The sequence below is a fragment of the Elusimicrobiota bacterium genome, assembly GCA_016218575.1.
In the GTDB taxonomy this organism is placed as follows: Bacteria; Elusimicrobiota; Elusimicrobia; order UBA1565; family UBA9628; genus JACRDN01.
The window spans coordinates 1-225140 of the sequence record JACRDN010000017.1 but is presented as its reverse complement, the minus strand read 5'-3'; the positions used below and the strand labels follow the sequence as shown (position 1 = coordinate 225140).

At 62.9% G+C, this 225140-nt stretch carries 209 protein-coding genes, 3 tRNA genes and 2 pseudogenes (1 of these 214 running past the window's edge); 88 read left to right on the top strand and 126 right to left on the bottom strand.

Annotated elements, in window-relative coordinates; translation table 11 throughout:
* Together HY921_07615 and HY921_07610 are read left to right on the top strand one after the other, a co-directional pair.
* Positions 1 to 130: the final stretch of an isochorismatase family protein gene (locus HY921_07615; GenBank protein ID MBI5630734.1), read on the top strand. The gene continues 1499 nt to the left of window position 1, outside the view; the window shows 130 of its 1629 coding nt (coding positions 1500–1629); its start codon lies off the left edge, out of view; the stop codon is at positions 128 to 130.
* The gene (locus tag HY921_07610; protein ID MBI5630733.1) at positions 102 to 1502 is read left to right on the top strand and encodes a tyrosine phenol-lyase; all 1401 of its coding nucleotides are present in this window, start codon (positions 102 to 104) and stop codon (positions 1500 to 1502) included. The genes HY921_07615 and HY921_07610 overlap by 29 nt, the downstream gene beginning before the upstream one ends.
* On the opposite strand, the gene HY921_07605 is transcribed toward HY921_07610, so the two are convergent.
* Genes HY921_07605 through HY921_07570 form a run of 8 tightly spaced genes read right to left on the bottom strand, consistent with a single transcriptional unit; the run spans position 1477 to position 9807 of the window.
* A complete protein-coding gene (locus HY921_07605; GenBank protein ID MBI5630732.1) occupies positions 1477 to 1911 on the bottom strand; it encodes a nitrous oxide reductase accessory protein NosL in 435 nt (144 codons plus the stop codon). The genes HY921_07610 and HY921_07605 overlap by 26 nt on opposite strands.
* Before the next feature lies 1 nt (position 1912).
* Positions 1913 to 2755, bottom strand: coding sequence for an ABC transporter permease subunit (locus HY921_07600; GenBank protein ID MBI5630731.1), 843 nt, complete (start codon positions 2753 to 2755; stop codon positions 1913 to 1915).
* Positions 2752 to 4800 carry a nitrous oxide reductase family maturation protein NosD gene (gene nosD, locus HY921_07595; protein MBI5630730.1) on the bottom strand — a complete coding sequence of 683 codons (2049 nt, stop codon included), beginning with the start codon at positions 4798 to 4800 and terminating at the stop codon, positions 2752 to 2754. The genes HY921_07600 and nosD overlap by 4 nt, the downstream gene beginning before the upstream one ends.
* Positions 4782 to 5369 carry a cytochrome C gene (locus tag HY921_07590; GenBank protein MBI5630729.1) on the bottom strand — a complete coding sequence of 196 codons (588 nt, stop codon included), beginning with the start codon at positions 5367 to 5369 and terminating at the stop codon, positions 4782 to 4784. Before HY921_07590 ends, nosD begins: the two co-directional genes overlap by 19 nt.
* Entirely contained in the window at positions 5366 to 7360 is a 1995-nt protein-coding gene (gene nosZ / locus HY921_07585) for a Sec-dependent nitrous-oxide reductase (protein ID MBI5630728.1), read from the bottom strand. Before nosZ ends, HY921_07590 begins: the two co-directional genes overlap by 4 nt.
* Before the next feature lie 9 nt (positions 7361 to 7369).
* Complete coding sequence (locus tag HY921_07580; GenBank protein MBI5630727.1) at positions 7370 to 7954, bottom strand: hypothetical protein; 585 nt, start codon at positions 7952 to 7954, stop codon at positions 7370 to 7372.
* A gap of 22 nt (positions 7955 to 7976) precedes the next feature.
* The gene (locus HY921_07575) at positions 7977 to 8453 is read right to left on the bottom strand and encodes an Rrf2 family transcriptional regulator (protein ID MBI5630726.1); all 477 of its coding nucleotides are present in this window, start codon (positions 8451 to 8453) and stop codon (positions 7977 to 7979) included.
* A 19-nt stretch (positions 8454 to 8472) separates the two neighbouring features.
* Complete coding sequence (locus HY921_07570; GenBank protein MBI5630725.1) at positions 8473 to 9807, bottom strand: hypothetical protein; 1335 nt, start codon at positions 9805 to 9807, stop codon at positions 8473 to 8475.
* Between the two features lie 83 nt (positions 9808 to 9890).
* Between HY921_07570 and HY921_07565 the strand changes: the two genes are divergently transcribed.
* Both HY921_07565 and HY921_07560 read left to right on the top strand, forming a co-directional pair.
* The gene (locus HY921_07565) at positions 9891 to 10406 is read left to right on the top strand and encodes a CbiX/SirB N-terminal domain-containing protein (protein MBI5630724.1); all 516 of its coding nucleotides are present in this window, start codon (positions 9891 to 9893) and stop codon (positions 10404 to 10406) included.
* A gap of 29 nt (positions 10407 to 10435) precedes the next feature.
* A pseudogene (locus HY921_07560) lies at positions 10436 to 11428 on the top strand (COX15/CtaA family protein).
* On the opposite strand, the gene hemG reads toward HY921_07560, so the two are convergent.
* The 23 genes from hemG to HY921_07445 all read right to left on the bottom strand — a co-directional run bounded on the left by hemG (position 11408) and on the right by HY921_07445 (position 29769).
* Positions 11408 to 12781 carry a protoporphyrinogen oxidase gene (gene hemG, locus HY921_07555; GenBank protein ID MBI5630723.1) on the bottom strand — a complete coding sequence of 458 codons (1374 nt, stop codon included), beginning with the start codon at positions 12779 to 12781 and terminating at the stop codon, positions 11408 to 11410. The pseudogene HY921_07560 and the gene hemG sit on opposite strands and share 21 nt — an antisense overlap.
* A complete protein-coding gene (gene ccsA / locus HY921_07550; GenBank protein ID MBI5630722.1) occupies positions 12781 to 14580 on the bottom strand; it encodes a cytochrome c biogenesis protein CcsA in 1800 nt (599 codons plus the stop codon). Before ccsA ends, hemG begins: the two co-directional genes overlap by 1 nt.
* Positions 14577 to 15524, bottom strand: coding sequence for a cytochrome c biogenesis protein ResB (locus HY921_07545; GenBank protein ID MBI5630721.1), 948 nt, complete (start codon positions 15522 to 15524; stop codon positions 14577 to 14579). The genes ccsA and HY921_07545 overlap by 4 nt, the downstream gene beginning before the upstream one ends.
* A gap of 55 nt (positions 15525 to 15579) precedes the next feature.
* A complete protein-coding gene (locus HY921_07540; GenBank protein MBI5630720.1) occupies positions 15580 to 16116 on the bottom strand; it encodes a hypothetical protein in 537 nt (178 codons plus the stop codon).
* A gap of 42 nt (positions 16117 to 16158) precedes the next feature.
* Entirely contained in the window at positions 16159 to 17115 is a 957-nt protein-coding gene (locus HY921_07535) for a c-type cytochrome (GenBank protein MBI5630719.1), read from the bottom strand.
* Positions 17112 to 17807, bottom strand: coding sequence for a cytochrome b N-terminal domain-containing protein (locus HY921_07530; protein MBI5630718.1), 696 nt, complete (start codon positions 17805 to 17807; stop codon positions 17112 to 17114). Before HY921_07530 ends, HY921_07535 begins: the two co-directional genes overlap by 4 nt.
* Complete coding sequence (locus HY921_07525; protein ID MBI5630717.1) at positions 17807 to 18328, bottom strand: Rieske (2Fe-2S) protein; 522 nt, start codon at positions 18326 to 18328, stop codon at positions 17807 to 17809. The genes HY921_07530 and HY921_07525 overlap by 1 nt, the downstream gene beginning before the upstream one ends.
* A gap of 4 nt (positions 18329 to 18332) precedes the next feature.
* Positions 18333 to 18656 (bottom strand): cytochrome c, encoded by a 324-nt coding sequence (locus HY921_07520; GenBank protein ID MBI5630716.1) that lies wholly within the window; start codon positions 18654 to 18656, stop codon positions 18333 to 18335.
* A gap of 9 nt (positions 18657 to 18665) precedes the next feature.
* A complete protein-coding gene (locus tag HY921_07515; protein MBI5630715.1) occupies positions 18666 to 18836 on the bottom strand; it encodes a hypothetical protein in 171 nt (56 codons plus the stop codon).
* 12 nt (positions 18837 to 18848) lie between these two features.
* Positions 18849 to 21266, bottom strand: a complete 2418-nt coding sequence (locus HY921_07510; protein MBI5630714.1) for an MtrB/PioB family outer membrane beta-barrel protein — start codon at positions 21264 to 21266, stop codon at positions 18849 to 18851.
* Positions 21267 to 21277: 11 nt separating this feature from the next.
* Positions 21278 to 22249, bottom strand: coding sequence for a DmsE family decaheme c-type cytochrome (locus HY921_07505; GenBank protein MBI5630713.1), 972 nt, complete (start codon positions 22247 to 22249; stop codon positions 21278 to 21280).
* Positions 22230 to 23051, bottom strand: a complete 822-nt coding sequence (locus HY921_07500) for a Crp/Fnr family transcriptional regulator (GenBank protein MBI5630712.1) — start codon at positions 23049 to 23051, stop codon at positions 22230 to 22232. Before HY921_07500 ends, HY921_07505 begins: the two co-directional genes overlap by 20 nt.
* Positions 23048 to 23554, bottom strand: a complete 507-nt coding sequence (locus HY921_07495; GenBank protein MBI5630711.1) for a hypothetical protein — start codon at positions 23552 to 23554, stop codon at positions 23048 to 23050. The genes HY921_07500 and HY921_07495 overlap by 4 nt, the downstream gene beginning before the upstream one ends.
* On the bottom strand, positions 23551 to 24600 hold the full coding sequence (hemA, locus tag HY921_07490) for a glutamyl-tRNA reductase (protein ID MBI5630710.1): 1050 nt from the start codon (positions 24598 to 24600) through the stop codon (positions 23551 to 23553). Before hemA ends, HY921_07495 begins: the two co-directional genes overlap by 4 nt.
* Positions 24601 to 24861: 261 nt before the next feature.
* Positions 24862 to 25230, bottom strand: coding sequence for a DUF190 domain-containing protein (locus HY921_07485; protein MBI5630709.1), 369 nt, complete (start codon positions 25228 to 25230; stop codon positions 24862 to 24864).
* Between the two features lie 24 nt (positions 25231 to 25254).
* Positions 25255 to 25629, bottom strand: a complete 375-nt coding sequence (gene crcB, locus HY921_07480) for a fluoride efflux transporter CrcB (GenBank protein ID MBI5630708.1) — start codon at positions 25627 to 25629, stop codon at positions 25255 to 25257.
* Between the two features lie 162 nt (positions 25630 to 25791).
* A complete protein-coding gene (locus tag HY921_07475) occupies positions 25792 to 26196 on the bottom strand; it encodes an OsmC family protein (GenBank protein ID MBI5630707.1) in 405 nt (134 codons plus the stop codon).
* A gap of 54 nt (positions 26197 to 26250) precedes the next feature.
* Positions 26251 to 26709 (bottom strand): hemerythrin domain-containing protein, encoded by a 459-nt coding sequence (locus tag HY921_07470; GenBank protein MBI5630706.1) that lies wholly within the window; start codon positions 26707 to 26709, stop codon positions 26251 to 26253.
* 23 nt (positions 26710 to 26732) lie between these two features.
* A complete protein-coding gene (locus HY921_07465) occupies positions 26733 to 26921 on the bottom strand; it encodes a hypothetical protein (protein ID MBI5630705.1) in 189 nt (62 codons plus the stop codon).
* Positions 26918 to 27781, bottom strand: a complete 864-nt coding sequence (locus HY921_07460; GenBank protein MBI5630704.1) for a pyruvate synthase subunit beta — start codon at positions 27779 to 27781, stop codon at positions 26918 to 26920. Before HY921_07460 ends, HY921_07465 begins: the two co-directional genes overlap by 4 nt.
* Complete coding sequence (gene porA, locus HY921_07455) at positions 27778 to 28932, bottom strand: pyruvate ferredoxin oxidoreductase (GenBank protein MBI5630703.1); 1155 nt, start codon at positions 28930 to 28932, stop codon at positions 27778 to 27780. The genes HY921_07460 and porA overlap by 4 nt, the downstream gene beginning before the upstream one ends.
* Positions 28929 to 29210: a 4Fe-4S binding protein gene (locus HY921_07450; GenBank protein ID MBI5630702.1), complete on the bottom strand. Its 282-nt coding sequence runs from the start codon at positions 29208 to 29210 to the stop codon at positions 28929 to 28931. Before HY921_07450 ends, porA begins: the two co-directional genes overlap by 4 nt.
* Positions 29197 to 29769 carry a 2-oxoacid:acceptor oxidoreductase family protein gene (locus HY921_07445; protein MBI5630701.1) on the bottom strand — a complete coding sequence of 191 codons (573 nt, stop codon included), beginning with the start codon at positions 29767 to 29769 and terminating at the stop codon, positions 29197 to 29199. Before HY921_07445 ends, HY921_07450 begins: the two co-directional genes overlap by 14 nt.
* Before the next feature lie 92 nt (positions 29770 to 29861).
* Between HY921_07445 and HY921_07440 the strand changes: the two genes are divergently transcribed.
* Positions 29862 to 30197, top strand: coding sequence for a winged helix-turn-helix transcriptional regulator (locus HY921_07440; protein MBI5630700.1), 336 nt, complete (start codon positions 29862 to 29864; stop codon positions 30195 to 30197).
* Between the two features lie 21 nt (positions 30198 to 30218).
* On the opposite strand, the gene HY921_07435 is transcribed toward HY921_07440, so the two are convergent.
* The 8 genes from HY921_07435 to HY921_07400 are packed head-to-tail and all read right to left on the bottom strand — an operon-like array spanning position 30219 to position 40113.
* On the bottom strand, positions 30219 to 31001 hold the full coding sequence (locus HY921_07435) for a 4Fe-4S dicluster domain-containing protein (protein MBI5630699.1): 783 nt from the start codon (positions 30999 to 31001) through the stop codon (positions 30219 to 30221).
* A gap of 5 nt (positions 31002 to 31006) precedes the next feature.
* Positions 31007 to 32482 carry an NADH-quinone oxidoreductase subunit C gene (locus HY921_07430; GenBank protein MBI5630698.1) on the bottom strand — a complete coding sequence of 492 codons (1476 nt, stop codon included), beginning with the start codon at positions 32480 to 32482 and terminating at the stop codon, positions 31007 to 31009.
* Entirely contained in the window at positions 32479 to 33927 is a 1449-nt protein-coding gene (locus HY921_07425) for a hydrogenase (GenBank protein ID MBI5630697.1), read from the bottom strand. Before HY921_07425 ends, HY921_07430 begins: the two co-directional genes overlap by 4 nt.
* 57 nt (positions 33928 to 33984) lie before the next feature.
* The gene (locus HY921_07420; GenBank protein MBI5630696.1) at positions 33985 to 34629 is read right to left on the bottom strand and encodes a hydrogenase; all 645 of its coding nucleotides are present in this window, start codon (positions 34627 to 34629) and stop codon (positions 33985 to 33987) included.
* Between the two features lie 4 nt (positions 34630 to 34633).
* A complete protein-coding gene (locus HY921_07415) occupies positions 34634 to 35533 on the bottom strand; it encodes an NADH-quinone oxidoreductase subunit H (GenBank protein ID MBI5630695.1) in 900 nt (299 codons plus the stop codon).
* Positions 35521 to 37497: a hypothetical protein gene (locus tag HY921_07410; GenBank protein ID MBI5630694.1), complete on the bottom strand. Its 1977-nt coding sequence runs from the start codon at positions 37495 to 37497 to the stop codon at positions 35521 to 35523. Before HY921_07410 ends, HY921_07415 begins: the two co-directional genes overlap by 13 nt.
* Positions 37494 to 38144 (bottom strand): PTS sugar transporter subunit IIA, encoded by a 651-nt coding sequence (locus tag HY921_07405; GenBank protein MBI5630693.1) that lies wholly within the window; start codon positions 38142 to 38144, stop codon positions 37494 to 37496. Before HY921_07405 ends, HY921_07410 begins: the two co-directional genes overlap by 4 nt.
* Positions 38145 to 38157: 13 nt before the next feature.
* Entirely contained in the window at positions 38158 to 40113 is a 1956-nt protein-coding gene (locus tag HY921_07400; protein ID MBI5630692.1) for a hypothetical protein, read from the bottom strand.
* Between the two features lie 69 nt (positions 40114 to 40182).
* On the opposite strand from HY921_07400, the gene HY921_07395 reads away from it, so the two are divergent.
* Positions 40183 to 41139, top strand: coding sequence for an rRNA methyltransferase (locus HY921_07395; GenBank protein ID MBI5630691.1), 957 nt, complete (start codon positions 40183 to 40185; stop codon positions 41137 to 41139).
* 61 nt (positions 41140 to 41200) lie between these two features.
* Here HY921_07395 and HY921_07390 read toward each other — a convergent pair whose 3' ends face one another.
* Both HY921_07390 and ssb read right to left on the bottom strand, forming a co-directional pair.
* A complete protein-coding gene (locus HY921_07390) occupies positions 41201 to 41401 on the bottom strand; it encodes a hypothetical protein (GenBank protein ID MBI5630690.1) in 201 nt (66 codons plus the stop codon).
* Between the two features lie 14 nt (positions 41402 to 41415).
* A complete protein-coding gene (gene ssb / locus HY921_07385) occupies positions 41416 to 41862 on the bottom strand; it encodes a single-stranded DNA-binding protein (protein MBI5630689.1) in 447 nt (148 codons plus the stop codon).
* 170 nt (positions 41863 to 42032) lie between these two features.
* Between ssb and HY921_07380 the strand changes: the two genes are divergently transcribed.
* From HY921_07380 to HY921_07340, 9 genes are all read left to right on the top strand, one after another.
* Positions 42033 to 42491, top strand: a complete 459-nt coding sequence (locus tag HY921_07380; protein ID MBI5630688.1) for an Rrf2 family transcriptional regulator — start codon at positions 42033 to 42035, stop codon at positions 42489 to 42491.
* An 11-nt stretch (positions 42492 to 42502) separates the two neighbouring features.
* Positions 42503 to 43132: a heme-copper oxidase subunit III gene (locus tag HY921_07375; protein MBI5630687.1), complete on the top strand. Its 630-nt coding sequence runs from the start codon at positions 42503 to 42505 to the stop codon at positions 43130 to 43132.
* 13 nt (positions 43133 to 43145) lie between these two features.
* Positions 43146 to 43445, top strand: coding sequence for a cytochrome C oxidase subunit IV family protein (locus tag HY921_07370; protein MBI5630686.1), 300 nt, complete (start codon positions 43146 to 43148; stop codon positions 43443 to 43445).
* Positions 43446 to 43450: 5 nt separating this feature from the next.
* A complete protein-coding gene (locus HY921_07365) occupies positions 43451 to 44032 on the top strand; it encodes an SCO family protein (GenBank protein MBI5630685.1) in 582 nt (193 codons plus the stop codon).
* Positions 44029 to 44739, top strand: a complete 711-nt coding sequence (locus HY921_07360) for a cytochrome c oxidase subunit II (protein MBI5630684.1) — start codon at positions 44029 to 44031, stop codon at positions 44737 to 44739. The genes HY921_07365 and HY921_07360 overlap by 4 nt, the downstream gene beginning before the upstream one ends.
* 11 nt (positions 44740 to 44750) lie before the next feature.
* Complete coding sequence (locus HY921_07355; GenBank protein ID MBI5630683.1) at positions 44751 to 46511, top strand: cbb3-type cytochrome c oxidase subunit I; 1761 nt, start codon at positions 44751 to 44753, stop codon at positions 46509 to 46511.
* Between the two features lie 61 nt (positions 46512 to 46572).
* The gene (cyoE, locus tag HY921_07350; GenBank protein MBI5630682.1) at positions 46573 to 47418 is read left to right on the top strand and encodes a protoheme IX farnesyltransferase; all 846 of its coding nucleotides are present in this window, start codon (positions 46573 to 46575) and stop codon (positions 47416 to 47418) included.
* A gap of 51 nt (positions 47419 to 47469) precedes the next feature.
* Positions 47470 to 48045: an FAD synthetase family protein gene (locus tag HY921_07345; protein MBI5630681.1), complete on the top strand. Its 576-nt coding sequence runs from the start codon at positions 47470 to 47472 to the stop codon at positions 48043 to 48045.
* Between the two features lie 18 nt (positions 48046 to 48063).
* A complete protein-coding gene (locus HY921_07340; protein ID MBI5630680.1) occupies positions 48064 to 49098 on the top strand; it encodes a hypothetical protein in 1035 nt (344 codons plus the stop codon).
* 392 nt (positions 49099 to 49490) lie between these two features.
* Here HY921_07340 and HY921_07335 read toward each other — a convergent pair whose 3' ends face one another.
* Both HY921_07335 and HY921_07330 read right to left on the bottom strand, forming a co-directional pair.
* Complete coding sequence (locus HY921_07335) at positions 49491 to 50174, bottom strand: DUF3047 domain-containing protein (GenBank protein MBI5630679.1); 684 nt, start codon at positions 50172 to 50174, stop codon at positions 49491 to 49493.
* Positions 50146 to 50529 (bottom strand): aldo/keto reductase, encoded by a 384-nt coding sequence (locus HY921_07330; GenBank protein ID MBI5630678.1) that lies wholly within the window; start codon positions 50527 to 50529, stop codon positions 50146 to 50148. Before HY921_07330 ends, HY921_07335 begins: the two co-directional genes overlap by 29 nt.
* A 117-nt stretch (positions 50530 to 50646) precedes the next feature.
* Between HY921_07330 and HY921_07325 the strand changes: the two genes are divergently transcribed.
* Positions 50647 to 51588: an alpha/beta hydrolase gene (locus HY921_07325; GenBank protein ID MBI5630677.1), complete on the top strand. Its 942-nt coding sequence runs from the start codon at positions 50647 to 50649 to the stop codon at positions 51586 to 51588.
* Between the two features lie 117 nt (positions 51589 to 51705).
* On the opposite strand, the gene HY921_07320 is transcribed toward HY921_07325, so the two are convergent.
* From HY921_07320 to HY921_07275, 10 genes are all read right to left on the bottom strand, one after another.
* Entirely contained in the window at positions 51706 to 52938 is a 1233-nt protein-coding gene (locus HY921_07320; GenBank protein ID MBI5630676.1) for an anion transporter, read from the bottom strand.
* A gap of 59 nt (positions 52939 to 52997) precedes the next feature.
* On the bottom strand, positions 52998 to 53414 hold the full coding sequence (locus HY921_07315; GenBank protein ID MBI5630675.1) for a DUF4143 domain-containing protein: 417 nt from the start codon (positions 53412 to 53414) through the stop codon (positions 52998 to 53000).
* Positions 53415 to 53679: 265 nt separating this feature from the next.
* Positions 53680 to 55452: an arsenical pump-driving ATPase gene (gene arsA / locus HY921_07310; GenBank protein ID MBI5630674.1), complete on the bottom strand. Its 1773-nt coding sequence runs from the start codon at positions 55450 to 55452 to the stop codon at positions 53680 to 53682.
* Positions 55452 to 55844 carry an arsenite efflux transporter metallochaperone ArsD gene (gene arsD / locus HY921_07305; protein ID MBI5630673.1) on the bottom strand — a complete coding sequence of 131 codons (393 nt, stop codon included), beginning with the start codon at positions 55842 to 55844 and terminating at the stop codon, positions 55452 to 55454. Before arsD ends, arsA begins: the two co-directional genes overlap by 1 nt.
* A gap of 22 nt (positions 55845 to 55866) precedes the next feature.
* Positions 55867 to 56313, bottom strand: coding sequence for an arsenate reductase ArsC (locus tag HY921_07300; GenBank protein MBI5630672.1), 447 nt, complete (start codon positions 56311 to 56313; stop codon positions 55867 to 55869).
* A 48-nt stretch (positions 56314 to 56361) separates the two neighbouring features.
* A complete protein-coding gene (locus HY921_07295) occupies positions 56362 to 56706 on the bottom strand; it encodes a metalloregulator ArsR/SmtB family transcription factor (protein MBI5630671.1) in 345 nt (114 codons plus the stop codon).
* 319 nt (positions 56707 to 57025) lie between these two features.
* A complete protein-coding gene (locus HY921_07290; protein MBI5630670.1) occupies positions 57026 to 58051 on the bottom strand; it encodes a hypothetical protein in 1026 nt (341 codons plus the stop codon).
* Positions 58052 to 58148: 97 nt separating this feature from the next.
* A tRNA-Gln gene (locus HY921_07285) sits at positions 58149 to 58219 on the bottom strand.
* Positions 58220 to 58221: 2 nt separating this feature from the next.
* Positions 58222 to 58656 (bottom strand): DUF2752 domain-containing protein, encoded by a 435-nt coding sequence (locus tag HY921_07280; GenBank protein MBI5630669.1) that lies wholly within the window; start codon positions 58654 to 58656, stop codon positions 58222 to 58224.
* Positions 58631 to 59011, bottom strand: coding sequence for a DUF4234 domain-containing protein (locus tag HY921_07275; GenBank protein ID MBI5630668.1), 381 nt, complete (start codon positions 59009 to 59011; stop codon positions 58631 to 58633). Before HY921_07275 ends, HY921_07280 begins: the two co-directional genes overlap by 26 nt.
* A gap of 110 nt (positions 59012 to 59121) precedes the next feature.
* Here HY921_07275 and HY921_07270 point away from each other — a divergent pair, with 110 nt between their 5' ends.
* From HY921_07270 to HY921_07220, 11 genes are all read left to right on the top strand, one after another.
* On the top strand, positions 59122 to 59499 hold the full coding sequence (locus HY921_07270; protein MBI5630667.1) for a hypothetical protein: 378 nt from the start codon (positions 59122 to 59124) through the stop codon (positions 59497 to 59499).
* 95 nt (positions 59500 to 59594) lie between these two features.
* On the top strand, positions 59595 to 60755 hold the full coding sequence (locus tag HY921_07265) for a GuaB3 family IMP dehydrogenase-related protein (protein ID MBI5630666.1): 1161 nt from the start codon (positions 59595 to 59597) through the stop codon (positions 60753 to 60755).
* A complete protein-coding gene (gene guaA / locus HY921_07260; protein ID MBI5630665.1) occupies positions 60752 to 62296 on the top strand; it encodes a glutamine-hydrolyzing GMP synthase in 1545 nt (514 codons plus the stop codon). Before HY921_07265 ends, guaA begins: the two co-directional genes overlap by 4 nt.
* Before the next feature lie 20 nt (positions 62297 to 62316).
* On the top strand, positions 62317 to 63210 hold the full coding sequence (locus HY921_07255; GenBank protein MBI5630664.1) for a phosphoribosylaminoimidazolesuccinocarboxamide synthase: 894 nt from the start codon (positions 62317 to 62319) through the stop codon (positions 63208 to 63210).
* Positions 63207 to 63704 carry a phosphoribosylformylglycinamidine synthase subunit PurS gene (locus HY921_07250; GenBank protein MBI5630663.1) on the top strand — a complete coding sequence of 166 codons (498 nt, stop codon included), beginning with the start codon at positions 63207 to 63209 and terminating at the stop codon, positions 63702 to 63704. Before HY921_07255 ends, HY921_07250 begins: the two co-directional genes overlap by 4 nt.
* Positions 63704 to 66148, top strand: coding sequence for a phosphoribosylformylglycinamidine synthase subunit PurL (purL, locus tag HY921_07245; protein ID MBI5630662.1), 2445 nt, complete (start codon positions 63704 to 63706; stop codon positions 66146 to 66148). The genes HY921_07250 and purL overlap by 1 nt, the downstream gene beginning before the upstream one ends.
* 2 nt (positions 66149 to 66150) lie before the next feature.
* Positions 66151 to 66924 carry a phosphoribosylformylglycinamidine synthase I gene (gene purQ, locus HY921_07240; protein ID MBI5630661.1) on the top strand — a complete coding sequence of 258 codons (774 nt, stop codon included), beginning with the start codon at positions 66151 to 66153 and terminating at the stop codon, positions 66922 to 66924.
* A gap of 97 nt (positions 66925 to 67021) precedes the next feature.
* Positions 67022 to 68434: an amidophosphoribosyltransferase gene (locus tag HY921_07235; GenBank protein MBI5630660.1), complete on the top strand. Its 1413-nt coding sequence runs from the start codon at positions 67022 to 67024 to the stop codon at positions 68432 to 68434.
* The gene (gene purD, locus HY921_07230; GenBank protein MBI5630659.1) at positions 68431 to 69699 is read left to right on the top strand and encodes a phosphoribosylamine--glycine ligase; all 1269 of its coding nucleotides are present in this window, start codon (positions 68431 to 68433) and stop codon (positions 69697 to 69699) included. Before HY921_07235 ends, purD begins: the two co-directional genes overlap by 4 nt.
* Before the next feature lie 2 nt (positions 69700 to 69701).
* The gene (purE, locus tag HY921_07225) at positions 69702 to 70196 is read left to right on the top strand and encodes a 5-(carboxyamino)imidazole ribonucleotide mutase (GenBank protein MBI5630658.1); all 495 of its coding nucleotides are present in this window, start codon (positions 69702 to 69704) and stop codon (positions 70194 to 70196) included.
* Positions 70193 to 71320 (top strand): 5-(carboxyamino)imidazole ribonucleotide synthase, encoded by a 1128-nt coding sequence (locus tag HY921_07220; GenBank protein ID MBI5630657.1) that lies wholly within the window; start codon positions 70193 to 70195, stop codon positions 71318 to 71320. Before purE ends, HY921_07220 begins: the two co-directional genes overlap by 4 nt.
* On the opposite strand, the gene HY921_07215 is transcribed toward HY921_07220, so the two are convergent.
* The 6 genes from HY921_07215 to HY921_07190 all read right to left on the bottom strand — a co-directional run bounded on the left by HY921_07215 (position 71317) and on the right by HY921_07190 (position 78318).
* Positions 71317 to 71931, bottom strand: coding sequence for a tetratricopeptide repeat protein (locus HY921_07215; GenBank protein ID MBI5630656.1), 615 nt, complete (start codon positions 71929 to 71931; stop codon positions 71317 to 71319). The genes HY921_07220 and HY921_07215 overlap by 4 nt on opposite strands.
* A gap of 65 nt (positions 71932 to 71996) precedes the next feature.
* Complete coding sequence (locus HY921_07210; protein ID MBI5630655.1) at positions 71997 to 73481, bottom strand: tetratricopeptide repeat protein; 1485 nt, start codon at positions 73479 to 73481, stop codon at positions 71997 to 71999.
* Positions 73481 to 75628 carry an urea transporter gene (locus tag HY921_07205; protein ID MBI5630654.1) on the bottom strand — a complete coding sequence of 716 codons (2148 nt, stop codon included), beginning with the start codon at positions 75626 to 75628 and terminating at the stop codon, positions 73481 to 73483. The genes HY921_07210 and HY921_07205 overlap by 1 nt, the downstream gene beginning before the upstream one ends.
* Positions 75610 to 77028, bottom strand: a complete 1419-nt coding sequence (locus HY921_07200) for a diaminopimelate decarboxylase (GenBank protein ID MBI5630653.1) — start codon at positions 77026 to 77028, stop codon at positions 75610 to 75612. The genes HY921_07205 and HY921_07200 overlap by 19 nt, the downstream gene beginning before the upstream one ends.
* Positions 77009 to 78082: an ATP-grasp domain-containing protein gene (locus HY921_07195; GenBank protein MBI5630652.1), complete on the bottom strand. Its 1074-nt coding sequence runs from the start codon at positions 78080 to 78082 to the stop codon at positions 77009 to 77011. The genes HY921_07200 and HY921_07195 overlap by 20 nt, the downstream gene beginning before the upstream one ends.
* On the bottom strand, positions 78079 to 78318 hold the full coding sequence (locus HY921_07190; GenBank protein ID MBI5630651.1) for a PqqD family protein: 240 nt from the start codon (positions 78316 to 78318) through the stop codon (positions 78079 to 78081). The genes HY921_07195 and HY921_07190 overlap by 4 nt, the downstream gene beginning before the upstream one ends.
* 162 nt (positions 78319 to 78480) lie before the next feature.
* Here HY921_07190 and HY921_07185 point away from each other — a divergent pair, with 162 nt between their 5' ends.
* From HY921_07185 to HY921_07170, 4 genes are read left to right on the top strand one after another with little or no spacing between them, the layout of a single operon-like run.
* The gene (locus HY921_07185; GenBank protein MBI5630650.1) at positions 78481 to 79233 is read left to right on the top strand and encodes a hypothetical protein; all 753 of its coding nucleotides are present in this window, start codon (positions 78481 to 78483) and stop codon (positions 79231 to 79233) included.
* Between the two features lie 47 nt (positions 79234 to 79280).
* Entirely contained in the window at positions 79281 to 80420 is a 1140-nt protein-coding gene (locus HY921_07180) for a hypothetical protein (protein ID MBI5630649.1), read from the top strand.
* Positions 80421 to 80450: 30 nt separating this feature from the next.
* On the top strand, positions 80451 to 81062 hold the full coding sequence (locus HY921_07175) for a hypothetical protein (GenBank protein MBI5630648.1): 612 nt from the start codon (positions 80451 to 80453) through the stop codon (positions 81060 to 81062).
* A complete protein-coding gene (locus HY921_07170; GenBank protein MBI5630647.1) occupies positions 81059 to 81649 on the top strand; it encodes a tyrosine-protein phosphatase in 591 nt (196 codons plus the stop codon). Before HY921_07175 ends, HY921_07170 begins: the two co-directional genes overlap by 4 nt.
* On the opposite strand, the gene HY921_07165 is transcribed toward HY921_07170, so the two are convergent.
* From HY921_07165 to HY921_07155, 3 genes are all read right to left on the bottom strand, one after another.
* Positions 81646 to 82020 (bottom strand): rhodanese-like domain-containing protein, encoded by a 375-nt coding sequence (locus tag HY921_07165; protein MBI5630646.1) that lies wholly within the window; start codon positions 82018 to 82020, stop codon positions 81646 to 81648. The two genes, HY921_07170 and HY921_07165, sit on opposite strands and share 4 nt — an antisense overlap.
* A gap of 368 nt (positions 82021 to 82388) precedes the next feature.
* Positions 82389 to 83318 carry a hypothetical protein gene (locus tag HY921_07160; protein ID MBI5630645.1) on the bottom strand — a complete coding sequence of 310 codons (930 nt, stop codon included), beginning with the start codon at positions 83316 to 83318 and terminating at the stop codon, positions 82389 to 82391.
* A 72-nt stretch (positions 83319 to 83390) separates the two neighbouring features.
* Complete coding sequence (locus HY921_07155; protein MBI5630644.1) at positions 83391 to 84494, bottom strand: trypsin-like peptidase domain-containing protein; 1104 nt, start codon at positions 84492 to 84494, stop codon at positions 83391 to 83393.
* Between the two features lie 188 nt (positions 84495 to 84682).
* Here HY921_07155 and HY921_07150 point away from each other — a divergent pair, with 188 nt between their 5' ends.
* The 11 genes from HY921_07150 to carB are packed head-to-tail and all read left to right on the top strand — an operon-like array spanning position 84683 to position 97136.
* Positions 84683 to 85615, top strand: coding sequence for an aspartate carbamoyltransferase catalytic subunit (locus HY921_07150; protein ID MBI5630643.1), 933 nt, complete (start codon positions 84683 to 84685; stop codon positions 85613 to 85615).
* Positions 85608 to 86912 (top strand): dihydroorotase, encoded by a 1305-nt coding sequence (locus tag HY921_07145; protein MBI5630642.1) that lies wholly within the window; start codon positions 85608 to 85610, stop codon positions 86910 to 86912. Before HY921_07150 ends, HY921_07145 begins: the two co-directional genes overlap by 8 nt.
* Positions 86902 to 87915, top strand: coding sequence for a quinone-dependent dihydroorotate dehydrogenase (locus tag HY921_07140; GenBank protein MBI5630641.1), 1014 nt, complete (start codon positions 86902 to 86904; stop codon positions 87913 to 87915). Before HY921_07145 ends, HY921_07140 begins: the two co-directional genes overlap by 11 nt.
* The gene (gene pyrF, locus HY921_07135) at positions 87912 to 88601 is read left to right on the top strand and encodes an orotidine-5'-phosphate decarboxylase (protein ID MBI5630640.1); all 690 of its coding nucleotides are present in this window, start codon (positions 87912 to 87914) and stop codon (positions 88599 to 88601) included. Before HY921_07140 ends, pyrF begins: the two co-directional genes overlap by 4 nt.
* Positions 88602 to 88626: 25 nt before the next feature.
* Positions 88627 to 89595, top strand: coding sequence for a phosphoribosylformylglycinamidine cyclo-ligase (locus tag HY921_07130; GenBank protein ID MBI5630639.1), 969 nt, complete (start codon positions 88627 to 88629; stop codon positions 89593 to 89595).
* Positions 89592 to 91781, top strand: coding sequence for a bifunctional phosphoribosylaminoimidazolecarboxamide formyltransferase/IMP cyclohydrolase (purH, locus tag HY921_07125; protein MBI5630638.1), 2190 nt, complete (start codon positions 89592 to 89594; stop codon positions 91779 to 91781). The genes HY921_07130 and purH overlap by 4 nt, the downstream gene beginning before the upstream one ends.
* A 1-nt stretch (position 91782) precedes the next feature.
* Positions 91783 to 92340: a GNAT family N-acetyltransferase gene (locus HY921_07120; protein ID MBI5630637.1), complete on the top strand. Its 558-nt coding sequence runs from the start codon at positions 91783 to 91785 to the stop codon at positions 92338 to 92340.
* Positions 92341 to 92382: 42 nt separating this feature from the next.
* Positions 92383 to 92544: a hypothetical protein gene (locus HY921_07115; protein MBI5630636.1), complete on the top strand. Its 162-nt coding sequence runs from the start codon at positions 92383 to 92385 to the stop codon at positions 92542 to 92544.
* Positions 92541 to 92795, top strand: a complete 255-nt coding sequence (locus HY921_07110; GenBank protein MBI5630635.1) for a hypothetical protein — start codon at positions 92541 to 92543, stop codon at positions 92793 to 92795. Before HY921_07115 ends, HY921_07110 begins: the two co-directional genes overlap by 4 nt.
* Positions 92792 to 93916 carry a glutamine-hydrolyzing carbamoyl-phosphate synthase small subunit gene (gene carA, locus HY921_07105; GenBank protein ID MBI5630634.1) on the top strand — a complete coding sequence of 375 codons (1125 nt, stop codon included), beginning with the start codon at positions 92792 to 92794 and terminating at the stop codon, positions 93914 to 93916. Before HY921_07110 ends, carA begins: the two co-directional genes overlap by 4 nt.
* Entirely contained in the window at positions 93909 to 97136 is a 3228-nt protein-coding gene (gene carB / locus HY921_07100; protein ID MBI5630633.1) for a carbamoyl-phosphate synthase large subunit, read from the top strand. Before carA ends, carB begins: the two co-directional genes overlap by 8 nt.
* A gap of 934 nt (positions 97137 to 98070) precedes the next feature.
* Here carB and HY921_07095 read toward each other — a convergent pair.
* The gene (locus tag HY921_07095; GenBank protein ID MBI5630632.1) at positions 98071 to 99054 is read right to left on the bottom strand and encodes a trypsin-like peptidase domain-containing protein; all 984 of its coding nucleotides are present in this window, start codon (positions 99052 to 99054) and stop codon (positions 98071 to 98073) included.
* Between the two features lie 189 nt (positions 99055 to 99243).
* Between HY921_07095 and HY921_07090 the strand changes: the two genes are divergently transcribed.
* From HY921_07090 to HY921_07075, 4 genes are all read left to right on the top strand, one after another.
* A complete protein-coding gene (locus tag HY921_07090; GenBank protein MBI5630631.1) occupies positions 99244 to 100785 on the top strand; it encodes an amino acid permease in 1542 nt (513 codons plus the stop codon).
* A 3-nt stretch (positions 100786 to 100788) separates the two neighbouring features.
* A complete protein-coding gene (locus tag HY921_07085; GenBank protein MBI5630630.1) occupies positions 100789 to 102339 on the top strand; it encodes a sodium/solute symporter in 1551 nt (516 codons plus the stop codon).
* Positions 102340 to 102429: 90 nt separating this feature from the next.
* Positions 102430 to 103476, top strand: a complete 1047-nt coding sequence (locus HY921_07080; protein ID MBI5630629.1) for a hypothetical protein — start codon at positions 102430 to 102432, stop codon at positions 103474 to 103476.
* On the top strand, positions 103473 to 104324 hold the full coding sequence (locus HY921_07075) for a hypothetical protein (protein MBI5630628.1): 852 nt from the start codon (positions 103473 to 103475) through the stop codon (positions 104322 to 104324). The genes HY921_07080 and HY921_07075 overlap by 4 nt, the downstream gene beginning before the upstream one ends.
* Here HY921_07075 and HY921_07070 read toward each other — a convergent pair.
* The 7 genes from HY921_07070 to HY921_07040 all read right to left on the bottom strand — a co-directional run bounded on the left by HY921_07070 (position 104307) and on the right by HY921_07040 (position 111664).
* A complete protein-coding gene (locus HY921_07070; protein MBI5630627.1) occupies positions 104307 to 106268 on the bottom strand; it encodes a tetratricopeptide repeat protein in 1962 nt (653 codons plus the stop codon). The two genes, HY921_07075 and HY921_07070, sit on opposite strands and share 18 nt — an antisense overlap.
* A complete protein-coding gene (locus HY921_07065) occupies positions 106268 to 107125 on the bottom strand; it encodes a metal ABC transporter permease (GenBank protein MBI5630626.1) in 858 nt (285 codons plus the stop codon). Before HY921_07065 ends, HY921_07070 begins: the two co-directional genes overlap by 1 nt.
* The gene (locus tag HY921_07060; protein ID MBI5630625.1) at positions 107122 to 107826 is read right to left on the bottom strand and encodes an ATP-binding cassette domain-containing protein; all 705 of its coding nucleotides are present in this window, start codon (positions 107824 to 107826) and stop codon (positions 107122 to 107124) included. The genes HY921_07065 and HY921_07060 overlap by 4 nt, the downstream gene beginning before the upstream one ends.
* Positions 107823 to 108752, bottom strand: a complete 930-nt coding sequence (locus HY921_07055) for a zinc ABC transporter substrate-binding protein (protein MBI5630624.1) — start codon at positions 108750 to 108752, stop codon at positions 107823 to 107825. The genes HY921_07060 and HY921_07055 overlap by 4 nt, the downstream gene beginning before the upstream one ends.
* 8 nt (positions 108753 to 108760) lie before the next feature.
* Complete coding sequence (locus HY921_07050; GenBank protein MBI5630623.1) at positions 108761 to 109951, bottom strand: hypothetical protein; 1191 nt, start codon at positions 109949 to 109951, stop codon at positions 108761 to 108763.
* 63 nt (positions 109952 to 110014) lie between these two features.
* Positions 110015 to 110275 (bottom strand): hypothetical protein, encoded by a 261-nt coding sequence (locus HY921_07045; protein ID MBI5630622.1) that lies wholly within the window; start codon positions 110273 to 110275, stop codon positions 110015 to 110017.
* 84 nt (positions 110276 to 110359) lie between these two features.
* Complete coding sequence (locus HY921_07040; GenBank protein ID MBI5630621.1) at positions 110360 to 111664, bottom strand: hypothetical protein; 1305 nt, start codon at positions 111662 to 111664, stop codon at positions 110360 to 110362.
* A gap of 100 nt (positions 111665 to 111764) precedes the next feature.
* Between HY921_07040 and HY921_07035 the strand changes: the two genes are divergently transcribed.
* Complete coding sequence (locus HY921_07035; GenBank protein MBI5630620.1) at positions 111765 to 112451, top strand: iron-containing redox enzyme family protein; 687 nt, start codon at positions 111765 to 111767, stop codon at positions 112449 to 112451.
* Here the strand turns inward: HY921_07035 and HY921_07030 are convergent.
* The 4 genes from HY921_07030 to HY921_07015 form a co-directional block, all read right to left on the bottom strand.
* Positions 112442 to 112702, bottom strand: coding sequence for a type II toxin-antitoxin system RelE/ParE family toxin (locus HY921_07030; protein MBI5630619.1), 261 nt, complete (start codon positions 112700 to 112702; stop codon positions 112442 to 112444). The genes HY921_07035 and HY921_07030 overlap by 10 nt on opposite strands.
* Complete coding sequence (locus tag HY921_07025; GenBank protein ID MBI5630618.1) at positions 112695 to 112967, bottom strand: type II toxin-antitoxin system Phd/YefM family antitoxin; 273 nt, start codon at positions 112965 to 112967, stop codon at positions 112695 to 112697. Before HY921_07025 ends, HY921_07030 begins: the two co-directional genes overlap by 8 nt.
* Positions 112968 to 113144: 177 nt before the next feature.
* Positions 113145 to 113504 (bottom strand): hypothetical protein, encoded by a 360-nt coding sequence (locus HY921_07020; protein MBI5630617.1) that lies wholly within the window; start codon positions 113502 to 113504, stop codon positions 113145 to 113147.
* Positions 113504 to 115375, bottom strand: a complete 1872-nt coding sequence (locus HY921_07015; GenBank protein MBI5630616.1) for a RecQ family ATP-dependent DNA helicase — start codon at positions 115373 to 115375, stop codon at positions 113504 to 113506. Before HY921_07015 ends, HY921_07020 begins: the two co-directional genes overlap by 1 nt.
* A gap of 57 nt (positions 115376 to 115432) precedes the next feature.
* On the opposite strand from HY921_07015, the gene HY921_07010 reads away from it, so the two are divergent.
* From HY921_07010 to HY921_07000, 3 genes are all read left to right on the top strand, one after another.
* Positions 115433 to 115519: transfer RNA gene (locus tag HY921_07010), tRNA-Ser, on the top strand.
* 59 nt (positions 115520 to 115578) lie between these two features.
* The gene (locus HY921_07005) at positions 115579 to 116010 is read left to right on the top strand and encodes an SEC-C domain-containing protein (GenBank protein ID MBI5630615.1); all 432 of its coding nucleotides are present in this window, start codon (positions 115579 to 115581) and stop codon (positions 116008 to 116010) included.
* A gap of 239 nt (positions 116011 to 116249) precedes the next feature.
* On the top strand, positions 116250 to 116837 hold the full coding sequence (locus HY921_07000) for an MBL fold metallo-hydrolase (protein MBI5630614.1): 588 nt from the start codon (positions 116250 to 116252) through the stop codon (positions 116835 to 116837).
* Between the two features lie 313 nt (positions 116838 to 117150).
* On the opposite strand, the gene HY921_06995 is transcribed toward HY921_07000, so the two are convergent.
* The 4 genes from HY921_06995 to HY921_06980 form a co-directional block, all read right to left on the bottom strand.
* Positions 117151 to 117621: a hypothetical protein gene (locus tag HY921_06995; protein ID MBI5630613.1), complete on the bottom strand. Its 471-nt coding sequence runs from the start codon at positions 117619 to 117621 to the stop codon at positions 117151 to 117153.
* A gap of 171 nt (positions 117622 to 117792) precedes the next feature.
* Positions 117793 to 118377 (bottom strand): hypothetical protein, encoded by a 585-nt coding sequence (locus HY921_06990; protein MBI5630612.1) that lies wholly within the window; start codon positions 118375 to 118377, stop codon positions 117793 to 117795.
* 15 nt (positions 118378 to 118392) lie between these two features.
* A complete protein-coding gene (locus HY921_06985) occupies positions 118393 to 118857 on the bottom strand; it encodes a hypothetical protein (GenBank protein ID MBI5630611.1) in 465 nt (154 codons plus the stop codon).
* Positions 118858 to 118866: 9 nt separating this feature from the next.
* Positions 118867 to 119361 carry a hypothetical protein gene (locus HY921_06980; GenBank protein MBI5630610.1) on the bottom strand — a complete coding sequence of 165 codons (495 nt, stop codon included), beginning with the start codon at positions 119359 to 119361 and terminating at the stop codon, positions 118867 to 118869.
* Positions 119362 to 119510: 149 nt separating this feature from the next.
* Between HY921_06980 and HY921_06975 the strand changes: the two genes are divergently transcribed.
* Genes HY921_06975 through HY921_06960 form a run of 4 tightly spaced genes read left to right on the top strand, consistent with a single transcriptional unit; the run spans position 119511 to position 121625 of the window.
* A complete protein-coding gene (locus HY921_06975; protein ID MBI5630609.1) occupies positions 119511 to 120056 on the top strand; it encodes a sigma-70 family RNA polymerase sigma factor in 546 nt (181 codons plus the stop codon).
* Complete coding sequence (locus HY921_06970) at positions 120053 to 120463, top strand: hypothetical protein (protein MBI5630608.1); 411 nt, start codon at positions 120053 to 120055, stop codon at positions 120461 to 120463. The genes HY921_06975 and HY921_06970 overlap by 4 nt, the downstream gene beginning before the upstream one ends.
* The gene (locus tag HY921_06965; protein ID MBI5630607.1) at positions 120460 to 120843 is read left to right on the top strand and encodes a DUF3106 domain-containing protein; all 384 of its coding nucleotides are present in this window, start codon (positions 120460 to 120462) and stop codon (positions 120841 to 120843) included. Before HY921_06970 ends, HY921_06965 begins: the two co-directional genes overlap by 4 nt.
* Positions 120844 to 120857: 14 nt before the next feature.
* On the top strand, positions 120858 to 121625 hold the full coding sequence (locus HY921_06960; protein MBI5630606.1) for a hypothetical protein: 768 nt from the start codon (positions 120858 to 120860) through the stop codon (positions 121623 to 121625).
* Here HY921_06960 and HY921_06955 read toward each other — a convergent pair.
* From HY921_06955 to HY921_06915, 9 genes are all read right to left on the bottom strand, one after another.
* Positions 121589 to 121990 (bottom strand): metallopeptidase family protein, encoded by a 402-nt coding sequence (locus tag HY921_06955; GenBank protein MBI5630605.1) that lies wholly within the window; start codon positions 121988 to 121990, stop codon positions 121589 to 121591. The genes HY921_06960 and HY921_06955 overlap by 37 nt on opposite strands.
* A gap of 23 nt (positions 121991 to 122013) precedes the next feature.
* Positions 122014 to 122087, bottom strand: a tRNA-Gly gene (locus HY921_06950).
* A 104-nt stretch (positions 122088 to 122191) separates the two neighbouring features.
* Positions 122192 to 123367, bottom strand: a complete 1176-nt coding sequence (locus HY921_06945; GenBank protein ID MBI5630604.1) for a GAF domain-containing protein — start codon at positions 123365 to 123367, stop codon at positions 122192 to 122194.
* Positions 123345 to 124643: a (Fe-S)-binding protein gene (locus HY921_06940; GenBank protein ID MBI5630603.1), complete on the bottom strand. Its 1299-nt coding sequence runs from the start codon at positions 124641 to 124643 to the stop codon at positions 123345 to 123347. The genes HY921_06945 and HY921_06940 overlap by 23 nt, the downstream gene beginning before the upstream one ends.
* A 17-nt stretch (positions 124644 to 124660) precedes the next feature.
* Positions 124661 to 126643, bottom strand: a complete 1983-nt coding sequence (locus HY921_06935; protein ID MBI5630602.1) for a response regulator — start codon at positions 126641 to 126643, stop codon at positions 124661 to 124663.
* Positions 126644 to 126704: 61 nt separating this feature from the next.
* Positions 126705 to 128711 (bottom strand): FAD-binding protein, encoded by a 2007-nt coding sequence (locus HY921_06930; GenBank protein MBI5630601.1) that lies wholly within the window; start codon positions 128709 to 128711, stop codon positions 126705 to 126707.
* 2 nt (positions 128712 to 128713) lie between these two features.
* The gene (locus HY921_06925; protein ID MBI5630600.1) at positions 128714 to 130663 is read right to left on the bottom strand and encodes a response regulator; all 1950 of its coding nucleotides are present in this window, start codon (positions 130661 to 130663) and stop codon (positions 128714 to 128716) included.
* A gap of 6 nt (positions 130664 to 130669) precedes the next feature.
* A complete protein-coding gene (locus tag HY921_06920) occupies positions 130670 to 132055 on the bottom strand; it encodes a tryptophanase (GenBank protein MBI5630599.1) in 1386 nt (461 codons plus the stop codon).
* Between the two features lie 5 nt (positions 132056 to 132060).
* Positions 132061 to 132396: a DUF971 domain-containing protein gene (locus HY921_06915; protein MBI5630598.1), complete on the bottom strand. Its 336-nt coding sequence runs from the start codon at positions 132394 to 132396 to the stop codon at positions 132061 to 132063.
* A 72-nt stretch (positions 132397 to 132468) separates the two neighbouring features.
* Between HY921_06915 and HY921_06910 the strand changes: the two genes are divergently transcribed.
* The 13 genes from HY921_06910 (at position 132469) to HY921_06850 (ending at position 148583) form a co-directional block, all read left to right on the top strand.
* Entirely contained in the window at positions 132469 to 133326 is an 858-nt protein-coding gene (locus HY921_06910; GenBank protein MBI5630597.1) for a peptidyl-prolyl cis-trans isomerase, read from the top strand.
* A gap of 88 nt (positions 133327 to 133414) precedes the next feature.
* Positions 133415 to 136390, top strand: a complete 2976-nt coding sequence (locus tag HY921_06905; GenBank protein MBI5630596.1) for a hypothetical protein — start codon at positions 133415 to 133417, stop codon at positions 136388 to 136390.
* Positions 136391 to 136394: 4 nt separating this feature from the next.
* Positions 136395 to 138179 (top strand): DUF885 domain-containing protein, encoded by a 1785-nt coding sequence (locus HY921_06900; GenBank protein MBI5630595.1) that lies wholly within the window; start codon positions 136395 to 136397, stop codon positions 138177 to 138179.
* Complete coding sequence (locus HY921_06895) at positions 138176 to 139054, top strand: DMT family transporter (protein MBI5630594.1); 879 nt, start codon at positions 138176 to 138178, stop codon at positions 139052 to 139054. The genes HY921_06900 and HY921_06895 overlap by 4 nt, the downstream gene beginning before the upstream one ends.
* A gap of 7 nt (positions 139055 to 139061) precedes the next feature.
* Positions 139062 to 139349 carry a (2Fe-2S) ferredoxin domain-containing protein gene (locus HY921_06890; protein ID MBI5630593.1) on the top strand — a complete coding sequence of 96 codons (288 nt, stop codon included), beginning with the start codon at positions 139062 to 139064 and terminating at the stop codon, positions 139347 to 139349.
* A gap of 38 nt (positions 139350 to 139387) precedes the next feature.
* Positions 139388 to 139774: a response regulator gene (locus HY921_06885; GenBank protein MBI5630592.1), complete on the top strand. Its 387-nt coding sequence runs from the start codon at positions 139388 to 139390 to the stop codon at positions 139772 to 139774.
* The gene (locus HY921_06880) at positions 139771 to 140139 is read left to right on the top strand and encodes a response regulator (GenBank protein ID MBI5630591.1); all 369 of its coding nucleotides are present in this window, start codon (positions 139771 to 139773) and stop codon (positions 140137 to 140139) included. Before HY921_06885 ends, HY921_06880 begins: the two co-directional genes overlap by 4 nt.
* Entirely contained in the window at positions 140139 to 140891 is a 753-nt protein-coding gene (locus HY921_06875) for a HEAT repeat domain-containing protein (protein MBI5630590.1), read from the top strand. The genes HY921_06880 and HY921_06875 overlap by 1 nt, the downstream gene beginning before the upstream one ends.
* Complete coding sequence (locus HY921_06870; protein MBI5630589.1) at positions 140891 to 142333, top strand: glycosyltransferase family 2 protein; 1443 nt, start codon at positions 140891 to 140893, stop codon at positions 142331 to 142333. The genes HY921_06875 and HY921_06870 overlap by 1 nt, the downstream gene beginning before the upstream one ends.
* A gap of 28 nt (positions 142334 to 142361) precedes the next feature.
* A complete protein-coding gene (locus HY921_06865) occupies positions 142362 to 144203 on the top strand; it encodes a hypothetical protein (protein MBI5630588.1) in 1842 nt (613 codons plus the stop codon).
* Between the two features lie 96 nt (positions 144204 to 144299).
* Positions 144300 to 145166, top strand: a complete 867-nt coding sequence (locus tag HY921_06860; GenBank protein MBI5630587.1) for a hypothetical protein — start codon at positions 144300 to 144302, stop codon at positions 145164 to 145166.
* Between the two features lie 50 nt (positions 145167 to 145216).
* On the top strand, positions 145217 to 146008 hold the full coding sequence (locus tag HY921_06855; protein ID MBI5630586.1) for a hypothetical protein: 792 nt from the start codon (positions 145217 to 145219) through the stop codon (positions 146006 to 146008).
* Between the two features lie 52 nt (positions 146009 to 146060).
* Positions 146061 to 148583 (top strand): hypothetical protein, encoded by a 2523-nt coding sequence (locus tag HY921_06850; protein MBI5630585.1) that lies wholly within the window; start codon positions 146061 to 146063, stop codon positions 148581 to 148583.
* Here the strand turns inward: HY921_06850 and HY921_06845 are convergent.
* Complete coding sequence (locus tag HY921_06845; protein MBI5630584.1) at positions 148580 to 151744, bottom strand: AAA family ATPase; 3165 nt, start codon at positions 151742 to 151744, stop codon at positions 148580 to 148582. The genes HY921_06850 and HY921_06845 overlap by 4 nt on opposite strands.
* Positions 151745 to 151951: 207 nt before the next feature.
* Here HY921_06845 and HY921_06840 point away from each other — a divergent pair, with 207 nt between their 5' ends.
* A complete protein-coding gene (locus HY921_06840; GenBank protein ID MBI5630583.1) occupies positions 151952 to 152656 on the top strand; it encodes a glycosyltransferase family 2 protein in 705 nt (234 codons plus the stop codon).
* Here the strand turns inward: HY921_06840 and HY921_06835 are convergent.
* Entirely contained in the window at positions 152602 to 152919 is a 318-nt protein-coding gene (locus HY921_06835; GenBank protein MBI5630582.1) for a hypothetical protein, read from the bottom strand. The genes HY921_06840 and HY921_06835 overlap by 55 nt on opposite strands.
* A 280-nt stretch (positions 152920 to 153199) precedes the next feature.
* On the opposite strand from HY921_06835, the gene HY921_06830 reads away from it, so the two are divergent.
* Positions 153200 to 155071, top strand: coding sequence for a hypothetical protein (locus tag HY921_06830; GenBank protein MBI5630581.1), 1872 nt, complete (start codon positions 153200 to 153202; stop codon positions 155069 to 155071).
* A 121-nt stretch (positions 155072 to 155192) separates the two neighbouring features.
* Positions 155193 to 157289, top strand: a complete 2097-nt coding sequence (locus tag HY921_06825; GenBank protein MBI5630580.1) for a hypothetical protein — start codon at positions 155193 to 155195, stop codon at positions 157287 to 157289.
* On the opposite strand, the gene HY921_06820 is transcribed toward HY921_06825, so the two are convergent.
* Genes HY921_06820 through HY921_06800 form a run of 5 tightly spaced genes read right to left on the bottom strand, consistent with a single transcriptional unit; the run spans position 157273 to position 162046 of the window.
* The gene (locus HY921_06820; GenBank protein ID MBI5630579.1) at positions 157273 to 158700 is read right to left on the bottom strand and encodes a hypothetical protein; all 1428 of its coding nucleotides are present in this window, start codon (positions 158698 to 158700) and stop codon (positions 157273 to 157275) included. The genes HY921_06825 and HY921_06820 overlap by 17 nt on opposite strands.
* A complete protein-coding gene (locus tag HY921_06815) occupies positions 158697 to 159425 on the bottom strand; it encodes an outer membrane lipoprotein-sorting protein (protein MBI5630578.1) in 729 nt (242 codons plus the stop codon). The genes HY921_06820 and HY921_06815 overlap by 4 nt, the downstream gene beginning before the upstream one ends.
* On the bottom strand, positions 159418 to 160641 hold the full coding sequence (locus tag HY921_06810) for an ABC transporter permease (protein MBI5630577.1): 1224 nt from the start codon (positions 160639 to 160641) through the stop codon (positions 159418 to 159420). The genes HY921_06815 and HY921_06810 overlap by 8 nt, the downstream gene beginning before the upstream one ends.
* Complete coding sequence (locus HY921_06805) at positions 160635 to 161300, bottom strand: ABC transporter ATP-binding protein (protein MBI5630576.1); 666 nt, start codon at positions 161298 to 161300, stop codon at positions 160635 to 160637. The genes HY921_06810 and HY921_06805 overlap by 7 nt, the downstream gene beginning before the upstream one ends.
* Positions 161300 to 162046 carry a hypothetical protein gene (locus HY921_06800; protein MBI5630575.1) on the bottom strand — a complete coding sequence of 249 codons (747 nt, stop codon included), beginning with the start codon at positions 162044 to 162046 and terminating at the stop codon, positions 161300 to 161302. The genes HY921_06805 and HY921_06800 overlap by 1 nt, the downstream gene beginning before the upstream one ends.
* 219 nt (positions 162047 to 162265) lie before the next feature.
* Between HY921_06800 and HY921_06795 the strand changes: the two genes are divergently transcribed.
* From HY921_06795 to HY921_06785, 3 genes are read left to right on the top strand one after another with little or no spacing between them, the layout of a single operon-like run.
* Positions 162266 to 163102: an SDR family NAD(P)-dependent oxidoreductase gene (locus HY921_06795; GenBank protein MBI5630574.1), complete on the top strand. Its 837-nt coding sequence runs from the start codon at positions 162266 to 162268 to the stop codon at positions 163100 to 163102.
* Positions 163099 to 164304, top strand: a complete 1206-nt coding sequence (locus HY921_06790) for a hypothetical protein (protein ID MBI5630573.1) — start codon at positions 163099 to 163101, stop codon at positions 164302 to 164304. Before HY921_06795 ends, HY921_06790 begins: the two co-directional genes overlap by 4 nt.
* Positions 164305 to 164324: 20 nt before the next feature.
* Positions 164325 to 165125: a hypothetical protein gene (locus tag HY921_06785; protein ID MBI5630572.1), complete on the top strand. Its 801-nt coding sequence runs from the start codon at positions 164325 to 164327 to the stop codon at positions 165123 to 165125.
* Here the strand turns inward: HY921_06785 and HY921_06780 are convergent.
* Entirely contained in the window at positions 165106 to 168360 is a 3255-nt protein-coding gene (locus HY921_06780; GenBank protein MBI5630571.1) for a UvrD-helicase domain-containing protein, read from the bottom strand. The two genes, HY921_06785 and HY921_06780, sit on opposite strands and share 20 nt — an antisense overlap.
* Positions 168357 to 171410: a PD-(D/E)XK nuclease family protein gene (locus HY921_06775; GenBank protein MBI5630570.1), complete on the bottom strand. Its 3054-nt coding sequence runs from the start codon at positions 171408 to 171410 to the stop codon at positions 168357 to 168359. Before HY921_06775 ends, HY921_06780 begins: the two co-directional genes overlap by 4 nt.
* A gap of 41 nt (positions 171411 to 171451) precedes the next feature.
* On the opposite strand from HY921_06775, the gene hisS reads away from it, so the two are divergent.
* Positions 171452 to 172756: a histidine--tRNA ligase gene (hisS, locus tag HY921_06770; protein ID MBI5630569.1), complete on the top strand. Its 1305-nt coding sequence runs from the start codon at positions 171452 to 171454 to the stop codon at positions 172754 to 172756.
* Here the strand turns inward: hisS and HY921_06765 are convergent.
* Positions 172728 to 173900 carry an XdhC family protein gene (locus HY921_06765; GenBank protein ID MBI5630568.1) on the bottom strand — a complete coding sequence of 391 codons (1173 nt, stop codon included), beginning with the start codon at positions 173898 to 173900 and terminating at the stop codon, positions 172728 to 172730. The genes hisS and HY921_06765 overlap by 29 nt on opposite strands.
* A 91-nt stretch (positions 173901 to 173991) precedes the next feature.
* Here HY921_06765 and HY921_06760 point away from each other — a divergent pair, with 91 nt between their 5' ends.
* Positions 173992 to 174846, top strand: coding sequence for a hypothetical protein (locus tag HY921_06760; GenBank protein MBI5630567.1), 855 nt, complete (start codon positions 173992 to 173994; stop codon positions 174844 to 174846).
* A 77-nt stretch (positions 174847 to 174923) separates the two neighbouring features.
* Positions 174924 to 176045 (top strand): dipeptide epimerase, encoded by a 1122-nt coding sequence (locus HY921_06755; GenBank protein ID MBI5630566.1) that lies wholly within the window; start codon positions 174924 to 174926, stop codon positions 176043 to 176045.
* A gap of 82 nt (positions 176046 to 176127) precedes the next feature.
* Here the strand turns inward: HY921_06755 and HY921_06750 are convergent, their stop codons facing one another.
* From HY921_06750 to HY921_06735, 4 genes are all read right to left on the bottom strand, one after another.
* Positions 176128 to 177330 carry an SUMF1/EgtB/PvdO family nonheme iron enzyme gene (locus HY921_06750; protein ID MBI5630565.1) on the bottom strand — a complete coding sequence of 401 codons (1203 nt, stop codon included), beginning with the start codon at positions 177328 to 177330 and terminating at the stop codon, positions 176128 to 176130.
* Positions 177327 to 177671 carry a diversity-generating retroelement protein Avd gene (gene avd / locus HY921_06745; protein ID MBI5630564.1) on the bottom strand — a complete coding sequence of 115 codons (345 nt, stop codon included), beginning with the start codon at positions 177669 to 177671 and terminating at the stop codon, positions 177327 to 177329. The genes HY921_06750 and avd overlap by 4 nt, the downstream gene beginning before the upstream one ends.
* Positions 177553 to 178188 carry an HRDC domain-containing protein gene (locus HY921_06740; protein MBI5630563.1) on the bottom strand — a complete coding sequence of 212 codons (636 nt, stop codon included), beginning with the start codon at positions 178186 to 178188 and terminating at the stop codon, positions 177553 to 177555. The genes avd and HY921_06740 overlap by 119 nt, the downstream gene beginning before the upstream one ends.
* A 133-nt stretch (positions 178189 to 178321) precedes the next feature.
* A complete protein-coding gene (locus HY921_06735; GenBank protein ID MBI5630562.1) occupies positions 178322 to 180394 on the bottom strand; it encodes an SUMF1/EgtB/PvdO family nonheme iron enzyme in 2073 nt (690 codons plus the stop codon).
* A gap of 130 nt (positions 180395 to 180524) precedes the next feature.
* On the opposite strand from HY921_06735, the gene HY921_06730 reads away from it, so the two are divergent.
* The 5 genes from HY921_06730 (at position 180525) to mutM (ending at position 184115) form a co-directional block, all read left to right on the top strand.
* Positions 180525 to 181133: a TetR family transcriptional regulator C-terminal domain-containing protein gene (locus HY921_06730; GenBank protein ID MBI5630561.1), complete on the top strand. Its 609-nt coding sequence runs from the start codon at positions 180525 to 180527 to the stop codon at positions 181131 to 181133.
* A 90-nt stretch (positions 181134 to 181223) separates the two neighbouring features.
* Positions 181224 to 181739, top strand: coding sequence for a TlpA family protein disulfide reductase (locus HY921_06725; protein ID MBI5630560.1), 516 nt, complete (start codon positions 181224 to 181226; stop codon positions 181737 to 181739).
* Between the two features lie 22 nt (positions 181740 to 181761).
* The gene (locus tag HY921_06720; GenBank protein MBI5630559.1) at positions 181762 to 182535 is read left to right on the top strand and encodes a thioredoxin domain-containing protein; all 774 of its coding nucleotides are present in this window, start codon (positions 181762 to 181764) and stop codon (positions 182533 to 182535) included.
* Between the two features lie 53 nt (positions 182536 to 182588).
* Complete coding sequence (locus tag HY921_06715; protein ID MBI5630558.1) at positions 182589 to 183332, top strand: hypothetical protein; 744 nt, start codon at positions 182589 to 182591, stop codon at positions 183330 to 183332.
* 3 nt (positions 183333 to 183335) lie between these two features.
* On the top strand, positions 183336 to 184115 hold the full coding sequence (gene mutM, locus HY921_06710; protein ID MBI5630557.1) for a bifunctional DNA-formamidopyrimidine glycosylase/DNA-(apurinic or apyrimidinic site) lyase: 780 nt from the start codon (positions 183336 to 183338) through the stop codon (positions 184113 to 184115).
* Here mutM and HY921_06705 read toward each other — a convergent pair.
* Entirely contained in the window at positions 184091 to 185863 is a 1773-nt protein-coding gene (locus HY921_06705; protein ID MBI5630556.1) for a M14 family metallopeptidase, read from the bottom strand. The two genes, mutM and HY921_06705, sit on opposite strands and share 25 nt — an antisense overlap.
* Positions 185845 to 186417, bottom strand: a complete 573-nt coding sequence (locus tag HY921_06700) for a GNAT family N-acetyltransferase (protein MBI5630555.1) — start codon at positions 186415 to 186417, stop codon at positions 185845 to 185847. Before HY921_06700 ends, HY921_06705 begins: the two co-directional genes overlap by 19 nt.
* 6 nt (positions 186418 to 186423) lie before the next feature.
* Between HY921_06700 and HY921_06695 the strand changes: the two genes are divergently transcribed.
* A complete protein-coding gene (locus tag HY921_06695; GenBank protein MBI5630554.1) occupies positions 186424 to 187620 on the top strand; it encodes an AraC family transcriptional regulator in 1197 nt (398 codons plus the stop codon).
* A 152-nt stretch (positions 187621 to 187772) separates the two neighbouring features.
* Here the strand turns inward: HY921_06695 and HY921_06690 are convergent, their stop codons facing one another.
* The 9 genes from HY921_06690 to HY921_06650 all read right to left on the bottom strand — a co-directional run bounded on the left by HY921_06690 (position 187773) and on the right by HY921_06650 (position 198460).
* Complete coding sequence (locus HY921_06690) at positions 187773 to 189272, bottom strand: FMN-binding glutamate synthase family protein (GenBank protein MBI5630553.1); 1500 nt, start codon at positions 189270 to 189272, stop codon at positions 187773 to 187775.
* 324 nt (positions 189273 to 189596) lie between these two features.
* Complete coding sequence (locus HY921_06685; protein ID MBI5630552.1) at positions 189597 to 190082, bottom strand: redoxin domain-containing protein; 486 nt, start codon at positions 190080 to 190082, stop codon at positions 189597 to 189599.
* Between the two features lie 15 nt (positions 190083 to 190097).
* Positions 190098 to 191180 carry an Mrp/NBP35 family ATP-binding protein gene (locus HY921_06680; protein ID MBI5630551.1) on the bottom strand — a complete coding sequence of 361 codons (1083 nt, stop codon included), beginning with the start codon at positions 191178 to 191180 and terminating at the stop codon, positions 190098 to 190100.
* Complete coding sequence (locus tag HY921_06675) at positions 191180 to 193366, bottom strand: glutamine synthetase III (GenBank protein ID MBI5630550.1); 2187 nt, start codon at positions 193364 to 193366, stop codon at positions 191180 to 191182. The genes HY921_06680 and HY921_06675 overlap by 1 nt, the downstream gene beginning before the upstream one ends.
* A gap of 374 nt (positions 193367 to 193740) precedes the next feature.
* Positions 193741 to 194172: a response regulator gene (locus HY921_06670; GenBank protein ID MBI5630549.1), complete on the bottom strand. Its 432-nt coding sequence runs from the start codon at positions 194170 to 194172 to the stop codon at positions 193741 to 193743.
* The gene (locus HY921_06665; protein ID MBI5630548.1) at positions 194165 to 195658 is read right to left on the bottom strand and encodes a HAMP domain-containing protein; all 1494 of its coding nucleotides are present in this window, start codon (positions 195656 to 195658) and stop codon (positions 194165 to 194167) included. Before HY921_06665 ends, HY921_06670 begins: the two co-directional genes overlap by 8 nt.
* Complete coding sequence (locus HY921_06660) at positions 195655 to 196530, bottom strand: hypothetical protein (protein MBI5630547.1); 876 nt, start codon at positions 196528 to 196530, stop codon at positions 195655 to 195657. Before HY921_06660 ends, HY921_06665 begins: the two co-directional genes overlap by 4 nt.
* Positions 196530 to 198170 (bottom strand): TonB-dependent receptor, encoded by a 1641-nt coding sequence (locus HY921_06655; GenBank protein MBI5630546.1) that lies wholly within the window; start codon positions 198168 to 198170, stop codon positions 196530 to 196532. Before HY921_06655 ends, HY921_06660 begins: the two co-directional genes overlap by 1 nt.
* Positions 198167 to 198460 (bottom strand): TonB-dependent receptor plug domain-containing protein, encoded by a 294-nt coding sequence (locus tag HY921_06650; protein MBI5630545.1) that lies wholly within the window; start codon positions 198458 to 198460, stop codon positions 198167 to 198169. Before HY921_06650 ends, HY921_06655 begins: the two co-directional genes overlap by 4 nt.
* Before the next feature lie 113 nt (positions 198461 to 198573).
* On the opposite strand from HY921_06650, the gene HY921_06645 reads away from it, so the two are divergent.
* Both HY921_06645 and HY921_06640 read left to right on the top strand, forming a co-directional pair.
* A complete protein-coding gene (locus tag HY921_06645; protein MBI5630544.1) occupies positions 198574 to 198900 on the top strand; it encodes an iron-sulfur cluster assembly accessory protein in 327 nt (108 codons plus the stop codon).
* Positions 198900 to 199223, top strand: coding sequence for an iron-sulfur cluster assembly accessory protein (locus HY921_06640; GenBank protein MBI5630543.1), 324 nt, complete (start codon positions 198900 to 198902; stop codon positions 199221 to 199223). The genes HY921_06645 and HY921_06640 overlap by 1 nt, the downstream gene beginning before the upstream one ends.
* 9 nt (positions 199224 to 199232) lie before the next feature.
* Here the strand turns inward: HY921_06640 and HY921_06635 are convergent, their stop codons facing one another.
* Positions 199233 to 206558, bottom strand: a complete 7326-nt coding sequence (locus tag HY921_06635; protein MBI5630542.1) for an AAA family ATPase — start codon at positions 206556 to 206558, stop codon at positions 199233 to 199235.
* A 163-nt stretch (positions 206559 to 206721) separates the two neighbouring features.
* On the opposite strand from HY921_06635, the gene HY921_06630 reads away from it, so the two are divergent.
* Complete coding sequence (locus HY921_06630; GenBank protein ID MBI5630541.1) at positions 206722 to 208695, top strand: hypothetical protein; 1974 nt, start codon at positions 206722 to 206724, stop codon at positions 208693 to 208695.
* 47 nt (positions 208696 to 208742) lie between these two features.
* Here the strand turns inward: HY921_06630 and HY921_06625 are convergent, their stop codons facing one another.
* The 4 genes from HY921_06625 to HY921_06610 are packed head-to-tail and all read right to left on the bottom strand — an operon-like array spanning position 208743 to position 210833.
* On the bottom strand, positions 208743 to 209276 hold the full coding sequence (locus tag HY921_06625; GenBank protein ID MBI5630540.1) for a GNAT family N-acetyltransferase: 534 nt from the start codon (positions 209274 to 209276) through the stop codon (positions 208743 to 208745).
* A complete protein-coding gene (locus HY921_06620) occupies positions 209273 to 209692 on the bottom strand; it encodes a DUF420 domain-containing protein (protein MBI5630539.1) in 420 nt (139 codons plus the stop codon). Before HY921_06620 ends, HY921_06625 begins: the two co-directional genes overlap by 4 nt.
* Complete coding sequence (locus HY921_06615) at positions 209689 to 210096, bottom strand: hypothetical protein (GenBank protein ID MBI5630538.1); 408 nt, start codon at positions 210094 to 210096, stop codon at positions 209689 to 209691. Before HY921_06615 ends, HY921_06620 begins: the two co-directional genes overlap by 4 nt.
* A complete protein-coding gene (locus HY921_06610) occupies positions 210093 to 210833 on the bottom strand; it encodes a chlorite dismutase family protein (GenBank protein ID MBI5630537.1) in 741 nt (246 codons plus the stop codon). The genes HY921_06615 and HY921_06610 overlap by 4 nt, the downstream gene beginning before the upstream one ends.
* A 40-nt stretch (positions 210834 to 210873) precedes the next feature.
* Here HY921_06610 and HY921_06605 point away from each other — a divergent pair, with 40 nt between their 5' ends.
* On the top strand, positions 210874 to 212205 hold the full coding sequence (locus HY921_06605; protein MBI5630536.1) for an excinuclease ABC subunit UvrC: 1332 nt from the start codon (positions 210874 to 210876) through the stop codon (positions 212203 to 212205).
* A 200-nt stretch (positions 212206 to 212405) separates the two neighbouring features.
* On the opposite strand, the gene HY921_06600 is transcribed toward HY921_06605, so the two are convergent.
* From HY921_06600 to HY921_06580, 5 genes are all read right to left on the bottom strand, one after another.
* Positions 212406 to 213656: a type II secretion system F family protein gene (locus tag HY921_06600; GenBank protein ID MBI5630535.1), complete on the bottom strand. Its 1251-nt coding sequence runs from the start codon at positions 213654 to 213656 to the stop codon at positions 212406 to 212408.
* A 6-nt stretch (positions 213657 to 213662) separates the two neighbouring features.
* Positions 213663 to 214742: a type IV pilus twitching motility protein PilT gene (locus tag HY921_06595; protein MBI5630534.1), complete on the bottom strand. Its 1080-nt coding sequence runs from the start codon at positions 214740 to 214742 to the stop codon at positions 213663 to 213665.
* 41 nt (positions 214743 to 214783) lie between these two features.
* Positions 214784 to 216523, bottom strand: a complete 1740-nt coding sequence (tadA, locus tag HY921_06590; GenBank protein MBI5630533.1) for a Flp pilus assembly complex ATPase component TadA — start codon at positions 216521 to 216523, stop codon at positions 214784 to 214786.
* Between the two features lie 334 nt (positions 216524 to 216857).
* Positions 216858 to 217166, bottom strand: a complete 309-nt coding sequence (locus HY921_06585) for a hypothetical protein (protein MBI5630532.1) — start codon at positions 217164 to 217166, stop codon at positions 216858 to 216860.
* Positions 217159 to 217473: a type II toxin-antitoxin system RelE/ParE family toxin gene (locus HY921_06580; GenBank protein ID MBI5630531.1), complete on the bottom strand. Its 315-nt coding sequence runs from the start codon at positions 217471 to 217473 to the stop codon at positions 217159 to 217161. Before HY921_06580 ends, HY921_06585 begins: the two co-directional genes overlap by 8 nt.
* Positions 217474 to 217800: 327 nt before the next feature.
* Here HY921_06580 and HY921_06575 point away from each other — a divergent pair, with 327 nt between their 5' ends.
* Both HY921_06575 and HY921_06570 read left to right on the top strand, forming a co-directional pair.
* Positions 217801 to 218844: an alpha/beta hydrolase gene (locus tag HY921_06575; protein MBI5630530.1), complete on the top strand. Its 1044-nt coding sequence runs from the start codon at positions 217801 to 217803 to the stop codon at positions 218842 to 218844.
* Positions 218845 to 219013: 169 nt separating this feature from the next.
* Complete coding sequence (locus HY921_06570; protein MBI5630529.1) at positions 219014 to 219622, top strand: hypothetical protein; 609 nt, start codon at positions 219014 to 219016, stop codon at positions 219620 to 219622.
* On the opposite strand, the gene HY921_06565 is transcribed toward HY921_06570, so the two are convergent.
* From HY921_06565 to recN, 4 genes and pseudogenes are all read right to left on the bottom strand, one after another.
* Positions 219619 to 221376, bottom strand: a complete 1758-nt coding sequence (locus HY921_06565; protein ID MBI5630528.1) for a hypothetical protein — start codon at positions 221374 to 221376, stop codon at positions 219619 to 219621. The two genes, HY921_06570 and HY921_06565, sit on opposite strands and share 4 nt — an antisense overlap.
* Positions 221377 to 221423: 47 nt before the next feature.
* Positions 221424 to 221870 carry a TraR/DksA family transcriptional regulator gene (locus HY921_06560; protein ID MBI5630527.1) on the bottom strand — a complete coding sequence of 149 codons (447 nt, stop codon included), beginning with the start codon at positions 221868 to 221870 and terminating at the stop codon, positions 221424 to 221426.
* Complete coding sequence (locus HY921_06555) at positions 221867 to 223327, bottom strand: glutamate--tRNA ligase (GenBank protein ID MBI5630526.1); 1461 nt, start codon at positions 223325 to 223327, stop codon at positions 221867 to 221869. Before HY921_06555 ends, HY921_06560 begins: the two co-directional genes overlap by 4 nt.
* A pseudogene (recN, locus tag HY921_06550) lies at positions 223324 to 225000 on the bottom strand (DNA repair protein RecN). Before recN ends, HY921_06555 begins: the two are co-directional and overlap by 4 nt.
* Positions 225001 to 225140: the final 140 nt, after the last annotated feature.

Genomic DNA, 225140 nt, shown 5'->3' with positions numbered 1-225140 from the left:
GCGCGCCGAGGAGCTGCACCTGGCGGCGCTGAAAAATCTCGCCCACGGCTTCTCGACCGTGCTCAGCGCCGCGCAGATCACGGCGGCGATCAGGAGCGACCATGAACGAAATACTGCCGGAACCGTATAAAGCCAAGGTCATCGAGGCGGTGAGCCTCATCCCGCGCCCCGCCCGGGAGAGGGCCATCCGCCAGGCCGGCTACAACACCTTCCTCCTGCGCAGCCAGGACGTCTACATAGACCTCTTGACGGACTCGGGCACCAACGCCATGAGCGACGCGCAGTGGGCCTGGATGATGGCCGCCGACGAGGCCTACGCCGGAAGCCGCAGCTATTATCGCCTCGAGAAGGCCGTGCGGGAGGTCTACGGCTACAAGCACATGGTGCCGACCCACCAGGGGAGGGGTGCCGAGCATATCCTGAGCCGCCTCCTCATCAAGCCCGGCCAATGCGTCCCCGGCAACATGTACTTCACGACGACCCGACTGCACCAGGAGCTGGCCGGCGGCGCCTTCGTGGACGTCATCGTGGGCCAGGCCTACGACCCGGAAAGCGAGCATCCGTTCAAGGGCAACGTGGATCTGGACAAGCTCGAGACCCTGGCGAGAAAGGTCGGAGCCGGCAAGATCGCCTACGTCACGGTCGGGACCCCGGTCAATATGGCCGGAGGCCAGCCCGTCTCCATGGAAAATCTCCGGCTCGTCTCGGCCTTCTGCCGAACCAAGGGCATCCGTCTGGTCCTCGACGCCAGCCGAGCCGTGGAGAACGCCTATTTCATCCAGCGCCGCGAGCCCGGCTACGAGTCAACGCCGGTCAAGGAAATCCTCCTCAAGATGTGCGCGCTGTCGGATGCCTGCACCATGAGCGCCAAGAAGGACGCTTACGCCAACATCGGCGGGTTCCTGGCGATGAACGACGAGAGCCTGCACGAGGAGGCCAAGAATCTCTGCGTAGTCTACGAGGGGCTTCACACCTACGGAGGACTGGCGGGAAGGGACCTGGAGGCCGTGGCCCAGGGCGTCAGGGAGTCGGTTGAAAGAGACGAATGGATCGCCCATCGGGTGAGCCAGGTGGATTACCTTTGGCATTGCCTCAAGGACATGGGCATTCCACTGATCCATCCCGCGGGCGGGCACGCGGTGTTCATCGACGCGCGGAAATTCCTTCCCCACCTGCCTCAGGAGGAATACCCGGCCCAAGCCCTAGCGGCCGCGATCTACGCCGAATGCGGCGTGCGTTCCATGGAACGAGGCATGGTCTCGGCCGGGAGGGACCCTAGGACCGGCAAGGAACGGCGGCCAGAGCTCGAGCTGGTGCGCCTGACCCTTCCGCGGCGGGTCTACACCCAAAGCCACCTCGATTACGTCGCCCGCGGCATTCAATCGGCCTTTCAGGCAAGGCAGGGCATCCCCGGGCTAAAAATGACGCACGAGCCCAAATACCTGAGGTTCTTCCAGGCCCGGTTCGATCCGGTTACTACTGCCGCCGCCGCGAGGCCTTGAACCCCGCCAGGAAGCGCTCGGCCGCGGCCCGGTCGGAGAAGGCCGCGTAGCCAGAGCCCATGGGCGTAGGGTAGTCCTCCACCCGGATCACGACCGCCCCGCGGGCCGCGATCCAGCGCCCGGACTCCGCGTCGTGGAAGAAGGCGGCGGCCTTGATCTCAGGGCGCTTCTCGGCCTCGGCCAGGAACTCGCCCAGGTCGTCGTATATCACCGAGCGCCCGGACGAGTCCACGTAGCCCGCCGCGAAGCGCTCCTCGCTCACGATCATGCCGCAGCGCGCGCAGGCGTCGGCCCCCAAACGCAGACGGGGAACATCCCCCGGCTTCTGCTTGGAGCAGCCGGCCAGCAACAACGCGGCACCGAGAGCCGCGGATAAGAGGCCAAAACCTCTCTCGGTTTGCGTATTCATGTTAATCCCTTAAAGCCCCTTCCAGGGGTCTGCGGCAGAAAATCGCGCGGGCGGCCCAGAGCCCGGCCGCAAGCCAGGCTCCCAAACCCGCGAACGCCAGGGGGCGCAGCCAAGAGCCCAGCGCGTCCTGCGCGCAATGCCCGGCCGGGCCCAGGACGTCAAGGCCCGCGGCGGCCGAGTCCACCGCGAGCAATCGAAACAGGCTCATGGGATTGAGCCAGGCCGAGGCGAGGAGAGCGCCCGGGGGAAGGCGGACGGCCAAGCTCGTGCCCAAAAGACCCAAGTCCCCCCCCAGGACCAAGGCCAGCCACGCCAAGAGCGCGCAGCCGGCCGCCGCCGCCGTGCGCGCGCAGGCCGCGGAAACGGCCAGGCCCATGGCCAAAGACACCGCCGCCAAAAGGAGAGTGGCCGCAAAGCACGAGGCGTAGGCCCCGGCATGGGCCAGGCCTCCGGAGAGGGCGAGGACGGCTCCCAGGGCCGAGAAGGCCATGGCCAAGGCGGCCCACAAGGCCCAGGCCCCGCCGATGAACTTGGCCCAGAACACCTCCTCCGGGCGCACCGGCAGGGCGAGGAGAAACTCGAGGGTGCGCCGCTCCCGCTCTCCCGAGAGGGACAAGGCCCCGGCCAAAAGCCCCATGAGCGGCACGATGAGAAGGATGAGATTGATGAGGGCCGCGGTGGTCCGCCCGAAGCCCGCCGCGCCTCCGAAAGCCGAGCCCCAGGCGCCAGCGGCCATGAGTGCTACCCCCAGCCCCAGGAAGGCGGCGACAAAGCCCGCCAGCCACCGGCTGCGCGTGGCCTGCGCGAACTCCTTGCCCACCAACGCCTCGGTCGCAGGGCTCATACCGCCGCCTCGGCCCCGAACTCCGAGGCCGACATCAGGAAGTCTTCCCGGCCCAGGGCCCTGGGGGCCGACCCCTCCTCCAGACAAAGAACGCGGTCGGCCAAGGCCTTGACCTCCGAGAGACGGTGCGTGGTCATGATAATCGAGCGGCCCTTGAGGCCGCGCAAAATGCCGAGGAGATCCCCGCGGCTGGCCGCGTCCAAGTTAGAACAAGGCTCATCAAGAACGAGAAGCGGAGGATTGGCCAAGAGGGCCATGGCCAGGGCCAGCTTCTGCTTCATGCCCCCGGAGAGGTCGCAGACTCTCTTGCCGCCCTCTCCTCGCAGTCCGCAAGCCTCCAGGCTCGGCTCGATCCGCGCAGGCTCGAGCTGGCGCAGCCGCGCCACGAAGGCCATGGCCTGGCCCACCGTCCAGTCGTAGCCGGCGAACTCCTGAGCGACATAGCCCAGATCGGCGCGGGCCAGGTGCCCCTCCGACCGGGCGTCCCTGCCGAAAATCCGTATCTCGCCCTTGTAATCATGGAGCCCGAGAAGGCATTTGATCAAGGTGCTCTTGCCGGTCCCGTTGGCTCCCCACAACACCACCGTCTCTCCGGGAGAGAGGCTCAAGTCCACCCCTTTAAGGACGTCCCGCTTCCCGAAAGATTTGGACAGCCCCTTGATCTCGACAGGAACGCCTCTAGGAGAGCTCTTGCCCCGAGTTTTAGAACGAGTCCGCAGGAGCGCCGGCAACCCCAAGAGAAGCCCCGAGAGCGAGGCCAGCCCCAAGGGCAGGCCCCATGCGGCCTCGATCGGATCGGAGGCGCGGCGCAAATCCATGGGCGGGCGCAAAAGCGGGCTCTCGTCCACCAGAACGGCCTTGGGCCGGAAGACGGGAAAGGCGCGGCTGGCGGCGTCCACCGCCTGGGCGGCCGGCGTGAACAAGAAGAAACGGGCCAGGGGCCGGCGGTCCGTCAGGCTCTGCCAGGCGCTCTCGGCGCGGTAGGCCAGGCGCCCCACCTCGGAGCCGGAAAGCCCGTAGCCGGCGTAATCGCTCCAGTAATTGCCGCGGCCGCCGCGCCGCCACTCGTTGCCCGCGATCTGGCCGCCGCCGCGTTTTGAGACCTGCTGGATATTGTCGTCGAAGGCGTTGTCGTAGAAGAGGTTGCCGCTGATGCCGGGAAGCATGGAAATGCCGATGTCGTTGCGCGACAAGAGGTTGCGGCTAAAGACGTTGCCCCGCTCGGCCACCGTCGGAGAACCGTCGATGTAGATGCCCTGGCGGTTTCCGGCGAAGTCGTTTTCCTCGACGGAAACCCAGTCGCTTTCCTTGAGCCCCAGGCCCGCTCCGCTCGGGCCGCGGTGGCGCTCGAAGCGGTTGCCGCGGATGGCGACGCGCTGGGAATACATGAGGTAGAGGCCCACGGAATTTCCGGTGAAGCGGTTGCCGGCAACGCTGGCGCCGTTGGTGTACATGAAATGCAGGCCGTAGCGCCCCCCCGTTATGACGTTGCCCTCGACCCGCGACCCGGTCGAGAACCACAGCACGAAATCGCGCCCGCCTTCCAGAATATTCCCCCTGGCGATCACCCGGTCGCTGTTCCAGCTGCGGATGAGGTCCCCCCGGCGTCCGATGTCGAGGCTTTTGCCTCGGAGGCGGTTGCCCTCGATGAGAGCCCCGGGAGCGTGGACCAGAAACACCCCAAAGAGCACATCCTCGAGCACGCAACCGCGGATCGCGGCCGAGGCCGCCTCGACTCGGACCCCGGCGTCCTCGGTCAGCAGGCTCTCCCCGGAGCCCTCGATGCGCAAGCCATCGATAGAGACCCCCGGCGCCGTGATCGTGACGACCGTTCCCCGTCCGCCGCCTAAAACCGCGGCCCTGCCCCCGCCGCGCAAAGTGAGAGGCTTGCCGATCGCGACCGGCCCACGGTGGACTCCGGGAGCCAGCTCCACCACCGAGCCCGGCTCGGCCTGGTCTATGAGGTCTTGGAGCTCGGAGCCCCAAGCGGGCCCGGAGAGGGCTCCCGCCAGAGCCAGAAGCCGGGCTAATCGCGCGACAGCCAAGAGGCCTCCAAGACCAGGACCACGGCAGCCGCGGCCAGATAGAAGCCGACCAGGGGCTGCAGCTCGCTTCTAAACTGCGCCACCTGGCCCGCCCCGAGGAAGGGAATCGTGAAGGGCTTGAGTTTGAGGGGCGCGGTGGGATCGAGGTGCGAGCAGGCCCAGCGCATCCACCAAGCCATGTCCGCCACGAAAGCGACGGGGAACGCCGCGGCCGAGGCGCAGGCAAGCCTCCTCCAACCCTTGCCTCCCCAAGAAAACGCTAGCCCGCACAAGAGCGCCAAGGCGAGCACCGCGGGGATAGCTGCGGCCCTCTCGACCGCGGCCAGGTCCCCCAGCTTTCTCATGCCGATGTAATGGTTGAGCTCGTCTATCTCAGCCACGTCTCCGGTGAGCTTGTGCAGGTGCATCCGGGCGGTGAGGCCCCCGCGGTACTGCGGCGCGTAGAGCCGGGCCTGCCAATAGGGCAGGAAGAGGGAAGCAAAGAGGAGAGACGCCGCGGCCCAGCCCAGCGCCGCCGAGAGGCGGCGCTGGGAATTTGGAAGGCTCTGGACCGCGTTTAGATTCGTCATTTCTTGACCGTGAGATACCCCATCATCTCCATGTGCAGCGCCGAGCAGAACTCGCTGCAGTAGAACGGGAACACCCCAGCCCGGTCAGCCGTGAAGTTCACGTCCACCGTGGCGCCGGGATCCATGGAGAGGTTGATGTTGTGAGCCGACAGGGCGAAGCCATGGGTGGCGTCCTCGGCCCTCTCGACGTTGGTGACGTGCAGGTGGACGCGGTCGCCCTGACGCAGGTCCACGCGGTCCGGGATGAAGCGGCTGCGTATGGCCGTCATGAAGACATGGACGTCCTTGCCGCTCCTGACCACGCGCTCCTTGCCCGGCTCGGTACGGGTGGGGCTCACCTTGCGCGTCAGCGCGCTGTAGCCCACCTCCGGATAGACCTTCCAGGGCTTGAAGAGCTTGGCCGGGGCCATCACCGCGTAGTGGGGCTCTCCCACCACCGGGGTGTCGCTCAAGAGCTTCATCTGCGGTCCGCTGATGTCGATGAGCTGGAGGTTCTGGGGGTGCAGGGGCCCGACCGGCAGGGCCCGATCCAAGGACCACTTGTTGAGGCTCACCAGGTATCTGCCGAAGGGCTTGACCGTGTCTCCGCCCGCGACCACGAGGTGGCCGGTATTGTAATGGACCGGTAGGGACTGGACCATGGACCACGGCTTTTCCCCTCCCGCCGGCTTGTCGAGCGACCATTTGTTGATCGCAGAGTCGAGGAACATCGAAGTGTAGGCGTAGCCCTTGTCGTCGTACTCCGTGTGGAGCGGCCCCAGGCCCACCTCGACCTGGGTCTCGACCACGTCCTTGAAGGGAAGGACGGGAATGCCGTAGGGGTCCTTGGCCTCGAATTTCCCGGCCGCGATCGCCTTCATGATCTTATCGAAGCTGAATACCGTGACGTGGGGGTCGAGCTTTCCGCTCACGACGATGAAGCGCCCGTCCGGGGTCACGTCAGAGCCGTGGGGGCTCTTGGGCTCGGCGGCCTGGAACAATATCTTCTTGGCCACGGCTTCCTCGATCGGGACCACCTTCATGCCCGCGATCATCTTGTATTTGAGCTCGCCCTTGGCCAAAAGCTCCTCGGCGCGCTTCCAGTGCAGGATATGCAGGTAGTCCATCTCCCGCTGGGAGGCGGCCACCTCCATGGGAGGCTTGCCCTTCAAGGCATCGGGGGTGGCCAGCTCTGAGTTGTAGGTGTTGATGAACACCCAGCCGTGGCTCGCCCTCTTGCCCATGCCGCCCAGGTCCTGGTAATAAGGAGGCAGCTCTATGGTGAAGCTCTTGGCCTGCTCCAGCCGCCCCTCGGCCCGGTTGAAGGGCCAGAAGGTCACCAGGCCCCGGTAGTCCTCCTTGTAGCGCTCCAGGGGCGCGTACTGGGTGAAGGGAAGGGGCGTGCCGAATTGCGCCCCCTCGACGTAATACTCCGTGTTCTCGGTCAGCTTGGCGCCGCAGTGGTTGGTCGCGGTGAGCGGGTTCTTGACGATTTGCTTGACCCGGAAGTCGCGCAGGTCCACCACTCCGATGCGGCCGTTGGCCTTGTCGTTGGCGAAGAGGAATTGCCCGTCATAGGAGCCGTCGGTCAGGCTCAGGGCCGGGTGATGGACATCTCCCCAAGTCTGCACCATGCCCGCGGCCTTGCCTTGGCCGAAGAGCCGGCGGCTTTCGTCGTCGCCGACCCCGTAGCCCTGCCAGGAGTCAGGCGAGAAGACGGGGATGTTTTTGATGAGGCGCATGGAAGGCACTCCCAGGACCTCCACGTTGCCGGCCTGCCCGCCAGAGGCGAAGAGCAGGAATTCGTCGTAGGACCCCGGCGGGACGTAGGTCTTGAGCGCGGCCTCGACGTCGTCCGGGGAGAGCTCCCGCGTCTTGATGATGCCCTCCAGGGCCGGCCCCATCCCTCCGCCCAATTGCGCGAGGAGATTCTTTCCCCCGAGCTCTCCCGCCGCCAAAGCGGCGGCTACGGCGGCCAGGGCCAGGCCCGCGGTTTTTAATATCTTGTTCATTGGATTCTCCTATTTCTCCACGTACAGCTTGTCGTAGACGTCCTTGTGCTTCTTCTTGAAGTCGTCGAGGAGCCCCGACCGCATCTTGCGGAAGGCCTTGCCGTTCTCCCCCATCTTGCGGAACTTGGAGTCATACACGAGGAAGTCGTAGATACGTTTGGCGCTGCCGTCCTTGGCGCTCACCGGGCAGCCTGGCTTGGCCATCATGCGCTTAATGTAGCGCGACCATAGCTTTTCCTCGACCTTCACGAGCTTCTCGTCCTTGAACAGCTCGGGATCCTCCTTCTTGGCCTTGCGCTCCTCCTCCTCCGTAAGCTCCAGGAATTGCGCGTTGATGGGCCGGGCCGGGGTGTGGCAAGCGGCGCATTTGAAGACCATGTCCCGGTAGCCCTGGCGCTGCTCCTTGGGATAGGAGGACACGTCTATCTCGGCCGGTCCGAAGTCGTTGGGATACAGGCTCGAATCCTTGGTGGCCGAGGTCGGGGCTTGCCCGGTCTGGGCCAAGCCCAGCCCCACCGCCGCAGCCAGGCCCAAAACCGCCAGTCCCGCCGCTTTAGCGCTTTTTATGGCTCCGTCATATACGCGAATGCTCATGCTCTCCTCCGTTTACCGCCACTTACCGCCACCCGCCGCTCTTGGCCAAATCCGAGAGCGTCAGGCTGCTGAATGCGTCCAGCACCAACTGATCCGCCTTGATGATGACGTTGTGAATCAGGCAGAAGCCGTCCTCGCCGCACAGCCGGTTGCCGAGCAGGCAATGCCTGCCTCCCGGCACCACGTCCTGCACGGCTCGCAATATTTCCGTCAGAAAAATCTCGCGGGCGGGGCGTGCCAATGCATAGCCCCCCCCCGGCCCTCTCTGCGATAGCAGCAGCCGGTGTCGGGCCAGCCTCTGGAATATCTTGGCCAAGGCATTTCCGGGAAGGCCGGCCCTGCCGGCGGCCTCCCGGACCAGTTGGTAGCGGCTGGGGCCGCGACCCAAAGCCACGGCCCGCATCCCCAGGAGAGCCTGGCGAGAGGCCGGGCTCAGGAACAAGAACCGCAATTCCACGGCATTTTTTCCGGAATTGGCCTTAAACATATATTTAACCATGTAGCAACAAAATAGCCACTCAGCGCGCCAAAGGGCAAGCCCCGCCCTCCCGCAAGCTCCTCAAATGAGGGACGAGATAAGAGAAGATCTTGACGAGCCAGGCCAGATAGGCCGTGGCGCAGCCCAAAAGAAGCCCCCCGCACGAGCGCAGCAGCCAGGCGCTGTCGCGCAAGAACCCGACAGTCCCGACCGCGACCGCGGCCGCGAGGAGAATGGCCTGGAGCCAGGCCGCCTTGGGGCAGCCCAGCTCATCCCAGGCCGGGAGGCTCTCCTGGGGGATCTTCCCGGACAATATGAGCCAAACGAGGAAAGGGAGGATCTTGTGAAGCTGAGCCAGGATATGGGGCGTGATCCAGCCCACCGCCGCGGCGAACACGTAGGCGGCCCTTCCGGTCTCCGGGAAAAGATACCCGAACGAGAGAGACAGGCCGAGCCCAGCCCAGAGCCCGCCCCCCGCCAGGGCCACGTAAGTAAGAACGGCAGAGGGGCTCACTGGAGGCTGGGGGCCGCGCAAGGCCTGCCAGGCGTACAGCGCATATGCGGCGCAAAGCAGAACCGCCCACAACGGCTGCCAAGAGAGGCGGCCCAAGACGCCGTCCGCGGCCAGGCCCAGGAGACCGAGGTTGATCAAAACGAGCATCACCCGGCTTGGCCAGATCGAGTGGGAGCGGTATGCGGCGACGGCCGGAACCAGCCGGTACGAGGCCCCGGCGATGGACAAAGACACCCAGCCCACCAAGGCCAGGTGGACATGGGCCACGAGGGCTCCGTCGGGGTTGGGAAGGAGAACGCCGCGCTGCTTGTCATAAGCCAAGGCCAACCCCGCCCCCGCCAGCAGACCCAGGTAGGCTAAAGCGTTGGCGAAGTGCCAAAAGGTCACGTCGCGGCGGGTGGCGCGCGCCATGGTCCGGCCGAGGACGATGAGGTAAAGCAGTATCCCCGCCGCGGCCGCCGCAGCACCCAGCCAATACCGGTCCGAACCCGCCCAGAGAAGCCCCGTAAAGGCGCATGCTCCCCCGCCCAGAAGAACCCAGGCCGCCGTAGCCAAGCCCGGGCGGTAAAGCGCGGTTCCACCGTGGGAGGAGGCCATCTGGAGCAAGGACCCCAGCAAAATCATCGCGATCCAGCCCAAGGTCAAGGCGTGGACCAAGCCCAGGACCCAGCGGGCGTCGAAGTCGAGCCCGACCATTCTCGGAGCCCCGAGGAAAAAGCCCGCCGAGAAGACCCAGAAGGCCGCGGCCGCGAAGGCGAAGTGCCCCAGGACCAGCCAGCGCGGCGGGCCCGGAGGCCGCGCCTCGGCGCGAGCGCTCGGGGCGGCGCGCAGCTTCTGGGCGGCGTCGTCGATGGGATGCATGGACTACTGTCCAACCGCAACGCTACTGCCAAAACGCGGAGAAAAATCCCTCAAGAGCGGACGATTTCCTATAATGACTCGTAATGAGCAGCCCTCAGGCAGTCATCTTGGTCGGCCACGGCGGGATCCCGGCGGATTTTCCCCCCGAGCTCGTGAGCGAGCTCAAACGCGAGGAAGCCAGATCCAAGGCCGCGCCCTCCGCGAGATTCCGGGAGCTCGACGCCCGGATCCGCTCTTGGCCGCGCACGCCCGAGAACGATCCCTACAAAGCGGGCCTCGAGGCCGTCTTGGAGCGCCTCGCAGCCGAGCTTCCCGGCTGGCGCCTGTGGGCGGCCTACAACGAGTTCTGCCGGCCCAGCCTCGCGGAGGCCTTCGCCCAGGCCCTGTCGGAAGGCATTGCGGAAATCACCGTCATCTCGACCATGTACACCCGCGGCGGCTCCCACAGCGAGCATGAGATCCCCGCGATTTTGAGGAGGCTTAAAAGTCTGCACCCTCGGGCGAGAATCCGCTACGCCTGGCCCTTCGACCTCGGGGCCGTGGCGCGCATGCTGGGCGGCGAGGTGCGCCGCGCCCAATCCGAAATCCAGCCGCTTTAAGGCCGCATCGTTGCGTCTATAACAGGGCCATGAACAAGAAAATAGCCGCCTGGCTTCTGGCCTGCTGCGCCTTGGTCTTCGCCATCCTCGTCCAAGGAGGTGTCACGCGCCTCACCCACTCGGGGCTGTCCATCGTGGAGTGGAAACCGGTCATGGGCGCGTTGCCCCCGTTGAACTCCGCCCAATGGGAGGATGCGTTTACCTCCTATAAAAAAACGCCGGAGTATCTGGAGGTTAACGCTGGAATGGACTTGAAGTCCTTCAAGTCCATTTTCTGGATGGAGTACGCCCACCGCCTCCTGGCGCGCCTGGCCGGTCTGGTTTTCGCCCTACCCTTGATCTATCTCCTGATCCGGCGGCGGCTCACGCCAGGCCTGGCGGCGAGGCTCGCCGCCTTGGCGCTTCTTTGGGCCGCCCAGGGAGCGCTCGGCTGGTTCATGGTCAAAAGCGGGCTCGCGGCCGAGCCGCGGGTGAGCCAATACCGCCTCACGGCCCATCTCTTGACCGCGTGCCTGCTCTACTCAGCCATGCTTTGGACGGCCCTGGATCTTCTTTTTCCGCGCGAAAATATAATCCCCCGGAAGACCAGGTTTGCCGGAGCCGCCATCACGCTGATGGTCCTCTTCACCATCGCGTCGGGCGGGCTGGTGGCGGGACTCAAGGCCGGGTTCGTCTTCAACACCTTTCCGCGCATGGCCGGCTATTGGATTCCCCCAGCCATGAACTCTCTGGAGCCGTTCGTCCTTAACCTCTTCGAGAACGTGGTGACCGTCCAATTCGACCACCGCCTCCTGGCAGGCCTGACCGGGGCGACGCTTACGGCCTTCTGCCTCCGAGGCTTGGCCGTAGGCCGCTCGAGGCGGGCTCGGCTCGGCTTGCTGTGCCTTCTGGGGGCGACGGCCCTGCAGTTGGGGCTCGGCGCGGCGACCCTTATCCTCAAGGTGCCGACGGCCCTGGGCGCAGCACACCAGGCGGGAGCCCTGATCCTCCTAACAGCGGCCCTATTCGTCCAGCACGAGCTCGGCGGCGGCGTAGGCGCTGGCGATGCAGTCGGGGATGCCGATCCCGCGATAGGAGGCCCCGGCCAGCGCCAGGCCGGGATGGCGCTCCAAATGCCCGGCGATCCGCTTTAAGCGCTCCTCGTGCCCCACGGTGTACTGCGGATTGCCCCGCGTCCAGCGGTAGACGCGGGTTAAAATCGGCTCGGTTCCGAGTCCCAGGATTCTCCCCAGGTCTTGCCGAACTTTGATCGCGAGCTCCTCGTCCGAGCCCCTCAGCGGCCCCTCCCGCCCGGCTCCGCCCAAAAAACACCGGATGAGGGTCGTCCCCGCCGGAGCCCGGCCCGGGAATTTAGCTGACGAGAACGTGGCTGCGGCCACGGCTTGAGCTTCCCCCCGGGCCACCACGAAGCCGAAACCGCTGGGAATGTCCAGGGATTGGGCTTCGTAAGCCAAGGTCACGGTCGCGGTGGAGGCGAAGGGTATCTCCTCCAAAACCTCGGCCAAGCCAGGATCAAAGCCCCTGACGAGCTTGGCCGTCTGCCATGATGCCGTCGTGGCGATGACCGCGTCGGCGTCGAGGAAACCGCCGCCAGAAAGCCCCAGGCGGTAGCGCCCCCCCCGCGGCTCGATGCGGACGACCCCGGAGCCGAGCCGAACCGACCCGGGCTTGAGGCGCCGGGCCAGGGCCTCGGTAAGCTCGGAAAGGCCTCCGGCCAAGGTCGTGAACATCGTGAGCCCCGAGGGCGCCGGGGCGGCCGGCGCGCGCCGCCGCAGGCCCCGGATCACGCTCCGGTATTGCTTCTCCAGCGCCGCGAACTGCGGAAACGAGCTCTTGAGGCTCAGTTCCTCGACGTCGGCCGCGTAGATGCCGGCCATGACCGGCTCGACGATGACGCGCAGGGCCTCCCCGCCGAAGCGCCGGCGCGCGAACGCCCCCAACGAGACGTCCCCCTCGGGTCCGCGCGGCAGCAGAAAATCGAGGCCCACGCGCAGCTTGCCGCCCCAGGTCAGAAGGTCCGAGCCAAGGAAGGGCAGTATCCGGGAGGGCGCCATAAGCATCAGGCCCTCCGGCAGGGGGCGGAGCTTTCCCCGGACATAGACGTAGACCGTGCTCTGGTCTCGGCTCGAGGGCAGAAGCCGGCGCTCCAAACCGAGCTCGCGGACGAGCTCCAAGGCCTGGGGCTTGGCCGTGATGAAGGAGTCAGGGCCCGCCTCGATCGCGAGACCCTCGGCCTTCTCGGTAAGAATCTTGCCGCCCAGGCGGCCGCCGGCCTCGAGCAAGACGACCTCGAGGGCGCGGGAGCGCTCTTGGAGGCGGTACGCCGCCGAAAGCCCGGCGATCCCGCCCCCGACCACCGCCGCGACCCGTGACATCAGGCGGCCCGGCGCCAGGCCAGAGCCATGACTCCCAACTCGAGGCCCGCGAATCCCGCCAGCCAAAACACCGCCGACTCCATGAACCCGTAGGAGTGCAGTCCCACCCCGAGCATGTTGACGCCGAACCAGGAAAGGCTCGTGACAACACCCCCGAACACGGCCATGACGCTGACACCCGTGCGGCGGATATAGCCCCCCCAGCGGGCGTGGAGCAGGATGGCGCTCCAAAGAACGATCAAGAGGGCCCCGTTCTCCTTGGGGTCCCAACCCCAGAAGCGGCCCCAGGACTGGTCGGCCCAGATGCCCCCGAGCACGGTGCCCAGGAAGCTGAAGAAGAGTCCCGCGCAAACCGTACCGTAAACCATGGACGCCAGCTGAGCCTGGGCCTCGTCCTCGGAGCCCTTTCTCATCCAGCGCCGGAAGAGGAAAACGTGGGCCAAGGCAGAGGCCAAAAACATCGCGCTGTAGCCGATCGTGATGGTCACCACGTGGGTGGCGAGCCAGAAGTTTGAGTCGAGCACGGCGCGCATCATCTCGATGGTGTCTCCTTGGCCGGCCAGGTGGTGGGCTATGATCAAGGTCGAGAATCCCATGGCCGAGGCCACGAGCGCGCCAAGGCCGTTGCGGTACATCCTCTCGAGACAGAGCCCCATGGCCGCGGCTCCCCAACCCACGAACACGGCGGAGGAATAGAGATTGGTCACCGGAGGCCGTCCCTGCAAAAGGATCCGGAACGCCAGCCCCGCCGAATGCACGGCGAAGGCCAGCCACAGGAGGTCCTCCGACGTTAGGCGCAGGGCCTCCGGGCGAAAAATGAAGGAAGCCAAAACCAGGAGAAACACGGCCAAATACAGGATCATCCCCCGGTAGAAAGGCTCCGCGCGGTTAAACCAAGCCTCGTAGCGGGCCGCGCGGGACTCCCGGTAATGCTCGGCCTCCAGCCAAGCGCGGTAGCGGCCCAAGACCCGGTTGAAGGCGGCAGCGTCGCCGGCGCGGTAAGCTTCAAGCATGACGGCATAAGCGTCGGCTCCCGGATGGGGTGCGTCCCCGGTGAGCTCCCGAATAAACGCGCTTCCGGAATCGCTCCAGTCGGGAGAGCCCGCGGAGGGGGGCAGAGGCCGGAACGCCCCGGCCTGCGTCAAGCGGCGACAGCGCTCGAAGAATTCCCCGAGCCCGGCCAGATCCGAGCGCTTGAAGGCCTTGCCGCGCATATGGGCGCCGATGGCCGCGGCCGCGGCTGGGGCCGCCAGACGGTAGCGGGCTATCTCGGCCGGCCAATCTCCCGCGTCCTCGGGACGCAAAGTGTTCTTGAGGCTTTGGTAAAGCTTGAGCCTTTCAGACAAATTCATCACCGCCGCCTGGAACCGGCTTCGGCCGGAAGCCGGGCGGCTCTCGGCTCTCTCGGCCTGGGCCGAGATCTCGCCAAAAGACCCCTCGAGAGCTATGAAGGAATGGTAGCGCGGCCCGCCCTGGGGCTTGCCCATAAGCCCCAAGAGCTCCGGGTCATCCACCCGGAATATCTTCTGCGCGTCGGCCGACTCCGGCCTCGCCGCCGCTTCCAGGAGCCATCGCGTGGCGCTCGCGCGCTGCCCATCGAGGGAGAGGGTCTGGCCGCCCTTGATCATGAGGAGGCTGGAGCGGGCCACGGTGTCGAGGGGCTTGACCCTTCCGGCATGAAGGACGGGGAGCTCCGCGAAACGTTTGAGGTCGAAGCCTCCGGGACCGCCGGGGCCGGCTGGCCACAGGGCCGCGGCTCCCAAGCCCAGGGGCAGGACCCGCCGCCAAATCCGTCTCATAGAATCCGCCTCAGGAAGTGAAGCAAGAGCCCGGCGCAGACCAGGACGCAGGAGACGTAAGGCAGCGAGCGCCCGGGATTGGAGACCACCTGGAGAATCGAGGTCGAGTCGTCCAGGTAGCTGGCTTGATAGAAGGAACGCCCGCCCCGGCGCAGGGGATTATTCATGGAAATGACGGCGTTCCGGCTTTCCCGGGCACCGGGATCCTCGAGCCTGACCAAGCTCGAGAAGCCCTTGGGAATGTCGGTGCCGGGATAAACCTCATGCACGAATTTCTCCAAGGTCATGGTGAAAGGCAGGTAGACCCGCCGCGGCCTCAGGGACAGAGTGAACTGCCGTCCTTGCGCCGAGAAAACCTCCGTCTGGGAGTGGTGTGCGTCGAGCCGCCAGGAACCGATGGGCTTGCCTTGGTCCAAAAGCTCTACCTCGGCCGAGACCTCATCGAGTTCACCCTCCGCGGCGCCGGGAGAGCGGCGCCTCTCGATTTTTTTGATCGCCGCCTGGAAAGGCAGGCGGGCGTCGCTGACCAGGCTCCCCGCGCGCAGCAGACCCTCGCCAATGGCGTACACCCTGTCGCGGCCTTTCTCCGTGACGTCGGTCAAGGCCAGCTCGACCTCGCGCGGACTTTGGCTGTAACTCTGCGGCCGGCCCCGGACCAAGGTCATTTGCGATTCTTCCTGGAAAGCCCCGGAGACGAATTCCCCCAAGAACAAGAAGACCAGGCCCGAATGCACGAGCCAAAGCCCGCCCTTGCGCCAGGAAAGCTCGAGGCGCTGGAACTGAGCCGCGAGAAGATTGGCCAGGAGCAACAAGCCCGCCGTGGCTCCTCCCGGAGCCACGGGAACGCCCCTCCAATAAATAAACCAGCTGCGGATATACCTTTCCACGGCCGGGTGGACTCCCATACTGGCCTGCGCCAAGGTGCAGGCCGTCACCAGGCCCATGAGAATGGCCAGGCAGGCGATGGCGAGCTGGAGGGAGGCCAGCCCCTGGAACGCCTTACGCGCCGCCAAGGCGAAGGCTCCCCAGAAAGGCCTCGAAGGCGGGCAGGGCCGCGGCCACGGAGGCCTCGGGCCCCGACAACTTGAAGAACCAGGAGCGACCGCCGGCGTACAGGCGGGCCGCGGCCAGCCGCCCCTGGGTGGGACTCGAAATCTCGGCGATGAGGACCTCTCCCGCCGGGCAGGAAAAGCGCCGGGAGCTTTTGGGAAGCTCTTCGGCGCTTAAGGGGGCCAAGCCCATCTGGCCGCGCCAGCGATTGACGTTGGCGAGCTCCCCCCCGGCCTCCCCGGATAGAACCACGATCGAGAGTTCCGCCTCACCCGCGGGGTGGGGAATGGAAAAACTCGCCAGGCGCAGCCCCAAGGACGGCTTCTGCTTCCAGCCCTCCGGCACTTTCCAGCTCGGCGCGGGCTCGGAGGGATCGGGAAGGGCGGCCTCCCCCGCCTCCTTGGGAGCGTCGTACACCGCTATCTGGTCTTTCCCCGAGCACGCGAGGCCGGCTAAGATGATCAGGATCAGGATAAGGCGTTCCATGCTTTCCTATTTATGTTGCAACGATTCAGCCAGGCTTGGGCCTTAGCGCAGGCTGGAAAGATAACGCGCCAAATCGTCGATCTGGACGTCGGTCATCTGACCTTTGAAGCCAGGCATCGCGGACTGGGGGTTGACTTGGCCGGGATCAACGATGTATCTCTTGATGTAAGCCTTGTCCCGCGCGGACCCGATGAAGGATAGGTCCGGAGCCGCCTCGCCGCCGTTCTTGCCGATCTTGTGGCAGGCCGCGCAATTCTCGGCGAAGAGCTTGGGCGCCTCCGCGGTGAAGGGGGCCCCGGCCCCCAGGGATTTGACGTAGGCCGTGAGCTCATCGATCTCCTCGTCAAGCAGGTTGAGTTTCGGCATCACCGAGCCCGGAGACACGGAGCGGGGGGCGCGGAAATGCTTTTTAAGCCAATCCTCGGGATGATCGGACCCCGCCGCATCCAAGGCCGGCCCGACGTCGCCTCCCTTGCCGGATATCTGGTGGCAATAAGCGCAGTTGAGGCTCTGGTACAGGCGCTGGCCGCGGGAGGCCAGAGGATCGCTTTCCACGATGGGGTTGAGCATAGGGCTCGTGTAGCCCGCGTAGGTGAGCAAGGCCACGCCGCCAAGGCCCCCCAGGCCCAAGGCGGTCCAGAAAGGCCGGCGCAGGGGATGGCGCTCTGGGCCCCGATCCAGGAAGGGCAGGAGGAGAAGGAGCCCCACGCCTAGTCCCGGCAGCACCACCGCGGCCACCGGCTCTAGTCTGCCCGGGAAAGCCTTCAAGGCCTGGAAGAGGAAGAGAAAATACCACTCCGGCCTGGGATTGTAAGTGGCGTCCGTGGGATTGGCCAAATCCTCGAGAACCGCCCCGTGCTTTATGGCCAGATACGACAGGGCGCAGAGGATGGCAAAGGAAACGACCGCGTCCTTGAACACCGCGTGCGGGAAGAAGGACTTGCCGTTTTCCTTGGCGAGCTTGTAGCGCCGCTTGTACTCCTCGTGCCACTCGCTCATGGCCGCCCCCCGTCATCCTTCCGGCTGGGCGGCTCCGAGATGCCGTGCCAGACCACCAAAAACAGGTGAACCGCGATGAGGCCCAGGGCCAAGGCCGGCAGCACCAGGACGTGCAGGGCGTAGAAGCGGGTCATGGTCGCGGCCCCCATTTCGCTGCCGCCCTTGAGGATCTTCGCGACATAAGGCCCCAGGACCGGGGTCTGCCCGGCGATATTGGTCCCCACCGCCGTGGCCCAATAGGCCTTCTGGTCCCAGGGCAGGAGGTAGCCCGTAAAGCCAAGGCCGATGACGATGAGCAGAAGAGCGACCCCGACCATCCAGGTGCCCTCGCGCGGGTATTTGTAGGCCCCCATGAAATAGACTCTCAGCAAATGAAGGACGACGAGGACGACCATGAAGCTTGCCCCCCAGTGATGCAGTCCCCGGATGAAGCTCCCCAAGAGCACCCGCTCGCTGATGAATTTCACTGAGTCATAGGCGTGATCCGGCGAGGGAACGTAGTTCATGGCCAGAAGCGCCCCCGTCAACGCCTGGACCGAGAAGACGAACATGGAGGCGCTTCCCAGCGTGTAAAGCCAAGCCGCGATCCCCGAGGCCTCGGGGATCTTGCGCGCAAACAACGCCTCCCAGACTTGGTCCAAGCCCGTCCGTTCGGCCACCCATCGCGCGACCCGGCAAAACGCTTGGTTCATCAAGCCCCCTTCTGCGGCTGCGGCTGGATCAAGAGCCTGCCTCCGGCGATTTTAACGGAATAGCGGTCCAAGGGCCGCGGCGGCGGGCCGGAAACCACGGCCCCCTCTCCGGAAAAGACCGCGTCGTGGCAGGGGCAAAGGAACTGCCCCCTGGCCTGGTCCCAGCGGTAGGGGCACCCGAGGTGAGTGCAGCGAGGGTCGAAGGCTGTGAACTCCTTGCCGTCCGCGGTCGCGATCCAGGCGGAGGAGCGCTTCTCATTGACCACCCAGGCGTCCCGGCGGCGCTCCACGTAGTCCACCTTGACCGGAGTCCCAGGCTTGATATCCGAGGCGGGGCCAAGGTCAATCCAGTTCTCCTCGTCCTTGCCGAAAGCGGGGGAAATGAAGTACGTAAGGCCGCTCGCGCTCAAGACCGCCCCGATCGCGGCCGCCAGGCCCGTCGCGGCCAGGGCCAGGAAGCCCTGCCGGGTCATCTTGGGTCCGCCGTCCCGCCCCGCGCAGGGACACCCCTCATTTTCCATAAGCCTACTGCGCCTTGGGAGCAGGGACGGGAGACAAGGAGCGCACATAAGAAGCGAGCGCGCCTATCTCCGCGTCCTTGAGTTTGCCCTTGAAGGCCGGCATTTTATTCTTGCCCTCGGCGATCGCCTTGGAGAGATCCGTCTCCGATTTTCCCGCGGCGGACGCGACCAGGTCCAGCTTGAACATCTTACTCCCCTTGGCGTCCTTGCCGTGGCAGCCGGCGCACTTGGCGGCGTAGAGCTTGACCGCGTCCGGGCCCTTGGCCGCGGGGGCCGGGTCCGCCGCGTACGCGCCCGATATCAAAGCCATGAAGAGGATGCTTTTCATTGTTGCCTCCTAATTATCCGTTGACTTGCGCCCCAACCGCGCGAAGCGCGGGCACGACTGACGCCCGACCAGCGCCGACAAGACTCCCTTGCGGGTGACGCGGCACCAGTAGCCGACGCTCCCGTAGCTTCCGGCCCGCAGTGCGCACCACGAGCAGTCGAGGCAGCTCGGAAACATCATGCCGGGCTTCTCCTAAAACTTCCATGCCAAGTAGGCGCCCAAGGCATGCGCCGTGTAGTTGAACTGGGTGGCGCCGGCCCAGACATAGCGGGTGCTGTTCTCCGGCGTGGAACCCGCAAGATAGGCCCCGGTGTTTGCGAAGTCGTTGAGCATGTAGTTCTCGAAGAGGTAATTCATCCCCACGCGCATATCCTTAAGAATCTGGTAGGAAGCTCTCAAACGCGCCTCATGCAGGCGGCTGACCACGGCCGGCCAGGCCTTGGCGACCCCGTTAAGAAGCTTGGCCCCGTTGCCGTATCCCGCTCCCACGACCATATCGGCGTTGGGATTGGTATTGTCGAACTCCATCTGGCTGTAGGAGAACGAGTAGCCGACCCCGCAATCCCATTTCTCGGCGGGTTTCAAGGCGAGCTCCAGCCCCACGGTGTCCACCGTCTCGGCGATCTCCGTGTTCCAGTAATTGAAGGGGTTGAAGTTGTCTCCCTGGAAAGCGTCATCCAAGGCGCTGGCCGCGACGTTGAAGGCGTCGTCCTTGGCCGCGTTCTGCATGCGGCTGTTGCGCAGCTCCCGACTGTAGTCCAAGGACACGGTCATCCTCTCCGAGGGCTCGTAGCTGGCGTCGAGGCTGGCTATGATGGACCGCTGATTCTTTAGGCCGAAGCGGTCTCCGGCTCCGAGGTCGTCGTTCTGGAATTGGCCGTCCAAGCCGAAAGAGAACGTGTCGCTGGGGGTTACGGCCACCCCGAGGTTGGCTTTCTGGCGCTTGCGATCGGCCCAATTGTAGTTGCTCAGGCCCACGGCCTCCGGGTTCACGGGCGTATTGCCAGTCGTGTAGCCCGTCACCGTGCGCCGAGAGAGGCGGTACCCGGCATGCCAGCGCGACGAGTTGCCCGCATGATAGGCCAGGCCCGCTCCGGCGCCCAACTCATCTGTGCTGTCAAGGCGCATGCCCCGGTAATCCCATCGGTCCCAAAAGGTCTCGGCACTGACCGACAGGGGCTGGGTAACCTCGTAGTCCGCGCCGAGCTCGCTACTGTGACGGGTATAGGAGCCCACGTCGTTGTAGACGGGCTGGTTCTTGTCGTTTCTCACTGTTCTCCAATAGGACTCGCCGAAAGCCGCGTAACCAGGGAAAAGCACCTGATCCGAGCGATTGGCATAATCGTAGTAATGATACCTAATGGAAGTGCCAAGGCGCTCGCTGGGTTTGCTCGTGAGCGCCAAGCTCCCAGTGAGGGTGCGCACGTCCCCGTTGAAACGGGAAGCCGGCAGAATGGAGGGATCGGTAATATTGGCCGGCGCGCCTCCCACCCCGGCCATGGCCGAGTTGAGCGTGTACGGCAGCAAGCTCGTATTTTGGGTGGTCAGCCCCAAACCCGCGCTCGCGCTTAAGCGGCTCTTCATGGGAAGCTCCAACGAACCGGAGGCCGCCACTTCATGGGATTGGCTCGATGGGGCCAGGGACATCTGCCCTCTCGTAAAGCGCCCGCGGTTGTAGGCGTTGTTGTTGGCCACGTCCGCGTTGTTGGTCGCGGTAGCGTCGGTGTTCCGGAAGGGATTGGCCCATATTAAGGAGGCCGTGTTGTCCTCGAATTTTGTGAAGGTGTACTCGAGGTCCGCGGACCAGGCCTTCTTGTAGACCCCGGCCCCGGCGTTTATGGCCGTGGTTTGATAGCTGATGGGATCGGCCAGCTCCATGCCCGAGACGAAGAACTGGTCCTCGGTGTGCGCCAGCCCCGCCGCGCCCTGGGCGTAGCGCTCGTAGGTGCCCGCGCCGATCTGGCGCAGGCCCCGGCGCCTCTCGTCGGTGACCTTGACCCAGGCCTTGCCGTCCCGCGAAGGCTTGAATTCCAGGCCCAATGTTCCCTTTTCGCGGTCCAGCCTAAAAGAGGTCGGATCCGTGGCCGAGAGAACGCTGCGAATGATTGCCTGCTGCTGGATATCCTCTCCCGTCGTATCCGTGGTCGGCACCCCGCCGCGCTCGGCCCGAGTTTGCTCCGAGGCCTGGGCCCCTGCTTGGATTTGATTCGCGATTGGGAGATTGCCAGTTCCAGCCCCGCTCAAGATGAAGGTGCCTTGGCTAAAATTATGGAGGGTTCTGTCGAAGGAAGCCTCCGCCTTGAAGCCTCCGTAGCTGCCGACCTCGATCCGGTAATTCTCGTCGGCCCGAGTGGCGTTGCGGGCCTTGAAGTCGAGGAAGAAGGGGCTATCTGCCGCCTCGGCCTTGAGCCGCAAGTCGTTGACGAGAAAGCCGTCGCGCATGTCTCGGTACTCCTGGAACTTCTCCTTGGAGCCCAGCACGCTGACCCTGCGCCCGCCCAGGTCCAACCCGGCCGCCGTCTTGCCGCCCGCGAAGTCAATCATCCCGGCCTGCGCGCCGGGAACGAGCACCGCGAGAAGTCCCGCTTGGACGGCTTTTCTGATTCTCATAGGTTCTCCTTTTACCTTTGCAGAACGGCGCCCGAAGGGTGGTTGGATCCGTGGACCATGGAATGGCAGTTCAAGCAGGAGCGGCCCACGGCATAGACAGAGTTTCCGGCCAAGGTTCCCGACTGGTGGCGGCCCTGCATGTGGCATTGCTGGCAAAGCCGGGGCACCTTCGTGACCAAGAGCTTGTTATTGGAAGAGCCGTGGGGAGTGTGGCAGATGAGGCAGTCCTCCTTGACCGGTCCGTGTTCCCAGAGCATGGGCGCCTTTTTCTCGGCGTGGCACTCGAAGCACTTGTCGTTGACCGACTTGCCGGCGATGAGCTTCTCGCTCTGGGAGCCGTGGGGATTGTGGCACGAGGAGCAGGCCATCTTGCCCTGGCCGTCCGGCATCGAGGAGTCCCTTAGAGGGTGCTTGGAACGCTTGTGCAGGGCCGCGTTTACGTCGCGGTGGCAGGAAGCGCAAGTCTCCAACTCCGTCTCCTTCTTTAGGAGCCTGTCGTGCGAGCCGTGCATCTTGTGACAGCTCAGGCAGTCCGAGCCCTTGCGGTCATGGGCGCTGTTGGACCAAAACAGCCTTTGCTTATCGCCCGCATGGCAGGAAAGACAGGCGGCAGAGGCCTTGGCGCCCGCCGCCTTGGCCGGGTTGAAAATAGCGGCGACGTCCCCGGCCGCGTGGGCCCCGCCGGGACCATGGCAGGTCTCGCAGGATTTCTCGAATTCAATGCCCTTGGCCTTGGGCCAGGCCTTGGCATGAATGTTCTCCTTGAAATTCTCGCGGTCGGCGTGGCAGGACAGGCAGGTCGCCGCGCCGACGAATGCCGGCGCCGAGACTTTCTCTGTCTCGGCGGGCGCCGCGGCAGGGGCCGGGCTCGCCGTTTCCGGCTGCTGGGCCCACGCGACGATGGCCCAAGCCGATCCTATGACCGCCAGGAACGTCAACCGGCGAAGGTTGTGCAAGAGACGTCTAGCGGGGTGGATGGTCATCTGATTCTCCTTTTAGCTTCTCGTTCATTTTGGCAATCACGGAGAAAAGCCGCGATGACGTCCGGCAGCCTGGAATTTGATTTAAGTCATCCAGCCTTGGGGTAAGCCTGGCGGCCGCCCTCAGGCGGGCCTCGTCAAGAACCCGCACGCGCCGCCCTTGAAGGGAGATCATCCTCTTGCGCGCCAGCTCCGCCAAGGTCCTGCTCACGACCTCCGGGGAGGTTCCCAGGAGCTCGGCCAGCTCCTGCCGGGACTCGGTCAGCATGAAAGTCGCCAGGGAGTCGCCCTGGGCTTGCGCTTGCAGGGCCAAGGCCTTGGCCAGCCTTTCGCGCACGGTCGAACCGGAGAGGTTGCTCACGAAGTCCTCGGACTCCCCCAAGCGGCCGGCCAAAGTCCGGGCGATAAACCGCGCCAGATCCGGATAGGCCTGCCAAAGCTGGGTGAAGCGCCCGGAGTCTATGAAGCACGCGTGGGACTCCTCCATGACCTCCGCCGTCGCGGCGTAAGGCTGCCCGCAGACCAAGGCGCGCTCTCCGGCTAGGCCCGGCCCGCGTATGATGCGTATGATCTGCGAATGCCCGGCCTTGTCCGTGCGCACGAGCTTGACGCGGCCCGAGCAGATGAAGAAAAGCGCCAGGGGATTGTTGTCCTGGTAAAAGAGGATGTTGCCGCGGACATAGCGGTTGGACCGCCAGTTCGAGGCAATCCTCCCCGCGACCGGGCCGGGCAGGCCCTGGCCTTCGAGCCAGCCCCGCAGCTTGCAGAGCGGGGCCGAGCCGCACTGCCCATTGGGCTTCTTCATTGTTCCCGCGGCGTCACCGACGCCGGATCGAAATAGGGCCGAGCCTTTTTCAGGTTGGATTCCTCCTCAGCCTTGCGCCGGGCGGCGAGGACCTCCTCAAATAGCTTCTTGAGGAAGGCCGATCTCTCCTCGAACTCGGCCCGCCTTCCGATCTTGCGGACGCGGGAATCGTACGAAAGGAAATCAACGATGGCCTTGGTATCCTCCCGCGCGAAAGGCTTGCCCGCGCCGCTGGATCTGGCATGCATGCGCTCGACGTAGCGGTTCCAGTCCCGCCGATACTTTATCGGCGAGTTGATGGGCCGGGCCAAGGTGTGGCACTGGGAGCAGGTCTTGGAGAAGACCGCGTAATTGGCTCTCTGGGCCTCGGGATAGGAGGACACGTCCACTTGACCCGGCCCGAGGTCGTAGTAATACTTGGCCTTAAGCTGCTCGGGGGAGAACGCGGCCTCCGCCAGGACCGCGACGGCCAGAACGACAAACCCGGCTCGAATTGGATTCATGACACCACCTCTTCGCGGGCGCGCAGGGCCCGCGCCTTGGCAAACTGCTCCAGGCATTTGGCCGCCGCGCCCTCGACGATGACTTGAGCCTGTTTGGCGCTGTCCTCCTTTCGCTCCATGCTTTTTGCGACCACCCCCCTCAAGTCGTCCAGATCGTATAGGTAGACGCCTGAAAGCCTAGCACATTCGGGATTTACGTTGCGGGGCAAGCCTAGATCGATGAGGAAAAGAGGCTTCTTGCGCCGGGCCAGCTTAAGCTTGAGCCACGAAGGCTCCACGAAAGGGCTGGGGCAGGAGGTCGAGAACACCGCGACATCGGCCTCGGCCAGCATCTCGAGCCCCGCCTCGAAGGCGACAGCGCGGCCCGAGAAGCGCAGGGCCAGCTCCTCGGCCTTGCCCAGCGTCCGGTTGGCGACCGCGATCCGGCTGAAATTCTTGGCGGCCAGATGCCGAATCGCCGCCTCGGCGGCTTCTCCAGCCCCGAACACCACCGCCTGTCCGCTCCGCTCCGGGCCGAAAATCCTTCCCGCCAGGAGGGCCACGGCCCCTCCTATGGACCGGATTCCATTCTGGATCGCGGTCCGGGTCCGAACCTCCTTGCCGGCGGCGATCGCGCTCTGGAAAATGCGGTTGATCTCGGGCCCGGTCCGGCCGGTCGAGGCCGCCTCATGGTAGGCCTTCTTGACTTGCGCCAGGATCTCGCTCTCCCCCAGGATCCAGGACTCAAGCCCCGCCGCGACGCGGAATAAATGAAGCAGGGCCTCCTCTCCGGCGCGCTTGGAAATGAAGGGGTCCGCCTCCCGCCCGCCTCTTTGCTCAAACCAGGCTGAAACCATGTCCGGGGCCGCGGGATTGCCGGAGCAGGCGTAGAGCTCGAAGCGGCTGCAGGTGGACAAGACCACCATCTGCGCCAGCTCCGCCTCGGCGCGCAGGCGCGCGAGGGATTGCTGAAGGGACTGCGCGCAAGCCAGACGCTCGCGGCAGCCGACGGGGGCGCTGAGGTGGTTTAGACCTGTCTCGAAGAACGTCTCGCCTGGGCTTGGCACGCCCCATTGTCTTGCAACGTAACGACCACGCTATCAGCCCACGAGGCGCACCCGGCCAGCTATCTTCTCTCCGGGACGATAGCCGGGTTTGCGGTCGGAGATCAGCAGCTCCAGACGGGCCGCGATATTCCCCATGGGGAGGGAAGGTTACCCTTGGGGGCGGTTCCTCTCAAGGAGCCGAAGTTATCCACAGAAACTTCCCGCGAAGTTTTGGTGGACAACTGCTCGACGGCGTTAGGGCTTGCGACATAAGGCCCCTATTTACTCCGCCGGAGATTTCTTCGTGCGGCCCTTGGAGCCGTCGGCCCGGTACAGACAGACGTGGACCTTCTCGACCGTGACCAGCCCTTCCGAGATCATCTCGTCGAGCTTGGGCAGGAGCTTCTTGATGCGCTCCTCCGCGTCCACGATTTCGATGACGATCGGCAAATCGTAGGAAAGCTCGAGAAGCTTCGCCGTATGCAGGTGCGCCTTGCAGCCGAAGCCCTGGAAGCCTTTTATCACGGTGGCGCCCGCCATCCCCAGCCGGCGGGCCTCGTTGACGATCGCCTCGTACAGGGGAGCATGGTTCCACTTGTCCTGCTCCCCGATGAACACACGCAGCAGCTTCTGCTCACCTTCTAGTTTCATGGTCCCTCCTAAGGGCTGCGAGCCCTAAACTACGCCTCCCAGCCAAGAGCCGAGCCGGAAGAAAACAAACCCCAGGACGCCGCTTCCGGCGTAGTTGGCGAAGGCGCGCAACAACTGACCGTCGTTGACGAGATACGCGGTTTCGAAAATCAAAGTGGAGAATGTCGTGTACGCTCCGCAGAATCCCGTCATGAAAAACAGGCGGCCGGCCGGCCCCGACAATCCCTTGGCGCCGGCCCAGCTGTCGAACAGACCGATCGCGAAACAGCCGCTGATATTCACCGCGAGAGTGCCGTAAGGAAACGACGCGCCGGCGTGCGAATGAACGGCGGTCGCCAAAAGATACCGCGCGATCCCCCCCATCAGGCTGCCCGCGCCGAGACATATCGCCTTATCCATGCTTACCTCAAAAAAAAGACCCCTACCGTTTCGGTAGGAGTCATCAGCCCGTTTCCGGGCGGTTGTGGGGCGAACTCCATCGCCCTGGCAGCGGGGGCCAGGCCGCCGTCCTCCGCTGCTCCAAAAAATGATTATACTGTTTTAAAAGGGCTGGGTGCTATGTCAAGCCGGAGGGCGCCGGTTGGCCCGAGTCTGGAAGATGGGGGGCTCGAGGATGTGCTTCTTCACCGTGCAAAGATTGACGGCGTTGACGATGCCCTCTCGATATTTTTCCGGGAATCCCGGCGGGAGGAGGATCTCGAGGGAAACCTTGCAGACCCTGTGCCCCGCCTCATCCCAGTCCGCGGTCTCCACCAGCTCCAGCCCTTCCGTGGCGATGCCCCGCTTCTGGCAGAAGCCCAAGGCGAAAATCCCCGCGCAGGTCCCGATGGAGGCCAGGAATAGGTCAAACGGCCCGGGCGCGCTCGCGTCCCCGCCCGCCTCCCGGGGCTGATCCGTGGATACCGTAAAGCCCCTCACCTCGGCGGACACCCGCCTGTTTCCGGGAAACTTGATCTTGATTTCCATATGGCGGCCCTCCGCGATTGCCTCACGCAACGAAAAAGCCTCTCGGCCGAGGGATTAAGCCGTCCCGCTCCGGACCTGCTGGAGCACGATCCGCCGTTCCTCCATGGACAGCAGATTGTCGCAAGCGGGATAGAGGAATTGCTCCTCTTTGAAGTTGTGGTCGCGCAAGACTCTCTCCATCGCTTCCACGAATTGCCGAGCGCGCTTTGCGTCGCATGCGTTTAGGGCCGCGAGGGCTCCCGTCTTGCCCTCCCGGATCAGCTCATGCTCCATGCTCATGACCCGAATGGGGCCCATCGCCAAATCCGGAGCGTTCCTGGCCACAGCCGGGAAAAGAATGCTCTCCTCCCAGCGGATATGGCGCTCGAGCCGCGCGTCGAACTCCGCGAATTTGGCTGCGGCCTCCCGGCCGGAGTCGAAGGCGACATCCGCCAAAAGCGCGTCTATCTCCCTATGATCCCGTTCAAAAAACTCCGAGACTCGGTCCTGGGGCTCGTCTTGCTGTTTTTCCATCTATCCTCCTAGAAGAAACCGGCCTACGGCCCCCAATGCCCGCCGAGCGGGGGCCGCTTGAAATTGGCGCAGGCAGGGCGGGAGGTGACGTTGGCCGGAAGGGCGCGCTTGCGGCGGTGCGTGCAGACGTTGCGCGTCCTGCCCAGGCTATCGGCCTCCAGCTCGCAATAGCGGCACTCGACGCACCGCCTCGTCTTGGCTTTATTTTTCATTTCCCCACTCCATCCCAAAGCGCGTCCACGCCCCGCTGCATCCGTTGCTCCATCTCCGGCGTCAAACCCTTGAAGCGGCCTTGGGCGCGCAGGTAGTCTCCCACCGGCTTGCGCCTGGGCACCGGAACGTTGACGCGGGCAACACCGTTCTCCACCTCGTAGAGCCGAAACAACCCTGTTTGAACCGCCAATCGCGACAAACGCACGCTGTCTTTCGGGTCGCTCTTCCATCCCGGAGGGCAAGGGGACAGCACGCGGATGAAGCGGAAGCCCTTGACGGCCCGCGCCTTGGCGAACTTGCGCGTCATATCCTCGGCATAGGCCGGCGTGGCCGTGGCGAAATAGGGGATGTGGTGGGCCAAGACGATCGCGTCCAAGTCCTTCTTGGGGCGGGGGCTGCCGCGGGCGCCGGGCGTCGACATCGTCCACGAGCCCTCGGGGGTGCCCCCGCTGCGCTGGACCCCCGTGTTCATGTAGGCCTCGTTGTCGTAGCAGACGTAAAGGAAGTTCTCGTCGCGCTCTGCCGCCCCGGAAAGGGCCTGCAGGCCGATGTCGAAGGTGCCGCCATCGCCGGCCCAGGCCACGACCATAGTCTCGCGGTCGCCGCGGGCGACAAGCCCGGCCTTGACCCCGGTGGCCGCGGCCGCGGCCGCGGCGAAGGGGCTGTGCAGGACGGGCAGGTCTATGGAGCTTTTAGGCGCCGGACCGGCCAAGATCGTCCAACAGCAGGCCGGAATCACGAAAACGGTCTTCTCTCCCAGGCCCTTGAGCGCGTAGCGCATGGCCAGCGTCGCGCCGCAGCCCTGGCAGGCGAGATGCCCGGAGCGCATCAGCTCCTGGGGCGGGATCGAGGTCTTCATCTGGAGTCCTCCGCCCAGGTTTCGGCCTCTGACGCGCTCAGAGGGGCATCGTGCGCGCGCCGCCAAACTTCCTGCAGGAGTTCCACGGTGATGTCGCCCCCGCCCAACCCCGCCACGGTGCCGCGCACGCAAATGCCCGAGGCCGGGCGGAGCGCGGCCTTGATTTCCTGCGCGAAAATCCCCCCCGCTCCCGGCGAGTAATTGCGGTCCACCACGGCCAAGCGCAGGCCCGGGCGGACAAAGGCGCGCAAGGCCTTGGCGGGAAAGGGCCTAAATGACCGCAGGCGCAGGTTGCCGGCCGCAAGCCCCCGCTCGCGCAATGCGTTCACCGCGGCCACGGCGGTCGAGCCCACCGCGCCGGAGGTCACGAGAACGGTCTCGGCGTCCTCGCACCGATAGGTCTCGAGCTGGCCGTAGCTGCGGCCGAAGGCGCGGCCGAATTCCTGGCCGACCTCCTCGATGACGTCCTCGGCCTCGGCCATGTCCGCGGCCATTCTCCGGCGCAGGCGCAGGTACTCCCTTGGCCCCACGAGAGCCCCGAAGGTCCTGGGCCGCTTCGGGTCGAGAGAGAACTCGGGGTTAAACGGGGGCAGGAAGGCGTCGACGTCCTCCTGGCTCGGAACGTCCACCGGCTCGTAGCTGTGCGAGAGGGTGAAGCCGTCGAGCACCACCATCGCCGGAAGCATCACCCGCTCGGCGATCTTGAAGGACATCAGCACGGTGTCGAGGATCTCCTGGTTGTTCGAGCAGTAAAACTGCATCCAGCCCGTGTCTCGCTGGGATAAGGAATCGGTTTGGTCCGTCCAAAGGTTCCAAGGCGCGGCCAGGGCCCGATTCACGTCGATCATGACCGCGGGAAGGCGCGCCCCCGCCACCCAGTGCAAAAGCTCGTGCATGTACGCCAGGCCTTGGGAGGAGGTCGCGGTGAAGGTCCGCGCTCCGGCCGTGGCCGCTCCCAGGATGGCCGCCATGACCGAGTGCTCGGACTCGGCGGCGATGAACTGGCCGGCAAACTCGCCAGAGGCCTTCATCTCCGCCAGAAGCTCGAAGGCCTGGGTCTGCGGCGTTATCGGGTAGCCCGCGGCAACCTGCACGCGCGCCAGCTTGGCCGCCACGGCCGCCGCGTGGTTGCCCATCAGGACTTTCTTCATGGCGTCGCCTCGGCCAGGAACTCGACGCAGCCGGCTGGGCACTCCTCGACGCATATCCCGCAGCCTTTGCAGTAGTCCATGCCGATAATGGGGACCTTGTCCGTCAGCCGGACGCAGGCTTCTGGGCAATACTTCCAGCAGATTTGGCAGCCAGTGCAGGACTCGGCATGGATGACCGGGCGCATGGTGCGCCAGTTGCCGGTATGGTTGTCGGCCATCGACCCGTCCGAGATGATGACGCGCGGAAACGACTTGGGATCGCCTTCAAGAAAAGGCATGCCGCGCCCCCAGGACGAAATCGTAGGCGCGCCGCGCCGCCTCGGCGTTCTCCTCCGCCTTGGCCGGCACCGCCTCGCGCACGCAGAAGAGCAGAGGCTCGAGCGCGCAAAGCTTTAAAACCGCGGCCGCGGCGCCGCACATGGCCGTGTTGACGACGGGGTTGGCGGCCGAGCCCAGCTTGAGCTCCCGCGCGATGCGCAGGGCCGGCACCCCCACCCAGCACAGCCCAGGCGCGCGCGCGGCCAGGAGCGGCAGGGACGCGCTCTCGGCGTTGGTGAGCACCAAGCCGCCGGGCTTGAGTCCCTTGAGGATGTCCGAGGCGTACAAGGTCGGGTCGAGCACGACCAAGGCATCCGGCTCGTAGATGCGGGTGCGCACGAGGATGGGCTTATCGCTCAGGCGGGCGTAGGCGGCGACGGGAGCCCCGCGGCGCTCCACCCCGAACTCGGGAATGGCCAGGCACTGCTTCTCCCCTTGGCGCAAGACCGCCTCGGCCAGGATCTTGGCTGCCAGCACCGTTCCTTGGCCGCCGCGGCCATGGAAGCGAATCTCAAACATGCTTATTTCTCGCGCAACGAAGCGGCCAGAGAGGCGCGTTGACTCAAGAACTGTTTTATGCTATCTTGAAAATATAATCAAGTAGAGATACTGTGCCGAACAATGAAGAGCTGGTCTTCAGGATCAAGGCGGACTTCCTCAAGTCCCTGGCCCACCCCGTTCGTCTCGAGGTCATCGAATACTTGAAGAACAAGGAATCCTCCGTGGGCGAGATGGTGAGGGAGCTGGGGGTGGAGCAGTCGGGTCTCTCCAAGCACCTGGCCATCCTGCGGCAAGCCGGAATCCTCTCTTCGCGCCAGGAAAAAGTGACGGTCTACTACTTTGTCCGCGATCGCGAAATATTCAGCGTCCTGAGGCCGATCGCGGAAATTCTACGCAAGAAGCTCGCGGAGAGCAACGAGGTGCTGGCGCATCTGGCCAGAGTCTGAGCAAGCATCTCCCAGCATCCTTCACAGCCGCCCCAGCAGCCTAAGAAGCCCGTCCAGGATGGTCACCGGATGCGGCGGACAGCCCGGGATGAAGAGATCCACCGGCACCACCGCGGCCGCCCCTCCGAGATGGTCCTCTGAACCGACGAAAGGCCCGCCGCTGATGCCGCAGGCGCCGACGGCGATCACCAGGCGCGGAGGCGGAACTGCCTCGTAGGCGATGCGCAGGGCCTGGCTCATGTTGCGGGTCACCGGTCCGGTGATGACGAGGCCGTCGGCGTGGCGGGGCGAGGCCACGAACTGTATACCGAAGCGCCCGAGATCGAAGACGACGTTGCCGAGCGCGGCCAGCTCCGCCTCGCAGGCGCTGCAGCCGCCGGCGCTGACCTGCCGAAGCTTCAGCGAACGCCCGAAGAGCCGCCGCATCTCCGCCCCCAAAGAATCGGCCAGCTTCGCCTCGTCACCGGTCACGAGCAAGTCCTCCCGGCGGCTGGCCGCCAGGCGATGGTCCTTGGTGAAAGCGACGGCCCCCTCCGGGCAGGCCGCGGTGCACTCGGCGCAGAAAAGGCAGCGGCCCAGATCAAGGGCGAGGAAATCCCTCTGGCCGCCCTCCTTGGCGTCGGCTTGGCGCGTCTCAAGCGCCGACGTAGGGCAGGCGTCTATGCAGGCCGCGCAACCCGCGGCGCAGAGCTCCCGGCGGATCAGCGGCCTTCCCCGGAAGCGCTCCGGAAGGCCGGGGTCCCCGTCCGGGAAATCCGACGTCCGATAGCCTTGCTTAAGACGGTTCTTGAGGATATCGATCATGGGTTCTACAAGTCGTGCCCCGCGTAGGAGAGATTGAAGCTCTTGTTGCAGAGAGGAAAATCGGAGATTTCCCCCCCGCGCAAGGCCATCGCCAACCCCATCCAATTATGGAAGGATGGATCGACGACCTTGTACCACTCGAATCGGCCGTCTCCCCGGGTCTTGGCCACGTGGCAGACCTCGCCGCGCCAGCCTTCGACCAGGGAAACCGACACCCGCCCGCCCGCCAAGGCCCCGCACGGACTTACAGCGCCTCCCTCCGGAAGATGCTGCAAGAGCGAGCCCAGAAACTCAAGGGATCTCTGCGCCTCCAGGAAACGCACCATCGCTCGGGCAAAGACGTCGCCAGAGTCGAGCTTGATGACCGGGATGTGCCTGAAGCGAAAAAACCCGAAAGGGTGGTCCTGCCGCGCGTCGCGATCCACTCCGGCCGCGCGGGCGCAGACGCCGACGAGCCCCAGATCCTCGCAAACCTTCCTGGACACCGTTCCCGTGTCCTCGAGGCGGGAAATGACGGAGGGCTCGCCGAAGAACATGTCCGCGACCTCTTTGACCTGCGCCACGGAGCGCCTCACCGTCTCGAGCATCTTGACCCGCATGCCGTCCGGGATGTCGAAAATCGCGCCGCCCGGCTTGAGCATGCCTTTCCCGTAGCGATTTCCGCACACCAGCAGCAGCATGTTCAGGAACTCGCCGCGCATGCGGCCGAAATAGGCCGTGGCCGGCAGGTAGCCGATGTCGTTGCTGATCGCGCCGAGATCCCCGATGTGGTTGGAAAGCCGCTCTGTCTCCAAGGCGACGGCCCGCAGCGCCTCGGCCCGCAGGCTCACCGACGTCCCGGCAAGCGCCTCGCAAAGCATGCAATGCGCCCAGGCGTGGGCCACGGCCGTGTCGCCGCAGATGGACTCGGCGACCGAAAGCGAACGGCGGTCCGGCCCCTCGCCCAGCAGGCGCTCCGCTCCGCGGTGCTGATAGCCAAGCTGTATCTCAAGATGGTGCACCGTTTCTCCGTGGCACTGGAACCGGAAATGCCCCGGCTCGATGATACCGGCGTGGATCGGGCCCACGGCCACCTCGTGCACCTCGTCCCCCTGTTCCTGGAAGAACGGGACCTTGTCCGGCAAGGCGCGGCGCACGGGCTTAAGCCAGGGATGGCCCTCCGGAACCACGCCGGAATTTTCGTGGATCTCCCGCTCGAAAAGATGCGCCTGGGGCAGGTCGGGCGTCAGGGAGGGGTAGCTCGCCGCCGGCTCAGACGCCGCGAGATACAATTTGCCGCCGAGGTCGTCGGCCAGCGCCGCGAACAGGCCGGCGGGCGCGCGCCCGCCATTGGCCTGGCAAAATAGCGCGCAGAGGCGGTGCTTGGCCGCGGCCATCTTGAGGATGCCGGACCGGAAATCCTCGATGGGCACGACCGGAACCTTCGAGACGGCGACCGACTCGCCGTTCCTGATCGACGCGAAGCGAGATGTCGGGCTCATGGCTGGCTCCCGTTGAGAAGCCGCGCGGCGTCGCCGAGGACCGAGGTGAGCCAGCCCGGCAGCCACAGGCCGAGAAAGACGACGCCAGCCATGAAGGCCATGGGGGCCGCCACCAACAGCGGGGAATCGCCCCGCGCGGCCTGCTTGGACTCCTTGTCCGGCGGCACGCCGTAGACGACCGAAAGGACGGTCGTGGCCATGCCGATGAAGATGACGGCGAGCAAAGCGACAAAGCCGATGGCCACGCCGAGACGGCCGCCGTTGACGGCCGCGCGCAATATGGAAAACTCGCTGACAAACGGGGCGAAGGGCGGGGATCCCGTGATCGCCACGAAGCCCAGAAGGAATAGCGTCGCGGAGATCGGCGCGCGGCGCAGCGCGCCGCGCGCGTGATCCATGGTCTTTCCGCCGAAGGCGCGGTGGATGTTGCCGGCAGCGAGGAACAGGACGCCCTTGGTGAGGCCATTGTTGATGAGGTGGAGGAGCGCCGCCGAGCTCCCCGCCGGGCCCAGACCCACGCCGAGGGCCAGTATGCCCATGTGCTCCACGCTGGAGTAAGCCAGCATCCTCTTAAAATCGCGCTGGCCTATGATGAACGCGGCCGCCGTCGCGATGGAGAGCAGGCCCATCAAAACGAGCAGATCTCGCGCGAAATCGGCCAGCCCGGCCGCGGCGCAGACCTGGAACGCCCTCAGTATCCCGAGAAACGCCGTGCTGGTGACGACCCCCGCCAGTATAACGCCCGCCACGCCCGGCGCCTCGCCATAGGTATCCGGCTTCCAAGAATGAAGAGGTGCCAGGCCCATTTTCGTTCCGTAGCCCACCAACAGGAAAATAAACGCCCCCTTAAGCCACGGCACCGACAGCGTCCCGGCCCTGGAGAGCAACGTGTCGATGACGAGCGGGTCGCCGGGCCCCTGGTAAGGCAGGGCCGAGAGAGCGAGGAAGAAGGTCCCGAGGAGGGCCAGTCCGATGCCGAGCGAGCCCATCATGAGGTACTTCCAGGTCGCCTCCAGGGATCGCTCGTTGTGGTTGAAATGAACCAGCGGTGCTGCGGCCAGCGTCGCCGCTTCCATCCCCACCCAGAGGAGTCCCATGTGGCGGCTCACGCACACCAGCGTTACGGCGGCCAGGATGAAGGAGAGGCACGCCGTGAAGAGGCGGTTATGCCTGTCCTTGCGCAGGCGCAAATACTCCAGGCAGTAAATCGAGCAGATGACGAACAGCGCGCTCGACAGGCTCAGGACCACCAAGTCGAGCTGGTCGATGTAGAACCAGCCGGAGGCGGCGGCCGGCGGAAGGCTCTTCCAGCAGGCGGAGACGGCCGCGGCGTGGACGGTAAAGCCGAAGGGAAGAATCCACGGCCGGCGCTCATCGCTGCTAATGGCAAGCGCCGCCAGACCGATGAGGACGGGTATGCCTACAAGGAGTAAGTAAATCGGCATCTAGGCCTCGACCCTCCGGGCTCGGCACAGATGCGGCAATGGAATTGACTGCAGCATCTAGTCGCTCAGCCTCGTCAGTTTCTCGGTGCTTATGGAATCGAAGGCCCTCGCGATGTGGTTGATGACGATTCCCATGACGAACACGGCGACGAAGACATCGAGCAGGACTCCCATCTCGATGAGCCAGGGAATCTCGTAGGAGATCGCCAGGCCGAAAAGATAGATGCCGTTCTCAAAGACGAGGTAGCCGATGACCTGGGTCACCGCCTTGATCCGGCTGATCATCATCAACATTCCCATCATGACGGTGGAGAGCGAAACGGGGATCAGAAGGCTCGTCCGAAGGCCGGGCGGCACGGGAAGGCGCTCGGCGAGAACGAAGGACACGCCGATGAGGGCCGCTCCGAGCAGCAGCGACGGGGTGTACCCCACCATCGGCCCTACCTCGCGCCGGATCTTGACCTCGCGGATCGCGTACATCAAGATGCGCGGAATCACCATGCCTTTCAGGATGAACATTCCAGAGGCAAGCAGGAGGGCCCGGGGATGGAACCCTCCCGCGTGGATGGTCAAGGGCAAGAGCCCCAGGCACATCCCTTGCAGCGCCACGATCTTGATGCAGCCCGTCAGAGAGGAGGAGCCCAGCAGGTACAGACTCAGGAAGACGATGAAGGCAAGGATGAGTTGGGAGAGCTGTTCCATGCCGCTATCTCAAGGTCAAGATGAGCCCGAACGCCGCGGCGCAGATCGCGGCCACCAACAGCTGAGGCACCCTGACCAGCCGCAGCCGCGCCATGCTCGATTCCACCAAGCCTATCGCCGCCGCCGCGGCGGCCAGACCGATCAGGAGCGAGCCCGCAGCGCCCAACAGCGGGATCTCCGGCAGGATCAGGCGCACGAGCAGGCTCGTCATCAGCACGAGCTTAAGCCCCGCGCCATGAAGGATGAAGGCCAAATCCGGCCCGCCGTGATCCAAGACCATGACCTCGTGGATCATCGTCAACTCGAGGTGCGTGTTCGGATCGTCGATGGGAATTCTGGAGTTCTCCGCCAGCAGCACCACGAATAGGCTGCCGAGGGCCAGGAGAGTGCTCGCCGCGGCGCTGGGGCCGCCGTGGGGCGCGAACATGCGAGCCAGGGAGAGCTCTCCGGCGCGGTACGCGAGGCTGGCGAAGGCCAGGATCAGCGCCGGCTCGGCGAGGCTGGCGAAGGCCACTTCGCGGCTTGCGCCCATGCCCTCGAAGCTCGATCCGGTGTCCAGGGCCGCAGCCACCGTGACGAAACGGCCCAGCGCGAACAGATAGGCGAAGAGGATCGCGTCGCCATTGAAGGAGACCAGCGGGGCGCCGGCCAGCGGAACCAAACAAGCCGCCGCGATGGCGGCGGAGAGCGAAACGACGGGGCCAAGGCGGAACACCCAGGTCGTCGTTTCGCTATAAACCGCCCCCTTGCCCAGGAGCTTGATCGTGTCATGGAGCGGCTGCAAGACCGGCGGACCCTTGCGCCCCGCGACCGCGGCTTTCGTCTTGTTGATGATCCCGAGCATGACTGGCGGCACCAGCAGCACGATCGTGAGATAAGACGCGACGAGCTTTAGAGTTTCCATAAGAGAATGACTACGAGAAAGGCCGAGACATACAAGAGATAGAGCTGCAATCGCCCATGCTGAAGCCGCCTCGGCACCGACAGCCAGTCCACCAATCGCGCCGCCAAAACCGGCAGCCAGCGCTCGAGCGCCGGGTCAGGCGTGCTGCTTTCGAAGGCAACCTTGGCCGGCCAGTACCCGAGGGGCGGATGGACCTCCTCGCGCGTGCCCAGGAGCCCGGCCAAGACCCTCGCCAGAGGCGCGGGATAGGACGAACCCGTATATTGCATGCGCGGCGTCGGGGCGGTGAAGCCGCAGCCCCACGTCGGCCCGCAAGCGACCCGGCGTCGGGCCAAAAGCGAGCGCCGCAACAGCCAGAACAGCGCGCTGAGCGCGCACACGCCCGCGCCCATCAGCCCGACCACCCCGAGCAGGCGCGACCACTGGTCCAGGCCCGCGCAGAGCAGCGCTGGCTCGATCCGACCGACCTCTCCGGCCGCCGCAAACGCGACTCCCAGCGCCGGGCCCGGAAATACGCCGATCCCGACGCAAAGCGCCGCCAAGAACGCCATGGGGCCCAGCATGATCCAGGCGGGTTCGCGGGCGCGGCGAGCCTCCTCGGAGCGGGGCTGGCCCAGGCAGGTCAAGCCGTAGCCCTTGGTAAACGCCACGACGGCGAAGGCCCCGACCGCCGCGAGGGCGGCCGCGGCCAGGGATGTCCAGAGCATGCCGTGCCCGGCATCGGGTCTTAACAGCCAGCTGTAGATCAACCACTCCCCGATGAACCCGTTGAGCGGCGGCAGGCCGCAGATGGCAGCGGCTCCGATCGCCGTCAGGACGCAGGTCCAGGGCATCCGCTTTTGAAGACCTCCGTAAGCCTCGATGTCCCTAGTGCCCACCGCCTGGTAGATAGCGCCCGCCGAGAGGAATAAAAGCGACTTGAACAGCCCGTGGTTGAGCGTGTGGAGGATGGCTCCCGAAAAGCCGAGCAAGGCGAGCGCCGGGCTGCCGACGGCCAAGCCGTAGCAGCCTAGGCCCCCTCCCGCCAGGATGATCCCGATGTTCTCGATGCTGCTGTAGGCCAGGAGGCGCTTGAGGTCGCGTTGCGCCATCGCGAACATGATGCCGAACACCGCCGTAATCAATCCGAGCGCTACGAGCGCGAGCGCAGCGGCCTTCGAAACGGGCCCCAGGATCATGAGAAGGCGCAAGAGGCCGTAGATGCCCATCTCGATCATGACGCCCGACATGGCGGCGGAGGCGTGGCTCGGGGCGGCGGGATGGGCTTCCTGAAGCCAGACATGCAGCGGCATGAAGCCCGCCTTCATGCCAAAGCCGATCAGGGCGAGCAGGAAAACCGCCGCCCGCTCCGCGGCGGGCAGCGCCGGAGCGGTGGCGAAGGCGGCGAACTCGAGCGAGCCGGCGTTGCGTCCCAGGAGCGCGAACAAGCCCAGCAGGCAAAGCGAGCCCACGTGCGCGCACAGGAGATACAGCAACCCGGCCTTGCGGACCTCCGGTCTGCCGTGTTCGCAGGAAACCAGGCCGAAGGCCGAGAGAGCCATCGTCTCCCAGGCGACCATGAACAAGAGGGCGTTGCGGGCGCCGACCAAAAGCGCCATAGCGGCCACCAGGACGAGAAAGAAAAAGCGGGCGGGCACCGCCGGGACGTGCCCGCGCGAGGCCGCGATGTAGCCCTCGCCGTAGATTCCGGCGCAGCAGCCTACGATCAGCACGAGCAAAAGAAAGCAGGCGGAGAGGGAATCGACGCCGAGGTGGAACACCGCTCCCGGAATAGGCCAAGCCCAGGCCAGCTCCGGCACCTTGCGCCCATGGAGCACCGTCCAGGCAAGCGATCCGCCGAAGGCCCCCCCCGCCCCCAAGCCCGCGATGACGATGGCTCGCGCCCAAGCACCGGAGCGGGAAAACAAGCCGGAAAGGACCGCCGCGAGGCTCACGGAGAGCACGGCGGCCAAAAGGAAAGTCATGGCATCCGCCTCGCGCAGGCAAGAAGCTCCGTCTCGGGAGCGGGCTTGTCGAGCAGGCGCCTAAATTCGGCGTCATGCAGGGCGGAGGCGACCTTGGCGAGGATGGCGAGATGAGCGCGAACGGTGGGGCTCACCAGAGTCCAGACGACCCGAACCGGGGCGGCGCCCTGCGATTCGAACGACACCGGCTTCTTTAGAAAACAAAGAGACAGGGCGGGCCGGTCCACGCGGAAGACGAGGGGACTGCGCGCATGCGGGATGGCGATGCCATCGATGATCGTCGCTCCCTTGGCCTCCCGGTCCCAAAGCGCCTGCGCCGCCAGGGCCTTGTCGCCGACACTCGCCAGAGGCAGACGCTCCGCCACCGCCGCGATCACGGCCTTCTTGTCGTCGCCTGGAACGTCGTAGTGGATGTTTCCCTCCAGCAACGAAGCGAGTTGGCAGGGGGCGTCCGCGGATTCGGACAAGCGGTAAAGCGCCGCCGCCGGGATCTTGCGATGATTCGCCCACTCCAGCAGGTCAACGCGGTTGAACCGGTAGTGGCCGTTGATCATGAAGGCCGGCAGGCATTCCTCGTTGATCCATCTTGAAAGCGTGGACTCGGAGACGTTGAGCATCTTGGCGGCGTCGCGCAGGCTTATGTCCATGGGTTTATCTTCGCTAAAGCTTCCATGCCAGCAGCGCCAGCAGAAACAGCGCCACGGCCAGCATGTAATATTGCAGGCGGCTGCGCTGACGACGCTTGGCCCATGCGAGCGCGCTCACCGCGGCGGAGCCCAGAGGCGTCAAGAGCCCGTCCAGAATCCGATCCTCCGTGTGCGTCGAAAACCCGGCTCGCTCGGGCCAGTAGCCCGCCGGGGCTTGGTGGCGCGCGTGGGCGCCGAGCACGCGCGCGAAGGCGCTTGTGAGCGGCTGGGCGAAAGAGGAGGCCGTGTACTGCATGCGCGGCGCGGGTGCTGTGAAGCCGCAGCCCCACGTCGTCCCCGAAGTCACCCGGTCTCCGAGGAGCAGAAGCCGCCAGAGCGCCAGGACGGCGCCGAGGGCGATGACGCCCGCGCCGACGAGGCCGATCAGCCGGACGTTTTCGGCAAAGCCGCTCAACGCGAGGCGGGCCGATTCCAAGGAGACGCCGCAGACCACGGCGGACGCCCTTGCGGCCAGCCGGAGAGCGGGAGCCGGATAAAGGCCGATGAAGACGCAGAGCGCGGCAAGCGCCGCCATGGGAAGGATCATCGCCGGGGCGGCCTCTTTCGCCGCTCGCGCGGCATCGGTCCTGGGCGCTCCCAAACACAGGGTCCCATACGCTTTCGTAAAGCACGCCAGCGCCAAGCCGCCGATGAGGGCCAGCCCCCCGATAGAGGCGGCGGCAAGCCCCGCCCCGCCGATGTTCAGGGCCGAGGCCGCCGCCATGTAAACGAGCCACTCGCTGATGAAACCGTTGAGGGGCGGTATGCCTGAGATCGCCGCCGCCGCGACCAAGGACAGTGTCGAGGTCCATGGCATCGCCTTAAGCAGCCCGCCTCCGGCCTCGATGTTCCGCGTGCCCAGAGCTTGATAGAAGGCCCCGCTGCCGAGAAAGAGCAGGGATTTAAAGAGAGCGTGATTAAGCGTGTGAAGGATCGCGCCCGTAAATCCCAGGAGCGCGAGCCCCGGCCGCTGGCGCGAAAGACCCAGGCAGCCCAAGCCGAGCCCCAGAGAGATGATGCCGATGTTCTCGACGCTGTGATAGGCCAAGAGGCGCTTCAAATCGTGCTGCGCGAGGGCGAAAAGAACGCCGCCGACGCCGGACGCCACTCCGGCCAGGATCAAGGCGACCGCCCAAAAGTCCGGCACGGAGCGCAGCATCCAGATCAGCCGGAGGAAACCGTAAATCCCGACCTTGATGACCACTCCCGACATGACGGCCGACACATGGCTGGGCGCGGCAGGGTGGGCCTCCTGCAGCCAGACATGAAAAGGAGCAATGCCCGCCTTCACGCCGAATCCGATAAAGGCGAGCGACAGCAGCAGTCCGGACTGCCTCGCGCTAGGGGGCATGGCGCCTCGGATCGCGTCAAAATCCAAAGTCCCGGCGGCATGCCCCAGCACCGAGAAAAGAATGAACAGGGCCAAGGTCGCGGTGTGGGTGCAGACGAAATAGAGGAAACCCGCGCGACGCACCTCGGCATGCTCGTCTTCGATGACGATGAGAAAGAAGCTGGCCAAGGCCATCACTTCCCAGGCGAACAGGAAAAGAACGGCATTTTTCGCGCAGACGACCGCGGCCAGGGCCGCGGTCAGCAAAAGGAACAAAGGCCTAGCCGACCTGCTTGAAGACAGGGTCTGCGAACGGCGAATATAAGCCTCGCCGTAGATTCCCGATAGCAGGCAGACGATGAGCACGGCAAGAAGGAAAAAGGAGGACAGCCCATCGAGGCAAAAAACCAGGCGCGCCGAGGGCAGGGACCACGGGACGGAGGTTTCAGGCGAGGCGCTTGCCATGACGGCCGCCAAGCCGGCCAGACAGCCGGTGACCAAGGCGGCCAGGTATGCCGCGGACGCAATCCCTGGTCGCCGCCATGCCAAAGCGCTGATCAGGGCGCCGACAAGGAGAAGCGAGAGGGAGACGTTCAACATTCGATTGATGGTACCATTTCTAAAAAAATGGAATCAATAGTTATAGGAGAATATGCTCATATATATGGAATGATGCTGCACATCTGCCAGGCCGGATATGAGACCTTCGCGGCCAAAGAACTCGGCACCAAGCCGCAGCGGAGCGGGCCTGGCTGGGTCGCGGGGCCTGAGGCGGCTGGAGAACAATGCTTCACCCACCTCTGCCTGCGCGAGCCTGCCGCGGCAGGCGGCGCCTCGCTGAACGCCCTGGCCGGAGGCATTGCCGACTTTTTCCTCGCTTCCGTGCGCCGGGAACGTTTCGAGACCCCCTGGCCCTTCGTCGCGGAGTCCGCCGGCTTGCCGGGGCTTGGGCGCCGGACAAAGGGAGTGGCCGAGGAGGCTCTGGCAAGGATCAGGGCGCGCATGTCACGAGTGGCCAAGCTCGCGGTCCCGGGGCGCCCTCGCATCGGCCCAGCGAGGGGCCTCTTCATCTATCTGACAGCATTCGACGCGGCCTTTATCGCGCGCGAGGCAGTCTGCGGCGGCCAGCGGCGCATGGCCGACGACCCCCGCGCGCCCTCGCGCTCATACCTAAAGATCGAGGAAGCCTACGGCTTGCTCGCCCAAGAGCCCGCTCCCGGAGAGACCGTGGTGGACCTCGGCGCGGCCCCCGGCGGCTGGAGTTACAGCGCCGCCAAGCGCGGCGCGCGGGTCTGCGCGGTGGACAACGGCCCGCTCAAGGGCGGGGCGCTGCACCCGGAAATCCGCCATCTCGAGTCCGACGCTTTCTCTTTCGAACCGGAGTGCTCTGTCGACTGGCTTTTCTGCGACATGGTCGAGGACCCCGATCGCGTCCTGGGTCTGGTGGGGCGCTGGCTCAAGCACCGCTGGTGCCGCCGGCTGGTGGTCAACCTTAAGTTCGGGCGGCTCGATCCATTGACCCTGGCGCGGCGCTGCGGCGAAGTCCGCGCGCGCTGCAGACTCTCCCGGCTGCGGCATCTCTACCATGATCGCGAGGAGCTTACTTTGGCCGCGGAAGCCGCATGAATGTCTTGAATCAGCCTTTCGCCGAGCCCGCCGTCCCCCTCCCATCCAAAAATAAAAGGCTTCATGGAGCCAGCCACAGACGGCGGCGGGCGGCCGGAGCAAGCATGAACAAGTGCCGATGCCTCTCGAGCAGGCGCAGCGGGAACAGGTTGCCGAACGCGACCGCCCCGTCGCGCTCCATCCCGGAGCGGGCCTTGCGCGATATCCTCGAGGACAAGCTCTTCGCGTCTCTTTTCGAGAATTCTATCGTTGAGATGGCCACGCGGGTGGAATGGATTAGAAAGGAACCTCTTCAATGCCCCCGTCGCCGGAGTCCGGACCCTTCGCCAGAGCCTCCTGCGAAGACGGCGCGCCGCGGCCTCCGCTGTCCTCGCGTCTCTCCAAGAACTGCATGTCATCGACGACAATCCGCATCTTCGACTGCTTCTTTCCGTCTTCCTTGCCCGTCCACTCCTCGAGCACCAGATGCCCCTCTATATAGACTTGCTGGCCCTTGCGAAGATGCTGTTGCGCGAGGTCGGCCAACTTGCGCCCCGATTCGCGGTTAAAGGCCTTCAGGTCCACCCAGACGGGAACATCCTCCCATTGGCCGGTCTCCGGGCTCTTCCTCCGATTGTTGACGGCAAAGCCGATATTGGCGACCTTACCGCCGTTGGCAAACGACTTCACCTCTGGATCGCGGGTAAGACGCCCGATCAGCATGACCTTGTTCAAGTTCGCCACGATAGCACCTCCGATTTCTTGCCTGAATTCGACATCGATTCTACCAATATAAGACGCTGATAATGCCACCGCTCCCAGGAAGGTCCGCGGCTCGCCGGGTAAGGCGCCCTGCTGGCGGAATCGTTGCGACAAAGTCAGTGGCGGACTTAAAGGACCGCCAATATCCACTAATGGCAAGATGCCTTAATTTAACGCGAACGGGCGAGTACGCCATAGCCGCCTTGGCCCGGCTGGCCCTGTCATTGAACGCCTCGGATTCGGCGCCTACATCGGTGCGAACCTTGGCGCAGGAACAGGAAATCCCGAAGAGCTTTCTCTCCAAGATCCTGGCGCAGTGCGTCAAAGCCGGCATCGCTCGATCCAAGAAGGGACCCGACGGAGGAGTCGTCTTGGCTCGACCTCCCGAAGAAATATCCCTCTTAGCCATTATCGAGGCCTGCGAGGGAAGTTACTGGAGGGAGCTTTGCGTTTTTTATCCGGCGCGCCGCTGCGACGGGCCCCGTTGCGAGGTTTATTGCCCGCTACGGGAGAAAGAAGAAAGGGTGCGCAACGAGCTGGGGCAAACGACGTTGGCCGACATGGCTAAAGCCTTGCAAAAACACCCTTATCCCAATATGGAACACATCTAGGGAGGAATTCCATGGAGATCGCGGCCGCCACTGAAGAGTCATCATGGAGCGAGGCAGATGCCGGCAGGCTGGGGCTTTGGCTTTTTATTCTTTCGGAGATCATGCTGTTTGGAGCATTCTTCGCTTCCTACGTCAGCACGCGGCTGGGCAACGCCGACTGCGCGCTGGGTGTGAGCGCTTGGCCCGAGGCCGGACACCTGCCGGGGTTGACGCTGGCCGCGCTCAACACCGTTCTCCTCCTGACAAGTTCTTACACCATGGTGCGGGCCATCTTGGGCGCGCAGCGCGGCAACCGCGCGCGATTCCGCGCCAATCTCATAGCGACGATCCTGCTCGGCGCCGGCTTTCTTGCGGTCAAAGCTTGCGAATACTCCCTCAAGATATCTCATGGGTACTACCCTGGTTCCGAACTCGCCAAGGCCAACCCCGGGCTTTCGATATTCCTTTCCTATTACTATCTCATGACGAGCCTGCACGCCCTGCACGTCGTGGTCGGTCTGGTCTGGAACTCCGTTGTGCTCTCGGTGCCAGATAACGCCCCCGCCGAAGTTCTGGCGCGCAAGGCCGAATACGCGGGAATCTACTGGCATTTTGTCGATGTCGTCTGGGTTTTTCTTTTTCCGCTGTTCTACCTGATATAAGAGGGAACATTTCATGAACCAGCCTATCAACGAAACGGAGTCGGAAGACGGCATCAGCCTCGCCGTATATGTCGCTCTCCTCGCCCTGACGGCCGCCACGCTCGCGGCCGGCATGCTGGGGCGCAACGGCCGATTGATGGCCATCTCCATCGCCGTCATCATCGCCTCTCTCAAGGCGAGCCTGATTGGTTTCTACTACATGGGACTCCGCCGCGAACGGGCTCTGACTTGGGTCATTCTGGGCGCGGGAGTGCTCGCGGTGATGATCCTGCTGGTTGGGATATTCCCAGACCTGACCTTCCGGAGGCTCTGAGCGCTTTGAAAAAAATATTGCCTCTAGCGGCATTGATGCTGGCGGCGGCCTGCGGCAGGGGCCTTCGCCTGCCGGAGGTCTTGGCCGTCCTGCCCGATTTTACGATGACGGCGGTCGGCCCCAGGACTGAAACGCCGTTTAGCCGCGCCGACATGCTCGGTAGCGTGTGGGTCGTGGATTTCATCTTCACCCGCTGCGGCGGCCCCTGCCCGCTGCTCTCCCAGCGCATGGCGGAGCTTTCAAGGAAACTTCCGCCCCAGGTGCGCCTCTTAACCATCACCGTGGATCCTGAAGGCGATACGCCTTCGCGTCTGCGCCAGTACGCTGCGGCCTTCGGCGCGAGAACTCCCCGCTGGCTGTTTCTGCGCGGCACGACTACGGAGACTTACCGCCTTCTCTTCGCGGGCTTTCGTCAACACATGTCGGTCGATCCCCAAGCCCCTCCGGAGAATCGCGTCACGCACAGCACTCGTTTCGTGCTCGTTGACCGCAAAGGGGCCATTCGCGGCTTTTACGACGGCTTGAGCGCTTTAGACAACGCCGCCTTGGCGCGCGACGCTCTGCGGCTCCTGGAGGCAGGTGCATGAAAAGAAAATCAGCCGTCCCAGTCATTGCCGCAACCGGAGCCCTCATCTCATGGGGGCTCTACGCCTTGTTCACTCGATTTCCCATGATGCCCGAGGCAGCCTCGGCGCAGGCGGCCTATGTGGATTCGATATGGAACGGGCTTTTGATCGTCGAAGGCGCGATCTACGCTCTCATCGTCGCCTTCATCCTTTACTGTCTATGGGCCTTTCGCGCGAACCGGCGCGAGGAGCAGGGAGCGCGGTTTGAGAGCAGCCGCGGGCATTTGGTCGAAGCCGCCTGGATTCTCGTCAGCGTCGCCCTGACCTTGGGTCTGGCAGCTTTGGGCGCAAAAGAGTTGCGCGCGCTCATCGGCAATCCAGAAGCAGACATCGACATAGAGGTCCGCGCCGAAAGGTTCAGCTGGGAGTTTTATTACCCTCAGTACAAAACCTACGGCTCTGCGCTCGTCATGGAGCGCGGCAAGCGGCACCGAATCATCCTCACCTCCAAGGACGTCGTGCACTCCTTCTGGGTGCCGGAATTCCGCGTCAAACAGGACGCAGTGCCCGGCAAGGTCATCCCCCTCATCCTCACTCCGACGAAAATCGGCCAATACACTCTTTTGTGCAACCAGCTCTGCGGGATCGACCACACCGACATGATCTCGATCGTACAGGTTGTCGACCATGAAGGCTTCGAGAAAAGTCTGGAAGGCGATTCTTTCTAGGGAGAAAAACCATGAATCCGATCATCAACTTTCTTGCGGCCCTGCTCGCCGGAGCCGCCGTCTGCGGCCTGGGAGGATGGCTGCTTTCCGGCACGCTTGGAAACCAGGGCGCGATCGTGCTGGGCTATCTGGCGGGACTTCCGACTTTTCTCGGCCTGGTCGGCGGCGGAACGGCCCTGCGCTCATGGGCGGCGGGGGCCGAGCCCCCCCAGCGCCACGGCGCGCTGCGCTACCTGACTTTCGACACGGACCACAAAGCCGTGGGCGTCCAATACACGGCCGCAGCGCTCGTCGTCTTCCTCTTCTCGGGTGTCATGGCTTTGCTGATGCGCGCGGAACTGACCCGCAGCGGCCTGCAGTTCATGAGCAACGAGCGCTACACGACCATCATGACCCTTCACGGCATCGGTATGGTCGTGGTGGCTTTGATCGCGACAGCGGGCGGCATCGGCAATTTCGTCGTGCCGCTGCAGCTGGGCGCGCCAGACATGGCTTTCCCGCGCATGAACGCTCTCAGCTTTTGGCTTTTACCGCCGGCGGTAGCACTCTTGCTGGCAACCCCGTTCTTCGGTGGCCTGGATTTCGGCTGGGCGGCCTATGCCCCGCTGTCAACCATGGGATCAACCATCGGCAAGCAGCTCTTCCTGCTCGCATTCATAACCGTGGGCTTTTCCTCCATTTTCAGCGGCGTGAACTTCGTGGCCACCGTGGTCGCCTTGCGCGCCAGGGGCCTGGTCTGGTCGCGCGTGCCCATCTTCTCATGGGCCATTCTCTCCACCGCCATCATCCAACTCCTAGGCACATCGGTGGTCGCCGCTTCCCTCATAATGGTGACCTTCGACCGGGTCCTGCACACGACCTTCTTTAACCCGAGCCTGGGGGGAACAGCACTCCTCTATCAGCATCTATTCTGGTTCTATTCGCACCCCGCCGTTTACATCATGATCCTGCCGGCCTTCGGCGCGATCTTGGAGATCCTGCCGGTATTCTGCCGCAAGCCGCTCTTCGCCTATCGACTGGTCGTTGCGGCGTTACTGGCCATCGTGGCCTTGAGCTTCGTCGTTTGGGCTCACCACATGTTCACCTCCGGCATGTGGGCGCTCCTGAAGCTGCCTTTCATGATCAACACGGAATTGATCTCCATCCCGACGGGCGTGGTGTTCCTCGCTGCTCTGGGGACGCTGTGGCGCGCCAAGATACGTTTCGACGCGCCCATGCTGTGGGCGCTGGCCATGATTTTAAACTTCCTGATCGGAGGCCTCACCGGCATTCCGCTCGCCGACGCGCCGACCGACTTCCATCTGCACGACACCTGGTTCGTGGTCGCGCACTTCCACTTCACGATCATGGGAGGAGCGGTGTTCGGGTTCTTCGCGGCTTTTACATACTGGTACCCAAAAATGACCGGCCGCAAACTAAACGAGACCCTGGCCAAGCTCCAGGCTGGTCTCATGTTCGTGGGCTTCAACGCCACTTTCATCCCGATGTTCTGGCTGGGGACCTTGGGCATGCGCCGCCGGGTCTCGGACTTTCCAGAGTGGATGAACTCCGTTCAGGCTTTCGTCAGCGCGGCGGCGCTCTTGATCGCGGCCTCGGCGATTATCTTCCTCTATAACCTCATTCGCTCGCTTAGGGATGGCGAAGCGGCTGGGGACAATCCATGGGAGGCCAAGACCCTCGAATGGCGAACATCCTCTCCGCCACCTCATGGCAACTTCCAGGCGGTACCCGTGTCAAATGAGGCCCCCTATGATTTCGGCGTCCCCGCCTGAAACCAGCGCGGGCCAAGCCGGGCATGATCGGCATATCCGCGCTTCACCTGATGGAGACCCAATGAATAATTATTTGGCGCTGACAAAGCCGCGAATCACGGGCCTGGTCGTCGTCACCACCCTGGTGGGATTCCTGCTCGCCTCGGAAAGGCCCGTGGACTGGTCGCGCCTTTTGTGGACGTCCCTCGGTGTCGCCTTGGCCTCGGCCGCCACGGGATGCCTTAATCAGGTGATGGAGATCAAAGAGGACTCCCTGATGCGGCGGACCCGGGGAAGGCCCCTGCCTCAAGGCAACGTGGAGTCCGGGCCGGCCAGCGCCTTTGGGTTGGTTTGCGCCACTCTGGGCGGCCTGGTCCTAATATGGCGGGTGAACGGTATCTCCTGCCTTTTGACCGCTTTTACCTTGCTGAGCTATCTCCTGATTTACACGCCGCTCAAACGCAAGACCTCCCTGGCCACATGGATAGGCGCGGTCCCCGGCGCGATACCCCCTCTGATCGGCTGGGCAGCTGCGCGAGGGACACTGGGCCCGACGGCCTGGGTGCTCTATGCCATCCAGTTTTTGTGGCAGATTCCCCACTTCCTGGCTCTGTCCTGGATATACAAGGAGGACTACGCGCGGGCCGGATTTCGCGTGCCGAGCCTAGCCGATTCGAGCGGTTTCTCCATAGCCTGGCAGATGGGCGCGACTTCCTCCGTCCTGGTCCTTATAAGCCTCCTCCCTTATGCCCTCGGCCTTGTCGGGGCGGGTTATCTCGCGGGGGCCTTGGCCCTGGGGGCTATCTCCATGGCGGTGGGACTTAGGCCTTTGTGGGGTATTTCCGAAAAAAGCGCCAGGCAAGTATTCCTCGCGTCCCTGGTCTATCTGCCGTCCATCTATTCCCTGCTCTTGGCAGCCGCGAAATAGCCACGATGAGCGCTGCCCCAATGACGACGCGCGCCGGAGAGTGAAAGCATTATGAAAATATTCCGAAACGCCTTTGAAGCGGGGCAATGGGCTCCGCGGTCCGTCGCCGCTATCGGCAAATTCGATGGAATACATCTCGGCCACCAAGAAGTCATCCGTCGGGCCCTTGCGAAGGCCGCAGCTCTAAAAACGCGCTGCCTGGTGGTAACCTTTGATCCTGCTCCCGAGCAATTCCTCCGGCTGTATTCTTACAAACCCATCTTATCGCCCGCCCGAAGAATAGCCATCCTCAGGAAAATGGGCGTGGACGCCATGGTGCTTTTGCCGTTCACCAACGAACTCGCCTGCCTCTCTCCAGAGTCCTTCACCAACATGGTCCTGGTCACGCAACTAAAAGTCAGCGACGTTTACGTTGGGGAGGATTTCTGTTTCGGCAGGAATCGCGCCGGCGACGTGGAGACGCTGGAGGAGCTTGCCCCGAAGATGGGGTTCAAGGTGCATCCAGTGTCTTTGATCCGCGTCGACGGAGAGAAGATTAGCGCTTCAAGGATCCGCCGACTCATCGAAGAAGGGCGCGAAAGGCAAGCGGAAAAACTCCTGGGGCGAAAGCTCGAGGAGCATGCATAATCGCCGGCAGGAGGAAACATGTTCGACCCGTCAAAGCTTACTGTCGCGCCGTCGCCGCCCAGCACGAAGCAGCCGAACGTATTCCCCCTCGATTGGCCGGAGGGCGACCATATCACCCACGAGTTATTCAAGCTCTCCAAACGCGAAGCGTGGGATCCGGCGAACCTGCCCTGGCACAATTTAAAAGAAGCCTCTATCTCGGCCGAGGAGCGCCTAGGCATCGGATACTGGTTCTCGATCCTGGGCATTTTCGACGCGGCCGCGCCCCCAGTCTTTGCTCACGCATTGATCGAAATGTACAAGCATCATGAGGAACACGGCATGCGTCAATGCTTCTCAAGCATCCTGCGCGATGAACTTAACCACGAGGAGGTGTGTCACCTCGCCACCCAGGGCGCCCTTCCCGGCGCGCCAGCCGGCCCCCTCCAGTGGACGCCCAAGACCCCCCTCGAGAAGGCCGCGTACTCCAACATCCAGTGGGGCTACTACAACGGAGGACGCTACTGGGATGGCTATGTCGAGGCGCACAAAAAGTATCCGCTCCAGGTCCTGTTTACATCGTTTCTAATGGGCGAGGTTGCGGCCACGACTTTGTTCTTCGAGATGTCGAAAGAGGCCAAGCTCCCGGTTTTTCAACAGCTCTTCAGGAGCGTCTCGAAGGATGAAGCGCGCCACGCGCGCATGGCTTTGCACCTATGCCGGCGCACCTTCCCAACCATGCCGCCTGAGCACAAGGCCTTCGTCACGCGCCAACTGCGCGCGGGCTTCATCTTCCTGTCCATGATCCTGTTCAAGCCATTCCCCGGAAAGTTCTGGGACCTGCCCGCGGGCTTCCTGGACAACCACCGCATCCTGCAGGACGCCGCAGCATCCGGAGGTCTCGGCATCATATCCGAAAATGCTCGCGAGCAGGCCTGGCGCCGCGCCATGCTGAAGGTCAAGGCGACAATCGAGAAGTTCGGCATCCAGTTTCCCGCCATGCCCGAGGTCGGCTTGAGCGGCGACGAAGTGCCGGAAGGAAGCCTCGAAGAGGGTCTAATTCCGGTTTTCTAAGAGCCTCTATCAAACCGCCGAACTTGGGTTAAAGTTCTTCAGGCACTAAGGCCCTGTCAAGTAATAATATGATCAATTTGGCCAAGCGATTTTGGAGCGAGACAAGGAGCAAGGAGCGAGCATACCCACAGCGGTATGTGAGCGACGAGCGACGCGGTCGCAGCCCAAAAGCGCTTGGCCCCTTCGGGGAGGCCCGAGCTTGGCCGATTTCTTCGTTGCTCCTTGGTCACATAGCTACTGCTATGCTCCCTCGTCGCGCCTCGAACTCGTCTCAAGCTCGGGCCTCCAAATTGATCATATTATTACTTGACAGGGCCTAACGGCGCCAACTCAGCCACCGCGCAAGCGCGGATTTGACGAACGGCGTCAGGCGCGTCATGGCCAGCGGTTCTTCACGGCGATGGCCTCAACTCGACATCGGCGTACCAGGCTTCTGCCCGCGAGCTCGTACTATCTGTGTCTGTCATGATCGCGATGCCGGCCAGAGGAGGCGGGTCTTCTTTAAAAAACCTGCGGTAATCTTCCAAGATGTTGCGCTCCTCGGCGTTCCATTTCCCGGCTTCTCCGTCGCCGGAACGGACGGCGATCATCATCACCCGGTTCGTGTAGGCGTTCGGCGTTGATTCCCCTTTGGGAAGCCGGTTGGCCCAGATATAGTTGATCCCCGCATGCGGCGGGTATTCGCCGTAGAGCGCTTTGGCCAGCCCATACTTGATCCTCGTGCCCGCGCCAACCTTCGAGGGGTCGTAGCGGAAGGTGACGTAGATCCGCGCGGCATAGTCGTCGCCCGATCCTCTTTGCTCATCTCCTTTTGGGATCGAATGGGAGACGCGCCAGCGCCAGCGAAGGATCGGGAGCTCAACCGCGTCCTGATCCAGCCGATACATGAGGCCGGATGCCGCCGCGGAACTAAGCGCATGGATCGCATGCTCCTTGGGCGACCATTCGTAACGCGTGTGGCTCTTGATCCTCTTGAAGGTCAACGGCTCCCAGCCTTCGGGAAGGCTTCCCGGCCCCATGACAGGAGCCGACGGCAGGAGAGCAAGGCTAGAAACCAGCGCCCCAAGTAGTTTCATTTTCAGGTTCCATCCCGACGACACGTATTAAGGGCTCGCAATGAAACCGTCGGCCCATTCCAGGAGCCGCGCGCCGCAGCCGTCCCGGCGCAGTAAGGATGGGGAAGTTCTTGGAAGCCAGCCACGCCTTCTCCCGCTTGCCCTGTAGAGCTTCTCCGATTAACTCTTCGGATCGTCCGCGCCCATACAGTTCCGCCGTGTCGATCAGATTGATGCCCAGCTCGAGAGCTCTTTCAATGATACGAACGGCCTCGTCGTGATTCGATTCGCGCCAGCCCCACTCCTTCGCGCCGAACTGCCAAGCCCCCAGCCCGATGACGGAGACCTGGTCCTGGCCAACCTGGATATACCTCATGCCGATCCCATTATCGCAAAGAAAAAGCCCTCCTTTTGGGAGGGCCGGTGTTCGCTGGGAGTCAAAGTCGGACGGGCCAGCCGGTTTCATGCTCTCCGGAAATGGTCTAATCGGATCATGGTGGCAATTCTGCTTGCGTTCGGAGTTTGCGTCAGCGCGCAGGCGACGATATGGCAGCCGCCAGGGGTAGCACAGCTGTCAATCTGGCCGGGGGCCGCGCCAGATGCGGCGCCTATCACTGAGCCGGAGTCATTTTCGAAGGCGGACAACTTGGTCGCGGGTAAGCCATGGTGGTGGGTCACCAACGTCTCAACGCCCACGATAACGGTGTTCCCGGCGAAAGGCAAGAATACGGGCGCCGCTGTAATCGTATTTCCCGGTGGCGGCTTCATGGGATTGGCGATAGACCTTGAAGGCACCGAGGTCTGCGACTGGCTGACGTCCAAGGGTATCTCGTGCGTGCTGCTGAAGTATCGCGTGCCGCGCTCGGAAGACTACTACGATATGGATCTGCATCGCCACGTGGAACCGAAAGTCCTCGCTGCGTTTCAGGACGCCCAGAGGACGATCAGCCTCGTGCGCTCCCGTGCCGCGCAATGGAGCATCGATCCGAACAGGATCGGCGTGTTGGGCTTCTCAGCGGGCGGATACCTGGCCGCAAAAACAAGCACAGAGTTCAAGCGGCGCGGCTACCAGCCCGTCGATGCCGCCGACCAGGCGAGCTGCCGCCCAGACTTCTCCGTGCCCATCTATCCCGGGCACCTATGGAAGCCACGCGGCAAATCGCCCGAATTCAGGCTGAACTCCAGGATCCATATCACGCCTCAGGTCCCGCCCACGTTCCTCCTGATGGCGGAGGATGATCACGTAGACTATGTCGAGCAAGCTCTCATTTACTATGGGGCGCTCAAGAAGGCCAAGGTTCCCATCGAAATGCACTTGTACGCGACCGGCGGACACGCTTTCGGCCTGCGGCGAACCGAGCATCCGATCACCCGGTGGCCTGAACTCGTCGAAACCTGGCTCCGGACGATCGGAATGATCTCGGACAAAGAATAGCGCCCGCCTTTGGGCGGACGCTCAAACCTGGCTGCCCGAGTCATGCGATAGAAAGAACCTTCACGACGCGCTTTGCGCTCCAAGTATACGGAGGCGATCGATCCGTGCGCCCATCTGCTAATGGAAGATTGCGGCGAGATAGATCGTCCCGATAATGATCAAGAGGATCGTCATAGGCGCCCCGGCCCGGAAGTATTCCCAGAAGCCGACCCGCGCCGAGCCCTTGGCCGACTCGAAGACGATGAGATTGGCGACCGAGCCGATGATCGTGAGGTTCCCGGCGATCGTAGAAGACATCGCCAGCGCTAGCCAGAGAGCCGGATGTTCGCCAATGCGAGGCAGGAGGTTGCTGAAGAAGATGACGCAGGGCACGTTGCTGACGAGGTTCGAGACAGCTGCGCTGGCGGCGGAGACCGCGCCAATGCGCGCCGCCAGGGACGCCGAGACGACTGGGTGGGTCAAGTCGAACAGTACCTCTATGACTCCCGCCTGCCGCAGGCCCCCCATGACGACGAAGAGGCCCGAGAACATCAGGAGGAGCTCCCAGTTCACGTATCGAAAGGCGTCGCGCGGCTGCGTGGCCCCGGCCAGGATCAACAGAGCCGCCACCGAGATCGCGGCCAGAGGCGGAGAAACATCCATAGCGAAGAGGATCAGCATCAATCCAACTCCGGCAAGGCAGACGTAGAGAAGCCGGACGCGGACATGCGGGGGATGGGGCTCATGAAGGTTTAGGCCGCGCCCGGGCGCGAATTCCTCCGGGTAGAGCCGGCAGAGCACGAAGTAGTTCAGGATGAGTCCGAGGGCCGCTATGGGCGCTAAGACAAGGATGAATTGCGAGAAGGGGATCGCGGCATGGATCGCCACGATCATGTTCTGCGGGTTACCCATAGGCGTCATGACCGAACCGATGTTTGAGGAGATGGCCAGCGCTACGAGGTACGGGTTAGGGTTGAGACGGGCCCGTAAGACCAAGCGCATCAGCACGGGTGTGAGCATGATGCATATGGTATCGTTCATGAAGAGAGCTGACAGAACCCCCGAGGAGAATACCACCAGCCCTAGAAATTCCCGGGTCGTTCTGGCGCGCTTTAGCAGGAGGATTTCAACCTCCGCGAAGAAACCCGTGATCTCGAGATAGCCGACCACGATCATCATTCCCAGCAGGAAGACAATCGTGTTAAGGTCGACGAGGCGGTAGGCCTGATCGAGGCGCAGCACGCCCAAAGCCACCATGGCCACCGCTCCAAGGAGCGCGGCGGCGGAGCGGCTGATGTGGAGCCCCGGGATGTTCTGCTCGAACGAGAGCAGAACATAGGTCCCCAGAAATATCGTCACTGCGGCGAACATGACGGGGAAATCATACAAAAGCGAGGCCCCCTGCCGGAAAAGCGGAGGGCCGCGCTCCTTCAAAATTCCGCCCGGGCCCTCTGGCGAGCAGAACTTTTTTTATCAGGTTCGCCCTGCCGCCGGCCCTCCGCGAACCAGACCATGGGATCGGCGCGGAGAAAGTCATCCATGGCGATGCCGTTGGGACCGACCAGCACCGCCTTGGAGGCGCCGCACTTGCGGGCCAGCCTATCCAAATTCTCGCCTCCGCTCTTCCTATCGGAAATGGAAACCTCGAACGCGATCACCCTGGATCCCTTCTTGGCTATGAAGTCCAACTCGAGATCTCGATCCCTCCAATAAAAGACTTCAAGGCCGGCACGGAGCAGCTGCGCGCCCACGGCGTTCTCGGCCCAGCGCCCGTAACTCTCGGGCTCCGAGTGAACCTCGGACGGAGTCTTGTCCTGAAGCGCAGCAACCAGGGCCGGAGCCAGCAGATTAGTAGGTTATCCTACTAATCTGTATTTCGCCGCGTGGAGGTGGGTGCCAAGACAAAAGGCCCTCCTTTCGGAGAACCCGGTTCTGTCTGTCGCTCAGAAACTGGGAATGTGGCTGGGCCGGATTGGACGAACTTCGCAACTGGCTCCGGGACGCCCTCGAAGTTCAACGCGGGATTGTGGAGCTAAAAGCAATGGAATCTTTTACGACTGCTGCCGCACCTCCGGCCAGCCCCAAAACGGCGAGTTTCTAGCGAGGGACGAACTACCCCGGATAGACGAGATTGAGGCGGTTGGCCCCCGCGTCTTGCGCCAGCCACGGCACGACGGCGACTCGGGAGGAAAACCTGCAAGCCTCATCGATATAACGTCCCTCGTTGGCCTTTCTCGTTACGAGCACTGGATCACGAGTCTCGACTGGGGTCAAGCTTTGGTTGATCACCCAGGCATAAGGCGCGATGCCCGCCCGCTTGAGATCCTTCTGAAGAGCGGCAGCTTCGTGCACCGGCGTCGCCGCGGGAAGCGTGACAAGCAACATGTGAGTAAACCACGGATCGCGCAGCCGCGGCAGAAGCCGGCGCACGGCCTCGGGAATATCTCCCATGGAGCGGGAAACCTCCCGGTGATAAGCCTCGGCGGCATCGAGCAGAAGCAAAGTGTGGCCGGTCGGCGCGGTATCTATCACCACAAAGCCGTCCTGCCCTTCGTGGACCGCCCGCGCGAACGCCTGGAAGACGGCTATCTCTGCGGTGCAAGGAGAGCGCAGTTCCTCTTCCAGGAGGGCGCGCCCCTTCTTATCGAGCCCGCGTCCGGAGCTTTCTAAAACCTCCCTCGTATACGCGCGGGTCTCCGCTTCGGGATCGATGCAGCTGACCTTAAGGCCCCGCACCGTCTCGCCATGAAGCACCGTTTCCACATGCGCCGCGGGGTCGGTAGTTGTAAGTCGGACTGGACGGCCCCTTTTAGCCAAGTCCAATGCAATAGAGACGGCGACGCTGGTCTTACCGACGCCCCCCTTGCCCATGGTCATGATGACACCGCGGCCTAGGCCTTCGAGAGCCGAGACCAAATCGGGGAACGTCCATGTCCGCCTGCGGGACAAGGAGCTTTTCACGAGAACGGCAGGCGCTTGCAGCCGCGCCGCATCAAGCAGCAACATCCCGCGCAGAGATTCCACCCCAACGAGCGCGAACGAAAGCAGAGGCAGGTCCATCCTAGGCAAAAGGGACAACGGTTTTGGGATATGTCCCAGAGCCTCGCGCCCACGCTCCTGAAGCGCGCGGCCTATCGGGTCGGCGGAGTCCGCTGCCTTGAAGACCCCATTGATGACAAGCTTCAGATGTTTGACCGAAAGCGAAGCCAACTCCCCGCGCGCGCGCTCCGCCTCCTCAAGGGAGGTCCGTTCCGGCCACGAGACCAGAACGACGGTAGTCCTGGCCGAGTCCGCCAGCGCTTGACGCGCCGCCGCGTAGAGGGCTTGCTGCGTCTTCAAGCCGGATAGAGGCCCGAGACAAGAAGTACCTCCCGCATTGGATTCGATGAACCCGCTCCATGCCGCTGGCAACTCGAGCAGTCTCAACGTGTGCCCGGTCGGCGCCGTGTCGAAGAGAACATGATCAAATTCCTTGGTCTCGGCAGGATCCCCCAGCAGTTTCGAGAATTCGTCGAAGGATGCGATCTCGGTGGTGCAGGCCCCCGATAACTGCTCCTCGATGCTGGCCACGGCCGCCTTGGGCAGCACTTTCCTATACGGCCCCACCACCCGTTCACGGTATCCGCGCGCAGCGCGCTCAGGGTCGATGTTCAAGGCTGATAAACGCGGAACTCCTTTGATCGCTTTCGGATGAGAAGAGAGAGCGGTGCCCAGGACCTCGTCCAGGTTCGAGGCTGGGTCCGTGCTGACGAGCAACACCCGTTTGCCTCTGTCGGCCAAGGCAACGGCGACGGCGCAGGAAAGGGAGGTCTTGCCGACTCCTCCCTTGCCGGTGAAGAACATGTGCCTCGTGGCCCTCTTAAGGAAGACCGCTGAGGATTCCATCAGCAGCAACCTTTGACAACTCGTCCTTTAGGGGTCTTCTTCGGGGAGCAGCACGACGCTGCGGACACCATAGGCTTCGAACCCGCCAGAGTGACTCCCGCCCACGCGGCCAGTTGGCTGCGCGAAGGGTATTTCTTCTTGCTGACGATATTCCCGTCGGCCACGATGATCGGGAGGCTCTTCGGCCCTTCTTTCTTGAGAACGACGCTCACCAAGGCGTTTGCCGCAAACGCCTTCGGCTCCTGGGAGAGATTGTACCGAGTGACGCGGACCCTCCGGCCGGAGAGCCAGTCAAGATCGGCGCTGAATCGCGAGAGCAGCGGATCGACACTCGGACCGCAGACGCCGCTCGAGCAGCACATCGCCGGATCAAAGACTTCAATTTTCTTCATAAGATCCCCTTAGAAATATTTCCTACCGCTTCGCCTGAGAGAGACTGGCCTTTACGAACCCCTCGATCTTCGTCTTAATTTGGTCGCGGACGATACGGGTCTTGGCGAGACGCTCCTCGTGCGACCCCTGAAAGCTCGACGGGTCTTCGAAGCTCCAATGCATTCGTTCTCGGACGAGTCCCGGGAAGATGGGGCAGGCCTCGGCTTTAGATTCATCGCAAACCGTAACGACATATTGGTACATACGCCCCTGCTTGAAGAGGTCGAAGACGCTCTTGGTCTTGGCCTGGGAGATATCGATCCCAATCTCCTTCAAGGACTCGACCACGATGGGATTGAGTTCCCCGGGCTCGAAGCCCGCGCTCTCGGCCTCAAAATGCTCCCCGCCCAAACGCCTAAGAAGTGCCTCGGCGATTTGGCTGCGGCCCGAGTTGTGGATGCACACGAAGAGAACTTTCTGTTTGTTCAAATACCCTCCCTTTATATTCGCATACGCAGATATATCACGCTAAAAAAATCACCGGCAGGCCGTCCTTTTGACCGAGGTAAGCTTCGAGGCGTCCCATCGCAGAATCGGGGCCTCATCCAAACATGCATCCAGGCAACCAATCAGCCTCTTCTGAAACGAATTCTTCGAATGCGCAAGCGAATAATGCCGCCACGGCCCTTGCTTGCGGTCGCTCACCAGCCCCGCGCGTTTCAGGTAAGAGAGATGGCGCGAGATCTTAGGCTGTGGCGCTTCGAGCACGGCCATGATATCGCAAACGCAGAGTTCTCCCTTTAAGAGCAGATGAAGGATGCGCAAGCGCGTCTCATCCGCAAAGGCCTTGAACATCCGGTCGATGGAGCGGTTCTCTGACATATTCGCCTAAGCAGATATTATCATATCTACCCCGAGTTCGATGTCCTAGTCGGGGTGGTCCCATTTTCGAGACTCTTGTCGCAGAGAAATCGAACTCCTCGGCTATCCGATTGCCTCAACATCTACATACAGAAAGCCCCCCGCCTTTTGAGGCGAGAGGCTTCTTGCTGAAATTGGCTGCCCGAGTCATCCGATAGAAAGAACCTTTTTGGCCCCGTTCGAACTAATTACCTATGATCCAAAGAAGCGGGCGGTCTCGCCGGGTGACGGAGCCCGCAACGCTTGCCGGGCAAGACGAACGCCGTTAGCAGCGTTGCATCTACTGCCGCGGCAGGAGAGCGACGCTCTCTTGCAGCGATGACAGAAAAGCCTCGTCAATCGGCTTGGAGGCTTCGAGGTAGTCTTCGATCATGGGCTGCAAGGTCTTGGCTACTGCGCAGGTGCGATGGTCATAGCTGCAATCCGTTTGCCGGTCCTTGTCCCTTCCGCCAACCTTGCGCTCGGCCCAAATGCCCGCGTTGATGGCCAGGGCCTCGTTGAACGGGCGGTCGTCGCCCGGCTGATTCCCCATGATCTCGCCGATCCGGCGCGCAAGCGCCGCCGCCTTGCGGTCGTAAAACTTGTGGCACATCTCGTGAAAGATCACGCCGTACGAACTTGCCACCTGCTCGTTGGTCAAAGTACGCTCATCGATCGGTATTTCCAGCGGGAATAAGTCGCCGAACAAGGGCTGCGCTCCGCCATGGCCCCCTGGCACGGGGATCAAAACGATCAGGAGCCTCGCGTCATTCGAGGCCCCATAGAACGCAGCGGCATGCGCTTGCAGCGAGGCGAAATCCGTTTGGCGCGAGAGCTTCGCGAGCTTGGCCTGGAATCGCCCGATTCGCTCCACGGACGGTCTCCAGACCAGATCATCGTAGACCGGCTCGAAGCGCGTGAAAACGTCCTGCAGGATTTCGCCGTCGCGCGCGTTGGGCAAATGCCCGGGCAGCTCCCGAAGGAAGCCCGCCAGATCCTTTGCTTGAGCCGCAATGATCGTCAATTCCTGCCGCATAGGGGGACTATCGCAGATCCCGCGATAACGGCGGAATTGGCCGCGAAGTTCCTCGGTGTTGAAGTGGCTGCGGTCGAAGAGTTCGCCGAGGTCGCTGTGATTGCCTTTCTCGCGATTCGTAAGCGCGCACATGAAGTTCCATAAGCCAACGCTTTTGCTGATTCGCAGCACGGCGGGGGGCGCTTGATGATGGGATGGTGCGAACGGCACATCGACGACCCCGCCGGCTGGCGCCGAAGCCGCGGTGGTCGTGATGCTCAGAAAAATGACGGCCAGTAGCTTTTGGAACAAGGTTGCCGGGACGCTGCTGTGGTGCGACTCGACTGCGAGTATAACAAAACGAAAAGCCCTCCCGAAGGAAGGCCCTCGTTCCGCCCACGTCCAAATTCTGCGGGACTAGGATTCGAACCTAGAAAAGCAGATTCAGAGTCTGCCGTGATACCGTTTCACCATCCCGCAATTCAAACATATTTTAACAAATTGCGGAGGTAAACGGCCAGAAGCAGGGCGAGGAAGGACCACTGCAGGGCGGGGCGGCCGGCCGGGGGAAAATTATTGGAGAAGGGCTTGCCGCGCGCGAGGTTGCGCGCACCGCGCCAGAGCCACCAGGTCCAGAGGCCGAGGACGGGCAGGCCGAGGGGATGGTAATAATAGGAAAAAGCCCAGTCTCCTGCGAAGGCGGAGAGGATGGCATGGCCCATGCCGCAGCCGGGGCAGGGCAGGCCGGTCCAGAGCTTGAACAGGCAAAAAGGGAGCCGCGCCTCCGCCGCGACGGGAGAAAGAGTCCCGCTTTTAATGACCCCGGCTGCGGCTGCAAGCAGAAGCCACGCCCCTATGGCCAAACCGTCGAAGAGGGTAAAAAGCCGGGCCTTACTCGCAGAGCTTGTTGAGCTCATGTTGGTACACAGCGTCGGTCAAGACGGTAAGGCCGAAGCATGAGAGAACCAGCCCGATCAGGGCCAAATTGTCGCCCACGGGACGGCCGTTGTCCTTGAGATAGCAGTTAAGATCCACGCCCATGCGGTATTCGTAATAGATGTGATAGAGCCCGCAGGTGACTATGGATAGAAGCAGCCAATTGAGGAATTTATATTCCTCCCGGCCGAGGAGGAGGTTCATGGCCTGGAACTGCCGGTAATTCCAATAGATATTGTAAAGCCCGCAAGTGAGAACCGAGAACAGTATCCCGGCGGCGGGATGGAGGTAGAATTCGCGCGGCAGGGGCTTTGGCGATAGAGGAATATTTTCCATAGGGCGTTTTTATAGCATAAAAAGCCCGGGGCTTGCTTTCGACGGGAATGCAACAATTATTTAACAAATCGGCAAACTCGGGGTAACAGGCTCCTGCTACCCTCGCTCCTATGATCCCGCCGAGGGCCGCCGCGAAAGCCCTGCTCCTAATGCTCTCGATCGTCGCGATTCCAGCGGGCCGGGCCGTGGCCCAAGGCCTTAATTTCAGCATCCTATACCGGGCCCTGCGCCCGATCTCCCAGGAGTTCGTTCCGCACGCATCAGCCTTGGCCGATTGCGCGAGCGGGCCGTACGGGCTCGAGCTCTGCCTGCCGACCTCCTCGGACATCCGCTGGCCCTCGGCCTTGGGAGTCCTCCTGTCCGCCGAGCGCGGCCAGGAAAAGGCTCCCCTCACGCGCTTCGCGCACCTGGCCGGCATGTTCATGGGCCGGGTGGACGCGGCGCAATGGGGAGGACTGCGCATCAACATCAAACTCACCCTGAAGTAGCCCGCGGGGCCCCCGAAAGCCCGGTTTGCTCCTACCCCTGAATATTTGGTAAAATAAGTATCTACCAAACATTTCCGTCGAGGAGGAGGGAGCGAATGGCGTTCTTCATTGGCCGAGATCGGGAAGCCCGCAGAGCGTATGGATTCGACGAGATAGCTTTGGTTCCTGGGGAGATCACCGTCAATCCAGATGAAGTGGACACCAGCCTTGCGATCGGCCAGATCAAGCTCGGCATCCCCTTCCTGGCCTCGGCCATGGACGGCGTCGTGGACGTTGCTTTCGCCGTGGCCATGGGAAAGATGGGCGGCCTGGGCGTGCTTAATCTCGACGGGATCAACACCCGATACGAGAAGCCCCGAGAAATCGTGGCCCAGATCGCGGGAGCGGGGCCCGAGGAAGCCACCAAGCTCGTCCAGGAATTGTACCGCAAGCCGGTCAAGGAGGAGCTGATCGCCGAGCGCGTCAAGGAGATCAAGGCGGCCAAGGTCCCCTGCGCGGTCTCGACCATCCCCCAAAACGCCGAGAAATACGGAGCCGTGGCTCAGGAAGCGGGCTGCGATATCTTCGTCGTGCAGTCCACTGTCACCACGGTGCGCCACAAGGCCACCCGCTACAAGCCCTTCGACATCGCCAAGTTCTGCAAGCACATGAATATCCCGGTCCTGGCCGGCAACTGCGTAACCTACGCGGTGGCCGTCGAGCTCATGGAAACCGGCATTTCCGGCCTCTTGGTCGGGGTGGGGCCGGGAGCTGCCTGCACCACCCGGGGCGTGCTGGGCCTGGGGGTTCCCCAGGTGACGGGAACCGTGGACTGCGCCGCGGCGCGGGATTTTCATTACAAGAGAAGCGGCCGCTACGTCCCCATCATCGCCGACGGTGGCATGTCCACCGGCGGGGACATCTGCAAGGCCGTGGCCTGCGGCGCCGACGGCGTCATGGTGGGCTCGGCCTTCGCCCGCACCAAGGAGGCGCCGGGGAGGGGCTATCATTGGGGCATGGCCACCCCGCACCAGAATTTACCGCGCGGCACCCGCATCCATGTCGGCATCACCGGATCCTTGGAGGAGATTCTCTACGGCCCATCGCGCACGGATGACGGCACCCAGAATTTGGTGGGCGCCTTGCGCACCTGCATGGGCTCCGTTGGCGCCTCCACGGTCCGCGAGATGCAGACAGCGGAGATCATTATCGCCCCCTCCATCCAAACGGAAGGCAAGCTTTTCCAGAAGGCCCAACGCATCGGCATGGGGAAATAGTGGTCGCTCAAAGCCAAATACTGATACTTGACTTCGGCTCCCAGTACACGCAACTCATCGCCCGCAGGCTCCGCGAGCTTGAAATTTACGCGGAGATACTCCCCTACTCGGCCTCAATCGAGGAGATCCGGTCGCGCAACCCGCGAGGATTAATTTTCTCGGGCGGCCCGGATTCCGTGCACCGGCGGGGCTCGCCGCGGCCCAACCCTCAAGTTTTCGAGCTGGGAATCCCGATCCTCGGCATTTGCTACGGGATGCAGCTCCTGGTGGCTCTGCACGGCGGGAAGGTCTCCCCGGCCCGACAGCGCGAGTACGGCCGCGCCATGATCGAAGTTTTGGAGAGCGACCTCCTCTTCGAGGGCCTGCCCTCGGGCCTCGAGGTCTGGATGAGCCATGGCGACGGGGCAGAGCGGCTGGACAACGGCTTCAAGGTCCTGGCCCGCACCCCCACGGCCCCCTACGCGGCCATCGCCGACGCGGGCCGCCGTTGGTACGGGGTGCAGTTCCACCCCGAGGTGGCCCACACCCCCGAGGGCGCGCGCATCCTCGAGAATTACGCCCGACGCATCTGCCGGCACGAGGAGCGTTGGACCATGTCCTCGCTTTTGGAGCGCCAGGTCGCGGCCGTCCGGGAGCAGGTGGGAGATTCGCAAGTCATCTGCGCCCTTTCCGGAGGTGTCGACAGCGCTGTCGCGGCAGCGCTCATCCACCGCGCCGTCGGCGCCAGGCTGCGCTGCATCTTCGTGGACACCGGGCTTTTGCGCGAGGGCGACCGCGAGCGAGTGGAGAAGGTCCTCGGCCGCTCCTTAGGCCTCAGCATCAAGGTGGTGGACGCATCGAAACTTTTCCTCAGGCGGTTGAAGAACGTGGCCGCCCCCGAGCGCAAGAGAAAAATCATCGGCAAGACCTTCATCGAGGTCTTCGAGGGCGAGGCCAAGAAAATCAAGGGCGCGCGATTCCTCGCCCAAGGCACCCTTTATCCCGACGTGATCGAGTCGGTCTCCGTGCACGGCCCCTCGGCCGTGATCAAGAGCCACCACAACGTGGGCGGGCTTCCCAAGAGAATGAGGCTGGCCTTGGTTGAGCCTCTGCGCTTCCTCTTCAAGGACGAGGCGCGTCGGCTCGGCCGCGAGCTCGGACTCTCCGAGGAGCTCCTGATGGCGCATCCCTTCCCGGGCCCGGGCCTCGCCATCCGCATCCTGGGGGCCGTCACCCCGGAGCTCCTGAGCATCCTGCGCCGGGCCGACGCCATTTTCCGGGAGGAACTCTCCGCCTCGGGCTGGTACGGCAAGGTCTGGCAGGCCTTCGCGGTGATCCTCCCCATCAAGTCCGTGGGCGTCATGGGCGACGAGCGAACCTACGAGAACACCGTGGTCCTGCGCTCCGTGGACAGCCGAGACGGCATGACCGCGGACTGGTCGAGGCTCCCCCAGGATTTCCTCCAAAAAGTCTCCAGCCGCATCGTCTCGGAAGTCAAAGGGGTCAACCGCGTGGCCTACGACATCAGCTCCAAGCCCCCGGCCACCATCGAATGGGAGTAAAAATGACGCTCAAGGGAAAAATGGAAGGCATCCTCGTCCGCTCCGAAATCCCGGGGCTGCCCCTGGTGCGCCGCGGCAAGGTCCGCGACGTCTATGCGCTGGGAGAGGACAGGCTCCTCATCGTGGCCACGGACCGGCTCTCGGCTTTCGACCACGTTCTTCCCACCCCGATCCCCGAAAAAGGCCGCATACTCACGCAAGTCTCGGCTTTCTGGTTCAAGAAAACGAAAAGCCTCGCGCCCAATCATTTCCTGAGCGCGGATTTGAAGGAAATCCAAGGAGAACTACCATCGGGGATCACGCTCTCCCCTGCCCTGTACGAGGGCAAAGTCACTTTGGCCAAGCGCGCAGAGCGCATTGACGCCGAGTGCGTGGTGCGGGGCTATTTGGCGGGATCGGGATTCAAGGAATACAAAAAGACCGGAATGGTCTGCGGGCACAAGCTCCCTATCGGCCTCTCCGAGGCCTCTCAGCTTCCCCAGCCCATCTTCACCCCGGCGACCAAGGCCGATGAAGGGCACGATGAAAACATCAGCCGGGAAGAGCTCTCCCGCATGGTGGGCCAGGAGACCGCGAAGGAACTGGAAACACTCTCCCTCAACATATACGACTACGCGGCCGCGCTCTTAAAGGAGCGCGGCCTCATACTGGCCGACACCAAATTCGAGTTCGGGCGCTCGGAGGGGCGGCTCATCGTCATAGACGAGATGCTGACCCCGGACTCCTCGAGGATTTGGCCGGCCGCGAGCTACAAGCCGGGCTCGTCTCCCGCGAGCTTCGACAAGCAGCACGTGCGCGACCATTTGGAAAAGATCGGCTGGGACAAGACCCCCCCGATCCCGAGCCTCCCCTCCGAGATCGTCGAGGGCACGGCCGGCCGCTACCGCGAATTCTTGAGGATACTGCAGTCATGAGCGCCAAAGCCCCTCAGTCTCACGTCTACCTGGCCGAGGTCCGGCTGAAATCCGACTACTCGGATTCGGAGGGCCAGGCAGCGCTCTCCCTTTTGCACAGCCTGGGCGTCAACACCGCGCACGAGGTGAGGACGAGCCAGATATACAAGATCAAGGGGCCCTTCAGCCTTTCCCATATCCAGCAGGCGGCCCGCGAGCTCCTGGCCGACAGCGTGACCCAGGAGTTCCGCATGCTCGCCCCCTCGGCCCCCGGCTCCAATGGGGCCAGCCTCTGGCGAGTCGAGGTCTGGCTCAAGGACTCCGTGACCGATCCCGTGGGCGAGACCGTGCGCCAGACCTTGGCAGAGATGGGACTGGCCGAGCCGGAGTCCGTGCGCGTGGGGACAGCCTACTACATCACCGGTAAATGCGGACGCCACCAGCTCGAGAAGGCCGTCCCCCGGTGCCTGGCCAACCCGGTCGTCCATCGTTTTTCCGTATCGGAGGCGGCGTAATGGAAACCACCTTGAGCCCGCAAAGCCCGGCGCCGGCCGCGGAAAATCTCATGAACAAGTTCACGACCCTCTCCCAAAAGGAACTCTTCGCCCTGAACGCCCAGCGCCTATGGTCCTTCAGCGAGGCCGAGCTTGCCGCCATCCAAGGCCATTTCAAGTCCCTGCGGCGCGAGCCGACTGTGGCCGAGATAGAAACCCTCGCCCAGACCTGGTCCGAGCACTGCAAGCACAAAACCTTCCGGGGCCCCATCCGCTATGTCGAGGGGAAAAAGACCCGGCTCATCAAGAGCCTTTTCGACGAGACCATCGCCAAGGCCACCAAGGAGCTGGCCAAATCCTGGTGCCTATCCGTTTTCTCGGACAACGCCGGGGTGGTGAGCTTCGCGGGCAAGCAATGGGCCCTGGCCTTCAAGGTCGAAACCCACAACCACCCCTGCGCCATCGAGCCCTACGGCGGAGCCCAGACCGGGGTGGGGGGCGTGATCCGCGACATTTTGGGCGTGGGCCTCGGGGCCAAGCCGGTCTTGAACACCGACGTTTTCTGCTTCGCCCCGCCCGACCACGAGGGGCCGCTTCCCGAGACGACTCTCCACCCCAAGAGGACCTTGCGCAGCGTGGTGGCCGGGGTGCGAGACTACGGCAACCGCATGGGCATCCCCACGGCCGCGGGCGCGATTTGCTTCGACAAGGACTACCGCTTGAACCCCTTGGTTTTCGTGGGCACGGTGGGGATTCTCCCTGCCTGGGCCGTCAAAAAGGAGATCAAGCCCGGTGACGTCATCGTGGCCGCAGGCGGCCGCACCGGCCGGGACGGGCTTCACGGCGCCACCTTCTCCTCGGCCAGCCTCAACGAGGAGTCCCCAGTGTCGGCCGTGCAGATAGGCCACGCCATCAACGAGAAGAAGCTGTTGGACGCCCTGCTTAGCGCCCGCGACCAAAGGCTCTACCGCGCGGTCACCGACTGCGGTGCCGGAGGGTTCTCCTCGGCCGTGGGCGAGATGGCCCAGCTTTGCGGCGGCGCCAAGGTGCGCCTAGAGAATGCCAGGCTCAAGGCCGCGGATCTCGAGCCCTGGGAGATATGGGTCTCGGAATCCCAGGAACGGATGGTTTTCGCGGTTCCCCCCAAGAATTTGAAGGCCTTTGAGGAGGCCTTCGCGGCCGAAGGCTGCGAAACATCCGTGTTGGGAGAGTTCGCCAAGACCGGGAAGCTCCTCGTCTCCCACCAGGGCCGGACGGTCGTGGACATGGACCTCAAGTTCCTGCACAAGGGAGTGCCCCTTCCGGAGAGGGCCGCGGTCTGGGACCCGCCCAAGCCCGCGGCCATGGCCAGAATCACCACGGCCCAGAAAAAGCCGGCCGAGATATTGAAGAAGGCTCTCGCCCACTGGAACGTCTGCAGCCGCGAGTGGGTGATCCGCCAATACGACCACGAGGTCCAGGGTGGCACCGTGATCAAGCCCCTCCAAGGCCAGGGCCATGACGGCCCGGGAGACGCCTGCGTCATCTGGCCCCAGGCCGCCACGGGAGACGTCGAGAATTTTTCGGGTTTCGCCGTAAGCCACGGCCTCAACCCGGCCTACGGAAAGCTCGACCCCCACGCCATGGCATTGGCCTGCGCCGACGAAGCCTTGAGAAACCTTCTTTGCGCCGGGGCCGACATCTCGCGCGCGGCCTTCCTCGACAATTTCTGCTGGGGCAACCCCGAGAACCCCCAGCTCCTGGGGGGGCTGGTGCGCGCGGCCTTGGGCTGCTACGATGCGGCCAAGGGCTTCGGGGTTCCTTTCATCTCCGGGAAAGACAGCTTCTACAACCAGTCCAGGGACGTCAACGGCAAGGATCTCGCCATTCCGGGGACATTGCTGATCTCGGCCGTGGCCCCGGTGACGGACGTGCGCAAGGCCCTCACCATGGACATCAAGGGGCCGGGAAACGCCCTGTACCTGGTGGGGAGCACCTCCGAGGAGCTCGGGGGCTCTCTTTACAACGAGATCTGCGGCTCCCTCGGGGGCGCGGTGCCGGAGGTCGAACTCGGCGCGGCCCGGGACGGCTTCAAGGCGGTGCAGGCCGCCATCGAGAAGGGCCTGGTGCTTTCCGCCCATGATCTCTCCGAAGGGGGCCTGGCCGTGGCCGCCGCGGAGATGTGCTTCTCGGGCGAGTTCGGGGCCTGCCTCGACCTCGACCAGATCCCGCGCTCTAGCCCCATCTACTCCAACGAGGTCCTGCTTTTCTCGGAAAGCCCAAGCCGCATCCTGCTCGAGGTTCCCCCGGAGAAAGAGGCGGCTCTGACCAAACTCCTCAAGGCAACCCCGGCCGAGCGCGTGGGCGAGACCATCGCCAACCCGATCCTCAAGATCGTGGGCCTGGACGGGCAAGTGATCCTGGAGGAACCCCTGCGCATGCTCAAGGCCACCTGGCAGAGCCCGCTCACCGAGGCGGTGAAATAGCCATGAAATCCCCCAAGGTCCTGATCCTGAGAGCCGCCGGCACCAACTGCGATCTGGAGACGGCCAATGCCTTCAAGTCCGTGGGAGGAAACCCGGAGCGGATCCACATAGACCAGTTGAAGAAAGGCCGAGTCAAGCTCATGGACTACGCGATCCTGGTCATTCCCGGAGGTTTTTCCCACGGCGACGACGTGGGCGCGGGCAAGATTTTCGCCAACCAGGTCCGGCTCTACCTCAAGGACTTGAGGCAGTTCGTGCGCCTGGGCCGGCCCGTCATTGGAATCTGCAACGGCTTCCAGGTCCTGGTCAAGGCCGGGATCCTCCCCTCCTCCAACACCTGCGACCAGACGGTGGGGTTCACGGCCAACGATTCGGGAAGGTTCGAGGCGCGCTGGGTGCACCTGCGCATCAACACGCAGAGCTCCTGCCTCTTCTTCAAGGGCCTGCCCGAGATGATCGAGCTCCCCGTGGCCCACGGCGAGGGAAAGCTGGTCTTGAAATCCCCCCGACAGCTCGAGGACTTGAAGAAAAATAAGTCCATCGCCCTCCAGTACGTGAGCGACGACGGCAAGCTTGCGGGATATCCCGCCAACCCCAACGGCTCCATCTTCAACATCGCGGGCCTGACCAACCCCGAGGGCAACTGCCTCGGCCTCATGCCCCACCCGGAGCGCTACACCTTGGTGCACCATCACCCCAATTGGACGCGCCAGACCTTCCGCAAGGCCAGCATCGGCCTCGAAATGTTCAAAAACGCGGTAGAATATGTTAAATAGGTGCCAGTCATTTACATTCTTAACTTACTTAACTTCCTCGACCTATAAGTTAAGTAAGTTAAGAATGTAAATGACTGGCACCTATTTACGCTAACTTATGTGCGGAATATTCGCGGTTTCGGATCATCCTGAGGCGGCGAAGCTCTCCTACTACGGGCTCTTCGCCCTGCAGCACCGGGGCCAGGAGTCGGCGGGGATAGTCACATCCCACAAGGGAGAGCTGCAGGCCCAGATCGGGATGGGGCTGGTCTCCGAGGTTTTCTCCAACCGCCCCGCCGCGGACTTGCCCGGGCGCATGGCCATCGGGCACGTGCGCTACTCCACGACCGGGGCCTCGCACCTCAAGAACGCCCAGCCCCTGGTTTTCAAGAACATCCACGGCCCCATCGCCATCGCCCACAACGGAAACCTCACCAACGCCATGGAGATGCGCGGCAAGCTCGAAAAACGCGGGGCGATTTTCCAATCCTCAACGGACTCTGAGGTGATCGTCCATCTCCTGGCCCGGCACCAGGGGCCGGTGGAGGACGCCGTCATCGAGAGCCTGCGGCAGGTGGAGGGCGCCTACTCGCTCCTGTTTCTCACCCCGACAAAGATCATCGCGGCGCGCGACCCGTACGGATTCAGGCCGCTGATCCTCGGCCAGCTCGACGAGTCCTATGTCCTGGCCTCGGAGACCTCGGCATTGAACCTGGTCAAAGCCCAGGTGCTGCGCGAGGTCGAGCCGGGGGAGATACTCATCATCGAGGGCGCCAAGCTCAAGGCGCTTAAGCCCTTCAAGGCCCCGACGCAGCCCGCGCGCTGCGTCTTCGAGCAGGTCTATTTCGCCAGACCCGACTCCAACATCTTCGGCCGCAACGTCCAGGCCGTCAGGCGAGAGTTCGGTCGGGCCCTGGCCCGGGAGATGCGGGGCCTTGCGGCCGACATCGTGGTGCCGGTGCCCGACTCGGGAGTGGCGGCGGCCCTGGGGTTCTCGGACGAGTCTAAAATCCCCCTGGAGATGGCCCTGGTGCGCAGCCACTACGTCAGCCGCACCTTCATCAAGCCCACCCAGGAACTCCGGGAGCTGGCCGCCGAGCTCAAGCTTGCCCCTGTTCCCGAGACCCTCAAGGGCAAGCGCGTGATCCTCATCGACGACTCGATCGTGCGCGGCACCACCTCGCGCAAGATCACCAAAAGCCTGCGCCAAGCCGGAGCCCGCGAGATCCACATGGCGATCTCAAGCCCCCCCATCGTCTCCCCCTGCTACTACGGCATAGACACCCCCCGGGCCAGCGAGCTCATCGCCAACCGCCACAGCCTGGTGGAGATCCGGAAATTCCTGGACGTGGACACCTTACATTACCTGAGCCTCGACGGGATGCTCCGGGCCGCGGGAGGCGGCGATCCATCGGGATTCTGCACCGCGTGCTTCACCAAGGTTTATCCGACGCCGATCCCGGATTACCAGACTCCAGACTCCCCCAAGGCCGCGGAAAGCGAACCCTCGGCGCCGGGAAAACTCCTATGAAAGTCCTTTTGCTGGGATCCGGCGGGCGCGAGCACGCGATAGCCTGGAAGCTGTGCCAAAGCCGCAAGCTCAAGAAGCTCTGCGCCGCTCCCGGCTCCTCGGCCATGGCGGAGCTGGCCGAGTGCGTGCCCATGGACATCCTGGAGCCCAAAACCGTGGCCAACTTCGCCAAGAAGGAGGGCGTAAACCTCGTTGTCATCGGGCCGGAGGGCCCGCTAGAGGCAGGGGTGAGCGACGCCTTGCGGGAGACCGGGATTCCCGTGTTCGGCCCGAGCCGCGAGGCGGCCAGGCTAGAGACCTCCAAGGCCTTCGCCAAGGAATTCATGTCCCGCCACTGCGTCCCCACGGCCCGCTGGCAGACCTTCCGCGACAGCGGACAGGCCCGCCAAGCCCTCCAACAATGGAATTTCCCAGTCGCGGTCAAGGCCGACGGCCTTGCCGCGGGCAAGGGGGTGCGGGTCTGCGCCTCGGCCCAAGAAGCCCTCGAGGCCGTGAAAGACTTCATGGAAGCCAAGGCCCTGGGCCGGGCCGGAGAGACCGTGCTCATCGAAGAGGGTTTGAGCGGCCCGGAGGTCTCGGTAATGGCCTTGGTGGACGGCAAGACCTGGCGCCTTCTGCCGCACGCGCGCGACCACAAGCGGCTCCTGGACATGGACCAAGGCCCCAATACCGGCGGCATGGGCGCCTATGCCCCGGCTTCGCTCCCCCCCCAAATATTGGGAGCCATAGAAGCCCAGATTCTCAACCCGGTGATGGCGGGCCTGGCGGTGGAAAAGCTCGATTTCCGCGGGGTCCTCTACGTCGGCGTCATGCTCACGGCCAACGGACCCAAGGTTCTGGAATTCAACGCCAGGCTCGGGGACCCCGAGACCCAGGCGCTCCTCCCCCTTCTCGACTGCGATTTTCTCGAGCTCGCCCAGGCCTGCGCGGAACAGAGATTGGACGGCCTTGAAGTCAAAAGCCTCCCTAAGGCCTGCGTCTGCCTGACGCTGACCTCGGAGGGTTATCCCCAGCGCCCGATCACCGGCCGGCTCATCTCTGGCCTCGAGGCCGCGGCCAAGACTTCCTCGGACGTGCTCCTATTCCACGCCGGAACCGCGCGCAAGGACGGGGGCTGGTACACCTCGGGGGGGCGCGTCCTGAGCGTGGCCGCCCTCGGCCAGAACCTTTCCCAGGCCCGGGAGAAGGCTTACGCCGCAGCCGGCCACATCAAATTCCAGGGACTGCACCTGCGCCGTGACATCGCGGCCAAGGACCTCGCGTGACCATGGCCAAGAAACCCCTCGTCGGGATCATCATGGGAAGCCAAAGCGACTGGCAGACCCTGCGCGCCGCCGCCGAGGTCCTGGCATCCCTCGGCATTCCCCACGAGGCCAAGGTAGTCTCGGCCCACCGAACCCCGGATCTCCTTTTCAAGTACGCGGGCTCGGCCGAGAGGCGCGGCATCAAGGTCATTATCGCGGGGGCGGGGGGCGCCGCGCACCTTCCCGGCATGGCCGCCTCCAAGACGACCTTGCCCGTTCTCGGGGTTCCCGTCGAGTCCAAGGCCTTGAAGGGCTTGGATTCTCTTCTTTCCATCGCCCAGATGCCCAAGGGCGTGCCGGTGGGCACATTGGCCATCGGGGAACCGGGTGCGGCCAACGCCGCGCATCTCGCGGCCCAGATCCTGGCTCTCTCGGACCCGGCCCTGCGCCGCAGAATACGGGCCTTCCGCGCGCGCCAAACTTCCAAGGTCCTGCAAGCCAAGCTTCCTAAGCCGTGAAGCCCGTCCTGCCCGGAGCCGTCATCGGCATACTCGGCGGAGGGCAGTTGGGACGCATGCTAGCCCTCGAAGCCCGGCGCATGGGCTACCGCACGGCGGTCTTGGACCCCGCCCCTCGCGGCCCCGCAGCGCAAGCGGCCGACCTCCACATCCGGGCGCCGGTGGACGACGCCGAGGCCGCCTTGAAGCTCGCCGCGGCGGCCGATGTCGTCACCGTGGAATGGGAGCTGATTCCCGCCGAGGTTCTGCGGAAAGTGGAAAAAGACAAACCCCTGCGCCCTTCCTCCCGCGTGCTCGAGATAATCCAAGATCGCCTGGTCCAAAAAGAATTCCTGGCCCGTCATGGATTTCCACAGACTCCATTCGAAGCGGTGCACGATATGGCTGGCCTTTCGACCGCGTCCGAGAGGCTGGGGCTGCCCGGCGTGCTCAAGGGCCGCAGGCACGGCTATGACGGGAAAGGCCAGCTTTCCTTAGAAAGCTGGCAGGACTTATCAGCCGCGGGGAACCTTCTCAAGGCTCCCTGCGTACTGGAGACTAAAGTCGCCTTCGAGAAGGAAATTTCGGTCATACTCGCCCGCGGCCAAGACGGCATGGCCGCGGTCTATCCCGTGGCCGAGAACGCCCACCGCCGGGGCATTCTCCATACCACCCGCGCGCCTGCCGGCATTCCAGAAACGGCGCGCCGCGCGGCCGAGGAGCTGGCTCTGGCAATCGCCAAGGCCTTGGGGCATGTGGGAGTGATGGCGGTCGAGATGTTCCTGCTGCCCGGCGGCAAGCTCCTCGTCAACGAGATCGCGCCGCGCGTGCACAACAGCGGGCATTTCACCTGGGACGCCTGCGCCGTCTCGCAATTCGAGCAGCACTTGAGGGCCGTGTGCGGCCTTACCCTGGGGGAGACGGATCTCTTTTCACCTGCCGTAATGGTGAATCTTCTGGGAGACCTTTGGGAAAAGGGCGAGCCCGCCTGGGAGAAAATCCTGGGCGTCCCTAACCTCAAGCTCCACCTCTACGGCAAGGACAAGCCGGCTCCGGGGCGCAAGATGGGGCATTTGACGCTCCTGGGGCCGGATCCGGCGGCCCTCCTCAAGCAGACCGAGGACTCGCTGGCTCTGCTGGGCTAGGCCGTTCCTTTCAACCCTTCCAAAGCCCGGGCGTTCTTCGGGCTCAGCATCAGGACTTGCTTGAACACTCTCTCGGAACCGCCCCTGTCGCCCTCGAGCTTGAGGCTGTAGCCCAAGCCCAAGAGCATTTCCACGTCCGTCGGGTAGAGTTTGATGATTCGAGCGTAGTACTTGACCGCTTTCTTGTAATCCTTTGCCTGGTAGTTGATCCAGGCGAGCTGGGAAAGGGATTTGTAGTTGTTGGGGTCTATGGCCAGCACCATCTCGTGGGCCCGGGAGATCTCGGCGGTCTTGCCGGCTGCCGCCAAGGGCAAGAGAAGCCCTTGGAGAGGTTCTATGGCCTCGGGAGCGATCTTGGCCGCGTTCTGGTACTGCGCGATGCTCTCGTTCCACATGCCGCCCAGATAAGCCAGCCACCCCATCCTCAGCCTATAAATGTAGCTGTCGCCCTCCGTCTCCTCCACGCTCCTCATCACCTTCATCGCTCCCGCGATATCGCGGCCGGCCTCGGCCGCATAAGAGGAAGCGATGACGTCCTGGAGCCGGCCCTGGGCCGCGGACCAGGACGGCGCCGACAACGCTGCGATCACTGCGAGTACGATGTTTCTCATTCTCTTCCTCCTTGATTAGAACATCAATCTCTCATCAACCTCCACAACGTTGTGGAGGTTGACTATTAATAACCAAATCTCGCGCTAAATCCGCCGACTAAAACCGAGGCCGTATAGTCCAACGTCGTCGCGGCGGTCACATTGGCCCGGACGCTGTCCCGGCCCCAGACGCCGAAGGCCGTGAGCCCCTTCCATGCCCAGGAAAGACCCAGACGCCAGCCGCTGCGGTAGAGGTCCTGGTTATTCGAAATCAAAGTCCCCCAGTCGTCCACGGCGAGCCGCTTTTTGCCGACGTAGCCCTTGGCCGTGGCAGTGAAGTTCCGCAAGGGCCCCAGAGCCAAGGAGGCAACGCCGGTGTTCAGCTTCTCGTTCCTGGAATTGAGGTTGATGTGCATGAGGGAAAAATCGGCGTAAATCAGGCCGCTCTTTCCGATCCCGATATGAGGCACGACCTGGGCCGCTCGGGACTGCGGGTAATCGGAGTAGGTGTAGGACCCCCCCGCGGAGAGAAAGCCTCCGCCGGCGCCCAACGCCGTCGTGTAGTTGAGCCCTCCCGTGTAGACATTGCCCTGATCGGTGACCGGGTCATTGACGTTGATGTGGTCGTAGGCTCCTATGAGCGAAAGCTTGGGCGTGAGGCTGAAGGAGGGCGCTATGTTTATTTCCTTTTGCTCCACATCCGCCGTGGGATCGGCGAAATCTATGACGGTACGGGTGTAGGAGGCGGTCAAGGACAGTTTCTTGTAGGCCATGGTAACCGGGACCGCTGTGCTGTGTCCCCCTTTTTTGAAGGCGATGTTCTTGTAGTCGAGCGCCGCGAAGGAGTATCCTGCCGCCACGGACAAGGTTCTGGGGCACCACTCAAGCCCCTGCTTGGCCGAGGCGTTCTCCGGGAACATCCTGAGCACGCGCTCGAAATTTCCCTTCGCGGCCCAATACCTGCCCGAATAGAATTGGGACCAGCCCCAGCCCAGTAGAGCATCCGCGTCCTCGGGCGTGAGGCTCAAAACGCGGGCGTAATGCCCGGAGGCGCTCTCATAGCGCCGCGCGGCGAATTCCTCGTAAGCCATGCGCAGATTAGCCTCGCGGTGGGCCGGGTTCAAACCGAGGAGGGCCTTGGCCTGGGCCTTCCACGAGGGATCTCCGCGCCCCAAGGCCGAGTAGAAAAGGCCCTCGACCGGAGCCTCCTCGCTTGGCCCGATAGAGGCGGCCAGCCGGTAATGGGCCTGGGCGGTGCTGAAATCCCCTAGAAGATACGACAAATAGGCGTAGCGCAGAACCAGCCAATAAATGTCCGGGCGTGCCTTCACCGCGGCGTCGAGCGCCCCACGGGCTCCCTGGAGGTCGCCGTCGGCCAGCAGAGCCTCGGACTTAACCGCGGCCGCCGCCAGGTCGCGGCTTGCGGGCGCCATTCCGGGATCAGGCGCCGTGGCCGGAGCCGCGGGGGCGCCTTTAAATTCCGGCGCTGGCACGGCCTCGGAATTTTCTGGCGGGCGCTGAAGCTGGGCCGTGGCCGGGACGGCCAACACCAAGAAGAACGCCGCATTCATTAAATTCCCATGCCGCATCTCTCCTCCTGTCTCACCGTCATGGCGCTCAACTCCACGCCGAGGCTTAGGCTTGAGACCGTGATCGTCACGGGCCCTCTCCCTTCGCAAAACACCGCTTGAGCCGTCAAATCCTTTAAAGCGCTCGGCCAGGGAACGGACACCTTCGATTCGACCGCCACCAGCTTGAGCTCGGCCGTCCGGGACGTTTCGACGAAACGACGCGACACTTCCACTCCGTAGCCGGGGATAAACGGCAGCAGAAACTCCGCGCCGAGCCTGGCCGCCCCGCGCATGAAGGAATTGAGAGGCAGTTCGTCTTTCCAGAACAGCCGCTCGGAATCGACCAGGGGGACCTTGGACGCGGCCAAGAAAAGGGAAAAGAGCAGAGATCCCGGCTTGGCCGAGCAATAGTCAAGGTAGAACATGTCGTGGGTCAGGTGGTAATAGAGGCGGGAGCGGTCCCTATCCGACTCGAGGTAGCGCCAGCCGTAGAGGTCCATGGCGGCCGTCAAGGTCTCGACATGCCGGCCCTTCCTGCTGGACACTTCGAAGGGATAAGAACTCCCAGTCACGAAATTGAAGGCGGCCTTGGTTGCCTGGCAGATGACAAGATTTTCCACTGTCTGGCCCTTCTGCGGAACGGCATGCTCGCGCAGGCAGGGGTTATCCCCGCCCTCGATATAGGCGGAGAAGGCGAAGGGCAAGGTTTCGCTCCCAGCCTCCGCCGTTTTTTGGAGATGGTAATGGATATGGGGAGTGGGAGAGCGCCCGGAATTGCCGCACAGCGCCACGGCCTCTCCGCCGCTCACGCGCTGCCAGGGTTTGACCTTGATCGAGCCTTGCTTGAGGTGGCAGATCAGGGAGAAGGTCCCGTCATCATGCTGGATCGAGACGTAATTGCCCCAATTGCGCTCGGTGTCTATGGAGCCGAGTTCATTGTCGGGTATGCCGTCCACGATTTTGGAGACGAACCCGGACTGGGGAGAGATCACCGGCAGGCCGTAGGCCGGGAAGCTGGAGAGCCGCCCCCACCCGGGGCGGGACTCATCCGACTCATCGTGCCGCAGGGAAAAATCAAGAGCGTGACGCCACTTGTCGATATGGGTGTGCTCTCCGCTCACCCCCTGGGTCACGCGCCAGGCCCCGATGAAGGGCAGGCGCAGCCCGGCTGAGGAGGCTCCCTTCTGGCGCAGGCGGTGGGAATGGGCGATGGCAAGGTTTTCCTCGGGCGAGGCGGCCGGGAAAAGCAGAAGCTCCGGGTCCCGGTTGGCCGGCCGCATCCGAAGGCCGGCGATGAAAAGATAGGTGACAGCCAGAAACGGCATGGACAAGACCCCTATCTGCGGCCCGATGGCCACGATGACGCCCTGACCGATAGGCACGCATAAAGCCGCGGCCATGGCGGCCATGCCGTAGGATGAAAGCGAAGGGACCGAGTAAATCCCTCCAATGGCGATCGCGGCCACGGCATAATTGTAGCCCTGGAAATCCCCGCCCGAAGCCGCGGCCGGGCTCAAAAAAGCGCCGGCGAGCGTGCCCGCGGCGTAGCCGATGATGGACAAGACCGTGGCGATGCGCGAGGAATACAGAAGCCCCGCAAAAACAAGGATTCCCGCTCCCGCGCCTCCGCAAAAGAAAACCGCGGCCACGGCCCTCAAGTAGCCCTCGACGGGAGGGCATGAGGAAAACCAGGCCATCGAGGGCAGGCGGGCGGCCTGCGCCGGCAGGCCCGCCGCGGCGTAGAGAAAAGCCGTGATCAAAACGAAGGCGAGGCTCATCTGGGGCAGGTTGAAAACCGCCTCGAAAATGGACCTGAGCGCGGAAATAGACAGGGCCGTCAACACCCCGGCCAGGACAAGGATCGGGATCAATTGCCAAGACGGCGAAAAGTGCCGAGCCAGAGCCAATCCGACCAAGAGGGCGTTGACGCTGTAGGGCCAGCCGCGGATGGAGGCCTGGTCAAAGCCTATTTTCCTAAGGAATAGCGCGCAAACTAAAGCGCAAAGAAGCCCGCAAAACCCGTGCGTTGGCTCGATCAAAGTCGCGGCCAGGAAAAGGAGGGCCGTCCCCTTTTTACGGGAGAAGTAAACCCCGGAATAGCCCTGGAGGACGGGCTCCAGGGCCTCGGCTATGGCTTTGATGACCATTCTTCTGTTTGTAGGGAAGGCGCGGCGAGCCTTTCCGGGAGATGTTCGAGGCAAGTCATGTAGGACAAGTCCTCCCTCTCCCGGATGAGCTCCGCCTTTCCGTCCTCGGAAATCATGACCACGGCCGGGCGCTCGTTGATAAACTGCAGCCACTGCGTCATGTTGTAGGCCCCGGCGTTCTTGATGAGGAGGAGGTTGCCCCGCGAGAGCGGGGGCAGCATCACCGACTCCCGGATCACGTCGATGGCCATGCAGGTGGACCCGTAAACGGCGGTGTCCTCCATGAGACTCTGGCTCTCCTCGGTCAAGGCCAAGTCGTGCTTATACCAGAGGGCCGTGAAGAGATTGTTGAGGCCCGAGTCCACAATGACGGCCTTTTTGCCGCTGGGAAGGGATTTCGCGGCCAGAACCGAGGTAAGAATGAACCCGGCCTCATCCACCATGGCGCGGCCGGACTCGAGGAACAGCGTCGGCATGTCGTCGAAGTTCCTGTAGCGGGCCACGATGGGCTCGGTGATGCAGGCTGCGTACTCGCTCAGGCTCGGGGTCACGTGCTCGCCCATCAAATAGGAGGAATGCAAGGTGTTGATCGAGGCGAATCCCCCTCCCGCGTCTATCCAATCGATTTGAATCCCGAATTCCCTGCGCAAGGCGTCGGAGAAGTCGAGGAGCTTCAACAGGGCCCTTCGGTAGGCCTCCGGGTCCAGAATGAAGGTCCCGATGTGGCAATGCAGGCCCTTGAGGGCGAGGAGCGGGGATGCGTTGATGCGCCGCGCCGCCTCCCAGGCTTGGCCCGATTCGAGATTGAAGCCGAAATGGCTCCAGGCCGGGTAAATCCCGGCGTCAAGATTGATGCGCAGTCCCATGGGAAATTTCTTGAAGGCGCCAAACGCCCCTTCTCCCTGGCCTTTATACGTGGCGGCCGCCGCTTTCTCGAGGAGCTGGAAATCGTCGAAATGGTCGATATGGACTCGAGCCCCTTCCCGGACGGCTTGGATCAAGGACTCCTCGCTTTTGCAGGGTCCGTTATAGATGATTTTAGATCCCGGCATTTGCATGGAGCGGGCCATCCGGTACTCGAGGGGAGACACGACCTCGGCCCAGGCTCCCTCTCGGTGAAGAAGGGCGCAGACGGCCTTGAGGTAGTTGGTCTTGTAGGACCAGCCGAAAATCGCCCGCGGGTAGCGGTGACTGAAAGCCTCCTGGGCCGCTCGGAACTTGCGCACGAGGGCCTTCTCCGAAACGATGTAGAGGGGAGTCCCGAACTCCTTGGCTAGGGCCTTCAAGGAGACCCCGTCTATCTCGCGGGTCGGCAGCTGGCAGCTGCCGCGGCCGTAATGGTTCATATGGCCCGAGTGGTGCCTGACGATCTGCGGCTTCTCATACTTTCTGGCTTCCATATTCATGGCATTCTCCGTCCGCGGTAAGGGCCTGGAGCTTAGACATCGGCATGATAAAATCCATCGCGCTGCGCATGAAAACCACGCCCGGCTTGTGGGGAGCGAAAGGCGCCGGCGTCCGTCCCAGGGCCAGCTCAAGACAGGCCAGAGGCAGGTTCTGACCCGCTCCCTGGGCCAGGTAAATCCAGGCTGGAAAGCGGGGATTGATCTCGATGATATAGTAGGCGCCGCGGCTCTTCATGACCTCAAGCTCAAGGGGGCCTCGCCACTTGAGGGCCTTGATCGTCTTGCGCGCCAGCTCCATCAATTTATCATCGGAAACCGTGACGCCCGCCCAGGCCTTGCCCTTGTCGGAGAGCTGCATCTTGCGCATGGGAACAGCACCCACCACGCCGCCCCGGCCGTCGCCTACGGCCGCCACATCGTATTCATCGCCGGGGACGAACTCCTGGACGACCACCGGCAGGCCCCACTTCTGGCGGATCTTCTCGAAATGGGCCGCGGCCTCCTGGGGATCGCGCGCGAGATACGCCTCGTAGAAAATACCCTTGATCAAAAGGGGGTAGCGCACCTCACGGTCCAGGCTCCAAAGCATGGCGGGATCGAAAAGGCTCAAGGACCGCGGCACAGGCAGGGCGTGCCGGGCCGCCATCTGGAAAAGCTGGTCCTTGGCACGCAGGCGGAATTGCTCCTGCGTGGGCAGGAAGGTCGCGATGCCCTTGGCCTTGAGCCAGTCGGACATTTGAATGATGGGCAAAAGCTCGGCGTCCAAAGTCGGGATCAGGGCGTTCAAGCCCGTGCGCTGCTTGATATAAAGGAGGCGCTTGAAATAGTCCTCGTGGCCCTGGGACGGATAGGGGACTAGAAAAACCTCGTCGGCCACGCCCTCGATGAAATTGCCGGCCTCCATGGCGTCGTAGGCAAGCCCCACCACTTTCCCGTTGAAGCTCGGGGAGGCCCTAAGCGACCGGATCACGGCCGTTCCCGGGGCGGGGCTCTCGTTGGCGATCATGCCAGAAACCCCCACCACCCGCTCCGGCGCCCGGTGGCTCAAGCAGCCAGCTCCTGGATCGAATGCAGGAAGTCCTCGACCCCGCGGTGAGCCTCGGCGGAATCGATGCCGTATTCCCGGATGACGTCGTCAACCATCTGTTCGGGACTTCTTCCCTCCCGGAGCAGGCAAATCAGCCGGCAGGCGGTGTGATTGAGCGAGAAGGTCGAGCCGGTCTTTGGGTCGAAAGCAAAGCCATTGTCGCTCACCTGCAGCCGCGCGATGAAATCCTGGGCCATGAGCCACCAGGGTACAGCGGCTAATTATGTTTGTCAATACCTGAAATTGATCTGGAATTGATCCAGATCAATGCGGGAAATTGATGGAAGTCCTATAATTAACCTAGGCCTTTTGGGTAAATTGACCTCAAGCTGCCCAATTCAATTTTTCGAGGATTATCCATGAACATCCCTCTACTAGCCGCTATTCTCGCCCTTGCCATCTCAACCGCCGGAGCCCAATCCCTGGAAAGGCTCTCCGTCTCGGCCGGCGGAGCCTTGGCCAAGGCCGCCGGAGAGGCCCTGGCCCCTCTTCAAGCCCGGGATATCTTTCGAGAATTTCAGGACGAGTGCGGGATCGTGGACGCCAAGATGCTGCGCCTGCCAGACCTAACCGAGGCCGTGGAGGCCCTGGAGCCCTGCTTCCAGAAAATTTCCGCGGATTACCGTGTTCCGATCTCGGTGCGGAGCGGACTCGTCAAGACCGAGGCCGATCCCACCGCGGGAATCATCCTCCTCCTGCCCGACGCGAGCCTCGAGCAGAGGGCGCTGGCCCGGAGCCTCGGCTATTCCCTGAGCCTCAGGAGCGGCTCCCTCTTGGGTTACCAAGCCCAAGTGCTCTTGAGAGACGACTCCGCGCTTGCCGCAAGCCACCTGCAGCAGGCCATCGACCGCTGCGTGCAGCCCATGGTCCTGCGCGACATCGACTCCGGAGCAGACTTCGTGCGCTATTACGGCCGCTGCGTCGTGGAGGAGCCGGGCCTCAAGGTCAAGGAGATCCGCCCGGCCCAGGGCCAGCGCCTGGCCGTGACGGTCCTGAGCTCGGCCGATCCCGACACCGTGGACGCCTTGAACGGCATCGTCTCAGTCCCAGGCCGGGCGGGCGAGGTGCGGGTCCTCGTGGTCGCCTATCCCGAGACCATCTATCTGCCTTAAAAGTCTGCCAGTTGCGCCGCCGCTCGCGTATTGGTAGTCTGACAGGAATGCCGGTTCTCCTCCTGCTTTTTTTATCGAGCCCCTCCTGGGCCACGGCCTCGGCCGTCCCACGGGGGCCCGTTCCAGTCAAGGCCGAGGCCTTCCCCGGCCGCTCCGGTCGAGAGCTCCCGGATCCTCCGTATAATTTCAAGAAAAGACCGGTCCCGGCCGAGGTGCGCTCGGCCTTGGAGCTGTTGGGCCATCGCTTTGATGAAAAGTCGGGCCTGATTTTGGGCCCGGAAGGGGCGCCCCTCTCCGTCGGCCAATACGAGGCCTTCCAACAACCCTTCAATTTCAAGAAGGGGTTGATCAAGGCAAGCGAGCGCTCCGACCTCATCGCCTACGGCTACCGCTTCGATGAGGAAAACGGGCAGATCTCCCTGCCTGCCCCGAGGCAAAACCAGCACCTCACCCGGCTGGCCCTGGAGGAGTTCCGGCGCTATATTTTTCTCCTCAACAGGCAGCTCATCCTGGAGCGCCTGCAGAATTTCCTGGCGCAATACGACCCGAACAAGCCTCTCCCTTTTGCCGCCCTCGACCAGGCTCGGGCCCTGGCCCGCGCCCAAAAGGGCGCGCTGCCCCCGGCTTTGGAGCAAGCCTTGGCAGGGGCCCAGCCCATCGCCGGGCCCCTGCGCGCGGCGGCCTTCGAGGCGTATCTCGCCTCCACGCGCTACTGGGACGGGGCCCAGGACAAGCTCAGAAACCTTCCTTACTCCATGCCGGTGATGCCGGAGGGGGCTCCCCGCCCGGCTCCCCCCGTATTCTACGACGACCTGGAGCGGGCTCTCAGCGCCGCGCTGGGAGAGGCCGCCATCGCTCACTTGAGTCAAAACAAGGAAGGGCTGGCGCTTTTATCCCGATTCAAGGGCGCCGGCGGAAAAATCCAGCTTCCCCCCTTCCTGATCTTGAAAATAGACCCCCTGGCCGGCGCCACCTACAATTACGCCAACAAGTCCATGATCTTCAACATGGAGTACGTCCTCAACGGAATCACGGCCGGCCTTCCCGATGAAGAACGCCAGAGGCTGCGCCGGGAGCTCGATACCCCGGCTAAGCTTGCCCGGCATCTCCTGGAACACCCCGAGGCCCGTCAGGCCTTCTTCAAGCGCTACGACGCCCAGATCATGCATGAGCTGACCCACGCCTAGCAGCACCTGCGCGACAAGCTCGTGGAGCACTTGAGCCGCGCGGCAACGCCGCTCGCCATCTACCTCGAGTACGAGCACGAGGCCTCCATCGAGCGAAACCGCTACATCTACCAGATGCTTCTCTCCAACCCGGACGCGGTCAAGGACAGTCCCTGGCTCGAGGATTACCGGCGGATGCTCGCGGATTTCGACCGCTGGAGAGACCGGATTTCCCAGCTCTACCTGTGGAGCTGGCCGCAATGGGCGGCGACCCTTCCCGACGCCGAAGCCATCCAACGGGGCCGGGCCCAGGTCTTGAAGCTCCTCATGGGAGAGGATGCGGGCCGCCGCGGCGAGGCGTACTGGCGAGAGCTTCTCTCTCGGCTCAACCTGGGCTCTGGGGAGCTTGCCCGGGTCAAGAGCGAGCAAGGCAGATTCCTCGAGAAGTTCTTGAGGGACGAATACCCGGAAATGAGGCGCAGGAGCTACCCCGCCCTCTCCAAGCTGTTTTTGAAGCAAGCCTTGAGCGTAAGAAACCCAACCAAGATATTTCGCTTCCTCGACACGGCTGAGAATTACGCCGAATTGATGACCGATGGGCCCGAGAAAAGGGCCTTGCTCGAAATGATCGAGGCCGCGAAATGGCGCAAGGAGGCTCGATGAAGAACTTTCCCACTTTGGCCTTGGCATTGATCTGCCTGGCTTATCCCGCTCCGTCCCGGGCCGCGCTGGACGGCGAGGCGCCCTTGGCGCGGGCCTCGGAACAGGCCGGGCAATTGGCGCGCAAGGCCCGCGAGCCCCTTCCCAATTTTCACGCCGTCTCGGAGGGGCTCTACCGCTCGGGCCAGCCGAGCCGAGAGGGCCTTGAAAAAGCCAAGGACCTTGGCATCAAGACCATCCTAATCCTAAAGCCCCAGGTCGAGCCGGAGCGTCGGGACGCTTTGGGGCTTGGCTTCGCCGTCGAGAATATCCCCATGTCGCCGGCGCGAGCCCCCTCCTTCCAGGAGATGGACCACGCCTTGGACATCGCCGCCGACCCCCTGAAGCGGCCCCTTCTTGTACATTGCTCCTTGGGGCGGGACCGCACCGGCTTTGTGGTGGCCGCCCAAAGGGTGACGGCGCAGGGCTGGGACATAGAGAAAGCGGTGCTCGAGGCCAAGTCCCACGGGTGCTGCTTTTTCCCCTTCGGGGACTTGGCGGCCTATCTCAAGCAATACCTCGAGCACCGCTCCCAGGGGCCGAGCCCTTAAGACGCCTTGCGCTCCACGGGAAAGTCCTTCTTCTTCCATTCCTCGATCCCGCCCACGAGCTCCTGGACCTTGTAGCCTTTCTCGGCCAATTGCAGGGCGGCCTTGGTGGCCAAGGCGCAGGTGAGGTTCCAGCAGTAAGTCACCATGGTCTTGTCCTTGGGGAGATTCCTCAGGTTTCCGCTCAACTCCTCGAGCGGGATGTTCTGGGCCCCGGGGATATGCTCCTCTTGGTAGGACTCCCGGTCGCGCACGTCGATGACATGCACCCCTCCTTTTTCAAGGTCGGCCTTCAACTGATGCGGCGTGGTCTCGAACCGAAGCTTGCTCTTGAAGTACTCCGCGGCGGTCTGCTCCGTCATCGTGGCAGGCATATAGCACCTCCGTGCTTCTCTCAATACATTATAAACTGAAAGGGCCCATCTCGCGCATGGGCCCTATCATCGGGCAATCCCGATCAGAACGACACCTCCAATAGGAGAACCAGCAACTATCGTTATTTCCAGGAGATAACCAGAGACTGGTATCAACAAACGACAACCGCCAAGATCAAAGACGGCTCATATGTTTCTAGGCGGGAATGGACCGACCACACTTCTTATGATATGCGGGTCCGCAAAGCCGGCCCTTATCTCATTGGTCAACTCGTGATCGTGAATTGGAAGGAAGGGTATAAACCCGGGCAAGTCCCGTATAATTGCTATTACTTCAAAAGAATAGCGGACTAACAGGGAGCGCGCCGTTATTGAATCACGCGCGAGAACTGCTCGACGGCCTTTACGTCCACGCGGCGCACAGCACTTCGTAGGTCCTGGCTGATGACCTCGCCCGCAACACGGCAGAAGTCCGCGCTAGTGGCCTTGCCGGCGCCCTCGGCGCGCAGCCGCTCCACGGTTTGGCGGATCCAGCTTGCGCCCGATTTCTCGGCCGCGGCCGATATGACATAGTTGGCCGAGGCATAGGCGTGCTGGACGTCGTGGGGCAAGGCCCCGGAAAAAGGCCACCAGGTTTTCTCGCTTTCTAGGTCCACGGCCGCGGCGCCTCCCAGTTGACCCAAAGCCCGCAAATAGCCCTTCCTCGTGTAGGCGCAAGCCCCTTTCTGGAATAGCGCGCAGGCCTGGGTCGCGCAGTAGTCCGCTATCCCTTCGATCCACCAGCGACTCGTGACGGTGGCGCTCGTGAGGCTCCCCTTGAACAAGGCGCTTTTGAGCCCGCCGTCCACGCTCTCGTGCACCATGAAAGGAAATACCAGGTAGGCGTCGAACTCGTCCTTGAACGGCAAGGCCGCCTCCTTGGGAGCCCGGACAAGGCAAGGAACGCCGCCGACGTTGAGCCAATGGGCCTCCCGGGCCTTGGGCGGCAGGATTTTCCGGTCCGAGACCAGGACCAAGCCGTACACCGAGAGCGGAATCCCGACGATGCCTTGGGCCTTGCGGTACATGAGCTCTAGGACACTCGCCGCCTGCCTCGAAAGCCTGTCGGTTTTCGCGTCGTGGTATATCAGCACGGGGCTGTTGTACACGGCCTCAAGGCCCAGCTCCTCCACGCTCACCGAGGGCGCTGGCATGGGAGCGGCAAATTTCAGGTTGAGCGGAGCCTCACCAGTGGAGAACACAGGAACGGCGGCCAGCGACAAGAGCAGGGCAAGCGCGCAAAGGTAAAACTTATCCACAAAAACTTCCCGGGAAATTTTTGTGGATAACCCCGGCGGCGGGAGCCGTCCGGCCGCCGAGCTTGCCATTATTTATACTCCCCGAGGCAAAGCCTCGGAGGTGAATTCGATGTCCTTGGGCAGGGGCTCGTCCTTGCCGGCCTGGAGATTTACCTCCAGCATTTTCCCGCCCCGGGAGATGACGAGTCTCACCTCGTCGCCGGGAGCCAGATTCCGTATGGCCCTGATGAAATACAGCTGGGCCTCCTTGGGATCCTCGGGCAAGGCCTTCCCGTTAACCTTCAGAATGAAGTCCCCCGGCTTGAGCTTGTCGTCCGCCGGCCCTCCGGGTTCCACTTGCCAAACGGCCAACCCCGAGGGCGAGTCCTTCTTGCTTGGGTCTTTTGCAACCGGACGCACGAAGGCCCCGATCTTGGCGTTGTCCAAGTTCCGCACCTTCCTATATTGGTCCAGGGCCAGCCAAACGTCGGGAGCCCCGATCGCCAAAAACAGCCCCTGGGTCGTTTCTGGATAAGCCATCCAGGTGTTCACGCCGATGACCTTGCCCCTGGCTTCTTGATTTTCCGACGCGGAAATCAGGGGCCCTCCGGAGTTGCCCGAATTGACGACCGCCGTGATCTGAACGCAGGTGTGATACCGCTCTTTGACCCCGCATTTGCGCAGAATCCCGCTGACGATGCCCAGGCTCGCCGAAAAATCGAATCTCTTGGGGTTTCCGAGAGCGATGACGTCTTCCCCCTTGCGCGGAGCCGGCCTTTTGTCGAGCTCCAGGGGCTCGAAGGCGGGCCAATTTTTTTTCTCCCCCTTGAGCCGGAGAAGAGCCAAATCCCGCCTGTCCCCATGGCCCTTGGCGAGCACCAAAGCCGCCAGCCCCTTGCGGCCGTCCGCGAAAACCACGGTCATTTCATATGAAACGGTCATTTCATACGAAGAGGGCCGAGTGCGCTCCCTGATGTCGCCGACTTTCGCGTCCAAGAAATCCGGTTTGGCCTCCTCGGCCACATGGGCGTTGGTGACGATCAACCCGTCGGCGTCTATGATGAAGCCGGTGCCATGGCCCGAGGGCCAGCCCTCCAGTTTGACAACGGCCTTCTCGGACTTTTCTATCAAATCTTCCTTCGATAGCGAGGCGGCGGCGGGGCGCCAAGAAAGCAGAACTAGAAGGAGAATTTTCATGACCCAAGGGTAGCCTTCAACCCTGCCCCTGTCAAGGGCCAGTCTTGTCTCCTACGAAAAGCGGGAGAAGTAGCGCGTCATTATACGGCTTCAAACTATTCACATCTCCTCCCCAAACGTGAAATCCGGTTGAACCGCAGGCTCAAAAATTGATTTAATGTATATAAATCCCCACGGACCGGAGGCTGGTGACGCAGAGAAGCTGGGACCGCAAGGATCTCTTGGGCCTTGAAGACTTGAGCGCCGCGGAGATCGAGAGCATTTTAGACGCCGCCGTTTCTTTTAAATCCTCCGAAGCTCCCAAAAACCACAGCAAGCTCTCAAACCGCACTTTGGCCTTCCTTTTCTCCGAGCCCTCCACGCGCACGCGCTCCTCCTTCGAGGTCGCGGCCAGAAGGCTCGGGGCCGAGGTCCTGGGGTTCTCCGCCGCCTCATCGAGCCTCCTCAAGGGCGAGAGCCTGCTCGACACCGTGAGGAACCTGGAGGCCATGGGAGTGGACTACTTCGTGGTCCGCCACGAGCTCTCTGGAGTGTTGATGCCGCTCGCCCCCAAGACCAAGGCCTCCCTCATCAACGCAGGCGACGGGGCCCATGAGCACCCGACCCAGGCCCTCCTCGACCTCTTCACCTTGCGCGAGAAGAAAGGAACCCTCAAGAAACTCAAGGTCGTCATCGTGGGAGACGTTGCCCACAGCAGAGTGGCGCGCTCCAACATATTCGCCCTTCTCAAGTTCAAGGCCGCCGTCACGGTCTGCGGGCCCACGGCCCTCATCCCCCATGACATCGCGTCGCTCGGGGTCTCGGTGAGCCAGGACCTGGACCATGCTCTCAAGGACGCCGACGCCGTGAACGTGCTGCGTCTGCAGCTCGAGCGCCAGAAGGAGAACCTCGTCACTTCCCTCAACGACTACTACCAGGCCTACGGCCTCACGGCCGAGCGCCTGGCAAAAAACCCCGACTGTATGGTCCTCCACCCGGGGCCCATGAACCGCGGGGTCGAAATCTCCTCTCAGGCGGCCGATGGCCCGCAATCCGCCATTTTGGAGCAGGTCAAGAACGGGGTGGCGGTGCGCATGGCTGTCCTCTCCCTCATCGAAGGCTGGAGGGCCCGCCATGGCTGAGCGGCTTCTTGTAAAGGGCGGACTCGTGATAGACCCGTCCCAGAACATCGAGTCCGTCCGCGACGTCCTGATCGAGGATGGAAAAATCGCCGAGGTGCGGGCAGGACTCTCCAAGCAGCCTGGCCTGAAGGACGCTCCCGTTCTAGACGCCCAGGGGCTATGGGTCATTCCGGGGCTTATCGACATGCATGTCCACCTGCGCGAGCCCGGGCGGGAAGGCGACGAAACGATTTTGACCGGCACCCGGGCCGCGGCGCGCGGCGGAGTGACGACCGTGCTCGCCATGCCCAACACCGAGCCGCCCGTGGACACGCCCTCGGCCGTGAGCTTTGTCAAATCGAAGGCCGTCGCCGAGGGCGCTGTGCGCGTGCTCGTGGCAGGAGCGGCCACCGTGGGGCAGAAGGGCGAGAGGTTGACCGAGATCGTGGGCATGGTCCGGGCCGGGATCTCGGCCGTAACCGACGATGGCCGGCCCATGATGAATTCCGAGCTCATGCGCCGGGCCCTGGAATGCTGCAAGGACTGCGGCATTCCCTTCATCGACCATTGCGAGGACGAGCATTTGAGCGCGGGGGCCTGCGTCAACGAGGGCCGGGCCGCCACCGCCAAGGGCCTGCGCGGGATGCCCTGGGCCGGGGAGACCGTGATGGTCTCGCGCGACATCGCGCTTTCGGAGCTCACCGGAGCCCACGTGCACATCGCCCACATCAGCGCGGCGCAAAGTGTCACGGCCGTGCGCCTGGCCAAGAAGCGGGGACTCAACGTCACCGCCGAGGCCACTCCCCACCATTTCACGCTCTGCGAGGAGGACGCGCCGGGCTACGACGCCAATTTCAAGATGAATCCGCCACTGAGATCCGCCCGCGACCGGGAGGCGGTCCTCGAGGGCCTGGCCGACGGAACGATAGACGCCGTCGCCACCGACCACGCCCCCCATGGTCCGGGCAAGAAGGCCCTGGGCCTGCCCTTGGCCCCCTTCGGGGTGATCGGGCTAGAGACATCGCTGGCGCTGGGGATCACTCATTTGGTGGGTAAAAAAATACTCTCTCCTAAAAAATTACTGGAGCGCATGAGCGCGGCCCCGGCCCGGCTTTTGGGGCTCAAGGACAGGGGAAGCCTCAAGAAAGGCATGCTGGCGGACATCGCTTTGGTGCATCCCGGGGAGTCCTGGACCGTGGAGGCGCGCTTCGAGTCCAAGAGCCGCAACAGCCCCTTCATCGGGATGAAGCTCAAGGGCCAGGTGCGCGCCACCTTGGTCGGGGGCCGCGCGGCGTTCCGGCACGATCATGCTTTATGAGAAGCTCCTGCGCCCGCTCCTTTTTCGCATGGACCCGGAAAGGGCCCATGAGATGACTGTCTCCCTCCTCGATCTCTGCCAAAAAATTCCCGGCGCGCCGGGAGCGCTGCGCTCATGCTTTAGCGCCCCCGGCGGTCTACAGGTCAAGGCCTTTGGCCTGGAATTTCCCAATCCCGTGGGACTGGCCGCGGGCTTCGACAAGGACTGCCGCTTGGCCGGGGTCCTGCCGAGCCTCGGCTTCGGCTTCTTGGAGTTGGGCTCGGTCACCTTGAGGCCCCAGCCCGGAAATTCTCGGCCCCGGGTGTTCCGGATTCCGGAGGCCGAGGCCGTGGTCAACCGCCTCGGCTTCAACAGCTCGGGTGCCGCGGCCGCGGCCGGCAATCTCGCCTCGCTCAGGGCCCGGCCCGTGCCCATCGGCGTGAACCTGGGACTCAACGCCGACTGCCCCAGAGAGCGAGCGGCCGAGGAGTATGCCGCGACCTTCAAAATCCTCGAGCCCCATGGGGATTACTTCGCCGTGAACGTGAGCTCACCCAACACCGCGGGGCTGAGGGACCTCCAGCAGGTCGAGCGGCTGGAAAAAATCCTGGGCGCGCTGCAGGCCGCGAATAAAAAGGGAAAGCCTATCCTCGTCAAGATTTCTCCCGACCTCTCCGATGGTCAACTCAAGGACGTGGTGACTCTCATCCAAAAAATGGCCGCGGGGGTCATCGCCACGAACACGACCCTCTCCCGCGAGGGCGTTCCGGGCGCAGAGGGTCTCCAGGGGGGCCTCAGCGGCGCGCCGCTTCGCAGGAGGGCCACGGAACTCATCGCCGATATTTCGAGGCTCGCGGGCGGGAGGCTCCCCATCATCGGCGTGGGCGGGATCTCGAGCGGCAAAGACGTATTGGAGAAGATCGCCGCAGGAGCCTGCCTGGTTCAGCTTTACACCGGGCTCATCTACCGCGGTCCGGGAGCCGTCGCGAAAATTCTCAGAGAGCTTGGGGACTTAAGGACATGACCGAAGTCATTGTGGCGCTCGACGTGGACACCCTGAAAAGAGCGGAAGAGCTGTTAAAACGCCTCAAGGGAGAGATATCCTTCTATAAAGTGGGTTTGCAACTTTTCACCGCCCACGGCCGCCGCGCGGTGGAGCTCGTCCAGCGCCACGGCGGGAAGGTCTTCCTGGACTTAAAGCTCATGGACATCCCCCAGACCGTGGCCCACGCCGTGGAGGAGGCGCAGAAGCTCGGCGTGGAGTCGGTCTCTTTGCATCTTCTGGGCGGCTCGGACATGGTCGCGGCCGCGGCCAAGGTCAAGCCCCGCCCGGAGCTCTGGGGCGTGACCGCGCTCACGAGCCTTCGTGCCGGGGATTTCCGGCGCCTGGGGCTGAGGACCTCCCTTCCCGCCTTGGTCAATAAGCTCGCGCGGGTGGGCTTGAATCACGGGGCCGACGGGATCATTTGCTCGGCTCTCGAAGTTCCGTACTTGAGGAGAAGTCTGAAGAACCTCTCCCCAAACTTCATTACGCCCGGCATCCGCCCGGCCGGAACGGACCTCCAGGACCAGAAGCGGGTCATGACCCCGGGGCGGGCCGCCCGGCTCGGGATCGGGCGCATCGTGGTGGGACGCCCGATCACGGGAGCATCCGATCCCGCGAAGGCTGCGCGGGATATCCTGGAGGAAATCGCCGCGGCGCGCAAGTGAGGCCGCGCGCTTTAGGGGCCGCTTTATGCTGACTTATAAAAAAGCCGGGGTGGATATTGACCTGGCGGACAAGCTCGTGGATTTCATACAAAAGAAAGCCCCGGCCATCGGGGGCTTCGCTGGGCTGTTTCCACTCCCCATCAAGGCCGAGGAGCCCCACTACCTCGTGGCCTGCACCGACGGGGTCGGGACCAAGCTCAAGATCGCCTTCGAGCTCGGCCGCCACGAAACCGTGGGCATAGATCTCGTGGCCATGTGCGTCAATGACCTCGTCACCTGCGGGGCCAAGCCCCTGATTTTCCTGGACTACTACGCCACGGGCAAGCTCGACCTCAAGCGCTCCAAGGCCGTCATGTCCGGAATCCTCGAGGGCTGCCGCCAGGGGCATTCCTTGCTCCTGGGGGGAGAGACCGCGGAGATGCCTGGTTTTTATCCTTCCGGGGAGTATGATTTGGCCGGGTTCTCCGTCGGCATCGTGAAAAAGTCAGAGATCATAGACGGCCACAAGATATTCCCCGGGGACCTCCTCCTCGGGCTGCCGTCCTCCGGATTCCATTCCAACGGATTTTCTTTGGTAAGAAAAATTTTTAAAGGCCCTCTTCTTAAGAAGAGGGGCGCTGAGCTCATCGTCCCCACCCGAATTTACGTGGATGACATCCAGCGACTGTCCAAGGGCCTGGCCCAAAGCGGCGACATCATCCTGGGGCTCTCCCACATCACCGGCGGAGGGCTCGTGGAGAACGTCCCGCGCTTCCTGCCCAAGGGCTGCAAGGCCGTGTTCCATCAAAGCGCGTGGAAAGTGCCGCCGATCTTCCGAGAGCTTCAGGAAATCGGGCAAGTGCCGGAAAGCGAGATGTGGCGCACCTTCAACATGGGAATCGGGATGGTCGCGGTCATCCGCCCCGGCTGCCTGCCCCTGGCCCGCAAGTTCCTGCCGGAAGCCAAGCTCATCGGCGAGATCGTCAAGGGCAAGGCCGAGGTCCAGATCAAGTGACCAAAATCGCGGTATTCGCCTCCGGGGAGGGAACCAACCTCCAGGCCTTGATCAACGCCTGTGCCGCGCGGCGCATCCCGGGGCAAATCGTCCTGGTCGTGTCGAACAAAGCCGAGGCCGGGGCCCTGCGCCGCGCCAAGCGCGCGGGCATAGAAGCCGTGGTATCCTCCCCGAAAGACTTCTCCACTCCCGAGGAGTACAACGCGAATCTGGCCCAGCTCTGCCGGGAGCGCGGCGTCGAGCTCCTGTGCCTGGCGGGCTTCATGCTCCAACTGAAAGCCCCCCTCCTCAAGGCCTACGCCTGGCGCATCTTGAACATCCACCCGGCCCTCCTGCCCGCCTTCGGGGGCCCCGGCATGTACGGAGCCCGTGTGCACGAGGCCGTGCTCAAGGCCGGGGTCCGGGTGAGCGGCTGCACCGTGCATTTCGTGGACGAGTTTTACGACCACGGCTGGATCGCGGCCCAGGCCACGGCCCCGGTCCTGCCCTCCGACACCGCCGAAACCCTCTCGGCGCGGGTGCGGACCCAGGAGCATTGGCTCTACCCAAAGGTCGTGAGGCTGTTCTGCGAGGGGCGCCTGGAGGCCACCGAATCCGGCGTGAGGACGCTCCCTTCGCACAACGACAAATCCTCCCGCGTCAAGCGCGCCTTGATCTCGGTCTCGGACAAGACGGGTTTGGCCGAGTTCGCCCGCGGCCTTGAAGACATGGGAATCGAGATCGTTTCCACCTCGGGTACGGCCAAGGCCCTGCAGGAGGCGGGCATCGAAATCCGGCCCCTCGACACTGTCACGGGGTTCCCCGAGATTCTGGCCGGGCGGGTCAAGACTTTGCACCCCAACATCCACGGGGCGATCCTTCTTCGGCGCAAGGACCCCTCCCAGGCGCGCGAGGCAGAGTTGTTCGGGATCGAGCCCATAGATCTTGTGGTCGTCAACCTCTACCCCTTCGCCCTGACCGCGGCCAAGGCCTCCTCGCCCTTCCAGCAGGACGTGATCGAGCAGATAGACATAGGAGGCGTGGCTCTCATCCGGGCGGCGGCCAAGAATTTCGAGGACGTAGCGGTGCTCGTCTCGCCCTCGGACTACGGGCCCGTGCTCCATGAGCTCGAGAGCCGCCAAGGCCAGCTCGGTCTCGAAACGAGGAAGCGCTTGGCGCTTACGGCCTTCCAGCACACCGCGGAGTACGACGCCATGATCTCCGCTTCCTGGGCGGGCTCCGCCGTCCGGGCCGGAGAGAAATTCCCTGCTGTTTTAACCGTGCGGCTCTCCAAGATCCAGGACCTGCGCTACGGGGAGAACCCCCACCAGAAGGCTGCGCTCTACGCTTGGCAAGACCAGACGGCGCCCGCGGCCAGGCAGCTGCAGGGAAAGGGGCTCTCCTACAACAACTTCCTCGATGCCTACGGGACCTGGGACGCGGTCAACGAGTTCGACGGGCCCGCCGCCGTCATCTTCAAGCACGTAACACCCTCCGGCATCGGCCGCGGCGCGACGCTTTTGGAGGCCCTGCGGCAGGCCTGGGCCTGCGATCCCCTCTCGGCCTTCGGGGGCGTGATCTCCTTCAACCGGGAAGTGGGCGCGGACGTCGCCCAGGAGCTTGCCCAGCGCTTCGTCGAGGTGATCGTGGCCCCCGGCTTCTCGCCGGAAGCCCTAGCGCTCTTCGCCCAAAAGAAGAACTTGCGTCTCCTACTCCGCCAGGCTCCCCCATCCGGCGCGCTCATACTTCGCTCCATCGGCTCCGAGGTCCTGGTGAGCGACCCCGACCGCGCCGCCTTCGGCCCGGACTGGAAGGTCGCGACAAAGCGCGCGCCGACCAAGGCCGAGGAGGAAGCCCTGCGCTTCGCCTGGCTAGCCGCCAAGCACGTGAAATCCAACGCCATAGTCCTGGCCGGGCCCGAGGCCACGGTCGGGATCGGGGCCGGGCAGATGTCGAGGGTGGACTCCGTGCACATGGCCGGCGTTAAATATAAAATATATTTGCGGGACAATCCCCCGCCTGCGGCTTTGGTACTGGCCTCGGACGCGTTTTTCCCCTTCCGGGACGGAGTGGACGCGGCCTCCACCTTGGGAATCTCAGCCATCATCCAGCCGGGAGGCTCGGTCAAGGACCAAGAAGTGATCGCCGCGGCAGATGAGCATAACCTCGCCATGGTGCTGACCGGGATGAGGCATTTCAGGCATTAATATGAGCGCCGATAGGGGAACCTCGCAGTCAAGGATCAGGCCGGCAGGGCCTAAGGACGCGAGAATCCTCGCGGACCTGGGGCGGGCGACTTTTTACGACACTTACTACGATCATTTCGATAGAGACTTCTCGCTCCAAGCCCTGGAGATTTATCTTAATACGACCTTCAGCCAGGAGAAGCTGCTCCAAGCACTCAAAGATAAAGCCGTGGCCTATTCCATCGCGGAAACGCAAGACTCGGCCGTGGGCTTTTTCAAGCTGGTATTCGATGCTCGACCTCAAGAGGCGGTCGTGGCCCTGCCCACCGCTTGCCTGGCTCAGATTTACGTGGACCGAAGCCATCAAGGCAAAGGCCTCGGCAGTCGAATACTGGCCCAGGCGCATCTCCAAGCAAGCGCCAGGAAATGCCGCTCCATTTGGCTGGGAACTTGGGACGGTAACGGGAGGGCCATTCGCTTTTACGAGGCGAATGGCTACAAGGCCCTGGGGAGGGAGAACTTCCCGATCACGGGCAGCCGTTTCTCCGATATCGACTTGATAATGAGCAAAGAACTATGAGAATAGGCTCCAGTTATCCACAAAACTTCGCGGGAAATTTTTGTGGATAACTTCCGGGGAGCGGGCGCGGCCATAGACAGTCAAAACGAATACTGCCATGCCCTCATCCAGCATGAGTCCATCCATCACGGGCAGTGGAGCCGCTACCCCGCCTTGGCCGGGTTTTCGGCGCCAAAGCTGTGGCGGGAGGTCTGGCACTTATGAAGCACGCCGGCTCCAAGTCCCTGCGCTCGCTGGGCTCGCTCCTGACCCAAGTGCGGAGAATCGCGGCCTTTAAGGAAAAGAAGAGCGGGATCTTTTACTGCGGGCCCAGGGCTTTCCTCCATTTTCATGAGGACCTCTCCGGCCTCTACGCGGATTTTCGGCCTCAAGAGGCCTGGCTCCGCGTCCGGGTTTCGACCGCCGAGGAACAAGCGGGTTTTTTAAAAACTTTGTCGGCCTCGAGGGCGAAATGAAAACAACCGCGTTGTTAGTTCTGGAAGACGGCACCATTCTCACCGGACAAGCCTGCGGGGCGGAGGGAGAGGCCTCGGGAGAGATGGTGTTCAACACCTCCATGACGGGCTACCAGGAGGTCCTGACCGACCCGTCCTATCAGGGACAGATCGTGGCCATGACCTATCCCCAGATCGGCAACTACGGGATCACGGCCGAGGACAACGAATCGCGCAAGGCGTTCTTGAGCGGCTTGGTGGTGCGCGAGCTGTGCAGGCATCCCTCCAACTGGCAGTCGGTGGAGTCCGCCCAATTCTTCCTCAAAAAACACGGGATCGCGGCGATCGAGGGCGTGGACACCCGGGCTCTCACCTTGCGCCTGCGCGAGAAAGGGGCGCTCCGAGCCGTCCTTTCCACCACGGATCTCGACCCAAAAAGGCTGTTGGCCAAGGCTAGAAATGTCCAATCCATGCTGGGATTGGACCTGGTGAAAGACGTATCCTGCCCAGAGAAATATCTCTGGGTGGAAGGCTACGTCCCTCCCGGCAACGGAACCAAGCCCCTCCATGTCGTCGTCTTCGATTTCGGCGTGAAGTACGGCATCCTGAGGTGTTTGGCGCAAATCGGCTGCCAGGTCACCGTGGTCCCGGCCCGGACCACGGCCGAGGAGGCCCTCGCGCTCAAGCCCGACGGCATACTGCTGTCGAACGGCCCCGGCGACCCCGAGCCCGTGACTTACGCGATCGAGACCATTCAACGGCTCCTCGAAAAGCAAATGCCGATTTTCGGTATCTGCCTGGGGCATCAACTCTTGGGTCTGGCTCTCGGCGGAAAAACCTTCAAGCTTAAATTCGGGCACCACGGCGCCAACCATCCCGTGCTCGATGTGGACACGGAAAAAGTCGAGATCACGACCCAGAACCACGGCTTCTGCGTGGACTTGGATTGCCTGCCCAAGGAAGTGCGCACCACCCACATCAACTTGAACGACCGAACCTCGGAGGGCATGGCCCATTCCCAGCTTCCCGCCTTCTCGGTGCAATACCACCCCGAGGCCTCGGCCGGCCCGCACGACAGCCGCTACCTCTTCGCCAGGTTCAAGGACCTGATGATCTCCCGCAGAACGGTGAAAAATGCCTAAGAGAACGGACATAGAGAAAATTCTCATCATCGGCTCTGGCTCGATCGTGATCGGGCAGGGCTGCGAGTTCGACTACTCGGGCACGCAAGGGATCGTGGCCCTGCGCCAGGAAGGCTACAAGATCGTCCTGGTGAACTCCAACCCGGCCACCATCATGACCGACCCCGATCTGGCCGACCGGACCTACATCGAGCCTCTGACCCCGGAGTACCTCGAGCAAATCCTGGAGAAAGAAAGACCCCAGGCCATCCTGCCGACCTTGGGCGGGCAGACGGCCTTGAATCTCACCGTGGCCGCGGCAGAGCGCGGGATTTTGAAGAAATACGGCGTCGAACTCCTGGGAGCGCGCCTCGACACCATCCGCAAGGCGGAGGACCGCCAGCTTTTCAAGCAAACCATCCAATCTATCGGCCTGGATCTTCCCAAAAGCCTCGTCGTGACGGACCTCTCCGAGGCCAAGCAGGCCAGCCGCGAGCTGGGGTTTCCCATGATCGTGCGCGCCTCCTTCACTTTGGGCGGCACCGGGGGCGGCATCGCCTACCACTTGGACGAGCTCCGCGCCAAGGTGCACACGGCACTCGAAGCCAGCCCGGTGAAGAAGGTCCTCCTAGAGGAGTCAGTCCTCGGCTGGAAGGAATACGAGCTCGAGGTGATGCGCGACCGCAAGGACAACTTCGTGGTGGTCTGCTCCATTGAAAACCTCGACCCCATGGGCATCCACACCGGAGACTCCATCACGGTGGCCCCGGCCCAAACCCTCACCGACCGCCAATACCAGGAGATGCGGGACGAGGCCCGGAAGATCGTCTCCGCGATCGGCGTCGAGACCGGGGGCTGCAACATCCAGTTCGCGGTCCATCCCAAGACCGGCAGGCGGGTCGTCATCGAGATCAATCCTCGAGTCTCCCGCAGTTCGGCTCTAGCCTCGAAGGCCACGGGATTTCCCATCGCCAAGATCGCGGCCAAGCTCGCGGTGGGCTATACCTTGGACGAGATCCCCAACGACATCACCAAGGCCACCCCGGCCTCCTTCGAGCCTTCCATAGATTACGTGGTGGTCAAGGCTCCCCGCTTCGCCTTCGAGAAGTTCGGGGAGTTCGCCTTGGACACGGCCATGAAGTCGGTGGGAGAGGCCATGGCCATCGGGAGAACCTTCAAAGAGTCTCTCCAGAAGGCCCTGAGAGGCCTCGAGAGCGGCAAGGCCGGGCTCGTGTTCGACGGGGAAATCGACCGGGAAACCTTGATTAAGAAGCTCGCCATCCCGGCCTCGGGCCGCATACACTACATAAAGGCGGCCCTGCAGGAGGGACTCTCCCCGGAGGAGATCGCCGAGATTTCCGGCATAGACCCCTGGTTCATCCATGAGATGAAGGAAATCGTGGAGTTTGAAAAAAACTTAAAAGAACAAAAACTCTCTCCAGAACTGCTACTGGAGGCAAAACGCCTGGGATTCTCGGACGTCCAGATCGCCAAAGCCTCTAACAAGAAGGCTTCGGCGATACAAGCACAGCGCCGGCGCTGGAAAATATCCCCCTCCTACAAGCTCGTGGACACCTGCGCGGGCGAGTTCGCCTCCAAGACCCCTTATTTTTACTCCACTTACGAGAGCAGCGGGGATTTCCGCCCCTCCAAAAGCAAAAAAAAGGTGGTTATACTCGGCTCCGGGCCCAACCGCATCGGACAGGGCATCGAGTTCGACTACTGCTGCGTCCAGGCCTCTATGGCCCTGCGCAAGATGGGATACGAATCCATCATGGTCAACTGCAATCCCGAGACCGTGTCCACGGACTACGACACCTCGGACCGCCTTTACTTCGAGCCCCTCACCTTGGAGGACGTCCTCGAGATCCTGGCCATCGAGAAGCCCCTGGGCGTGATCGTGCAGTTCGGGGGGCAAACCCCCTTGAACCTCACCTTGCCCTTGGCCAAGACCAAGGTGGCGATCCTCGGCACCCAGCCGGGCTCTATAGACATCGCCGAGGACCGGAGACTGTTCAGCAAGGCGCTCAAGAAGCTCAAAATCCTCTCCCCGGAAAACGGCATCGCCAGGAACGCGGGCCAGGCCTTAAGCCTGGCCCGCAGACTGGGCTACCCCATCATGATCCGCCCGAGCTACGTCCTGGGCGGGCGGGCCATGGAAATCCTCTACGACGACGAGGCGTTATCGAGCTACATGGAGCGGGCCATAAAGGCCTCGGACCACCCCTCGCTTCTCATCGATCGCTTCCTCTCGGACGCCACCGAGATCGATGTGGACGCCCTCTGCGACGGGGAGGAGGTCTTCATCGCCGGGATCATGGAGCACATCGAGGAGGCCGGGATCCACTCCGGGGATTCGGCCTGCACCTTGCCTCCCCATTCCCTAACCCCGTCGGCGCTGGCAACCGTCAAGGCCAACACGCGAAAACTCGCCCTGCACCTCAAGGTGAAGGGCCTCATCAATATCCAGTATGCCGTCAAGGACGGTGCTGTCTACATCCTGGAGGCCAATCCCCGGGCCTCGCGCACCGTGCCCTTCGTGAGCAAGGCCACCGGGCTTCCCATCGCGAGGCTGGCCACCAGCGTGATGATGGGAAAGAAGCTGAAAAAACTTCTGCCCGCCAAAATTTTCAAGGAATCGCCGCCGCCTATCCCTTACACCGCGACCAAGGAGGCGGTGCTGCCCTTCATCAAATTCCCCGGGATAGACCCCAAGCTCGGTCCCGAGATGAAGTCCACCGGAGAGGTCATGGGCATAGACTCGGATTTCCCGCGCTCCTTCGCCAAGAGCCAGGAGGCCAGCGGCCTGTCTTTGCCCGTCTCCGGCTCGGTCTTCATCAGCGTGCGCGACGAGGACAAGCCGGAGATGCTCCCCATCGCGCGCTCCCTGTGGCAGATGGGATTCACCTTGGTGGCGACCCGCAAAACCTACGACTTTCTCTCGCGCCACGGCCTTAGCGTGACGCGCATCGCAAAGATCGGGGAAGGCAAGCCCGACGTGGTGGACCTCATAAAGCAGAGGACGGTGAGCCTGGTGATCAACACCCCTTCCGGGAAGCGCTCACGGGCCGACGGCTACGCCATCCGGCGCACCGCCCTCGAGCTCAACGTGCCCTGCATCACCAATATCCACAGCGGGCACGCGGCGGTCCACGCCATCGCGGTGCTCAAAGAGTCCACCTTGGGCGTCAAGCCGATCCAGGACTACTACCGGGATTTGTCCTACCCGACCGCCGCCTGACTTGCGCAAGGATAAGGCCAGGGGTGCTGCTCTCCTCTTAATGTAAGGAGCCACCCGCGCTATCTTAGTGACCTGGGCGTCCTTGGTTCCACGCTCGGAATAGACCGCCGCCTTGGCGCATAGAAAGTCTTCCTGGGAGACAATGACGAAGTCCTGAGCGGGGCCTCGGACGAGGATTCCCTCCACCTCATAGGTATTCAAGTTGAACACCGGGCTTCCGGAGTTGCCCATGAAAATGTCCACGTAGGCCCCAAAGAACTCGTCATCTTCCTTATTCTTCCTGACCTTGCCCCAGGAGGATATCTTGGCCGGCAGGCCCATGGGGTGCCCGATCACGGCCAAGGGAGTCCCGGGCGCCGCCAGCCCTCCGGCGCTGATGCGCAGCGGAGCATGATTCTTGACCGGCCGGTCGAGGCGGATCAAGGCGTAGTCGGCCCCGTCGTCGTCCAGGTTGTGGCGCTCGAGATCCCTGCAGCCGTATACCTCGCCCAGGGGGACCGCGGCCGGGTTCTGGCCGGGCCGGTCCAAATGGAAGCCGAACACGTATTTATTCTTCTTGCAGGCCTTGACGCCTTCCACGCAATGCCCGGCCGTGACGATGAGATCCGGCTCAACCAGAAAGGCGGTGCAGTTGAGCTCGACTTTGGGCTCTCCCCGGAATTTCTCGCCCGGACAAAGCGGCCAACCTCGGCGCTCGTCGTCCTCGACAGACTCGAACGGCATGGTCTCTATCCTCGCCTCGCCGCGCCCGGCGATTTCCGCGACGGAGGAGCCGGGAACGATCACCAACGTGGAGCCGGCCAGATCACGAAGCTTGGGATCCTTGGCCTGGTATACCTCGACCCGGCTGTCCGCCCCGAACACGGCGCTCACGCGCTGTTGAGCAACGGCGGGGCACGACATGGCTAAGACGGCGGTCAACGCTCTCCACGGTCTAACTTGCATTTTTCATCTCCCAGGGGTCGCGCGGCGGTTGGTTCAAAAGCGATTTCCCGGGCGCGCGGGACTTCAAGCGGTCCTTGAGCGCCGCCTTGTCTATAACAGGAAGCAGCCTCGACATTTTAACGATCTTGACGGTTTTCAGGGAGCTCTCCGGGAGCTTGACCGCCTGGGCCGCGCCAGCCGGACCGGCCGCGAAATGCGGGCCGGGAACCGCGACCGCAAGTCCCTCGACCTCGTACGAGGCCAAATTGATCACGGGGCTGCCGGAATTGCCTGGAAAGGAATCCAGATGCGCCTCGAAACAACTTCCAGAAAAGCTATTCTCGGACACGACGCCGGAAGGCTCTATTTTCAGGGGCAGGCCCATGGGATGACCGATCATGGCCAAGGGAGTCCCTTCGGAGATTTCCCCCCTGCGGCTCAACATCAAGGACCTTCTTCCCACAACGGGCCGATCGAGCCTCGCCAAGGCGAAGTCCAGATCACCACGCCACTCCAGGAGAGTCTTGCAGGAGTACACATCCTGGAGCGGAATCCGGCTTGGAGCCGAACCGGATTTTTTGACGGCGAAGCCGAACACGAATTTCGTGAACCGGCACTGCCCCGGGCTGAGGAAGCAATGCCCCGCCGTGGCCACGAGGTCGGGGCCCACCAGGAAGGCCGTGCAGCGCCCCCCGGAGGGCTGGCCGTAGAATCTCTCACGCGGGGATAGGGGCAAGGGCGGAATTCTAAAATCCTCGAGCTGAACCCGTACGAACGGACTAGTCCGGAGGTGCGCCCAGCCCGAATGCAGGTCCATGCTCACCTGCCTGGCAGAGAACACGGCCGCGACCGAACGCGACATCTCCCGCAGGCGCGCATCTTGGCTTTGATGGGCCTCCACGCGGCCGTCCGCGCCGAACAGGGTGCTGACCCTCTCCTGGGCGCAAGCCGGGCCCGCCAGGACCAAAACGCAGAGCAAGGCTTTGCGCACCATGCTCGGACTTTATCAACTTGGGGCGGAGCCTCCGATGGCCTTTCGACCTAAGCCTCCGAAAGCAAATGGCCCAGACCCGCGAGGGCCGTAAGGCCCATGGCTGATCCGGATCCTGCGGGAGCGAAAAGTTGTTTCTGACACGTATAAAATGAGCTACAATTCGAGGCGTGACCGATCCGGGAGGAATTCATGTTTAAGAATTTATTCGCGAGAAAGCCCCTCGCCATGCTTTACGAGGAAATGAAGCAGGACAACCGCCTGCGCCGGGTCCTGGGTCCCGTTCAGCTCACGAGCTTGGGGGTCGGCTGCATCATCGGCACGGGCATTTTCGTCTTGACCGGGGTGGCGGCCCACGACAAGGCCGGGCCCGCTTTGGTTCTTTCCTTCATGGTGGCGGGGCTGGCCTGCGTGCTGGCGGCCCTCTGCTACGCGGAGTTCGCCTCCATGGTCCCCGTGGCGGGATCGGCCTACACCTACGCCTACGCGACCTTGGGCGAGATTTTCGCCTGGATCATCGGCTGGGACCTGGTCCTCGAGTACACCGTGGCCTCGGCCACCGTGGCCCACGGCTGGTCTCATTACTTCCAGGATTTCATTGGGATATTCGGCCTCAAGATCCCGCACATTCTCGCCAACGCCCCCTTCGACTTCAATCCCGCGAGCGGGCACTTGGTGGCCACGGGCACTTGGTTCGACTTTCCCGCCATCGTGATCGCGGGAATCATCACCGCGATCCTCGTCATCGGCATCCAGGAGAGCGCCACCATCAACACCGCGATGGTGATCACCAAGGTGATCATCGTCTTCTTCGTGATCGCGGTCGGCGCCTTCTACGTGGATCCCAAGAATTGGTTTCCCTTCGCCCCCTTCGGCTACACCGGGGTGAGCTTGTTCGGAAAAACCCTCATGGGCCAGACCGGGGCCGGAGGCGAGCCCCTGGGCATGCTCGCGGGCTCGGCCATGATTTTCTTCGCCTACATCGGATTTGACTCGGTGTCCACCCACGCCGAGGAGGCCAAGAACCCCCAAAGAGACGTGCCCATCGGCATCATCGTCTCCCTGGTGCTCTGCACCGTGCTCTACATCGCCGTGGCCGCGGTTCTGACCGGCATGGTGCCTTACAACAAGATCAACATAGACGCTCCGGTCTCCGACGCCTTCCGCCAGGTCGGCCTGCCTTGGGCCCAGTTCTTGATCTCCCTGGGGGCCATCGCGGGCATCACCTCGGTGCTTCTCGTCCTGATGCTGAGCCAGCCTAGGGTCTTCCTCGCCATGGCCCGGGATGGCCTCGTGCCCGAGAGCATTTTCGGCGCCGTGCACCCGCGCTTCAAGACCCCCTGGAAATCCACCATCTTGACGGGAATCGTGGTGGCCCTCCTGGGAGCCTTCGTGCCGCTCAGAATACTCGCGGAGCTGGTCAACATCGGGACTTTGCTGGCTTTTGTCATCGTCTGCGCGGCCGTGCTCATCATGCGCAAAAGCCAGCCAGACGCCCCCCGGCCCTTCCGCTGCCCCATGGTTCCCCTCCTGCCCGTGATGGGGATACTGCTTTGCCTTCTCCTCATGTTCTCCTTGCCGGCGGAGAACTGGATCCGCCTCGTGGTCTGGCTCCTGCTCGGCTTCGGGATATACTTCGCCTACGGCCGGCACCACAGCGTGCTGGCCAAGGAGCGCTCCTGCGGCTCCTCGGAGAATACGGGGCAAGCCCCCGTGTGCGAGACCCAAGCCTAGCCAGTGAGCCTAGGCCTTCTTGACGGGTCCATCCTGCTGGCCTACGTCCTGGCCTTGGGGTCGATCGGCTGGTGGGCGGCCCGGCGCGGCAAGAAGACGACCGAGGACTATTTCCTCGCCAGCCGCTCCATCCCCTGGCTCGTCACCACCGCGAGCTTCCTGGCCACCACCATCTCGGCCCTCACCTTCGTGGGCACCCCGGCCGAGGGTTTCGCGGCGGACTTCCGCTACCTTTTCAGCAACGTGGGAGACATCGCCGCGGCCTTTTTAGTGGCCGGGGTCTTCCTGCCCGTCTATCAGAAGCTTCGGGTCACCTCCATCTACGAGGCCGTGGCCCAGCGCTTCGGACCCTCCACCCGAACCGCATGCTCGGGTTACTTCCTGCTTTCCCGCACCTTGGCCTCGACCGTGCGCGTGGTCGCCATCGCCAAGGTGCTCGAAGTCGTAAGCGGGGGAGCGCTCTCCTATCCCGCCTGCGTCCTCGTCACCGTGGGCACCATCCTCGCCTACACGACGGTGGGCGGCGGCAGGGCCATCGCCTGGACCGATCTCCTCCAGTTCACCCTTCTCATCACCGGGGCGGCCGCGGCCTTGGTCTACATCACCGGCCACGTCCCCGGAGGCGTGCTCGGCATCATCGAGGCGGGCAAACACGCGGTCCGGCCCGACGGGAGCGTCTACAACAAGTTCAATTTCCTCGAGCTCGTAAAGCCAGAGAACCTAAGCCTGTTCTTTCTCATCTCCATCTGGGGATTCTTCAACTCGGCCGCGGCCTACGGCACGGACCAGGACATGGTCCAAAGGCTCCTGGCCTGCAACGACCCGCGCAAGGCGCGCTGGAGCCTGATGATCTCGGGCCTGGTGGGCATCCCCATTGCATCGCTTTTCCTTTTCATCGGGGTCGCGCTCTACGCCTACGCCAAAGTCCATCCGGAGTTCACGGCGGGGATGACCGACACCGACCATGTGTTCCCGCGCTTTATCCTCACCACCATGCCCCATGGCCTGCGCGGCCTGCTTCTGGCCGCCGTCGCCTCCGCGGCCATGGGCTCCTCGGACTCGGCTTTGGCCTCTTTGGCCACGGCCTTCACCGTGGACTTTTACAGGCCGTTTTGGGGAGAGAACGCCTCCGAGGAAGAGGCCGTCAGGGCCTCGAAACTCTCCTTCTTCGCCTTCGGGCTTCTCTTCATCCTATTCGCTTTGGTCCTGCGCCGCCTGGACAGCCTGCTTTGGCTGGCCTTTCGCATCGTCTCCTTCACCTACGGCCCCCTTCTCGGGGTTTTCTCCCTGGCCATCCTCACGGACTGGAAAGTGGAATCCAGAAAAATCATCGCCTTGATGCTCTCGACCACGGCCTGTTTCCTGGTTTTGGCCCTGGCGGCCTGGTGGCAGAGCTCTCACGGGGGCGGCCCCTTCTGGATCGCCCTCCACAAGACCTATTGGAGGCTCTACGTGATCCTGGGTGCCCTCATCATCCCTTGCGGGGCTTATTTTATGAGGGAGAAAGGCCCCGGTGAGGAGTTATTCACACAACTTCGCCGCGAAGTTGTGTGAATAACTCCTCTTCCGGGCTAGGCCGAAAGGCCTAGCCTCTCTAGGCCCAAAGGCCCTCGCCGGGGTCCTGCGGAAATCCCATAATGAGGCGTGGCGATTCTTGCGCTCATTTTCGCGCTTCTGGCTCCGTTTTCTCCAGCCCTCCGGGCCAAAGGCCTCGACATTCCTGCCGACGACCCGCGCTTCGCCGTCCTGCGCTACGACTCGGTTTTGCGGCTGCTTGAGGACCCGAGTTTGCGGCTCAAGATGAGCCAAGCCAAGGAAGTCCTCTCCCGTTCCGATATCGGACGCGAAAAACTCGCCGTCCTGGCCCGCCTGCAGGAGCGCGGGGGCTCGCTGTTCACCGGCGATGAAAGCGGAGGCGGCGCCATGGCCGCGGCTCTATTGGGCCAGCACATCAGCGTCCAGCCTGATTTCATGAGAGAGTCAAGCCCGGAGGACATCGCCGCCATGCTGGTCCATGAGCTGACTCATATCGAGCAGGCTAAGCGGGGGCTTCCAGCCACTCTCGACAGCGAGGAGGAGGCCTTCGCGAGCTCGGCCATGTTCTGGATCGAAGCGGGGTGCCCCGCGACCCGCAACAAGAGCGTCGCGACGGTGGCAAGTCAGTGGTCCGCCGGCCAATACCTGCTGGACAAGGCCGTCGAACTTTCCTACACGCTTCCTTCCCCGGGAAACGCCAAGGCCGTTTATTCCGCGACGCTCGAGTACCGGCGCTCGCACGCGGATCCTGTGCCTCCCGTCTCGGCACGCCAGCGCGACCTCTACCGCGCGGACGCCCTGTCGCGGGCGGCCCTCGCGATCAAAAGGGCCGAGCTCGCCGAAATCCTGCGCCTGCCCGACGCTCCCCAGCTGTTGAGCGGGCAAATCCGGGACCTGCGGCGAGACATACAGGACCTCGAGTCCGCCCAGCTCCCCGGAGCCGCTTCCATCCGCGGCCAAGCGGCGGCAAGCCTGGGCCAAGACCACTTCCTTCGCCATTACGAGCTCTCACAACGCTACGACGCGCTTGTCCGCCTCTTGGTCGTGTCCAATACTTGGCGCGAGCGGGCCGAGAAGTTCAGGCTCGCCCATCTTGAAGAAGTCCGCCGCTGCGCGGCGCGTTTCGCCGTCCCGGCCGGAGGCTCGGGACCGTGAGAATCAAGGCTCCCTATTCGCTGGCCGCCCTTCTTCTCGCCGTCCCCGCCTTAGGGCAAGAGCAGGCTCTCGTGGCCGAGATCGCGCGCACCCGAGATCTGGCCGGGAACAGGCTGGTCTCCGACTCCATGGTCGCCGAGCAGGCCTTCGGGCTCTCGCACGAGGACATTCCCCGCGCGCGGATCGCGGTGGAGGCAAGCCTCCACCCCTGGGACCTCTCCCCCTATCACGGCAAACCCGCCACGGTCAAGGATTTGATGGACTCGGGCCGAAATGCCTTGAGCCAAGGCCCTTTCGCGGCGCCGGCCGAACTCAAAGCCGTGATGGCCTACGCCGAGGCCCTGTTCGCCCAAGGGCGCATCAGAATTGACCAAGACGACGAGCTTGAAAGGGAGGAAATGGGCGTCTACAAGTACGACCCTTCCCGCCGAGCTCTCGGCGGGATACTTCTCAACCGGGCTCTGCCGTTCATCGCCGCCCGCGCCGAACCCAAATACGTTTTCTCCACCATCATTCATGAGGCGGCCCATGCCCTGGCCCACATGGAGGGGCTTTTCGACCCCAAGGATACTATGGCCAATGAGGCCTTCGCCTTCTCGGCGCAGTGCCTCTGGCTGAATTTCATCGATCCGGGCGGGCGGTCCCTGGGAACCAGGCACTTGAGCCTCGCCATCGATTCCAAGGAGAACCCGAGCGAGCTCAACTCGCGCAGCAAAGGCTACGCCGGGACCTTGGATGGGCTATGGGGGACGCGCGGCGACGAGAAAAAGATCAAGGACTTGCTGCGCGATCTGGGGTATCAGGAAGGGCACAACAAACGCCGCCCCGGCCTACCCCCTTCCGCGTAAAATCTCCCGCCTCTCTTTGAGAGCCTTGCGGTAGAGCTCCTCCAAGTACCGTCCCTGCGGGCCGTCCTTCGGATCGCCGTTCAGACGCAGCTCCGCCAATCCATCCCCCAGGCGGGAGATAAAGACATCCATGAGGGCCCGGGCCTTATCCGAGCCCCGGCGCCTCATGTAGAGCCTGGCCAGGCTCGCCGTGGAAGGCCAGGAGGAGGACTCGAGCCCCAAGGACTCCTCGAAGAGGGCCATGGCCCGCTCGGGCTGACCCTTTTTTACGGCCAGCTCCCCCAAGAGCGCCAGGGCCTTGGGCTTGAGGGCGGCCTCCCGGGCGGCAAGATACAGGTTCTCCTCGGCCTCCTTGAACAGCCCCGACTCCAGGAGGACGCCGCCAAGGTTCAAGCGGATCCCGGGATTTAAAGAGTCGAGGCGCGCGGCTTCCCGCAAGGCCCGGAGGGCCTCGGGGAGATCCCCTTGACGCTGGTGGAATATCCCCAAATTGTTCAAGGCCTCGGGATTGGGCTTGCGGGCGTTCCCCGCCCGGGTCACGGCGATGGCCTCCGCCACTTCGCCGCTCTCAGCGTAGGCCAGACCCAAATCCAGGTAGAACAAGGGCCGCGCCGAAGGCTCCAGGCGCAAAGCCGCCTCGAACTCCCGGGCCGCCTCGGCGTATCTCATGCGCTTGAGATAAAGATACGCCATCTGGGCATGCGGACGGGGATTGTCCGGGGCGCAAGCCAGGGCATGGGACCACAAGTCCCAGGGATCGGTGAAGCGCTTCAAATGCGCCGCGCTCAAAGCGCTGTAAAGGCCCGCAAGAAGAAGCCACCCGAGCGCCGCGAGGCTTCGGGCGGCTCGGGAGAAAAGGAGAAAAAGCCTCACCGTCATGAGAAGAAAACCCGCGCTTGCGAGGTAGAGATAGCGGTCGGCAACCAGGCTGTAGTTGAGAAACGGAACCAGGTTGAGAAAGGGTGTCAGCGCCGCCAAGGCCCAAAGGGCCCCGCAGCAGGCCAAGCGGTCGAAGCGGCGGAGCCGAATGATTCCATAAGCCAGCCCGACCGTGGCCGCGGCGAGCAGCCATCCCTCCCATGAAAAAGGCGAGCGCACCGCAGCCAGGGAGTGCTCCAAGCAGAGGCTCGAAGGCCAGAACAGCTGTCCCAAGGACCAGAGGCCTATCTTGAGGCTCGTAAGCCCGTGGGCCAGGGCCCCTCCCGGGGTCAAGGGCGCTAGAACCCTCGGCACTAGAAGAAACCGAGCTGAAGCATAGGCCAGGCTGATAATCACAAGTCCTGCAAGAAATGCGCATTCTTCTAAAAATTTTCTACGCGAAAAATGGAGAGAGCTGAGCAGCCCCGCCAAAAATGGCAGAGCAGCGGCGCTTTCTTTAAACAAAAGCGCCGCCGAAAGCGCCGCTCCCGCGATCAGGCAGCGCGCCGCGTTGGAGAGGCCGTCCTCCACCTGGACGTTGAGCATGACCAGCCCGAAAAAACCCACCGCCAAATGCTTCTTGAAGGAAGAGACGGCCATTATTTCCGCGTGAGCCGGGAAAAGGGAGAAGAGGGTCGCTACGGCCCAGGCGGACCAGAAAGCTTGCCGAGCGGGGCTTCCCGCAATCTCAAAAAGGCGCCGAGAGAGGCGATACAGCAGGAAGGCGTTGGCCCCGTGAAGGAGCAGGCTGCTCAAGCGGTACAAAAAGACATGCTCTCCTGCGAAACGGCGCAAAAACCAGTGCAGAAGCACGTTCAAAGGCTCGTACTCCCCCCCTCTGGTGAGGGGAGTCGCGAGGATGGCATTGATTCCCGGCCAAGGGCCTATGATCAAAGGGTGCTTCAGCATGATGCCTTGATCGTCGTAGAGAAATGGTATCCAGAAAGAAAGACTATACGCTCCAAGGAAGAGAATAGCCCACAGCCCCATGCCCGCCTGGAACATGCCCTTCTCCCTGGACGGCATCAGGCCTTGCGCGCGAGAGCGCTCAAGCCCCTGGACAATATCATCATGGCGCAAGCGGCGCAGACGATCACCGGACCGAGAGGGAGATCATAAACATAGGACAGGTAGAAGCCGAGGAAGGCGCTGGCCCCCCCGCAGAGAGAGGCCAGGAGCGAGAAGGAGCCCATGCCCCTGGCCCAGGGCAGGGCCGCCATGGGGGGGACGGCTAAAAAGCCGAAGACCACCAGGGGCCCCACGGTCATGACTCCCAAAGAAATGGTGAGGCCCACCAGCAGATAGAGGAGGTTCTCCCAGGCCGCGACGCGGCGCCCCAAGGTGACCGCCATGTCCCTGTCGTAGGAAACGAGAAGAAACTCTTTTTGAAAAAGGAATAAGCAGGCGGCGATGACGGCCGAGGCGTTGAGCATGGCATGAAAATCGCGCTCCGAAAGAGAAATGATTTCCCCCTTGAGAAGGCCCATGATCTCGGTCTCTCCCGCCGCGTTCCAGGCCACGAAAAGAACGGAGCTCGCTCCGGCCAAGGCGTACAACGCGCCCAAATGCCCCTCCGAGACTCCATGCCCGCGCCTCTCGAGCGCCGCCAAGATCAGGATCGCGGCTCCGGTAAAAACGAAGGAGGCGATGATGGCCAAATGCCGCTCGTCGGCCTCGCCTCCGGCGAGCCAATGAACGCCCAGGCCTTGAAGCAGGAAGGCAAAGGCAATGCCCGCGGCCGAGACCTGGGGCAGGGCCACGCCCCAAAAAACCAGCCGGCGCAAAAGAAAGTAAACTCCCACCAAAGGACAGACAAAACCCATCACCAGGCTGCCGTAAAGCGCGTGGTGGAGGAGAAAGCCGGGTTTCAATATCTCAATCATAATTCCGATTGGAAAACCTGGCCGATCCTGCCTCCGGAAAGCATCTCTCGGGCCGGCCCCATGACGGCTTTGCCGTCCTCGCACCATACGATGTGCGTGAACAGTTCCTTCTCCGCCTGGACGCGATGGCTCACCATTAGGACCGTAAGCCCCCGCTTCTCCTTGAGAGCCTTGAGAAGTGCTATGAGGGCCGCCTGGGTGGAGATGTCAATCCCGGACAAGGGCTCGTCCAAAGCCAATATCTCCGGCCCCGCGGCCAGGGCTCGGGCGATGAGCACCCTCTGCCTTTGGCCGCCGGAAAGGTCGCTGTAGCGCCGAGCGGAGAACTCCAAGGCCCCGCATTCCGCCAGACACGTCTCGACCGCGGGCCGGCGCGACGCGGCCCTGAGTCCCGAGAAAAGCTCGAGCCCCCGGCACGTTCCCAAGGCCGCCACGTCGTAGGCGGTCAATGGATACAGGGGATCGAGCTTCTCCTTTTGGGGAACGTAGCCGAAGCGGGCCGGGCCGCGGTGAAGGACGCGGCCCTTGAGACACGGGAGAAGCCCCAGGACGGTTTTGAGCATGGTGGTCTTTCCGGAGCCGTTGTAGCCCAGCACGCCCACGAACGAGCCAGACTCCACCGCGAAATCCACGCCCTTGAGCACCGGGTGCTGGCCGTAGCCCAAGCAAGCATGCTGGAGGCCAAAAAGAGCCCCCCTCAAGGCCGCCCCTCGGTCGCCTTGAGCAAGGCGTTCAAGTTATGCTCCGAGAATTTAGCGAAAGTCTCCGTGCCGGGTAGGGCGTTGGCCATAGTGCCGATGACGGCCACTCGCGCTCCCGTCATTTCCGCAAGGCGGTCGCAGGTTTTGGGGGCGTACTGCTGTTCTCTCACGATCAGCTTGATGTCCTCCTCTTTCATGCGCTTGACCAAGGCCTCGATGTGCTGGCCCGTGGGCGCTATTCCCGGCTTGAGCTCAACGGTGTCCACGAAGTCAATGCCGGTGAATCGGCCCAGGTAGGCCGTGTCCTTATGGTAGGAGACGGCCTTGAGGCCCTTGAGGGGCGCTGCCCGCCGCCGCCATTCCTCGATCTTTGGCTCGAGCTCGGCCAGGTAGGATTTTAGATTATTCTGGAACTCCGCGGCGCGCTCCGGCGCGATGCGCGACAAGCCCTTGGCGATGACTCGGGCCATGCGGGGCCCTTGGGACGGCTCGAGGTTGTAATGGGGATTTCCCTGGGGATGGATCTCTCCCTCGGCCCGGCTCACGGTCTGCGGCTTCTCGAGAACGCTCACGCCCTCCGAGCAGTCAATGCAGCCCTCTCCGGCGCAGGTCCTGACCCAGTCCGAGGCCATGCGCGGGTTGGCGGCCACGGCCAGCAGGCCGGGGAGGAAGGAATGCTCTATCGTGAGACCCATATAGACCACGGCGTCGGCCCGGTTGAGCTTGGTCGCAAAGCTCGGGCGCATCACTACCTGATGGATGTCCTCGGCGCCACGGGCGATGCCCGAGACCTCGACCAAATCGCCCCCGACACTTTTCGTCATGTCCACGAGCTCGGGCGTGGTGGCGACCACCAATATCTTCCGGGCCTGCGCCTGAAACCCGGGGCACGCCAGCAAAACGACGGCCAAAACAAGTGTTTTCATGTTGTCTCCTAGCGGTCGCGAAAGCCGTGCACGTGGTGCCCCAGCACCCCCGTCCACTGAAGGGCCACGATGTGGTTCGAGGAGCGGCCGGGGATGTTGTTGGCGGCGTGGGAATAGGAGAGCCTCAGCCTTTGGAATTCGGTCAAGTCCCAGGTCAAGAATCCCGTGAAGGTTCTGGTCAAGGCCTTGCCGTTGTCGAGGCTCTCGGCCAGGTCCAGCATGACGCCGGGGCGCCAACGCCGGCCCATCTTGGCTTGAATATACGAGAAACCCCCGAAGGCACGGACGCGGTCCGTGGGCAGCCTCGTGCTCGGGTCAAAGCGTCGCTCGTTGTTCATCACGACCTCGGTGCCCCAAACCAGCCCCCGATAAAGCCCGCCCTGGGCCGGCTGGTAGCGGTAGGTCAGATCCGCCCCGCTGAGAGCCCGCCAGGTGTTGGCGGTGGTGACGGCCGCGACCCCCGAGCCCGTGACCGACACGTCCTCCTCGACGCTACGCTTGGGGGTCCAGGCCGAATGAAGGCCCAGCTCGACGCTGTGGTCATCGCCCAGGTCGGCGTAAGCGCTCGCCCGCCCCAGGTAGGTAAAGCGGTCGAGACCGCGCCCCGTCGCGTTATCCGCGCGGTCGTTCTGGGCGCCCAGCTTATTATACGCTCCCAAAACGACGTTCGCGTAAAAGCGCGTCGGCAGGAGAAATGACAGCTCGACCCCGTCGGCCTCGGTTTCCCCTCCGATAAACGTGTCCAAGGAATTCGGGCGCTCGATCACCGGCAGCTCATGATCGTGGAAATGACCCAAGCGGCCGAAGGAGGCGAAAAGGCGGCCCCCCGTGACCTGAAGATTATGAGGAAGAGCGGTGGTTTGCAGGGCCACCTCCTCCAAATCCACTCCTGAGTTGCTTGCGTTGATAATGGTCCACCCCTTGAGAAAGGGATCTATGGAAGACTCGATGTTAAGCTCGGCCGTCCGCAAGAGGAAACTCGCCCGAGCGTCCCGGTCCACCATCGCCCCATCGAGGGCAAGCCCCATGGCGGGGTTGAAGGCGGAAAGCGAAGTCTTGGCCGGAGCCCCCTCCAGTTGGCTCACACGCTCCTCCAAAGTTTTGAGCCGGTCCTCGGCCTTTTGAGGAACGGGTGCCGCGTCCTGCGCCCGCGCGGTGACTGGCAGCAGCAGCGCCGCCAAGAGAAAAACTGTTTTCATGAAGGAATCCTCCCTGTCTGGATAATCAGGCGAGCCTGGCTCGCGAGCTTAACGATTCTGGAGTTAGGCCGAGGGAGGAGAGCGGGCGGAAGTCTCGGTTTCGCGGATGGGCGCGACTTTGACGGCGGAAATCCCGAAGGCCTCGGATCGGGACGCCGCCGGGGCGACTTTGGGCGCCGGGGTCGGCAGATGCCGGACGGCTTGCGAGCTCAAGAGACAGGTATGGCAGGAAAGGGCCTCGACGGCGCCGTGCCAGTGCCAAGACTGCACGGCGGCCAAGAACAGGAAACAGCCGGCCGTCAGGCCAAGAATCAGGCGCCTCATGGCTCGCATCCTACAAAAAGCCAGGATCAGTTTCAACATCGCAGTTGTCCCCAAAACTTCGCGGGGAATTTTTGTGGATAAGTTTCAATGCCTGGAGCGTCCCAAGCCCGTCAAATAAGATGGGGAAGACTCGCCGCTATTGCCGGCCGCGTCCATGGCCTGGACCTTGACGGCACAGAGGGCACCGTGCGGCGCCTTGAAACGGGCCTGCGGCCCTGTCGAGCCTCCCGGAACCTCGCGCCACGCGGACCAGGACCCTCCCTCGACGCAGGAATAGAAGAAGCGATAGCCGGCCTTGTTGACACCGCTCTCCTCGTCCTCGGCGGCGGTCGAGAGCTCGACCGTCCCGCTTGCCGCCATGCCGACGGCCAGCCTCACTACAGGCGGCGTCCTGTCCACCTCCCGGTAGAAGCGGAGGAACAGGGCCGCCACGCGCTTGTAGAGAAGGGGCACCAGGATGTCGCCCTCCTCGTCGAGCTCGCTCTCGGTGAACCCTCCCGCGCGGCGCCGGCCCTTGTCCGCCGTCCCGTCTATGCCGCTCGTCAATCCCCCGGCGAATCCCGCGTCGAAGCCGACCGTGACCAAGCCCGTCTTGTAGAACAGCTCGTAGAGGCTGTCGAAGGCCTCGATGGGATCGGCCGGGACCTTGTCCCAGCGCGGGTAGCGGGTCTTTATGTGAAACTCGTAGGAGTCCATGCCCGGCACGACATGGGGCCAAAGAAGGGCATGCGCCGGAACCGTCAAATCCTCGAGGAGATGCGCCGCGTGGCCCAGGTACCAGTAGGCCTTGGCCTTGTCGCCTTTGCGGTAGAGCGCGACCGCCCCCAGGCCCCGCTCTCCCTTGAATTCATCCTCTCCCAGGTTCTCGCTCCAGCTTTCATCATAACCCCCATCCAGGCCGTAGCCCCCGGTGAAATACTTCTGGGCCCGGTCCACCGAGCTGTCGCTGCCCACGATGCCCTCGTAAGGCCCCTTGCGGCAGTCCCAGAAGTGGCGCAGGACCGGTATCAGCTCGCCGAAGGGATTTAAAAAGGGCACGTCCTCCTCGTAAGCCCCCGCCACCACGGTGCCGTGTCCAACGTCCGAGGGCTTGCCGTCCTTGATCCCGCCGATGTAGCGGCCGAGCTCTCCGCCGTCGTACTGGGAGGCGTACATCTCGTAGGCCTTGAGGGTCATGTGCATGTGGGCGATCATGTCATGCTCGTCATGGATCGGCCCGCCATCGCTGCCGAGGACGGGTGCCGGCCGGACTTCCGGGGCGGGGATGGCGCCTCCAATAGGAGCTTTCGACCAGCCGTCCTGGAAGTGCCTCTCGGGAAGAAAGGTCTGCCCCAAACCGGAGGAGGGCGCCGCTAAAATCGCTGCGAATAGAATCGTTCGAGCTCTCATATGCGCGATATCCTAGCAGTTCGGGTCCTACATCTCCACTGGGTCCATGGACCCATCCCCGCGCGAGCCCAGCTATTCTATAATTTCATAGGAGACAACGATGATACAAGAAAGTCATATAAGCGTCACGCAAGGCCTGGCCGAGCTCGAGCGCCGCATCGCGTTTTTTGAGAGCGAGCTCAAGGACCATCCCTTGATCGGGCTCGTCAAGAGCGGAAAGATTCCTCCCGCCGTGCGGAAAGATTTCGCCCTTTACCTATTCTCCGACAGTTGGATGTGGCCCTCCATGCTCATCGCCATGCGCGACCGCTCTCGCCACCCCAAGCTCCGCCGCGCCGTCGAGGACAACATCCGCGACGAGGCAGGCGAGCGCGGAGACTCCCACGTCGGGCTGTGCCTGCGCTTCCTGGAAAGCCTCGGCGTGGCACCCTCCCTCGAGGAGGGGCCGAGCCTCGACAGGACCGTCCGGATCTCCAGCACCCTGAGCGAGGCTCAAATCGCCGGCTGGCTTTTGACCGCGGAAAGGCTGACCTTGCCCTTGTTCGCCTTGGCCCGGGAATGCTTCTCGTCGGCCCCGGGAGCCGAGCTAGAGTACCTGGACGTGCACCTGAGGGTCGACGAGGACCACATCTCCTGGCTCAAGGAAGCCGCCGAGGGGATTCTCGAGGAAGGAGGCTCGCTTAAGGCCGTGCTCCAGGGCTCTGGTCTGGCCGCCCGCGCCACCTTGGACGCCATGGATCAGCTCTTCGAGAAGGCGGCCTCAACCGAAGGCCTCCGTCATTTGTAAATTTCCCGGCGGTGCCCTAGATCGACGACGACCACCAACAGCCTGCCGCGATGGACCTCATAGAGGATGCGGTAGTTCCCCATTCTATAGGACATCAAACCCCGCAACTCGCCATGCAGGGGCTTGCCTTGAGCGGGATCGCGGGAGATGTCTTCAAAAGCGCTCAGAAAACGCTGATACAACTTTCGATCCGCCCTAAAAACCCTGCCCAGGTCTTTCCCAGCCTGCCGGCTGAGCTCGACCCTATACACTTTCCAACCGGCGGCGCATGGACTCCAGCGAAACCGTCTTGCCCCCGCGCGCCTCCCGCCAAGACTTGCGGATTCTCTTCGCGGCGGTCTTATCCGAAAGTATTTCTATGGTTTCCAAAAGCCCTTCATAATCCTCGGGACTGATGAGCATCATCACGGGCTGGCCCCGCCTTGTCACGACGTAGCGATCCAGCCTTGATTCGACAGCGTCGGCGACATGGGGGAGTCCTGGACGAAGCGCCTTCAATGTAATTGTTCTGGTCATGACTAAAGTATACACTATAATGTATACTTTTGCCAGGGGGCTAATCAGCCCGATCCAGGCACCACTTGCCCCCGCCGCGGCAGGCGATGAGCATGAATCCCGCCGCGATCCGCAGCAGGGCGTAAGCGTGATCTTCGTATCTTCCCAGCCATTTCATGAACGCTCCCTCCTCATTGTTCACTCCAATCGCATTTGCGAAGCCATTTCAAGCAGGACTTGAGCCCGGCTTCGGGCCGCCGAAGCCTCGGAGGATCGCCCTTGGGCCTCCAGAAGCGCGGCCCATTGGCTAAAAAGCCGAGACAAGGCGGCAAGAAGCTCGGCCGACGGCTCCTCGCCTCGGCAGGCCAAGGAGATGAAATCCTGGAGAGAAAGGCCGAGGGCCAGCTTGCCGCTGACGCCAAAGGCCGACTGCAGGGCCCCCTCGAGCGCGGCGATCGAAGCCTGGGTTTCCCCCTTTTGTTTGAGCCCTAGAGCGCTCCCCAGGGCTTGCGCCAGGATCTCAACCTGGCGCTTGAACCAGTCTCGGCGAATAGCCATTAGCCTTGACTCCCCTCCGAGACCTCCGCCACCGCGGCCTCCGGCTCCTCTCCGGAAATCACTTTCAAGAACGCCCCGCCGTAGCGCTCGAGCTTGTGCTCCCCAACGCCCTTGACCCCGGCCAGGGCCTGGCGCGTGCGGGGCTTGAGCGACGCCATCTCGGCCAAGGCGCTGTCGTGGAAAACCACATAGGGCGGCAGGCCCAGCTTTCCCGCCATCAACCTTCTGAGGCGGCGCAGGCGCTCGAAAAGCTCTTGGTCCCCGGGAAGGCCTTGGCCCGCCGCGCCCGGCTTCTTGCCGCGCGCCTTGGCGCGCGGGGCGACCGGCAAGCCGAGCTTGACCGACCCCTCGTCGCGGCAAAGAGCCTTTCCCGCCTCGGTGATGCAAAGCAGCGGATAGTCGCCGGATTCCACCACATCCAGGAAACCCTGCACGATCAGTTGGTCCACCCAGGAGCGAACAGCCGCCTCCCCGGCCTCCTTGAGAAGGCCGAAGACCTGGAGCCCGTCATGGCCGTTGCGGCTCATGCGCTCGTCGAGCCGGCCCAAGAGGATGTTGACCACGTAGCCGGCGCCGAAGCGCCCCCGCGCGCGCCAAGCGGCGCTCAAGACCTTCTTGGCGGTGAGCAAGGCCTCCGGGTCGGGAAGGCTCCGGGTCTCGCCCAGGCACACGTCGCAGGCCCCGCAGCCCGGCCCGTCGCGAACGATACCCTCGGGCGGGTAGGGCGAGCCGAAATGCTCGGCCAACAGCCCGTGCCGGCACACCGGGGCCACCGCGTAGCGGCCGATCTCCTTGAGCTGGCGCTCAAGAGCCCGCTCGCGCTCGGCTGAGAGTTCGCCGCCTTTTCGGGCGAGCCAGCGATGCAGGGCCAAATCCGAGGCCGAAAAGAGAAGCACGCACTCGGCCGGCAGGCCGTCGCGGCCCGCTCGGCCCGACTCCTGCTGGTAATGCTCGACCGAGCGGGGCGTGTTGGCGTGAACCACGTAGCGCACGTTGGAGCGGTCTATGCCCATGCCGAAGGCGATGGTGGCCGCGACCACGTCCACGCGCTCGTTGACGAAGTCCTCCTGGGCCCTGCGCCTCTCCTCGGCCGGCAGGCCGGCGTGATAGGGCGCAGAGGACACGCCGGCCCTCGCGAGTCCCACCGCCAGGCGCTCCACGTCCTTGCGCGTTTGGGCATAGACGATGCCGCCCTCGCCGGCGTGGCGGCGGGCGACCTCCAGGACTTGCGCCCCCTGGTCGCGGCGGGGGAAGGCCCGATAGACGAGGTTGGGGCGGTCCGGATACCCGATAAGGCGCAGGGGCTTACGCAGGGCGAGCTGGGAGCAGATGTCCTCTTGGACCGTCGGGGTCGCCGTGGCGGTCAAGGCCATGCGCCCCGCCTTTGGAAATCCCGCCAAAACCTCCCCCAAGCGGCGGTACTCGGGCCGAAACTCATGCCCCCAATGGGAGACGCAGTGGGCCTCGTCTACGGCGATGAGAATCAGCCGAGAAGCGATGCCCTCCAGGAGATCTCCCGCGAGCAGGCGCTCCGGGCTCGCGTACAGGAGCTCGGTCTTGCCCTCGGCCAGGCGCCGGCGGGCCTCTCCGCGGCTCCCGGCCTCAAGGTTGGAATGAAGGGCGTCGGCGTTGAGCCCCGCCTCGCGCGCCGCCGCCACCTGGTCGTCCATCAGCGCGATGAGCGGGGAAACGACGAGAACCAGGCCGCGGCCCATCGCGGCCGGCAATTGATAGCAGAGGCTCTTTCCCCCTCCGGTCGGCAGCACGACCAGGCAGTCGCGGCCCGAAAGGCCGGCCTCTATGGCCTGCCTTTGCAGGGGACGGAAGCAGTCGTAACCCCAGCGCTCCCGGAGGACGGCTTCTGGTTTCATGGCGGGCGAGCCTGGCGTGATTTTATCACAATCCGCTATAATGAATGGCCGACTTCTGGAAGGGTGCGTGAGCGGTTGAAACGAGCAGTCTCGAAAACTGCCAGGGGGGCAACTCCCTCGGGGGTTCGAATCCCCCCCCTTCCGCCGAGCCACCGCCGCCTGCGCTTGTTGTCCTAGCTCTGCCGTAATGGTAAAATCACCTTATGTCATGGTTCAAGTCCATTTTAAGCCCCTTCAAGAAGAAGGAAGAGCCGGAATCTTCCTCCGCCCGGAAAGCCAAGGATCAATCCCCCATCCCGGCCCTGCCCAAGGAATTGGCCGACAGCCCCGAGGCCAAGGGCATGATGGCCCTCTTCTACCGCAAATGGAAGGACCCCGCCTTTCTCAAGCAGCTCAAGACCTTGGCGGCGCACATGGCCCAGGACGGCGTGAACATAAAGGACATGGGCGCGGTCAAGGCCTGGCTCGAGAAGAACCGGGAAGCGGTCGAGGCGGGCAAGTTCAACGAACCTCCCTCGGCCGGGGCCAAGCCAGAAACCTACGTCAAGACCGGCCCGGACATCGGGCGCAATGACCCCTGCCACTGCGGCTCCGGCAAGAAATTCAAGAAATGCCACGGAGCGGCGGCGCCGTAGAACGACACACTCGTGAAGATTGGGCGTTTTGAAGCATTCCCCCTGAGCGACGGGACCTTCCGGCTCGATGGGGGCGCCATGTTCGGCACGGTTCCCAAGATCCTATGGAGCCGGCACGAGCACCCCGACGAGAACAACAGAATCCCCCTTTGCCTGGGTTCGCTTCTGATCAAGACTCCCCGGGGGCGCCATGTCTTGGTGGACGCGGGGCTCTCCTCGAAGTACGACCGCAGCCATAAATTCCTCGACATATACCGAGTGGAAAGGCCCTCGGGCTCTCGCCCGAGGACATTCAGCTCGTCGTCAACACCCACCTCCACTTCGACCACGCGGGCGGCGACACCGAATACGACGAGGCCGGCCGCCCCGTCCCGGCCTTCAAGAAGGCCCGCTATCTGGTTCAAAAAGAGGAGTGGGAGGACGCGAACTCACCGCATGAAAGGAGCAGGGCGAGCTACTTGGAGGAGAATTTCGCGCCCCTTCAGGACGCCAAGGTCCTGGACTTGGTCGAGGGCGAGTACATGATCGAGCCCGGCCTCAAGGTCATCCGCTCGGGTGGGCACACCCGCGGGCACCAATGCGTCAAGATCGAGTCGGAAGCAGAGACCGCCGTCTTCCTGGGAGACTTGATCCCGACCCGCTCCCATGTCCCACTTCCTTACATCATGGGCTACGACCTATATCCGGTGGACACCTTGGATGCCAAGCGCTCGCTCTTGGCCCAAGCCCTGGAGGAGGATTGGACCCTCATATTCCAGCATGACGTGAGGCTCCGCCACGCGAAGGTCGGGTACGCGGACGGCCGTTATTTCGCCAAGACAGGCTAGTGCTCCGACCGAGCCATAATGCGCGTTGTGGGGGCCCGGATTTGAGCTGGATGCTAGGAGCGAGGAGGGAGCATAGCGGTAGCTATGTGATCGACAAGCGACGCCGCAGGCCGCCAAAGCCGGGCCCCCGCTCCATGGAGGAACTGTCTACGCTTAAGATGTCGGAGATTTTCTTAAGAAGAGCGGCCGGCCGCTTTTGGCCTGCGCCTTCGTTGCGCTCGCCTTACAGGTCTTTCAGGCATGCTCGGCTCGCGCGCCTCGGCTCGCTCCAAAATCGGCCGGCCAAAACGCGCATTATGGCTCGGTCGGAGCACTAGCGCTCGGCGTCCAACTTCTCGAGCTGGAGGCGGCGGTTGAGGCGCTCAGCCCCTTCCTTGACCGCGTCCAAGCGCGTCTCGACGTGGCGGCCGATCCACCTCTTGAGGATGCATCCCAGGGGGCGCAGGAGCCAGGGGAGCTGGACCTGCTCTTGGTAGGTGACGATAGTGCCGCCGGACACTGGCCTCAGGTGGAACCCCCCGCTCAGCCTTGAAAGGGGACCGCGAACCATCTCGGTGCGGTAGCCCCCATCCCGAGTGAACTCCATTTTGAAGGCGCCGCGCCAAGGCAAGCCCATGATGCGCCCGGTGACGCTCACAAACCCATTCTGGGAGTCCGGATAGCTCACTTCCTGGACGAGCTCCACCTTGCGCTCGTACTCCGCGATGTTGCGCAGATCGTGCAAATACTGCTGCACCGCTTCGCGGGAAGCGCTGATCAGGACATCGCGGGTCAAATTCAGCATAAATTCGCTATATAACTGGAGCGGGCGATCGAAATCACATTCTCGCCTGATCTGTTAGAGATTATAACACATCGGTCGCTCAACAGAACCGTCCGCGCCAAACCCCGTCTCCGGCATGACCTCCGCCCCCGTCCACGGAAGGGCGGGGGCGGAGGGTGCTCCAGTCCGCTTCTATCTTTTTACGGGATGCGTTTTGAACGGCTCCTTGAGCACGATCTTGACTCCAGTGATCGTCCCGCTCAAGGCCTTGCGGACCTTCTCCCCGGCAGAGGCGCTGATGTCGTAGGCGGCTTCCAACGCGCCCTGCGCCGCGGCCGAGCCCGCCCTACTCACATCAACCCCCAGTTCGCCGGCCGCCTGGATCGCCCCCTCGACAAGCCCCAGCGCCGCCGTTCCCAGGTTTCCTCCGGCGTCGGAAGCGTGCCTGAGGAAGGACTCCGCCGCGTGGCCGATCGTCGCCAGAGCCTCGTCGCCCGTTTGGCGGCTGCCGCGCAGCACGCCGAGCACGAAGGCCTTAGCCATGAGCCCTAGCTCGCAGCCGATCTCGCCGGCCCCGAAGACCGCGGTATGGGCGATCTCGTAGACGGCACCCATCAGCGAAGCCCCTACCTTGCCAGAACCCTTCACGGCAGAGGACATCACTTCCGCGACGGCCGACACGCAGGCCTCGGCCACACCTCCAGCGCCCTGGACGGCGGCGATCAACCTGTCTTTCAGCCAGCTGTTTACTGGATACTTCCCCACGTGCTTGCGCATGCGTTCCTCCTGGCTCTATGATTTAGAGCCACCGAAGTATAGCCTCACGCCCAAACCGGCATCGACGTCGACCTGCCGCTCCGGAGCCAGGCGAAAGACAGGCCCGGCCTCAAGAAACAGCTCGATGGGACGGTTGGCGATCCAATAGTCCACGCCGCCCAGCGTGCGGATGCCGAACGTCGCGTCGCGCTGCGTCTCGACGCGGGGACCCAGGCCCAAATAGGCGCCCAGCCGCCCCTGGCTCGGTTGAGGCAATACGTCCCAGGCGTGCAGCAGATAGTCGGCGTAAAAGGCCGCATCTCCGCTGAAGCCCACCCCGACGTCGAAGGCCTGCCTATCATCAACCCAGGTCTTGAGCGTCAGACCCGTGGGGTCGCCTAGGATGACGCCGGCCCCGAAGCTCCCATGGTGCTGGGCGCAAGCCGGGCCCGTCAGCGCCAACGCCAAGACCGCCGTCACGACCGGCCTCATCAGTTTCATAATCCCTCCTTAGCCCTTCGCTCCGCCGCGGCCGCGGGGGCCATTGGGGCCGCCGCCTTCATGGCGCCGCTGGCGCATTTGCTCGCGCAGCTCGCGCCTCTGTTGGCGCCCCTCCTCCCTGATCTCACGAGCCCCCATCTCCGGATTTCTGCCGGTAATCTCGCCGAGCTTGAAGCCGTAGTTCTGCGCGATCTTGCCCCAGCCCATGCCGGAGTCGCGCAGCTTCATGACGTCGGCCAGCGGCACGCCGGCTTCCTGCGCTATGCCCAGCGCGTGCCTGATCTCCCCCCAACCCAACCCCTTGTCGCGGAGCTGTTTGACGTCCTCCTTGGAGACATTGTAGCGAGCGGCCAGCTCGCCGGCCTTGCGGTCCGCGTCCTCCTTGGGCTCCACTGTTTTGACCGCCTCGTCCTTGGGCGGCTCGGTCTTGGCCGCCTCCTCGGCGCCGGCCGGCGCGGTCAATCCCAGACTCAACATGGCCGCCATAATCCATTTCCTGTTCATAGGCACCTCCCAGTTGGAATCCACTCTTGGGATTTAGACGCCACGACCGGGAGAAAGGTTGGGGCCGCATGACGCTCAAATTTAGGCAAGAATTGGGTAGAATTGAACTCCCATGCCCCAACTTTTTGGTCGTTTCAGGAGTCTATAAAGTGGAAGAGACGGACGAGCAACTCGTCTTCAAGGCCCGCGCCGGCGACGCCGAGGCCTTCGGGACGCTGGTCGATCGGCATCAAAAGCCGGTGGCGGGATTTTTACTCAGCTTATTGGGCAACCTCGATCTGGCCGAGGAGGCCGCGCAGGAGGCCTTCGTGAAAGCGTTTCAAAGCATCGAGTCGTTCCAGGGCCGTTCCAGCTTCCGCACCTGGGTGTCCCGCATCGCCATCAACGACGCCCGCTCCCGGCAGCGCTGGATGAGCTTCAGGAAATGGCTGCCTCTCGACGCCGCGCGCGGGGATCACGGGGAAAGCTGGACCCACTGCCTGGGCGATGGCGAGGTCGAGAGAGAGCATGTCGAGCGCCGCTTGGAGTTGGAGCGCGCCATGTCCGACCTTTCCCCGCGCGAACGCGAGATCGCCGCTTTGCGGCTCGAGGGCTACGCCCTCGGCGAGATCGGAGCCGTTTTGGGCGTCAGCGAGGGGACGATCAAGTCCACTTTGTTTACAGCCGTCCATAAAATGAAGGAGAAGCTCTCATGAACGCCCGAGACTGCAGGGCATGGCGCGAGGACCTCTGGTCCTGCTGGCCGCAAGCCGGGGCCGTCGCCGAATCTTTCTTGAGGCATGCGCAGGCCTGCCCTTCCTGCCGCGGCGAGCTCGATAAATTCAAGGCCTTTTGCGCCGCCGGCGCGCCCAGCCTTGACGGCCTGCTGCCCGAGAACCGTTTCGCCCGTCTGGCCGCCAGGACGCGGGCCGCCGCAAGAGGAGGGCGGGCGAAGGCCCCGCGCTGGGCCCCCGCTTTGGCCCTGGCCGCCGCTGCTTTCTTCTTCTGGAGCCTTTCCTCGGTCAAGACCCGCGCCAACCTGCCGCCCGCAGAGGTACTGGAGAACCCCGAGTTTTTCGAGTGCCTGGATGTGCTGGAGAACTGGGAGGCGCCCAAGCCATGACCCTGCGCGCAGCGTTGCTCTTCTTCGCCTTGCTCGGATCGGTCCAAGCCGCCGATTCCCCGGAGTCCCGCTGGCAGGCCCTGCCTCAGGCGCGCCGTGAGAAGATTCTTAGGAACTACGAGCGCTACCAGACCATGACCCCGGAGAAGCGCCGGCTGCTGCGCGAGCGCTTCGTCCTTTACCGGAGTCTGCCGCAATCCCGCCGCGCCGAGCTCCTGAAACGCGCGCCAAACGCGCGCCTGCCTCGCCCGGCCCGGCCGGAGCACCGGAACGCGCGCGATATCAGCCAACGGCGACGCGAGACAGGCCAGCGGCTTGACCGCAGTCCGCGCTCCACGCGAGAAGACCGTCCGCGCCACGATCACGGTCCCCGCCGTTAGCGTAGGGGAGATATATGGACAAGCAATGGATCATAGCGGCCGTATTGGGCCTAAGTTTGGCCGCGCCGGCGGCCATGGCCGAGGTCCTGCCCGAGTCGCAGCGTGCGCCGAAAAAACCCGGGGCGATGGGCGGGGGCGGAGCCGTGCTGTCGGCCGGTTCCGGAGGCTACCGCCGCTTCGGCGTCTACGGCGACGCGCTGTGGCGTGGCCCGAAGCTTTCCCCGTACCTCTGGAGCGAATACGGCGCCGACATCGACTCGCGACGTTTTTCCCTGGGCGGCGGGGCCTGGAAAGACTTGCGCGAAGATCTGCGCGTCAAAGGCGGCTTGGGTTTCTCCGTCGGGAGCTTCCGGGATTCCGATGACAGCTCAAGCTCGATCACGCTTGAGACGGGAGTCGAGCGCGACTTCAACTGGCCCACGCTCGGAACCGAATATCGCTACACCACGGGCTCGATCGGGGGTTCGACCGTGATCCGCGGCGACCAGAAGATCGTGCGCGGCCGCATCCGCGGCAAGGTCCAGTCCGGAATCGCCGCGACTTCAGACCGCTTTACTTATAATGAATTCTCGGGCTACGCGCGCCTGCCGGCCGGGGCTACGACGGTGGGCCTGCGGGCGACAGTGGGGCTTGCGTCGTATGCCGCGGCTATCGTCAGCGAAACGGTCAGTTGGACCGTCCCCCTCAACGGGCCTCTGGCGGCACGCTTCGCTTTTTCCTGGGAGCAGGGCGCGCGCGCGGCTGTCTACGCATCGGCCGGGCTCGACTGCCGGTTCGACTGATCGGGCCACTTCTTGCGTATCTCATCCTCGCCAAAGCCTAGGTGGTGGCCGATCTCATGAAAGAGGGTGTGGCGGATCATGCGCGCCAGCTCTTTTTCGCTGGCGCAACGGTCCTCGATGTTCTTCTTGTAGAGGACGATGCGCGCGGGCAGATAGGTCCCGGAAACGGGGCTGGCCATCTCGCTGCGCTTAAGGCCCGAGTAGAGGCCGAGCAAAGTGCTAGAACCCTTCCATTTCCCGGCCTCGGCCCCGGGCTTCTCCTTGATGTCGATGCCGACGTTGTACAAGAGCGCGCGCAGACGCCTGGGAAGCTCGCCAAGGGCCTTCTCTGCCAGACTTTGGAATCGGGCTCGCGGAAATCTCATGCCATGCCCAATACGCGGGAAACTGGAGCGGGCGAAGGGAATCGAACCCTCGTCTGATCCTTGGCAAGGACCCGTTCTACCATTGAACCACGCCCGCGTGTCGCAAGCCTCCCCCGCGGGGAGGCGCGCAGCCGCAAAGGAGGCCGCCGCGTTTGCGGTTTTTATTATACAAAAATAATAAAGGCAGGCCCTCGCTTCCAGCTAAAGGAGAGGGCCTTTATTGGCGGGCTCGACGAAGGAGGCCTTGAGCGTCTCGTCCTCGAGAATGCGCCGGTTCTCCTCGTCCATGGCGGTCAATATCTCGTCCCAGGTCTTGAAAAGAGCCGCGATCACGTCCGGATCGAAGAGCTTGCCTTCCTGGTTCTTGATGTAGGACCGTGCCTCTTCCACGGTCCAGGCGCCCTTGTAAACCCTTTTGGAGACCAAAGCGTCGAACACGTCGGCGACCGAGACGATGCGCGCCTCGATGGGAATCTCGGCCCCTTTCAAGCCGTAAGGGTAGCCGGAGCCGTCGAAATGCTCGTGGTGGGCGATGGCGATGCGCGCGGCCAGGCGCAGGAGGCGGCTCTCGGCGTTGGTGAGCATCTGGCCGCCGTAAATCGTGTGCTTCTTCATCTCGTCGTATTCCTGGTCGCTGAGCTTGCCTGGCTTGCGCAGGATGGAGTCGGGGATGGCGACCTTGCCGATGTCGTGGAGGGGAGAGGCGTAGCGGATGTCCTCGGACTCCTGATAGCTCATTCCGATGGCGGAGGCCAGTATCCCCGAGAAGCGGCTCATGCGGCGCAGGTGCTTGCCGGTGTCCTGCTGGTCGCGAAACTCCGCGACCAAGGCCATGCGGTAAATCGTCTCCAGGTGGGACTTGCGCAGGTCCTCGTAAAGCGAGGCGTTCTCGATGAAGGAAGCCGCCATCGTGGCCAGTATTCTCAGGAGCCCCTCGTCCTCGTCGTTGAAGGCGCCCTTATTCTTATTGAGAACCTCGAATACCCCCAGGGCCTTGCCGTCGCGGCCCTTCAAGGGCACGGCCAGCACGCTGCGCGTCTGGTAGCCGGTGATGCGGTCCAAGTCCTGCGTGAAGCGCGTGTCGCGGTAGGCGTCGCGGATGTTGACGGCACTCCCGGTCTTGGCCACAAAGCCCGCGATCCCCTGGCCCATGGGAATGCGCAGGATCTTCTCCTCCATGCCGACCGAGACCTTGGTCCAGAGCTCGCCTTTGTAGCCGTCGACCAGGAAAACCGAGCAGCGATTGGCGGCCAAGATATGGCGCACTTCCTCGGCGATGATGGTGAGAAGAGCCCCGAGCCTTCTTTCCGCCGCGATCAGACGGCCGAACCGGGCGAGCAGCGTCTGGCGCTTCTCAAGCTCCTGTCGTCGTCCCATCTCGGGGTATTCTTTGAGCGAGGAACTCGCTTAGATGCATGACCTTGCCTTCAGGATAGTATTTCTTCAACCCGCGGGCAAGCTGGATCAGGCAGGAGGTGGAACTCGCGAGAACGAGTTCGGCCTGAACGGAGGCGACGCAGCCGATCTTGCGCTTGAGGACCTCGTCGGAAAGCTCGGGCTGGGTGAACGAAAACGCGCCGGCCCCCCCGCAGCAAACGTCCGACTCGGGAAGCTCCGCGTAGGAACCGCCGCAAAGGCCGCGCAGGAGCCGCCTGGGAACGGCCAAGCCCTGGCCGTGGCAGGCCCGGCAGGAGTTGTGGTAGACGACTTTCCCACCCGCCGTCGGCCCTCCCCACGCCTCGATCGCCTGGTCGGAGCCGAAAGCCTCTACCGCGTCCTGAACGCGGCCGACGAAGCGCTCGGCCTTCCGGCGAAGCTCCGGCTCACCTAGAAAGAGCTGGGGATAAGTTTTCAAGAACGCGGCGCAGGAGGAGCAGTCCGCCACGATCGGGGCTTGCCCGTCCACGACCTCGGCCTTCTCCATGTTTTTCCGGGCCAAGGCTCGGGCCTGGTCCAGGCCCCCATAGTTGTAGCAGAGGAGGCCGCAGCAATCGTTGCCGAAAAATCTTCCGGGCCCGCGCGCGGCACCCAGGACCGAGACGGTGGCAAGCCCCACTTCGGGGTAGAGATAATTGGGCCCGCAAGGGGCGAAGTAAATCCAGGAAGGCGCGGCTGGGACCGGAAGCTTCGAGAGCCGCTCGTGGAGAAATTCCCGCGGCGCCTGCTCAACGTGCGCATCGGCCTCGGCCACGCCGGGAAAGCCCAGGGCCCTCAGGAAAGGCCGCGCCAGCCGCGCTGCGCCGAGGCGCTTCAAGAAATACGCGGCCTTGAGCCCCTTCTCCAGAAGTCGCGGCTCGTCCAGTAGAAGGCTGCCGATCCAGCGTGCCAACCGGGAGGGCTTTTCTTGAAGGAGCCGCCTCCCCTCCAGCACCAAATCCGCGGTAGGCACATGGGCGTAGCAGGCCGTGCTGCAGGCGCCGCAGAGAAGGCAGGTGGCAAGCGCCTCCCGGGCGGTCTGGGGATCGGAAAGCTTGCCCTCGATGATCAGTCGCACCAACTGATTCCTGCCCCGCGCCGATCGCGATTCACGCCCCGTGGCCACGTAAGTCGGGCAGGCCTGCTCGCAGTACCCGCAGCGGCTGCATTGGCTGGCCGCATCATAGGAGGATCGCTCCCCCAGATCGGTGAGGAGACGGCCCAAGGTTCGACCCATGAGGATTTTATTGTAACTTAAACGGGGGGTTCCCAGCGGGACAAGACCTGGGCCAGGGTTTCCATCACCACCGGCTTGGACAGGTAATCGTCCATGCCCGCGGCCAGGCACTTCTCTCTGTCGCCTTCCAGGGCATGGGCCGTCAGGGCCACGATGGGGATGTGGTGGGATTTTCCCTCGAGCTTGCGGATCTCGGCGGCGGTCTTATAGCCGTCCATATCGGGGAGCTGGCAGTCCATGAGGACGATGTCGAAGGACTGCCCCAAGATCAATTCCACGGCCTCTCGGCCGTTATGGGCGATCTTGATGTTCTCGTAGCCCAGCTTCTCGAGTTGGAGCAGGGCCACTCTCTGGTTGACCGGGTTGTCCTCGACCAAGAGCAGCTTCCACGGCTTGGCCGGCCCCTTGGCGCGTCGGGGCTTTCGAGGAGCCGGTTCGGCAAGCCTGGTGAGAACATGGATCAGGCAGTCGTACAGCGTGGACTTCTTGACGGGCTTGGTGAGGAAAGCCGCGATCCCCAAGTTTCTAAGGGTCTCTGGCGCGCTCGGGGAACTCGCCCCCGAGGTCATGAGGATGATGGGAGGGTCCCGCTCCAGACCCGGCAGCTTCCGAATCTCCCGGGCCAAAGCCAAGCCGTCCATCTGAGGCATTTGGAAGTCGAGGAGGATCACCCCGAAAGGATCTCGCCCGGCCCCGGCCCGCAAAATCTCCAGGGCCTCTGCCGGGCCCGCCGCCTCGCTCGGCCGGAAAGTCCAGGACATGAGCTGCTCCTTGAGAATGCGGCGGTTGGTATGGTTGTCGTCGATAACGAGCGCCCGGAGCGCGGCGAAGTCTCCCTCCGGCGCCTGAGCGTCGGCTCCCGCCGACTGCTTCTCGAGGTTCATGCAAAACCAGAACAGGGCTCCCTTCCCGGGGCGCCTCTCGTAGCCGATTTCACCGCCCATGAGCTCGACGAGTTTCTTGCAGATCGCCAGGCCCAGGCCCGTGCCCCCGTAATAGCGAGAGGTCGAGTCCTGCGCCTGGATGAAGGCCTCGAAAAGATGGGCCTCGGCCTGCGCGGGCACGCCTATTCCGGTGTCGCGCACCTCGAAGCGCAGCCGCGCGCGGCCGTTCCCCGGAATTCCGCGCCGCGGAAACACCTCGAGGACGATTTCCCCGACGTGCGTGAACTTCACGGCGTTGCTGAGCAGGTTGACCAGGACTTGGCGCAGGCGCAGGGGATCGCCGACAAGTAAAGCAGGGGTCTCGGGAGACATGAAAAATATCATTTCCACGCCCTTGGCCTGGGCGGCGGGGGCCAGCATCTCGCAGGCGTCCTCGATGAGCTTTCTCAAATCAAAGGGAACCCTTTCCAGCTTCATCATCCCGGCCTCGATCTTGGAGAAGTCGAGGATGTCGTTGATGGTGCGCATAAGCGCGTCCGCGGCCCGGCGCAGTATGTCCAGGTGTTCTCGGTAGTCGCGCGCCAGCTCCGCCTCGGCCAGGAAGTCGGCCATGCCCACGATGGCGGTCAAGGGCGTTCGAATCTCATGGCTCATGTTCGCCAGGAATTGGGATTTGAGACGGGCCAGCTCGAGGGCCATGTCCCGGGCTCGGGCCAGCTCCTTTTCCACGGATTTTCTCTCGATTGAATAGCGGATGGCCTTGGAGAGCACGAACCCGCTCAGTTGATCCTTGCTGAGATAGTCCTGCGCCCCGCGCTTCAAGGCATCTAGAGCCAATTGCTCTTCAAGGAAGGTGCCGGTGCAGATGATGATGGGAAGGTCGGGGGCCTTGGCGCGGACCTGGGCGTAAATCTCCTCTCCCTTGGCGTCGGGCAGCTGCAGGTCCAGCAGGGCCGCGTCGAAGCCGCGCTCGGCCAAAATACCCAAGGCCTCGGACAGCCGCTCGACCGTGGTCAATTGGAAGAGCGCCGAACTTTCCTTGGACAGGTGGCGCCGAATCAACTCCGCGTCCGAGGGGTTGTCTTCGATCAGAAGGACTTGAATGGTCTTTACCACGGACTTTTCCCTGTCCGACGAACCTACGTTAAGGATAGGCTGGGACTACGCGCGAATCAAGTCACCCAACGTCACTGGCAGTCACCCAGAGATCCGCGGGGTCGAAGGCTTTTTTGAGGGCGAGAAATCGCGCAGTGATGGGCATTGGGGAGAGCTCGATTTTCCCCATGGGCAGGACTTCCTGATGTCTCGAGTAAATCTTGAAGGTTACGTCCAGTATTATCCCCAAAGTCCCGCAAGAACCTAGGAGAAGGCGGGCAACGTCGTAGCCGGCCACGTTCTTGACCACCTTGCCGCCCAGCTCCGCCACGCTCCCATCGGAAAGGAGGAGGCGCATGCCCAATATATCGTCGCGCAGCCCGGGAAATGGCCTGGCCGCGAGCAAGCCCCCCAAGCTTCCCTCGGCCGCGGGAAAGCGGCAGTAGGCGCCTCTCTGGGCCAGCGCCGAACGCAAGGCCCGCGGCGAAATCCCGGCCTCGGCCGCGGCCACGTAATTTTTCAAGTCGATCTCCACGCGCTCAAGGCCCGCGGTGCTCGCGCGCTCAAGGCCTTCGGGCGGCGCGCTCATCTTGGAAAGGCTCCCGCAAACCGCCATCTTGCGCCCCTCCCGCGACCAAGCGCGCACGCGATCGCTCAGGGCCCGCGCCCCGGGGCTCAAAGGCCTGGCCGAAGAGCGCTTGAAGCCCGGCATGGCCGCCGATCCGGAAAGGGGAAAGAGCTTGTCGGGGTTGGCCAGATTGTCGGGATCCCATGCGTTTTTGATGCGCCGGAAAAGGGCCAAGGTTTCCGGGCTGAACAGCCAGGCCATGGCCTCCCTCTTGTCGATCCCGATGCCGTGCTCTCCCGAAAGGGAGCCCCCGAGCTCGACGCAGGCCTGGAGGATCTCGCGGCCCGCCTCCTTGACCCGAGCGGTCTCCTCCGCGTTTCTCTCATCGTAGGCGATGTTGGGGTGGATGTTGCCGTCCCCCGCATGGAACAGAAGCCCGGCCCTCAGTCCCCGGCGGCTGGTGATCTCCTGGATGCGGCGCACGATCTCGGGAAGGCGGTCTCGCGGCACGACCCCGTCCTCGACCAGAACATTGGGGGCCAGGCGAGCCATGGCCGCATAGGCGCCGCGCCGGCCCTCCCAGAGCTTCTCGCGCTCGATGGGGTCCTCGGCGGCCCTGAAATCCGAGGCCCCATGGGACCGGCAGAGCCTTTCCACAAGCTCGGCGTCGCCGCGCAAATCCTCGACCCGGCCGTCCAGCTCGATGAGCAGGACGGCCTCCGCCTTGGGGTAACCCGCGTGGGCGTAGGCCTCCACGGAATCAACCGTGGTCTTGTCCATGGCCTCGAGAACTCGGGGAACCACGCCCGCCGCGATGATGGCCGAAACGCACTCCACGCTGGCTCCAAGGGAGCCGAAGCCCGCCAGGAAGGTGCGGATGGTCTGCGGAAGGGGAAGGATCTTGACCCAGGCCTTGGTCACCACGCCCAACGTTCCCTCCGCTCCCACCAGGAGGCTCAGCATCTCGGGCCCGCGGTCCTCCAGGGAAAATTTCTCCAGAGAGCCGTCGGGCATGACGACCTCGAGAGCCAGGACATGGTTGGTGGTGACCCCGTACTTGAGGCAGCGCGGCCCTCCGGCGTTCTCCGCGATATTGCCGCCCAAGGTGGACACCTTGAAGCTCGCCGGGTCCGGGGCGTAGAAATGGCCGATTTTCTCAAGCTCCTTCTGGAGGTTCAAGTTGACGACTCCCGGCTCGACCACGGCCATGCCCCTGGCCGTGTCGATCTCGAGAATCTTGTTCAAGCGCGAGAGGGCCAGTATGAGCCCTCCCCGCAGGGGAATGCACCCCCCGGAAAGGTTGGTTCCGGCCCCCCGGGCCGTGAAGGGGGTCTTGCGCCGCGCGCAGAAGGCCACCGCCCCTTGAACGTCGCGGCCCGTGGCCGCCAGGACCACGGCCTCTGGCCGCCCGCGATCCAGGGCCGCATCGTAGGAGTAGGCGGCGATGTCGGCCTCCGAAGTTAGAAGCGAGCCCGGCTCCAAGATACTGCTCAGCTCCTCCATATCCGGGGCCGCCAGCATGTTCAGGATTTGGCCTTCTGAACCGGGAGGGTGAAGTAGAAGAAAGAGCCCTTGCCGAGCTCGGATTCGACCCCCATGTCGCCGCCGTGCATCTGTATGATCTCGCGGGCGATCTTGAGCCCCAGGCCGAACCCGGCCTTGCGCATTTTCTGGGCTTCCTGGGTTTGGAAAAAGCGCTCGAAGACGCGGGGCAGGTCTTCCTTGGATATCCCGATTCCGGTGTCGCGCACCCCGACCCGGACCAAGGATGCGTCGGCGTCCACTCTCACCGTGACGAGTCCTCCCTCGGGGGTGTACTGGATGGCGTTGGTGCAGAGATTCTGCACGACTTGGCCGAGACGCGCGGGATCGCCCGACAGGGCGGGCAAAGTCGGCGGCATCTCGACCGAGAGGCGAATGCGCCGCTGGGCCGCGGGAACCTCCACGCGCGAGCGCACCTCCTGGATCACCGCCGCCAGATCCAAGGGCTCCAAGGTGACGCGGAGCTTGCCGGACTCAATGGCGGCCAGGTCCACCAAATCCGAGATCAGATGAGTCAAGGTCTGAGCCGCCGAGTGGATGTGGGAGGCGCATTTGAGCTCGTTGGGGAGATTCTTGAGCCTCATGCCCAAAAGCTCGGAATAGCCGATAATGGCGGCCAACGGGTTCTTCACGTCATGGGCCACCATGGCGAAAAATTTAGTCTGGAAGCCGTTGATCTGGGCGAGCTTGCGGTTGGACTCCTGGACCTCCTTGAAAAGCCGGGCATTCTCGAGGATGAGGAAGCGCCGCTCCAAGGCCCTCTGCACCGAGAACAGGAGCCGGGAGGCCTCCACCGGCTTGAGCAGAGCGTCGTCCAGGCCCAGTTCCACCACCTGGCTCACCCCCTGCAGGGCCTCCTTGACCGGGTAGCGGTCCACCATGAAGATGATGCGAAGATCTGGGTCCAATTCGCGCAGCTTCTGGGCCAGCTCCGCTCCGGTCTGCTGGGCGTAGGCCAAGGCCGTGCCGATGACGGCCAGGTGGAAGGAGTCCCGGCCCCGTGCCAACTTCAAGGCCAGCTCTCCATCCATGGCGGCCGTCACCTGGTAGCCGGCCGCGGTCAAGGTCTGGGTCAGGCTTTCCAAGGTCGGCTTGTAGTTGTCGAGGAGCAGGATGCGCTCCGTCTCCTTGGGACGGGACTGAGGTCGGGAATCCTCGCAAAGAATGCCGGCGATGCGCCCAGCCTGCTCTCGCATGAGGCAAGCCGGGGCCCCCTCGCTCACGGCCTTGGACGCGGCCCGCACGGGATCGAGGCTGGATACTTGATAGCAGACGGTTCCGGGAAGGGCCTCGCGCAGGCTCGCGTCGAAAGCCTCGGCTTGGGCCAGGTCTGCCGGAAACTGCAGCACCGCCACGTGGCCCTGGCGGGGCGCCTCCTCCGAGGCCTCCGGCCGCGAGCTGCCGAGCATTTCCCAAAAACTCTTGGAGCGGGGGCGAGAGGGGTTGGTGGGCGGGGGCTGCCTCATCAATGCCTCCACCAGGCCCTCGGCGCTTTCCAGGCCCAGCGACGGCACCCCGGCCATCTGGAGGCCGCTCTGCACCGCGCGGCTGGCGAAGAGGCTTTGGTCCACCAGGAACACGACGGGATTTTCCGCGGCGCGTATCTGGTCGGCGAACCCGGCGGGGAAAGGGTAGGGGACCCTTCTTAAAGGCAGGCTCTCCGATGGAGAAATCGTGGCCAAGGTGTCGAGAGTGAAAAGCGCGGCTCCGCTTTGCTGGCGCAGGCGCCGCAGGCCCTGCCGGTCCTCAGCGGGTATGCGGGAATAATCGGCCACGATCGCTGCGAAGGAGGCCAAGCCGAGCTGTATCGCGGCGTGGCGCGGGGTGGGAGAAACCACGAGCTCCAACCCCCTGCCGGAAAAGGCGGGAACCAAAGCCTGGGCCAAGGCATTATCGGTGGTGATGAGAAGAATCTTGCCCGTCTTGTCCATGGCGGTCTACGCGGGCTCCGGCATGAGCTTGGCTGTGAAATGGGCGAGCGCGCAAGGACCTTCGAGAAGGCGCAGGGGCCGAAGGGAGCGCGCGCGGCGCGCGATGTCGGCAAAGACCTCGATCACGAAATCGATGTGGCTTTGGGTGTAGACCCGGCGGGGAAGCGCCAAGCGCAGGAGTTCCATGGGCGCGGGCACGAAGGCCGCGCCGCTCCCCTTGCCGAACATCAAGGAGCCGATCTCCACGGCCCGTATCCCGGCCGTCAAGTACAGCTCGCAGGCCAAGACTTGGCCCGGATAGCCGGAGCACGGGATATGCGGCAGGAATTTCTTGGCGTTGACGTAGACCGCGTGTCCCCCGGGAGGCTCGACGATGGGCACCCCGGCCCGGCGCAGGCCGTCTCCCAGGTATTCCACGGAGCGCAGACGGTAGGCGAGGTATTCCTCATCGAGAATCTCCTCGAGGCCGCGAGCCATGGCCTCGAGATCCCGGCCGGCCAGGCCTCCGTAGGTGGGAAAGCCCTCGCCCAAGATCAGGAGCTCCCTGGCCTTGCGCACCCAGGTCGGGTCGTTCAAGGCCAGGAACCCCCCGATATTGACCAAGGCGTCCTTCTTGGCGCTCATGAGGCAGCCCGAGGCGTGGGAGAACATCTCGCGCGCGATTTCACGGGCCGGGCGGGTCGCGTAGCCGGGTTCCCTCTTCTTGATGAAGAATGCGTTTTCCGCGAAGCGGGCCGCGTCCAGGAACACCGGGATCCCGTAATGGCGCGCGATCCCGGAGACTTCCCGCAGGTTGCGCATGGACACGGGCTGGCCGCCCAGGGAGTTGTTGGTCGCGGTCATGATGATGAGCGGGATGCGCTCGGGGCCCAGCTCACGGATCTTGGACTCCAGGGCCCGCAAGTCCATGTCGCCCTTGAAAGGCCCGGGCCGGTCGAAGTCCCAGGCCTCGGGCACGGGCAGATCCAGGGCCGAGGCGCCGCTGGCCTCCACGTTGGCCCGGGTGGTGTCGAAATGGGAGTTGGAAATGACGGTCTTTCCGGGACCCGCCACCACGCTCATCAAGATGCGCTCGGCCGCACGGCCCTGATGAACGGGCAGGATCGTCTTGTAGCCGGTGAGCTCCCGCACCGCTTTCTCGAAGAGATAGAAGCTGCGCGCCCCGGCGTAGGACTCGTCCCCCCTCATGAGGCAGGCCCATTGCTCGGAGGACATGGCCGAGGTGCCGGAGTCGGTTAGGAGGTCTATGAGCACCTTGTCGGCCGGAATGCCGAATATATTATAGAAAGCCCGGCGCAGGGCCTCCTCTCGCTCGGCCCGGGTGGTCAGGCCCAGCGGCTCCACGGACTTGATTCGGAAGGGCTCGATGATGGTCTTCCAATGCCCGTCCATGAACCTCAATTGGTCTCGGAGCCCGAGTGGTAGGAGCACTCTGGACAACGGCAGAGCTTGCGCAAGACCTCGAAGGAGTATATCCCCGTGCCGTGCCCGTCGGAAAACGAGAAGGAAAGGGCGTACTGCCCCACCGTCTCGACGCGGGAGGACTTGGTGTCGGCGGGAACGGTCTCGGGATCCAGGAGCGTCTCCCCGGACCATTCGTCGCGGCACGCGGCGCAGGGGCAATTCTGGCGCAGGTATCGGAAGGTGTAGAGGCTTACGTGCTCGTCCTCCCAGGTGATGCGCAGGGAATCGTCGTCTATTTTCTCGATGCTTTTAGGGTCGCAGTTGATCATATCCCCGGTCTTGGCAGCCTTTTGAAGGATATTATATCATCGTAGCTTACGCAAGACGCCCAGGAGGCCTCCATGAAACCGTTCATCGCGTTCTTAGCCGCTTTTATGCCCCTGTCCGCATCGGCCCAGTCCGACCGAGAGGTCGTCAAGGTCAACGGAACCCCGATCCGGCAGTCCGAGGTGCTGGACCGCCTGTGGAAGCGCTACGGCCCGGAGACCCTCGAGGAGATGATCGATGAGCTCCTCCTGCGCCAGGCCTTCCAAAGCCGGAACCTCAAGGTCTCTCCCGCGGAGGTCGAGAAAAGAGTCGCCCGCATCCGCGGCTCCTTCGCCGACCCCAAGGTCTTCGAGAGCCAGCTCCAGCAATTCGGCTCCTCCCTGGAGAAATTCAAGGCCGAGGTTTCCGAACAGCTGTCCCAGGAGAAGCTGCTGATCCAAGAGCGCAAGCTCTCCGTCAATGAAGGCGAGCTCAAGAAGGCCTTCGAGGCCCGCCGAGAGGAGCTCGGAACCCCCGAGGCCGTGCACCTGAGGCACATGCTCGTCAAGTCCGAGGCCGAGGCCAGGGAGCTCGCGGCGAAAATCCAGAAAGGCGCCGATTTCGCGGCCTTGGCCCGGGAGAAATCCATAGCCCCCACGGGAAAGCTCACCGGCGGCGACTATGGCTTCGTCTCGCGCGGCATGCTCCCTCCAGACATCGAGACCATCGCCTTCGCCATGAAGAAAGAGGAGATCAAGCTCCTTCCCACGGCCAAGGGCTTCCACCTCCTGCAGGCCCTCGACAAGAAACCCGCCGTGCCCGCCGAGTACGGCAAGGTCAAGGACGACCTGCGCCAGATGCTCCTCCAGGAGAAGGTCAAGGCGGCCCTGCCCGACTACCTCAAGGACCTCCGCCAGAGGGCGGAGGTCAAGCCCCAAGCTGCTGGAACATAAGGCCTAATTTCGGATAGGCCCCCTGGCCCCAGGCTTTATGGGCCTTAGGCCAGCCTGCGGCCCCGCCGGCTTTGTTAGACTATGCCCCATGCCGGCATGGTTTCTTTTCTTCGGCTTGTGGGTTTGCCTCGCCTCGCAGGGCCGGGCCGGGGGATTGGACGCCCCCAGGCCGCTCCCCTCGGCCAAATATGAAACGCGCTTGAGCGCCCCCATGCCGGCGCCGGAGCTGACGCGTGCGGAGTTCCTGCGCCTGTCGCTCAAAACCGCATGGCCGAGCCGTGCCTACGCCGTTTCGGCCGGGCGCGCGCTGGTCTTGCCCCAGCTAGAAGACGCCCCATTTGAGACTCAAATCGCGCCCTTCGCCCAAGTTTTCGACGCCGCGCCTCCCGAGCCTCATGCCGCTGCGGAGCCGCCCAGGACTCTCGCGCCCGACGACGGAGGCGGCGACGGCTACTCCTACGAGAAGCTGACGTTCCACGGCAGGGAATACCGGTCCCTGTACCTGCGGCCCAATGTCCCGATCAAGCCGGACGTCATTTCCCTAATAGATTCGGCCGAGAGCTCGCTCTATTTGGCCCTTTACGAGCTCAAGGACCGCGACATCCTGGACGCTCTCCTGCGGGCCCGCCAGCGCGGGGTCGAGGTCCACATCCTGCTCGATTTCTCCAATGTCTTCCCCAGCTACGACCCCGAATCCGACTACAATCTCAAGCGCAGCCAAGAGATATGGAGCCTCCTACGCTCCAATGAGGAGCAGAGCCTCGGCATCCATATACAGGTCCTGCGCGGCTTGGGCGAGTACGGGATCATGCACAACAAGATCATGCTCGTGGATCCCCCTCCCGCGCCGACTTTGCTGCAATCCTTGGTTTCCCGCCTCAAGGGCCGGCCCGCGCAATCCATAGCCTCTTTTGGCTCCTATAATTTCAGCAGAACCGCCGAGGATTCCCACCGGGAGAACTTCAACCTCACCATTGAACAGGAAAGGATCCAGGGCCTGATGCTCTACTGGAACTGGCTTTCCTCTCTCGGCCAGGAGGTCGCCCTCGCCTCCAAGGCGACCGACTATAAATGGCCCAGGCGCCTGGCCTCGGTCCCTATCAAGCTCCGCCCGAGCGTGCCCCTCAACGACCTCAAGCTCCCGGCCATCGTATTCTCCCCGAGCCGCCTGGCCGACAAAACCCTTGAGGATTGGCGGGTCAAGGCCATCTTGGCCGCCCGCAAGAGCATCAAAATATCGGCCTTCGCCCTGCGCTCGCGGCGGATCGTGGAGGCCCTGCGCCAGGCCCATGTAGAACGGGGAGTGGAGGTGGAGGTTGTCGTTGACGAGAGGCAAGCCCAGGAAGCCGCGTTCGCGCCCTTCGTGCAATGGCTGGCCTACCACGGCATCCCCATAAAAACGCTTTCCGGCCCCAACCCGATGAGCGATTTTCCCTTGGCCCAAAAAAACCACCACAAGCTCATGATTCTGGACGGGCTGGTGGTCGAGACCGGCTCGGGAAACCATACCATCCACGCCTCCTTGGCCAACTTCGAGAATATCCACTATATCAATAGGAAAAAAACGGTTCTAGGCTACGTTTTCGCTTTCCGCTACATGTGGGGCTCGCCGTTGGCCCAGGACGTGCCCAGGCCGGGGGAGGAGCCGCTGCTTCCCAGCGACGAGGAGTTGGAGCGCGAGGCTCTGAAGGAAGCCTCGCCTTGGCGGCCTTGGCCCTCCTTCCCGAGGCCGCGGGACGGGATCAAGGCCAGGACCTTCGCCTTCAACGGCGTCGAAAGCCCGATCTACTCCCACCGCCCCGACGAGCCGGTGGAAAGGCTCTTCGTCTCTCATATCGACGCGGCCCAAAAATCCGTGAGGGTTTCCATCTACGAGCTCAACCAGCCCGGTGTACTCGAGGCCCTGCGCCGGGCCCGCGAGCGAGGAATTAAGATCGAGATAGTCGCGGACTACTCGCACGTCTATACCTCGGGGATGGACCACACGGGCAAGCCCCGCATGCCCAGCCCCGAGATTCTGGCCTTGATCAAGGAAAAGTTCGACATCTTGGTGTTGAAGGGAGAGAACAACGGGATTCAGCACACCAAAATCCTCCTCGTGGACGCGGAGGAGTCGAGCCTGACCGAGGAAGAGGGAAGCAACGGCCTCGCCATCTTCGGCTCCTACAATCTGACTCCTCAGAGCGAGAATGAGCATTTCGAGAACGTCGTGCTCTTGGCCCAGCCCCATTCGACCGCGCGCCTGGCCGGCTATTTCCGCTACATGCGGGGCCTGGCCAAGCCCGTGGACATGGACAAGCTCCAAAAGGTGCTGGACCGCGGGGCTCTGAAGGCGGGTTTGGAGCACTTCGCGCAGAAACTGCAGTCTTTTGGCCGGGATATGCTCAACAGACTCCCCCATTCCCTCCGCCCCGACTTGCGCGAAGGACTAATCTCAAAAATACCGCCCTTCCCCGAGGACGACCTTAAACCCGTCGAATTCCGGGGCGAGCGCTTCAGCCAGGTTTACGTCTCTCCCCGGGGAGGGATTGAGAAGACTCTTCTTAGCGTCACCCGGCTCGCCCAAGAATCCCTGGATGTCGCGATGTTCGCGTATTACTCGGAGCCCCTGGCCAAGGCATTGGCCGCGGCGCAAAAACGCGGAGTGGTGGTCCGGGTTATTCTGGACGCCGGCCAGGCCAAGCTCGCCAAGATCGAGGGCGTGCCCGTGGCTAAATGGATGAAGGAGAACAATATCCAGGTGCGCCTCATCAACGGCCCCGATCCCAACGGGGACCCCATGTTCCAAAAACAGCACAACAAGATCCTGGTCGCGGACAAGTCCTTGGTCATCACCGGCTCGGCCAACGCCTCGGTCCCGGCCGACCTGCACAACTTCGACGTCATCGCGCTTCTTCCCAGCGATCCCGCCGACCCAAGCGGCTACGCGGCGGGCTACCTCGACATGCTCGACCGGCTCTTCACGTTGGGCCGGACCACCTTCCCCGACCCCGGGCTCGCGGCGGCCGGGCTCGATCTCGCTCGAAACCTGGCCGCGCGCGCTTTGGCGGCCCTGAGGAATTAATCCCATGAACCTATTGTTATGGGTATTGCTGATCTTACGCCTGGGTTCCACTGCCTGGGCACAAGCAACGGGGCCTACGGCCCCGGCGCAAGAAGCGACTTCCAAACAAATTTTCACCGAACGCTCCCATGACTTCGAACAGCTCGCCGCCGACTACTGGGAAACGAGGATGCGCCTCGATCCCCTGCTGGCGACTTTCGTCAGCCACCCGCGCTACCATGACAAGCTCGAGGACATCGGCCCGGAGGGGCGGAAAGCCAAGCGCCAGGCGTTCCAGGATATCCTGGAACGCCTCAAAGACATAGACCGCGAGCGGCTCTCGGAAAGCGAGAAACTCAGCTGGGACATCTTGAAGCTCGAGATCGAGCGCCGCCTCCAGGAGGCCCGCCACAAGTTCTATCAGTGGGACGTGGACCACATGGACGGCCCGCAGACCTGGATCGCGACCGTGGTGGAGGTGGCCCAGCCCATGAGAACCTCCTCCGACGCCGAGGCCATGCTCTCCCGCATGGCCGAGATTCCCCTTTACTTCTCCAGGCATATCGAGAATCTGAGGGAAGGCCTGCGGGAAGGGCGCGTCGCGGCCCGGGTTCCGGTGGACAAGACCGTCGCCCAGTTGGAATCCATCCTGAAGACCCCGGCCGACCAGAGCCCCTACGCCGCGGCCGGGCGCAGGCTCCCCTTGGTCCTCAAGGGCAAGTACTTGGCCAAGATCGCGGCGGCGGTAAGGGAGAAGGTCTATCCCGCCTACGCGGAATACCTGGACTTCCTCAAGAACGAATACCGCTCCAGGGCTCGGACCGAGGGTATCGGCCTCTCCAGCCTGCCGGGAGGAGAGGCGGCCTATCGCTTCAAAATACTTTACCATACCACTCTCGCCAAAACCCCGGAGGAGCTTCATGAGACGGGCCGGGCCGAGCTCAAGTCCATCCGGGCGGAGATGGAGGCCATCGCGACCCGCATGGGCCATGACGGGGGCCTGGCATCCTTCCTGGAGGCGGTGCGCCGCGATCCGCGCAACTTCTTCAAGACCCGGGAGGAAATCCTAGAGACGGCCAAGACCTTGGTTTCGAGCGCCACGGCGAGGCTCCCCCAATATTTCGGGCTCCTGCCGCGCACTCCCCTCGTGGTCAAGCCGATCGAGGATTACAAGGAGAAAAACGACGTCGCCGCGCGCTATTTCCAGCCTCCGGATGACCTCTCTCGCCCGGGAATCTATTACATCAACACTTACGAGCCCGAGACTCGGCCTCGCTTCAGCATGATCAGCCTGGCCGCCCACGAAGGCGTGCCCGGGCACCACCTTCAGCTGACTTTGGCCCAGGAGCAGAGAAGCCTTCCGACCTTCCGGCGCCAGGCGGACTTCACGGCCTTCGTGGAGGGCTGGGCCCTTTACAGCGAGCGTCTCGTCGAGGAGATGGGGCTCTACCCGGACGATCTCTCCAGGGTGGGCATGCTCTCGGACCAGGCCTTGCGCGCCTGCCGCCTGGTCGTGGACACCGGCATCCACTCAATGAATTGGAGCCGCCGCCAAGCCATAGACTTCATGAAGGAGAATACACCCATGTCCGAGGCCGAGATCACGGCCGAGGTGGACCGCTACATCATCTGGCCGGGCCAGGCCCTGGCCTACAAGGTGGGCCAGCGGGAGATTCTGGCCCTGAGGCATGAGTCCGAAGCCCGGCTGGGGCCCAGTTTCGACATCAAGGCCTTCCATGACGCCGTGCTCAAGAACGGTGCTGTGCCCCTCTCGATCCTTCGCCGAACCGTTCTCGGAAACGCTCTTTGATAAGGCCGCTTCCTTCGCTCCTCCTGGCCTGGGTCCTGACCTCCCTTTGGCCCATCATCGGCAAGGCTGGGACCGAGCGCTTCGACCCAATCCTCTTCATACAGGCGGGCACCGCGCTGGGGCTCTTAGCCCTGGCGCCCTGGCTGGGCCGCCGGCGCTGGGAAATGATCCTCTCCAGGGAGCTTAGGTTCTCCTTCTTCATGATGGGCTTCTTCGCGACGGGCATGTCCTCGTTCATCTTCATCACGGCTTTGCGCTACACCTCGCCCTCCAACGCGGCCATCATGGCTCAAGTGGAGGTTCTCTACTCGGCCTTGCTCTGCGCGTGGCTTCTCAAGGAAAGGATCACGCCCGCGCAGGGCCTGGCCAGCCTCATGGTCCTTCTCGGCACGGGGTGCATCATGGTCCAAGACCTGACCAGCCTGCGCTGGAAAGGGGATTTGATGATTCTCCTCAGCCCTTGGATGTTCCAGGTCTCCCACATCTACGCCAAGCGCCTGCCGGCCGACATAGATGCCGTGACGATCACCGCGGGGCGCCTGTTTTACGGCGTCTTGACCTTGGTCCCCCTTTCCCTATGGGCCCTGTCCCGCGGCCCGCGGTGGAGCTGGGAACCCGCGGCCCTGGGAATCCTCGCGGCCCAGGCCCTGGGGCAAAACTGCCTCAACCATCTCTTCTGGTACGGCGCCATCCGGCGCCTGGAACTGGCCAAGGCCACGGCCATCATCCTCTCCTACCCGGCCCTGACCGTGATTTTCTCCTGGCTCCTTGGGCGCGACAGCCTGGGGATCGTCCAGCTCCTGGGGCTGGGGCTCACTTTGGGCGGAGCCTATTGGATTTCCTGGCTGACCCGCGAAAAACAATTGGTACAATAACGAGGGTATGGAAAAAAAAATCATCCCCTACCGAAAGACCATATTCGTCTGCACCAACAAGCGAGATGATGGGCGCTCGGCCTGCGCCAACCCGGGAAGAGGGGGGGATGAAATCTACGAAGCCCTCAAGCGGGAAGTCAAGAAAGCCGGCCTCAAGGGACAGGTTCGGGTCGTGCGCTCCGGCTGCCTCGACCTTTGCGAGCGCGGACCCAACCTCTTCATCTATCCCTCTGGAGAGTGGCGCTGCTCTGCCTCCATAGAGGACATCCCCGAACTTTTAAAGGAAATGCTATAAACTGGTGCGAACTTGGTGTCAACTGACACCAAATTCAAATGGCGAAAATACTGGTAGTTGACGACGAGGAAGCGATCGTGACGCTGGTGAAGTTCATCCTTGAGAAGGCGGGGCACGATGTGGACTCGGCTTACAACGGGGCCGAGGCCTTGCGCAAGCTGGGCATCACCCCCGACTCCCCTGGGGCTGCCCTTCCCGACTTGATGATCCTGGACGTGATGATGCCGGTGGTGGACGGCTACACGGTGGCCATCACCGTCAAGAACCATGAGCGGACCGGGCGCCTGCCGCTGCTGGTCCTGACGGCCAAGGGCGACACCCGACATCTCTTCGAGGCCATTCCCTCGGTGGCCGGCTTCTTCCAAAAGCCCTTCGAGCCCAAGCACCTGCGCGACTGCGTCGCCTCGGCCCTAACCCGCAAATGACGCAAAGTCCAAAGAAGATACTGATCTTCGAGGACAACCCAAACATCCAGGCGCTACTGAGGATTTTCTTCCAGAAGCGCGGCTATGAGGTGTTCTTCTCGGACGACGGCTCCGACGCGCTGGCCCTGGTTCAAGACCTCAAGCCTTCTCTCGTGCTCATGGACATCATCATGCCCGGAGTGGATGGTCTCGAGGCCCTCAAGGAGCTGAGGGAGGGCGGCGTCGCGATTCCAGTCGTCATTCTGAGCTCCAAGGATTCCGGCGAAGACAAGAAGAGATGCCTGGCCGCCGGGGCCAACGCATACCTCATCAAGCCATTCAATCCCAAGGAATTGGAACAAACCATCAAAACCTTCCTATCGTAATGTCCTCTCTTTGGTCGGAAAGGACTTTCCACAAAATCACCGCCGCCCTTCAAGGACATGTCAGCCTGCAGTTCGTGGTGATGACGAGCGTAACCTTGTTTTGGCTGGCGGCGCTGCTGTCCGCCACCCTCCTCCTTCTTAGAACCTATCACCGCCTGCGCGAAAAATACAGAGAGGGACGTAAAACTCTCTATAGGCCGGGAGTTGAAATGGCAGTTCTGGAGGCCCCCCTTGCCGAGATCGTCCTGGCCCTTCGCCCCAAGCGCTGGGGCGAAGCGGAGATAGTCCAGGAGGTTGTCCTGGATGCGATGCGCCATCTGCTCGGGCCTCCCTTTCATCTGCTGCGTGAGGCGACCTTCGAGCTCCGACTGATGGAAAGAAACCTAAAGGCCCTGCGCTCACGAAGCCGGTTCCACCGGGGGCGGGCCATGAACGCGCTGGGACTCATGCGCTCAAGCCAGGCCATCGTCGGAATTCTCGACATTTTAGAGAACGAGCCCTTGGACATGAAACTGGTCGCGCTGCGGGCGCTGGCCTCGATAGGGGATCCCGCGGTGCTCCCCTACTTCATAAGGATCTCGGACCAACTCTCCCCGGCCATGATGGTGCGGCTGGCCTCGCTCATGCTCGAGTTCGGTCCGCCCGGGCGCAGGAAAATCACGGACCTCATCGGCCGCCACCCCGAGGCCTTCCCTCCGCGGGTGATGCAGGATTTCCTAAAGGAGCTGGCGGCCGACCTGGAAAAACTCTGATGGCGGAAATATTCTCCGACTTCGTCCATTGGCTCGAAATCTGCATCGTCTACTATTTCCTTTTCCTCAACGGCGTTTACATTTTCCTCTCCTTGGTCGCCTTCCGAGACGTCTACGCGCACCTCCTGCGCACCCTTTACAGCAATTACGAGGAGTTGAGCCGCAGTCCTCTCACACCCCCGATCTCCATCGTCGTCCCCGCTCACAACGAGGAGGTGGACATCGCGATCACCGTTAATAACCTGCTCCACCTGGACTACATGCGCTACGAGGTCATCGTGGTCAACGACGGCTCGAACGACAACACTCTCTCGGTACTGGAGAATACCTTCCAGCTCGAGCCGTGTCAGGATAAGCCCGCCGGAGGGCTTGCGACCAAGCCCATTCGCGGCGTCTACAAGAGCCGACGCCACCACCAACTGCTCGTGGTGGACAAGGAAAACGGCGGGAAGGCCGACGCATTGAACGTGGGGCTGGGATTTGCCCGCAATCCTTATTTTTGCTCCATTGATGCCGACGTGATCATGGAACCCGACGCCCTGCAGCGGGTTGTGCAGCCGATACTCGAGTCCCCCAAGCGCGTGATCGCCGTGGGCGGGATCGTGCGGGTGGCCAACGGCTGCCGCATCGAAAAAGGCCGCATCGCCGAGATATCCCTCAGCCAGAACATATTGGTCATTTTCCAGGTCATCGAGTACTTCCGGGCCTTCCTCTGCGGCCGCACGGGCTTTTCGCGCTTCAACGCCTTGATGATCATCTCCGGAGCCTTCGGCGTATTCGAGAAGGACCTCGTGATGGCCATCGGGGGCTATCGCAGGGACACGGTGGGCGAGGACATGGACCTGGTTACCCAACTGCACGCCCACATGCGCCGAACCGGGGATTCCAACTACCAGATTCGCTTCATCCCGGATCCCGTGTGCTGGACCGAGGTGCCTACCTCCATGAGTGTCCTGGCAAGGCAGAGGCGGCGTTGGCAGAAAGGCCTGCTCGAGGTGCTGGGAAAGAACGGCCAGATGTTCTTCAACCCACGCTATGGAGCGGTCGGCCTTTTCGCCTACCCGTTTCTCTACCTCTTTGAGGGCTGGGGCCTGATCTTGGAATGTCTGGGCTACCCCCTGATCCTGGCCCGGTGGCTCACGGGCTCGATCCAGACCGATTTCATGCTCGCCTTCCTGGCCGCCACCTTCCTGTGCGGCACGACCCTCTCGCTCACCGGACTCCTCCTCGGAGAAATGACGCCCCGCCGCTACCCCAAGACCTCCCAATGGACCCTTTTGGCCTTCTTCGCGCTTTTTGAAAACCTGGGATACAGACAATTCACCTCATTGCTGCGCATGTGGGGGATGGCGGACCACTTGAGGGGCGCCGGGGGGTGGGGCCGAATGGAGAGGCAGGGCTTCTTCATCAAGCGCTCCCAGCGAAAGGAGGCGCATACATGAAGCTCAACATACTTCCCGAGGAGCTTCTGTGCGGGCCGCCTCCGCGGCCGCGCGCATGAAACCGCGGCGGTTCTTCGCCGTCCTCTTCCTGCTGCTCGTCGCCGTCACGCTCCGGCGGCGGCTCAAGACCCCCCCCTCCGACCCGGAGTTGGGCTCTCCCAACGCTGAGTTGGAGGCTCTTTTCCCCGACCTCATGCCCCAGCAAGTCGCCATCCTTCTCCTCAATTCCACCCAGCAGGCCCTGCCGGTCAAGCGGAGCCTCGAGAGCGTGGGCGTACCCTTCACGGTAACCCGCGACCTGAAGACGGCTCTGCGCCACCGCCTCGTCTTCGTTCCTGGCAATGACCGACCCGTCCGCCTAGAGGAAGCGGACCAGGTCCGCCTCAAGGAGTTCGCCTCCAGGGGAGGCATTTTGATTCTCCAGACTCCGCTCGAGCATCCTTGGCCGGAACTGACCGGGCTGAAGGCGCTTTCGCCCAAGCGAACGCGGCGCCGGATGGCCTTCCTCGTCAAGGAGGATCCGGGATTCGTCTACCTTGACGAGCCGGAGGAAAGAGAAATCCCCCTGGCTGCCCCGGGAACTCGCGAGGGGATTTGGACGGTCGGGCTCCTGCCACAGGGAAAAACCAAGGTGCTGGCCGTCTTTCCCGACACCGGGGAAACCGCGATGCTCCGCCGCGACATCGGCGCCGGCGCGGTCTACACTTTGGGAGCGGACCTGCGCGACCTGGTGGTGAGGCCCCAGATCCGCAGGCATTTCGAGGCCCACCAGGGCCGCGGAGGCTTCGAGCCCGCGGCGGACGTCTGGGCTCTTATCCTCCGGGCCTGGTACGAGCGCTACACCCCCTCTTGGATCAGGGCCCGGCCCGCGCCGGCCCCTTATTCCGGCTGGCTCCTGCTCACCCATAACCTGGGTGAAGGCGCGTCTCTCGAGGCCGCCGAGGCCGTCGCGGCCGTGGAAAAGGCCAGGGGCGCGCGCGCCACGTTTTTCGTCCGGACCCAATACGCGAGCAGCGCCTCGGGCCTTCCCTTCGATTCACGGCTGTTGGGCGCTTTGCGGCGCCTGCGGAGCGCGGGCCACGAGCTGGCCAGCTCCGGCGTCTCGGCCAGCCCCGACTTCGAGGGGCTTCCCATGGGCTCGGGAGACGAAACGATGAACGCCTACGCCCCGGAAACGGACAGTCGGGGCCGCAGCTGGGGCGCTTCGCTTCTAGGAGAACTTATGGTCAGCAAGTCCTTGCTGGGGCATGCGGCTGGGGCGGCCTCGGTGACGGGCTTCCGAGGCCCGCAAGGGCCCTACCCGAGCCTTTTGGACCTGGCGCTCAAGCGCGCCGGCTACCGCTACGACTCCAGCTTCTCGTCCGCCGATTGCCTGACTCACTTCCCGTTTAGACTGATGAAGCGCCGCGGCATGGCGCGCGAAAGCGGGATCACGGAATGGCCCGTGGCCGCGGAGGGCGGGACTTCCCAGCGCGTCCTCGCGATTTTCCGCAAGATCGCGGCCAACGAAGGCGCCGCGGTCTGGAGCCTGACGCCGCGCCACAGCCGAGCCGACGCTGGCCTTTTGCGAGAGGTCCTCGACAAGGCTACCGCCTCTCTCAAGCCCGAGAGCCTCGCCGAGGCTTGGCGCTACGACTCCCTGCGCCGGGGCTCGCGCTTCTGGCTCGAGCGCGGCGGGAGCGCCGGAAAGTGGACCTTCCACCTTGGGCTTGCTCGCCCCGAGGCTGGGCTCTCCTTCGAGCTCGGGTCGCGGATCAAGTCCTGCGTCTCTCTTTCCAAGGGGGCGCGCTTGGCTTGCCGCGGCTCGGATTTGACGGTGGCCGACCCGGGTGGAGCCGTGAACCTTTCGGCCAGGCTCGAGCTCGAGTAGTCAATCCCCGCGACAGGCGCGGGCCGCTTTCACGTGACTCGCGCCGTTCCATTTATGGTAGGATACGCTCGAAATTGCCTCGCCCAGGAGATATATATGCGCTCAAGAACGCTCATGTTTCTAGTCTGCATCGCCGCCGGAGCCTCCAAACCGAACGCTCGCGCCTCCCAAACGGATCTCTCGGCAATGCGCCAGCTGATATCCAGCTCGCCGCTGACGTTCGCTCCCCAATCCTCGGCCGCCGGCAAGCCCGCGCCGTTAAGGATGCCGGGCGCGCTTCTGAGCGCGTCGTCGCTGGTGGACGGTCAGGGCCTCTCCGTGGCCGCCGTCGGCCAATACCAATGGATTCAAACGCAGACGTACGGAGAAGTCAAAGCGCGATTCGACGCCGCTGAGACCGGTTCCATGCCCAACGCCTACCATCAGAAGTCGTCGGACGCTTCGGTCGATGTTGACATGCATGTGGTCGGCCTGCCCATAAACGCCCGCCACAACCACGTCCATAGCGTGAACTACCCGGGAGACGGCGCGTTGGAGGGCTATTCATGGCTCTCGCTGCGCAACACCGGCGGCGGGCTCATGGTTCGAGTCAACCAACGCACGAAGCTTTATTATGAGGGCTTCAATTTCGACTGGAGCGTGAATTACGAAGCGGAAGCCGTCTTCAAGCAAGGCTCGTGGAAAGAGTATCAAGCCGGAAAGACCGTCGTCATCGAGCTGACCGAGGCCGGCCAAAAGGCCCTGGACAAGGCGCGTCGGCAAGAGCAGATCGACGTCATGGCCCATATAGAATCCAAAATCAAACGGGACCTGGCCTCCGTCGGCGTTCGCTTCGACGGTTGGACGGTCACGATCGCATCCCAAGGCCCGATGCGCCTGACAGGAAGCAAGAAACGCCTCTTCATGACGATTCCTCCCGCCGTTATTCGGCTGGAAGCCGTGCTCGACGCGCGAGGAAATTAAGCCGCAGCAGCGCGGCGCCCCGCGGGGCGCCGCGTCATTATTCGAGTTTTATGTCCGCTCCCGAGCCGCAAGCCCTGGAAGAGAAGATACGCATCCTCGAGCAGAGATTCCTGCAGTCCGCCGAGGAGCTCAAGGATCTTCGCCTCAAGCTCCTCCATGAAACCCAGGAGGAGCTGGCGGAGATACGCGATGAGTGGCACGGGGTCCACTATAAATGGTGGGTCGTCGCCCTTTCGGGGGTCCTCGCCCTGTTCGTCCTGTCCTACTGCCTCTACACCCAACTCGGCTGGGCCGCCGACCACCGGCACCTTCCCAGCGGCTCGGATTGGCTCCTGCAGCACCTGCCCGTGCTCAACGTGCTCCCCATGCTCTCCTGGGGCTGGCTCGGCCTGCACATTTTCGCCGGCGGGGCGGCGATCGCGTACTATCCCCGACGAATGCCGTTCCTGCTGTTTCTTCTGAGCGTCTTCATCACCGTGCGCAGCCTATTCATTTTCCTCTCCCCTATCGGCCCCCCCTCCGGCATGATGGACATGGGCCAGAGGGACTACCTTTTCTCCCACCTCATGGGGACCTGGACCTTTCAGAACGAGTTCGTCTTCTCTGGCCACACCTCGATTCCCTTTCTGTTCTTCCTCTTCTTCGAGACCCCGATCCTCAAGGGCGTCCTCCTCCTCGGCTCGATCGCCATGGGAGTCTGCGTCCTCCTCTCCCACAACCATTACAGCGTGGACGTCCTCGGGGCCTACTTCGTCTCCTACTCCATCTACGTCCTGAGCGGGAAGCTCTACTACGGCTACATCCGCCCCCTTTTCCAGCTCAAGCCCTCCCGCGTCCCTTAAAACATCTGACACCAAAACGTAACATCTTCCTTATAAAATCGTTAGCTGTTACATGGAATTTTCGGACGCCTCGGCGGTCAATGATTTAGAAACGGCCCGGCTGGCCCTGCGCTGGGCGTTGGAGCGCCTACACAAAATCGCCGAGGAAACCGCCGCCCTCAAGAAGGATAAGGCGGAGGGCCAAAGGCAAATCCAAGCCCTCTCCGGGGAGCTCGCGCAGAAGGAAGACACCCTCAAGCGCTGGAAGAAGACGATTCAAACCTGGGAGGATTCCGTCCAAGACCACCAGGACATGGAGGAGCGCCTGCGCCAGGAGTTGACCCGGGAACTCTTGGAGAAAGAGGACTTCCTCATCAAGGAACAGCGGCGCCAGCTCGAGCTCGAGGTAGAGGCCTACCAAAGGAAGCTCCTGGAAAAAGAGAGCGAAATGGGGGCGCTTCGCCGAGAAATCCTGGAGGCGGGAAAGGCCGCCCGGGTCCAAGGCGAGCAGGAACTACAGAGCGCCCTCAAACAGCAGGAAAGGATTTTCGAGGAAAGCCAGGAATCGCTCCAGGCCAGGCTTGAGATACAGGCCCAGGCCTTGAGGCGCCGCGAGGAGGAGCTTGCGGTCAGCGAGCAGAAGCTCGCGGATCTCATAAAGTCCAGGGAGGCCGAGCTTCACCGGCGCTACGAAGCGCGGCAATGGGAAGCCCGTCAGGAAGAGGTTCGGGAGCAGGCGCTCAAGGAGCTGGAAGGCGAGCGAGAGGCGGCCCGCGCCGGACTCGAGGCCAAGCGGAGAAGCCTCGAGGAGGAATTTTCAAAAAAATGGGCGGAAAGAGAGGCGCAGCTCGCGCAGAGCCACGAGCAGGGACTCAAGGCCGTACGCGTGAAGGTCTTTCAAGATCTAGAGCACGAGAGGAAATCCCTCCAGGCCCTGTACGCCCGTCAACAAGAGGAGCTCTCCCAAAACTCGGCCCGGAGGGAGGCCCAGCTGCGCGGCCAAATTGCCGCGGAGCAGGCCCAATGGATCCGGGGCTCCGAGGAGCGCGCCCAGGCCCTGCGCCAGGAGCTGGCCCAGCAAAGCCTCCAGGAATCCGCAGCCCGCCAAGCCCACTACGACCGCAAATGGGCCGAGGAAAATCAGAAGATCCAGGAACGAGCCCGCGCCGAGGAACACCAAAGGCAGGAGGAGTGGGAAAAGCGGCTTTCCGCGGAAACAGCCGCTGCGCGGGCCGCGGCCGGCGAGGAAAGAGCCGCGACCCAGGCCCATTTTCTAGAGATGGAGACTCGGCTTGAGTCCGCGTTCCTCGATAGGGAGAAGAACCTGCGCGCCGAATATTTTTCCCGTGAGGCCCAACTCAAGGAGGATCTCGCGCGCGATGAGGCGCAATTCCGCCGGGAGCAGGAGGAGGCTCTCTCGCGCGAGAAAGAGGCTCTTTACGCACGGGCCCAGACCTTGGAAGCATCGCTTCAGGAGAAATTCACACGCGACCAGTCGGATCTGGCCCGGCAAACCTCCGAAAGGGAGCGGGAAATCTCGAGACGACAGGAGGCTTGGCTTGAGTCCGAGCGCCGGCGCCTGGAGGAGGCTTGGCAGCAGAGGTGCCGCGAGCTCGAGGAGGATTGGCGCAAACGCCAAGAGGGGCTCGAAACCGCCCGCCGCCAAAGCGAGCTTGAATTCAAGAAGGCCGTGGACCAGAGGATGGGAGAGTTGGCCTCCTTCGAGAGCAAGTTCCAGGAGGCCTGGATCAAGAAGGAAGCTGAGCTTCAGGAAGCCTTGAGCCAGCGCCAGGCGCAGTGGCTGGCCTCCCAGAGAGCCCTCCTTGACAAGGAAAGGCTCGAATGGGAGCAAGGCAAGGAGGCCGGCCTGCAAACCAAGCGCAGGGAGCTAGAGCTCGGCTTCCAGGCCCGCGAGAAATTGCTCGAGGACTCGATGCGCGCCAGACAGAAGGACGCCGAGGCCGCCCTGATGCAGAAGGAAAGGAACCTCATCCTGGCCTACGACGAGCAGATCTTCAAGGCCCGAAGCGAGCTCGACGGGGCCTGCCGGGAGCGAGAGCAGTCCTTGGAGCTCAAGCACTTGGAGCTGGAGAAGAAGCTCGCCGACGAGTGGCTGGCCAAGGAAAACTCCTGGAACGCCCGGAAATCCGAGCTCTTGGAGCGGGAGCTCAACTCCCTGCGCCGCCAGATGGACGAGCGAAAGGAAAGGCTCGAGGCGGAGTTCGACCAGAAGAACCGGGAGCTCCAGGCCTCCATCGCGGGCGAGCGCGACTCCCTGCGCGCGCAATTCGAGAAGCGCGCCAAGGACTTGGAAAAGCTCTACCGGGAGAAATTCTCCCAACTCGAAGCCGAGCGCGGCAGGGCCAGCACGTGGCTGACGCAGAAGGAGGAGGAACTGGCCCAGCGCTTCCAGAAGCTCGAGCGGGATCTCCGCAACGAATTGAACCTCTCCAAGAAGGACTACGCCTCCCAATACGAGGAGAAATTCAAGCGCCTGGCCGAGGAGCGAGTGGCCCTACAGAAGGAGTACGAGAACAAGCTCCGCGAGCTGGACCGGCGTGGGCGCAACCCCGACCAGCCCAAGAGCCTGGATTAGCCGTCCAAGGGCAGCATCGGCACCCGGCGCGGGATCAAGGCCCCGCGGACCTTGGGTGCGGCACCCGGGGCGGGAAGGGGCTCCAGGGCGATCTCCATCACGTCGCCAAGCTTCTCCAAGGAGACTATATGCATGCCCTCCCGAACATCCTCGGGAATCTCCTCCCGCGCTTCCAAGCGATTCCCTTCGGGATGGATCAATATCGTCATCCCAGCGCGCTGGGCGGCCAGGGCCTTCTCCCGGATTCCCCCGATCATGAGGTAGCTGCCGTCCATGCCCAATTCTCCCGTGATGGCCACGCCCCGGCGCACCGGCCTGCCGGTGGCAGCGCTCACCATGGCCATGAGCGTGGCCATTCCGGCCGAGGGGCCGTCGGTGTGGCGTGACGGGATGTCGGTCACGTCGAACACCTTCTCCTTGAATATCCGGGGGTCCACTCCCAGGGTCGCGGCATACGTCCTCAAGTACGTGTAGGCGTTCTGCACCGAGCTCCGGGACAGTTGGCCCATCTCGTCGCGCGATAAAAATCCCGGATCTTTAGGCCCGCGCTCGAGCAAGGTGACCTTCACGTTGAAGACGGTCCCAACACCCGTGCCGCCATACACCGCCAACCCGGTGGCCAAGCCCACGCCGTTGGAGGCCAGCTCGCGCGATTTCTTCAGGAGTCCCGGGAAAGAAGCGACGTCCTCCGCGGGAATTTCCCCCGGAGGGGGCGCTTCCCCCAAATCCATGCGCAGGCCGACCTCGCGCAGAATATCCTCGAGAAGCCGGCTCAACTGGCGCACGCCCGCCTCGAAGGTGTAATTCCTGATGATCTCCAGAACGGCTCCCTCGGAAAATCCCACCTGCTCAGGCGACAGCCCCACGGCGGCCAAGGCCTTGGGAATGACGCTGTAAAAGGCGATTTGCAGTTTTTCCCGATCAGAGTAAGCGCCCAGGCGGACAATCTTCAAGCGGTCGCGCAGGGCGGCGGGCAGACGCGAGGGATCGTTGGCCGTGACGATGAAGGTCACCCGGGATAGGTCGAAGGGAGTGCCCAGATAGGAGTCCACGAATTGATGGTTCTGCTCCGGATCGAGCAGGTTCAATAGGAAGGCCCAGACCTCGGGCGGGGCGCTGTCTATCTCGTCCAGGTGAATCACCGGATTGTTCACCCCGGAACGGCGCACGGCCTCCATGATCTTGCCCATCTTGGAACCCACCCATACGGCTTCTGCCCCTCCCAAATCGGACTTGCCCAGATGCCCCAAGACGGCGAGGGAGATGAATTGATAGGGCCGGTCCAAAGCCTCAGCGATGGCGCGGACAAAAGTCGTCTTCCCGGTCCCGGGCGGCCCGGCCAGGGCCAGAACCTTCCCGCCCTGGAGGAAATCCGTGCGCAGGAACTGAGCCACCACGCCGAAGATGAACCGCTTGACCTTGGCCAAGCCCCAGTGGCTTTTGTCCAAGATTTCCCGAGCGCGTTGGAGGCTCGAATCCCCCTTCGCCGTCTCATGCCACGGCAAGCTCAACAAAACCCGCAGAAAATCGCTGGAGGAGCGCGCGGTCTCGGAGTAATAGCCGGACTCCAGCGCCCGGCGCACGATAGCCCAGTGGTACTCCGCAAGGCGCCTAGCATCGGCGGGGAGACCGGCCGCCTTGATGTCGGCGAGCAGTTGCTCGGCCTCGGAGGGGCCGTCCTTGCCCAACTCCCCGCGCAGGAGCTCGATTTGGCGCTGCAGTTCATCGCGACGCTCGTTCCACTCCCGCCTTTTGGCGACGTTTGCCGCCACGCGGGCCCGGGCCAACTTCTGCGTAATGACATTCAGGATCATTTCCAACTGCTCTTTGATGGAACTACTCTGAAAAAGAGTGCGCCGCCATGATATTTCGGTTCCCGGCACGTTTGATCCGCCCACGAGGTCGCGGCCGACAAAGGGCCGCAGATGCTGTGCCAGCGCCGCCACGCTTTCTTCGGCATTGCTATCCTTCAGCAATATCCAAAGATCTTTCTTGGGGTCGAATCCAGGATCGGCCTTCATCAGGTCAAGGACCTGGCTGCGAATCGCGCCCAATAAATCCTCGACCTCGCTGACTGCGTCCGCGCCACGCTGGGGCAGGGGCTGAAAAAAGGCCTCGAGGCCTCCCTGGTCGCCCCGTTGGGCGGAGTGTGCCAGGATCCTTTCACCGCCCTGAACCACCACGGTCAAAGGCCCGTCGCCGGACTCAGGACCGCGCACACCCACGACGCGAGCCAAGACGCCGAAAACAGATGGCTCGTTCATCGTCGCGCCCGAACCGAGCTCGCCCGGATAGTCGGCCGCCACGATCAAAAAGTCTCCCATTTTGAGCCGGCGCAAGGCCGGCGCATCAAGCTCGGCGTTTTCCGTAAGCTCCCTGGTTTCTTCCAAGAAAAGAGGGTCCTTCAATTTGATGATGGGGAGCACCGGCTCCTCATCCGTGGATAATGCGTCAACCCTCGGCGGCTCAAAATTCTCTATTTTCGGCCGGGCCGGGGCGGACGACTTCGCCGCCATGGGCGCACTCTCGGACGCGGCGGATTTCTTCCCACCGCGCTTTCTCAGCCAAGACTGGACCCGCGGATGTTGGGAAATCACCGCGGCGGCGGCGCCGAGGGCCGCCACGGTCATGAAAATCGGGGCCAGCCAGTCTCCCGGCGCAGAGGCCTGGGCGCCCGCGCCCGCGGCCCACGCGGAGGCGGGCGCCATGGTCAGACCCGCGGTCAGCGCCGCGCGCCGGGCCCACGAACTCGCGCGGCGGGAGCCGGCGGAAGCCGTCAGGGACGCAACCGCGCCCGCGGGGGGAGTCGCCGCCGCCACCGCGGGCGCTGCCGCGCGCTTGGAAACGCGATCAAAGAAAGCGCTAGGAGCGGCCAGAGCCTGTTTGACGCGCGCCATGGGACCCGACGCTTGCCTTGAAGCGTCAGGACTCGCGGCCGCCCGCGGAAGCGCCGCCGGCGCCAAAAATCTAGACAAAACCGGAAGACGGCGGGCCACATCTCTAGCGGGAGAAGCCATTTCCACGGGCCTTGCCGGCGGCATCTCGGCCAACGAGGTCTTGACGGCCTCGGCCAAAGCGGGGGCGGGAAGCCCGGAAACGGCCACGGCAAGGGACAAGACGAAGGCGAGAGATTTGGGCGAATTTCTCTCCTGTGACAGCATGACTACAGTATAAAGACAAAGGCTCCGGCCTTCATGAGCCATAAGGTCCCGGAATGGGGGCTTTATGGCCTAGGAAAATAAATAGGACTTCGGATGGGCATGGCCTGGGCCCAAAGGCCCAGGGCCGGGGTTATCCACAAAAACTTCCCGGGAAGTTTTTGTGGATAACTGTTATACTCAGCCCGTGGCGCCTTCCCAGGAATAGGCATGGGTTCCTCCCTCAAGGTCTCCATCTTGATTCCCGCCTACAACGAGGAGTCTTCCATCCTGGAGGTTCTAGAGCAGGTGCGGGCCCAGGCCATTGCGGGAGTCGAGTTCGAGGTCATCGTGGTGGACGACGGCTCCAAGGACAAGACTTTGGATAGGCTGCGCTCCCGGCCCACCCTCTACGACAAGCTCGTGTGCCTGCCCCAGAACGGCGGCAAGGGAGCCGCGCTCAAGGCGGGGCTTTCTCATGCCACGGGAGAGTACGTCCTGTTCCAGGACGCCGATCTGGAATACGATCCCGCGGAGTACGCCAACCTCATCCGGCCCGTCAGGAAATTCAAGGCCGATCTGGTGCTGGGCAGCCGGATCATCGCGCCGCGCTACCTGCGCATCCACTATTTCTGGAACAGGCTCGGCAACCACTTGATCACGCTATGCTTCAATCTCCTCTTCAACAAGACCTTCACCGACATATACACCTGCTATTTGATGTACCGCCGGGAGCTGATCCGGCCGGAGGACCTGCGCTGCACGGGCTTCGACCAGCAGGCCGAGATCCTGGCTCGTCTCATGAAGGCAGGGAATGCTTTCTACGAGGTGCCCATCTCCTACCACGGCCGGACTTACGAGGAAGGAAAAAAGATCCGGCCCTACCACGCCCTGCCCGTGTTGTGGGCCATCTTCAAGTGCCGGTTCCTTCGCTGAAAGCCCCGAACTCGTAGGGACCCGTCGCGAACCACCGGCGCCGCCGGGAAATTCCCGTGGGGCGGAGGCGAAGGGGCCTCCCACGGGTTGTCCCCCGCCGGGTTTCCTTCACGACGGCACAGCTCGGACACCAAGATGCCGCGCTTCATGCCTTCCAGTATGACGCGTATCTTCTCCTCGGCCGCGAACTTCTTACGCGCCTGGCGCTTAACGCCCTTCACAAACACTGCGGCATCCTGCTGCGGATTCCCCTTCTTGTTCATAAGCCTCCATTTTGCCTAGGCCCTGGTCCTAATCCTTGGGGGCTGATGGGCCCAATATTCCCGCCTCGTTCAAGATTATAATGATGAAGTGAACAATAGGATGCTCGGCGCCGCGACTGCCCTATCGGTCATTCCAAGCGCATGGATGACTCCAGTCCATGCGGAGCCGAGGAAAGCGGCCGTCCTGCATCCCTTGCCTGTCGCTCTGAGCCTCGTCCACCTGCCGACTCTTCTGCCGACCACGCGCCTCTCCTTGAGGCTACCGGCGCAGAACCCGGTCGTGAACAAGATTGACCTGGATCGCTTTTTCGACATCCTAGCGCCCCAAGACTCCGGCGGGGCCGTAGAACTAACCAAGGAGCCAAGGTTGGAAAATCCGGTACTAATGCCGAAGCCGAGTCTACCTCCATCTAAACTAGTTCTGGCCGAACTTAGAGCCATGGAAGCCCAGTCTCTGCTCAGGCCCGGGCAAATTATAACTGGAGGAATTGTCGAACAAATCGCTCAAAACTTAAATGTAGAGACAAAGATGGTCGAGGCGACCTTTGACGAGTTAGTCAAGCAAAACGGCTTGGTTCGCCTAAGCGAGGATCGCAAGCTCCTCTATATAAGCTTGCCGCGACTGCGAGAGGAGCAGGGCTGGCGTCCCCTTAGAGAGTACGAGGCGGCGCTATGGAAAGCCCTTGCGCTCCTCAATGAAAAGCCGTCTATGGAGAATCGCGCGCAAGCCGCGGTCTTATTACATAAGGGCTGGATATTTCTGCACACATGGGGTCAAACGAACCAGGATCCCAATTTCAACAATTGGGCCAAGGAAACACAACTCTTCACTCAAGTGGCTCTGCTGGAGCTTCTTAGGGAAATACTTGTTCAAAATGGAGAGAACCATCTGCTTGATAGGATTAAAAACGTCCAATACGGCCCCGAGGGAATCAAGCCCGAAGCCCTTGAGGACAGCAAATTTCGCGCCCAACTCCTGCCAGTCGTGCGCAAAATCGAGTTTCATGTTCCGGAAGCCCTGGAAATGCTCGAGGATTTCTTGGGCGTCCCCCCGGCTCCCAGACAGCCGTCAACCATCATTGCCGATGAGCTGAAGATTCTCGACGCTATTGGGAAACTCCATCCGGGACAGGAAATCGACGCCGACATGCGGAAATTGCTGGGTTTGGCCTTGAAACGGACAGGAATGGAAGCTTCGGAGCGGTCGGTCCTGGAAGCCTTGCGGCAGCCGGCGCTGAGCGATAAAGCAGCTCCGGTCTCCGGTGACGTGTTCATCTATACCATCATTGGAGAGAACCGTTATGCCAAAAGTCCCATCTCGTCGCTCCGAGAGGCCACCCGCCTCTCGGCGGAAGGACTCGCGGATTTCCACGAAGGCTCCTGGAACGCCCTGGCCGCCGCCGCCTGCAAATTGGCGCAAGCCATAGACTTATACAAGAAAGGGCTTGGGATAATTGCCGACATGACCGGGAAACTTCATCCGCAATATTTAGACCTCTGCCGTATCCGCGATGTCTATCTGCTCAGCCTGAACAGCCTTCTGTCCTTGTATGAGAAATCCTTGATCCTCGCGCGACAAAAAGGCCCGCGGACCATGGCCGAGGAAAGCAGCCGGGCCTTGGAGCGCCTGCGAAAAGACAATCCCGGAGGCCTTTACTTCGCGCTGGATCGCCAGCCCCAAGGGCTGGAGGAGCCCTTGGAGATTTTGCTCCTGGCCCTGCTGGACAAGCTGGATTCCAACGGGCTTCTCTCTGAAACAGATTCGACCACCGAGACTATGGTTCGGTTGAGGCGGACTTTACGGGAATCGACGCCTGGGCCTCATCGTTTAAAAATTCCCGCGACCATCTCCCCCTCTCCCATATTGACGTTGTTAAACATTCACTCACCTTCATTTAGGGACGTTATGAAGGATGCGCTAAGGCTCAACGCCTTAGGCTGGCACATAAGAGACCTCTACCTTATGGGCGCCTTCAGTCTGCTTGAGGAAGTGGATCAAATTCGACAAGCACTCGAAACAATATTGATCTATCATCACGCACTCCTGATAAAGGAGCTGCGAGACGACCTGACCGCAGTCTACTCCAGCCTAAGAAATCCCTACTGGCCCCTGCGCGGCGAGTCAGAGGCGGTTATATCCCCCCTTGAATAAATTCGGGAGGTCCTAAAATAATCTAGGACACCTGCCGTCTTCGATCTGGGCCGAAAGTCCCATCGCCGAACGGCTCTTTTTTGGGACAATTTCCCCTGCGTCATCAATGGAGCCATCCAAAATGAAACAGCTCGCCGCCATGCTTTCCTGCGCCTTGTCATCCCTTCCCTCACCGGCCTGGAGCGCTACTTTCAAGGCCGCGTCCGAACCTCGGCTCATAGGGATTTCCCTCGCCTCGGGCGAGGCGGCGGAACTTGCGGCCTTTGCGCCGGCCCTAACCCCGCACGCCGCCTTGGCGGCCCGCTTTGCGGTCATGAAAAAGGCCCCACCCCAGGCCGGGAAACGGCTCTACGGCTTTGCGAGCGTCCTCGCCCATACGGCCTTCTCCAATATGGACGCGCAAAGGCAGTCGCTTGTATTCGACCAAGGCGAGATCCGGAAGACCCCCAGCATCTCTCTCGAGACCGGCGGGCAGACCTCTTTGCCGCGCCTCCAAGAATTATTCTCGGCCTGGGTCAATGTGGCCGGAGCCCAATCCCTCGAAGAGAGTCATTCGGCGGTCGCGAGGCTCCATCAAGATCAGGATCTGGTCGCCGCCTCGCGGGCGCTCGAAAACGAGGACGCGGTCGCGGCCTCGCTCTCGGGCTCTAGACTCTCCGAGGTGCTGGCACTTCTCTCCCCCGGCGAAGCCCCGTCGGCTGTCCTGAAGCGCCTCTCAGACCAACTTCGCGGCGCGGGGAAGTCCGAAGCCGCCGCCCGGGCCGCGGTAAAGCGCCTGCAAGAACTTTTCATGACAGTGAATTTCGCCGAGACCGCGCCCATGCGGCTCCTTTCGACTCCCGGCATCGGCTACAGCGACAGCGAGGTCGGGAAGCTCTCCAAGCAGACCATCGCGAACATGTACGCCGGGATCCCACTGGGTTACCGGCTGAGGATATTGGGGCCGTACGTTCAGCTTCCCAACGGGACGACCGACGAGCGCGCCCTATTCTGCATCGTCAAGAACTCCGGCCCGGCCGTTCAAAAGCTCATGCAGCTTCTTTCCAAGGAGGTCAGGTCCCGCTCCATACGGGAGGGCTTGGCCGAGACCCAAGACAACCTGGGCGGGCCCATCGCCTTTGAGGAAAGGGACCGGATGACGCGGGAGGCTTTCGGCCGGGGCATCGAGGAGCTTTTCAAGTGGATGAGCCCCGAGCCAGTGGCCTCGGCCACTCTCGGGGTGGTTCATAAGGCCGTTTACAAGGACCCGGGCACCGGCGAGGAGGTCTCGCTCGCCGTCAAGTTCCTGAGGCCCGGGATCGAGGAGGCCCTGGAGGAGGAGATACGGATACTCTACGACTCTATGTCCAATGATTTCGGAAGAGCCTCGATCAGAATGCTCGAGAGGACCTTCACGGCCCAGTTGAGCTTCGTGGCCGAGGCCCGAGGCATCATGGAATACGCCCCGGGCTATATCCTTCCGGAGAAGGGCCTCGACGCGGTGCGCCTGCCGGAGAGCTTCCCCAAGCAAGGCGTGTCCGAGAAAGTCCTGGCCACCGTATGGATCGAGGGAACTCCCCTCAGCCGCTTCGCAAGTAAAAACATCGAGGACTGGGAAAAGGCCCTCGGCCTTCTCATCGAGCAGTACCGGGTTTGGTTCGATCGGGCCTTGGTCGGGGACGGTAAAATGCACGGAGATCCCCACGGGGGCAACGATCAGTTCGACCTCCCCTCCGGAAAGCTCACCTTGATGGACTTCGGAAGCTTCGGCCAGCTCACCCCGGCCCAGCAGGACGGCTTCTTCGATTTTCTGCTCGCCCTCAAGACGAGCAACGCCGGCGCGGCGGTAGAGGCGCTGGCCCTCCTGCAGGATGAAGGGCCGCTCCCGGATAAGGTTAAAGAGCCGCTCGTGCGCGCCATGGCCCAAAAGATGAAGTCAAATAGAAAAAGCAGCTTCGACGAGCGCATGGAGGACGCCCTGGCCGTGGGGATGGGGGTGCTCGACATTCCCAGCGTGGCCTACCTGTTCCATAGGGGTGTCCGCATGTTCCGCTCCGAGATCCGCAGGGCCCAGGCCACGATCAAGGAGCTGGGCGGGCGCGGGCGCAAGGCCAGCTTCGCCGCGCAATTCATGGGAATGGACGTGGCCGAGGACGTTGAGCTCGGGGTGATGACCCGCCGCATAGCCGCAGGCAGCCGGGTCAAGGCGGCCGCTAGGAAGGCTAGAAAGAGTACTTGAGCTCGGCGTAAATCCGATCTTTGGAATCGAATTGCCCGAGGGGCTCGGTCCGGGAGCCCTCGAAAACGTCCATCCCTAAAGTCGCGCGCCAATGCCCTCCCCAAGAGTAATGGAGCTTAGGCCTCAGCATCATGTCCTTGCGCTTGAGGTTGGAGACGAATAGGAGTTCCGGCTCCAGGCTGTCGTCGAAAAGCCCCGTTTTCAGCCAGAGGGAAGCCCCGAAACGCGCGGGCTCCTCATGGAACAACGCCGGCCCGTAGTTGAAGACCTTCCTGTGGAGGACCTGCAAGTTGACGTCGAAGGCCTGCCAGGGGGAGGCGTTTCCCCCTAAGACGGCTTCAAGAGCGTCCCGGCGCACCAAGCCGGAGGCCACCGAAGGGTCCAGCGCCGAAAAGTATTTGCCGTGGTAATACACGGCCTCTCCCCTGTAGACGACACCGCCCCTCTCCTTGGAAAAAGTCGCCCCCGTCAAGGGGAGGCGGTGATGGAGGGGGATGGCGACAAGCGGGGAGGGAGCTCCCTCCCGGGAGAGGACCAAAGACTTATCCCAGGCATAGAGTTGGAACAAACTCAAATCCCACCCCTCGGCCAAAACGGACAGGCGACCCCCTATTTCGCTGTTCTTAAATCCGTCCTTGGGCTTTTGCTCGGCGGCAAGCTCGATCGGCCTGCCTTGGACCGAGGGAAGCACGGGAGCGAATTCCGCCCCCTGGGGCGGGAAATGGTTGAATGCGAGGATGGGAATCCATACCCATTCCAAGTGCGTGGCGCCCTTGGAGGCCTCCCCCTGGACAGCCCACTGCGGCACGCGTATAAGCCCGAAGTCTTGGAGAAGGAACTCCCTCATGTCCCTGGCGTTGACCACATCGGCCGCGAAAATTCCCACGGTCTCTCCCCACACGATCTGCTGCTTGCCGATCCGGGCATCCCAGTTCCCCTCAGAAAAGTCCAGATAGCCCTCCCAAAGCCCTCCCTCCAGGCGCAGATCGCGGCGAACATCCCGCGCGTAAGGGCCTCTCCAATCGTAAACTGAATCGTAAAAGGCCTTGAGGCTGGCCTTATAGGAAAAGCTCTTGGCCAGATCCCCCGATACCGCCAGATAAAGAAGATTCTGGCTTTGGCTCCAATCCCGAGGCCGGGCGACCCGATAAGCCGTCTTGTTCTTGACATATCCGCCGAGGCGCAGCCATTGCCGCGACCAGCGCGTGGCCAGCCGCGGCGCGGCCCTGGGCTGGAGAGGCGGACGGGGGTGGGAAGCTTTCTTGCGGCGGACCGCCGCGGCGCGGGCCTTCCGTCCCGGCCCAGAACTTTTGCGCGGCCGAGCCCAGGCAAGGCCCAGAGAACCCGTCCATATAAGCAAGGCCGCGAGCGCGGCAGCCCGCCGCAAGGGGAGCATCGTGTGGGCTTTCAATATTTCAGCTTCTTGAGGTAAGACTTCGTGAAATACTTCTCCGGCAAATCCGCCGGATCCATCTCCACGTAGTCCACGATGGACCTCTGCCCCTTGACCACAGCGTCCCTCATGACCAGCCTCGAGGGCCTCAATCGTCCGGCCAACGGGGCATACCGCTCGTAGGAGCAGATCTTAAGCAGCCGGCCGGAGCTCGCGTAAAACTCGGCTTTCGCGGGATGGAAATCCTTCCGGCCGACCCAGTAGACCACCTTGGCGTAGGTCACGGCGTCGTTCTTTGCCGACAGTTCAAGGACATAGCGCTTGCCCTCCTGGCGCAATAGCTTGGCCTCATAGTCCCCCGAGAAATTGGCCCGGGTCAAATCCCCGTTGGCCACGTCCCCAATCAGCCTCTGCTGCAAAGACAGCCTGACTGGCTGGGAAAGGCTTGGAAGGAAAGACCAGACCTCCCTGTAGGCCTGGAGAAACGCGCCGCCCCTCTCGTTGGCTGGCTCAAGGGTCCTGACCACCGCCCGCTCGCGCCCTTTGACCATGACCTCGTACCGAGCCGTCCGCCGGCTCTTGTCCGGCTTGACGCTCACGACGTCCACGATCCCGGTGTAGTCAATCTGCGGGTTGCGGACCTCGTCGGCCCTGGCCACGATCTCCGCGGGAGTCGGCCCCGCCCCCCGAGATGGGCTGGCCAGAGCGAATCCCGCGGCAAGGACCAGCCACGCTCTAAACATTGTGCCTCAAAGCCTCCGCGATTTCCAATCGCGAAGATTTCCAGGCCGGGTACACAGAGGAAACGAGGCAGGTGCTCATGGCCTGGACAAAGGCGAAGGCGAACGCCCTTGGAACCACCGGAAAGCGGGCGATCCATTCCACCGTCATGGACGGGGGCACCCCCATGGGCACCCCGACCTGTGAAAGCAAGCGCGCCAGCCCGTAGCCCAGGCCCAATCCAACCGCGGATCCCAAAAGCCCCAAGATAAGCCCCTCCGCGATGAAGAGAAGCAACACCTCCTTGGTCTTCATCCCCAACGCCATGATGGTTCCGACCTCGCCGATCCGCTCCAAAGCCGCCATGTTCATCGTGTTGAAGACGCTCAAGATCACCACGACCATGATGATAATTTTAAGGACCAGGAACAGCCTGTCGTAAAAATTCACGAGTTTGCCCACGAAGTCCGCGTCGTCAAGCTCATACCAGGCCTTGACCTCCAAACCGTCGCCGGACAGCGCCTGCCGCAGCCGGACGACGGCGGCGGGGGCTTGGCCTGTGTCTTGCAGGAAAACCGTGAACCTCTGGATCCCCTCACTGCGCAGGAGCCCTTGGGCTGTCCTAATGGGAATGCGCAGAGCCCTATCATCGTAGGCCTTGGTCCCGCTTCGAAAAACTCCAACCACTTTCAAATCCAAGCCGTTAAGCCCCCCGCCGGGGGTGTTGGCGAGCAAAGCCAGCGAATCGCCCTCCTTGGCGTGCAGCGCCTTGGCCAGCCCTTCCCCGATGATCGCCTCGTAGCCTTCGGAGCCCGCCAGGTCTCGGCCTTTGATGACTTTCAACAACGGGCTGATCTCCTTGCGAGGATCGACTCCCTGAGCCAAGCAGGGCATGCTGGTCTCGGCCACGCTCAGCAGTCCGAAAAACTCGAGCCGCGGAGCGACCTGGAGCACGCCCGGCAAGCCCGATATCCGCTTGCCCACGCCTTCCGGGTCCGGGATCATGTAGGAGAATGGATCGATGGAGCCCTTCTCCGAGAAACCCTCGGCGTACACCTGAATATGCCCCAGGAAAGCCCGGATATAACTTTCCTGGAGCTCTTGGATGGCGCCGCGGATAAAGCCGGCGGTCACGATGAGGGAGGCGCAGCCGGCGGCGATGGCGCATACCGTCACCGAGGTCCGGGCCCGGTTTCTAAGGACGTTTTTCAGGGCCAGCCCCCAATCCATCGCTACCATATCTCCCCATCGGCGAGCTTGACGACCCTGTCGGCCTGTGCCACGATCTTTGGATCGTGAGTCGAGAAAATGAAGGTCGTGCCCAACCTCCGGTTGATGCCCTTCATAAGGGCCACGATCTCGATTCCGGTTGCTTGATCCAGGTTGGCCGTGGGCTCGTCGGCCAGCACTAGGACGGGGGCGGCCGCCAGGGCCCGGGCCACCGCCACCCTCTGGCGCTGCCCGCCGCTCATCTGGGAGGGCTTGTGGGCGGCCAGGGCCTCAAGCCCAACCTCCCTCAAGGCGGTTAAAGCCTTCGAGCGCTTTTCGCGGAGGCTCAACGGCAAGCGGCGCAAGGGGAACTCCACGTTCTCCACGGCACTCAGGGCCGGCAGGAGGTTGAAGGCCTGGAAAACGTAGCCGAGATGCCGGCCTCTCAGCTCGGCCATTTCATCCGAGGATCTGACGGTAGCCTCCGCCCCGTTGATCACCACCCGGCCCGAGCTCGGCCGCTCGATGCAGCCCAGGATGTTCAGCAAGGTCGTTTTTCCGCTCCCGGAGGGGCCCACCAAGGCCAAGAATTCTCCTCTCTCGACCTTTAGATTGATTTTTTTCAGAGCCCGGATGGACGAGCCGCCCAGGGCGAAGGTTTTTGAGACATCCTCGAGAATGGCGGCCATTAGAACGGGCCGAGGTCGGCCGCCGGCAAAATGCTCATCTTGGACTCGGAGGAATGCGCGGCCACAAGGGGCCTTAGCGCATCGCTGCCGATAAGAATTCCCCATCGCCTCAGGAGGGAGAACTCCGCGGATTCAATCGTCACCCCGGACACCCGGCTCAAGCGGGGCCTCACGCGCAAGGGAGCTCTGCGCAGTCGCCCTTCCTTAAAAAAGTAGGCGCGGCCAAGGCCTAGCCCCAGGTCCAGGGCCCGGTAGATTGAAACCACGAGAATCGCCGCGATTCTGCCTCCGAAACCATCGCTTTTGCGCGCCTCCAGGCTCAGAAGCGGCTCGCCCGCGCGGCTGATCTCGGCACGGATCCGGGCCGTTTCGTCGCCGTAGGAAACCTCGGCGATCTCCTTGGGATAGCCAAAATAGCGATGCCACGCCCGCAAGGGGATTTCGTGGTTGACTTGAATGTCCGCGAAATGAAGGCCCCAACGGGCCCGATGGAAAACCACCGGAAGGTAGGCCGCTTCCTGGAATCGAGGCAAAGACATCCGCGACCCGACCGAATACCCCCCCAAATAGCGCGCGATGAACACGACCAACAATCCCCGTCCCCAGAAAGGAACGCGCAGCACGCGATACTTGTTCCCGGACACGCGCGAGACCCAGGCCTGCAATTTCTCGGCGTCAACTAAATAAATCAGCATGAGATGGGAAATTAGAAAGTCGTAAGGCGGCTTGGGAGGTTCCTCAGGCACCTTCCGATGCTATAAAAATCTCCCGCCCCATCCCCTGGGCCATAGGGCCTAGAAGCTGGGGATCTTTAAACCCAGTTGCCCTAGGACCTGCGCCCCATGCTTATGTAGGACTTTTGTCAATCGTGTGTTAGGCCTTTAGTCTCATAACAGGCGGAGTGGATTTTTGGAAAATGGCTGCGGTGTTTAAGGAAAATTAGATGCTTCTCACGGCAATCTGACATGGCCTTCCGCGGCAAGGTCTTCTTCATCACGGGAGCTTCCTCGGGAATCGGCAGGGAGATGGCGCTCCAGCTCTCCCGCCAGGGCGCCCTCCTCCTATTGGGAGCGCGAAACCTCAAGGCCCTCGAGGAGCTCAAGTCCGAGATAAACTCCGTCGGCCCTAGCCGCTGCGAGGTCGCGCGTTGCGACGTGACGCGCCGGGAGGAGCTCGAGGCCTGCGTCGCCCAGGGCCTAAAGCTTTTCGGGAGGATAGACACCGTCGTGGCCAACGCGGGCTTCGGGGTGTACGGGAAGTTAGAGGAATGCGACCTGGAGGATTTCCGCAGGCAATTCGACACCAACGTCTTCGGCGTGCTGAGGACGATCTACGCCAGCCTCGACGCGCTCAAGAAAAGCCGCGGGCAGCTCGCCATCATCGGGAGCGTGGGAGGCTACATCGGAAGGCCGGGACTTAGCGCCTATTCCATGAGCAAGTTCTCCCTGCGCGGCCTGGCCCAATCCTTGAGGGAAGAGCTGCGCCCCTGCGGCGTGCGCGTGGCCTTGATTTCCCCGGGCATGGTGGTCAGCGACGTGCGCAAGAACGCGGTCTTGGGCGCGCGAGTGGACAAGGGCCTCAAGTTTCCCGAAACGCAGTTCTTGAGGGTCAAGACCAAGGTCGCGGTGGCGGAGATCCTGGACGCCCTCAGGAAGGGCAAGGAAGAGGCCGTCATCACCCGCCACGGGCGGGTCTTGGCGGGCCTCATGAGGCTCATGCCCGGCCTTACCACCCGCGCCCTGGCCGGCCTTCACCGGAGCCAGGAGAGGAAACTGCTCGGAGCGGAGGACGCAAGAATATGAGAAACGCCATCCTGGAGAATAGCGCGATTGAAGGGTTAAAGACCTTCCAAGAGGCTTACATCACTGGAATCGGGAAATTCCTTCCCAACAAGCCCGTCCATAACCATGAACTTGAGAACTATCTGGGGACCCTCAATTCCCGCGACAGCCGGGTAAGGGACATCGTCTTGAGCCGAAACGGAATCAAGCAGCGGCATTACGCCTTGGACCCCGGGACGGGGCGGCCCACCCACACCAACGCCCAGTTGGCGGCAGCGGCGGGAAAGGCGGCCTTGTCCGAGGCGGGCCTGGGCCAGGAGGAAGTCGAGCTGCTCTGCTGCGCCACCACCGGCCCGGACCAGTTGATCCCGAACCAGGCGGCCATGGTGCAGGCCGAGATGGAACTCCCGACCCTTGAAATCGCGGCCACCTCGGGAGCCTGCTGCGCGGGCGTGACGGCCTTGAAGTACGCTTGGATGGCCGTGCGCGGGGGGCTGCGCCGCAACGCCCTGGTGACGGCCTCCGAGAACGCATCGGCCAGCCTCTGCGCGAACATATTCGCCAAACGCTTCCCGAACCCCGATGCGGATCTCCTGGAACGCAATCCGGCACATAGCTTCGACGGCATATTCCTGCGCTGGATGCTTTCCGACGGGGCGGGCGCTTTCTTGATCCAGGGCCGGCCGGGGCGGGGAGAAGGGCTCTCCTTCAAGATAGAATTCGTGGACCTCTGGTCTTACGCCCATCTTTACGAGCCATGCATGTACTGCGGAGCAATCAAGGACGAGGAGGGGTTCCTGGGATACAAGGGGCATCTGCCCCCCGGCGACGCTGAGGATTTGGCCGAATGCCTGATCCTGCGCCAAGACGCCAAGCTTCTAGACAAATACATCATCAAGACGTTTGGAGAGGCCCTAAGGGACTGCGCCATAAAATACGAGCTCCTGAACCCGCAAATAGACTGGTTTTGCCCCCACGTCTCCTCCTATTACTTCATGGACAAAGTCCTGGCCGAGGCGGCAGCCAGCGGGCTGGATTTCTCGGGCAAGACCTTCACAAACCTGGAGACGACCGGGAACACCGGCTCCGCGGCCATTTTCATCATGTTGGAGGAGCTGGCCGCAAGCGGAAAGCTTAGGCCGGGCCAGAAAATCCTGTGTTTCGTGCCCGAAAGCGCCAGGTTTTCCATGAGCTTCTTCCTTTTGACGGTCGTAGGCCATTAAAATAAAAACGCCCCTCGTCCATGGCGCCCAAGATCGCTTTCGTCTACTATTCGCAAAGCGGCCGAACACGAAAGGCTCTCGAGGCATTCGCTCGAGCCTGGCAGGATGGTTGGGAGGTCCGTTGGCTGCCGATCCGGACCTCGCAAGAATACCCCTTTCCTTGGAAATTCTTCGATTTTCTGGACGTGTTCCCCGCCTGCCTCCTGAAGCAACCGCCTGCCGCGAGCCTTGAGGAGCCCTCTCTGCTGCAAGAGGCCGATCTCGTCGTGCTCGGCTTCCAACCGTGGCACTTGGCCCCGTCTCTGCCCGTCCAAGGCTTCCTCAAAGGACGCGATGGAGGTCTTCTCCGGGGCAAGAGAGTCTTCACCGTGGCGACATGCCGAAAAATGTGGTTCTGCGCTCACCAGACGGTTTTGGGCGAGCTACGCCGCCTGGGGGCCAATCCCATAGGCCATGCCGCCCTTTGTGACAATGCCGCGATCGCGCGCTCCTTTCTCGGCACCTTCCGTTGGCTTTTGACGGGAGAAAAAAAACCTCAGCTTGAATCTCTTGAAGGGATTTCTAGTCACGCCCGGAAAGTGCGCGAAAGCCTGGAATCCGGCCGACTTGGGAATCTGGACCTTTACCGCCTAGGCTGTAGGAGCGCAGCCATCGAGAAGATGGCTCAGCGTTACTACCACTGGCTGGCCGAGTCTTTGGCCGCTTTCGAAAAAGGAACCTTCGCGCGCAGGATAGCTCTTTGGGGCCTTTTCGTGAACATCGCGGCCCTGGCCTTCTTGCTCAGCCTTGTCTCCCCGATTGTCAAAGCCGCAGAGGAATAAGCCGGAACCGGGCCTTAACACCCAGGGCTTTCTCCACGGCCGCGCGGTAAGCCGCGCCCTGGCGTTCGTACTTGAGGGAGAGGGCGGCTTCCCTACCCGGGGCCGCGCGCTCGGTTTTATAATCAACGACCACGACCTCGCCGCCCAGGCGGTAGACCAGGTCCATGACCCCGCGCACGACGGCGCCTTCCTGGGCATAGACGAACGGAATCTCCCTCCCCAGTATCTCGGCCCGGGCCAGTTCCCGGGCGGCGTCGGATCCCATGAAGGCCGACAAAATCCCATGGGCCTCGCGGCCCAAGGCCTTGAAGTGGCGGCCCGGAGACCCGCGGCCGACGGCCAGCGTGGTCTTGGCGACAAGCTCCTCAAGCGGGGGGCCCGAGCCGCGAAAATCCCACTGTTCTAAAACCTTATGGCAGATCCGCCCCAGGAGGGCCGCCGTCCCGATCGCCGGACCGCTGGGCAAAGGGTTCGGCGACGCGTAGCCGGATTCCTCATTGCGCGGGAGCTTCGAGGGGCTCAGCGTCCAGGGCAGGCTCCGAGCTTGGCTGCGCCGGATCTTTCGCTCGGCCCAGGCCGCGGCCCATGAATCGGCGTCCGTCTTGCTTGGGAAGTTGGTCGGAGACAGGCCAGGCGAGAGCATGGCTCGTTCCGGGCTGGATGCCGCGCCGTCCGTCTCAGCCCTGATCCAGCGCACCGGCAAGCCGAGGCTTGGAGCTGGTGCCTCGTCCTCACCGGCCTCTGAAGGCCAGGCCCCGGCCCTGGCCAGGATCTCGGAGAGCGACTTGCCGGAAGGCTTGACCTTGCCCAGGATGAACAGCTTCTCCTTGGCCCGGGTGAGAGCCACGTACAGCAGGCGCAGGGCCTCGTGCTCCTGCCGGATGTCCTCTTGGACCTCGAGCCAGGCCATGGAAGCGTCCGCGGCCTTGAGCTTGGGCAGGCGCAGGCCGACCACGGCGGCACTCCAATCCGTTAGGGAAAGCGCGCGCTTGCTTTGGCCTCCCGGCGCGCCGGAGGCGTTGGCCAGGAACACCACGGGGAACTCCAAGCCCTTGGACTTGTGGATGCTCATGAGGCGCACCGCGTCGAAGGACTCGTCGGCAAGCGGGCTTTCCCCCTCCTTGCGCAAATCATGGACGTGCCGGCCCAAGAGCTCGATGAATTCCCGGAGCGTCATGGCGCGCTCCTCGTTGGCCGAGGAGGCCAGGCGAGATATCTTGAGGAGGTTGGAGACCGTCTGTTGGCCGTGGTAGGCCCTGGAGGCCAGCTCGAGAAGGAAGGTCTTCTCTAGGACCAGGGGCACGAACTCGGACAAGGGCCGGCGGCCGACCTGGCTCCTGAGATCGCGCAGCTGCTTAAACAGCCGGCCCAGGCGCCCGCGGGAGCGCTCGAGGCTGGCGGGAGGGTCCTTGAGGTAGGAGAGCCCCCCCGCTCGAGCGAGCTCGTAGAGCTCCCGGTCCTCAAGCCCTCCCAGCGCGGAGCGCAGGAGCCCGGCCAGGGAGACGCGGTCCTCGGGGTTGTCCAGGACGCGCAGGAGATTCAGGAAATCGCAGATCTCCTGCGTGCCGTAAAAATATTTCTCGAACTCGACGGCGTAGGGGATGTTCTTGCCCTTGAAAACGTCGAGGAGGACCTCGAGGGGTGCTGCGCTGCGCAGAAGTATCGCCACGTCCCTGTACCGGCGCCCGTGCCCGCGGCTCTCCATGATCCAGTCCGCCATCCATTCCGCCTCCCGGCGCTGGACGGCCTCGGCCGCGAGCTCCTTATCCCGTCCATCGGCCGCCGCGACGCAGATCAGCTCCAAGCCCGGGCCGGCGGCGGCCGCCGGCCCGGGCTTCTTGGCCGCGGAAAGCTTCTTGTACGGAGGCTGGAGGCCCGGCTCGTAGCGCATGATGCGCTCGAAAATCGCGTTGACCGGCTCAAGGAGCCCCAGATCGCTGCGGAAGTTGGCCTGCAAATCGCAGGAGAGGGCCATAGGACCGCTTAGGACGCGCTCGGTAAAGCGCTGGTAGGCCGCGATGTCGGCCCCGCGGAAGCGGTAGATGGACTGTTTGGGGTCCCCCACCACGAAGAGCCGGCCCGGGCCCAGCTCCACGTCCTCCCAGCGCCGCGCGGCCCGGCCCTCCGCCTCGGCGAGGAAGAGCAGTATCTCCCCCTGCAGGGGATCGGTGTCCTGGAACTCGTCTATGAGAAGGGCTTTGTAGCGTTTTTTAAGCTCCTCGCGGACCGGGAGGCGGTCGCGTACGAGATCCCGGGCCCAGCGCAGGAGGCCGTCGAAGGAGATAAAGCCTCGCCTGCGGTATTCGCGGCGCAAGGCCGAGGCGAAAGGCTCGACCAAGGCGCAGGCCCGGCGGACCAAAGCCTCCTCCTGGGGGGAAGTCCTCTCCGCGATCTTGCGGGCCCGCTCGTAGAGGGCTTGCCCTGCGTGATCCCAATTCTTGGGCCAGGCGGACTTGCCTAGGGGACGAGAGTCCGGCGGCTTAAGCGCGGCGGGACTCGGGCCGCGGTGGGCCTCGGCCAAGGCCCTCAAGCGCCCGGTCAGATCCCCCAAGGATTCCGCGATCTTGGAGGAGCGATGGGGCAGGGGATTTCGCGACGCCATCCCCGACAAGGCCTCGGCCGCCTCCTCGAGCCAGGCGGCCACCCTTTTCTGGGGCTTGCCGACAAGACTTAAGTCCAGGCCTTCCGAGGACAGCTCCCGGGCGAGAATCTCCAAATCCTCCAGCGAGGCCAGCGCCAATATGTCTAGCCAGGCCTGCGGCCTAGGCGCGGCCTCGCCCAGCTCGCGGTCGAGCCAGCGGGACCATTCCGCCTCGAAGAGCTCGTCGAAGAAGTCCCCCTCGTCCACCGTGAAATCGGGGTCCACCCCCGCCTCCACCGGATAAAGCCTCAGCAAGTGCGCGGCGAAGGAATGAATCGTGCCGATCTGGGCCTTCTCGAGCTCCTCCAGGGCCTTTTGGGCCCAGGCCGGCGCGCCGGCCGCCGCGATCTTGGACAGCTCATCGGCCAGCCGCCACTTGAGCTCGCCCGCCGCTTTCTCCGTGAAAGTGAGGACCACGAGCGAGTCCATGGGCAGGGCCTCCCGATCCGGCCTCCCCTCGAGAAGCGCCAGGATCCGGCCGATGAGAAGCGTGGTCTTTCCCGTGCCGGCTCCCGCCTCCACCACGAGGTTGGAACCGAGGGCCTCGAGGGCCCGGCTCCTGTCGGCCGCGTCCATCGGCAAAGGCCCGCTCATTCTTTCCCCCCGGTCCGGCTTTCGGCCGCATGCGCGCGCCGGCGGGTGGGGCCGTGGCTCTTCCGGCAGAGGGCCGAGAAATCGCAATAGCGGCAATGGCCGAATTCCCCGTCATCGGGCCGGATAGGGAAGCGCCCCTGGGAAATTTCCGCAAGCCTCTCGCGGAGCAGCGCCAGGAAAGAAAGGCGGTCGCGCTCCCACTCACCCCCCTCGTAGACATGTTCGCGCTGGGCCTTGCCCCCCTTGCCGGAGGCCTCCAGCGGGATCAGGCAGGCCGAGATCATCCGCGCCTCGGCCCCGAGCTCGGCCTGGGCGAGCTCGGCGTAAATGGGAAGCTGATACATCTCGCCCTTGGCCACAAGGCCGGCGATCTTGAGCTTGGAGGCAAGGCGCGTCTTGTAATCCACCACCCGGAAGCGACGGCCGGTCTCGTCGAGGTCCAGCCGGTCCACGATCCCGCGCAGGCGAAGCCCGGAAAGGCCCTCGGGCAGCTCCCCCGGGCAAGGGGCCGAGAGGCTTTTCTCGAGCCAGGCTGGACTCAGGCCCGACTCGCGCATTTGCGCCAAATCCCAGGCGATGAAGTCGCTCAGGCGGGACAAAACCCCTCGCTTGACCGAGAGCCAGAGCACCGGGTAGATGCCGAGCTCTTTCCAGCCGTACTCAGAGAAGACCTCCTCCACGACCTTCTCAAGACGGGGAACCCAATCCAGACCTTCCTCAACACGGATATTCTTGTAGAAGCGCTCGAGGGCCCCGTGGTAGATTCTGCCCCGGGCCCAAGCCGCGAATTCCCCCTTCTCCGAGGGAGATTCATCCCGGCCCAGCTCCAGCACACGGTCGGCGAAGAATTGGAAGGGACACCGGGCGAAGCTCTCCAGGGCGCTCGGGGAGATTCCCTTCTCGCGCAGGCTCCTCAAATAGCCCGCGGGCGGGCCCGACAAGCCGTCCCGGGGGCCGAGGCCCCCCCAGGACGAGAGGGGCCCGAGCGACGCGAAGGATTCCCGGAGAAGCTCTCCATCGAAGCCCGCCAGGCCCAAGGCCTCGCAGGGGGGAAGGCCCCCTTCGAGGCCGGCGCGCAGCGAGAATTCCTTGGGAGACAAAAGCTGGGGCTCGCAGGAGCGCAGTTTTTCGGCCGGCTGGCGGGAAATCCTCCGGTTGACGCGCTCGTCCGACAAATCCGCGCCCCGGGCGCGGCACAGCTCGCGCAAGTACAAGGAGGCGATCTCTGCCTTGCCGGCCTCGTCGGAGCGCGGGTACACGGCGTAAAGCCTTTCCCGAGCCGAGGAGACGAGAAGGTGGAACAAGAGTTTCTCCTCCTCGTGCCCGGCCAATTTGCGGGAAATCCAGTAGCCGGCGGGATGGCGCAGGGCGGCCCGGGCGGAGTCGCGCAAGAGGGGATCCTCGATAACCGGACGCGGGAAGAGCTTCTCCTTGAGGCCGATCATGAAGAGGATCTTGAACCCGTCGCCTCGGGCCTCCATGGCGTCGCGCACGCGCACCCCTCGGCAGCCGGGGCTAGAGGCCAAGGAGGCCGCCTTGAGTTTGGCCTCGAGAACTTCTAGGAAATCCGCCCGGCGCGCGGGCAGACCTAGGGAATCGAAGGCCGCCATGGATTCGAGGGCCTGGAGGACCCCGTCCCAGGCCTCGGCCTCGGGGCCTTGGGGCTGGGCGGCAAGCCCCAGGTGCCGCTCGAGGACAGCGCGGGAAGACCGCGCGAGCTCCCCCCAAGACCCGGCCGGCGCGGATAGCTCCCGCCTCAAGCCGGAAAGCCAGGACCAGAGGGCCTCGCGTTCCGGGCGGAGCTTCTCCGAGTCCTCGGGCAAGGGCCCGGTGAGCTTGCCTTCCCATTGCAGCCAGCCGGAGCGAATCCCGAGGCGCCCGACAAGCTCCCTCCAGCGTCCGGGGGTTCTCGGCCCCGAGCCCCGGGGGGACTGGAAATAAGGAGAGCAGAACAGATCCTCGACCATGGGGGCCGGGAAATCCCGCTCCGCCAAGACGAGCAGATTCAAGGCCTTCTTGGCGATGGGATGGCGCAGGAGAGGCTCGCCGGGATCCCAATCGTAGGGGATGGCGTTCTCGCCGAAAACCTCCATGATCTGAATGCGATAGGGGGCCAAGGTCCGGGCGGCCACGCCTATGTCCTCGTAGCGGTAGCCCTCGTTCTCCACCAGGCGCAGGATTTCCTTGGCGCAGGCCCAGACCTCGTCGCGGGCCCCGGAAGCGTTGATGACCTGTAGTGCCGGGCCTTCCGTTTGGCCCGGTGAGAGGGAGAGCTCTTCTACCTCGTGGCGCAAAAGCTTTTCCTCGAAGAAGGACTGGGCGAATTTGTAGGCGGGACGAGCCCGCTCGTAAGGAAAAAACAGGACGCAGGGATGCGCGGCCGTGACCGCCTCGAAAAATTCGAGCTGGAGCCCGGTCAAGTCGTAGAACCCGTAATACAGGATTTCCTTGAAGCCCGCCAAGTACCGCGAGCCCTCCGCCCGCTCGGCGGCCAGGCGCGTGAGGCCTGAAGAGGCGAGGAGGCCAAGCTCCTCCAATCGCTTTTCATAAGCCTCGGCCAGGCGCAAGAGAGCCCAAAGTCTCTCCTTCTCGGCTGGGGGCAGGCCCAGCTCCCCCGCGAAGTGCTCCGCCAGAGCATGCGCCGAGACCCCGGCGTCCATCAAGTCCTTGAGGCTCGCCCGCAGCACTTTGGCCAGGGCCTTGGGCCGCGCGACTCCCATGAACAGGGCCCCCAGCTCAGGGCGCTGTTCGAGGAGCTGGTCGAGGGTCTTGTCGAGGAAGGCGGAATCGCCGATCCAAGCCTTGGGCGAGGGCTCGCCCTCCTCGAGGAGGCGCTGGGCCAGGCTGAAGAAGGTGTGGAAATGGACGTTGAGAAGGCTTTGCCCCCCTTCCACGGCCGCCAGCCTCTCGAGTCTGCCCACCATCCTCCGCGAGGGCGCTACCACGGCCACCGGCGCCCAAGGGCTCTCGGCCTTGAGGCGGGCGAGCTTCTCGACGAAGGCGCGCTCGAGATGGGGATGGAAAGGGCCGTATTTTACGGTGAGCGCCATGACCTATTTTATTTTATAATGGTGTCGGACTTCTAATTACCATGGGACTCTCCGTCACTCCCCCCTCCGGCTTTCGGGACTGCCTCCCGGACTCCTGCCTGCGCCGCGCCGGGGCCGCGGCCGCGATCTCCAAGGTCTACCGCTCCTTCGGCTTCATGCCCATCGCAACCCCCGCGGTGGAAAGCCTCGAGGTGCTCATGGGCAAGGGCGCGGGGGAGAACGAGAAGCTCATCTTCAAGATCTTGAAGCGCGGGGAGAAGCTCGCCGAGTCCCTGGAAGGAGGCGAGCTCGCCGATCTGGGGCTGCGCTTCGATCTGACCTTGCCCCTGGCCAGGTTCTACAGCCGCTACGCAGGCCAGCTTCCCCGGCCCTTCAAGGCCTTCCAGATCGGGCCGGTCTGGCGCGCCGAAAGGGCCCAGAAGGGACGCTACCGGGAATTCTACCAATGCGACGCCGACATCATCGGCTCGGAGAGTCTCCTCTGCGAGGTCGAGGTCATCCACGCCATTTCAAGCGCCTTCCTGGCCCTTAAAATTCCCCAGCCCGCGGTGATCATCAACGACAGGTCGCTGCTTCACGCGGTCCTGGCCCAGGCCCAGGTGCCCCAAGAAAAGGCGGGACAGGTCTGCGTGCTGTTGGACAAGCTCGACAAGGTCGAGCGGGAGGAGGTCCTGGCGGAACTCGCGCCCCTGGTCGGGGCCGCGCCGGTCCGGACCCTGGAGTCCGCCTTGATGTCGGATCAGCCCGATTTGGACCGGCTCCGCGCGGCCGACGCCGCGGCCTTGGCGCGCCTCCTGGAAATACAAAAAACCCTGGCCGGGCTCCTGGAGCCAGGCTGCGTCAAGATCTCCCCGAGCCTGGCCCGCGGACTCGACTATTACACGGGCACCGTGTTCGAGTTCAGGCTGCCCGGTCTTTCGGGCTCGTTGGGAGGGGGCGGCCGCTACGACCGGCTGACCGAGAAATTCGGCGGCGCGCCGGTGCCGGCCTGTGGGGGAAGTTTAGGCTTTGAGCGCCTCATGCTTCTCCTGGAGGAATCCTCCGAGAGCCAAGCTCCTCCCGGCCCGGACGCCTGCGTGACCGTGTTCTCGAAGGAGCTGCGCTCCCTATCCATCGCGGCCGCGCGGAAGCTGCGCGCCGCGGGCTGGGAAACGGACCTTTACGCCGGAACGGGAAAGCTCAAGGCCCAATTCAAGTACGCCGACGCCCGGCACGCCAAGCTCGCCGTGATCATCGGGCCGGAGGAGGCCGCAGGGGGCCAGGTCAAGGTCAAGGACTTGAAAACCGGCGAGGAGCGCCTCTTAAGCCTGGAGGAACTCAGAAGCCGCGCCGTTGCGGGGGAATAAAGGGAAGCTCGAGCTCCTGGGCCGCCATGCGGGCGACGCGGCCGCGCGGCACCTGGCTTCGGGCCCTGCGGCCCGTCATGGTCGCCAAGTCCCGACCGCGGCCCGAAATGCTGCGGCCTCCGCGGCCCGAGCGGACAGCTAAAATCTCGGAGGCCACGCTCAAGGCCGTCTCCTCGGGGGTCTCGGCGCCGAGGTCGAGGCCGGCCGGGGCGAAAAGAATCCCGGGGCGGGGCAAGACCTCCAGGACCGAAAGCTCCGCCAGGATCTTTCGGGTCCTCCGCGCCGGACCGATAAGCCCCACGTAGGAAGCCGGGCTCTTGAGAGCTCCCTGAAGCGTCTCCAAATCCAGGGCGTAGGAATGGGTCATGACCACGATCGATGTTTCCTCATCGGGAACCGCGGCCCGGCGCATCTGCTCCCAGCCGCCCTCGATCAAGGCGAATCGGCGCGACCCCCACTCCTCGGTTCCGAGACGGCCGGGCCGGGGATCGGCCGCGTACACGCTGAAGCCCAGGCCGGAGAGATGCCGGGAAAGCTTGGCCGCGTCCCGGCCCGAGCCGAAAATCAGGACCTTCCCCATCGGCCGGATGGGGCATAGAAAATCCCGTTCGGTTCCCCCCGACGACGCGCTTTCCACCAGCTCCGGGCTCGTCTCCCGGTAGCATTCCCTAACGCTCGGATGGTTGGGGCTGTAAAGAACCCTTTGCCCGACGCGCCCGCCCTCCACGCGCAAGACGCAGACCAAGCCCTGGTCGCGCAGGATAATCTCTCGGATCCTGCGCAAAGGCTCGAGAAGTTTAAAGTTGATGGGCTCAAAGAACACCTCCAGGCGCCCCGGAGCCCCGAGCCCGAAGCCGAGTATGGGATCGTCCTCGGCAGTCTCGAAGCTCGATAGGCGGGACCCAGAGCCCGCGAAGAGTTCCTCGCAGGCCCGCCTCCAAGGAGCGCTGAGCTCGAACGCGGGAATAACGCCCGAGCGCTCGGCCGGCCCAGCAACCAGAACGGCCATGGCTCCTGCCCGGCTGTAAACCGAGCCGTCCAAGGAAACCACGGTGGCCAGGGCAGCGGGCCTGGAGTCCCCGACTATGAGGTCCTCCATGATCTCGACAAGCTCCAGGAGTTCCCCCGGACGGATGCTGTTCATGACCGAAGCCTCGAAGCCATGCCCAGTATTTAGCCCTGGAAATTTCAAATTGCAAGGGGTAAAATCTCGTGGGCCGTCCGCGAAAGCCCCTATGGCGATCCCTTCCGAGAGCGAACTGCGCAGCCTCGTGCTCCTCCTGGACGAGGATGACGCCGCGAGCCTCGATCTGGTCTGCCGGCAGATCCTCATGATCGGCGAACCGATCATTCCCTATCTCGAGGAGCTGAGGCTCAAATCGGGCTCAGAGATCGCGGCCAAGGCCGAGAGCCTGGCCCGCCAGGTCCGCTTCAAGAATCTGCGTGAGGCCTTCCTGCGGCTCTCGGTCTCGCCCAAGCCCAGCCTGGAAAAGGGCGCGCTCCTGATCGCCCGCTTCGGCTACCCCGGCCTCGACCCCGCGGTGTACGGCTCATGGTTTGATCGCGTGGCTACGGAGCTCGAGGACTCGCTCCCCACGGACGCGGACGAGGCCGTGGCCTTCCAGCGCCTGAACCTCCATGTCTTCCAGGCCATGGGGTTTGCCGGCAACGAGACCCGGTACTACGACCCCGACAACTCGTACTTAAACCGCGTGATCGAGACTCGAAGGGGCATTCCCATCAGCCTGTCGGTGCTGTACATCCTGTTGGCGCACAGGCTGCGCCTGCCGGTCTACGGGGTGGGCACCCCGGGCCATTTTTTGGTGGCCTTCAACCCCGGCTCCTACACCTGCTATATAGATACATTCCATCACGGCAAACTCCTCGACGTCAACGAGGTGCGCCGGATGCTGGTCAGAAGCGGCTACGAATTCCGCGAGGAATTCCTGAGGCCCTGCCCGACGCGCGAGATCCTCGTGCGCATGATGAGGAACCTCATCTCCGTCTACCAGAAGGAAGGCCTGGTGGACCGGGCCGAGATGCTCTCGACCTTGGTCGAGATAGTGCTCACCAAGAAATCCCCGCGTTAAGCATTCACCGCCGGGATTTATATACAATCGGCTGATGAGTTTCCTTAGTTATCCACGGAACTTCGCGGCGAAGTTTTGTGGATAACTTGCGCATCGCCGACTTCACGGCCGAGCCCCTCGACGCGGCCATGAATGAGCCCTTCGAGATCGCGACCGGGACCAAGACCGAAGTGCGCAACGTCCTGGTCTCGGCCGCTTTGGCCGACGGAACCCGGGGCTACGGCGAGGCGGCCCCGCCCGCCGACTCCAAGCGCGACGGCCAGGCCGCGACCCTGGCGCTATTGCGCAAGCAAAAGGGCTTCTTGGTCGGGAAAAGCCTTTCCGCTTGGCGGCCCCTCCTGCAAGAGCTCGACCATAGGCTGGGGCCCGCGCGAGGCCCCGCCAAGGCCGCCGCGTCCATGGCGCTTCTCGACGCCTGGGCCAGGAGCCGGAGGATTCCCCTGAGGGCCTTGTTCGGCTCCGCGGGGGCGAAGATCTTCTCCGATGTCACGGTGACCATGGGCTCCCCCGCCTCGGCCGAGGCCGCGGCGCGGCGCATCGTGAAAATGGGAGTCCGCACCATCAAGATCAAGGTGGGACGGGACGTGGACGAGGACTTGGAGCGGGTGCTGGCCGTCACAAAAGCCGGCAAGAAACTCCGCCTCATGCTGGACGCCAACTGCGGCTACGAGCCCAAAGAGGCCATCGCCTTGGCGCGCCAGCTCAAGCGCCGGGGAATCATCCCCGTCCTTTACGAACAACCGGCCCAAAGGGACGATTGGCAGGGTCTCTCCGAGGTGCACCGCTTCACCAAGATCCCGGTGGCGGCCGACGAGTCGGTGGCCGGCCGCGCGGACGCGGCCAAAATGGCCAAGCTCCGCTCGGCCCAGGTGGTCAACATCAAGCTCATGAAGTGCGGGCTTCTCGAGGCCTGGGACGTCGCCCTCATCTGCAGGGCCGCGGGCCTGGGGCTCATGATCGGCGGGATGGTCGAGTCGTCTCTGGCCATGACCTGCTCGGCCCATCTGGCGGCCGGGATCGGGAGCTTTGATTTCGTGGATCTGGACACCCCCCTGTGGTTCAAGAAGGATCCCATGCGCGGCCTCAAGATAGCTCGCGGTGGGCTCTATGACCTGTCCCATGTCGAGGCCGGCATCGGGGTGGCGCCTGGGAATCCCCGAAAGCGAAAGAAGGCGCCGCGCCGGCGTTCGAGGCCCTGAAGCCCTACCAGCAGGCGCGGCGCGCTTCTTCTCTTTGTCCGCCCCGAAAGTCCGTGGGACGGCGCAGGTCAGGGAACTTTGGTCATGTCCTGGGCGCTGGCCTTGCATCCGTGGACGCGAGGCATCCGGCCGTTGGGCGTGAGCTCACAAGGCGGAACCCGACATTGTTCCAGCGGTCGCCCGGGCCGTCGTTGTTGCGGTTGGCGGACCGCAGGTTCCTGGCGTCGTTGCTCCAGGACCCGCCACGGATGACGCGGTTCGAGCCTGTATTGCTCCCCGACCTAGATTCGCATAACTCTCCAAGCGAACGCCTGAAATTGAGCGTGTCCGCATGTTCGGCATGGCCCAAGCGGCTCCTAAGAGACGAAACCAAATCCTCCTCCAGTTCGCCGCTGGTAAGGCTTTTGGTCCCCGCGCGCAACGCGCTTATCAATCTCCGCTTGTTTGACCCATCCAGACGGACAAGCCGCGGCCAGATTCGCAAGCCCAGAAAGGGAATGCCCTCAGAGACCGGGGCATGGACGGTCGCCTCTGATTTGATGCTGAGCTTGAGGTCATTGCCCACAAATTCCTGAATGCTCTGGCGCCCCTCGCTCAGGAACCGCTTCGAATCCGCGAACAGCAGGAAATCGTCCATATAACGCAGGTAGCCAGGTACGCGAAGCTTTTCCTTTATAAAATGGTCGAGAGACGCAAGATAAAAGTTCGCAAAATGCTGGCTCGTCAGATTCCCTATTGGAAGCCCCTTGCCCGGCGCCGAGCCTGGCGCGCCATGGTCGATGATGCGGCTGGTCAGCTCAAGAAGCTTGGCATCCTTGACCAAACGCCTCAAACCGATTTTCAAGACTTCATGGTCCGCCGTCTCGAAGAATTTGCGGATATCGAGCTTGAGGAATCGGCCGAAGCGCCGACCGAAGGCCTGAGCCCTCCGCGCGGCCGCGTGAGAACCCTTGCCTAGACGGCAGGCGTAGCTATCGAAGATCGCGACACGCTCAAAAAGAGGTTCCAGAACCGCGCAGAGGGAGTGATGCGCCACCCGATCCCTGAAATCCGCGGCCGAGATCGTCCTGGGCTTGGGGTCGGATATGTAGAAGGTCCTGTAGGGCCTTGGCCTATAACTGCCGTCCAATATCTCCCGCTGAAGCTTCAGAACCTCGCGCTCCATGCCAAAGACAAACTCCGCCGCTGAATGAGATGAACCCTTGCCGCGAGCGGCGCGCCTGACCGCCGCGCAAAGCGAATGAAAGTCCGCCACGCGCCCGAAGAGATGGCCCTCTCGTTTCATGGGAGATTGCGGCTGCGCATCCAACCGCCCAACATCCGTCCCGCTTCATCAATGTGGCGCGAAACATGCTCGAAGCCGCGGCGGTCGAGATAGCGTTCTTCATGGCTGACCCTCAGGAGGACCCTGAGCTTCTCCAGCGCGATGCTAGCTTGCGATAATGCCGCTGTCTTATCCTTGCTGTAGCGCGCCTCGATGATTTTCTCTAGGATGTCGAGCGTCAGATTATCGATGCGCGAAGAAATGGTGAAGCGGACGCGCTTGGGGAATTTTTCGGTACGCAAGAGGATATCCTTGAGGGTCTTCTCCCAATGGATGAAAAGCGGTAAATCGACAGAAGCCACGAAGGATTACCCCCCCCCCCCCCCGATTTTCGACGAGGTTTTCTACCTCGCTGCCGGCTGCCGCAGCGCCCAGCTTTGCCAGCACGGCCAGCATCTCCTCGCCCCATCTCTGCGATTTCGCCTCGCCGATTCCATTGATCTCGCGCAATTGCGCGAGCGACACCGGCCGTTTCATTGCCAACTCGGCCAGTTCGCGGTTGTTGAGGATAAGGTAAGGCGGCATGCCTTCGCGCTTGGCCGTGCGGCCTCGCCACAGCCGCATCTCATCGTAGATTCGCTGTCCCGCGGGGTCGAGTTCACCGCGCCAATCCTTGCGCGGCGCCTCTGACGAGGCGCGCAGGTTCTCCGCCACCTCGCGGTAACGCACAACCAAGATCAACGTCGGAGCTCTCTCATGGACAATGAAATGCTCCGTCGCCTCGATCACATCCTTGCCCAACTGGAACTCGTCCAGGCCGCTTTCATCGAACCTGCCAGTTCCTGAATTTAGGCGCAGCGTAAATACCTTAAGCTTCATTTTCCTCTCCCGTCTTTCTAATTCCACGCCCCGCCGCTCCGCCGCCCAACCGCCCTTTGCGGGCGGTCCTGGCGGCTGCGCAAGGAGTTCACATCTATTCCGGCCAAGCGCCAAGCGTTCAAGGATCCAAAAGTCAACGGATTGACCTCACAAGGCGGAACCCGACATCGTCCCAGCGGCCGCCCGGGCCGCCGAGGTAGCGGTAGGCGGACCGCAGGTAACTGGCGTCGTAGCTCCAGGACCCGCCACGGATGACGCGGAACGAGCCCGTAGGGGAGCCTATGGGATCAATATTCAAAAGCCTGCTTGGCAACAATTTTATGGATAGGCTGATCCCTTGATTCAACCAACCTTTCCAATCCAGCCCGAAGCCTAACTGATAGGGGGCGTAGAAATCCTCCACCCATTCCCAAACATGGCCCAACATGTCGCCCAGACCCTGAGGGGTGAAGTGGTCGGGATGACCCACGGCATGAGTGCGCTTCCCGGAATTTCCGTCGTGCCAGGCGTGCTTATCCAGCAAACCTGACGAAAACCAATAAGACCCTTCGGTTCCCGCCCGAGCCGCGTACTCCCACTCCGATTCGGTGGGAAGCCTGTAGGCATACTGGCTTTGCATCGCGTTGAGGCGCCTGATAAATTCCCGAGCATCTTCCCATGAAACTTGCTCCACGGGATGATCGGCGTTGACTTCCTCTCCATTGAGAATCATGTGGTCGCCATCGGAATGTTGCCTTCCTTTAAAGTACGCCGGGTTGCCGCCCATAACCGCCACCCACTGCCGCTGGGTCACTGGAGTGGCTTGCATTTCAAAGGCTTTAGTGAGCTTCACCGCATGAAGATCCTCGTCAGAAAAGCGGCCATTCTCCGATCCCGGGCTTCCCATCATGAACTCGCCGGGTGCGATCGCGACAAACCGCCCTGCTCTCCCAACTTGGCTCTCGTCAAAGACGTCCTCGGGCTTCAAAGCGGCTTGCAGCGGTGGAGGGACGGCGGGAATTCTCCCTTGCGGCGCATTCTGCCTCGGAATGGAGACCGACACCGCGGCTGGGACGGACTTGGCGGCAAGCGCCGCCTCCAGGGCCCAGCGCATATCCTTGGCGGTGGAAAAGCGGCTCTCCCGATCCAATTTCAAAGCCCTCATGACCGCCTGACTGAAAACCGGATCAATGCCGGGGGCGATGTCATGGGGATCCTCGAAAATGAAAGGCTTGTCGTTAGGGTCCCGTCCCGTCGCCGCGTGGTGCAGCAAGACCCCAGCACTGTAAATGTCCGAACGGCGGTCGGTCTGCTGTTTACCGTGCTGTTCCGGGGAAGCGAACCCCGGGGTTCCCAGGACTATGGTGTCATGAGTCTTGGCAGGGTCCGCGCTGTAGCGGCGGGCCGCGCCAAAATCAACGAGGACCAGGCTTCCATCCTCGCGGAACATGATATTGCTGGGCTTAATATCCCGGTAAACGATGCCCTTGCTATGGATATAGTGCAGAACCTTGAGCAAGGGGATGGCCATTTGAGCCGCCTCGCGCCAACTCATGGGGCCCGCCTCCAAGCGCTTTTCCAAAGTCTCGCCCTGGATGAATTCCTCAACGATATAAAGCCTTCCCTCATGCTCAAAAGATTCCTTCACCCGGGGCAGATTGGGGTGATTTAAACCCTCAAGCAAATCGTATTCGTTTCTAAATTGGCCTTTTTCTTCCTGGGACTGAGCGGAAGAAGGGTTGAGCTCCTTGAGAGCCCAGATGGTGTTGGATGGAACATGGCGAACCCGGTAAACCCGAGCCATGCCTCCTGCGGCGTGAAGAGCCTCGACATCATAACCCCTGGGCAGCGTTCTTCCAGGGCTTAAAGGGGATATATTCCTCGGCGCGGCAACAGGCGCTGCGGCGGGCGCAACCGCCTCCGCGTCCGCCGCGTCAGGAGCCTTGGCGCCGGCATAGGCGGCATGGAGTTTGGCATCGATGGATCCAAGACCCGCCATGGCCAAAACGGTTTGAAAGGCCAAGCGGGCCGGGCGCCCTTGAGCCAGAACATGGAGAACCGGATTCTGCCCTGAAGGCACGACAGAAGCGGGCAAAGCGGCCGCCGGCGTTGCCTGCAAATCGCGCGTCGGGCGCCTCGCCCCCTGAGGCAGCGGCGACCGCCCGTTTACGGCCGAAGACAGGCAAGGCTGCAAGAACAGCCAAACCGCCGGGATAAGGACCCTCATATAAGCAGTTTGCAGGAAGCTTTTAAAAAAAGCCTGGGCCTAATGGGTCGGCCAAAACTGGGCCATTGGTCCTAGTTGACAAATCTCCGGGAATGTGGTAATTTACTTACCGACCGATAGGTTAATAAAAATGGGACGAAAACCAGACTTGAGGGTTCGCGACAGGATTATCGACCAGGCGGAGCACCTCATTCATCTGCGCGGATACCGCGCGACTTCCCTGGACGACATCGCCAAGGCTTGCCGGATGACCAAGGCCAACCTCTTCCATCACTACGGCTCCAAGGAGGAACTGGGGCTAGCCGTGCTCGACGCCAAGATCGCGGACTACCGGCAGCGGCGCATAGAGAACGGCTGCCGGGGACGCGAGCCCGTGGCCGCCGTGGATTGCCTATTTAAGGAAGCCCGCAAGCTTTTCAGCGGCAACGGCTGCAGGGCCGGGTGCTTCGTGGGAAACATCGCCCTCGAGATGAGCGACATCAACGACTCCTTCCGAGAGCGCGCCGGGCTCTTTTTCGAGGAATGGAGCCGCCATTTTGCGCAATGCCTGCGCCTGGCCAAAGCCCGCGGCGAGTTTGAGGCCAGCCTCAACCCGACCGCCTCGGCCGAGGCCATCATCTCGCTTTACGAGGGGGCCATTATGCTCGCCAGGACCAGGCGGGACCCCGGCGTGTTTTCGCGCGTGGGCAAGCTCGCCTGCGCGCTGATCGAGCAGCAAAAGAAAAAGCACGGAGGATAATACCATGGGACCAAAGACACCCTGCGGGTGCTAGACCGACGCAAACCCAGGCGCCGCCTTGAGGCGGCGCCTGGGCCTTCTTATTTATTCATGAAAGATCCTCGCAAGACTTTTTTTACGGCTATCGGGATACTGGCTCTTCTGGCGGTGGCTTGGCGGGCGCAGCGCGCCTCGACTCTCCCCCCGATCTCGCCCGGGGCGCAAGCCCCGGCCTTCGCGCTCCCTCTTCTGGGCGGCGGGATGATTCCCCTGTCCCGACTGCGGGGCAAGGTCGTGCTTTTGACCTTCTGGGCCACCTGGTGCGATTCCTGCCGGGAAGAAATGCCTCTCCTAGAGGCTTTGCATCGACGCTACCTCCCCAAGGGGTTCACCGTGGCCGCCGCGTCCATGGATCGGGAAGGCCGTGCGGTGATGGGCTTTGTGGCTCAGTCCAACCTCAGTTTTCCGGTCCTGCTGTCGGATGAAAAGACCGCAAAAGCCTACCAAGTCTTGGGCCTGCCCACGAGCTACCTGATAGACCGCAAGGGGCGCATCGCGCGCCGCTACGTCGGGGCTTTTGATCCTATGACTCTCGAAAATGATATTATCAGACAATTGGATAATTAGCGCACACTTCCAGGAGACTCGAATGAAATTTTCCATACTGCTGGCGGCCCTCGCGATATTCTTCCCTTCCTGGGCCCCGGCCGCGCCGTCGCGGGCCGAGGTCGAGAAGGTCATCTCCGACAATCCCGACATCGTCCTAGGGGTGCTGCGCAGCCATAAGAAGGAGTTCCTCGAGATCGTGGCTCAAGCGGCCCAGGAGGAGCAGGTCCGCCGGCAGAAAGAGGAGGAGGAAGCCGAGAAAAGGGAGTTCGAGGAGTCCTTCAAGAACCCGAAGAAGCCGGAAATCGGCAAGGCCGCCCATGTCCGCGGGAGCAAAAAGGCCAAGTACACCCTCGTGGAATACTCCGATTTCCAGTGCCCCTTCTGCGGCCGGGGCTTCAAGAACGTGGAGACTTTGCGCGAAAAATACGGCTCCAAGATGCGAGTCGTCTTCAAGCAACTGCCGCTGGCCATGCATCCCGAGGCCATGCTCGCCGCACAGCACATGGAGGCCGTAGCCCTGCAATCCCCGGACAAGGCCTGGGAGTTCCACGACAAGCTCTTCCAAAACCAGGACAAGCTCGGCGGGCCTTTCTACGAGGAAACCGCCAAGGCCATGGGCTTGGACGTCGAGAAGCTGCGCCAGGACGCCAAGAGCCAGGCGGTCAAGGACCGCATCGAGGCCGATGTGCAGGAAGCCAAGAAATTCGGTTTCACCGGCACCCCGGGCTATCTTTTGAACGGCGTCCCTGTCCGAGGGGCCTATCCGGTCGAGCATTTCGATGAGATCATCAAGAAGCTCGAGGGCAAGCCCTAGAAAGCCGCGCCGCCCGGTCTAATCGAGGAAAAAATTAGGAACATTTCCTCCCCATGAAATTCTTATCACTACTCAGCTTCGGCTTTCTGCTCGGCCTGCGCCATTCCACGGACCCCGACCACGTGGTGGCCGTCTCGACTTTGGTGGCCAGAAACAGGGACAAGGGAACGGCCTGGGTTCTCGGAGCCTTCTGGGGCCTGGGGCACATGCTCACCGTCCTCTCGGCCGGGGCCGTGATCATCGCCTTCAAGGCCCGCTCCCAGGCAGGCGCCGAGCGCGTTCTCGAGTCGGCAGTAGGGATCATGCTGACGGGGCTCGGGCTTCTCAACATGGCGGGCTACCGGCTAAGCTCTTTGGGGGTCAAGACCCACAGCCATCCCCACGACCACGAGGACCCCGAGCACAGCCATCAATTCATGGAAATTTCGAGTCCAGGCCCGCACCCCGAAAGGCACTCCCATCTCCACGAGCCGGGCTGGCTCAAGGCCTGGGCGGGAGCGGGGAAAAATGCCGCCTGGCGCTCGGCCTTGGTCGGGCTCATGCACGGCCTAGCCGGCAGCGCGGCCGTGGCCCTCCTGGCCTTGGCCGCCATCGCCTCGCCTACATGGGCCTTTCTTTATCTCGTGGTCTTTAGCCTTGGGACCTTGATCGGGATGCTGCTCTTAAGCGCCCTCATGGAGCTTTCCCTATTCCACCTGGCCCGCTGGTGGAACGCGGCCCAAACGAGCCTCTGCTTTGCCACGGGACTGCTGAGCTTCCTCCTCGGGCTCTACACCCTCTACCGGAACGCCCGTTGATCCATGCCGGAGCTGCCCGAGATCGAAACCGTCCGCAGGATTCTCGAGGAACGCATCAAGGGCAAGACGGTCGCGTCCTACGCCGTGGGCCGGCCCACCTTCTACCGCCCGCCTCCGGCGGCCGCGCTCCAGGGCCTCGTTGGCAGGACCGTGGAAGCGGTGGAGAGGCGCGGCAAGTACCTCCTCCTCAAGCTGTCGGGCGGGAAAACCCTTTCCCTCCACTTGGGAATGTCCGGACGACTGGTCCTGGGGGGTGCCGGCCCCCATCTTCGCTTTCGGCTGGCGGTGGGCGAGCATATGGTCAATTTCCACGACGCCAGACGCTTCGGCCGTGTAGGCTGCTCCCTGCCGGAGCTGGGCCCAGAGCCCTTGAGCGGGGCTTTCGACGCGCGCTACCTGCGCCGAGCCCTCAAGGGCCGCAGAGCTCCGATCAAGGCCCTTCTCATGGACCAGGCCCTGGTCGCCGGCATCGGGAATATTTACGCGACGGAGGCCCTTTACGCGGCCGGCATCCGCCCCATGAAGCCGGGCGGGGCGTTAAGCCTGGCGCGGCTCGAGAGCCTGTGCCGAGCGATCAAGGAAATCCTCTCCCGAGCCGTGGAGCTCGGCGGCAGCACCCTCGAGGACGAGGCCTATCTCAATCCCTTGGGAAATCCCGGCCGGGCCCAGGAAATCGTCTCGGTGTACGGCCGCAAGATCGGGCGTTGCGGGCACGCCCTGAAGGCCACTCGCCGCCCTTTGGCCGGGCGCACCAGCCTCTACTGCCCTGTCTGCCAGCGGTAGACCGGATAGAGGCTCAAGCGCTCGTCCCAGGCCGGGTGCCTCCGGTAGAAAAAATCGAGGCGCTCGGCGGGGCTCTTGGCGAAATCAGGGTCCCGGGCAAGCCTACCCTCGAACTCTCTCTTGAGGGCGGGGTTTTTCTCCAGCATGAGGCGGGCCTCTTTCTCGAGCACGTAGTCGTCCATGTATTCCTTGCGCTCGAAAATAGGGTTGAAGAAGCCCCAGCTGAGAAAAGAGTCCGGGGCCGTGGGCTCCAGGAGATGCAGGACAAGAGCGGCCTTGGGCTGCGAGACGGGGATATAAAGCGAGCCCTCCGGGATTGAGCGCTGCTCGGCCTTCCACTCGCCTTTCACTGAAACCGGCCACCGCCCCTCGAAGCTTTCCTTGGCGAAGTGAACCTCCGGGGCTCGAAACACTTCAACCTGCCCTGGAGGTGGAGATTTTTGTTTTATCGTTCTGTAAGAAATCCCATGGGCCTCCAAAATCGCGGAAATCCATCCGGCATAGGCCGGGGGAACCACGTAGCCTCCTCCGGGAGCCTTCACGGTCAAGGAAGGCTTCAACGCGTCGAAAAGCGGAATTCTCCAGACCTGGGGCTTCTTGGGGTCGTAGATGATCCAGGTCTTGCCGGATATCTCGGAGGGTTTGCGCTCGTACTCGTAGCCCAAAAACTCGATGGTCCGGGAGCTCCCGGTCGGGGCATACTCCAGGACGAGTTCCCGGCCGCGCAACAAGCTCGCCTCTTCATCGGCCTTGCGCGCAGTCGCAAGCCAAGAAGGCCCCTGTCGCCCCGCCAGCTCCAGCAAATCCAGCATCACGTCATAGGTGGCCCTCACCCTCGTCTCATAGTCCTTCCAGGAATGGGTCTCCACCAGGACCCCGATCCGGCCGCGCAGGGCCCAGTAAGCATGGGAGAAGCGCGGGGGCATCACGCTCAAGGCGATCCCGGAGGCCGGATTATCGCCCTCGATGAAGGTCGGATAAAAAGAAAGGGGCTTGTGCCCCTGGGCTGAGAGCATCCGCATGAGCTCGGCGCTGAGCTCCCGCCCGGCCCGGCGCAGGGGCTCGGGGCCGGACAAGGAAGGCTCTATCAGAACCGCGACGTCGTGCTGGAAGTCGGCCCCGTCGGTCACGTGCAGATCCGCGTAGAGGATCGGGTCCCATTCCCCCAAGAGCTTGAGCATGGCCCGCATTTCGGGCGCGTCCGCCTTCATGTAGTCCCGGTTCAAGTTGAGGTTTTCGGCCGTGGTCCGCCAGCCCATTTCCTTGGGGCCGATCTGGTTGGGGCGGTTGTTGGGACCGAAGCGCTCGTGCCCGTCTATGTTGAAAATCGGGACAAAAACCAAGGTGACCTTCCTAAGAATTCTGGGCAAAACCTCCCCATTCAAGAGCCGGCGCAAGAGCAGAAACCCGGCATCCTTGCCGTCTATTTCTCCCGAGTGGATCCCTCCTTGAAATAGCAGGACGGGGCGTTTCCTAGTCCGGTTGGATTTCGGGTCCAGGCGCCCGTCCTCGGAAGCCGCCAAAGCCAGCATGGGCCGGCCCTCGGGGGTGGTGCCGAAGCGCAGGCAGCGGACTTTCTTGGGGTAGTGCTGCTCGAAGCCTCGGCAGAGGCGAACGACTTCCTCGTAGCGGCCGGTCTCCACCCATTGGGTTTGCTCGGCCCGAGTGGACAATCTTTTTTCGGTTGAATGAGCGGGCATGACGGTCAGCAAAGCCAAAGGCGCCAGCTTCAGAACTCTCGAATCCATTCCTCCATCCTGCGGCTCTCCTGGCAGCCCTGCGAGAGGAACAGCCGAATCATGGCGGCGTTGGTGGAGACGGTGCCGCCATGGTACTGCTTGCCTCCCTGCCCTTTCATCATGGCAAATCCATGGCGGTGCAGCCAGCGTCCGAGGCCGCGGCCGCGGAATTCCGGCAGAAGCCCCATGTAAGTGATGCGGCACCAGCCGGTCGCGGGATTGGCTTGGGCGACCACGACCCCGGCGGGCCTGCCGTCCACCAGCCCGACCTGGACCGCGTTCAGGCCTCCGTAGAGCCCCCCCTCGGCAAGGTACGACTTGAGAAGCTGGAGCGGATCGTCCTCAGGCGACCAATCCGGGTCTCCCTGCCCCGCCCGGCCCAGAAGCTCCGCGGCCTGCTCGAGTCTTAACGCGCCGTCCACGCTGGCCGTCGTCCAGGAGAGGGGAGTGCCGACCTCCCCCGGCCATTCCGAAACAGAGAGATGATACTCGACCCTCTCGTTGCTGAACTTGAAGCCTTTGGCTTCAAGTTCAGCTGAGAGTTCCCGCGCCTTCTTGTCCACGCGCAGATGAATCTTGCCCTCCTTGAGTCCGGCGCAGCGCGCCAGGACGTCCTCGACCTCGCGCCTGAACTCGGAAGGCTCGGGTACTCGGTCCCGGTCGCGCGGGATGGCATAATAAACTCCCTTTTGCGCCTGAAGGAGAGTATAGCCCGCGTTGGGATTATCCATGTTAAAGTGCGATTTGGATTTTATCAAAATCGAAGTGATACAATCGTTCTCCGGGAAAAGCACGTGACGCCAACCAGAGAATCTTCCGCACTCCGCAATCGATTAGAGTACGAACGCCGAGTCAATCAGGTGATCGACTACATCAACGAACACCTCTCGGAGGATCTCGCGCTTGATCAGCTTGCGAGAGTCGCCTATTTCTCCCCCTTTCATTTTCATCGTGTCTTCAAATCGCTCACCAACGAGAACTTGTTCGAGTATGTCCAGAGACTTCGAATGGAAAGGGCGGGCAGCGCTCTCAAACGTTCGGGGCCCAGCATCCTCGAAGTCGCGCTCAACTGCGGCTTTTCCGGAGCGGCCACCTTCGCCAGGGCATTCAAGGCTTATTTCGGCATGAATGCGACTGAATGGCGAAATGGAGGCGCCGAACGCTGGAAAGAATATCGCAATTTCGGCAAACAACTCCGCAGCCGCGGCAAAGCGCGGCGCCGGGGCAAATGTCATTCTAACCCCAGATACGCCAGAGCGCGATGGCGGGAACCTCGGGAGGCAATGACCATGACGACCAAAATCAAAGAACTGCCGCGATACCATGTCGCATACATGCGCAACGTTGGTCCGTACGGGCCGCACGGAATCCCCGAGACATGGAATAGAATGGAGAAGTGGATGAGCGCGCATGGGATATCATTGGACGACAGCCTTAAAATCGGGATATCACATGACGACCCGCAGGTGACGACGGCGGAAAAATGCCGCTATGATGCCTGTGTCGTCGTCCCCCGGGACTTCGCCGGGGACGCGGTGGTCAATGTCACCGATATTCCCGGCGGCAAGTACGTCATCGCCGAATTTGTTGGGACCTCGCGGGATATCGTGAGCGCCTGGAACAGCACCTTTCGCAACGCCCTTCCCGGCACGGGGTTTCAACCGGACAACCGACCATGCTTCGAGTTGTACGCCGGAGACTGCCACGTCAACGCCAAGAGAGGCGTCTTTCGATGTGAACTTTGTCTTCCGGTGAGACCGTTATAACTCGTCTTTAGGAACCACGGCAGCGTTGTCCACAGGACTTCGCCGCGAAGTTCTGTGGATAACTTTTAAAGCAATCGCCCCGGGGCCGCGCCCGCGCTCAAGCCGTAGGTGCTTCTGGACCAAGGCCTGCCCGTTTCCCAGGGTATTTCCCGCTACTCGCTCCAGCCCGGGATGCCGCTCCAGGAGCGGGCCGGCGTGTAACCGTAGATTTCCCGCAAGGCCTTAAACAGGCCGGGCCCGGAGCTGATCTCCACGTCCTCGGCGGTAAACTGGGCGGGGTGCTCATAGCCGCAGGCGTGGGTGACCGCCATGATCTCGTTGCGCAAGGATTGGCAGAAGCGCGCGAAACGCTGGGCCTGAAGCTCTGGAAGAAGCCCCCTCTGAAGGTAGGGGCTCTGGGTGGCGACTCCGGTGGGGCAGCGGTCGGTGTGGCACTTCTGCGCCTGAATGCAGCCGATCGCGAGCATGGCCTCGCGGGCGATGTTGACCATGTCGCAGCCCAGGCAGAAGGCTACTATGGCCCGGTCGGGGAATCCCAGCTTCCCGCTCCCGATCCAGACCATGCGCTCCGCCATGCCCTCCTCCAAAAAAATCTGGTAGACGCGTGTCATCCCCAACTTGAACGGCAAGGAAACATGATCAGCGAAGGTGAGCGGAGCCGCTCCAGTCCCGCCCTCGCCCCCATCAATGGTGATCCAATCCGGTCCCTGGCCGCACCCGCGCATCGCGGCCGCGAGCTCCCTCCAGAAGCCGAGATGCCCGATCGCTGATTTTATTCCCACGGGCAGGCCGGTCGCGTCCGCGACGCGTTCGATGAACGCGATCATGGAGCGCACGTCGCCGAACTCGCGGTGAGAGTTCGGGCTCACGCAGTCAGCACCGGCCCGAACCCCCCGGATGCCCGCGATCTCGGCCGTTACCTTGCGACCTGGCAGGACCCCGCCCTTGCCCGGCTTGGCCCCCTGCGATAGCTTGATCTCGACGCCGCGCACGAATGGATAGCCGCTCACGGTTTCCAGGAGCCGGTCCATGGAGAAGCGCCCCTCCATATCCCGGGCTCCAAAGTAGCCTGTGCCGAGCTGGTAGATCACGTCCCCGCCGTGCCGGTGATAGGGGGACAACCCCCCCTCCCCCGTATTATGGTAACAACCGGCCAGCTTGGCGCCGCGGTTCAAGGCCTCGACCGCCTTGGCTCCGAGAGAGCCGAAACTCATGGCCGAGATGTTCACGATGGAGGCAGGCCTCCAGGCCTTGGCCCTGCGGTGTTCCTCCCCCAGAACCTTGGCGCAGGGGATGTCGTGGAGTTTGTCATGGATGGAGGCGGTGAAACTTTCCTCGCCATGCGGGAACACCGCGTGCTTGATGATGGGATAGCCGATCCCGTAGATCTGGTCGTCTGTGCCGAAGCCGCAGTAGTTGTTCTCCCCGCGCGCGGACCTGTAGATCCAGTCCCGCTCCTCCCGATTAAACGGCGCCTCCTCGCGGTTGCCCGCCACGATGTACTGCCGCAGTTCCGGCCCCAGTTCGATGAGCCAGTAGCGCAAGCGCCCGATCACCGGGAAGTTGCGCAGGATGTTGTCCTTGGAAAAGCAGCGGTCGTGGACAAGAAGCGCTATCAGGCCCGCGGCGACAGTCATCCAGACGATCACCATGCCCGTCTAGTATGAGCCCTGCGCCGCATAGAGTCAAGAGGACTGATTGCCCCAACTGTGGTATGGGAGCCCACAGCTGCCCGCGGGCTACACGATCCCGGCGAACAACCCGCGAACCGGAAAAACAAGCAGATAATGACGCCACGGCAAAGTTATCCACAGAACTTCGCCGCGAAGTTCTGTGGATAACTTTTAAAACAATCGCCCCGGGGCAGCTCTTGCGCTTAAGACCTAGGTGTTGGTCTGGACCAAGCCCTGCCCGTTTCCCAGGGGATAGGAGTGCTCCACCGTCAGGCGACGGGCCTTGGCTTCGCAGAGCACTGGTCAGGCCAGCTTCTTTAACTGCGCCTCGACCTCGGCGTAATCGCGCTCCTTGGTGATGTCGGGCTCGACCTTCACCCAGGCGACCTTGCCGTCCTTGCCAATGAGGACGGTGGCGCGCTGGCTGATGTTGGCCCCGGGGTGGTAAAGGCCGTAGGCCTTGATGACGCCGCGGTGCATGTCGGCCAGCATCCGGTGCTTGAGGCCCAGCTTCTCGGCCCAGGCCTTGTGAGACCAGACCGAGTCCACCGAGATCGCGGCCACCTCGGCGTATTGGCCAAAGCGCGAGAGGTCCTGGGTAAAGCAGGCGTTCTCCTTGCTGCAGGTCGGGCTCCAGTCCAAGGGATAGAAGAAAAGAGCGACGGACTTCTTGCCGAGGTGGTCGGAGAGCCTGAAATCCTTCTTGTCCTGGTCCGGCAAGGTAAAGTCCGGAGCGGGGGTTCCGGCCGCGATGGGGGTCGTCTCTTTATTGGCCGTGGCTGTCGTCATTGTGCTCTCCTCCTCCTAATGCGCCGATGTTAACTTGATCTCCAAATTCTTGTGCTTGGCGGCCTGGACGCTGACGCGGGCCGCCACCTGCTGGGCGAGCTCCTGGAAGGCCCTGGCCGGGGCCGAGTCCGGATGAGAGACGGCCACGGGCTTGCCGATCTCTCCGGTCTCGCAGACCAGGGGATCCAGGGGAATGCTGCCCAGCACGGGAATCTCGTACTTCTCGGCCAAGGCCTGGGCGCCGCCCGAGGAGAAAATGCGGCTGATCTTCCTGCAGTGCGGGCAGGAAAACTCCCCCATATTCTCAACCACGCCCAAAAGGGGAACGCGGAGCTTGGTGAACATGGCCGCGGCCTTCCTAACGTCGGACAAGGCGATGCTCTGGGGCGTGGTCACGATCACCGCACCCATAAGAGGCACCGACTGCGACAAGGTGATTTGCACGTCTCCGGTGCCGGGGGGCAGGTCCACCACCAGGTAATCGAGATCCCCCCACTCGACGTCCTTCAGGAACTGGGTAATGGCCCCGTGGAGCATGGGGCCCCGCCAAATGACCGGAGCGTCGGCATCCATCAAGAATCCCATGGACATCACCTTGACCCCGTGCCCCGCCGGGGGCTCGAGCTTGTTCCGGGAATTGGCCTGGGGCTCATAGCCGGTGATCCCGAACATCTGGGGCTGGTTCGGGCCGTAGATGTCGGCGTCGAGGAGCCCGACCTTGGCGCCCTCGCGGACCAGCCCCACCGCCAAATTGCAGGCCACGGTGGACTTTCCCACGCCCCCCTTGCCGCTTCCCACCGCGATGATGTTGCGCACCCCGGGAGGGATCACGTTTTCGAGGCGCGGGTCTTTCTTCACGCTCGCGGTCATGCGGACGGCCACTTCCCTCACCCCAGGGATCTTTCTCACGGCCTCCTTGGCCTCGAGCTCCATCATGCCCTTCAATGGGCAGGCCGGTGTGGTGAGGACATAGTCAAAGGAGACCTTGCCGCCCTCGATGGCGATATTCTGCACCATGCCCAAGGACACAATGTCCTTGCCGAGTTCCGGCTCCTGGCAGGCGCTGAGGGCTTTAAGGACCTCTTCCTTGGTCGGCATCAGATGATGAACAGCATCTCCCGGTATTTGGGGACAGGCCAGATATTGTCCGGCACCAGACCCTCCAAGGCGTCCACTTCGGCGCGGACAACGTCGAATAAAGGCTTCACTTTATGGCAATAGGCCAGCGCCTTTTTCTCGACGTCGTCCTCTCTCTCCGCCTCGGCTAGGACTCCTTTAAGGCGTTCAATGCCCAGCCTAGCCTCGGCGACATGCCCAGCGACCTCCTCAAGGATGGAGAGCTGGGCCTTGACCGCGCCGTCCTTGGGCAGGAGCTCGCGCAGGCCGCGCGCCGACTCGATAAGTTCGTTCTGGTAGCTGATCGCGGCCGGGATGTACTGGTTGCCGACCATCTCGATGACGAGCTTGGCCTCGATGTCGACGTCCTTAGAATACTTCTCGAGCTTGATGTGGTGCCGGGAATGAAGCTCGGTCTTGGAGAGAACCCCGGCTTTGGCGAACACATCCTCGGAATCCTTAAGAACGAAACCCTCCAAAGCCTCGGGGGTGGTCGTGACGTTGGGGAGATTCCGCTTCTTGGCCTCGGCCACCCACTGCGCGGAGTAGTTGTTGCCCTCGAAGCAAACGACCTTGCACTTCTTGTAATAGCCGCGCAGGACCTCGATCACCGCGTCCTTGAAGGCCTTCTTGCCCTTGAGCTTGGCGTCTATGTCGGCCTTGGTGAGGGCCAATTGATTGGCCACGATGGCGTTGAGCGTCGTGATGGGAATGGCATTGTTGGCCGAGGAGCCCACGGCCCGGAACTCGAACTTGTTGCCCGTGAAGGCGAAGGGCGAGGTGCGGTTGCGGTCCGTGTTGTCCTTTAGGATCGGCGGGATCTTGTCGATGCCGAAATTCATCCACTCTGGGTCGGTGCCCTTGGTGGTCACGCCCTTTTCCAGGTCGTCCAGGACCATGGTGAGCTGGGTCCCAAGGAACACCGACATGATGGCCGGGGGCGCCTCGTTGGCCCCCAGGCGGTGGTCGTTGCCGGAGGAGGCGATCGAGGCCCTCAGAAGCAGGCTGTGCTCGTGCACGGCCTTGATCACCGAGACCAGGAAGATCAGGAACTGGAGATTGTCATGCGGGGTGTCCCCTGGGCTCAAAAGGTTCTTGCCCGTGTCGGTGCCCAAAGACCAGTTGTTGTGCTTGCCGCTGCCGTTGATTCCGGCGAAAGGCTTCTCGTAGAACAACGCCGCCAGATCGTGCCGCGCCGCCACCCTTCTGAAGATGTCCATCACCAGCTGGTTGTGGTCCACCGCGACATTGGCCTCCTCGAAAACCGGAGCGCACTCGAATTGGTTCGGGGCCACCTCGTTGTGCCGGGTCTTCAAGGGGACGCCCAGCTTGTAGAGCTCGCTTTCCACGTCGGTCATGAAGCTGAATATCCGGTCTTGGATGCTGCCGAAGTAATGGTCCTCGAGCTGCTGGCCCTTGGGAGAGGGCGCGCCGAACAAAGTGCGGCCGCCCAGCATCAAGTCGGGCCGGCGGTTGTAGTAGGAGCGGTCGATGAGGAAGTACTCCTGCTCGGCCCCCAAGGTCGGAAAAACCTTGGCCGCGTCGGATTTGAAGTACTTGAGTATGTCCAAGGCGGAGCGGTTCAGGGCCTCGATCGAGCGCAGGAGCGGGGTCTTGGTGTCGAGGGATTCCCCGGTGTAGGAGACAAAGATGGTCGGGATGCAGAGGGTGGAGCCGCCCGGCACCTCCATGATGAAGGCCGGCGAGGTCGGATCCCAGGCGGTGTAGCCCCGGGCCTCGAAGGTGACGCGCAATCCTCCCGAGGGGAAGCTCGAGGCGTCCGGCTCGGCCTGGACGAGCTGCTGGCCGGAGAACACCTCGAGCACGCTCCCGTCGCCGATGGGGTCTATGAAGCTGTCGTGCTTCTCGGCCGTGGCTCCGGTCATGGGCTGGAACCAGTGGCAGTAGTGGCTGGCCCCCCTGGACAGGGCCCAGGTCTTCATGGCGGAGGCGACGGCATTGGCGATCTCAAGGTCGATGCGCCTGCCATGGTGGATGGAATCCTGGAGCTTGCGGTAAACGTCCTTGGGGAGCAGGGCCTTCATGGTCTCGGACCCGAAAACATTGCAGCCGAAATAATCCGAAACCTTGCGCGCGCCCGCCCGGCTCAAGCCGTTGCCGGCGTGGGGCTTAGAGACCATATCTGCGACGGAGTGGGCTAGTGGCATCGTTTTCTCTCTCCATAACAAGAAACAGGGAATTGGAGGGGCGGCGGCCCCTGGATTGTCTATATGATACAGCTTTTGGCGGAATTTGGGAAGCAAGTCTCCCGCGACAATTCGGGAGCAAAGCCGTCACAAGACCTCCATTGCTCTCGCCGCCCCCGAGAAGATATCCACAGGACTTCGCTGCGAAGTCCTGTGGATAACTGGTCTTCTGGCCTAGCCCGACGCGTGAAAGAAGATGACCCCTGGCGGCGCTGCGGCAATGGCCGGCCTGGGGTTCTTGGCGCCGTGCTTGCCCGAGTGGACGTGATGGATATCCTCGCGGACGAACTCTCCGGCATGAGCGCGCCTCCGACCGTCAGTTTTGTTTTACCGCCTCATGTCGGAAGCTTCACCACGGTGAACCAAAAGTCCTCGATGGCCTGCACGATTCTGGAGAACTGCGCAAATCCCACTGGCTTGGTGACGTAGCAGTTGGCCCCGAGGTCGTAGACGTTGCGCACGTCCGTGTCGGCGTCCGAGGTGGTCAAGACCACCACGGGGATGCACCTCAAGGCCGAGTCCCCTTTCAGCTCGCGCAGAACCTCGCGCCCGTCCTTCTTGGGAAGGTTCAAGTCCAGCAGGATGAGGTCTGGGCGAGATATCCCCGAGTACTCCCCCTGGCGGCGCAGGCAGGCCATGGCCTTCTCTCCGTCGTCCACCACGTTCAGGCGGATGTGGAGCTTGCTTTCCTTCAAGGCCTCCTTGATGAGGTCCACGTCCCCCTCGTCGTCCTCGACGAGCAGGATCTCCGCGATTTTTTCAGTCATCTGCGCCCTCCATCGGCCAAGTGAAATAAAACACGCTCCCGCGTCCGAGTTGGGACTCGACCCAAATCCTGCCTCCCGCCCTCTCCACGATTTTCTTGGCGAGAGCCAGCCCGATCCCCGTCCCGGGGTACTCGGAGCGCGCGTGGAGCCGCTTGAAGATCACGAATATCTGCTCGGCGTAGCGGGGGTCTATCCCGATGCCGTTGTCGCGCACGGAAAACAGCCACTCTTGCGCCCTCGCCTCGCACTCCACGCGGACCCGGGGCGGGCTTGGGCCCCGGAACTTGATCGCGTTGCCGACGAGGTTTCCGAAAAGCTGGGTCATTTCCACGGAGTCGGCCGCCACGCTGGGAAGCGGCCCGTGCGAGATTTCGGCCCCGGATTCCCGTATCGTGGCCTCCAGGTTTTCCAGCACCCCATTGAGGACGACCCCCGTGTCCACGCGCGAGAAACCGCGCTCGAGCCGGCCCGCCCTGGAGTATGTGAGCAAATCGACGATCAAGGCGCGCATGCGCGCCACGCCGCCCAGGATATAATCTATGAATTTATCCGCTTCCGGGTCGAGGCGGCCTCGATGGCGCCGGGCCAGGAGCTCGGCGTAGCTGGCGACCTTGCGCAGGGGCTCCTGCAGGTCGTGGGAGGCGACGTAGGCGAACTGCTCGAGGTCGGAGTTGGAGCGCGCCAGCTCCGCCATCTTCCTCTCAAGCTCCTCCCGGGAAACCGTGCTCTGGGCCAGTGCCCGGCTCATGGAATTGAAATTCCTGGCCAGGGCGCCCAACTCGTCCGAGGAGTCGACCGGCACCTCGACTTCATACTCGCGGCGGCCGATCTTGGCCGTGGCCTGGCTCATGAGGCGGATGGGCCGAAGTATCCGCCGCAGCAGGAGCAAGCTCATCCCCAGGAACAGGATTCCCGTCCCCAGCGCTATGCCCAAAATCCGTCGGAATATCCGCGCCTCCGTGCCGAGCGTCTCCTTCAACGCAATCCCCATGCGCAGAATTCCAAGCTTGGAGCCGCGCGCCGCGGGACCGGGAGAGAACAGGAACTCCTCCTCCCCTTGAGCCTTGGGCCGGGCCCAAACCGGGAAGGAAATGTCCAGGACGGGCGCGCCGTCGAGTTGAGTCACTCTGAAAACAGGCCGGTCGCTGGCCAGGACCCGAGAGGCCTCCGCATCCCGCCAGCGCCTGCCCTTCTCGATGACGTTGGTGTGCGCCAAGACGAGGCCGGATGGGTCCAGGGCCATGGCGTAGGCCCCGCCGGCCGTTTCCTGACCCGATTGAAGGCCGGGCAGGAGCTTCTGCTCGTCGCGGTCCCTGAATCCCGCCGCGGTCGCGGCGGCCATGGCTTCGAGCTTCCACAAGCCCCTGGCCTTCACCTCCTTGAGGAGGGCCTGGTGGACCGCGCGGTGGCTCAGCCAAAGCAGGAGCCCCGCGCAGAACAAGAAAAGCGGGAGAAAGAGCAGGACCATCTTGGAGCGCAGGCTCACGGCAGCACCTTGGCCTCGGCCAGGGCCTGCTTGGGAATCTCCAGGCCGCAATTCCTCGCCGCCGCGGAATTGATCGTGACCTCCGTCCGCTCCGGATATATCTTGGCCGATACGAACTTCCCATCCAGTATCTCGCGCGCGGCGCGCGCCGCGGTCCTGCCGATTTCATTGTAGCCGGCCGCCAGCGAGGCCGTGGCCCCCCTTTCCGCCAAGCCCGGGGACGCGGCATAAAGCGGGACGCGGTTAGCCCAGGAGTAGCTCTTGAACACCTCGAAGCTTTGCGCGTTGATGGCTTTGGGATCCGGGAACAGCCACAAGGCCTGGGCCCGGCCCCGCAGGGACCTCAAGGCGTCCGGGGCCGCCTCCGGACCGTGCAGGCGCACGAGCAGGACCGAGACGCCCATCCGAGCGCCCAAGAGGCGCATGCGCCGAGCGTCGTCCTCGTAGGCCTTGGAGGCCCAAACCGCCGCCAAAGTCGTCATCCGAGGCTGTATCTCCTTGAGCTTGGCCAAGGTCGCCGCGGGTGCGGGCAGGGAGGGGATGTTCACGGTCGGGCCCCAATATCTTTCCGGAATCTCGGCGCCCAGCGACATGCAGAAAACCATCGCCGCGCGGGTCGCGCTCGCCGCCAAGGCCGCCTTGGAGCCGAAAGCCACCACCACGGCGGGGGCGATGGAAGACAGGGAGAGCCTGCGCTGGTCCAGCTTGACCGCGGCCACGGGCTCTGCGAAGGCCTCTTGAAAGCCCGCGAGGGCTTCCCGGTAATAGGAGGAGTCGGAGCTTAGGACCGCGGAGACCTCCTGCGAACCGGCGGAGCGGCCCGCCATGAGGCAGCAGAAGCCCGAGAGCAGAGCCAACCATGTCGTATTCATCAAAATCGGTGCGAGAGGCCCGCCGTCCAGAGCGAGCGGATGATTTCCCCCCCCTGGCCGGGCAGAAGGGCGCTTTGCCTGGGAAGGATCTCGTAATGATCCCGGTTCAAGAGATTGAAGACGCCAACGGAAGCCTCCCAGCCCCGGAAAGAATACGAGGCGTTCGCGTTCAAGAGAAGGTAATCGGGAACCTTGGCGTATTCCACGGCGGTGCCGCTCCTGTTGCGGTTCCAGAAGGTTTTGTCCACCCAATGGGCCCGGAGATTGAAGAGAAACCCTCCGGAGCCATACTCCAAGCCTGAGTTGAGCTTATGCCTCGGCGCGCTCAAGGCCAGGGCCGTCCGGTCGTCGGTCAGGCTCTGGTAGGAATAGTTGGCCAGCCCCTTCCAATGGCGCGCCAAAAGCGCCTCGACCCCGGCTTCCCCGCCCCAAGCTTTGGTCTGGCCTTGATTGGCGAAGGAAGTATTGACCTTGAGAGTCGGAAAGCAGGCCAAGCCGCAGGTGACCGCGGCCGGGGTGGTGGCTATGACGTCGGCCAGGCGGTAGTGGAAGGCCGCGACCCGGGTCTTAACTCGCTCGAAAGCGCCGGCGTGGGACAGCTCGAACAAGGCGATCCTCTCGGAATTAAGGTTCGGGCTGCCCGACAAGGTCGTTTCCTGGGTCGTGAACGGGGCCGTGGTGCTGGGATCGCTGCGCACGAGATTCAAGTAGTTCTCGAGCAAAGTCGGGTTACGAAACGAGGTTCCCGCCGAGAATCGAAAAACGTGCCGGGACGAACGGCTGTAGATTAAGCTTCCCCGCGGCGAGAAGTTGAGCGGAGCCAGGGGATGCCGGTCGAGCCGGGCGCTGGCGACCGCGGTCCAGTTCTCGCCGGCCTCCCATTGATCCTCGAGAAATAGGGCCCAAAGATCCTGCTCCAAGAGGCCCGGCTGGAAAATCCTGGACCGCAGAGTGTTCTTGCGATAGCCGCCCCCCGCCACCAGGGAGTGGGCGAAGGGCAGATCGAAGACCCGGTCGAGGGTCAAATCATAGGTGTCATAGTCCATGTTGGGGCTCTGGAGAGCGGCGAAATCCCGCGCCTCGAGGCGGCTGCGATTCCAAAAGAAACGAGCCCGCGAGTCCCTGACCCTCAAGTCGGTTCTGGCAAATCCCGTGGGACCCGCTCCCACCGCGGTGCCGTTGTTTCCCGTGGTGACCTGGGTCTTGATCTCGGAAATCCCCCCGGACGCGCTCCATTCCCCGTCCTCGAGGAGCCTGCGCCCGACCCAGGCGTGGAATTTCCCCGTCTGGGAGGCCAAAGCCCCGGCATCCTCGAAGCGGTTCGTGCTCCGCCAGCCCGCCCCGAATTTATAGGCCCAGTTTCCCTTCTCCCTTCCGTAAAGCGCGCTCCCGATTTGAGTGGAGCGCCCCCCGAACCCGTAGGAAACGGCCCCCCCCTCTATCTGCCGCGGGCTTTTGGTAATGATGTTGATCACCCCGCCCAAGGCGTTGGCCCCGTACAGCGCGGACACGGCCCCCTCCACCACCTCGATGCGGTCTATCTCCTCCAAAGTGACCGGGATCTCCTCCCAGACCGCGAAATCGAAATAGCCGTTGAGCACGGTCTTGCCGTCCAGGAGCACCAAGGTCCGGTTGCTCAAGGCTTTATTGAGGCCGCGGAGCCGACCTCGCCCTGGGAGGTCCTGGTGGCCATGACGTCCACCCCGGGCACGGCCCTGAGGGCGTCCCAAATGGTCTGCGCACCCGAAGCCCGGATCTGCTGGGCCGTGACCACGTAAACCGTGGCCGGAGCCCGGCTCACCGGCTGGGGAGAATGGCGGGAAGCGGAAACGACCTGCGCTTCCTCTTGTAAATACTCGAAAGGAGTCGACTCCTGGGCCCGAGCAGCCCAGCCCGATCCCAGCAATGCCATAAAAATTGCTGTTCTCATATGCCTTCTTCTTATATAGACCGGTCCAGGGACAACAACAAGAGAGCATTAGTCACTTTTTGTCACCCCAACGTCCAATTGACACGCATTCTCGACGGAAGGTATACTATCTCATGCTCACTTTAACCCCCAAGGCCGTTGAAAAAATCCAGTCCTTCCTCCAGAGCGACGAAAGCTCGAAAGGCAAGGGTCTGCGCGTGACCCTCAAGCCCTCGGGCTGCGCCGGCTACGAGTACAGCATGGGATTCGACGACAAGAAGCCCCAGGACATCGTGCTGGTTCAGCCGGGCTTCGAGGTTCTGCTAGACAACAACAGCCTCCCCTTCCTCGAGCAGGCCGTCATTGATTACAGCGAGGACGCCATGAGTTCGGGCTTTAAGATCAAGAACCCCCAGGAAAAGGGCTCCTGCGGCTGCGGCAAGTCCAAGAAGTTCGACTGATGATCTCGCTCACCCCCAAGGCGGCCCAAAAGGTCCAGGCCTTGGCCAAGAGCCAGGGCAAGACCCAACCCATCCTGCGCGTGCGCGTGGGAGCCGGGGGCTGCTCGGGGATGAGTTACGAATTCGAGATCACCGGCCAAGCCGATCCGGACGATATCGTATTCGAGGGCCACGGCGCCAAGGCCGTGGTGGACCCCCGCTCGGACTTCTTCATCGGCGGCTCCGAGGTGGATTGGGTGGAGACCTTGATGAAGTCGGGCTTTGAGATCCGCAACCCCCACGCCAAGACCACCTGCTCCTGCGGGACGTCCTTTAACGTCTAGGACGCGGCGCTAACGCACCGGCACCCCAACCTCGAAGCTCCTCTCGAGTTCCCGCTCGAAGGCCCCCGAAACCGCGTCGGTCATGTGTTCCATATCCGGCTCCAAAACATGCGCGCCCGGGTAGCGCTCCTTGACGTAAGACATGCCCTCACCGATCCCGATCCCGATGACGCTGACCCGCTTCTCAGCGGCCTGAGCCAAGGCCGCGCCCATTTGGTCGGAATTCTTGCCGTTGCCCTCGCCATCGGTCACGACGACCAAGGACCGGAACTCCACGTCCTGGTCCTCGAGGCTCGAGAAACCCTTCTCCTCGTCGCCCTGGAGGGCCGCCAGCACCCCCCCCACATCGTTGGTGCCGCCTTTGCCGGCGGCGCGGACCTTGGCGAAGATACTCTCTTTTTCATCGGAGCTAAGAGGCTGAACCTGCTCTGGGCTTCCGGCGAAGTCCTTGAAGAGGTAGACGTCGTCCGCGAAACCCATGATGCTGTAATCAATCCCGAGCCTTTCGTAGGACTCCATCATCCAGGCCACGAGGTCGAGGGTGCGCTCGAGCTTGGAGCCGCCCATGGAGCCGGAGAGGTCGATCAGTATCCGGGCTTTGTAGTCGCGCTTCGTCGGAAGCCTCCGGCGCTCCCAGAACTTGAAATCGCCCTTATTGCGCCAACCCCTCGCCCTGCCCGCCATGAAGCGCCTGATATTGACCCGGCCCGGCGATTTTGAGAAAAAACCCTCCCACCCGGGCTTGCTGTTCTTGGCGAAGAGGTTGTCGATGCGGCCCACGAAGCCGTCGATGAGGTGGAATATCCTGGACAAGGACTGCTCGTAGAAATTGCCCGGCCGAACGAGCGCCATGACATCCTCGTGGCGATTGATTATATCTCGCACGGCCCTTTTTCCTATGGGCCTTGCGCCGGCCGGGCGTCCCGACCGGCGCGAAGACTCGGGTTTTCCCAAAGGCGCGGAACGCTGTCCCCGAGGCTTGGCGGCGGCCCCTTCCCGGGGCCCGTGCCCTTCGTGGCCATGGCTGGGCGCGAGCTTCTCCGCGATCCTTTCGGCGCGCTGACCAATGATTTGATCGGGATTTCCCAAGCTTTCCTCCTCGAGTCGCCGGCGGCTGAGCTCGATGAGCTCCAAATACCGCGGCGCGATCTTTTCCCTAATGAGGTCAAAGCGCCTGCGCGACAACTCCAAGAGCTCGGCCTCGCTCGGCGTCGGCGCTTCGGGAAGCAGGTCCAGGATGGACTCAACGGAACCGGCCGTGGCTTGCACCGCCCGCGCGACCTCGGGGTTGACATACTGCGCGGGGAATTGCCGCGTCATCCAGAAAGAGCGCAGAGCGTCCAGATATTCCTCGTGCGGGAAGAGAGCCTTGACCTGGTCCTCTTGGCTATTTCCCATGGGCTTGCCCTTAAGCTCCTTGGCAAGCCCCAGATCCCCGCGGAACAAATCCGGACGATAAGCCGCGTGCAGGGACTCCAAATACTCGGGGGCCCCGGGCAGACGTTGGGACTCGGCGTGCTCCAAGTACATGTCATCCAAGACGTTGAAAAGGGTGTGCACGGCCTCCGGCGCTCCGGTCGCTTGCAAAAAAGGCATGTACTCGGCCAGCTTGTGCAGGCGCGTGTAGAAAACATGACCGGCCTCGTGCAGGATGGCGCCGATCAGGACCTTGAGATTATCGAGATGCTTGAGAATCTCCTTTAAGGGAATAAAAATGATTCCCTCGTCCAGATTGGTTTCCCACCACTGCCCGATCCGGAATTGAAGCGCGCGCTGCCCGCCGAAGGCCACGCCCAAGGCGGACAAGATATCCCAAACTTCGGCGAGCTTGCGCTTGACCTCGGCCCATTTCCCGCGCGGCACCCGGCTCTCCCTGAGAAGGTCCTCCACGGTTGCGCCGGACACCGCGGAGCTCGCGCTCTCGGCCATGCCGATGGTGATGCGCCATAAGCCGCCAACGGCAGCGCTCCAGGCGCTTGCGAACACGTCCCGGGCCGTGCCTAGACCCCCTCCCGAAACAGTCCTCTCGGCCCCATGGATCAACTCCCCCTCCACCATGGCGGCCCGGTCCGCTTCGTTCTGCATCCGCCAAATCGTGAGCTCCCCACCCGCCTTAATAGCCAGCCTCCTTCCATCGCCGCTGAAAGCGGCAGCACTAGGGCCGTTTTGTACGGGCAGCTTTTCTTCGACCTGCCAGGTTCCAACCCGAAATATCAGCGGGCCTGCGTCTTTCGAGGGGACCGCGACCAAGAGACGCCCGTCGGGATGCCAGGCCAGGGAATCGAAAGATCTCCTGAAGGGAGGCAGAAAGCTTTTCCGCTTCCGCCCGGTCTGGGCATCGCCCACCAGAAGCCAGTTTCCGTATAGGATAGCCGCCGCCGTCCTTCCATCGGGAGAATACTGGAAGCCCGAGAGATTTTGCTGCCGGAACAAATTCTCCTTGCCCGGCGGCGCCGGCGACGCGATCCATCGGCCCGTGGCCGAATCCAGGAGATGAATCACCTCGTCTTTAAGCTTCAAGGCGATACGCTTCCCGTCCGGACTAAAGGCGGGTCGGCGCCTGTCGGCCCACTCGAAGGTGCTGGCCCGAGCCCGCCCGGACCATATGGTTCTCCAAGACCCGCTCTCGACCAAGCGCATTTGCTTATTCCCAACAAGAAAAAGCGCCTTGGAATCGGGGCTGAAGGCAAACGCCCGGATGCCAATGAACCGGCGCAAGGGCTTCCAAGTCCGGGTATTCCAAAGCCTGACGATCCATCGCCATCCGCTGCGGACGGCCACGGCTAGAATGCCGCCGTCCGGGCTAAAACCGAGGGAATGGATATCATTGATGGACTTCTTTTCCGCGATGTCCAGCGTCTTAATTCTGGCGCCCGTCCGGCTGTCCCATAGGGAAACATGGTTGTCCCTGCTGGACGAATCGTCGGGCACTTCCCCAACGGTAGCCGCGAGGTCTCGGCTCGGGTGCAGAGCCAGCAGGGATCCCTCGTCGCCGACCTGGATCGTCAAAGGATCGGACAACTCTAGGCTATGAAACACTCTCCGATCAACGCCTGTCCTGAGTCCAAGCCCGGCCATGAAACCCCATGCGTTGCCGAACGCCTCGCGGGCCGTGCCGGACGATTGAGGATCGGGCATTGCCCCTCGATTCTCCAATTCCTTGGAAACGACCACGGACCTTTCCCCGGCCATCATGGCGGAGACCCGGTTGTAAACGGCCTGATGGACCTCGATTCTTTCAATGAAGTCCCTCCCGGCCAATTTCAGGACTCCCGCGGCCAGAGCCTCGGCCGATCCCGAGCCCTTGGCGACGCAGTGGCCACACTCTCTGCGCTCGGGAACTTCGAGCTCCAGTCCCAGCGAAGCGCAGGCCTTGACCAGCCGGCCAACGTCAGCCCAGTCGACATAAATATCGATGATGTTGGCGTCTCGCGGCCCCAAAAACCTTGCCCGGAGCCGGCTATGAACGCCAATGCGGCTCCAGAAGTCTTTTCTCCAATTTAAAACGGCCGCCAAGGCCAGGGAAGCCGCGATCCCGAAAACCGGCGCCGTCCCTTGCGCTACGGCTGCGACTGGAGTCGAGGCCAAAGCCCCGGTGGGGCCGAGCAGGAGAGCGCCTCCCACAAACAACGCGGCGACGCCCAGGATTTTCATGAACTTCCGGAGAACGTAGCCGGCCCGCAAGGTGGCCTCTTTCTGATCCGGCTCCTCTATCCATATCTCCCAAAAGCGGCCGCGCAGGGCCGGGCTCAGCATACTGCGCCCCTGGGAGCTAGGGGGGTTCATGAGCGCGTCAATAGAGGTCTGAGGCCCGAGCTTCACCTTCCCGACGGGGGTAACGATATAGCCGTCGTCCATGGCCGTGTTGAAGTATTCGACCAAGGCGTTGAAGTTGAACTCGTCTATGGCCAAGGTGGATCCCTCGCCGCCGTATTCCTCCCCCGCGCGCTTGAGAAGCCCATGGGCGAAGCGAAACTCGCCGGGACTCCCGGGGTCTGGCTCATAGCCGCCCCCGATATCGGAGTCCGCGCTGTCCGAAGACAGGTTGGTGTAGAAGAGGGCGGCGTGCCGGATGCGGTGGATATATTGGACCATGGTGGTCTTTCCGGCCGAGGTCTCGCCCACCGAGAGCCTGTTCTGGCCGCGGAGCATCCGGCGCGCGTACCAATAGATGTGGTTAAGGGTCTGCTGGGTAGGCGGCAAGTCGAAGTCCTCAGGAGGCACGAAGGCCCCTCCCGGCCGCAGGGGCAGGCGCAAGGGCAGAAGGGCGTCGTCGAAGACGATCTCGCGCCTCTTTCGATCGAGCCGTATAGCCCGTACCCGAGGCAGAACCTCCTCTTGCGTGATGCCATACTTCTTCTTGAGCCCCAAAGCCACATTGAAAAGCGTCCACAGCACCTTGCGGTCCACGTCCCCGCGCATCGTCACTCCAATACCTTCCCACAGGGCCCGGGCCATAAGCAGGCGCTCCGTGCGCTCGTCCATGGGTTTCTCGGGGTGCGCCTGCGCGTAAAGCTCCAGATTTTCCTTATACAAGCCGGTCACCCTCAGCAAGGTCCTGAGGTTGAATTCATACCTGTCCTTCCAGCCCTTGCCCAGCCTGCCGCTCCGGACCATATTCTTAAGCGGCTCATAGATCGACTCGACCAACGTCAGGGCCAGCCCGGGTTCGATGCCGAAGCGGGCCTCCAGCATATACCGGATTTCCACGGGCGAATAATCCGGCACCCACAGCTGGACGGAGCGATTGGTCAAGGTCTGGGCCAGCTTGTTGCGCGCCGCGTAGGAGGCCGGGTTCATGGTCATAAACAGCCTGAACCGGGGATGCGGCTTGAGGATGAATCCGTTTTCTTTCAACGATTCATAAAGCTCGCGAGGCAGGACATGCTCCAGAGTCTCGGGGTCGAGGTATTGGGTCAGGCGCACGAAGCCGGAGTTCAAGAACTCGTTGAGAAACTCAAGAACCTCGGTAGGAGCGAGATTGACCTCCTCCAAGGTGACCCAGTCCCCGTTGGCGATGGCCTTGACGAGGTAGCCCCACTGCCAGGCCAGGCCCTTGGGGGTGATGTTGATCGAGCCCATAAGCTCGTCCTTGCCGCTCGAGGGTTTCATGGCTACGGCCAAATGAGGCACGCCCATGACCGCGGCCAGCCATTTGATCGCGGCGCTTTTTCCGGTTCCGGTAGGCCCCACCGCAAGCGCGGGCAGGTTGAGCCTCACGGCCGTCGTAATATGGCGTAAAACACTCCAAGCGCTCTCGATTCGGACTCTCTGCCCGCCGCGATCCACTTCAGTCACGAATTGCGCCTTCATATCCTCGAAGCTCCGGAGCGCGGCCCCGCTCGGCTCCAAGAGGGGAGGGGCCTGGCCCGGCATGAGCGTCTCCGGCAGAGGGACCTTGTCGGCCCTTTCCGACAGCACCTGAAGAGAAAGCCGCGCATCCTGGGCTTGAATAACGCCGTCTATGAACGACTCGAGGCCCGGGGCCGGCCGGCCTTTCGCCGCAGCGGGAACTTTCAGTTTGAGGCCCCGGGCCAGCGCGCGGAGAACCCCGTTTTTGGGATCGGCTAAAACCTTCTCGAAGGCCTTGCGGTCCCCGTTGTTCGGGTCATTATCGGCGGGATCGTATTCCAAGCCCGCCCCGTAGGCGAATTCCAAGGCCCGGTAAAACGCCGCGAAAGCGGCCAAGCGGCGGTTCGGCGCCACGACCCGGAGCTGGCGGTACTGCAGGGCGAAGGCCGCAGCCCAAGCCCTGGAAATATCCCTCTGGTTGAACGCCTCCTTGCGGCCGTCCTTGCCGCGGGGCTTGTTCTCGTCCTTGCGGATCTCGGCGTAGAATGCCCCGATGGCCTTGGCCACTTCGGGCAAGGCCCCATCCTCGAAGCCGAGCTGCTCTAAGTCCTCCAAAACCTCGATTGTATCGTCCTGACGAGCGTCCCAAAACAGCTTTCGGCCAAGGGGCGGCGGGATCATGGCCGCGCCCAGGACCAGGCCGCTTCCGGGCGCGAAGAAATGCTCCAAGAGGCCCATAAGACCCAAGCCGAAAAGCCACAGAAACGGCGCAGCCCGGCTCAAAAGCCCCCACATGGACCCGAAATGCGCCCACGCTCCGCCTTCCCTCCCCGGCTCGAGCCTCTGCGCGGGAGCGGAAAGTTCTTCGGAGACCGCCGCCTCAAGAGCATTTTTAGCGGCTGGACCGATCACAGCCGGCCGCGGGCCGCGCAGAACAAGCTCGGGGCTCGCCAAGAGCCCGGCGGTATAGGCCTTGAAACGGCCGTCCGGACTCTCGGTTTGAAGCTTGTCCCCATTAACTGAAATATCATTCCCTCCCCAATTGACGACCAAGGCCGTGGGAATGCGGTTTCCCTTACGAAAATAGTAACCCCAAGGCCTGATCGTGATGGTCTGTCCATCCAGGAAAAATTGGCGCGGCGTTTCGTGCGCAAGTTGATTGCCGGGGGATGGGATGTACTCGAGAGAGCGGATGCTCTTTAGAAGGCGCCCGGTTCCGGTGTCCCATATGTGAACAGTACCCCACTCGTTGACCGTGATCAAGCGGAGGCTATCCGGACTGAATTTCATCATCTTGAACTGCTGGCCGCGGGGCTCGGCAAGGACGGTATCGACCGTTTCCTCGGACTGGTTCCAAGCAGATGGAAGGATCGCGCCCCGGCTCGAGGAATTATTGGCGTCGGCTTTCCACAGCGAAGCGCCCGGCACGGCTCCAAGAGCCGTGATACCCAAATAACGGAAAGAAGCCCCCCAACTCCGTCCGAAAACCTCTCTCGCGGCGGCGCTCTCTTTCTCGGCGCTGGAATTCGTCCCGGTCGTTTCCCCCATGAGCGCCCGCTCCACCGAGGAATGGATGCGCCGGTACACCTGAGGGTGGACTTCCAATTCGTGGACGAAGGGCTGCCTCGCCATCTCCAGAACCGCGCGCGCCACGGCCGGGACGACGTTCTTGCGCAGAACTCGCCCCCCCTCCGATACCCCGATCAAGGCCCATCCCTCGCCGCCGGCAACCTCGTAAAGGTTTCGTTCCGCGAGCCAGACCTCCCATTCCCGGCCGCTGAGGCGGTCGGCCGCATCGACGTCCGGACGGAACCGTATCGAGAACACGTCTTTTGAGCCCCGCCGGCCCAGCAATTTGTCCCGGACTATGCGCGCGCCCGCACTAATCGGCATAATCCTCCGGCCGGGGGCTTGAGCCATGCCGAATATCGGCGCCGGAAGCGGCGAGGGGACCGCCTTGACCCCGCCTTCGGCCAAAGCCGTCCACGGAAAGCCGGCGGTGATGAGGGCGACTGAAATGAGGCAGGAGATGAGCTTCTTCACCGGGGCGCCGGTTATGTTAACAATAAGCCCTGAGGGGCCTTATAGGTCCTTGGGACTCCCTTAAAATCGATAAAAGACCTATTCCCCAGGCCCTAAAGACCCACCCCTTCTTTGCCCCGTAAGACCCTCGCGCAGAGGCCTCGCACTGGGCATACTATTCATTATGAGAAATCTGGTGCTCGCCGCCGTTTTATGCGCCCTGGCCGGCCAGGGCGCCGTCGTGGCCGCGGGCGCAGCACCTCGCTTGACGTTATCCCGGGTAAACCAGGCAGTCATGTTCTCCCTTCCGACGGCCCGGCCGCGCTTCATGGCCGAGCGACTGGCCGAGCGCTTGCGCCTGCCGTATAACAGCTGGTTCCTGGCGGAATTTCCCGATCTGGGGTTCCTGGCCCGAATTAATACCGAGGATCTCGAGACCTCCAAGGCCCTGGCCCCCTTCCTGAGGCACCTGGAGCTGGACAAGACCCGGTTGGACGTCCTGGCCGACCCCGAGGCTCCTCTGGCCGACAAGCGCGCGATTCTCAAGGACGCGAGAAAGGCTCTTCTGAAGGGCCGGGATGACGTGGAGGCGCGATTTCGCGAGGCGGTCGAGCAGACCCTCGGGGCCGTGCCAAGCGCCGACGCGGCGGAACTGGATATAATGCGGTTTCAACTGAAGGCAATCCGGGCGCGCGCCGAAGTTCTTGCCGAAATCTACGGTCCCGGACTTTGGAGCGCCTACTCCAGCCTCCTAGAGGGGCTCTCCGCCTCGCGCCGAGCCGGCCTGCGAGAATTGATTGACAGGCACTTGAAGGAGGAGTTCGCCCATTACAGCCTTATCTACAGCGCCGAGGACGGGATCAACGTAAACGCCCACTCCGGAGAGGGGCTCGTCACGGTCGAGCCCAACGGAACGATCCAGGTCGCCGATACCCAACTTTCGGTCCCAGGCCGCCTGGAACGCGTCTCCTTGAGCCCGGACGGGAAATACCTGCTCGCCCGCGGCGACCAGGGCGCGGTTCGCCACTGGGATATCCGCGAGAGCAACCCCAACCCCCTGCAGCCTCCCTGGAGTTCGGCCCAACTTCAGCCCGTTTTGCCTCGGTTGACGCCTCGAGATCAAAATATTCTGGACGTTCTATTGGCGGACACTGCACCCAGCTCGGATTGGCTGAGCCTCAACAGGGCCGCCGCCGCCGAAGCGGCCAATAAGAGGGCCGAGCAGATATTGGCGTATCACAGTCTTTATGACCGCCTCGAGCTCGACGACCCCGCCGCCCTCGCAAGAAACGCCCGGGACCTGGATTTCCTCCTGTCTCGGGTAGAAAGTCTTTTGGAGGACAGCATCCGCGAGAGAATCAAGAAGCAATACGCTCTCATTCAAAAACAGGAGAAAATCGCGCAGAGACCTCATGTTCCCGGCGCCAAAGACCCATTTTCTTTACCAGAACCAGAGGAGCCGGAGCCCGAACCGATCCTGACCATGGAAGAAATCGAACTGGCGCGGGCCCGGCCGGGAACTCTCTCCCAGGTCCGCGCGCATTTCTCGACGGTCAAGCGCCTGAGCCTGTCCTGGCTGAATTCAGCGCCGGAGACGGAGAGAGATTCCCTGACACGCAGGCTCGATGAGCTGGAATGGTTCCTGGAGGAGACGCGCAACGACCCCGCTAAATTCCTCGCCAGGAACAAAGCCGTGGAATCTCTGGAGGATATGGACCGATACCTCCTGGACAATCAGGCCCTGCCCCTCCTTTTGGCTCTTCGGGTGGAGCGGGAGCGTTTTTCCCGGGAACCGGCCGACGTCCGGATGTTCGAGCATCAGACCAACAGCCTCATCGAAGCCATCTTGCCCCTATTTACTAAGGGCCGCCTCATACAGCTTCTAAGCGCGGATATGCATATCCTCGACTCCTCGATATTTGAGCAGGGCGTTAGGGACCCCCAGCCCGGCTGGAACCTTGTTTTCAGCCATTTTCAATATCTGCTCTACGGCCCCAACGCCACCTTGGCCGGCGAGGCCGCCGAGGAAATGGCGAAACTTTTGCCGGGGTTTTTCCACGCCTTGGAGAGACAGCTCAAGGACAAGCCCGCCGAAAAGCAAAAGGCCAAGCTCTCGGCCACGACAGTTTTTCTGATCCTAAAAGCCCTCTCTCGTTAAGATCGGACTTGTTCACAGAACTTCGCGGCGAAGTTTTGTGAATAACTTTAGCCGCTGGCCCGGATCGCCCATTCCTCCTTGAGGATTGCCATATCCATTAAATTCCAAAATTCTTCTCCGGCCCTTCGCTGCTTTCGCCGAAGCCCTTCCCGGACAAACCCTGCCTTCTCATAGCACCGAATCGCGCCGGCATTGAAATCGTAAACCCCTAATTCAATACGGCGCAAGCCATATTCCTTGAACCCGAGCGACAATAGAGTCGCCAGCATTTTTGATCCATACCCTTGGCCTCTATACGGCTTGCCGATGAGAACCCTGCCGATTCTGGCTGTCCCCTGCTCGCGGTCAATCCGCCCCAACTCGACATGCCCAACCGCGTCATTGGACTCCCTGACGACAGCCTTGAAGACCTGGGCGGGTGAATTCCGCTCATTAACTCGGCATAAATATCTTTCGAGCTGCGATTCGGTCAGAGGATACTCGAATCCTCCTCCGCTCCATTGGATCAATTCACGGTATGAGTCGATCCAGCCGATCAATCTGCTGAAATCAGCCGGGCCAAACGCTTGTAATTCAATCATGCCTGCAATCGGTACAACATCAGGTAGATCACGACCCCGGTCACCGAGACGTAGAGCCAAAGGGGCAGGACTCTCTTGGCCCACCGGGAATGCTCGACGAATCGCCCCTTGAGGGCGAGGTAAAGGGCGCGCAGGATCATGGGGACGATGACGGCGGCGAGTATCGTGTGGCTGACGAGGATCGTGAAATAAAGCTTTCGGAGCATGCCTTGACCATGAAAGGGAACCGATCCGACATGGGCGTGGTAGTAGAGATAGCTCGACAAGAAGAAAGTAGAGCAGGCCAAAGCCGCCAGCATGCAGAGGCGATGGGCCTCGACTTTGCGGGCTCGGATGAAATACCAGCCGAGCAACAGGAGAACGGCCGAGCCCGCGTTCAAGCAGGCGTTGAGCCCGGGAAGTGCGGAGAGCCTCACTCGACTTCTTCGATCTCGACGGCGGCGTAGCGCCCCGTCCCGGGCAGGGGCTGGGGGTTGAAGCGCGGGCGGTGCTTGGCCGAGAGGACCGCGGCGATGTCCTTTAAATCCTCGAGGGACTCGATATCGGCCTCGGCCACGTAGTCGAAATATATGTCCTTGGCGACGGCGAAGAGCTCGGCCGCCGCCGGGGCGGCCTGGCCCATCATGTGCTCGCCCAAGGCCTGGGAAACGCCTTTGTCCAGCGCCAGGCCGACATACAGGACGACGGCGCTGCCGTTCTCGAAGGTCACGAACTCGTAGACCCCCGGCCGGGGCGGGGCGTGGGAGCCCAAGGCGTCGGGCTTGAAGCGAAAGCAGCGCTCGGACATGCGGACTTTGAAGACCTTCTTCGGCTCGGTCACGGCCGGGCCTCCTTGTGCTCGGGCTTGAGCTCAGACTGCCAAACGGCCCGCCCCACGAAGAAGGGGCCCATGGCCTGGATGTAGGTCGAGGTCTGGACCGTGGCGCGCATGGCCTGGACCAAGGCCGAGAGAGGGAAGAGCTCCCGGCCGACCAGGCCGATCGTGAAATCGTTGTCGTTCTTGTCCAAGCCCATGGAGGCCAGGCGGATGTCCCGGCCGAAGCCCGCGTCGCCGAAGGAGCGCCCGATGATCCCGTGCTCCCTTAAGATCTGCCCCTGCTCCTGATGGGACAGGCGCGAGAAAGCCCCGGTCCTCCTCAAGGGATACCACAAGGCCCACGGCCAGTCCGGATCCAGAACCGTGCGCCGCGGCTTGCCGATGAGCCAATTCTCCAGGTTGGGCTCGTAGCCCAAAGAATAGGTGCGGCCGAGCATGGCGAGCTCCGGCTTGTGGGAGAGGCCCGAGAACGGCTCGCGGTTGAGAAGCTGTCTCCAGGTCGTGAGAAAGAGCTCCGGCTCTTCGCTCATGGCCAGCACGCCCACCCCGCTCGGATCATTGACGTCCTCGTAGCATACCGCCTCCAGACCGGACTCGGAAACGGCGCGGACCAGCGGCCTTGAATCCCGGCAGCCGGTAAACGCCTGGAGCTGCATGAAAAGCCGCCGGTCCAGGAATTGAGGCTGGCCGTTCTTGGCCCCGCCCCGCTCGCGCAGGTCGGGAAGGTCCTGGGTGGTCATAAGATTTATTTTATAAAATATATCAACGGCAAACACTTCCATGAGAAGCCCTGCTCCCATTCAACGCGGCCATCTGCCTCACGCCTGCGGGGTCTATCTCATGCGCGACGCGGCCGGGGAGATCCTCTACATCGGCAAGGCCAACGATCTGGCCAAGCGGGTCGCGCATTACTTCAATCCCCGCAAGGCGGACCTGAAAAACTCGACCCTCACCCCCCTCATCCGGAAAATCGACTACATCCCCTGCGCCTCGGAGCGCGAGGCCCTGATCCTGGAACGACGCCTCATACGGGGACGCATGCCCTTCTTCAACTCCATGTGGAAGGACGACAAGTCCTATCCCTACGTCAAGGTCTCCCTCGGAGAGGACTTCCCGAGGCTCACTTTTACCCGCAAGAAGGCCAAGGACGGCGGGCTCTACTTCGGCCCCTACCCCAAGGCCTCACCGGTCAAAAGCCTCTTGCGCTATCTCTGGAAGCACAAGTTTTTTCCGCTGCGCCCCTGCCGCTGGGAGTTCAGTCTCAAAAAGACCCTGGAGCCGAGGAAGATCAACTCCTGCCTCTACTACCATACAGGCGAGTGCCCGGCCCCCTGCGCTGGAAAGATCTCCCAGGAAAATTACAAGGCCATCGCCGAAAGGGCGGCCCTCTTCTTCAAAGGAGAATACGCCGAGCTCAAAGAACAGTTTGAAAGAGAGATGCAGGCCGCCTCCCGCGGCCTGCATTACGAGCAGGCCGCGCAACTGCGCGACAACATCGCGGCCCTTTCCCAGATGGGCGAGCGAGTGCGCGTCCAGGCCATCAAGGAGGAGGACCTGGACACGAGCCTGGTATTCTCCCAGGCCGTGACCGACCTCCAGCAGGCCTTGGGGCTCGACCGCCCCCCCTTCCACGTCGAATGCTTCGACGTCTCCCATTTCCAGGGGCGGCAGACCGTGGCCTCCATGGTTTGCTTTAAGGGCGGCCAGCCCAACCGCGCGCATTACCGCAAGTTCAAGATCAGGGAAACGGAAGGGATAGACGACTTCAAGTCCCTGCGGGAAGCCGTCAGGCGGCGCTATGGGGGCCTGCAGAAGGCCGGAGAGCTCTACCCGGACCTCGTGCTGATTGACGGCGGCAAGGGCCAGTTGGGGGCGGCGGAGCAGGCGTTAAAGGAGCTTGGCGCGAAAATTCCCCTGGCTTCGCTCGCCAAGCGGCTGGAAGAAGTCTTTCTTCCGGAGAGAAGGGACCCTCTCCACCTCAAGGCGGACCGACTCGCCTTAAGGTTGCTGCAAAGACTGCGCGACGAGGCGCACCGGTTCGGGATAACCTACCATCGCCTGCTGCGCGGCAAGAAGCTGTTCGAAGAGTACCCTATAAACGAAACCGGCTGATCGCTTCCCGGAGGTCGTCGCGGGAACGCCCATAGAGCACGACGACGCGGGTGCCGTCGGCTAGCGTTCGTTCAAGCCGGGTGCTTCGCAGTTCAGCCGACAGTCTCTTGGACTTATTCACAGAAACTCCCCGCGAGGTTTTGTGGATAACTTCTTCTTCGAAAATCATTTGGCCGCCAACGGCCAAATGATTTTCTCGGCTAATGCCCGGAGCCGCCGGAGCCCCCCTCCATGTTGCCGGCCAGCTCCCCCAGGCCGAACATGGGCATGAACATGGCGATGACGATGGCGCCGATGATGATGCCCATGATGACGATGACGATGGGCTCGATCATGGAGGTAAGGCCCTTCACCGCGGCGTCCACCTCCATGTCGTAGAAGTCGGCGATCTTGCTCAGCATGATGTCGAGCGATCCCGTCTCCTCGCCCACCGCGATCATGGAGGTCACCATGTTCGGAAACAGCCCGCACTTCTTCAAGGGGTCGGCCAGGTGCCCCCCCTCGCGGATGGACTCGCGCGCCGACATGACGGCCTCGGCCACGACCACGTTCCCGGCGGTTCCCGCCACGGTCTCCAAGGCCTGCATGATGGGAACGCCCGATTTGATCAGAGTCCCCAAGGTGCGCGTGAACTTGGCCACGGCCACCTTCTTTAGAATGATCCCGAAGATAGGGGCCTTGAGCACATGACCGTCCACCCATTTTTGCCCGATGGGCGAGGCGTAAAAGCGCAGGAAGCCCTTGTAGCCCGCGACCGGGGCCAGCAGGATCACGATGAAATAGCTGCGCATGAAGTCCGAGATGTCTATGAGGACCTGGGTCGGGAGAGGCAGCTGGGCGCCGAAGCTCGAGAAAATGGTCTTGAAAGTTGGGATGACGAAGGTCATGAGGAACACCGTCACCGCGGCGCAGATGCTGAGGACTATCGCGGGGTACATCATCGCGGATTTGACCTTGGCCTTCAAAGCCTCGGAATTCTCGAGGTAGGCGGTCAGGCGCTCGAGAATCGTATCGAGGATTCCCCCGAGCTCCCCGGCCTTGACCATGGAGGTGTAGAGCTCGGGAAACGCGGCCGGATGCTTTTTCAAGGCGTCGGAGATGGACAGCCCGCTTTCAATGTCGGAACGCACCACGGAGAGGGCTTCCTTGAAGGCGGGATTCTCGGCCTGGGACTCGAGAATGGCCAAGCCCTGGACGATGGGGACGCCCGCTCCGACCAAGGTGGAAAGCTGGCGAGAGAACAGGACCAGATCCTTCGAGGTGACCTTGCCCTTGCCCTTGAGCAGTTCCTTGACGAAGCCCAGGGGGCCTCCCCCTTTTTGGCTGATCTCGAGCACGACCAGCTTCTGAGAGCGCAAGCGCTCGGTCGCGGTTTTCTGCTCCTCGGCCTCGAGCACCCCCTCTAGGACGTTCCCGTCCGCGCTTTTGGCCTTATAGGCGAATGTGGGCATGTTGAATTACGATTGGGCAGGCGCCATGGTCCTCTGGAGCAGGCGCTTCAAATCCTCGGGATCGAGAGAGCGCTGCATCACCTCTTGGAAGGTGGCGCGCTGGGCGCGGTACAGCTCGGCCAAACTTTGGTTCATGGTCTGCATGCCGAATTTGCCCCCGGTCTGGATGGAGAGCTGTATCTGCTCGATCTTCTGTTCCCGCACGAGGTTCCTGATGGCGGGGGTGACCATCAGCACCTCGCAGGCCAGCACCCGTCCCGTGCCCGAGGCGTGGGGCAGGAGCTGCTGGCTCAAGACCGACTGGAGCACGAAGGAAAGCTGGACCCGAACCTGCTCGATCTGGTGCTGGGGAAACACGTCTATGATGCGGTTGATGGTCTGGGAGCAGTCCGTGGTATGCAAGGTGGCGAATACCAGGTGCCCGGTCTCAGCGATCATGAGGGCCGAGCTGATGGTGTCAAGGTCCCTCAGCTCTCCGATGAGGATCACGTCTGGGTCCTGGCGCAGGACGTACTTAAGCGCGGTGGTGAAGGTCTCTGTGTCCTGGCCGACCTCGCGCTGGTTCACGATGGACTTCTTGTGGGTATGCACGTACTCGATCGGGTCCTCGACCGTGACGATATGGCCGCCGCGGTGCTCGTTGATGTAGTCGATCATGCTGGCCAAGGTGGTGGACTTGCCGGAACCCGTCGGGCCCGTGACCAGGACCAGACCCTTCGGAATTTTCATGATGTCGTAGACCACGTTGGGCAGAGCCAGCTCCTCGAAGGTTTTAAACTTGGCGGGGATCGCCCTCACGGCCGCGCCCACCACGCCGCGCTGGCGGTAGAGGTTCATGCGCAGGCGCCCGATCCCTTTCAGGCCGAAGGCCAGGTCGAGCTCGTTGGTGGCCTCGAACCTCTGCCTCTGGGCCTCGGTCAGAAGCGAGAAAATCATGGTCTGGGCCGACTCCCCGGTCAGCTTCTCGAAGGGGGTGGGCAGAAGCTCCCCGTCTATGCGCAAGGTGGGGGGCGCTCCCACGGTCAAATGCAGGTCCGAGGCGCCGCGCTCATGCATCAGCATAAACAGCTCGCTCATCGATATCATAAGGTCATAGGTTAGCCCACCTTCCCCCCCTTGTCAACGGCTTAATGAGAACCCGTGACGCGCAGGACTTCCTCGGCCGTGGTCATGCCCGCCAGGAGCTTGCGCACCGCGGACTCCGACAGAGTGATCATCCCGTTGGCGACGGCGGCTTCCTTGATGCGCATGGCCGTGGCCCTCTGGCTGATGAGATCGCGAATGTTATCCGTGATTTCAAGGACCTCGTGAATTCCCATCCGGCCGCGGTAGCCCGTCCCGGCGCAATTCTCGCAGCCCTTGCCCCGGTAGAGGGTAAGTTTGGGGCTGTCTGGAAATTTCTTGAGCTGAACCCCCATGGTGGCCAGCCACGGGGTGTCCACCTGATAGGACTCCTTGCAGCCCGGGCAAATCATGCGCACCAGGCGCTGGGCCACCACCATGGTGAGCGCCGAGGAGATGAGGACGGGATCCACCCCCATCATGAGGATGCGGGTCACAGCCCCGGGCGCGTCGTTGGTGTGCAAGGTGGAGAACACCAGGTGCCCGGTCAAGGCCGCGTTGATGGCGATATTGATCGTCTCCTGGTCTCGTATCTCGCCCACCATGATGATGTCCGGGTCCTGACGCAGGAAGGAGCGCAGGGCCGCCGCGAAGTTGAGCCCGATCTCGGCGTGGCAGTGCACCTGGTTGATCCCCTGCAGGACGAACTCCACCGGGTCCTCGGCGGTCATGATGTTGACGTCCGGAGTGTTCAAGGTGTGCAAGGTGGAATAAAGGGTGGTGGATTTGCCGGAGCCAGTCGGGCCCGTCACCAAGATAATCCCGTAGGGGTCCTCGATGTGCTTGGTGTAGATGGCGTGGTTCTCGGGGTCGAGGCCGAGCTTGCTGATGTCGAGCATCATGGCCGAGGAATCCATGATGCGCATGACCACCTTCTCGCCCGTGGCGCAAGGGCAGATCGAAAGCCGGATGTCCACGTTCTTATCGTCCACCCTGACCTTGATGCGCCCGTCCTGGGGGCGGCGCCTCTCGGCGATGTCGAGGTCGGCCATGATCTTGATGCGGGAGACGATCGCGTTCAAGAATTTCTTCGGCGGCGAGGGCTGCTCGTGCAGCACCCCGTCCATCCGGTAGCGCACCCGAAGGATCTTGGCGTAGGGCTCGATGTGGATGTCGGAGGCTTTGGCCTTTACCGCGCGGGCCAGAAGAAGGTTCACGATCTGTATGACCGGAACCTCGTCCTCCTTGCTCATGGAGGTGATGGAGTCCCCTCCGTCGTCGTCCTCGGCGGGCGCCTCCTCCTTGGCCTTCTCGACGACCGACTCTCCGGTCTCGCCCGTCTTCTGCTTGATCTCCTCCAAGGCCTTCTTGGCCGAATCCCCCCCGAAAGCCTTCTCTATGGCCTCCCGCAGATCCGACTCCGGGGTGATGACGACGTTCACCTTGTACCCGGTCATGATCTTGATCTCGTCCACCGCCATGACGTTCAAGGGGTCGCACATGGCCACCGTCACCTCTTCCTCGGCCGCGGCGATGGGCAGGACCAGCTTCTGGCGTATCATCTTCTCGGGGACGATCTTGAGGATCTCTTTCTTGATGGCCCCCCTATCGGTCAGGCGGGTAAACTTGAAACCGCACTTTTGGCTCACGAACTCCACGAGCTTCTCCGGGGTCAAATACCCCTTCTTGGCCACCACCGCGCTCAAGGGCTCCCCGCTCTTCTTCTGCTCCTCCTGGCACTCGTTGAGCTGCTCGTAAGTCAGAAGCCCATCGGACACCATGAGCTCCCCCAGCCGGTTGGAAATAGCTATTGGGTTCGTTGACTCTTTTATGGCCATTTTTGCGCCGCTTCCCTAACGATAACGGCCAAATCTCGTCCTGTCAAGGCCGGGAGGCCAGCAGGTCTCCCATACGCTGTGTACCGAAAGGTTAGTGTTCGAATCCAAGTCGATAGGCGGCGGGATGAAAGAAAAAAGCCCTTCCGGTTGGAGGGCTTTTTCTACGACAAGATTGGCTGCCCGTCGTCGGCAATATCAGAACTTGGGTTACGGCGAGAACCAGGTTCGTTCCAAGTTCAATCGCGACTCCGCACGATGTGGCCGAATCCGAATAGGACGCTATTCGAACCGCCGCTCCAATCTACTTGCGAGCGGCTTCCCGCTTGATCGCCAGGCACGCCTTGGCAACAAGCTCCAGGCTGGGCATGCACTTCTTGTCCAGGAGGTTGTAGGTCGTGCGGCGGGGGATGTGATAGCGCCTCTCAAGCTCGCTCTTGTTCAAATGGCGCAGGCTCGCCGCGAGGACCTCGCAGGCGGAGTCGACGTCCCCCTCGGTCAAGCAGTCCATGAAGGTCTTGAACACCATGTCAACCTTGCCCAGCGAGACCGAAGTGTCATGCTTCAAGAGTTTGATCTTTCGGCCGGTCGGTTTCGTCGCGGTTTTAGTCATAATCTGCCTCTATCTGCTCTTTCAGTCTTCGAGCCTTCGGTATGTCCTGCTTCTGAGAAGCCTTGTCGCCGCCCAAGAGCGCGATGACGTCGACGTCGCCCACCTTGGTACGCGAATAATAGACCCTGGTCCCGTCTTTCCATTTAAACTCGAAAAGACCATCCCCGAGCGGCTTCGAATGCAAGAAAGTTCCGGAAGCGGCCAAATCGAGCCGGGCATCGATCTTGAGACGCATCTTTTCATCCAGATCCCGGTGCCATTCATCGAACTCTTCCGTCTTAAGAAGCTCGAATCGCGCCTCATTCATGGCGCTTTACAGTGTGCCATGGATGGCACATTTTGTCAAGGGCCTCTGGATGCATTCCGAACGCCGGGGTAAAAAGTTCCCGGGGGAGTCGTCCTGACTCCCCCGGGAACCTGATTCGGGAACTAGATTGGCTGCCCTCTACCTGCGCTGGGCAAACACAAGCGAGAACTGAAAAGGGCCTTTATTCTTTGGCACAATGCCGAATTCAAGATAGTTCTCGCAGCCCACGGTCGGTCGGCAAGAAATTCTGGCTTTAGACGCTTCGGGCGACATCGCCAGTTCTCGCAAGACCGGCCAGCCGGCTATTTTCTATAATCGCTTTTAGTCATGTCGAATCTCGTTCCCATCGAAATGATCGAGCGTCGGATATTCTTGATCCTCACGCTTGCAGGGCTTACTCTCTGCTTATCTTCCTGTAAGACAGTCGTACCGCAGCGGGCACAGGCCAGATGCGGTGCTCCGGGTGGGAAATCCGTTGCTGGCGGCGACTATTTTATTGCCGAAGACGGGACCGCCCTTTGGTACAAGGCTTCCGGCAGTCCGAATGGTCCAGCGACGATCTATCTGCACGGCGGTCCTGGGTATAATTCGTATGCATTCGAGAGGGCCGTCGGCGCGTTGCTTGAACCACGATTGCGCATGGTGTATTTGGATCAGCGCGGTTGCGGACGATCCTGGTTCGAGGGGCCTCGGGAGAAATTGGGGGTTGGTCCCACCATCGATGATATTGAGGGGCTGCGAAAACATTTAGGAATCACGCAGCTCAACCTTATCGGACATTCTTTCGGCGCGCTCCTGGCATTGGAATACATTCAGAGGTATCCCGATCACATCAGCTCGGTGATACTCGTTGATGGGCTGGCCGACATTGCCTCCGCTTTGAACCACCAGATTGCTACTTTGGCAAAAATTGGCCCAACGGAATTCCCTGAAAGTGCCGACAAGCTGACGGCGCTGGAGAAGAGCACTTCTCCCCCCTTCCAGAAGATCAAAACCGCGTACTCTATACTTCAGCGCCCCCGTCTACAGAGGCAGCTTCATTACGCGACGGCAGCCGGTCAGGAGCGCAATGAACGATGGGATGATGAATCCGGCCTAAGAGCCTGTGATTCAAGTTCCGTGGTGGAAAAGTACGTTCACGACCATTATGTTGATTCTCCTCATTCAGAGCTCATGCGGCCTTTGACCATCCCTGGAATGATCTTTGCCGGCCGACGAAGCAACATTATCGGAGCGGCCAACATTGAAGCGACAAGTAAGGCGCTAAAAATTCCCGTGCGCTGGTTCGAGAATAGCGGCCATTTCATTTATGTGGAGGAGCCGAGAGAATTTGCCGACGGCGTAAGCAAATTCATCTTACGCGGCTCTTAAAATGATAAGCAGGACCGCGGTAACCGCGGTCCTGCTTATCGATAGTCAGCTCAACTGGCCGATTGACCAGTTCTCGCCAGGTTTGCCCATCGACACGGGGACCTCTAATGAGTGACACGGGCCGGCGCAGGTTGTACTACCTTTAAGGGAAGCAGTAGAATACAGTGGCATGACCCTCAACGGCTTAATCATCGAGGGCGTCGCCGGCGCCGGAAAAAGCAACATCCTGGAGGCTCTACTAAAGAGGCCGGGCTTCGTCCGGTGGCTGGGTGGCGGCCTGGTCCTAAGGGAGGAGCAAACATTCCCGGACAACCTCATGGCCCAGCTCAGGGAGCCGGTGTTGACGGACATACAGCACTGCGCCCCTTTGCGCCGGGCGACGCAAAAACTGGCCAGGTCATGGCGGGACGACCAGAAGCTCAAGTATGTTCTCGAGAGATTCCACCCCAGCTACTACGCCTTGATGCCCGACTGGAGGCTCTACCGCAACGTGGATTCGGCGCTGGCGGCGATGAATTGCCTTCTTGTTCTCCTCCATTTTCCTGATAAGGAAATCGAGAAACGGACCTTGGATCGGCCCGAGCGCGCCCATTCAGATTGGAAGGAGGAGATGCTCTCTTATTTCGGCTCTCGGGAGAAAGCCCTCCAAGCCCTGGTTGAATCGCAAGCCCGGCGTTTCGAATGCTTGTCTTTGAGCCGGATCCCCCGCCTATGCATCGACACCTCGGACATGAACTGGGACGCGGCCGCCGAGAAAATCGAAGAAGCCCTCGCCTAAAGCGCGGGCTCGACGTCCTTGTCGGCTGGCACCCCATCCTCGGAAGCCGGGGGCAGGAGCTCCATGTCGGAGGGAAGGGGAAGCTGGGGCGCTCCCTGCCTGCGCTTGGCCTGGGGTCGGCGCGCCTGGCGGCGGGGCTTGGCGCGGGCGCGCGGGGCGGGCTTGGGCGCCACAACCGGCGCCGGCGCGGGCATTCCGGCCATAAGCTCCCGGGCCGCGGGGTTGCTGGCCTTGACCGTCTTGCGGGAGAGATCGGCCTCGAAGAGATAAGTGATCGGCTCCTTGAGCTTGCCCTGGGCTCCGGGAAGAACACGGTACTGGACCAGGTAGACCGAGGACTCCACGGCCCCCGCGGTCCACTCCTCCTTGTTGGCCTCGCCTGGATTTGCGGTAAAGGAATACTGCAGCCACTGCCCCACGCTGCCGCGGTCCCCATCCAGGGGATAGTCCTTGACCAGCTTCAAAGCCTCCGCGCCCAAGTCCCGCGGCGCGGGACCGGCCACGGCCGCCTCCAGCGACTTGTCCGGGGGCCGTTGCGGCAAAGGAGCCTGCGTCTCGAGGGGCTGCTCCCCCAGGGGCTTCTGATCGGCGCCCATGTTGGCCAGGAGCTTCAAGTCCCGAGAGTTGCGAAGGAACATCCAGAGCAGGAATCCCGCCAAGAGGCTCAGGCCCGCCATCAAAAACAGGAAAAAGCGGCGCTTCGGCGCCCGAACCGGTGCCGTCGAGGGCGCCGGGACGGGCTTGGCCAGGCGAGCCAGGACCTCCTGAGGCTCTGGAAGGGGAGGCGGCGCCATGCCCGGAACCGGGGGCGGAGCGGCGGGAGGGGAAACCGTGAGCGGCCGGTCGAATCCCATGGCTGGGCCGGCCCCCGACACCGAAATCGTGAGCGGAGGAGCGGTGGAAGGGAAAGGCTCGCGAGTCTCCTCTGGAGCGAACATGGAAGTCACAGGCGCAGGCGCCTGGAGGGACGGCTCCTGCAGTGACTCGGCCTCGGGCGCCAGCTCCGCAGGAGGCTGCGCTGCGGCGTTGGGCCCCATGGGCTGCGCGACGCTCAAAGTAATTGGCGGGGGCTCGCTCTCGGGCGCTTTCGACTCGATGGAAAGAGGCTGAGTCTCGGCCTCCGGCGCTTTATTGACAACCCGAAGAGTTTTAGGAGCCTTGAGCTTGATCTCCTTCTTTGGCTTGGCCTCGGCCGGGGCGGGGGTCTCGGCAAGAGGCTTCTCCGAAGGAAGCCCTTTATTGACGACGCGGAAAGTCTTGGGAGCCTCGAGCTTGATCTCTTTTTTGAGCTTGGCCTCGGCCGAGGGAGGAACCAAGGGCGCCGAAGAGGCCTGGAAGCTCGCGCGCTCCGCCTGGAGCTTGGCCAAGCGGCCCTCCAGGGCCTTGATCTGCGCGGTCAGCTCGCGAACCTGGCCCTGGGCCTGGGATAGCTCCTGGATGTTTCCGTCTTGGAACAGCTCGGACACGACGCGCTCGGGAGCCTTCCCCGGCAGAGGCTCGCTGAAGGTCTCAAGCTCGAGCCTTTCCATGAGGCCGGGCTCCTCCCCTTCCTTGGGCGTCAAATCCACGAGTCGGGCGAATTTGAGATCCGAGAGCTCAGAGATTTCCTCGATGGATTTCCAGTCCGACTCCATCCGTCCTGAAACGGTCTCGGCGCAGACCAAGGTTTCAGAGCGCAGGTCCTCGGCTTGCTCCATTTCCTGTGGGGAAAAGGGGCCCAGAATCTGCTCATTCTTGTAGATGAAATACCGCATCTAATAAGTAGTTTAGAGAGGAAGTGTTACAATTTCAAGAACGGCGATTAGCCCTCTCGGCCGCCGGGTTCATCCGCCAGGTTTCGGAAATCAGGGGCGGACTCGGCCGTCTCCGGGGCGCTTTCCATGCTGCTCTGGCAGGAAATGCAGTAGCGCGCGAAGGGCAGCGCGTCCAGGCGCGGCTTGGCAATGGGGTTGCGGCAGGCCTCGCAAAGCCCATAATTGCCCTTGTCGAGCTTCCTCAGGGCTGCCTCCACCTGGTCCAAGGTCACCCGCTCGTTGTCGGAAAGTTCGAAGAGGAGCTCTTTCTCTATGGATTGGCTGGCCTGGTCCACGGAATCGCCGCTATCCTGCAGGGCGATCTCCGGAACCTTCTGCTTGCGCACGGTTTTGACCAGATCATCTCGCATGGCCAGGAGCTTCTTGCGGACCGAGGACAGCCGCAGTTTGCCCGCGGCGGGCTTGGCCGACTTTTTCATGGTTTTTGTTTTCATAGTGGCATAGTATAGAGCATGGCGGCGGCTGATTTCAAGCGCGAAACCACCGTCTCCCGGCCCATGACCTCCAGCATCAAGAATAAAGTCGGCCCCTCGGTGCGGCCCGTGCAAGCCGCGCGCAGGGGATGGAAGACCTGGCCCGTCTTGAGCCCCTTCTCCGCGCAGAACCGCCGGATCCTTTCCTCCAAGGCCCTCTCGGTGAACTCGGGCGCGTGCTCCAACTCCTCGGCCATGGCCAAGAGGATGCCCCGAACCCCCTCCGCGCGCAGCACTTTATCCAAAGCCCTGGGAGCGAACTCCACCGGCTTGTAGAAAAAGTCCACGAGCCCGGGAATCTCCGAGAGAAGCTTGTACTTTTCGTGCTCGAGGGCGGCGGCCTTCTCGAGACTCGGGCCGCCCGCGGCCGGCAGGCCCGCGGCCTTGAGAAAAGGCTCCGCCTCCTTCAACAGCTCGGAAACGGGCATCCCCCTCATGTATTCCCCGTTCATCCAGGTCAGCTTCACGGGGTCGAAGGTGGCTGGGTTTTTCTGGCAGCCGGCCAGGTCGAATTTAGCCACCAACTCCTCGGGCGTAAAGAGCTGCTGGGAGTCCGTGGTGGACCAGCCCAGGAGGGCCAGGTAATTGCGCATGGCGGCCGGCAAATAGCCCTGCTGCTTGTACTCCAAGACCGAGGTCGCCCCATGGCGTTTGGAGAGCTTGGCCCCGTCCGGGCCCAGGATCATGGAAAGATGGGCAAACTGCGGAGGCGCCCACCCCAAAGCCCGGTAGAGCTGGAGCTGGGAGGGGGTGTTGGAGAGATGCTCGTCTCCGCGTATCACGTGGCTGATCTCCATCAAATGATCGTCGATCACGCAGGCGAAGTTGTAGGTCGGGCCCCCGGTGGTCTTTTGGATCACGAAGTCCTGCAGGAGCTTGTTCTCGAAACTCACTTGGCCGCGGATGAGGTCGTCCACCACGGTCGCCCCCTCGTCGGGCATGCGAAAGCGCACGGAGGGCTTGCGCCCGGCGGCTTCGTGCTCCCTCTTCTGCTTCTCGGCAAGCCCCCGGCAGCGCCCGTCGTAGCGGGGCGGGCGCTTCTCGAGGGCGGCCAGGCGCCGCATGGCCTCAAGGTCCTCCTTGCTGCAGTAGCAGAGGTAGGCAGCGCCCGAATCCAGGAGCTGCTTTAAGTATTTTTGGTAGGTTTCCAGGCGCCGCATCTGGTAGTAGGGGCCGCAGGAGCCTTTCTCCCCCTCGAGACCGGCGGGCCCTTCATCCCAATCGAGGCCGAGCCACTTTATGGAATCCAAAATCGCTGTAACGGAATCACTCGTGGAGCGCACTTCGTCGGTGTCCTCGATGCGCAGGATGAAGACGCCTTTATGGCGGCGCGCGAAAAGCCAGTTGAACAAGGTGGTCCTGGCTCCTCCAATATGGAGAAAGCCCGTTGGAGAGGGAGCGAAGCGAGTTCTGATCATACGCCGGTTGTTTCCTCCAGTCGGCTCGAGTCTAAAAGCTCCTGGGCGTGGCGGCGGCTGGCGGCCGTAGCCTGCCGTCCCCCCAACATGGTGGCGACGGCCTCAAGCCGGGCCGAGCCCTCCAGAGGGCGGACTTGGACGCAGGTGCGCCCCTCGGCCGAACCCTTGGAGACCCCAAAGTGCCGGGCCGCAAAGCAAGCCACCTGGGGCAGGTGCGTCACGCATAATATCTGGCGGCCGCGGCCGAGCCCCGCCAGCTTCTGGCCCACGGCCCGAGCCACGGTCCCCCCGATGCCGGCGTCCACCTCGTCGAAAACGAGGATGGGCACCCGGTCGGCTTGGGCGAGCGCGGTTTTGACGGCGAGCATGACCCGCGAGAGCTCCCCGCCCGAGGCGCTGGAGCGCAGGGGCTTGGAGGCCTCCCCGGGGTTGGGAGCGAGCATAAACTCCACGGAGTCGGAACCATGGCTGGAAAACCGCCCCTCCTCCATCACCACGCCCACGCAAAATCGGGCCTGGGGCATGCCCAAGGCCTGAAGTTCCTCGGCCAGGGCCTTCTCGAGCTTCTTGGCCGCCTTGAGCCGGGCCTTGTGCAGGCGTTCACAAATCTGGGAGAGCTCCGCCTCGGCCTTGCCCAGCTCGGCCGCAAGCTCCTCCTGGCGGGCCTCGCCCCCCTCCAGGCGCGCGGCCTCCGCCGCCAAACGCTCCTGGGTGGACAGGATCTCGGCCACGCTGGCGCCGTATTTCTTCTTGAGCCTAGAAATCAGGTCCTGACGGCTCAGCACCTCGTCCAAGCGCCCGGGGCTCACGTCCGCCTTTTCGCGGTAGTCGCCCAAGGCATGGGCCGCCTCCTCTATCTGGACTCGGGAGCCTTCCAAGAGGTCCTGGAGGCGCTTCATGGCGGGATCTATCTTGGCAAGCTCGGCCAAAGATCGCTCGGCCTTGAGCAGCTGGCCCAGGACCGCTCCTTCCTGCTCGTAAAGGACCTCGTAAGCCGCCCCCGCGAAAGTCTTGAGCCTTTCCCCGTTCTTGAGAAGAGGAAGCGCCTTCTCCAACTCCTCCTCCTCCCCGGGAGAAAGGCGAGCCTCCTGTATCTCCTGGAGCTGGAAGCGGGCGAACTCCAGGCGCCGCCTTCTCTCCTCGTCCGACATCTGGGATTGCTCGGCCTCGCGCTTAAGGCCCGCCCAGCGCCCGTGAATCTCCGCCGCCTCGCGGCGGAAATCCTCGAGGCCGCCGTAGCCGTCCAGGAGATCGAGCTGGAGCGCGGTCTTGAGCAAGGTTTGGTGCTCATGCTGGCCGTGGAAATCCACGAGCCTCTCCCCGAGCTCGGAGAGAAGAGAAAGCGGGATGGACTGGGCGTTGAGAAGCGCCCGGGTCTTGCCCTCGGAGTCGAGCTCGCGGGATACCTTGACCCGGGCTTCGCCCAGCTTGAACCGGGCGCGGATCTCCCGGGGGAAATCCTCCCGATCGAAGACGCCGGAAACCTCGAGCTTGGAGGCGCCGGAGCGCAGCCAGGAGGCGCTGCCCCGGCCGCCCAGGAGAAATCCCAGGGCCTCGATCAAGATCGACTTGCCGGCCCCGGTCTCGCCGGCGAGGACATTGAAGCCTGGCCCGAGCTCGAGCGCGGCCTCCTCGATAATCGCGAAATTCTTGACGTGGAGGGACCTCAGCATTAGGCCCTGTCAAGTAATAATATGATCAATTTGGAGGCCCGAGCTTGAGGCGAGTTCGAGGCGCGACGAGGGAGCATAGCGGTAGCTATGTGACCGAGGAGCAACGAAGAAATCGGCCAAGCTCGGGCTTCCCCGAAGGG

What these genes read in the sequence shown, in the direction of transcription:
- HY921_06695 (MBI5630554.1), top strand. Translation starts at nt 186,424, where the DNA reads ATGAATCTTGCCCTCCTTGAGTCCGGCGCAGCGCGCCAGGACGTCCTC.
- HY921_07320 (MBI5630676.1), bottom strand. Translation starts at nt 52,938, where the DNA reads ATGTTCGCCGCAGTGACGATATTTCTGGGGACCTATGTTCTGCTCTCG.
- nosZ (MBI5630728.1), bottom strand. Translation starts at nt 7,360, where the DNA reads ATGAACAAGATATTAAAAACCGCGGGCCTGGCCCTGGCCGCCGTAGCC.
- HY921_06835 (MBI5630582.1), bottom strand. Translation starts at nt 152,919, where the DNA reads ATGAACAAGAAGGGGAATCCGCAGCAGGATGCCGCAGTGTTTGTGAAG.
- HY921_07380 (MBI5630688.1), top strand. Translation starts at nt 42,033, where the DNA reads ATGGCAAGATGCCTTAATTTAACGCGAACGGGCGAGTACGCCATAGCC.
- HY921_06610 (MBI5630537.1), bottom strand. Translation starts at nt 210,833, where the DNA reads ATGACCACCCAGGACCTTCCCGACCTGCGCGAGCGGGGCGGGGCCAAG.
- HY921_07070 (MBI5630627.1), bottom strand. Translation starts at nt 106,268, where the DNA reads ATGCCGTCCAGGGAGAAGGGCATGTTCCAGGCGGGCATGGGGCTGTGG.
- carB (MBI5630633.1), top strand. Translation starts at nt 93,909, where the DNA reads ATGCCTAAGAGAACGGACATAGAGAAAATTCTCATCATCGGCTCTGGC.
- HY921_06705 (MBI5630556.1), bottom strand. Translation starts at nt 185,863, where the DNA reads ATGGATTCGAGAGTTCTGAAGCTGGCGCCTTTGGCTTTGCTGACCGTC.
- HY921_07395 (MBI5630691.1), top strand. Translation starts at nt 40,183, where the DNA reads ATGATGCTGCACATCTGCCAGGCCGGATATGAGACCTTCGCGGCCAAA.
- HY921_06980 (MBI5630610.1), bottom strand. Translation starts at nt 119,361, where the DNA reads ATGAACAGGAAATGGATTATGGCGGCCATGTTGAGTCTGGGATTGACC.
- HY921_06715 (MBI5630558.1), top strand. Translation starts at nt 182,589, where the DNA reads ATGAAATTCTTATCACTACTCAGCTTCGGCTTTCTGCTCGGCCTGCGC.
- HY921_06920 (MBI5630599.1), bottom strand. Translation starts at nt 132,055, where the DNA reads ATGGACGGGCATTGGAAGACCATCATCGAGCCCTTCCGAATCAAGTCC.
- HY921_06940 (MBI5630603.1), bottom strand. Translation starts at nt 124,643, where the DNA reads ATGGGTCGAACCTTGGGCCGTCTCCTCACCGATCTGGGGGAGCGATCC.
- HY921_06560 (MBI5630527.1), bottom strand. Translation starts at nt 221,870, where the DNA reads ATGAAAACAAAAACCATGAAAAAGTCGGCCAAGCCCGCCGCGGGCAAA.
- HY921_07445 (MBI5630701.1), bottom strand. Translation starts at nt 29,769, where the DNA reads ATGTTTGAGATTCGCTTCCATGGCCGCGGCGGCCAAGGAACGGTGCTG.
- HY921_06725 (MBI5630560.1), top strand. Translation starts at nt 181,224, where the DNA reads ATGAAAGATCCTCGCAAGACTTTTTTTACGGCTATCGGGATACTGGCT.
- HY921_06640 (MBI5630543.1), top strand. Translation starts at nt 198,900, where the DNA reads ATGATCTCGCTCACCCCCAAGGCGGCCCAAAAGGTCCAGGCCTTGGCC.
- HY921_06760 (MBI5630567.1), top strand. Translation starts at nt 173,992, where the DNA reads ATGGCGATCCCTTCCGAGAGCGAACTGCGCAGCCTCGTGCTCCTCCTG.
- HY921_06650 (MBI5630545.1), bottom strand. Translation starts at nt 198,460, where the DNA reads ATGAGAACAGCAATTTTTATGGCATTGCTGGGATCGGGCTGGGCTGCT.
- HY921_07590 (MBI5630729.1), bottom strand. Translation starts at nt 5,369, where the DNA reads ATGACGAATCTAAACGCGGTCCAGAGCCTTCCAAATTCCCAGCGCCGC.
- HY921_07020 (MBI5630617.1), bottom strand. Translation starts at nt 113,504, where the DNA reads ATGGCTATTCGCCGAGACTGGTTCAAGCGCCAGGTTGAGATCCTGGCG.
- HY921_07525 (MBI5630717.1), bottom strand. Translation starts at nt 18,328, where the DNA reads ATGGAAAATGAGGGGTGTCCCTGCGCGGGGCGGGACGGCGGACCCAAG.
- HY921_06805 (MBI5630576.1), bottom strand. Translation starts at nt 161,300, where the DNA reads ATGGCCGCCATTCTCGAGGATGTCTCAAAAACCTTCGCCCTGGGCGGC.
- HY921_07520 (MBI5630716.1), bottom strand. Translation starts at nt 18,656, where the DNA reads ATGAAAAGCATCCTCTTCATGGCTTTGATATCGGGCGCGTACGCGGCG.
- HY921_06720 (MBI5630559.1), top strand. Translation starts at nt 181,762, where the DNA reads ATGAAATTTTCCATACTGCTGGCGGCCCTCGCGATATTCTTCCCTTCC.
- HY921_06595 (MBI5630534.1), bottom strand. Translation starts at nt 214,742, where the DNA reads ATGATATCGATGAGCGAGCTGTTTATGCTGATGCATGAGCGCGGCGCC.
- HY921_06780 (MBI5630571.1), bottom strand. Translation starts at nt 168,360, where the DNA reads ATGAGCGGGCCTTTGCCGATGGACGCGGCCGACAGGAGCCGGGCCCTC.
- HY921_06890 (MBI5630593.1), top strand. Translation starts at nt 139,062, where the DNA reads ATGGAAAAAAAAATCATCCCCTACCGAAAGACCATATTCGTCTGCACC.
- hemG (MBI5630723.1), bottom strand. Translation starts at nt 12,781, where the DNA reads ATGTCACGGGTCGCGGCGGTGGTCGGGGGCGGGATCGCCGGGCTTTCG.
- HY921_07345 (MBI5630681.1), top strand. Translation starts at nt 47,470, where the DNA reads ATGAAAATATTCCGAAACGCCTTTGAAGCGGGGCAATGGGCTCCGCGG.
- HY921_07540 (MBI5630720.1), bottom strand. Translation starts at nt 16,116, where the DNA reads ATGGAACGCCTTATCCTGATCCTGATCATCTTAGCCGGCCTCGCGTGC.
- pyrF (MBI5630640.1), top strand. Translation starts at nt 87,912, where the DNA reads ATGACCGAAGTCATTGTGGCGCTCGACGTGGACACCCTGAAAAGAGCG.
- HY921_06905 (MBI5630596.1), top strand. Translation starts at nt 133,415, where the DNA reads ATGCCGGCATGGTTTCTTTTCTTCGGCTTGTGGGTTTGCCTCGCCTCG.
- HY921_07375 (MBI5630687.1), top strand. Translation starts at nt 42,503, where the DNA reads ATGGAGATCGCGGCCGCCACTGAAGAGTCATCATGGAGCGAGGCAGAT.
- HY921_07505 (MBI5630713.1), bottom strand. Translation starts at nt 22,249, where the DNA reads ATGACCATCCACCCCGCTAGACGTCTCTTGCACAACCTTCGCCGGTTG.
- HY921_07270 (MBI5630667.1), top strand. Translation starts at nt 59,122, where the DNA reads ATGATCCCGCCGAGGGCCGCCGCGAAAGCCCTGCTCCTAATGCTCTCG.
- HY921_07330 (MBI5630678.1), bottom strand. Translation starts at nt 50,529, where the DNA reads ATGAGGTATATCCAGGTTGGCCAGGACCAGGTCTCCGTCATCGGGCTG.
- HY921_06685 (MBI5630552.1), bottom strand. Translation starts at nt 190,082, where the DNA reads ATGACGACAGCCACGGCCAATAAAGAGACGACCCCCATCGCGGCCGGA.
- HY921_07565 (MBI5630724.1), top strand. Translation starts at nt 9,891, where the DNA reads ATGAGCAGCCCTCAGGCAGTCATCTTGGTCGGCCACGGCGGGATCCCG.
- HY921_06925 (MBI5630600.1), bottom strand. Translation starts at nt 130,663, where the DNA reads ATGGACAAGACGGGCAAGATTCTTCTCATCACCACCGATAATGCCTTG.
- HY921_06990 (MBI5630612.1), bottom strand. Translation starts at nt 118,377, where the DNA reads ATGCGCAAGCACGTGGGGAAGTATCCAGTAAACAGCTGGCTGAAAGAC.
- HY921_07130 (MBI5630639.1), top strand. Translation starts at nt 88,627, where the DNA reads ATGCTGACTTATAAAAAAGCCGGGGTGGATATTGACCTGGCGGACAAG.
- HY921_06730 (MBI5630561.1), top strand. Translation starts at nt 180,525, where the DNA reads ATGGGACGAAAACCAGACTTGAGGGTTCGCGACAGGATTATCGACCAG.
- HY921_06815 (MBI5630578.1), bottom strand. Translation starts at nt 159,425, where the DNA reads ATGTTTAGAGCGTGGCTGGTCCTTGCCGCGGGATTCGCTCTGGCCAGC.
- HY921_07460 (MBI5630704.1), bottom strand. Translation starts at nt 27,781, where the DNA reads ATGAAGACCTCGATCCCGCCCCAGGAGCTGATGCGCTCCGGGCATCTC.
- HY921_07040 (MBI5630621.1), bottom strand. Translation starts at nt 111,664, where the DNA reads ATGAGAGCTCGAACGATTCTATTCGCAGCGATTTTAGCGGCGCCCTCC.
- HY921_07470 (MBI5630706.1), bottom strand. Translation starts at nt 26,709, where the DNA reads ATGGAAAAACAGCAAGACGAGCCCCAGGACCGAGTCTCGGAGTTTTTT.
- HY921_07210 (MBI5630655.1), bottom strand. Translation starts at nt 73,481, where the DNA reads ATGAATGCGGCGTTCTTCTTGGTGTTGGCCGTCCCGGCCACGGCCCAG.
- HY921_06965 (MBI5630607.1), top strand. Translation starts at nt 120,460, where the DNA reads ATGACCCTGCGCGCAGCGTTGCTCTTCTTCGCCTTGCTCGGATCGGTC.
- HY921_07500 (MBI5630712.1), bottom strand. Translation starts at nt 23,051, where the DNA reads ATGAAGAAGCCCAATGGGCAGTGCGGCTCGGCCCCGCTCTGCAAGCTG.
- HY921_07515 (MBI5630715.1), bottom strand. Translation starts at nt 18,836, where the DNA reads ATGATGTTTCCGAGCTGCCTCGACTGCTCGTGGTGCGCACTGCGGGCC.
- HY921_07580 (MBI5630727.1), bottom strand. Translation starts at nt 7,954, where the DNA reads ATGAGCATTCGCGTATATGACGGAGCCATAAAAAGCGCTAAAGCGGCG.
- HY921_06880 (MBI5630591.1), top strand. Translation starts at nt 139,771, where the DNA reads ATGACGCAAAGTCCAAAGAAGATACTGATCTTCGAGGACAACCCAAAC.
- HY921_07120 (MBI5630637.1), top strand. Translation starts at nt 91,783, where the DNA reads ATGAGCGCCGATAGGGGAACCTCGCAGTCAAGGATCAGGCCGGCAGGG.
- HY921_07215 (MBI5630656.1), bottom strand. Translation starts at nt 71,931, where the DNA reads ATGAGAAACATCGTACTCGCAGTGATCGCAGCGTTGTCGGCGCCGTCC.
- carA (MBI5630634.1), top strand. Translation starts at nt 92,792, where the DNA reads ATGAAAACAACCGCGTTGTTAGTTCTGGAAGACGGCACCATTCTCACC.
- arsD (MBI5630673.1), bottom strand. Translation starts at nt 55,844, where the DNA reads ATGAAGAAAATTGAAGTCTTTGATCCGGCGATGTGCTGCTCGAGCGGC.
- HY921_07050 (MBI5630623.1), bottom strand. Translation starts at nt 109,951, where the DNA reads ATGAAAACAGTTTTTCTCTTGGCGGCGCTGCTGCTGCCAGTCACCGCG.
- mutM (MBI5630557.1), top strand. Translation starts at nt 183,336, where the DNA reads ATGCCGGAGCTGCCCGAGATCGAAACCGTCCGCAGGATTCTCGAGGAA.
- HY921_07005 (MBI5630615.1), top strand. Translation starts at nt 115,579, where the DNA reads ATGTCATGGTTCAAGTCCATTTTAAGCCCCTTCAAGAAGAAGGAAGAG.
- HY921_07545 (MBI5630721.1), bottom strand. Translation starts at nt 15,524, where the DNA reads ATGGGCCTGGTGACGGCCTGCACCTTGGCGCAGGCCAGTATGGGAGTC.
- HY921_07600 (MBI5630731.1), bottom strand. Translation starts at nt 2,755, where the DNA reads ATGAGCCCTGCGACCGAGGCGTTGGTGGGCAAGGAGTTCGCGCAGGCC.
- HY921_07425 (MBI5630697.1), bottom strand. Translation starts at nt 33,927, where the DNA reads ATGCCGATTTACTTACTCCTTGTAGGCATACCCGTCCTCATCGGTCTG.
- HY921_06910 (MBI5630597.1), top strand. Translation starts at nt 132,469, where the DNA reads ATGAAACCGTTCATCGCGTTCTTAGCCGCTTTTATGCCCCTGTCCGCA.
- HY921_07340 (MBI5630680.1), top strand. Translation starts at nt 48,064, where the DNA reads ATGTTCGACCCGTCAAAGCTTACTGTCGCGCCGTCGCCGCCCAGCACG.
- HY921_07610 (MBI5630733.1), top strand. Translation starts at nt 102, where the DNA reads ATGAACGAAATACTGCCGGAACCGTATAAAGCCAAGGTCATCGAGGCG.
- HY921_06555 (MBI5630526.1), bottom strand. Translation starts at nt 223,327, where the DNA reads ATGATCAGAACTCGCTTCGCTCCCTCTCCAACGGGCTTTCTCCATATT.
- HY921_07280 (MBI5630669.1), bottom strand. Translation starts at nt 58,656, where the DNA reads ATGAGCTCAACAAGCTCTGCGAGTAAGGCCCGGCTTTTTACCCTCTTC.
- ccsA (MBI5630722.1), bottom strand. Translation starts at nt 14,580, where the DNA reads ATGAGACGGATTTGGCGGCGGGTCCTGCCCCTGGGCTTGGGAGCCGCG.
- HY921_06750 (MBI5630565.1), bottom strand. Translation starts at nt 177,330, where the DNA reads ATGAAACGAGAGGGCCATCTCTTCGGGCGCGTGGCGGACTTTCATTCG.
- HY921_07405 (MBI5630693.1), bottom strand. Translation starts at nt 38,144, where the DNA reads ATGGACATAAGCCTGCGCGACGCCGCCAAGATGCTCAACGTCTCCGAG.
- HY921_07205 (MBI5630654.1), bottom strand. Translation starts at nt 75,628, where the DNA reads ATGGTCATCAAAGCCATAGCCGAGGCCCTGGAGCCCGTCCTCCAGGGC.
- HY921_06790 (MBI5630573.1), top strand. Translation starts at nt 163,099, where the DNA reads ATGAGAAACGCCATCCTGGAGAATAGCGCGATTGAAGGGTTAAAGACC.
- HY921_06915 (MBI5630598.1), bottom strand. Translation starts at nt 132,396, where the DNA reads ATGATCAACTGCGACCCTAAAAGCATCGAGAAAATAGACGACGATTCC.
- HY921_07370 (MBI5630686.1), top strand. Translation starts at nt 43,146, where the DNA reads ATGAACCAGCCTATCAACGAAACGGAGTCGGAAGACGGCATCAGCCTC.
- HY921_06930 (MBI5630601.1), bottom strand. Translation starts at nt 128,711, where the DNA reads ATGCTGGCGGCCCCGGATATGGAGGAGCTGAGCAGTATCTTGGAGCCG.
- HY921_07510 (MBI5630714.1), bottom strand. Translation starts at nt 21,266, where the DNA reads ATGAGAATCAGAAAAGCCGTCCAAGCGGGACTTCTCGCGGTGCTCGTT.
- HY921_06840 (MBI5630583.1), top strand. Translation starts at nt 151,952, where the DNA reads ATGGGTTCCTCCCTCAAGGTCTCCATCTTGATTCCCGCCTACAACGAG.
- HY921_06795 (MBI5630574.1), top strand. Translation starts at nt 162,266, where the DNA reads ATGGCCTTCCGCGGCAAGGTCTTCTTCATCACGGGAGCTTCCTCGGGA.
- HY921_07255 (MBI5630664.1), top strand. Translation starts at nt 62,317, where the DNA reads ATGGAAGGCATCCTCGTCCGCTCCGAAATCCCGGGGCTGCCCCTGGTG.
- HY921_07170 (MBI5630647.1), top strand. Translation starts at nt 81,059, where the DNA reads ATGAAGAACTTTCCCACTTTGGCCTTGGCATTGATCTGCCTGGCTTAT.
- HY921_06630 (MBI5630541.1), top strand. Translation starts at nt 206,722, where the DNA reads ATGAGAAATCTGGTGCTCGCCGCCGTTTTATGCGCCCTGGCCGGCCAG.
- purL (MBI5630662.1), top strand. Translation starts at nt 63,704, where the DNA reads ATGGAAACCACCTTGAGCCCGCAAAGCCCGGCGCCGGCCGCGGAAAAT.
- HY921_07485 (MBI5630709.1), bottom strand. Translation starts at nt 25,230, where the DNA reads ATGAAACTAGAAGGTGAGCAGAAGCTGCTGCGTGTGTTCATCGGGGAG.
- HY921_07035 (MBI5630620.1), top strand. Translation starts at nt 111,765, where the DNA reads ATGATACAAGAAAGTCATATAAGCGTCACGCAAGGCCTGGCCGAGCTC.
- HY921_07250 (MBI5630663.1), top strand. Translation starts at nt 63,207, where the DNA reads ATGAGCGCCAAAGCCCCTCAGTCTCACGTCTACCTGGCCGAGGTCCGG.
- HY921_06900 (MBI5630595.1), top strand. Translation starts at nt 136,395, where the DNA reads ATGAACCTATTGTTATGGGTATTGCTGATCTTACGCCTGGGTTCCACT.
- HY921_07400 (MBI5630692.1), bottom strand. Translation starts at nt 40,113, where the DNA reads ATGTTGAACGTCTCCCTCTCGCTTCTCCTTGTCGGCGCCCTGATCAGC.
- HY921_06570 (MBI5630529.1), top strand. Translation starts at nt 219,014, where the DNA reads ATGACCCTCAACGGCTTAATCATCGAGGGCGTCGCCGGCGCCGGAAAA.
- HY921_07025 (MBI5630618.1), bottom strand. Translation starts at nt 112,967, where the DNA reads ATGACCAGAACAATTACATTGAAGGCGCTTCGTCCAGGACTCCCCCAT.
- HY921_06680 (MBI5630551.1), bottom strand. Translation starts at nt 191,180, where the DNA reads ATGCCGACCAAGGAAGAGGTCCTTAAAGCCCTCAGCGCCTGCCAGGAG.
- HY921_06985 (MBI5630611.1), bottom strand. Translation starts at nt 118,857, where the DNA reads ATGAAACTGATGAGGCCGGTCGTGACGGCGGTCTTGGCGTTGGCGCTG.
- HY921_07495 (MBI5630711.1), bottom strand. Translation starts at nt 23,554, where the DNA reads ATGAATCCAATTCGAGCCGGGTTTGTCGTTCTGGCCGTCGCGGTCCTG.
- crcB (MBI5630708.1), bottom strand. Translation starts at nt 25,629, where the DNA reads ATGGATAAGGCGATATGTCTCGGCGCGGGCAGCCTGATGGGGGGGATC.
- HY921_07055 (MBI5630624.1), bottom strand. Translation starts at nt 108,752, where the DNA reads ATGAAAACACTTGTTTTGGCCGTCGTTTTGCTGGCGTGCCCCGGGTTT.
- HY921_06670 (MBI5630549.1), bottom strand. Translation starts at nt 194,172, where the DNA reads ATGACTGAAAAAATCGCGGAGATCCTGCTCGTCGAGGACGACGAGGGG.
- HY921_07465 (MBI5630705.1), bottom strand. Translation starts at nt 26,921, where the DNA reads ATGAAAAATAAAGCCAAGACGAGGCGGTGCGTCGAGTGCCGCTATTGC.
- HY921_06605 (MBI5630536.1), top strand. Translation starts at nt 210,874, where the DNA reads ATGAGAAGCCCTGCTCCCATTCAACGCGGCCATCTGCCTCACGCCTGC.
- HY921_06885 (MBI5630592.1), top strand. Translation starts at nt 139,388, where the DNA reads ATGGCGAAAATACTGGTAGTTGACGACGAGGAAGCGATCGTGACGCTG.
- HY921_07065 (MBI5630626.1), bottom strand. Translation starts at nt 107,125, where the DNA reads ATGATTGAGATATTGAAACCCGGCTTTCTCCTCCACCACGCGCTTTAC.
- HY921_06810 (MBI5630577.1), bottom strand. Translation starts at nt 160,641, where the DNA reads ATGGTAGCGATGGATTGGGGGCTGGCCCTGAAAAACGTCCTTAGAAAC.
- HY921_07360 (MBI5630684.1), top strand. Translation starts at nt 44,029, where the DNA reads ATGAAAAGAAAATCAGCCGTCCCAGTCATTGCCGCAACCGGAGCCCTC.
- HY921_06850 (MBI5630585.1), top strand. Translation starts at nt 146,061, where the DNA reads ATGGAATTTTCGGACGCCTCGGCGGTCAATGATTTAGAAACGGCCCGG.
- HY921_06565 (MBI5630528.1), bottom strand. Translation starts at nt 221,376, where the DNA reads ATGCGGTATTTCATCTACAAGAATGAGCAGATTCTGGGCCCCTTTTCC.
- HY921_07410 (MBI5630694.1), bottom strand. Translation starts at nt 37,497, where the DNA reads ATGACTTTCCTTTTGGCCGCCGTGCTCTCCGTGAGCCTCGCGGCGGTC.
- purD (MBI5630659.1), top strand. Translation starts at nt 68,431, where the DNA reads ATGAAAGTCCTTTTGCTGGGATCCGGCGGGCGCGAGCACGCGATAGCC.
- hisS (MBI5630569.1), top strand. Translation starts at nt 171,452, where the DNA reads ATGGGACTCTCCGTCACTCCCCCCTCCGGCTTTCGGGACTGCCTCCCG.
- HY921_06645 (MBI5630544.1), top strand. Translation starts at nt 198,574, where the DNA reads ATGCTCACTTTAACCCCCAAGGCCGTTGAAAAAATCCAGTCCTTCCTC.
- HY921_06675 (MBI5630550.1), bottom strand. Translation starts at nt 193,366, where the DNA reads ATGCCACTAGCCCACTCCGTCGCAGATATGGTCTCTAAGCCCCACGCC.
- HY921_06955 (MBI5630605.1), bottom strand. Translation starts at nt 121,990, where the DNA reads ATGAGATTTCCGCGAGCCCGATTCCAAAGTCTGGCAGAGAAGGCCCTT.
- HY921_07145 (MBI5630642.1), top strand. Translation starts at nt 85,608, where the DNA reads ATGGCTGAGCGGCTTCTTGTAAAGGGCGGACTCGTGATAGACCCGTCC.
- HY921_07200 (MBI5630653.1), bottom strand. Translation starts at nt 77,028, where the DNA reads ATGGAAGCCAGAAAGTATGAGAAGCCGCAGATCGTCAGGCACCACTCG.
- HY921_07180 (MBI5630649.1), top strand. Translation starts at nt 79,281, where the DNA reads ATGCCGGTTCTCCTCCTGCTTTTTTTATCGAGCCCCTCCTGGGCCACG.
- HY921_07430 (MBI5630698.1), bottom strand. Translation starts at nt 32,482, where the DNA reads ATGAGCCCGACATCTCGCTTCGCGTCGATCAGGAACGGCGAGTCGGTC.
- purQ (MBI5630661.1), top strand. Translation starts at nt 66,151, where the DNA reads ATGAAATCCCCCAAGGTCCTGATCCTGAGAGCCGCCGGCACCAACTGC.
- HY921_07420 (MBI5630696.1), bottom strand. Translation starts at nt 34,629, where the DNA reads ATGGAACAGCTCTCCCAACTCATCCTTGCCTTCATCGTCTTCCTGAGT.
- HY921_07325 (MBI5630677.1), top strand. Translation starts at nt 50,647, where the DNA reads ATGGTGGCAATTCTGCTTGCGTTCGGAGTTTGCGTCAGCGCGCAGGCG.
- HY921_07450 (MBI5630702.1), bottom strand. Translation starts at nt 29,210, where the DNA reads ATGCCTTTTCTTGAAGGCGATCCCAAGTCGTTTCCGCGCGTCATCATC.
- HY921_06870 (MBI5630589.1), top strand. Translation starts at nt 140,891, where the DNA reads ATGGCGGAAATATTCTCCGACTTCGTCCATTGGCTCGAAATCTGCATC.
- HY921_06845 (MBI5630584.1), bottom strand. Translation starts at nt 151,744, where the DNA reads ATGCTGTCACAGGAGAGAAATTCGCCCAAATCTCTCGCCTTCGTCTTG.
- HY921_06825 (MBI5630580.1), top strand. Translation starts at nt 155,193, where the DNA reads ATGAAACAGCTCGCCGCCATGCTTTCCTGCGCCTTGTCATCCCTTCCC.
- HY921_07475 (MBI5630707.1), bottom strand. Translation starts at nt 26,196, where the DNA reads ATGGAAATCAAGATCAAGTTTCCCGGAAACAGGCGGGTGTCCGCCGAG.
- HY921_06660 (MBI5630547.1), bottom strand. Translation starts at nt 196,530, where the DNA reads ATGAATACGACATGGTTGGCTCTGCTCTCGGGCTTCTGCTGCCTCATG.
- HY921_06860 (MBI5630587.1), top strand. Translation starts at nt 144,300, where the DNA reads ATGCGCTCAAGAACGCTCATGTTTCTAGTCTGCATCGCCGCCGGAGCC.
- HY921_07090 (MBI5630631.1), top strand. Translation starts at nt 99,244, where the DNA reads ATGTTTAAGAATTTATTCGCGAGAAAGCCCCTCGCCATGCTTTACGAG.
- HY921_06600 (MBI5630535.1), bottom strand. Translation starts at nt 213,656, where the DNA reads ATGCCCACATTCGCCTATAAGGCCAAAAGCGCGGACGGGAACGTCCTA.
- HY921_07605 (MBI5630732.1), bottom strand. Translation starts at nt 1,911, where the DNA reads ATGAATACGCAAACCGAGAGAGGTTTTGGCCTCTTATCCGCGGCTCTC.
- HY921_06625 (MBI5630540.1), bottom strand. Translation starts at nt 209,276, where the DNA reads ATGATTGAATTACAAGCGTTTGGCCCGGCTGATTTCAGCAGATTGATC.
- HY921_07570 (MBI5630725.1), bottom strand. Translation starts at nt 9,807, where the DNA reads ATGCATCCCATCGACGACGCCGCCCAGAAGCTGCGCGCCGCCCCGAGC.
- HY921_07155 (MBI5630644.1), bottom strand. Translation starts at nt 84,494, where the DNA reads ATGAAAATTCTCCTTCTAGTTCTGCTTTCTTGGCGCCCCGCCGCCGCC.
- HY921_07140 (MBI5630641.1), top strand. Translation starts at nt 86,902, where the DNA reads ATGCTTTATGAGAAGCTCCTGCGCCCGCTCCTTTTTCGCATGGACCCG.
- HY921_06775 (MBI5630570.1), bottom strand. Translation starts at nt 171,410, where the DNA reads ATGGCGCTCACCGTAAAATACGGCCCTTTCCATCCCCATCTCGAGCGC.
- HY921_07415 (MBI5630695.1), bottom strand. Translation starts at nt 35,533, where the DNA reads ATGGAAACTCTAAAGCTCGTCGCGTCTTATCTCACGATCGTGCTGCTG.
- HY921_07190 (MBI5630651.1), bottom strand. Translation starts at nt 78,318, where the DNA reads ATGGCCCAGGATTTCATCGCGCGGCTGCAGGTGAGCGACAATGGCTTT.
- porA (MBI5630703.1), bottom strand. Translation starts at nt 28,932, where the DNA reads ATGAAGAAAGTCCTGATGGGCAACCACGCGGCGGCCGTGGCGGCCAAG.
- HY921_07530 (MBI5630718.1), bottom strand. Translation starts at nt 17,807, where the DNA reads ATGAACCAAGCGTTTTGCCGGGTCGCGCGATGGGTGGCCGAACGGACG.
- HY921_06785 (MBI5630572.1), top strand. Translation starts at nt 164,325, where the DNA reads ATGGCGCCCAAGATCGCTTTCGTCTACTATTCGCAAAGCGGCCGAACA.
- HY921_06960 (MBI5630606.1), top strand. Translation starts at nt 120,858, where the DNA reads ATGGACAAGCAATGGATCATAGCGGCCGTATTGGGCCTAAGTTTGGCC.
- HY921_06945 (MBI5630604.1), bottom strand. Translation starts at nt 123,367, where the DNA reads ATGGGACGACGACAGGAGCTTGAGAAGCGCCAGACGCTGCTCGCCCGG.
- HY921_07015 (MBI5630616.1), bottom strand. Translation starts at nt 115,375, where the DNA reads ATGAAACCAGAAGCCGTCCTCCGGGAGCGCTGGGGTTACGACTGCTTC.
- HY921_07535 (MBI5630719.1), bottom strand. Translation starts at nt 17,115, where the DNA reads ATGAGCGAGTGGCACGAGGAGTACAAGCGGCGCTACAAGCTCGCCAAG.
- HY921_07165 (MBI5630646.1), bottom strand. Translation starts at nt 82,020, where the DNA reads ATGCCTGCCACGATGACGGAGCAGACCGCCGCGGAGTACTTCAAGAGC.
- HY921_06585 (MBI5630532.1), bottom strand. Translation starts at nt 217,166, where the DNA reads ATGACTAAAACCGCGACGAAACCGACCGGCCGAAAGATCAAACTCTTG.
- HY921_06575 (MBI5630530.1), top strand. Translation starts at nt 217,801, where the DNA reads ATGTCGAATCTCGTTCCCATCGAAATGATCGAGCGTCGGATATTCTTG.
- HY921_07295 (MBI5630671.1), bottom strand. Translation starts at nt 56,706, where the DNA reads ATGTCAGAGAACCGCTCCATCGACCGGATGTTCAAGGCCTTTGCGGAT.
- HY921_07355 (MBI5630683.1), top strand. Translation starts at nt 44,751, where the DNA reads ATGAATCCGATCATCAACTTTCTTGCGGCCCTGCTCGCCGGAGCCGCC.
- HY921_07575 (MBI5630726.1), bottom strand. Translation starts at nt 8,453, where the DNA reads ATGGTTAAATATATGTTTAAGGCCAATTCCGGAAAAAATGCCGTGGAA.
- HY921_06580 (MBI5630531.1), bottom strand. Translation starts at nt 217,473, where the DNA reads ATGAATGAGGCGCGATTCGAGCTTCTTAAGACGGAAGAGTTCGATGAA.
- purE (MBI5630658.1), top strand. Translation starts at nt 69,702, where the DNA reads ATGGCCAAGAAACCCCTCGTCGGGATCATCATGGGAAGCCAAAGCGAC.
- HY921_07335 (MBI5630679.1), bottom strand. Translation starts at nt 50,174, where the DNA reads ATGAAACTACTTGGGGCGCTGGTTTCTAGCCTTGCTCTCCTGCCGTCG.
- HY921_06875 (MBI5630590.1), top strand. Translation starts at nt 140,139, where the DNA reads ATGTCCTCTCTTTGGTCGGAAAGGACTTTCCACAAAATCACCGCCGCC.
- HY921_07435 (MBI5630699.1), bottom strand. Translation starts at nt 31,001, where the DNA reads ATGATCGATATCCTCAAGAACCGTCTTAAGCAAGGCTATCGGACGTCG.
- HY921_06995 (MBI5630613.1), bottom strand. Translation starts at nt 117,621, where the DNA reads ATGCTGAATTTGACCCGCGATGTCCTGATCAGCGCTTCCCGCGAAGCG.
- HY921_06690 (MBI5630553.1), bottom strand. Translation starts at nt 189,272, where the DNA reads ATGGTGATCGTCTGGATGACTGTCGCCGCGGGCCTGATAGCGCTTCTT.
- HY921_07045 (MBI5630622.1), bottom strand. Translation starts at nt 110,275, where the DNA reads ATGAGGCGCCTGATTCTTGGCCTGACGGCCGGCTGTTTCCTGTTCTTG.
- HY921_07275 (MBI5630668.1), bottom strand. Translation starts at nt 59,011, where the DNA reads ATGGAAAATATTCCTCTATCGCCAAAGCCCCTGCCGCGCGAATTCTAC.
- cyoE (MBI5630682.1), top strand. Translation starts at nt 46,573, where the DNA reads ATGAATAATTATTTGGCGCTGACAAAGCCGCGAATCACGGGCCTGGTC.
- HY921_06740 (MBI5630563.1), bottom strand. Translation starts at nt 178,188, where the DNA reads ATGAAGCTTAAGGTATTTACGCTGCGCCTAAATTCAGGAACTGGCAGG.
- HY921_06765 (MBI5630568.1), bottom strand. Translation starts at nt 173,900, where the DNA reads ATGAACAGCATCCGTCCGGGGGAACTCCTGGAGCTTGTCGAGATCATG.
- arsA (MBI5630674.1), bottom strand. Translation starts at nt 55,452, where the DNA reads ATGGAATCCTCAGCGGTCTTCCTTAAGAGGGCCACGAGGCACATGTTC.
- HY921_06735 (MBI5630562.1), bottom strand. Translation starts at nt 180,394, where the DNA reads ATGAGGGTCCTTATCCCGGCGGTTTGGCTGTTCTTGCAGCCTTGCCTG.
- HY921_06855 (MBI5630586.1), top strand. Translation starts at nt 145,217, where the DNA reads ATGTCCGCTCCCGAGCCGCAAGCCCTGGAAGAGAAGATACGCATCCTC.
- HY921_07110 (MBI5630635.1), top strand. Translation starts at nt 92,541, where the DNA reads ATGAAGCACGCCGGCTCCAAGTCCCTGCGCTCGCTGGGCTCGCTCCTG.
- HY921_06970 (MBI5630608.1), top strand. Translation starts at nt 120,053, where the DNA reads ATGAACGCCCGAGACTGCAGGGCATGGCGCGAGGACCTCTGGTCCTGC.
- HY921_07185 (MBI5630650.1), top strand. Translation starts at nt 78,481, where the DNA reads ATGAACATCCCTCTACTAGCCGCTATTCTCGCCCTTGCCATCTCAACC.
- HY921_07265 (MBI5630666.1), top strand. Translation starts at nt 59,595, where the DNA reads ATGGCGTTCTTCATTGGCCGAGATCGGGAAGCCCGCAGAGCGTATGGA.
- HY921_07095 (MBI5630632.1), bottom strand. Translation starts at nt 99,054, where the DNA reads ATGGTGCGCAAAGCCTTGCTCTGCGTTTTGGTCCTGGCGGGCCCGGCT.
- HY921_07235 (MBI5630660.1), top strand. Translation starts at nt 67,022, where the DNA reads ATGTGCGGAATATTCGCGGTTTCGGATCATCCTGAGGCGGCGAAGCTC.